Origin of the sequence: Pseudomonas frederiksbergensis (assembly GCF_003732275.1) — a bacterium.
Classification (GTDB): domain Bacteria; phylum Pseudomonadota; class Gammaproteobacteria; order Pseudomonadales; family Pseudomonadaceae; genus Aquipseudomonas; species Aquipseudomonas frederiksbergensis_H.
On sequence record NZ_MOBM01000006.1, the window covers coordinates 112,549 to 343,234 of the forward strand.

The 230,686-nt window shown below is 59.6% G+C and carries 184 protein-coding genes and 2 pseudogenes (2 of these 186 running past the window's edge); 102 read left to right on the forward strand and 84 right to left on the reverse strand.

Going from position 1 to position 230,686, the window contains the following annotated elements; all coding sequences use genetic code 11:
• The 18 genes from mnmE to BK662_RS34725 all read left to right on the forward strand — a co-directional run.
• Positions 1–627: the 3' portion of a tRNA uridine-5-carboxymethylaminomethyl(34) synthesis GTPase MnmE gene (mnmE, locus tag BK662_RS04395; protein ID WP_123357027.1), read on the forward strand. It extends 744 nt beyond the left edge of the window; the window shows 627 of its 1,371 coding nt (coding positions 745–1,371); its start codon lies off the left edge, out of view; its stop codon occupies positions 625–627.
• Between the two features lie 551 nt (positions 628–1,178).
• Positions 1,179–3,071: a tRNA uridine-5-carboxymethylaminomethyl(34) synthesis enzyme MnmG gene (gene mnmG / locus BK662_RS04400; protein WP_123357028.1), complete on the forward strand. Its 1,893-nt coding sequence runs from the start codon at positions 1,179–1,181 to the stop codon at positions 3,069–3,071.
• Positions 3,068–3,712 carry a 16S rRNA (guanine(527)-N(7))-methyltransferase RsmG gene (rsmG, locus tag BK662_RS04405; protein WP_095052274.1) on the forward strand — a complete coding sequence of 215 codons (645 nt, stop codon included), beginning with the start codon at positions 3,068–3,070 and terminating at the stop codon, positions 3,710–3,712. The genes mnmG and rsmG overlap by 4 nt, the downstream gene beginning before the upstream one ends.
• 18 nt (positions 3,713–3,730) lie before the next feature.
• Complete coding sequence (locus BK662_RS04410) at positions 3,731–4,528, forward strand: ParA family protein (protein ID WP_008007890.1); 798 nt, start codon at positions 3,731–3,733, stop codon at positions 4,526–4,528.
• Positions 4,529–4,537: 9 nt separating this feature from the next.
• Entirely contained in the window at positions 4,538–5,410 is an 873-nt protein-coding gene (locus BK662_RS04415) for a ParB/RepB/Spo0J family partition protein (RefSeq protein WP_008007888.1), read from the forward strand.
• 148 nt (positions 5,411–5,558) lie between these two features.
• Entirely contained in the window at positions 5,559–5,966 is a 408-nt protein-coding gene (locus tag BK662_RS04420) for a F0F1 ATP synthase subunit I (RefSeq protein WP_007903021.1), read from the forward strand.
• A gap of 16 nt (positions 5,967–5,982) precedes the next feature.
• A complete protein-coding gene (atpB, locus tag BK662_RS04425; RefSeq protein WP_123357030.1) occupies positions 5,983–6,852 on the forward strand; it encodes a F0F1 ATP synthase subunit A in 870 nt (289 codons plus the stop codon).
• A 133-nt stretch (positions 6,853–6,985) separates the two neighbouring features.
• Positions 6,986–7,243 carry a F0F1 ATP synthase subunit C gene (gene atpE, locus BK662_RS04430; RefSeq protein ID WP_002555987.1) on the forward strand — a complete coding sequence of 86 codons (258 nt, stop codon included), beginning with the start codon at positions 6,986–6,988 and terminating at the stop codon, positions 7,241–7,243.
• Between the two features lie 57 nt (positions 7,244–7,300).
• A complete protein-coding gene (locus tag BK662_RS04435) occupies positions 7,301–7,771 on the forward strand; it encodes a F0F1 ATP synthase subunit B (protein ID WP_123357032.1) in 471 nt (156 codons plus the stop codon).
• Positions 7,772–7,783: 12 nt separating this feature from the next.
• On the forward strand, positions 7,784–8,320 hold the full coding sequence (locus tag BK662_RS04440) for a F0F1 ATP synthase subunit delta (protein WP_007903030.1): 537 nt from the start codon (positions 7,784–7,786) through the stop codon (positions 8,318–8,320).
• Between the two features lie 21 nt (positions 8,321–8,341).
• On the forward strand, positions 8,342–9,886 hold the full coding sequence (gene atpA / locus BK662_RS04445; RefSeq protein ID WP_030132553.1) for a F0F1 ATP synthase subunit alpha: 1,545 nt from the start codon (positions 8,342–8,344) through the stop codon (positions 9,884–9,886).
• A gap of 50 nt (positions 9,887–9,936) precedes the next feature.
• Positions 9,937–10,797, forward strand: coding sequence for a F0F1 ATP synthase subunit gamma (atpG, locus tag BK662_RS04450; protein WP_007934344.1), 861 nt, complete (start codon positions 9,937–9,939; stop codon positions 10,795–10,797).
• Between the two features lie 27 nt (positions 10,798–10,824).
• Positions 10,825–12,204 (forward strand): F0F1 ATP synthase subunit beta, encoded by a 1,380-nt coding sequence (atpD, locus tag BK662_RS04455; RefSeq protein WP_038980433.1) that lies wholly within the window; start codon positions 10,825–10,827, stop codon positions 12,202–12,204.
• Between the two features lie 45 nt (positions 12,205–12,249).
• Positions 12,250–12,675 carry a F0F1 ATP synthase subunit epsilon gene (locus BK662_RS04460; RefSeq protein WP_010465460.1) on the forward strand — a complete coding sequence of 142 codons (426 nt, stop codon included), beginning with the start codon at positions 12,250–12,252 and terminating at the stop codon, positions 12,673–12,675.
• A gap of 117 nt (positions 12,676–12,792) precedes the next feature.
• Positions 12,793–14,160, forward strand: a complete 1,368-nt coding sequence (gene glmU, locus BK662_RS04465; protein WP_123357034.1) for a bifunctional UDP-N-acetylglucosamine diphosphorylase/glucosamine-1-phosphate N-acetyltransferase GlmU — start codon at positions 12,793–12,795, stop codon at positions 14,158–14,160.
• A 199-nt stretch (positions 14,161–14,359) separates the two neighbouring features.
• Entirely contained in the window at positions 14,360–15,136 is a 777-nt protein-coding gene (locus BK662_RS04470) for a DeoR/GlpR family DNA-binding transcription regulator (protein ID WP_123357036.1), read from the forward strand.
• 1 nt (position 15,137) lies between these two features.
• Positions 15,138–16,970, forward strand: coding sequence for a glutamine--fructose-6-phosphate transaminase (isomerizing) (gene glmS, locus BK662_RS04475; protein WP_123357038.1), 1,833 nt, complete (start codon positions 15,138–15,140; stop codon positions 16,968–16,970).
• Between the two features lie 25 nt (positions 16,971–16,995).
• Positions 16,996–17,136, forward strand: a complete 141-nt coding sequence (locus tag BK662_RS34725) for a hypothetical protein (RefSeq protein ID WP_185047076.1) — start codon at positions 16,996–16,998, stop codon at positions 17,134–17,136.
• A 116-nt stretch (positions 17,137–17,252) separates the two neighbouring features.
• Here the strand turns inward: BK662_RS34725 and BK662_RS04480 are convergent, their stop codons facing one another.
• From BK662_RS04480 to BK662_RS34730, 8 genes are all read right to left on the reverse strand, one after another.
• Entirely contained in the window at positions 17,253–18,413 is a 1,161-nt protein-coding gene (locus BK662_RS04480) for a spermidine synthase (RefSeq protein WP_123357040.1), read from the reverse strand.
• A 47-nt stretch (positions 18,414–18,460) separates the two neighbouring features.
• The gene (locus tag BK662_RS04485; protein WP_123357042.1) at positions 18,461–19,765 is read right to left on the reverse strand and encodes an MFS transporter; all 1,305 of its coding nucleotides are present in this window, start codon (positions 19,763–19,765) and stop codon (positions 18,461–18,463) included.
• Positions 19,766–19,800: 35 nt separating this feature from the next.
• Positions 19,801–20,937: a HesA/MoeB/ThiF family protein gene (moeB, locus tag BK662_RS04490; RefSeq protein ID WP_123357044.1), complete on the reverse strand. Its 1,137-nt coding sequence runs from the start codon at positions 20,935–20,937 to the stop codon at positions 19,801–19,803.
• A gap of 1 nt (position 20,938) precedes the next feature.
• Positions 20,939–21,211 carry a MoaD/ThiS family protein gene (locus tag BK662_RS04495; RefSeq protein WP_123357046.1) on the reverse strand — a complete coding sequence of 91 codons (273 nt, stop codon included), beginning with the start codon at positions 21,209–21,211 and terminating at the stop codon, positions 20,939–20,941.
• Positions 21,212–21,214: 3 nt separating this feature from the next.
• Positions 21,215–21,931, reverse strand: coding sequence for a hypothetical protein (locus BK662_RS04500; RefSeq protein ID WP_148057910.1), 717 nt, complete (start codon positions 21,929–21,931; stop codon positions 21,215–21,217).
• 28 nt (positions 21,932–21,959) lie between these two features.
• Positions 21,960–22,661 carry a TfuA-like protein gene (locus BK662_RS04505; RefSeq protein ID WP_123357050.1) on the reverse strand — a complete coding sequence of 234 codons (702 nt, stop codon included), beginning with the start codon at positions 22,659–22,661 and terminating at the stop codon, positions 21,960–21,962.
• Positions 22,642–23,859: a YcaO-like family protein gene (locus BK662_RS04510; RefSeq protein WP_123357052.1), complete on the reverse strand. Its 1,218-nt coding sequence runs from the start codon at positions 23,857–23,859 to the stop codon at positions 22,642–22,644. The genes BK662_RS04505 and BK662_RS04510 overlap by 20 nt, the downstream gene beginning before the upstream one ends.
• An 85-nt stretch (positions 23,860–23,944) precedes the next feature.
• Positions 23,945–24,121 (reverse strand): hypothetical protein, encoded by a 177-nt coding sequence (locus BK662_RS34730; protein WP_185047077.1) that lies wholly within the window; start codon positions 24,119–24,121, stop codon positions 23,945–23,947.
• A 435-nt stretch (positions 24,122–24,556) separates the two neighbouring features.
• On the opposite strand from BK662_RS34730, the gene BK662_RS04515 reads away from it, so the two are divergent.
• The 4 genes and pseudogenes from BK662_RS04515 to BK662_RS04530 all read left to right on the forward strand — a co-directional run bounded on the left by BK662_RS04515 (position 24,557) and on the right by BK662_RS04530 (position 27,989).
• On the forward strand, positions 24,557–25,459 hold the full coding sequence (locus BK662_RS04515) for a LysR family transcriptional regulator (RefSeq protein WP_123357054.1): 903 nt from the start codon (positions 24,557–24,559) through the stop codon (positions 25,457–25,459).
• Positions 25,460–25,588: 129 nt separating this feature from the next.
• Positions 25,589–26,215 carry a glutathione S-transferase family protein gene (locus BK662_RS04520; RefSeq protein WP_123357056.1) on the forward strand — a complete coding sequence of 209 codons (627 nt, stop codon included), beginning with the start codon at positions 25,589–25,591 and terminating at the stop codon, positions 26,213–26,215.
• Positions 26,216–26,278: 63 nt separating this feature from the next.
• Positions 26,279–27,229: pseudogene (locus BK662_RS04525) on the forward strand (flavin-nucleotide-binding protein); the annotation flags it as partial.
• Between the two features lie 382 nt (positions 27,230–27,611).
• Positions 27,612–27,989: a DUF6124 family protein gene (locus tag BK662_RS04530; protein WP_123357060.1), complete on the forward strand. Its 378-nt coding sequence runs from the start codon at positions 27,612–27,614 to the stop codon at positions 27,987–27,989.
• Positions 27,990–28,138: 149 nt separating this feature from the next.
• Here the strand turns inward: BK662_RS04530 and BK662_RS04535 are convergent, their stop codons facing one another.
• From BK662_RS04535 to BK662_RS04570, 8 genes are read right to left on the reverse strand one after another with little or no spacing between them, the layout of a single operon-like run.
• A complete protein-coding gene (locus BK662_RS04535; protein ID WP_123357062.1) occupies positions 28,139–29,269 on the reverse strand; it encodes a glycosyltransferase family 4 protein in 1,131 nt (376 codons plus the stop codon).
• Positions 29,270–30,400, reverse strand: coding sequence for a glycosyltransferase family 4 protein (locus tag BK662_RS04540; RefSeq protein ID WP_123357064.1), 1,131 nt, complete (start codon positions 30,398–30,400; stop codon positions 29,270–29,272).
• Positions 30,384–31,751: a glycosyltransferase family 4 protein gene (locus BK662_RS04545; protein WP_123357067.1), complete on the reverse strand. Its 1,368-nt coding sequence runs from the start codon at positions 31,749–31,751 to the stop codon at positions 30,384–30,386. Before BK662_RS04545 ends, BK662_RS04540 begins: the two co-directional genes overlap by 17 nt.
• A complete protein-coding gene (locus tag BK662_RS04550; RefSeq protein ID WP_123357069.1) occupies positions 31,748–33,001 on the reverse strand; it encodes an ABC transporter ATP-binding protein in 1,254 nt (417 codons plus the stop codon). Before BK662_RS04550 ends, BK662_RS04545 begins: the two co-directional genes overlap by 4 nt.
• Positions 33,001–33,798, reverse strand: a complete 798-nt coding sequence (locus BK662_RS04555; RefSeq protein WP_123357071.1) for an ABC transporter permease — start codon at positions 33,796–33,798, stop codon at positions 33,001–33,003. Before BK662_RS04555 ends, BK662_RS04550 begins: the two co-directional genes overlap by 1 nt.
• Positions 33,799–35,241, reverse strand: coding sequence for a mannose-1-phosphate guanylyltransferase/mannose-6-phosphate isomerase (locus BK662_RS04560; RefSeq protein ID WP_123357073.1), 1,443 nt, complete (start codon positions 35,239–35,241; stop codon positions 33,799–33,801).
• 3 nt (positions 35,242–35,244) lie between these two features.
• Positions 35,245–36,216, reverse strand: coding sequence for a GDP-mannose 4,6-dehydratase (gene gmd, locus BK662_RS04565; protein WP_123357075.1), 972 nt, complete (start codon positions 36,214–36,216; stop codon positions 35,245–35,247).
• Complete coding sequence (locus tag BK662_RS04570) at positions 36,213–37,127, reverse strand: GDP-mannose 4,6-dehydratase (protein WP_123357077.1); 915 nt, start codon at positions 37,125–37,127, stop codon at positions 36,213–36,215. Before BK662_RS04570 ends, gmd begins: the two co-directional genes overlap by 4 nt.
• 424 nt (positions 37,128–37,551) lie before the next feature.
• Here BK662_RS04570 and BK662_RS04575 point away from each other — a divergent pair, with 424 nt between their 5' ends.
• From BK662_RS04575 to BK662_RS04605, 7 genes are all read left to right on the forward strand, one after another.
• Positions 37,552–39,117 (forward strand): glycosyltransferase, encoded by a 1,566-nt coding sequence (locus tag BK662_RS04575; protein WP_259695876.1) that lies wholly within the window; start codon positions 37,552–37,554, stop codon positions 39,115–39,117.
• A complete protein-coding gene (locus BK662_RS04580; protein ID WP_123357081.1) occupies positions 39,111–40,415 on the forward strand; it encodes a glycosyltransferase in 1,305 nt (434 codons plus the stop codon). Before BK662_RS04575 ends, BK662_RS04580 begins: the two co-directional genes overlap by 7 nt.
• Positions 40,412–41,305, forward strand: a complete 894-nt coding sequence (locus tag BK662_RS04585) for a class I SAM-dependent methyltransferase (protein ID WP_123357082.1) — start codon at positions 40,412–40,414, stop codon at positions 41,303–41,305. The genes BK662_RS04580 and BK662_RS04585 overlap by 4 nt, the downstream gene beginning before the upstream one ends.
• The gene (locus BK662_RS04590; protein ID WP_123357084.1) at positions 41,302–42,456 is read left to right on the forward strand and encodes an acyltransferase family protein; all 1,155 of its coding nucleotides are present in this window, start codon (positions 41,302–41,304) and stop codon (positions 42,454–42,456) included. Before BK662_RS04585 ends, BK662_RS04590 begins: the two co-directional genes overlap by 4 nt.
• Positions 42,450–43,280, forward strand: a complete 831-nt coding sequence (locus BK662_RS04595; protein WP_123357086.1) for a class I SAM-dependent methyltransferase — start codon at positions 42,450–42,452, stop codon at positions 43,278–43,280. The genes BK662_RS04590 and BK662_RS04595 overlap by 7 nt, the downstream gene beginning before the upstream one ends.
• Before the next feature lie 161 nt (positions 43,281–43,441).
• Positions 43,442–44,638 carry a DUF3142 domain-containing protein gene (locus BK662_RS04600; protein ID WP_123357088.1) on the forward strand — a complete coding sequence of 399 codons (1,197 nt, stop codon included), beginning with the start codon at positions 43,442–43,444 and terminating at the stop codon, positions 44,636–44,638.
• Positions 44,625–46,757, forward strand: a complete 2,133-nt coding sequence (locus BK662_RS04605) for a hypothetical protein (protein ID WP_123357090.1) — start codon at positions 44,625–44,627, stop codon at positions 46,755–46,757. The genes BK662_RS04600 and BK662_RS04605 overlap by 14 nt, the downstream gene beginning before the upstream one ends.
• 3 nt (positions 46,758–46,760) lie before the next feature.
• Here BK662_RS04605 and BK662_RS04610 read toward each other — a convergent pair whose 3' ends face one another.
• The gene (locus BK662_RS04610) at positions 46,761–47,390 is read right to left on the reverse strand and encodes a LysE family translocator (RefSeq protein ID WP_123357092.1); all 630 of its coding nucleotides are present in this window, start codon (positions 47,388–47,390) and stop codon (positions 46,761–46,763) included.
• A 145-nt stretch (positions 47,391–47,535) separates the two neighbouring features.
• On the opposite strand from BK662_RS04610, the gene BK662_RS04615 reads away from it, so the two are divergent.
• Positions 47,536–48,009, forward strand: a complete 474-nt coding sequence (locus BK662_RS04615) for an Lrp/AsnC family transcriptional regulator (RefSeq protein WP_038980472.1) — start codon at positions 47,536–47,538, stop codon at positions 48,007–48,009.
• Positions 48,010–48,150: 141 nt separating this feature from the next.
• Here the strand turns inward: BK662_RS04615 and lpdA are convergent, their stop codons facing one another.
• Positions 48,151–49,551 carry a dihydrolipoyl dehydrogenase gene (lpdA, locus tag BK662_RS04620; protein ID WP_123357094.1) on the reverse strand — a complete coding sequence of 467 codons (1,401 nt, stop codon included), beginning with the start codon at positions 49,549–49,551 and terminating at the stop codon, positions 48,151–48,153.
• Positions 49,552–49,759: 208 nt separating this feature from the next.
• On the opposite strand from lpdA, the gene hflK (BK662_RS04625) reads away from it, so the two are divergent.
• The 5 genes from hflK (BK662_RS04625) (at position 49,760) to cfaB (ending at position 57,119) form a co-directional block, all read left to right on the forward strand.
• On the forward strand, positions 49,760–51,724 hold the full coding sequence (hflK, locus tag BK662_RS04625; protein ID WP_123357096.1) for a protease modulator HflK: 1,965 nt from the start codon (positions 49,760–49,762) through the stop codon (positions 51,722–51,724).
• Positions 51,721–52,770, forward strand: coding sequence for a protease modulator HflC (gene hflC / locus BK662_RS04630; protein ID WP_123357098.1), 1,050 nt, complete (start codon positions 51,721–51,723; stop codon positions 52,768–52,770). Before hflK (BK662_RS04625) ends, hflC begins: the two co-directional genes overlap by 4 nt.
• The gene (gene hflK / locus BK662_RS04635) at positions 52,767–53,825 is read left to right on the forward strand and encodes a protease modulator HflK (protein WP_123357100.1); all 1,059 of its coding nucleotides are present in this window, start codon (positions 52,767–52,769) and stop codon (positions 53,823–53,825) included. The genes hflC and hflK (BK662_RS04635) overlap by 4 nt, the downstream gene beginning before the upstream one ends.
• Positions 53,822–55,732: a heavy metal translocating P-type ATPase gene (locus tag BK662_RS04640; RefSeq protein WP_123357102.1), complete on the forward strand. Its 1,911-nt coding sequence runs from the start codon at positions 53,822–53,824 to the stop codon at positions 55,730–55,732. The genes hflK (BK662_RS04635) and BK662_RS04640 overlap by 4 nt, the downstream gene beginning before the upstream one ends.
• 199 nt (positions 55,733–55,931) lie before the next feature.
• Positions 55,932–57,119 carry a C17 cyclopropane fatty acid synthase CfaB gene (gene cfaB / locus BK662_RS04645; RefSeq protein WP_123357103.1) on the forward strand — a complete coding sequence of 396 codons (1,188 nt, stop codon included), beginning with the start codon at positions 55,932–55,934 and terminating at the stop codon, positions 57,117–57,119.
• Here cfaB and cls read toward each other — a convergent pair.
• Complete coding sequence (cls, locus tag BK662_RS04650; protein ID WP_123357104.1) at positions 57,116–58,555, reverse strand: cardiolipin synthase; 1,440 nt, start codon at positions 58,553–58,555, stop codon at positions 57,116–57,118. The genes cfaB and cls overlap by 4 nt on opposite strands.
• Positions 58,556–58,686: 131 nt before the next feature.
• Between cls and BK662_RS04660 the strand changes: the two genes are divergently transcribed.
• Positions 58,687–59,208, forward strand: a complete 522-nt coding sequence (locus BK662_RS04660) for a DUF3617 domain-containing protein (protein WP_123357105.1) — start codon at positions 58,687–58,689, stop codon at positions 59,206–59,208.
• A 77-nt stretch (positions 59,209–59,285) separates the two neighbouring features.
• Here the strand turns inward: BK662_RS04660 and BK662_RS04665 are convergent, their stop codons facing one another.
• The 7 genes from BK662_RS04665 to folE2 are packed head-to-tail and all read right to left on the reverse strand — an operon-like array spanning position 59,286 to position 65,434.
• Positions 59,286–60,188 carry a His/Gly/Thr/Pro-type tRNA ligase C-terminal domain-containing protein gene (locus BK662_RS04665; RefSeq protein WP_123357106.1) on the reverse strand — a complete coding sequence of 301 codons (903 nt, stop codon included), beginning with the start codon at positions 60,186–60,188 and terminating at the stop codon, positions 59,286–59,288.
• 34 nt (positions 60,189–60,222) lie between these two features.
• Complete coding sequence (locus tag BK662_RS04670; protein ID WP_123357107.1) at positions 60,223–61,560, reverse strand: dihydroorotase; 1,338 nt, start codon at positions 61,558–61,560, stop codon at positions 60,223–60,225.
• Between the two features lie 2 nt (positions 61,561–61,562).
• Positions 61,563–62,123 carry a gamma carbonic anhydrase family protein gene (locus BK662_RS04675; RefSeq protein ID WP_123357108.1) on the reverse strand — a complete coding sequence of 187 codons (561 nt, stop codon included), beginning with the start codon at positions 62,121–62,123 and terminating at the stop codon, positions 61,563–61,565.
• On the reverse strand, positions 62,120–62,995 hold the full coding sequence (locus BK662_RS04680; RefSeq protein WP_123357109.1) for a metal ABC transporter substrate-binding protein: 876 nt from the start codon (positions 62,993–62,995) through the stop codon (positions 62,120–62,122). Before BK662_RS04680 ends, BK662_RS04675 begins: the two co-directional genes overlap by 4 nt.
• A gap of 11 nt (positions 62,996–63,006) precedes the next feature.
• Positions 63,007–63,873, reverse strand: coding sequence for a metal ABC transporter permease (locus BK662_RS04685; RefSeq protein ID WP_123357110.1), 867 nt, complete (start codon positions 63,871–63,873; stop codon positions 63,007–63,009).
• Positions 63,873–64,541: a metal ABC transporter ATP-binding protein gene (locus BK662_RS04690; RefSeq protein ID WP_123357111.1), complete on the reverse strand. Its 669-nt coding sequence runs from the start codon at positions 64,539–64,541 to the stop codon at positions 63,873–63,875. The genes BK662_RS04685 and BK662_RS04690 overlap by 1 nt, the downstream gene beginning before the upstream one ends.
• On the reverse strand, positions 64,538–65,434 hold the full coding sequence (folE2, locus tag BK662_RS04695) for a GTP cyclohydrolase FolE2 (RefSeq protein WP_123357112.1): 897 nt from the start codon (positions 65,432–65,434) through the stop codon (positions 64,538–64,540). The genes BK662_RS04690 and folE2 overlap by 4 nt, the downstream gene beginning before the upstream one ends.
• Positions 65,435–65,519: 85 nt before the next feature.
• On the opposite strand from folE2, the gene BK662_RS04700 reads away from it, so the two are divergent.
• Entirely contained in the window at positions 65,520–66,728 is a 1,209-nt protein-coding gene (locus BK662_RS04700) for an N-acetylmuramoyl-L-alanine amidase (RefSeq protein WP_123357113.1), read from the forward strand.
• Here the strand turns inward: BK662_RS04700 and BK662_RS04705 are convergent.
• The gene (locus BK662_RS04705; RefSeq protein WP_123357114.1) at positions 66,725–67,102 is read right to left on the reverse strand and encodes a glutamine synthetase; all 378 of its coding nucleotides are present in this window, start codon (positions 67,100–67,102) and stop codon (positions 66,725–66,727) included. The genes BK662_RS04700 and BK662_RS04705 overlap by 4 nt on opposite strands.
• A gap of 127 nt (positions 67,103–67,229) precedes the next feature.
• Here BK662_RS04705 and dksA point away from each other — a divergent pair, with 127 nt between their 5' ends.
• Genes dksA through BK662_RS04720 form a run of 3 tightly spaced genes read left to right on the forward strand, consistent with a single transcriptional unit; the run spans position 67,230 to position 69,521 of the window.
• Positions 67,230–67,634 (forward strand): RNA polymerase-binding protein DksA, encoded by a 405-nt coding sequence (dksA, locus tag BK662_RS04710; RefSeq protein WP_123357115.1) that lies wholly within the window; start codon positions 67,230–67,232, stop codon positions 67,632–67,634.
• Between the two features lie 28 nt (positions 67,635–67,662).
• Positions 67,663–68,871, forward strand: coding sequence for a zinc metallochaperone GTPase ZigA (zigA, locus tag BK662_RS04715; RefSeq protein ID WP_123357116.1), 1,209 nt, complete (start codon positions 67,663–67,665; stop codon positions 68,869–68,871).
• Positions 68,871–69,521 carry a DUF1826 domain-containing protein gene (locus tag BK662_RS04720; protein ID WP_123357117.1) on the forward strand — a complete coding sequence of 217 codons (651 nt, stop codon included), beginning with the start codon at positions 68,871–68,873 and terminating at the stop codon, positions 69,519–69,521. Before zigA ends, BK662_RS04720 begins: the two co-directional genes overlap by 1 nt.
• A 4-nt stretch (positions 69,522–69,525) precedes the next feature.
• On the opposite strand, the gene BK662_RS04725 is transcribed toward BK662_RS04720, so the two are convergent.
• Positions 69,526–69,882, reverse strand: coding sequence for a hypothetical protein (locus BK662_RS04725; protein ID WP_008073576.1), 357 nt, complete (start codon positions 69,880–69,882; stop codon positions 69,526–69,528).
• Between the two features lie 27 nt (positions 69,883–69,909).
• Between BK662_RS04725 and BK662_RS04730 the strand changes: the two genes are divergently transcribed.
• The gene (locus tag BK662_RS04730; RefSeq protein ID WP_123357118.1) at positions 69,910–70,875 is read left to right on the forward strand and encodes a CobW family GTP-binding protein; all 966 of its coding nucleotides are present in this window, start codon (positions 69,910–69,912) and stop codon (positions 70,873–70,875) included.
• An 87-nt stretch (positions 70,876–70,962) separates the two neighbouring features.
• Here the strand turns inward: BK662_RS04730 and BK662_RS04735 are convergent, their stop codons facing one another.
• The gene (locus BK662_RS04735; RefSeq protein ID WP_123357119.1) at positions 70,963–71,376 is read right to left on the reverse strand and encodes a DUF3301 domain-containing protein; all 414 of its coding nucleotides are present in this window, start codon (positions 71,374–71,376) and stop codon (positions 70,963–70,965) included.
• A gap of 120 nt (positions 71,377–71,496) precedes the next feature.
• Between BK662_RS04735 and pdxY the strand changes: the two genes are divergently transcribed.
• Positions 71,497–72,369, forward strand: a complete 873-nt coding sequence (gene pdxY / locus BK662_RS04740) for a pyridoxal kinase PdxY (RefSeq protein ID WP_123357120.1) — start codon at positions 71,497–71,499, stop codon at positions 72,367–72,369.
• A gap of 144 nt (positions 72,370–72,513) precedes the next feature.
• Here the strand turns inward: pdxY and BK662_RS04750 are convergent, their stop codons facing one another.
• Positions 72,514–72,996: an acyl-CoA thioesterase gene (locus tag BK662_RS04750; protein ID WP_007896533.1), complete on the reverse strand. Its 483-nt coding sequence runs from the start codon at positions 72,994–72,996 to the stop codon at positions 72,514–72,516.
• Between the two features lie 197 nt (positions 72,997–73,193).
• Here BK662_RS04750 and BK662_RS04755 point away from each other — a divergent pair, with 197 nt between their 5' ends.
• Positions 73,194–74,957, forward strand: coding sequence for a cation:proton antiporter (locus tag BK662_RS04755; RefSeq protein WP_123357122.1), 1,764 nt, complete (start codon positions 73,194–73,196; stop codon positions 74,955–74,957).
• 22 nt (positions 74,958–74,979) lie between these two features.
• On the opposite strand, the gene BK662_RS04760 is transcribed toward BK662_RS04755, so the two are convergent.
• The 3 genes from BK662_RS04760 to uvrD all read right to left on the reverse strand — a co-directional run bounded on the left by BK662_RS04760 (position 74,980) and on the right by uvrD (position 78,893).
• Entirely contained in the window at positions 74,980–75,387 is a 408-nt protein-coding gene (locus BK662_RS04760; protein WP_008007803.1) for an SMI1/KNR4 family protein, read from the reverse strand.
• Positions 75,388–75,523: 136 nt separating this feature from the next.
• Positions 75,524–76,396, reverse strand: coding sequence for a Tim44 domain-containing protein (locus BK662_RS04765; RefSeq protein WP_123357123.1), 873 nt, complete (start codon positions 76,394–76,396; stop codon positions 75,524–75,526).
• 313 nt (positions 76,397–76,709) lie between these two features.
• The gene (gene uvrD / locus BK662_RS04770) at positions 76,710–78,893 is read right to left on the reverse strand and encodes a DNA helicase II (RefSeq protein WP_123357124.1); all 2,184 of its coding nucleotides are present in this window, start codon (positions 78,891–78,893) and stop codon (positions 76,710–76,712) included.
• A 257-nt stretch (positions 78,894–79,150) separates the two neighbouring features.
• On the opposite strand from uvrD, the gene BK662_RS04775 reads away from it, so the two are divergent.
• Positions 79,151–82,021, forward strand: coding sequence for an EAL domain-containing protein (locus BK662_RS04775; protein WP_123357125.1), 2,871 nt, complete (start codon positions 79,151–79,153; stop codon positions 82,019–82,021).
• Positions 82,022–82,074: 53 nt separating this feature from the next.
• Here the strand turns inward: BK662_RS04775 and BK662_RS34565 are convergent, their stop codons facing one another.
• Genes BK662_RS34565 through BK662_RS04785 form a run of 3 tightly spaced genes read right to left on the reverse strand, consistent with a single transcriptional unit; the run spans position 82,075 to position 86,610 of the window.
• Positions 82,075–82,611, reverse strand: coding sequence for a hypothetical protein (locus BK662_RS34565; protein WP_148057911.1), 537 nt, complete (start codon positions 82,609–82,611; stop codon positions 82,075–82,077).
• Positions 82,595–85,285, reverse strand: a complete 2,691-nt coding sequence (locus BK662_RS04780) for an RHS repeat-associated core domain-containing protein (protein WP_123357126.1) — start codon at positions 85,283–85,285, stop codon at positions 82,595–82,597. Before BK662_RS04780 ends, BK662_RS34565 begins: the two co-directional genes overlap by 17 nt.
• 17 nt (positions 85,286–85,302) lie before the next feature.
• The gene (locus BK662_RS04785) at positions 85,303–86,610 is read right to left on the reverse strand and encodes a DUF6531 domain-containing protein (protein ID WP_259695877.1); all 1,308 of its coding nucleotides are present in this window, start codon (positions 86,608–86,610) and stop codon (positions 85,303–85,305) included.
• Between the two features lie 570 nt (positions 86,611–87,180).
• Between BK662_RS04785 and hexR the strand changes: the two genes are divergently transcribed.
• Complete coding sequence (gene hexR / locus BK662_RS04790) at positions 87,181–88,047, forward strand: transcriptional regulator HexR (protein WP_007896526.1); 867 nt, start codon at positions 87,181–87,183, stop codon at positions 88,045–88,047.
• Between the two features lie 226 nt (positions 88,048–88,273).
• A complete protein-coding gene (locus BK662_RS04795) occupies positions 88,274–88,486 on the forward strand; it encodes a PA3496 family putative envelope integrity protein (protein WP_123357127.1) in 213 nt (70 codons plus the stop codon).
• On the opposite strand, the gene BK662_RS04800 is transcribed toward BK662_RS04795, so the two are convergent.
• Positions 88,428–89,390, reverse strand: a complete 963-nt coding sequence (locus BK662_RS04800) for a LysR family transcriptional regulator (protein WP_123357128.1) — start codon at positions 89,388–89,390, stop codon at positions 88,428–88,430. The genes BK662_RS04795 and BK662_RS04800 overlap by 59 nt on opposite strands.
• A 190-nt stretch (positions 89,391–89,580) precedes the next feature.
• On the opposite strand from BK662_RS04800, the gene BK662_RS04805 reads away from it, so the two are divergent.
• Complete coding sequence (locus BK662_RS04805; protein WP_007896523.1) at positions 89,581–90,996, forward strand: acetyl-CoA carboxylase biotin carboxylase subunit; 1,416 nt, start codon at positions 89,581–89,583, stop codon at positions 90,994–90,996.
• 11 nt (positions 90,997–91,007) lie between these two features.
• Complete coding sequence (oadA, locus tag BK662_RS04810) at positions 91,008–92,816, forward strand: sodium-extruding oxaloacetate decarboxylase subunit alpha (RefSeq protein ID WP_123357129.1); 1,809 nt, start codon at positions 91,008–91,010, stop codon at positions 92,814–92,816.
• Between the two features lie 222 nt (positions 92,817–93,038).
• On the opposite strand, the pseudogene BK662_RS04815 reads toward oadA, so the two are convergent.
• From BK662_RS04815 to BK662_RS04825, 3 genes and pseudogenes are all read right to left on the reverse strand, one after another.
• Positions 93,039–94,136 (reverse strand): annotated as a pseudogene (locus BK662_RS04815) (autotransporter outer membrane beta-barrel domain-containing protein); the annotation flags it as partial.
• A gap of 595 nt (positions 94,137–94,731) precedes the next feature.
• A complete protein-coding gene (locus BK662_RS04820; RefSeq protein WP_052966075.1) occupies positions 94,732–95,568 on the reverse strand; it encodes an amino acid ABC transporter permease in 837 nt (278 codons plus the stop codon).
• Positions 95,565–96,386, reverse strand: coding sequence for an ABC transporter substrate-binding protein (locus BK662_RS04825; RefSeq protein WP_123357131.1), 822 nt, complete (start codon positions 96,384–96,386; stop codon positions 95,565–95,567). The genes BK662_RS04820 and BK662_RS04825 overlap by 4 nt, the downstream gene beginning before the upstream one ends.
• A gap of 111 nt (positions 96,387–96,497) precedes the next feature.
• On the opposite strand from BK662_RS04825, the gene BK662_RS04830 reads away from it, so the two are divergent.
• Positions 96,498–97,397 carry a homocysteine S-methyltransferase family protein gene (locus tag BK662_RS04830; protein ID WP_123357132.1) on the forward strand — a complete coding sequence of 300 codons (900 nt, stop codon included), beginning with the start codon at positions 96,498–96,500 and terminating at the stop codon, positions 97,395–97,397.
• A 121-nt stretch (positions 97,398–97,518) separates the two neighbouring features.
• On the opposite strand, the gene BK662_RS04840 is transcribed toward BK662_RS04830, so the two are convergent.
• Genes BK662_RS04840 through BK662_RS04850 form a run of 3 tightly spaced genes read right to left on the reverse strand, consistent with a single transcriptional unit; the run spans position 97,519 to position 99,287 of the window.
• The gene (locus tag BK662_RS04840) at positions 97,519–98,190 is read right to left on the reverse strand and encodes a GNAT family N-acetyltransferase (protein WP_123357134.1); all 672 of its coding nucleotides are present in this window, start codon (positions 98,188–98,190) and stop codon (positions 97,519–97,521) included.
• 17 nt (positions 98,191–98,207) lie between these two features.
• A complete protein-coding gene (locus BK662_RS04845; protein WP_123357135.1) occupies positions 98,208–98,654 on the reverse strand; it encodes a GNAT family N-acetyltransferase in 447 nt (148 codons plus the stop codon).
• Positions 98,655–98,663: 9 nt separating this feature from the next.
• Positions 98,664–99,287: an FMN-binding negative transcriptional regulator gene (locus BK662_RS04850; protein ID WP_123357136.1), complete on the reverse strand. Its 624-nt coding sequence runs from the start codon at positions 99,285–99,287 to the stop codon at positions 98,664–98,666.
• A 90-nt stretch (positions 99,288–99,377) separates the two neighbouring features.
• Here BK662_RS04850 and pdxR point away from each other — a divergent pair, with 90 nt between their 5' ends.
• Positions 99,378–100,931: a MocR-like pyridoxine biosynthesis transcription factor PdxR gene (pdxR, locus tag BK662_RS04855; RefSeq protein ID WP_123357137.1), complete on the forward strand. Its 1,554-nt coding sequence runs from the start codon at positions 99,378–99,380 to the stop codon at positions 100,929–100,931.
• 15 nt (positions 100,932–100,946) lie between these two features.
• Here pdxR and BK662_RS04860 read toward each other — a convergent pair whose 3' ends face one another.
• The 6 genes from BK662_RS04860 to aspA form a co-directional block, all read right to left on the reverse strand.
• Positions 100,947–102,047 carry a polyamine ABC transporter substrate-binding protein gene (locus BK662_RS04860; protein ID WP_123357138.1) on the reverse strand — a complete coding sequence of 367 codons (1,101 nt, stop codon included), beginning with the start codon at positions 102,045–102,047 and terminating at the stop codon, positions 100,947–100,949.
• 13 nt (positions 102,048–102,060) lie between these two features.
• Complete coding sequence (locus BK662_RS04865; RefSeq protein ID WP_123357139.1) at positions 102,061–103,092, reverse strand: histone deacetylase family protein; 1,032 nt, start codon at positions 103,090–103,092, stop codon at positions 102,061–102,063.
• 328 nt (positions 103,093–103,420) lie between these two features.
• Positions 103,421–104,413: an AraC family transcriptional regulator gene (locus BK662_RS04870; protein WP_123357140.1), complete on the reverse strand. Its 993-nt coding sequence runs from the start codon at positions 104,411–104,413 to the stop codon at positions 103,421–103,423.
• A 163-nt stretch (positions 104,414–104,576) separates the two neighbouring features.
• Positions 104,577–105,581, reverse strand: a complete 1,005-nt coding sequence (locus BK662_RS04875) for an asparaginase (RefSeq protein ID WP_123357141.1) — start codon at positions 105,579–105,581, stop codon at positions 104,577–104,579.
• Between the two features lie 175 nt (positions 105,582–105,756).
• Positions 105,757–107,208, reverse strand: coding sequence for an alanine/glycine:cation symporter family protein (locus BK662_RS04880; RefSeq protein WP_123357142.1), 1,452 nt, complete (start codon positions 107,206–107,208; stop codon positions 105,757–105,759).
• A gap of 486 nt (positions 107,209–107,694) precedes the next feature.
• Positions 107,695–109,119 (reverse strand): aspartate ammonia-lyase, encoded by a 1,425-nt coding sequence (aspA, locus tag BK662_RS04885; protein WP_123357143.1) that lies wholly within the window; start codon positions 109,117–109,119, stop codon positions 107,695–107,697.
• Between the two features lie 181 nt (positions 109,120–109,300).
• Here aspA and BK662_RS04890 point away from each other — a divergent pair, with 181 nt between their 5' ends.
• The gene (locus tag BK662_RS04890; protein ID WP_123357144.1) at positions 109,301–110,212 is read left to right on the forward strand and encodes a LysR substrate-binding domain-containing protein; all 912 of its coding nucleotides are present in this window, start codon (positions 109,301–109,303) and stop codon (positions 110,210–110,212) included.
• Between the two features lie 53 nt (positions 110,213–110,265).
• Here BK662_RS04890 and BK662_RS04895 read toward each other — a convergent pair whose 3' ends face one another.
• Positions 110,266–110,862 (reverse strand): zinc metalloprotease, encoded by a 597-nt coding sequence (locus BK662_RS04895; RefSeq protein WP_123357145.1) that lies wholly within the window; start codon positions 110,860–110,862, stop codon positions 110,266–110,268.
• A gap of 447 nt (positions 110,863–111,309) precedes the next feature.
• Between BK662_RS04895 and purE the strand changes: the two genes are divergently transcribed.
• The 4 genes from purE to BK662_RS04915 all read left to right on the forward strand — a co-directional run bounded on the left by purE (position 111,310) and on the right by BK662_RS04915 (position 114,013).
• Positions 111,310–111,801 carry a 5-(carboxyamino)imidazole ribonucleotide mutase gene (purE, locus tag BK662_RS04900; RefSeq protein WP_003196369.1) on the forward strand — a complete coding sequence of 164 codons (492 nt, stop codon included), beginning with the start codon at positions 111,310–111,312 and terminating at the stop codon, positions 111,799–111,801.
• A gap of 11 nt (positions 111,802–111,812) precedes the next feature.
• Positions 111,813–112,895, forward strand: coding sequence for a 5-(carboxyamino)imidazole ribonucleotide synthase (locus BK662_RS04905; protein WP_123357146.1), 1,083 nt, complete (start codon positions 111,813–111,815; stop codon positions 112,893–112,895).
• 238 nt (positions 112,896–113,133) lie between these two features.
• Positions 113,134–113,379: a GlsB/YeaQ/YmgE family stress response membrane protein gene (locus BK662_RS04910; RefSeq protein ID WP_027926291.1), complete on the forward strand. Its 246-nt coding sequence runs from the start codon at positions 113,134–113,136 to the stop codon at positions 113,377–113,379.
• Positions 113,380–113,476: 97 nt separating this feature from the next.
• A complete protein-coding gene (locus BK662_RS04915; protein ID WP_030132475.1) occupies positions 113,477–114,013 on the forward strand; it encodes a DUF3299 domain-containing protein in 537 nt (178 codons plus the stop codon).
• 46 nt (positions 114,014–114,059) lie between these two features.
• Here BK662_RS04915 and BK662_RS04920 read toward each other — a convergent pair whose 3' ends face one another.
• Together BK662_RS04920 and BK662_RS04925 are read right to left on the reverse strand one after the other, a co-directional pair.
• Positions 114,060–114,959 carry a D-hexose-6-phosphate mutarotase gene (locus tag BK662_RS04920; protein ID WP_123357147.1) on the reverse strand — a complete coding sequence of 300 codons (900 nt, stop codon included), beginning with the start codon at positions 114,957–114,959 and terminating at the stop codon, positions 114,060–114,062.
• Positions 114,960–115,044: 85 nt separating this feature from the next.
• On the reverse strand, positions 115,045–115,449 hold the full coding sequence (locus tag BK662_RS04925) for an acyl-CoA thioesterase (RefSeq protein WP_123357280.1): 405 nt from the start codon (positions 115,447–115,449) through the stop codon (positions 115,045–115,047).
• A 362-nt stretch (positions 115,450–115,811) separates the two neighbouring features.
• Between BK662_RS04925 and BK662_RS04930 the strand changes: the two genes are divergently transcribed.
• The 8 genes from BK662_RS04930 to BK662_RS04965 all read left to right on the forward strand — a co-directional run bounded on the left by BK662_RS04930 (position 115,812) and on the right by BK662_RS04965 (position 126,632).
• Positions 115,812–117,110: an MFS transporter gene (locus tag BK662_RS04930; RefSeq protein ID WP_123357148.1), complete on the forward strand. Its 1,299-nt coding sequence runs from the start codon at positions 115,812–115,814 to the stop codon at positions 117,108–117,110.
• 238 nt (positions 117,111–117,348) lie between these two features.
• Positions 117,349–118,347, forward strand: coding sequence for a phosphate ABC transporter substrate-binding protein PstS family protein (locus tag BK662_RS04935; protein WP_123357149.1), 999 nt, complete (start codon positions 117,349–117,351; stop codon positions 118,345–118,347).
• Between the two features lie 501 nt (positions 118,348–118,848).
• A complete protein-coding gene (locus tag BK662_RS04940) occupies positions 118,849–120,882 on the forward strand; it encodes an ABC transporter permease subunit (protein ID WP_185047080.1) in 2,034 nt (677 codons plus the stop codon).
• A gap of 15 nt (positions 120,883–120,897) precedes the next feature.
• On the forward strand, positions 120,898–122,568 hold the full coding sequence (gene pstA, locus BK662_RS04945; RefSeq protein ID WP_123357151.1) for a phosphate ABC transporter permease PstA: 1,671 nt from the start codon (positions 120,898–120,900) through the stop codon (positions 122,566–122,568).
• Positions 122,569–122,713: 145 nt separating this feature from the next.
• Positions 122,714–123,547, forward strand: coding sequence for a phosphate ABC transporter ATP-binding protein PstB (gene pstB / locus BK662_RS04950; protein ID WP_007896484.1), 834 nt, complete (start codon positions 122,714–122,716; stop codon positions 123,545–123,547).
• 71 nt (positions 123,548–123,618) lie between these two features.
• Complete coding sequence (gene phoU / locus BK662_RS04955; protein WP_008073516.1) at positions 123,619–124,380, forward strand: phosphate signaling complex protein PhoU; 762 nt, start codon at positions 123,619–123,621, stop codon at positions 124,378–124,380.
• 195 nt (positions 124,381–124,575) lie between these two features.
• Positions 124,576–125,526 (forward strand): response regulator, encoded by a 951-nt coding sequence (locus tag BK662_RS04960; RefSeq protein ID WP_123357152.1) that lies wholly within the window; start codon positions 124,576–124,578, stop codon positions 125,524–125,526.
• Positions 125,527–125,735: 209 nt separating this feature from the next.
• Positions 125,736–126,632 (forward strand): peptidoglycan DD-metalloendopeptidase family protein, encoded by an 897-nt coding sequence (locus BK662_RS04965; RefSeq protein WP_123357153.1) that lies wholly within the window; start codon positions 125,736–125,738, stop codon positions 126,630–126,632.
• A 144-nt stretch (positions 126,633–126,776) separates the two neighbouring features.
• On the opposite strand, the gene BK662_RS04970 is transcribed toward BK662_RS04965, so the two are convergent.
• The 3 genes from BK662_RS04970 to phoB form a co-directional block, all read right to left on the reverse strand.
• Complete coding sequence (locus BK662_RS04970) at positions 126,777–128,117, reverse strand: hemolysin family protein (protein WP_123357154.1); 1,341 nt, start codon at positions 128,115–128,117, stop codon at positions 126,777–126,779.
• 124 nt (positions 128,118–128,241) lie between these two features.
• Complete coding sequence (phoR, locus tag BK662_RS04975) at positions 128,242–129,528, reverse strand: phosphate regulon sensor histidine kinase PhoR (protein ID WP_259695880.1); 1,287 nt, start codon at positions 129,526–129,528, stop codon at positions 128,242–128,244.
• A 75-nt stretch (positions 129,529–129,603) separates the two neighbouring features.
• Positions 129,604–130,293 (reverse strand): phosphate regulon transcriptional regulator PhoB, encoded by a 690-nt coding sequence (gene phoB / locus BK662_RS04980; RefSeq protein ID WP_007896474.1) that lies wholly within the window; start codon positions 130,291–130,293, stop codon positions 129,604–129,606.
• A gap of 152 nt (positions 130,294–130,445) precedes the next feature.
• On the opposite strand from phoB, the gene BK662_RS04985 reads away from it, so the two are divergent.
• Complete coding sequence (locus tag BK662_RS04985) at positions 130,446–130,823, forward strand: COG4315 family predicted lipoprotein (protein WP_123357156.1); 378 nt, start codon at positions 130,446–130,448, stop codon at positions 130,821–130,823.
• A gap of 51 nt (positions 130,824–130,874) precedes the next feature.
• On the opposite strand, the gene ubiA is transcribed toward BK662_RS04985, so the two are convergent.
• Both ubiA and BK662_RS04995 read right to left on the reverse strand, forming a co-directional pair.
• Positions 130,875–131,765: a 4-hydroxybenzoate octaprenyltransferase gene (ubiA, locus tag BK662_RS04990; RefSeq protein ID WP_123357157.1), complete on the reverse strand. Its 891-nt coding sequence runs from the start codon at positions 131,763–131,765 to the stop codon at positions 130,875–130,877.
• Positions 131,765–132,328, reverse strand: a complete 564-nt coding sequence (locus BK662_RS04995) for a chorismate--pyruvate lyase family protein (protein ID WP_123357158.1) — start codon at positions 132,326–132,328, stop codon at positions 131,765–131,767. Before BK662_RS04995 ends, ubiA begins: the two co-directional genes overlap by 1 nt.
• A 199-nt stretch (positions 132,329–132,527) precedes the next feature.
• Here BK662_RS04995 and BK662_RS05000 point away from each other — a divergent pair, with 199 nt between their 5' ends.
• The 3 genes from BK662_RS05000 (at position 132,528) to BK662_RS05010 (ending at position 134,331) form a co-directional block, all read left to right on the forward strand.
• A complete protein-coding gene (locus BK662_RS05000) occupies positions 132,528–132,695 on the forward strand; it encodes a rubredoxin (protein ID WP_007896465.1) in 168 nt (55 codons plus the stop codon).
• Between the two features lie 19 nt (positions 132,696–132,714).
• Complete coding sequence (locus BK662_RS05005; protein ID WP_123357159.1) at positions 132,715–133,863, forward strand: NAD(P)/FAD-dependent oxidoreductase; 1,149 nt, start codon at positions 132,715–132,717, stop codon at positions 133,861–133,863.
• 192 nt (positions 133,864–134,055) lie between these two features.
• Positions 134,056–134,331: an HU family DNA-binding protein gene (locus BK662_RS05010; protein ID WP_003213368.1), complete on the forward strand. Its 276-nt coding sequence runs from the start codon at positions 134,056–134,058 to the stop codon at positions 134,329–134,331.
• A 141-nt stretch (positions 134,332–134,472) separates the two neighbouring features.
• Here BK662_RS05010 and comJ read toward each other — a convergent pair whose 3' ends face one another.
• The 15 genes from comJ to tssA all read right to left on the reverse strand — a co-directional run bounded on the left by comJ (position 134,473) and on the right by tssA (position 153,092).
• Positions 134,473–134,763, reverse strand: a complete 291-nt coding sequence (comJ, locus tag BK662_RS05015) for a competence protein ComJ (RefSeq protein WP_123357160.1) — start codon at positions 134,761–134,763, stop codon at positions 134,473–134,475.
• 66 nt (positions 134,764–134,829) lie between these two features.
• Complete coding sequence (locus BK662_RS05020) at positions 134,830–135,264, reverse strand: hypothetical protein (RefSeq protein ID WP_123357161.1); 435 nt, start codon at positions 135,262–135,264, stop codon at positions 134,830–134,832.
• A 14-nt stretch (positions 135,265–135,278) separates the two neighbouring features.
• Positions 135,279–139,661 carry an RHS repeat-associated core domain-containing protein gene (locus tag BK662_RS05025; protein WP_123357162.1) on the reverse strand — a complete coding sequence of 1,461 codons (4,383 nt, stop codon included), beginning with the start codon at positions 139,659–139,661 and terminating at the stop codon, positions 135,279–135,281.
• Between the two features lie 12 nt (positions 139,662–139,673).
• Complete coding sequence (locus tag BK662_RS05030) at positions 139,674–140,108, reverse strand: DcrB-related protein (RefSeq protein WP_123357163.1); 435 nt, start codon at positions 140,106–140,108, stop codon at positions 139,674–139,676.
• An 18-nt stretch (positions 140,109–140,126) separates the two neighbouring features.
• Positions 140,127–142,064 carry a type VI secretion system Vgr family protein gene (locus BK662_RS05035; protein ID WP_123357164.1) on the reverse strand — a complete coding sequence of 646 codons (1,938 nt, stop codon included), beginning with the start codon at positions 142,062–142,064 and terminating at the stop codon, positions 140,127–140,129.
• Between the two features lie 171 nt (positions 142,065–142,235).
• Entirely contained in the window at positions 142,236–144,914 is a 2,679-nt protein-coding gene (gene tssH / locus BK662_RS05040) for a type VI secretion system ATPase TssH (protein ID WP_123357165.1), read from the reverse strand.
• Positions 144,907–145,959: a type VI secretion system baseplate subunit TssG gene (gene tssG, locus BK662_RS05045; protein ID WP_123357166.1), complete on the reverse strand. Its 1,053-nt coding sequence runs from the start codon at positions 145,957–145,959 to the stop codon at positions 144,907–144,909. The genes tssH and tssG overlap by 8 nt, the downstream gene beginning before the upstream one ends.
• The gene (tssF, locus tag BK662_RS05050) at positions 145,923–147,782 is read right to left on the reverse strand and encodes a type VI secretion system baseplate subunit TssF (protein ID WP_123357167.1); all 1,860 of its coding nucleotides are present in this window, start codon (positions 147,780–147,782) and stop codon (positions 145,923–145,925) included. The genes tssG and tssF overlap by 37 nt, the downstream gene beginning before the upstream one ends.
• Positions 147,779–148,291, reverse strand: a complete 513-nt coding sequence (tssE, locus tag BK662_RS05055; protein ID WP_123357168.1) for a type VI secretion system baseplate subunit TssE — start codon at positions 148,289–148,291, stop codon at positions 147,779–147,781. The genes tssF and tssE overlap by 4 nt, the downstream gene beginning before the upstream one ends.
• A complete protein-coding gene (locus BK662_RS05060) occupies positions 148,285–148,731 on the reverse strand; it encodes a hypothetical protein (protein WP_123357169.1) in 447 nt (148 codons plus the stop codon). The genes tssE and BK662_RS05060 overlap by 7 nt, the downstream gene beginning before the upstream one ends.
• Positions 148,731–149,180, reverse strand: coding sequence for a type VI secretion system amidase effector protein Tae4 (locus tag BK662_RS05065; protein WP_123357170.1), 450 nt, complete (start codon positions 149,178–149,180; stop codon positions 148,731–148,733). Before BK662_RS05065 ends, BK662_RS05060 begins: the two co-directional genes overlap by 1 nt.
• Positions 149,181–149,261: 81 nt before the next feature.
• The gene (locus tag BK662_RS05070; RefSeq protein WP_007894494.1) at positions 149,262–149,750 is read right to left on the reverse strand and encodes an Hcp family type VI secretion system effector; all 489 of its coding nucleotides are present in this window, start codon (positions 149,748–149,750) and stop codon (positions 149,262–149,264) included.
• A 223-nt stretch (positions 149,751–149,973) separates the two neighbouring features.
• Positions 149,974–151,467 carry a type VI secretion system contractile sheath large subunit gene (gene tssC / locus BK662_RS05075; protein WP_123357171.1) on the reverse strand — a complete coding sequence of 498 codons (1,494 nt, stop codon included), beginning with the start codon at positions 151,465–151,467 and terminating at the stop codon, positions 149,974–149,976.
• 15 nt (positions 151,468–151,482) lie between these two features.
• Positions 151,483–151,992 carry a type VI secretion system contractile sheath small subunit gene (tssB, locus tag BK662_RS05080; protein ID WP_102614536.1) on the reverse strand — a complete coding sequence of 170 codons (510 nt, stop codon included), beginning with the start codon at positions 151,990–151,992 and terminating at the stop codon, positions 151,483–151,485.
• An 80-nt stretch (positions 151,993–152,072) separates the two neighbouring features.
• Positions 152,073–153,092 (reverse strand): type VI secretion system protein TssA, encoded by a 1,020-nt coding sequence (gene tssA, locus BK662_RS05085; protein ID WP_123357172.1) that lies wholly within the window; start codon positions 153,090–153,092, stop codon positions 152,073–152,075.
• A 404-nt stretch (positions 153,093–153,496) separates the two neighbouring features.
• Here tssA and tagH point away from each other — a divergent pair, with 404 nt between their 5' ends.
• From tagH to BK662_RS05150, 13 genes are all read left to right on the forward strand, one after another.
• Positions 153,497–154,903 (forward strand): type VI secretion system-associated FHA domain protein TagH, encoded by a 1,407-nt coding sequence (tagH, locus tag BK662_RS05090; RefSeq protein WP_123357173.1) that lies wholly within the window; start codon positions 153,497–153,499, stop codon positions 154,901–154,903.
• A gap of 75 nt (positions 154,904–154,978) precedes the next feature.
• Entirely contained in the window at positions 154,979–155,491 is a 513-nt protein-coding gene (tssJ, locus tag BK662_RS05095; RefSeq protein ID WP_123357174.1) for a type VI secretion system lipoprotein TssJ, read from the forward strand.
• A gap of 16 nt (positions 155,492–155,507) precedes the next feature.
• Positions 155,508–156,842: a type VI secretion system baseplate subunit TssK gene (gene tssK, locus BK662_RS05100; protein WP_123357175.1), complete on the forward strand. Its 1,335-nt coding sequence runs from the start codon at positions 155,508–155,510 to the stop codon at positions 156,840–156,842.
• A 6-nt stretch (positions 156,843–156,848) separates the two neighbouring features.
• Complete coding sequence (locus tag BK662_RS05105) at positions 156,849–158,147, forward strand: DotU family type VI secretion system protein (RefSeq protein ID WP_123357176.1); 1,299 nt, start codon at positions 156,849–156,851, stop codon at positions 158,145–158,147.
• Positions 158,144–161,644, forward strand: coding sequence for a type VI secretion system membrane subunit TssM (gene tssM, locus BK662_RS05110; protein ID WP_123357177.1), 3,501 nt, complete (start codon positions 158,144–158,146; stop codon positions 161,642–161,644). The genes BK662_RS05105 and tssM overlap by 4 nt, the downstream gene beginning before the upstream one ends.
• Positions 161,641–162,291, forward strand: a complete 651-nt coding sequence (tagF, locus tag BK662_RS05115; protein WP_123357178.1) for a type VI secretion system-associated protein TagF — start codon at positions 161,641–161,643, stop codon at positions 162,289–162,291. Before tssM ends, tagF begins: the two co-directional genes overlap by 4 nt.
• On the forward strand, positions 162,292–163,023 hold the full coding sequence (locus tag BK662_RS05120; RefSeq protein ID WP_123357179.1) for a PP2C family protein-serine/threonine phosphatase: 732 nt from the start codon (positions 162,292–162,294) through the stop codon (positions 163,021–163,023).
• Positions 163,020–166,064: a serine/threonine-protein kinase gene (locus BK662_RS05125; RefSeq protein WP_123357180.1), complete on the forward strand. Its 3,045-nt coding sequence runs from the start codon at positions 163,020–163,022 to the stop codon at positions 166,062–166,064. Before BK662_RS05120 ends, BK662_RS05125 begins: the two co-directional genes overlap by 4 nt.
• On the forward strand, positions 166,064–166,780 hold the full coding sequence (locus BK662_RS05130; RefSeq protein ID WP_123357181.1) for an ABC transporter ATP-binding protein: 717 nt from the start codon (positions 166,064–166,066) through the stop codon (positions 166,778–166,780). Before BK662_RS05125 ends, BK662_RS05130 begins: the two co-directional genes overlap by 1 nt.
• On the forward strand, positions 166,780–167,976 hold the full coding sequence (locus BK662_RS05135; RefSeq protein WP_123357182.1) for an ABC transporter permease: 1,197 nt from the start codon (positions 166,780–166,782) through the stop codon (positions 167,974–167,976). Before BK662_RS05130 ends, BK662_RS05135 begins: the two co-directional genes overlap by 1 nt.
• Positions 167,969–169,711, forward strand: a complete 1,743-nt coding sequence (locus BK662_RS05140; RefSeq protein WP_123357183.1) for a formylglycine-generating enzyme family protein — start codon at positions 167,969–167,971, stop codon at positions 169,709–169,711. The genes BK662_RS05135 and BK662_RS05140 overlap by 8 nt, the downstream gene beginning before the upstream one ends.
• A gap of 84 nt (positions 169,712–169,795) precedes the next feature.
• The gene (tagQ, locus tag BK662_RS05145; RefSeq protein WP_123357184.1) at positions 169,796–170,725 is read left to right on the forward strand and encodes a type VI secretion system-associated lipoprotein TagQ; all 930 of its coding nucleotides are present in this window, start codon (positions 169,796–169,798) and stop codon (positions 170,723–170,725) included.
• Between the two features lie 455 nt (positions 170,726–171,180).
• A complete protein-coding gene (locus tag BK662_RS05150) occupies positions 171,181–173,061 on the forward strand; it encodes a methyl-accepting chemotaxis protein (RefSeq protein ID WP_123357185.1) in 1,881 nt (626 codons plus the stop codon).
• 155 nt (positions 173,062–173,216) lie between these two features.
• On the opposite strand, the gene BK662_RS05155 is transcribed toward BK662_RS05150, so the two are convergent.
• The 5 genes from BK662_RS05155 to BK662_RS05175 form a co-directional block, all read right to left on the reverse strand.
• A complete protein-coding gene (locus BK662_RS05155) occupies positions 173,217–173,684 on the reverse strand; it encodes an SRPBCC family protein (RefSeq protein WP_123357186.1) in 468 nt (155 codons plus the stop codon).
• 29 nt (positions 173,685–173,713) lie between these two features.
• Positions 173,714–177,130, reverse strand: coding sequence for a non-ribosomal peptide synthetase (locus tag BK662_RS05160; protein WP_123357187.1), 3,417 nt, complete (start codon positions 177,128–177,130; stop codon positions 173,714–173,716).
• A gap of 13 nt (positions 177,131–177,143) precedes the next feature.
• Positions 177,144–178,073, reverse strand: a complete 930-nt coding sequence (locus BK662_RS05165; protein WP_123357188.1) for a diiron oxygenase — start codon at positions 178,071–178,073, stop codon at positions 177,144–177,146.
• Positions 178,070–178,846, reverse strand: coding sequence for a DUF3050 domain-containing protein (locus BK662_RS05170; RefSeq protein WP_123357189.1), 777 nt, complete (start codon positions 178,844–178,846; stop codon positions 178,070–178,072). Before BK662_RS05170 ends, BK662_RS05165 begins: the two co-directional genes overlap by 4 nt.
• A gap of 747 nt (positions 178,847–179,593) precedes the next feature.
• Positions 179,594–180,304 (reverse strand): GntR family transcriptional regulator, encoded by a 711-nt coding sequence (locus BK662_RS05175; RefSeq protein ID WP_123357281.1) that lies wholly within the window; start codon positions 180,302–180,304, stop codon positions 179,594–179,596.
• Positions 180,305–180,503: 199 nt separating this feature from the next.
• On the opposite strand from BK662_RS05175, the gene lapG reads away from it, so the two are divergent.
• The 3 genes from lapG (at position 180,504) to BK662_RS05190 (ending at position 183,888) form a co-directional block, all read left to right on the forward strand.
• Positions 180,504–181,196, forward strand: a complete 693-nt coding sequence (gene lapG, locus BK662_RS05180) for a cysteine protease LapG (protein ID WP_123357190.1) — start codon at positions 180,504–180,506, stop codon at positions 181,194–181,196.
• A gap of 14 nt (positions 181,197–181,210) precedes the next feature.
• On the forward strand, positions 181,211–183,157 hold the full coding sequence (gene lapD, locus BK662_RS05185; RefSeq protein ID WP_123357191.1) for a cyclic di-GMP receptor LapD: 1,947 nt from the start codon (positions 181,211–181,213) through the stop codon (positions 183,155–183,157).
• Between the two features lie 404 nt (positions 183,158–183,561).
• Entirely contained in the window at positions 183,562–183,888 is a 327-nt protein-coding gene (locus BK662_RS05190; protein ID WP_375538982.1) for a DUF6124 family protein, read from the forward strand.
• A gap of 156 nt (positions 183,889–184,044) precedes the next feature.
• On the opposite strand, the gene BK662_RS05195 is transcribed toward BK662_RS05190, so the two are convergent.
• Positions 184,045–184,383, reverse strand: a complete 339-nt coding sequence (locus tag BK662_RS05195) for a tryptophan synthase subunit beta (protein WP_123357193.1) — start codon at positions 184,381–184,383, stop codon at positions 184,045–184,047.
• Between the two features lie 147 nt (positions 184,384–184,530).
• Entirely contained in the window at positions 184,531–197,766 is a 13,236-nt protein-coding gene (locus tag BK662_RS05200; protein WP_123357194.1) for a retention module-containing protein, read from the reverse strand.
• Positions 197,767–198,125: 359 nt separating this feature from the next.
• On the opposite strand from BK662_RS05200, the gene BK662_RS05205 reads away from it, so the two are divergent.
• The 7 genes from BK662_RS05205 (at position 198,126) to BK662_RS05235 (ending at position 207,036) form a co-directional block, all read left to right on the forward strand.
• Entirely contained in the window at positions 198,126–199,478 is a 1,353-nt protein-coding gene (locus BK662_RS05205) for a TolC family outer membrane protein (RefSeq protein WP_123357195.1), read from the forward strand.
• Between the two features lie 39 nt (positions 199,479–199,517).
• Positions 199,518–201,674, forward strand: a complete 2,157-nt coding sequence (locus tag BK662_RS05210; RefSeq protein WP_123357196.1) for a type I secretion system permease/ATPase — start codon at positions 199,518–199,520, stop codon at positions 201,672–201,674.
• On the forward strand, positions 201,664–203,031 hold the full coding sequence (locus BK662_RS05215; protein WP_123357197.1) for an HlyD family type I secretion periplasmic adaptor subunit: 1,368 nt from the start codon (positions 201,664–201,666) through the stop codon (positions 203,029–203,031). Before BK662_RS05210 ends, BK662_RS05215 begins: the two co-directional genes overlap by 11 nt.
• Positions 203,032–203,331: 300 nt before the next feature.
• Positions 203,332–204,243 carry a TauD/TfdA dioxygenase family protein gene (locus BK662_RS05220; RefSeq protein ID WP_123357198.1) on the forward strand — a complete coding sequence of 304 codons (912 nt, stop codon included), beginning with the start codon at positions 203,332–203,334 and terminating at the stop codon, positions 204,241–204,243.
• Positions 204,244–204,258: 15 nt separating this feature from the next.
• On the forward strand, positions 204,259–205,284 hold the full coding sequence (locus BK662_RS05225; protein ID WP_123357199.1) for an ABC transporter substrate-binding protein: 1,026 nt from the start codon (positions 204,259–204,261) through the stop codon (positions 205,282–205,284).
• 5 nt (positions 205,285–205,289) lie between these two features.
• Entirely contained in the window at positions 205,290–206,150 is an 861-nt protein-coding gene (locus BK662_RS05230) for an ABC transporter ATP-binding protein (protein WP_123357200.1), read from the forward strand.
• A gap of 19 nt (positions 206,151–206,169) precedes the next feature.
• A complete protein-coding gene (locus tag BK662_RS05235) occupies positions 206,170–207,036 on the forward strand; it encodes an ABC transporter permease (protein ID WP_123357201.1) in 867 nt (288 codons plus the stop codon).
• A gap of 35 nt (positions 207,037–207,071) precedes the next feature.
• Here BK662_RS05235 and BK662_RS05240 read toward each other — a convergent pair whose 3' ends face one another.
• Positions 207,072–207,887 (reverse strand): RHS repeat-associated core domain-containing protein, encoded by an 816-nt coding sequence (locus BK662_RS05240; RefSeq protein WP_259695878.1) that lies wholly within the window; start codon positions 207,885–207,887, stop codon positions 207,072–207,074.
• Between the two features lie 256 nt (positions 207,888–208,143).
• Here BK662_RS05240 and BK662_RS05245 point away from each other — a divergent pair, with 256 nt between their 5' ends.
• From BK662_RS05245 to BK662_RS05260, 4 genes are read left to right on the forward strand one after another with little or no spacing between them, the layout of a single operon-like run.
• On the forward strand, positions 208,144–208,926 hold the full coding sequence (locus BK662_RS05245; protein WP_123357203.1) for an efflux RND transporter periplasmic adaptor subunit: 783 nt from the start codon (positions 208,144–208,146) through the stop codon (positions 208,924–208,926).
• The gene (locus BK662_RS05250; protein WP_123357204.1) at positions 208,923–210,242 is read left to right on the forward strand and encodes an efflux RND transporter periplasmic adaptor subunit; all 1,320 of its coding nucleotides are present in this window, start codon (positions 208,923–208,925) and stop codon (positions 210,240–210,242) included. Before BK662_RS05245 ends, BK662_RS05250 begins: the two co-directional genes overlap by 4 nt.
• Positions 210,243–212,339: a site-2 protease family protein gene (locus BK662_RS05255; RefSeq protein WP_123357205.1), complete on the forward strand. Its 2,097-nt coding sequence runs from the start codon at positions 210,243–210,245 to the stop codon at positions 212,337–212,339.
• A 12-nt stretch (positions 212,340–212,351) separates the two neighbouring features.
• Positions 212,352–212,849 carry a GNAT family N-acetyltransferase gene (locus BK662_RS05260; protein ID WP_123357206.1) on the forward strand — a complete coding sequence of 166 codons (498 nt, stop codon included), beginning with the start codon at positions 212,352–212,354 and terminating at the stop codon, positions 212,847–212,849.
• A 118-nt stretch (positions 212,850–212,967) separates the two neighbouring features.
• Here BK662_RS05260 and BK662_RS05265 read toward each other — a convergent pair whose 3' ends face one another.
• Both BK662_RS05265 and BK662_RS05270 read right to left on the reverse strand, forming a co-directional pair.
• Entirely contained in the window at positions 212,968–213,279 is a 312-nt protein-coding gene (locus BK662_RS05265) for a DUF6916 family protein (protein WP_123357207.1), read from the reverse strand.
• 56 nt (positions 213,280–213,335) lie between these two features.
• Positions 213,336–213,923, reverse strand: a complete 588-nt coding sequence (locus BK662_RS05270) for a phage tail protein (protein ID WP_123357208.1) — start codon at positions 213,921–213,923, stop codon at positions 213,336–213,338.
• A 246-nt stretch (positions 213,924–214,169) separates the two neighbouring features.
• Here BK662_RS05270 and BK662_RS05275 point away from each other — a divergent pair, with 246 nt between their 5' ends.
• The 7 genes from BK662_RS05275 (at position 214,170) to BK662_RS05305 (ending at position 228,865) form a co-directional block, all read left to right on the forward strand.
• Entirely contained in the window at positions 214,170–215,741 is a 1,572-nt protein-coding gene (locus tag BK662_RS05275) for a glycosyltransferase family 39 protein (RefSeq protein ID WP_123357209.1), read from the forward strand.
• A 156-nt stretch (positions 215,742–215,897) separates the two neighbouring features.
• Complete coding sequence (locus BK662_RS05280) at positions 215,898–216,734, forward strand: sulfotransferase family protein (protein WP_038978410.1); 837 nt, start codon at positions 215,898–215,900, stop codon at positions 216,732–216,734.
• A gap of 50 nt (positions 216,735–216,784) precedes the next feature.
• Positions 216,785–224,986, forward strand: a complete 8,202-nt coding sequence (locus tag BK662_RS05285) for an Ig-like domain-containing protein (protein WP_123357210.1) — start codon at positions 216,785–216,787, stop codon at positions 224,984–224,986.
• Positions 224,987–225,026: 40 nt separating this feature from the next.
• Entirely contained in the window at positions 225,027–226,541 is a 1,515-nt protein-coding gene (locus BK662_RS05290; protein ID WP_123357211.1) for a TolC family protein, read from the forward strand.
• A complete protein-coding gene (gene cysC, locus BK662_RS05295) occupies positions 226,525–227,130 on the forward strand; it encodes an adenylyl-sulfate kinase (protein ID WP_123357212.1) in 606 nt (201 codons plus the stop codon). Before BK662_RS05290 ends, cysC begins: the two co-directional genes overlap by 17 nt.
• Complete coding sequence (locus BK662_RS05300; protein ID WP_123357282.1) at positions 227,127–227,912, forward strand: aspartyl/asparaginyl beta-hydroxylase domain-containing protein; 786 nt, start codon at positions 227,127–227,129, stop codon at positions 227,910–227,912. The genes cysC and BK662_RS05300 overlap by 4 nt, the downstream gene beginning before the upstream one ends.
• Complete coding sequence (locus tag BK662_RS05305) at positions 227,900–228,865, forward strand: sulfotransferase family protein (RefSeq protein ID WP_123357213.1); 966 nt, start codon at positions 227,900–227,902, stop codon at positions 228,863–228,865. The genes BK662_RS05300 and BK662_RS05305 overlap by 13 nt, the downstream gene beginning before the upstream one ends.
• Positions 228,866–228,909: 44 nt before the next feature.
• On the opposite strand, the gene BK662_RS05310 is transcribed toward BK662_RS05305, so the two are convergent.
• Together BK662_RS05310 and BK662_RS05315 are read right to left on the reverse strand one after the other, a co-directional pair.
• Complete coding sequence (locus BK662_RS05310) at positions 228,910–229,668, reverse strand: slipin family protein (RefSeq protein WP_123357214.1); 759 nt, start codon at positions 229,666–229,668, stop codon at positions 228,910–228,912.
• Positions 229,669–229,670: 2 nt separating this feature from the next.
• Complete coding sequence (locus BK662_RS05315; protein WP_123357215.1) at positions 229,671–230,219, reverse strand: NfeD family protein; 549 nt, start codon at positions 230,217–230,219, stop codon at positions 229,671–229,673.
• Positions 230,220–230,432: 213 nt separating this feature from the next.
• Between BK662_RS05315 and BK662_RS05320 the strand changes: the two genes are divergently transcribed.
• A protein-coding gene (locus BK662_RS05320; protein ID WP_123357216.1) for an aminoacyl-tRNA deacylase crosses the window boundary here: on the forward strand, positions 230,433–230,686 show its 5' portion. The gene runs 214 nt beyond the window's last position; only the first 254 of its 468 coding nucleotides appear in the window; its start codon is at positions 230,433–230,435; its stop codon lies off the right edge, out of view.

Sequence of the window (230,686 nt, forward strand, 5' to 3'; positions counted from 1 at the left end):
GGCACTACCCGGGATATTCTTCGCGAACATATCCATATCGATGGCATGCCGTTGCACGTGGTCGACACTGCCGGCCTGCGCGATACCGATGATCAGGTGGAGAAAATTGGCGTCGAACGGGCATTGAAAGCCATCGGCGAGGCTGATCGGGTACTGCTGGTGGTTGATGCCACGGCTCCCGAGGCCCTTGATCCCTTTGCCTTGTGGCCTGAATTCCTCGAAACCCGCCCGGATCCGGCAAAAGTTACGCTGATCCGTAACAAGGCTGACCTGACGGGAGAAGCGATTGCCCTGGAAGTCAGCAACGATGGCCACGTTACTATCAGCCTCAGTGCAAGGTCTGCCGGCGAAGGCCTGGAATTGCTGCGTGAGCATCTCAAGGCCTGCATGGGTTACGAGCAGACCTCCGAAAGCAGCTTCAGTGCTCGCAGGCGTCACCTGGAGGCACTGCGTCATGCGAGTGCGTCCCTCGAGCATGGCCGTGCGCAGCTGACGTTAGCGGGTGCTGGTGAACTATTGGCCGAAGATTTGAGGCAGGCGCAGCAGTCTTTGGGCGAAATCACCGGCGCATTCAGCTCCGATGATCTGCTGGGAAGGATCTTTTCCAGCTTCTGCATCGGTAAATAGTCCCTTCTGCAGTTCACAGACAGGCCATTCAGGCCTGTCTGATCTCTCCTTTTCTGAAATTTTTCCCCAGTGCCGAGCAGATTCTTCGCTTGAGCGGATTTCCCTTGCCCGGGATTTGCACATTCGGCGGCTTTTCTGTGGATTAAGCCCTGTGAATAAGTGCCGCTAAGGGCAGTTGATAACAAGGCCTGAAAACTGAAGATAACCACCTCTGTGGATAACCACCCCTTTCATCCACAGGCTTAAACCGGTTATCCAAGGGCCTCCTTGGCACATGACCACAGGGTTTTGAATCTCTGTACATATTGAAAATAAAGGGCTGTATCAATCTATCCACAGAAAGGTGGCTCAGTAGAAATAAACATAAAAACAAAGATTTAATAAATTTCTCTCTTTTTAATTTCTATAACCCCGACTTCTCCACAGCTGGTTAAATTTTGTGCAAAGGGTTCTTTAGGAAGGGCGAAGTCCCTATACTTGCCGACCAGGTCCAAAAACCTGAGCTCAAACTATTTCCGGATTACCTGACTGAAGCAGGCACGAGGTGCGTGGTGGATTTCCCTTCCCGTTTTGAAGTGATCGTCATCGGCGGCGGTCATGCCGGTACCGAGGCAGCACTGGCGTCAGCACGTATGGGGGCAAAAACCCTATTGCTGACGCATAACGTGGAAACCCTCGGTGCCATGAGTTGCAACCCAGCCATTGGCGGGATCGGCAAAAGCCATTTGGTTAAAGAAATCGATGCCCTGGGCGGCGCGATGGCCATGGCTACCGATAAAGGTGGTATTCAGTTTCGCGTATTGAACAGCCGCAAAGGCCCCGCCGTGCGTGCAACCCGCGCTCAGGCAGATAGGGTTCTGTACAAGGCTGCTGTCCGCGAAGCTTTGGAAAACCAGCCTAACCTGTGGATATTTCAACAGGCTGCTGACGACCTGATCGTCGAGCAGGAACAAGTGCGCGGTGTTGTCACCCAAATGGGCCTGCGTTTCTTCGCAGATTCCGTGGTGTTGACCACTGGCACCTTCCTCGGTGGACTTATCCACATCGGGATGCAGAATTATTCCGGTGGTCGCGCCGGTGATCCGCCGTCGATTGCGCTGGCTCATCGTCTGCGTGAACTGCCATTGCGTGTCGGTCGCCTGAAAACCGGTACACCGCCGCGTATCGACGGTCGCACTGTGGATTTCTCGGTGATGACCGAGCAAGCAGGGGATACGCCGATTCCGGTGATGTCGTTCATGGGCTCCAAAGAGCAGCATCCGAAGCAGGTGAGCTGCTGGATTACCCACACCAACGCCCGTACCCACGAAATCATTGCTTCGAACCTTGATCGTTCGCCGATGTATTCCGGTGTGATCGAAGGCATCGGCCCGCGTTATTGCCCATCGATCGAAGACAAGATCCACCGCTTTGCCGACAAGGAAAGCCACCAGGTCTTTATCGAGCCGGAAGGTTTGACCACCCACGAGCTGTACCCGAACGGGATATCCACCTCGCTGCCGTTCGACGTGCAATTGCAGATCGTGCAATCGATCCGCGGCATGGAAAACGCGCACATCGTTCGTCCAGGCTACGCCATCGAGTACGACTACTTCGACCCGCGGGATCTGAAATACAGCCTGGAAACCAAAGTGATCGGCGGTCTGTTCTTCGCCGGGCAAATCAACGGCACCACCGGTTACGAAGAAGCCGGCGCCCAGGGTTTGCTGGCCGGAGCCAACGCCGCCCTGCGTGCTCAGGGCAAAGATGCTTGGTGCCCGCGTCGCGACGAGGCGTACATCGGCGTTTTGGTCGACGATCTGATTACCCTGGGAACCCAGGAACCGTATCGGATGTTCACGTCCCGCGCCGAATATCGTTTGATCCTGCGCGAAGACAACGCCGACCTGCGCTTGACCGAAAAAGGTCGCGAATTGGGTCTGGTGGATGACGTGCGTTGGGTGGCGTTCTGCAAGAAACGCGAAAGTATCGATTTGGAAGAGCAACGCTTGAAAAGTACCTGGGTTCGCCCGGGCACCGAGCAGGGCGATGCGATTTCCGAGAAATTCGGTACGCCGCTGACCCACGAATACAATTTGCTCAACCTGCTGAGCCGTCCGGAAATCGACTACGCTGGTCTGATTGCCGTGACCGGTGGGGGCGCAGAAGATCCACAGGTCGCCGAACAGGTTGAAATCAAGACCAAATACGCCGGTTACATCGATCGTCAACAGGATGAAATCGCGCGTCTGCGGGCCAGCGAAGACACCAAACTGCCTGTGGATATCGATTACACGAACATCTCCGGTCTCTCGAAAGAGATCCAGAGCAAGCTCGGCGCGACCCGTCCAGAGACATTGGGGCAGGCGTCGCGTATTCCGGGCGTGACCCCGGCAGCGATTTCGCTGTTGATGATTCATTTGAAAAAACGCGGCGCGGGCCGTCAGTTGGAGCAAAGCGCTTGAGTTCGTTGGTCACCTCGCAACACGCCGAAGAGTTATCCACAGGTGCTCGCCAGCTCGGTGTCAACCTGACCGAAGCCCAGCATGCACAGCTGCTGGGTTATCTGGCCCTGTTGATAAAATGGAACAAGGCCTACAACCTCACGGCAGTGCGTGATCCGGACGAAATGGTTTCACGGCATTTGCTCGATAGCCTGAGCGTTATGTCCTTCATCGAAAACGGCCGCTGGCTGGATGTGGGCAGTGGCGGCGGCATGCCAGGGATTCCCTTGGCAATCCTGTTTCCCGAGTCGCAAGTGACCTGCCTGGACAGCAACGGCAAGAAAACCCGCTTCCTGACCCAGGTCAAACTCGAACTCAAACTGGATAACCTGCAAGTTATCCACAGTCGCGTCGAAGCCTTCCAGCCGGAACTGCCATTCAACGGGATCATTTCCCGGGCGTTCAGCAGCATGGAGAACTTCAGCAACTGGACTCGCCATTTGGGCGACGCCGATACACGTTGGCTGGCAATGAAGGGCGTTCATCCCGCCGATGAGCTGGTAGCATTGCCGACAGACTTCCACCTCGATAGCGAACACGCCCTGGCCGTACCCGGTTGCCAAGGCCAACGCCATCTGCTGATACTGCGCCGCACGGCATGATTGGGAACACAAGCAAGAATGGCTAAGGTATTCGCGATAGCGAACCAAAAAGGTGGTGTGGGCAAGACCACCACCTGCATCAACCTCGCAGCTTCCCTGGTCGCTACCAAGCGTCGGGTGCTGTTGATCGATCTCGATCCACAGGGCAACGCCACCATGGGTAGCGGTGTGGATAAACACGGCCTGGAAAACTCGGTCTACGACCTGCTGATCGGTGAATGCGATCTGGCCCAGGCCATGCACTATTCCGAGCACGGCGGTTATCAATTGCTGCCGGCCAACCGCGACCTGACCGCGGCCGAAGTGGTTCTGCTGGAAATGCAGATGAAGGAAAGTCGTCTGCGCAGTGCGTTGGCGCCGATCCGTGAAAACTACGATTACATTTTGATCGACTGCCCGCCATCGCTGTCGATGTTGACGCTCAACGCGCTGGTTGCCGCCGACGGGGTGATTATCCCCATGCAGTGCGAGTACTTCGCGCTCGAAGGGTTGAGCGACCTTGTGGATAACATCAAGCGCATTGCCGAACTGCTGAACCCGAACCTGAAAGTCGAAGGCCTGTTGCGGACCATGTACGACCCGCGCCTGAGCCTGATGAACGACGTATCGGCGCAGCTCAAGGAACACTTCGGCGATCAGCTCTACGACACCGTGATTCCACGCAACATCCGCCTGGCCGAAGCGCCAAGCTATGGCATGCCGGCGCTGGCGTACGACAAATCATCGCGGGGCGCGATTGCTTATCTGGCATTGGCGGGCGAGATGGTTCGCCGTCAGCGCAAAAACTCACGCATCGCCGCTGCTCAGGCAACTTAAGGAATCCCCATGGCCGTCAAGAAACGAGGTCTCGGACGTGGACTGGATGCACTGCTGAGTGGTCCGACTGTCAGCTCGCTGGAAGAGCAAGCGGTGCAAGCCGATCAGCGTGAGCTGCAGCACCTGCCCCTGGACCTGATCCAGCGTGGCAAGTACCAGCCGCGTCGGGACATGGATCCTCAAGCGCTGGAGGAGCTGGCGCAGTCGATCAAGGCCCAGGGCGTGATGCAGCCGATCGTGGTTCGCCCGATCGGCAGCGGGCGCTTCGAAATCATCGCCGGCGAACGCCGCTGGCGCGCCAGCCAACAGGCTGGCCAGGAAACCATCCCGGCGATGGTTCGCGATGTGCCGGATGAAACCGCCATCGCCATGGCGCTGATCGAGAACATCCAGCGTGAAGACCTCAATCCGATTGAAGAAGCGGTGGCCCTGCAGCGTTTGCAGCAGGAATTCCAGCTGACTCAGCAACAAGTGGCCGAGGCTGTGGGTAAGTCCCGCGTCACCGTCGCCAACCTGTTGCGTCTGATTGCGCTGCCGGAAGTCATCAAAACCATGCTGTCTCACGGCGACCTGGAAATGGGTCATGCCCGTGCCTTGCTTGGTTTGCCGGAAAATCAACAAGTTGAAGGGGCGCGACACGTTGTCGCACGGGGGCTGACTGTGCGCCAGACTGAAGCACTGGTTCGCCAGTGGTTGAGTGGCAAACCGGAGCCTGTGGAACCTGCAAAACCGGACCCGGATATCGCCCGACTCGAGCAGCGTCTGGCCGAGCGCCTAGGCTCTGCGGTGCAGATCCGCCACGGAAAGAAGGGTAAGGGGCAGCTGGTGATCGGCTACAACTCTCTTGATGAGCTTCAAGGTGTGCTTGCACACATCCGCTGAAACAATTCCTCATGTAGCGTGAAGTCGGAAATCACTACCTGACAGTTGAATAGGGGCAGAACCGCCCCTATACTCTGCGCGCATTTTGTCGGCACAAATTATGCCAAGTTATTGAATTCTGGCAGCCGACCATTGGGGAGCAAAAGAGATGGAAAACCGCACGCCAGACCGCTTGCCGTTCCATCGCCTGGCAGTTTTTCCGGTGTTAATGGCTCAATTTGTCGTTTTGCTGATCGCCGCTTTGGCGCTCTGGCAATGGCATGGAGTCGTTGCCGGGTACTCAGGACTCTGCGGAGGCCTGATAGCCTTGCTTCCCAATATTTACTTCGCTCACAGGGCATTTCGGTTTTCCGGCGCCCGAGCAGCTCAAGCCATCGTCCGGTCTTTTTATGCCGGCGAGGCGGGCAAACTGATTTTGACGGCAGTGCTGTTTGCATTGACGTTTGCAGGTGTGAAGCCATTGGCGCCGTTAGCAGTATTCGGCGTCTTCGTGCTGACCCAACTGGTTAGCTGGTTCGCTCCCCTGCTAATGAGAACAAGACTTTCGAGACCTTAGGGCGTTTGAGGCAACCATGGCAGAGACAACCGCTTCGGGCTATATCCAGCACCACTTGCAGAACCTGACCTTCGGTCAGCATCCAACTGGCGGGTGGGGTTTTGCCCACACCGCAGCAGAAGCCAAAGAAATGGGCTTCTGGGCTTTCCACGTCGATACTCTCGGCTGGTCGGTCGCGTTGGGTCTGATTTTCGTTCTTCTTTTCCGCATGGCGGCAAAAAAGGCGACTTCCGGTCAACCTGGCGCCCTGCAGAACTTCGTCGAGGTTCTGATCGAGTTCGTCGACGGCAGCGTGAAAGATACTTTCCACGGCCGTAATCCATTGATCGCGCCATTGGCCCTGACGATTTTTGTCTGGGTGTTCCTGATGAACGCCGTCGACCTGGTACCGGTTGACTGGATTCCGAAGCTGGCTGCCATCATTACCGGCGACCCGCACCTGGTCTTCCGTGCCGTTCCTACCACTGACCCGAATGCGACCCTGGGTATGTCCCTGTCGGTATTCGCGTTGATCATTTTCTACAGCATCAAGGTCAAGGGCATCAGCGGCTTCATTGGCGAACTGACCCTGCACCCGTTCGGCAGCAAGAACATCTTCGTTCAAGCCCTGCTGATTCCGGTGAACTTCCTGCTGGAGTTCGTGACGCTGGTGGCCAAGCCAATCTCTCTGGCACTGCGTCTGTTCGGCAACATGTACGCCGGCGAGCTGGTCTTCATTCTGATTGCTGTGATGTTCGGCAGCGGTCTGCTCTGGCTTAGCGGCCTGGGCGTAGTTCTGCAGTGGGCGTGGGCTGTGTTCCACATCCTGATCATCACCCTGCAGGCGTTTATCTTCATGATGCTGACCATCGTCTACTTGTCGATGGCGCACGAAGAGAACCATTAAGACCAGTCTCGACTAGTCTGATGTCCCTCTCGGTCAAACGAGAGGGTGCCCGAACAGGGCTATGAAACGATTTGTTTTACCGCTTTAAAATCTAAAAAACCTAAACCATACGACGTAAAAGTCGGGAGGAAAGATGGAAACTGTAGTTGGTCTAACCGCTATCGCTGTTGCACTGTTGATCGGCCTGGGCGCACTGGGTACCGCAATTGGTTTCGGCCTGTTGGGTGGCAAGTTCCTGGAAGGCGCAGCGCGTCAGCCAGAAATGGTTCCAATGCTGCAAGTCAAAATGTTCATCGTTGCCGGTCTGCTCGACGCCGTAACCATGATCGGTGTTGGTATCGCTCTGTTCTTCACCTTCGCGAACCCATTCGTTGGTCAACTCGCTGGCTAATCACTCGAACCTTCGAGTTGATTGGTGTGATGTGCAACGAACGAGCGAGGTGTTGGCGTGAACATTAATGCAACCCTGATTGGCCAGTCCGTTGCGTTCTTCATTTTTGTACTGTTTTGCATGAAGTTCGTGTGGCCTCCGGTCATCGCGGCTTTGCACGAACGTCAGAAGAAGATCGCGGATGGACTGGACGCTGCCAGCCGAGCAGCTCGCGACCTGGAGTTGGCCCATGAGAAAGTGGGTCAGCAACTGCGCGAAGCGAAAGCTCAGGCAGCTGAAATCATTGAGCAAGCCAAGAAACGCGGTAATCAGATCGTCGAAGAGGCCGTTGAAAAGGCCCGTGTCGACGCTGACCGTGTGAAGGTTCAGGCTCAGGCCGAGATCGAGCAGGAACTGAACAGTGTCAAAGACGCGCTGCGTGCCCAACTGGGTGCACTGGCTGTCGGCGGCGCCGAGAAGATCCTGGGTGCCACAATCGATCAAAACGCGCACGCGGAGCTGGTAAACAAACTGGCTGCTGAAATTTAAGCGAGGGCGATCATGGCAGAATTGACCACGTTGGCCCGACCTTACGCTAAGGCAGCCTTCGAGCACGCCCAGGCCCACCAGCAACTGGCCTCTTGGTCAGCCATGCTCGGCCTGGCTGCAGCAGTGTCGCAAGACGACACCATGCAGCGCGTGCTCAAGGCCCCGCGACTGACGAGCGCAAACAAGGCCGCCACGTTTATTGACGTGTGCGGCGACAAGTTTGATGCCAAGGCACAGAACTTCATTAACGTCGTTGCCGAAAACGACCGTCTCCCGCTTTTGCCGGAGATATCCGCTCTGTTCGACCTGTACAAGGCTGAACAAGAGAAGTCGGTAGACGTTGAAGTGACCAGTGCTTTTGCATTGAACCAAGAACAGCAAGACAAACTCGCCAAGGTTCTCAGTGCACGACTCAACCGGGAAGTGCGCCTGCAAGTCGAGGAAGACAAATCCCTGATTGGGGGCATTGTCATCCGCGCCGGCGACCTGGTTATCGATGGCTCGGTTCGCGGCAAACTCGCGAACCTTGCCGAAGCATTGAAATCTTGAGTTTGAAGGGGCAGCAGAGCAATGCAGCAACTCAATCCTTCCGAAATAAGTGAAATTATCAAGGGCCGCATCGACAAGCTCGATGTGACCTCCCAAGCCCGTAACGAAGGCACTGTCGTCAGCGTATCTGACGGTATCGTGCGGATTCACGGTCTGGCCGACGTCATGTACGGCGAGATGATCGAGTTTCCGGGCGGCGTCTTCGGTATGGCTCTCAACCTTGAGCAAGACTCTGTAGGTGCCGTTGTATTGGGCGCTTACCAGTCTTTGGCTGAAGGCATGAGCGCCAAGTGCACTGGCCGCATCCTCGAAGTTCCGGTTGGTAAGGAACTGCTGGGTCGCGTAGTCGACGCACTGGGTAACCCGGTTGACGGCAAAGGTCCACTGGGCAACACCGAGACCGACGCGGTCGAGAAAGTTGCTCCAGGCGTGATCTGGCGTAAGTCGGTAGACCAGCCTGTACAGACTGGCTACAAGGCTGTCGATGCCATGATCCCTGTCGGCCGTGGCCAGCGTGAGCTGATCATCGGTGACCGTCAGATCGGTAAAACCGCTCTGGCGATCGACGCGATCATCAACCAGAAAAACAGCGGCATTTTCTGCGTCTACGTAGCGATCGGTCAGAAGCAATCGACCATCGCCAACGTGGTTCGCAAGCTGGAAGAAAACGGCGCTTTGGCCAACACGATCATCGTGGCTGCCAGTGCTTCGGAATCTCCTGCGCTGCAATTCCTGGCACCGTACTCCGGTTGCACCATGGGTGAATTCTTCCGCGACCGCGGTGAAGACGCGCTGATCGTTTATGACGATCTGTCCAAGCAAGCAGTGGCTTACCGCCAGATTTCCCTGCTGCTGCGCCGTCCACCAGGCCGTGAAGCTTACCCAGGCGACGTGTTCTATCTCCACTCCCGTCTGCTGGAGCGCGCATCCCGCGTTTCGGAAGAATACGTAGAGAAGTTCACCAACGGCGCAGTGACCGGCAAAACCGGTTCCCTGACCGCACTGCCGATCATCGAAACCCAGGCTGGCGACGTTTCCGCGTTCGTTCCGACCAACGTGATTTCCATCACCGACGGTCAGATCTTCCTGGAATCGGCCATGTTCAACTCCGGGATCCGTCCTGCTGTGAACGCCGGTGTTTCGGTATCCCGTGTGGGTGGTGCCGCTCAGACCAAGATCATCAAGAAGCTCTCCGGTGGTATCCGTACCGCTCTGGCTCAGTACCGTGAACTGGCGGCATTCGCCCAGTTCGCTTCTGACCTGGACGAAGCGACCCGTAAGCAACTTGAGCATGGTCAGCGCGTTACCGAGCTGATGAAGCAGAAGCAATACGCACCAATGTCGATCGCTGACATGGCGCTGTCGCTGTATGCCGCTGAGCGTGGGTTCCTGACTGACGTCGAAATCGCCAAGATCGGCAGCTTTGAACAAGCGCTGATTGCTTTCTTCAACCGCGATCACGCCGATTTGATGGCGAAGATCAACGTGAAGGGTGACTTCAATGACGAAATCGACGCTGGCATGAAAGCCGGTATCGAGAAGTTCAAGGCCACCCAAACCTGGTAAGCCGCAGCGGGAGCCGCAAGGCTCCCGCTTGCTAACCTGATAGGTGTTACATGGCAGGCGCAAAAGAGATTCGCAGTAAGATTGCGAGCATCAAAAGCACGCAAAAGATTACCAGCGCCATGGAAAAAGTGGCGGTCAGCAAAATGCGCAAGGCACAAATGCGCATGGCTGCTAGCCGTCCTTACGCGGAGCGCATCCGCCAGGTTATTGGCCATCTGGCCAACGCCAACCCGGAATATCGTCACCCATTCATGATCGACCGTGAAGTAAAGCGCGTCGGTTACGTTGTGGTGAGCAGTGACCGTGGTCTGTGTGGTGGCTTGAACACCAACCTGTTCAAGGCCCTGGTCAAGGACATGGCGGTAAACCGCGAAAACGGCGTCGAGATTGATCTGTGTGTAGTGGGTAGCAAGGGTGCGGCTTTCTTCCGCAACTTCGGCGGTAACGTCGTTGCAGCTATCAGCCACCTGGGTGAAGAGCCGTCGATCAATGACCTGATCGGCAGCGTCAAGGTGATGCTGGATGCCTACCTGGACGGCCGTATTGACCGCCTGTCCGTGGTGTCCAACAAGTTCATCAACACCATGACGCAACAGCCTACCGTGGAGCAGTTGATTCCACTGGTGGCAACCCCGGATCAAGAACTCAAGCACCACTGGGATTATCTGTACGAACCGGACGCCAAAGAGCTGCTTGACGGCTTGATGGTCCGTTACGTGGAGTCGCAGGTCTACCAGGCGGTGGTCGAGAACAACGCGGCTGAACAAGCTGCGCGGATGATCGCGATGAAGAACGCTACCGACAACGCCGGTGATTTGATCAGCGATTTGCAGCTGGTCTACAACAAGGCGCGTCAGGCTGCGATCACCCAAGAGATCTCGGAAATCGTCGGCGGCGCTGCCGCGGTTTAACGGTTCAAATATTCAGAGGATCCAGCTATGAGTAGCGGACGTATCGTTCAAATCATCGGCGCCGTTATCGACGTGGAATTTCCACGCGACAGCGTACCGAGCATCTACAACGCGCTGACAGTTCAAAGCGCGGCCGGGACCACCCTGGAAGTTCAGCAGCAGCTGGGCGACGGCGTGGTTCGTACCATTGCGATGGGTTCCACCGAAGGCTTGAAGCGCGGTCTGGACGTCATCGACTCTGGCGCAGCCATCTCCGTACCAGTCGGTAAAGCGACCCTGGGCCGGATCATGGACGTTCTGGGGAACCCGATCGACGAAGCTGGCCCGATCGACACCGAAGAGCGCTGGGGCATTCACCGTCCTGCGCCATCCTTCGCTGAACAAGCGGGCGGCAACGACCTGCTGGAAACCGGCATCAAGGTTATCGACCTGGTTTGCCCGTTCGCCAAGGGCGGTAAAGTCGGTCTGTTCGGTGGTGCCGGTGTAGGCAAAACCGTAAACATGATGGAACTGATCCGTAACATCGCCATCGAGCACAGCGGTTATTCCGTGTTCGCCGGTGTGGGTGAGCGTACTCGTGAGGGTAACGACTTCTACCACGAGATGAAGGATTCCAACGTTCTGGACAAAGTGGCACTGGTTTACGGTCAGATGAACGAGCCGCCGGGTAACCGTCTGCGCGTAGCCCTGACCGGCCTGACCATGGCCGAGAAGTTCCGTGACGAAGGTAACGACGTTCTGCTGTTCGTCGACAACATCTATCGTTACACCCTGGCCGGTACTGAAGTATCCGCACTGCTGGGCCGTATGCCTTCTGCAGTAGGTTACCAGCCGACCCTGGCCGAAGAGATGGGCGTTCTGCAAGAACGTATCACTTCGACCAAAGAAGGTTCGATCACCTCGATCCAGGCGGTATACGTACCGGCGGATGACTTGACTGACCCGTCGCCAGCGACCACCTTCGCCCACTTGGACGCTACCGTCGTTCTGTCCCGTGACATCGCTTCCCTGGGTATCTACCCGGCGGTCGATCCACTCGACTCGACTTCGCGTCAGCTGGACCCGAACGTAATCGGCCAGGACCACTACGACACCGCTCGCGGCGTACAGTATGTTCTGCAGCGTTACAAAGAACTGAAGGACATCATTGCGATCCTGGGTATGGACGAGCTGTCGGAAGCCGACAAGCAGTTGGTAAACCGTGCTCGTAAGATCCAGCGTTTCTTGTCGCAGCCGTTCTTCGTGGCTGAAGTCTTCACCGGTGCTTCGGGTAAATACGTTTCCCTGAAAGACACCATTGCTGGCTTCAAAGGCATCCTCAACGGTGACTACGACCACCTGCCAGAACAAGCGTTCTACATGGTCGGCGGCATCGAAGAAGCGATCGAGAAAGCCAAGAAACTGTAATCCCGGCGCCCGGCAACGGGCGCTAATTTAGGTTGAGGCAATCAGATGGCTATGACAGTCCATTGCGATATCGTCAGCGCGGAAGGGGAAATCTTTTCCGGCCTGGTCGAGATGGTGGTTGCGCACGGTGCATTGGGTGATCTTGGTATCGCCTTGGGTCACGCGCCGCTGATCACTAATCTCAAGCCGGGTCCTATCCGCTTGATCAAGCAGGGCGGGGAAGAGGAGGTGTATTACATCTCCGGTGGTTTCCTCGAGGTTCAGCCGAACATGGTCAAGGTTCTTGCCGACACCGTGCAACGTGCTGCCGACCTGGACGAAGCCTCCGCTCAGGAAGCCGTGAAGGCTGCCGAGAAGGCCTTGCATGAGCGAGGCGCGGAATTCGATTACGGTTCTGCTGCCGCACGTCTGGCCGAGGCTGCAGCTCAGCTGCGCACCGTCCAGCAGATCCGCAAGAAGTTCGGCCACTAATTGGCCATCGACTTATTGTGTGATTGATTAAAAAGGGTAGCCTCGGCTACCCTTTTTTCTTTTCCGACTTTCATCTCCCGGTCGCAGCCGCTGACCCCCCAGGATTAGTAGCCTGTCATGTCTCTTGAAATCGTTATTCTCGCTGCCGGCCAAGGCACGCGCATGCGTTCGGCCTTGCCGAAAGTTCTGCACCCGGTTGCCGGCAACTCAATGCTTGGCCATGTTATCCACACGGCCCGGCAACTTGATCCACAACGCATCCATGTGGTGATCGGACATGGTGCCGAAGCGGTGCGCGAGCGTCTGGCGGCCGATGACCTGAATTTCGTCCTGCAGGACAAACAACTGGGTACTGGACATGCGGTGGCCCAGGCTGTGCCGTTCATCGAGTCCGATACCGTGCTGATTCTGTACGGCGACGTACCCTTGATCGAAGTCGAAACCCTGCAACGGTTGCTCAAGCTGGCTGCACCGCAGCAACTGGGCCTGTTGACCGTAGAGCTGGATGACCCGACTGGTTACGGCCGCATCGTCCGCGATGCCGCCGGCAAAGTTACCGCCATCGTCGAGCATAAAGACACCAACGACATCGAGCGTGCGATCACTGAGGGCAATACCGGCATTCTGGCGCTACCGTTCGAACGTCTGGGCGATTGGGTGAGTCGTCTCTCCAATAATAATTCCCAGGGCGAGTACTACCTGACCGACGTGATCGCCATGGCGGTCAGTGATGGTCTGGTGGTGGCCACCGAACACCCCCATGACACCATGGAAGTGCAGGGCGCCAACGATCGCAAGCAACTGGCCGAGCTTGAGCGTCACTATCAGCTGCGCGCTGCTCGTCGTTTGATGGCTCAGGGCGTGACCCTGCGCGACCCGGCGCGTTTCGATGTGCGTGGTGAGGTCACTGTCGGTCGCGATGTGCTGATCGACATCAACGTGATCCTCGAAGGCAAAGTGGTCATCGAGGATGACGTGGTGATCGGCCCGAACTGCGTGATCAAGGACAGCACCCTGCGCAAAGGCGTGGTGATCAAGGCCAACAGCCATATCGAAGGCGCGATACTCGGTGAAGGCAGCGATGCCGGCCCGTTCGCTCGTTTGCGTCCGGGCACGGTGCTGGAAGCTCGCGCGCATGTGGGTAACTTCGTTGAGTTGAAGAACGCCCACATGGGCGAGGACGCCAAGGCCGGGCACCTGACCTATCTGGGCGACGCCGAGATCGGTGCGCGTACCAACATCGGCGCTGGCACCATCACCTGTAACTACGATGGCGCGAACAAGTGGAAAACCGTGTTGGGCGAAGATGTATTCATCGGTTCCAACAACTCATTGGTGGCGCCTGTGGATATCTGCGCGGGTGCGACGACGGCGGCCGGTTCGACCATTACCCAGAATGTGGATAAGGCCCAGTTGGCTGTGGGTCGGGCTCGGCAGAAGAACATCGATGGCTGGAAGCGGCCGGAGAAAATCAAGAAGCGCTGAGTTATCCACAGCAAGATCAAAAGATCGCAGCCTTCGGCAGCTCCTACAGGGAATTCGTGTTCATCCTGTAGCTGCCGAAGGCTGCGATCTTTTTTATGGGTTATCCACACATCTTTTTTTTCTGACGCTGACTTGACGAAGTTTCGCTAATAGGTTTTGATTGCTTACGTTATCTTTCGAATCGAAACTTACCAAGCCCATGTCGAAGCGCAACACGCCCCAACGCCGCCATAATATCCTCGCCTTGCTCAATGAGCAGGGGGAAGTCAGTGTGGATGAGCTGGCCAAGCGCTTTGAAACATCGGAAGTTACGATTCGCAAGGACTTGGCGGCGCTTGAAAGCAACGGTTTGTTGCTGCGTCGTTATGGCGGGGCGGTCACCATGCCTCAGGAGCTGGTCGCCGACCTCGGCCAACCGGTTTCCAAATACAAGCAGGCCATTGCCCGCGCCGCCGTTACGCGAATCCGCGAGCATGCGCGAATCATCATTGACAGCGGCAGTACCACCGCCGCGATGATCCCGGAACTCGGCCAGCAACCGGGTCTGGTGGTGATGACTAACTCCCTGCATGTCGCCAACGCTTTGAGCGAACTTGAGCACGAGCCGGTGCTGTTGATGACCGGGGGGACCTGGGACCCGCATTCCGAGTCCTTCCAGGGTCAGGTGGCCGAGCAAGTACTACGCTCATATGACTTTGATCAATTGTTTATCGGTGCCGATGGCATCGATCTGGTGCGCGGAACTACCACCTTCAATGAATTGCTGGGCTTGAGCCGAGTCATGGCCGAAGTCGCCCGCGAAGTGATCGTGATGGTCGAGGCCGACAAGATCGGCCGCAAAATTCCCAATCTGGAGCTGCCATGGAGCAGCGTCCATACCCTCATTACCGATGATCGCCTGCCACTGGAGGCACGCGATCAGATTCAGGCCCGCGGCATTAATTTGATCTGCGCCGCCGTCAGTCAGGAGAAATAGCATGTGTGGAATTGTCGGTGCAGTCGCAGAACGTAACGTTACCGCCATCCTGCTCGAAGGCCTCAAGCGCCTGGAATACCGTGGCTATGACAGCGCCGGTGTGGCGGTGTACACCAACGATGGAAAACTCTTGCGCACGCGTCGTCCGGGCAAGGTCAGCGAGCTGGAACAAGCGCTGATCGAAGAGCCTCTGGTCGGCCGTCTGGGCATCGCCCATACCCGCTGGGCGACCCACGGCGCGCCGTGTGAACGCAATGCTCACCCGCATTTTTCGGGCGATCTGGCGGTGGTACACAACGGCATCATCGAGAACCATGAAGCCCTGCGCGAGCAACTCAAGGCTCTGGGCCACGTGTTCACGTCGGACACTGACACTGAAGTCATCGCGCATTTGCTGCACGAAAAACTCAAGGTGCAACCCGACCTGACGGTGGCCCTGAAAGCGACCGTGAAAGAGCTGCACGGTGCTTACGGTCTGGCGGTGATCAACGCCCGGCAACCGGATCGCCTGGTGGCGGCCCGCAGTGGCAGCCCATTGGTGATCGGTCTGGGTATGGGTGAGAACTTCCTTGCCTCCGACCAGTTGGCGCTACGTCAGGTTACCGACCGTTTCATGTACCTGGAAGAAGGCGATATCGCCGAAATTCGCCGCGACAGCGTGCAGATCTGGGATATCGATGGCGCGCTCGTCCAGCGTGAAAGCGTTCAGTACCGCGACGGTGCCGAAGCAGCTGACAAGGGCGAATTCCGGCATTACATGCTCAAGGAAATTCACGAGCAACCGGTCGTAGTACAGCGCACTCTCGAAGGTCGCCTGAGTCAGAACCAGGTGCTAGTCGAGGCGTTCGGTCCCCAAGCTGCCGAGCTGTTCGCCAAGGTGCGCAATGTACAGATCGTCGCCTGTGGCACCAGCTATCACGCCGGCATGGTTGCCCGTTACTGGCTCGAAGAACTGGCCGGCATTCCGTGCCAGGTCGAAGTTGCCAGCGAATTCCGCTACCGCAAAGTAGTGGTGCAGCCGGACACCCTGTTTGTGAGCATCTCTCAGTCCGGTGAAACCGCCGACACCCTGGCCGCGCTGCGCAATGCCAAAGAGCTGGGTTTCCTCGCCAGCCTGGCAATCTGCAACGTCGGCATCAGCTCGCTGGTGCGTGAATCGGACTTGACCCTGCTGACCCAGGCCGGTCGCGAAATCGGCGTGGCCTCGACCAAAGCCTTCACCACTCAACTGGTTGGCCTGCTGTTGCTGACCCTGTCTCTGGGTCAGGTTCGCGGTACGTTGGCCGAAGGCGTCGAAGCCACACTGGTCGAAGAACTGCGTCGCTTGCCGACCCGTTTGGGCGAAGCCCTGGCCATGGACAGCATCGTGGAGAAAATCGCCGAGCTGTTCGCCGAGAAGAACCACACGCTGTTCCTCGGTCGCGGCGCGCAATTCCCGGTGGCGATGGAAGGGGCTCTCAAGCTCAAGGAAATCTCTTACATCCACGCGGAAGCCTACCCGGCGGGCGAACTGAAGCACGGCCCGTTGGCGCTTGTGGATAACGACATGCCGGTGGTCACCGTGGCGCCGAACAACGAGTTGCTGGAGAAGCTGAAGTCCAACCTCCAGGAAGTCCGCGCACGTGGTGGTGAGTTGATCGTCTTCGCCGACGAGCAGGCCGGCATGATCAATGGCGAAGGCACTCATGTTGTGCATATGCCGCACATCCACGACATTCTGTCGCCGATCCTCTACACCATTCCATTGCAGTTGCTTTCGTACTACGTGGCTGTGTTGAAAGGTACTGACGTTGATCAGCCGCGCAATCTGGCGAAGTCGGTGACGGTGGAGTAATTCGAATGACGCAGGAGCACGATGAGTGTTCCTGCGTCGTTGTTTTACCAAAGCACTGCCAGACGATGCTCAAAACATTGTCAGAAAAATCCCCAAAAAAATCCGCAAAAAATACCCGATAAAACCAAATCAAAAACACCAAAGTCTAGGTAAACAGAGGCTTTGAAGGTAGTCTGGAATCCGCTAAAAAATCCGCGATTCTGGAAGCTTCATGAGCGCTTAGTTCGGAATAAGCGGCTCAATATGTTGAAATCTGATAGGCGAACTATCCTGATATAGGTTTCATTTTCGCCAGGGCGTGAGGGAAACACTTGGCGATAATCGCTCTAGCGCCCGTCGGAAACTTTCCACTTTGGCTGAATCTCCTCGAGTTCTGTGGGTAATGGCGCCATAGGCATAAGGGAGTAAACCTTCCAGCCAATCTCGTGGGTGGATTTCTACACTGTTCTCCAAGGTCGACACGACCCAGTCTGGCAGCCACGACACATCGCGGTCCGAGAAGTTGACTTCGCCTGCGATAAGCAACGCCAGCGTGGTACGCAACGAAGACTTGTCCTTCAATAATTGTTCTTGCAGCGCTTGGCAAGCGTCCGAGTCATCCAATAACACGCGAAGATCGTTGGGCTTGCTCAGCTTCAGCGAGGCCGGAAGCAGCGCAGACAACGCCGGTAACGAGTCCATCCAGCGTTTTTGCACCTCCAGATCAATCCCGACGAAGTCCAGCGCCGGGGGCACAAGCGGCGCGTGACGGATAACCGTGGGTGTCAGGTAGCGCAGGCGAAGGCTCATGATGTCCATAAAGAGCCGGTCACTGGCGCATAGAAACTCAACGGCAGGTGCGGTGCCCAGAATGGTTGATGGCGGTGGGCCGATAATGAACGTCGCATTGCGTCGATGGGGCAGGTGATGAATGTCGCCCCAGCTGTCGTTCAGGCAGTGGGCGAGCCAAGCCTGGGGCGTAGGGCCGTTGAACGGGTCTAGGTTCATGGGAACGCCAAAACCGTTGAACACCACGTGACCGAGGGGATTAAGGCGGCTCTTCAATAGTTGGTGGAATCCGTGATCAAACACGATCGGGGCATAAGCGCTCTGGGTGTAGAGGTCGACAATAATGACGTCGTACCGGTCGGGGGTGACGACCAGGAAGTGCGCGGCATCGGCGACCACGCTTTCAAAGTGGATATGCGCTGCAAGTCGGTTCCGGTTGTCGAGGCTGCGCACGAGTGCGGTCTCGTCCAGATCAACAGCCAATAGACTGGCCACTCTGGTGCTGGCTGCGATCGGCGCCAGCGCCACACCGTCCGAAAGCCCCAGCATCAGAACCGAGATTCGATCCTTGGACGGATCCCCCAGGAAACCGGTACAGCCCATGTCGTCATAATATTGGCCGCAGAAGATCTGTTCATGTCGAGCAGATTCAGGTCGATCGTTGAAGTCCGGCATGGTGAAAGACAACTCCGTTTGTAAGAGGCGGGGTACTGCGAGGCACGTCAGTGCGCAAATGCTTCAGGGTATTTGTCCAGGTAGGCATCATTGAGCTGCGTATCCTGGGAACGCATGAAAGTTTTGAAATCGGGTACCAGAAAGACCAGCAGAGACAACAACAGCACCATGATGCCCAGCAGCGTGATTGTCAGTGCGATCCCCAGATAGGCAATCAAGGTGTTCATGGCGAAACTGCCCAAGGGACTGGCCGCCGCAGACAGAAATGAAACCGTGGCAAATATGCGGTTGCGATGGAGCTTGGGCGTCGCCAGTAACCTCACAGCGGAGGTGGGGATGTTGATCAACATCAGGCCGACACCGCCGCAGAAAAAGGCCGCGGGCACGATGAACGACGATGGAACGGTGCCGACCACCACTAAGTTGCACCCCAGTAATGCAAAACCTGCGGACACACACATGTCACGGGGGACCCGGTCGGATAGCCAGCCGATGATCTTGTAACTGCCTGCCAGAATGCCCAGCCCGAAGCACGAATCCAGAAGACCGATGTAAGTGACCGGGTACTGGATGACGTCCTTTACGTACAGTGGGATCAGGATGGTGAAGAACGGAAACAAGGCAAAGTTGATCAGCATTGCAATGATGGCCAGGTAAAATTCGACTTTCACTCCGTAAACCACTTTGAAGCCGGAATAGATCATGCTGAAGCCGCTGGCGCCCGGGGCTTTCTCGCCTTGGTCGGTGGAACCGATGTGGCTCGGGATGGTCGCGATCAACGCCCCGGCGATGAGAATCGCAAAAAAATCGACTGCAAAGGTGAACGAGATACCGAACCCGTAAATCAACCCGCTGGCCAGTACCGGCCCTAGCAGAATGGAAAAGGACGACATTACGCTTTTGGTCCGAAAGGCCAGGGAGACTTTATCGTCGTCTGCAAACAAAGGAATGATCGACGCCTGGAGAGGGTCGCGCACGCCGACGATCGCACTGCTGATCATCATTAGCGCGCCCACCGTCCAGGGGTTGAACGACCCCGTGGCGGACAGCATCACCATCAACAGCGCTGTCAGCAGGCTGATCCATGAGGCCAGCTTGATGATCAGGATTTTGTTGTACTTGTCCCCCAGCCATCCCAGCAAGGGTTTAGCTAACACCTCCGCTGCGATGGAACAGGCAATCATGTTGGCGAAATAGAGCGCAGAGCCTGTTTCCTGCAAGGCCCACCAAGCCACCGCCAGTTGATTGCATCGTCCCCCCAGAACCATCAGCAAAAAGCTGAATTGCACTTTCAGTAGACGCCGGTCGATTCCGGGAAAGCCCCACGTAATGCCTGAAAAATTTGCACTCATTGACGTACCTTTGATCCAGATAGGTGACTGCGCAATCAGGGGCGTTCAAATAGGACGGGGTAACGTTCATCAGGGTAAATCGCCAGATATCGCTCGATACCACCCTCAAGGCTATAGAGTTCCGCTTGCTGGCTGACGCTGCGAACTGCCAGCAGGGCCGCCTTGCTCCTGATGCCTGATCTGCAATAGAAAACGATACGGTAAGAGGTATCGAGTTCTTCCTGGCGCTTGATGATGTCTTTAAGCGGAATCAGTCTGCCGCCCAGCGAACCTTGCTGATGCTCGCTGACGTCGCGCACATCGACCAATTGAAATGGCGCTTGTGTCGCTATCCAGTCATGCAGTGTGTCGGGTGACAGCCAGTCGCTGTCGCGCCACGCAGACGTGGTCGTAGCGCCAAGCATTTTCGCAGGGGGCCGGTCCCGTGTTTTTTTGTTGATGTTCAATAGGTGGAAAGTGTTGTCCAGGCAGTCGATAGACAACAACTTCCCGCTCAAGGGCTCCCCGGCACGGAGGATAAGCTTGAGTACTTCATTGGCTTGAAAGCAACCGAGCAAGCCAGGTATGACGCCAAGAACGCCCGCTTCCGAGCAGTTTTGTGTCAAGTGCGGTGGCGGCGGTGTTTCGAACAGATCCCGGAAGCATGGCCCCCGTTGTTGGGTGTGCCGGTTGTAATAGTTAAGTACTGACACCTGCCCCTCGAACTGACTGATCGAGGCATAGACCATCGGTTTTTCACACTCGATACAGGCGTCACTGATGAGGTATTTGGCGCTGAAGTTATCCGTGGCGTCGACGATGATGTCGTATTCCGCCAGCAGCGACAGGACGTTGTCCGGGTTCAGTGTCGTGGCAACGGTGTGGACGACGATGTCGGGGTTCAACTGGTTGATTCGGCGCTTGGCTGCCAATACTTTCAGGTCGCCTACATCGGCAATTGCATAGAGAATTTGTCGGTGCAGATTGCTCACGTCGACGATGTCGTTATCAACAATGCCGATCGTCCCGATGCCAGCACCTGCCAAGTACAGGAGTACCGGGCAACCCAGCCCCCCGGCGCCGACCACCAGCACCTTGCTGTCTTTGAGGCGCTGCTGCCCCTGAACGCCGACCTCGCTGAGGATGATTTGGCGGGCATAACGGGATGTGTCCGTCTTCAGATTGCATTGCATGTCAGCCACCTGCCACTGCGTTGATCAGAATCAATTGCGCGTTACTGTCCAGAGGACAACGGCGGTCTTGCTCACTGGTCACGGGCATGCCGTCGACGAACAACACCACGAACGGCTGCGGGTACAGGTCCTCAGAGAAGACCGGGCCAATTAGGTCGGGAAACCGTGCGGTCAGATTGTTCAGTACATCGCTAACACACAAGCCCTCAGTGGCATATGTTTTATGCTGATCGGTGTAGGACATGAACTGCCGGGGAAAGTGTATGACGGCCATGGGTCATCCTTGAACGGTGTCAGTTGTCAGGTCGTTGGAAAACAAATCCAGCCTGGAGGTGATCAGCTTTCCGATTTCGGACAGTTCGGCCGACGCTTGGAGAGTGGCCAGACTTTTGAGGAAGTACTGGTGCAAGTATTCGAGTCGTTCGGGTCGAGCTCGCACGGAACCGCTGGCCAACAACCGCTGGTGGTAGTTCACGGCGCTGACCGCAAACAGGCAAGCCAGCAAGACACCCCTAGGGTTCTTGCCGCCGGTTCCTGATGGCAGTATGTAGTTGTTCGAACTGTCTTTGAGCTGGAAGTCGTAAATCTCAGCGATCAAACTGGACCAGATATGGGACAGTTCATGCACCAGCAACTCTTCAAGGTCCGTCATGCTGGTAAACGCGGCTTCGCCCAGAAACATTTGTTGCGGCAGCACGGGATTGGTCAGGCTAACTTGTTGAGTCAGCAACTTATGAATTTTAACCGGCAAGTCCAATAACTTGGCCCATTCCGGCAGCAAGGCTTTGAGGTTGTTCTTCGCTTCAGCCACCATGATCTGCTCGGCATTACCGAGCGCTTGATGGGGCGAAAACGCGGGCGCACCTTCGACGTGCCGATTATATAGGGTGGTGGCAAAGTCTGGTTGCAAATAGGAAGTTAAAGGTAACTCACCTCCCTCGATATTTTTACGTACAACGGCGACGAGCGTTAAAAGTTTGATGCTATTGAACATGGGGTGCACAAAGGGCAAACCATTTATTTCACACAGTATATCTGATGGCGACATTCTGTTTTACCGTCCGCGTCCATGGTTGCAGTTTGAGAAAATCGATCAAGTCCAAGCTCTTTATTCTGTAGGCAGAAAAGTTGGCCAAGGCGCTATCTATTTGTTGCTCCGCGACAGGGAGTGCCAGCAAGGCTTCTTTTAAACAATTTAGTGTTCGATGTCCGTACCACATGTTTTTCAGGTAGTGAAGTAGGTGTTGTTCTTGTGCTGGCGTAATGATCTGTTCAGTCATCCACTGTTTTAAAAATTGCCTGATATGAATAAGTGGTTCACTGAGTGAAAGAAAAGGCTCTTGTGCTTGATGTATCAGGGTCACTTCGTCGTCGGACATGTCAGGATCGCTGGCGAATTGTCGATATACTTCACCAAAGCCTGTCATTCCCAGCGTATCCATTTCACAGGCACGAATGGATCCCATGGACGACAATCCCCAAATGCGCCAACCCGCGCCCAAGGCGTCGAGTATCTCGGCATGGCCGACGGCAGGGTGTGCATGAAATACGCCATCGACAATGGCGAGGTTCGAAGGGGGTGATTGCGCCACCAGGCGTTCGATATCGCCGCGTTTGACAGGCGGGCGTAACACCAGGTCGCCACCGCACAGTAATTGATTGTCTATTCCTTGCAGGGAGGGGCCCGCAAACAGTGTGCATACTTCAAGCGCTTTGTTTGACATACGTAAGTAACCTCGGACCGACCCTTTTCAAACCGGGTTCAAAGGCTTCAAGCCCCGGAATAATGATTCTGACCACAGTGATGTCGTCCGTCGTTTTACTTAGCAAGACCCTTAGCACAGTACTGAGCCCGATATTCTGCAACCGCTCAATGAGTAACTCCCAGGCCGATTCGATCGTGGGTATCGCGGCTTCTTGGCAGTCGATGGAGGAGTAATCGATCATCTGTTTCCGGGAGGTGGCCACGGTACGCAAGCGTGAGATGGCCTGAAGTTCGACCGAACGGCCCTTCTTCTCAAAGTATTTGACGCGCTCGATGATGTCGTCCCGGCCTCCGTGGATGTGACTTAAACGGCTTTGGGCTGCCTCGCAGATGGCCCGGATCAAGGCGATTTCCTTGAGGGGATGCAATCCTGAGCCGGTGGCCACAGAGATGGGCGCCTGGGAAGACTCTTCCATGATAAAAGCCTGAAAGTAGGCCACGCCAAAACAGTTCTCGGTGTAACGAACCGACAAGCTTAATCCGGCGTCATTGATTTTATTGATCAGGGCGTCGGTTTCTGCGCTGTAGCGGTCCAGATTGACGATGCAGGAGCGGTCATGCAGGTGATTGAAGGCTTGAACATCGCGCTCCATGAGTTCGCAAACAGCGTGTACCGAGGCTTCCACCAAGTCATTTCCTGAAGCCAGGCCACTGGAGCTTTCCCCGAAGAGCCGTTGCCCGGGGTTTTCGGGGTAGGGAATGAATACCAGTTCGGCGGGTGCAAGCACCTTTTGCTTGCGCAATACATCATCAACTTCGACGGCCATGATGAGCGAATCGGCGTCGGCAGAGAAGCCATACAACATGCAGAACTGATTGAACGCTATTCGTCCTTCGTGGCTTTCAATGAGTTGTCTCGGCGTGGTTTTTAACAGTTTCAGTTGCGCAGTGTTGTATTGCGCAAGGCTGAACTCGATGGCTTCCATATACGCGCCTATTTTGGCTTCTGCTGATCTGAGGCCTTTGCCAGCGTTTACGCACAGCGAACCCTTCAAAGCTTCCGGTCGTATACTGGCAAACACCGGAATGCCAATGCGGTCCAGCCAGGTTGTGTCGGTCACTCGGGTAATGCCCAAGCGCGGGGCTATATTGTTGACGATAATTTTTAATGTTTCTTCGGCACTGCGGCGACGAAGGCTCGAACTAAGCCTTTGCATAAGTGGTCACCTTTTAGTGAATGATCAACAAGCATCATGTTCGACACTATAGAAAACGGGAGGGAGTTACTTCCCTCCCGTTTTTTCAGGCTGCGATTTTTACGTCTTCAGCCAGAGCCAGCGTCAATACGTTGTTGTTCGAATGGTGTGCCACAAAACCAGCGTGCATGAGGCTTTCATCGTTCAGAATGACGGAAAACTTCTCCGCAGTTTCTGTGTCCAGTTGAAGCTCGAAGGTTACATCATTAATTGTAGAATCCATTAGTTATTACTCCATCCTTAGTATTGCGTTTGAGAAGGTCTGTTGCGCAACACCTAAATTTTTTGCAGATGAAGGCAGGGATGTCAAGCTAATATTTATATCCGCAACCGAGTCTTGTTTTAACTGTAATTGTTTTTCGGGCGCTGCCTACACGAATTAGAGAACATTCGTACAGAGGACGGGTAAGTTGTAGGAAGTTTTAATTATGTTTTTTTGTCAGCCGAAAAATAGGTTTGTTTTATAGATTCATGATTAATAATGGTAAATAATATCGCTTATAGTTATTGATGTGGTTTATTAATATATTTTATTTTTCTGCTTTTTTTCTCCTTAAAGGAGCTTCGGTATGAAGAAGCTAAACTACTTATTTTTCGCAATAAACTACGAGAAGCTGCCGCGGCTGCGATCTTTTGATTTTTAATGAGGACATACCCGATGGACCGCTTCCAGGAAATGCAAGTCTTCGCCGCAGTCGCTCAAGAACAAAGCTTCTCGGCGGCGGCGCGGCGTTTGGGGATGTCGGCGGCCAGTGTCACTCGGGCAGTGGCGGCGCTTGAAAGGCGCATCGGCACCCAATTGCTGACACGTACCACCCGCAGCGTGCATTTGAGCGAGGCGGGTCAGCGTTATCTGGAGGACTGTCGGAGAATTCTCACCGAGGTGCAGGAAGCCGAGGATTCTGCGGCGGGCAGCCACGCCCAACCCCGTGGGCAACTGACGATCACGGCGCCGGTGTTGTTCGGTGATTTGTTCGTTACGCCGGTCATGGTCGGTTACCTGACTCAATTCCCCGAAGTCAGCATCAACGCTCTATTGGTCGACCGGGTGGTGAGCATGGTCGAGGAGGGCATTGATGTGGCTGTGCGCATCGGTGAGTTGCCTGACAGCAATCAACATGCAATTCGCGTGGGCGAAGTGCGGCGGGTGATCTGCGCTTCCCCTGGATTTCTGACTGACCATGGTCGGCCCCGGCATCCTGCAGATTTAATCGCAGCCCCGATCATCGCCACCTCGTCCATTGGGCAACACAGAAGCTGGCCGTTCCTTGACGCGGGAGAGCCGATCAGCATTCGTCTGGAACCGCGTCTTGTAGTCACCGCCAATCAGGCGGCTATCACGGCCGCCGCCATGGGGCTGGGCCTGACCCGAGTGCTGTCGTATCAAGTGGCGAGCAAGGTCGCCGCCGGTGAGCTGGAAATTGTTCTGGCTGACTTCGAACTGCCGCCATTGCCCATTCATGTGGTCTATCAGGGTGGGCGCAAGGCCCCGGTGCGGGTCCGTAGTTTTGTCGACTTCGCGGTGAAGGTACTGCGCGAACACCCGGCCCTGCGCGACTGAGGTTATTGCACTGGCTGAAATAATGGATTGCGTTTGCTGGTTATTCTGTTGTTTTGGTTGCGGATGGAAGATAGCCCCCTATCGGCGCTGATCTTTCCTGAACGGCGCCCCCACTCAGCGGAGTCACCAATGCAAGCCATCAAACTCTACAGCTTTCCCCTCTCTGGCCACGCTCACCGTGTGGAGCTGATGCTGTCGCTGTTGCAACTGCCGACCGAGCTGATCTTCGTCGATTTGGCCAAAGGCGCGCATAAGCAACCGGACTTCCTGGCGCTCAACCCGTTTGGGCAGGTGCCGGTAATTGATGATCAAGGCGTGGTGCTGGCCGATTCCAACGCGATCCTGGTCTACCTTGCGCTGAAATATGGCAATGGCCACTGGCTGCCAACCGATCCGGTCGGCGCGGCCAAGGTTCAGCGCTGGTTATCGGTCGCCGCCGGGCCGATTGCCTTCGGCCCCGCCAGGGCAAGGCTGATCACTGTGTTTGGTGCGCCTTACAACGCGCAAGAGGTGATCGCTTATGCCCACACCTGGCTCAAAGTGATCGATCAGGAACTGGGCGCAACACCCTATCTTGTCGGTAGCGAGCCGACCATCGCCGACATCGCCGCGTACAGTTACATCGCCCATGCCCCGGAAGGCAATGTGTCGCTGGACGACTACGCCAACATCCGCGCGTGGCTGGCGCGGATTGAAGCCTTGCCAGGGTTTGTCGGCATGCCGCGCACCGTCGCCGGTTTGCAAAAAACTGCCTGATGCTCACAGCCCGATTCAGTCGGGCCGTTCTTATTGCGCGAGGAGCGCAGGGGAGAAGCCGTTATGGAACGTTCACCTTGGCACGCAGGCGAGAAACAGTTGCAGGCTCGTGTGGGTGTCGCCGAGCGAATGGACGAATTAGGTCGTAGGGTGATTCGCGGCGAGATGCCGGATCAGCACCGCATGTTCTATCAGCAACTGCCGTTCATCCTGTACGGCGCGGTGGATGCTGACGGCAACCCTTGGGCCAGTATTCTGGAAGGGGCGCCGGGTTTTGCCCATTCTCCAGAGCCTACGTTTCTGCAGTTCGGCAGCCTGCCTGGCCACGACGACCCTGCGCAATTGCAAGACGGGGCGGCGATCGGGCTGCTCGGTATCGAGCTGCACACTCGACGTCGCAACCGTCTCAATGGCCGAGTTGGCGCTGTAACGGCGAGCGGCTTCGAGGTGAAGGTGGAGCAGTCCTTCGGCAATTGCCCGAAATACATTCAATTGCGCCAGTTTCGCTCGGTACCCTTGGTGGATCCGGCGACCCGTATCGCACAGCACCTCAACGGGCTGGATGACGCGGCCAAAGCCATGATCGCCGGTGCCGATACGTTCTTTGTCGCCAGTTATGTGGACGTCGATGGCCAACGCTCGGTGGACGTTTCTCATCGGGGTGGCCAGGCCGGTTTCGTCAAGGTAGAGGGCAATCGCCTGACCATCCCGGACTTCGCCGGCAACCTGTTCTTCAATACCCTGGGCAACCTGCTGATCAATCCTCGAGCCGGTTTGCTGTTCATCGATTTCGATTCGGGCGACCTGCTGCACCTCAGCGGTCGTACGCAAGTCATTCTCGAAGGCTCGCAGGTCGAAGCCTTTCAAGGGGCCGAGCGGCTGTGGACCTTCGAGGTGGAGCGCGTGGTGCGTCGGCCCGCGGCACTGGCGTTGCGTTGGCGCTTTGACGGCGCGTCACCCACCAGTTTGCTGACCGGCACCTGGGCGCAGGCGAATGCTCGTCTGCGAGCTCAGGTTTAGAAAAAGATCGCAGCCTTCGGCAGCTCCTACAGGGTGTAAACAGATCCTGCGTAGGAGCTGTCGAAGACTGCGATCTTTTGATCTTCAAGCAGTCCTACAGACGATGATTTTGGGGGGATGTTTCCGACAAGTTTTTACGGTTGTCGGTCGGACATGGGGTGGATAGGCTTTGGGGGTCGCTGCAAATTCAGTGATCGGGTTTGGTCGCCCAGGTTTAGAATGGCGCACTTTTGTGCTTGCTTCATGGCGAGCTGTGCGTGGGAGGGCTTAGGCCCTGCCGGGTTCCATTCCCTGGTCGACCAACCCGCGTACGGTTCGCCACCCTTCTGTTTGGTCGCAGTGTTGGCGAACTCCAGTTCTCGAATGGAGTGTCACCATGTTCAAAGCAACACCAAATCCGCCCGAAGCGGACAGCACTTCCCCCTACGAATCCCTCAATTCAAACAAACTCAACGAAGCCGCCGAACGCGCGCTCGACCACTACCTCAACCCATCCGCCCTCAACTCCCCCGTGGCCCGCAAGCCGAGCACGATGTTTATGGTTGCGCCGGATATCAAAGACGAAGACCTGTTGGCCCACACCTGTGAATCGTTGGCCCAGGCCAGTGTGATGGCGAGCGATTTTGCGGGGTATCTGGAAGGGCCGCACCGGCACACGGCGATGGCGATTCAGCAGATCGTCATGCTGGCAGAACTGGCGGTGAATCGGATGCTGGATAACGTGGGCGCACCAAAACCTGCGCCACACAGCTGAACCAATGTGGGAATGGCTTTTGTGGCGAGGGAGCTTGCTCCCGCTTGAGTGCGCAGCACTCACAAATTCGGCAATAGATTGCCAGAATCTTGGGGCCACTACGCAGCCCAGCGCGAGCAAGCTCGCTCGCCACAACCGGTCCCGCAGGTTTAGGCGTAGGACAGGGATTTCTCTTCCAAGAGCTCCTGATACAACGCCGTCCACTTGCGGCCCATTTCGTCGGCGGTGAACAACTGCCGATAGCGGGCTTCTGCCTTCACGCCCATTTCGGCTGCAAGCGCCGGGTTTTCCCACAGGGTGCGCATGGCTTCACGGAATGCCTGTGGATGACTTGGCGGCACCACCAGCCCGGTTTCGTTGTGAATATTGATGTAGCTGGTGCCGGTGCCGATTTCGCTGGAGATCATCGGTTTGCCGTACATCGCGCCTTCGAGCAACGAGATGCCGAATGCTTCGGAGCGCAGGTGCGACGGAAACACGATGGCGTAACTCAGTTGCAGCAGCGCGACTTTGTCTTCGTCGCCCAGACGCCCGAGGAAGTGAATATTGCGTAAACCCAACGCTGCGGCCTGGGCGTGCAGTTCGGCTTCCAGCGGCCCGGCGCCGACGATCACCACCGGGTAATCCACGTCTTTCAAGGCGTCGAGCAGGATGTGCAGGCCTTTGTAATAACGCATCACGCCCACAAACAGGAAAAACTTATCCCCAAGCGTTTGCCGCCAACGGTCCATGCGTTCCTTATCGGCCTGTGGATAACCTGCCTTGTTCAGGCCATAGGGAATGACTCGGGTCTTGTCCTGAAACTGCTGCAACACATCACTGGTGTGCAGATAGTTGGGGGAGGCGGCGACAATCCGGTCAGCGCTGGCGAGGAAGCGGTTCATCAGTGGCCGGTAAAGTTTGAGCAGGTGCTTCTGGCGAATGATGTCCGAGTGGTAGGTCACCACACTGGGTTTGTTCATGCTGCTGAAGAAATGCACCAGGTCCATGAACGGCCACGGGAAGTGGTAATTGACCACGTCCGCTTCAGCAGCCATTTCGCGAAATTGCTTGAAGACGCTGTAAGAAAAGCCTGTGGAAGCGAACTGAATGTCGAGTTTGGCCCGATGGACTTCATGCTGCCCGAGTTGCACCACCGGCGGTGTCGGGTCGGCACTGAGGGTCAGCACCTGGCTTTCAATGCCATGTTGGGCGCCGCTTTCACATAACTGGAAGATCACTTGCTCAATCCCGCCGACCGAGTCTGGCAGGTACGTCTTGAAAAAATGAAGAACTCGCATTCAACCTCCCATAGCCTGGCGGTAGGCGCGGGCGGTAATCTTCGCGCAACGCTCCCAGGAGAATAGCCTTGCCTGCTGCAATCCGGCGTTCGAGCATGCCTGCCAATGTGTTTGATCGTCGATCAGACGGCGCATGGCATCGCGCAGGCCGTCTGGATCGTCAGGTTCAATATAGTTGCCCGCAGCGCCTGCGACTTCGGGCATGGCCGAACGTCGAGTCAGGATGACCGGCGTGCCGCTGGCCATGGCCTCCAGCACCGGCAGGCCGAAACCTTCATAGAGCGATGGGAAAATCAGCGCCCGGGCGCCCGCCAACAGCTGCGCGACCTGCTCGTCGGGCAGATAACCGAGCAAACACACATGACCGTTGGCCAATGCCTGGCGCAGCTCATCGCTGAATTGCTCGCGCTGCCAGCCGGCCATCCCGACGATCAACAGCGGAAAGCGCTGACGCAACGCTTCCGGAAGTTGGGCGTGGGCGCGCAGGGCCAGGGTCAGGTTCTTGCGGGGTTCCAGGGTGCCGACGCAGAGAAAATAATCCCGTATCTCGACCCCGTGGGCCTTGAGCACCGCATCGATGGCCTCGGGTTCGCGGGGGTGGAAGCGTGCAGCCACGCCCAGCGGTGCGACCACAAAACGCTCGGCCGGCAGTGCGAACCAGGCCTGAGCCTCGTCGGCGATGTACTGCGAGTCGGTAAGAATCAGCTGCGCCTGTTGCACGCCATCGGCCAGTCGCCGCTCGATTTCTCGCAGGCGCGCCGGTGGTTGCGTCTCGGGATAATGCAAATGCGTCAGGTCATGCAGGGTGATGACCGTCGGGCCGTCGAACGACAACGGCCACAGACTGGGTTCGTGATAAAGGTCGATCGCCTGGGCGCGGCCTTGATCAAAGCGTTTCTGCGCCAGCCAGCGTCGCGCCTGATACGCGCCGGGTATTTGCCGCAGCAACGGCGTCAGTCGCGAGTAGCCGGGCATGGCTGCATCGGGTAGCGAAGAACTCCAGCCCCAGCCATGGAACAGCGACATTTCGACGTCTGGTTCACCGGCCAGGGCATTCACCAGTTCGGCGACGTAATGGCCGATGCCGGTGCGCGGGGCCTGGAGGATTCGGGCGTTAAGGGCAATTCGCATGTTGCCTCTCCTGCGCCACGGGTGTTTCCACAAGGTTGCGCAGGGTTCGTTCGGCCAGTTGCGCACTGGCTTCACGCCAGCCGATCCAGCGCCAGTCCACCACATTGCGGGCGGCCGGGAATTGATTGCTGCTCTCGAATCGAGCAACCAGATCGGCCAGGCTTTGTGGTTCGCCCAGGTCGAAGTACGCCATGAACTCGCCGCCTATTTCACGGAAAACCGGGATGTCACTGCCCATGGCCGGCAAACCGCGCTGCATGGCTTCCACCAGTGGCAGGCCGAAGCCTTCGACGTAGGACGGAAACACCAGCGCACTGGCGTGGGAATAGGCGTGTTCGAGGCTGGTGTCGCTCAGGTTGTTGAACATGAACAGGCGTTTGTTCAGCTGCGGGTGATTGCGAACCCGGGCGAGCAGGGCATCGCACTTCCAGCCAATGCGCCCGGCGATGCACAAACGGGCTTTCGAGCCCGCGGCCCAGGCGAGTTCGAAGGCGTCCAGCAAGTAGTCGTGGTTCTTGCGCGGTTCGATGGTGCTGACCATCAGAAACACCGGTTCCGGGATATCGAACAGCCGTGTCAAACGCGTTTCGACGGCGGCGGTTTCTTCGCGCAGGTCCAGCTCGGAGCCCAGGTGGAAATAGTCGAACCACAAGGTGTCGGCTTTGGCAGGACCGACGCGACGATGCAGTTCCTCGCGCACCTGATCGCGCACCGTGGCGGAAATCGCCACGTAGCCGTCGGCGGTTTTGGCGATCCAGTCGAACCACTCGTTGAAAATCTGCACCAGTCGCGTGTCGTAGAACTGCGGGTGGGTCAGGGGAATCAGGTCGTAGATCACCGAGACAATGCCCACGCCTTCGAGTTTGAGTTGTTCGGCCAACGGGAAGAAATCGGCGTGCCACGACGAATCCAGCAGCACTAATTGATCGCCCGGTTGATGCTGCAACGGCGAGCAGCGTTTGGGCAGTTGATATTGGTTGACGCGATCGATCAGACGCAGCGGTACGCTGAAACCCGCCAGCGCCGTGAGGCGGTAAGCCGCGTACAATGCACGCCGGGCCCATCGCGATGTGCAGCGTTTGTCCAGGCGCTGGTGCAGTTGCCAGAAACGATGGGCCAAACGCTCCAGACGCCCACCAAACTCCATCAGCCCATTGAAAAGCGGTGTGTCCAAAGGGGCCAGACTCAACACCCGGTAGAGCTTACCCTTGAGCATTACCACCGGGATGCACTCGACGCTGTCGACGCGTTCAGGCAACTGATTGATGACGTTGCGCACCACCCGCTGAATGCCCGAATTGACCTTGGGGTGCTGGAACACGTACGTGCATTCCACCAGAAGACGGGTCATGGCGTGTTCTCCGAGACAATCGATTCGGCTGTTCGAGTGATGGTGGTTTTCGCCCCCAGCCACGAGCAGCCGACGAAGTCTTCGTGTCGGTTGTTGATCACGTGGAACACCAGACCGTAGTCGCGCCACTCGAAATTGCGGTCCAGGTGTGAGTCCAGCCGCGACAAGCTCAGGGCCACGGAGTAGTTGCCCTTGCCCAGGCCCATGACGAAGGCAAAGCGGTAAGTCACCCGCTCGCCGGCCTGCAGGTCGGTAAGGGCGAGGTCCTGACGATGGGTGTTGATGCCGTACATGGCCTGGCCCAGGCGATCCTTGATCATGAAGCCCAGGACCAGGCGCTCGATGTCCTGGCGCACTTCGACTTGCACCTCAAGCACCACCGGCTGGCCGACTTCAGCGGCATCGATGGCGCGTTCGCGCTCATCGAGCATACGCACGCTGAGGATCCCGGCTTCACCGGTGCCGGAAACGGTTTGCACCTGACCGTCCGCGAGCATTTCCTGACGCACCGTCTGGCCTTCGCGCTCGGCGAGCAGGGCGTTGTAGTAGTCCATGACGGCTTCGGGCTTGCCGTGCATGGCCATGCGGCCGTTTTCCAGGAGGATCGCCGAGTCGCAGATCGACTGAATCGCCGAGCGGTCGTGGGACACGATCAGTAATGTGGTGCCGGCCTTGCGGAAGCTGCGGATGCGGTCGAAGCTTTTGTGCTGGAAGTAGGCGTCGCCCACCGACAGGGCTTCGTCGACGATCAGGATGTCCGGACGTCGGGCGGTGGCCACGCTGAATGCCAGGCGCATCTGCATGCCGCTGGAGTAGGTGCGCACGGGGTGATCGATGGCTTCACCGATTTCTGCGAAGTGTTCGATTTGCGGCATCAGGTTTTCGATTTCTTCGACCTGCATGCCCAACAATTGCCCGGCCATGAGCGCATTCTGTCGGCCGGTGAAATCCGGGTGAAAGCCCATGCCCAGTTCCAGCAGGGCAGCGACGCGGCCTTCGAGCTGGATCTGTCCACAGGTGGGTTGGGTAGTGCCGGTGATCATTTTCAGCAAGGTACTCTTGCCGGCGCCGTTGACCCCGACGATGCCCACCGCTTCACCGGGAGCAATCTCGAACGCCACGTTTTGCAGCACCCAGTGCTGGTGATGACGGATTGGCGAAAACGGGATCAGCCACTCGGCCAGTCGGCTCCAGCGCGTGGGGTATTGCTTGTAGGCCTTGCCCAGGCCGGTCACGCGTATATGTCCCATCAGAGCTCATCCACCATTTCACCGACCCGCTGACGAAACAGCCGCAGCCCGATCACGCAGAACAACGCGCCGATCACGAATATTGGCAGCAGCGAACTCCAGACCGGCCATTGGCCGTAGAGGAACAGGTTCTGGTAGCTGCTGATCAGGTTGGTCATGGGGTTGAGTTGCAACAGCCGCTGCACCCACTCGGGCAAGATGCTCAACGGGTACACGATCGGTGTCAGCCAGAACCAGAATTGCAGGCAGATGCCGAAGAATTGCCCGACATCGCGAAAGAACACATTCAGCACACCGAGGATCATCCCCAGCCCGGCGCAGAACATCACCTGCAACGCCAGCAGCGGCAGCAGCGCCAGCAGGGCCATGCCCGGCAGACGTCCGGTGATCAGCAGAAAACCCAGGAACAGCCCGATGATGATCGCGAAGTTGATGCCGGCATTGAACAACACAATCACCGGCAGGCAGATTCTAGGGAAGCTGATTTTCTTCAGCAGGTTGGCGTTTTCCAGAAACATGTTCTGGCTGCGCAGGGTGATTTCCGAGAACAGGCCCCAGGTCAGCAACCCGGCGCAAAGGTAGATGCTGTAGGCCATGCCGTCATCCACACCCGGCAAGCGTGCGCGCATGATGTGGGAAAAAATCACCGTGTAGACGACGATCATCGACAGCGGGTTGAGCACGGTCCACAGGGCACCGAACAGCGAATTGCGATAACGCGCTTGAAACTCTCGCTTGACGCTACCGAGGACGAAACCTCGATAGCCCCACAGCGAGCGATACAGGGAAAGCAGCATTCAAACCGTCCTGCCGTATTGGTCTTCGAAGCGAACGATATCGTCCTCTCCCAGGTATTCGCCGCTTTGCACTTCGATGATCACCAGATCGATCACGCCGGGGTTTTCCAGGCGGTGCCTGTGCCCGGCGGCAATGAACGTCGATTCGTTCTTGGCCACCAGGTGCGAACCGGAACCATTGTTGGTGACCTTGGCCATGCCTTCGACCACCACCCAGTGTTCATTGCGGTGATGGTGCATCTGCAATGACAACTTGGCGCCGGGTTTGACCACGATGCGTTTGATCTTGAAGCGCGGACCTTCCTCGAGCACGGTGTAGGTGCCCCAGGGGCGGCTGACCGTGCGATGCAGGCGATAGGCTTCGTGTTTATCGTCCTTGAGCTGCCGGGCTACCCGGCGCACATCCTGCGCGCGGTCGGCGTGGGCCACCAGCACAGCGTCGGCGGTGTCGATGATGATCAGGTTATCCACACCCACCGCGGCTACCAACCGGTCTTCGCTCTGGATGAAGTTGTTGTGGCTGTCGATGAAGATCGCGTCGCCGCTGGCGCGATTGTTCTGCGCATCGGCCGGCACCAGTGCGGCCACGGCGCCCCAGGAACCGATATCGCTCCAGTCGAAACTGGCCGGTACCACGACTACTTTTTCGGAGCGCTCCATCAGCGCGTAGTCGATGGAGATGTCGGTGATCTCGGCGAAATGTGTCGGCGACAGTTCCTGTTGCAGGCAACCGCCGGTTTCCACCGGCGCGCTGGCCGCCATGCAGGCCCGGGCCTGTTCAAGCAGTGCGGGGGCGTGAAGGTGCAACTCGGCCAGCAGTGTGGCGATCGAGAAGCAGAACATTCCCGAATTCCACAGGAAATCACCGCTCTCCAGGTAATGCGTGGCGGTTTGCAGGTCGGGTTTCTCGACGAAGCGCTGCACCTTGGCGGCGCCTTTGTCGTCCAGCGGGGCACCGGTTTCGATGTAGCCGAAGCCGGTTTCCGGGGCTGTCGGCACGACGCCGAAGGTCACCAGATGACCGGCCTTGGCCAGCGTCATGGCGTGCTCGACCGCGCTTTTCAACGCGTCTTCGTTGAGGATCAGATGGTCGGCAGGCATCACCACCATGATTGCTTCGTCGCCGTGCAGGGCTTGTAGCGAAAGGGCGGCCGCCGCGATGGCCGGGGCCGTATTGCGGCCTGTCGGCTCGAGCAGAAAATGCCCGCGATGGCGCTCCAGGCGCGCATCCTGATAGTGATCCTTGCTCTGGAAGTAGTAGTCGCGGTTAGTCACCGTGACGATATCGCCCCAGCCATCGAGCAAACCCGCCGCACGCTGATAAGTTTTACTCAGCAGCGACTGACCGTCGGGCAGGGTCATGAACGGTTTGGGATGGCCTTCGCGGGACACCGGCCACAAACGGGTCCCGGCACCCCCGGAGAGAATCACAGGAATCAGCATGGCCTACTCCTTGGCAACGCGTTTCATGTCCGCATCCATCATCATGCGGATCAAGGTGTCCAGATCGGTTTTTGGCTTCCAGCCCAGTACGCGCTGGGCCTTGGCCGGGTTGCCAAGCAGCACCTCAACCTCGGCCGGGCGGAAAAACGCCGGGTCGATCTTCACGTAATCGCGGTAGTTGAGACCGATGTGATCGAATGCGATGCGGCACATTTCGCGCACGGTGGTGGTCACGCCGGTGGCGACCACGTAATCGTCAGGCTTGTCCTGTTGCAGCATCAGCCACATGGCTTCGACATAGTCGCCAGCGAACCCCCAGTCACGTTTCGCGTCGATATTGCCCAGGCGCAGCTCCTGCTGTTTGCCCAGTTTGATGCGAGCGGCGGCGTCGGTAACCTTACGGGTCACGAACTCGATGCCGCGCAGCGGTGATTCGTGGTTGAACAGAATCCCGCTGCTGGCGTGCAGGTTGAAGCTTTCGCGGTAGTTCACGGTGATCCAGTGGCCGTAGAGCTTGGCCACGCCGTATGGGCTGCGTGGATAAAACGGCGTGTTTTCGTCCTGCTGTTCGGCTTGGATCAAGCCGAACATTTCGCTGGTGGACGCTTGATAGAAGCGGGTGTGCGGACTGAACTGACGGATCGCTTCGAGCAGGTGAGTCACACCCAGGCCGTCGACGATGCCGGTGGTTACCGGTTGATCCCAGGAAGCGGCGACAAAGCTTTGCGCCGCCAGGTTATAAACCTCGTCCGGCGCCGACTTGATCACCGCGCGCTGCACCGAGCAGGCATCGGCCATGTCGCCATCCAGATAGACGATATCGCCCTCGATCCCCGTCTCGCGCAGTCGCCAACGTGAGTCGCTGCTGCGCCGCGCCACCAGGCCGTGAACCTTGTAACCCTTGTCGAGCAACAGTTTGGCCAGATACGCGCCGTCCTGGCCGGTAATTCCTGTGATCAATGCACTTTTTGTCATTCTTGTCGTACTCGCTTCTCCCAGTCGGACAGGATCGCCCGCAGGGATTGTTGTGTTGTGATTTCAGGCGTCCATCCTGTGGTCTGGGCAAGCTTGGCGTGGCTGCCACAAACGCGACGCTGATCCGCGCGGCGAAGACGCGCCGGATCCTGAATCAGTTGCATATCGATCCGGGCGAGGTCCCCCAGCTGTTCGATCAAACTGCGAATGCTCTGCTCGCGACCCGAGCAAATGTTGTAGACCTGCCCCGGCGTGCCTTTTTCCAGCAACGCCAGGTAGGCCGACACCACATCGCCCACATCAAGGAAGTCGCGGGTGACATCGATGTCACCGACTTCCAGTTGCGGTGCTTGCAGGCCTTGCTTGATCCGGCTGATTTGCCGCGCAGCGCTGGCGATGACGAAGCTGTCCTTCTGCCCGGTGCCGATGTGGTTGAACGGGCGCGCGACCAATACTGGCCAGCCCTCGCTCAGGCCCCATTGCAGGCTCAGAAACTCCGCCGACAGTTTGCTCACGGCATAAGGATTGCGCGGGCAGGGTGGCTGGAGTTCGGTGATGGGCAGATCGGTTTCGCTGACCTGGCCATAGACGTCACCGGAGCTCACGTACAGGAAGGTACCGTTGAAGCCGCGGGCCTTGAGGGCTTGAAGCAGGTTGAGGGTGCCCAGCAGGTTGATATTCAGCGTGCGCGCCGGGTCACGGAAGGCTTCGGGCACGAAGGTCTGGCCGGCCAGGTGAATGACCGCGTCGGGCAGCTCCGGCCACAGGCCTTCAAGGCTTTCTGGCTGTGTGAGATCGAATCGGGAGGGGGCAGGCAGCAGTTCCCATTCCGAGGCATCAGCCTTCAGACGAGATTGGATGTATTGTCCTACGAATCCACTCAGACCCGTTACGAACAGACGCTTTTTCAAGCAATGGCCCCTTGATCATAAAACCTCGTCCATTCCCCACAGGCTTGGCGGAGATGTCTGACAGACCGGGTGGATGACTGGGTCGAAAGACAGGCGAAGTCGTTGTTGTAGTTGTTTGGTAGCCAATCTGTGCCAATTGCGCAGCAATTTCAACAGGTCCCACCGTGACCGGCCAGTTCTCGTTAGCGTAGCTCTGTTTTTCTCGCTGGGCGGTTCACGAATCCTCGACGGATGTGTTTAGAATGCCCCTCGTCACGATCGCCCAGGGTTCGGCAGGGTTGTTCTGGAACTCCGCGAAACTGACCACTAAAACAAGAATTAGACGGGCACGAAGACGATGGACGAGAGCGGCACGCCGACTCGATCCGTGGCTTCGCCGTCATAGAGTGAGGTTGCCGGGATGGCGGCCTCATCGTGGGATGCCATGAATTTTATTCTTTACTCGGACGTCAACGACAGTTCCATCAGCCAGAGCCTCGGTCGTCCCGAATACAGTTACTACTTCGTGCTCAAGGCTTATCGCCCGGTGCTCGAAAGCCTTGGGCGGGTGCATGTGGTGTCCTCCACCGCCGAGGTCGACCCCCTCTACAGGCAACTGCTTGCCGCTGGCGAAGACAGCCTGTTCCTGTCTTTCACTCCACCGCAGAAAACCCCGAACGATCTTGAATGCCCGACGATCTGCGTGTTGGCCTGGGAGTTCGATTCGATTCCCGATGAGCAGTGGGACAACGATCCCCGCCAGGACTGGACCCGCATGCTGGCGCGCCAGGGCCGGGTGATCACGCTCTCCAGTCATACCGCGCGGGCGATTCGTCGGGCCATGGGCGAAGACTTTCCGGTGTTGGTATTGCCGACCCCGTTGTGGGAAAACTTCGCGGCCATCCGTAGCCGTCATACCAGCGTGCCGGTCAATGCCGGTTCGACCCTCGATATCAAGGGTTGCATCCTCGATACCCGCACGCTCGGGCTGACCGCCGATTCGCTGATTCCACCGCCGTTGACCCCCGAGCAGCAGGCCGAACTCGATGCGTTGCGACCGCCGCCGCTGACCCTGAAGCGCCGCTTCGTCATCGCCAGGCACTACTTGCGTCTGTGGGCGCTGGACCTGGGCAAGGCGCAACCGGTGCCGGTCCATCGCACTCATTTTCTGAGCCAGTGGTACTGGGAGGGGATTCGCGATCTGTTGTCCGATCCGGCTCACTCCAGGCTTGCAAAATACCTCCCGGCCATTGCCGGTCCGCAGTCGGTGCCGGTCCATGTACCGGCACCGGTGGAGCTGCCAGACACTACGGACCAGGTCCAGACCCAAGTCGGCGGCGTTGTTTACGTCACCGTGTTCAATCCCAAGGACGGGCGCAAGAACTGGCATCAACTGATCAGCGCATTCTGCTGGGCGTTCCGGGAAACCGGGGACGCCACGCTGGTGCTGAAGATTACCCAGAGCGACCTGTCGGCCTACTACACCGAGCTGATGACCTTGCTGGCGCAGCTGTCGCCGTTCGCCTGTCGGGTGGTGGTGATGCACGGTTACCTGGACGATCCGCAATATGCCCGGCTCTATGAGGCGGCGAGTTATTACGTCAACGCCTCACGTTGCGAGGGCCTGTGCCTGCCGCTGATGGAGTTCATGGCCAGCGGCAAACCGGTAATTGCCCCGGACCATACGGCCATGGAGGATTACATCGATGAGCGCATGGCGTTTGTGGTCAAGTCCAGCGAAGAGCTGACCATCTGGCCCCAGGACACCCGCATTATTTACCGTACCCTGCGATATCGACCGGACTGGGGTTCGTTGAAAGCGGCCTACGAAAACAGCTACCGGATCGCCAGGGAGCAGCCGCTGGAGTATCAGCGCATGTCTCACGCCGCGGTCGAGCGCATGCACGAATACTGTGCCTTCGTTCCGGTGCAACAGCGCCTGGCGGACTTTTTCGGGCTGGCGCCACACAGTGTGCCGGCAGCGGCCGCGACGGATAACGCCTCATGCTGATCATCATTCATTCGGAAACCAACCAGCGCACCATTGCCCAGAACCTGGGCCGTTCGGAATACAGCTACTACTTCGTGCTCAAGGAGTATCGACCGGTGCTGGAGCGACTGGGGCGGGTAGTGGAAGTGAGCGACCCGCAGACCGAAGTCGACGCCCTGTACCTCGACTGCCTGTCCCGTGGCGAAGACTGTGTATTCCTGTCGTTCTCACCGCCCCATCGCACGCCGGTGCATTTCGCCTGTCCGACCCTGGCGGTGTTTGCGTGGGAATTCAGCACCATTCCCAACGAGCCGTTCGCCGGTGAACCGCGTAATGACTGGCGCACGGTGTTGCGCGCATGCGGTGCCGCGATCACCCATTCCAGCTACACCGTCAATGCCGTGCGCGAAGCCATGGGCGCCGACTATCCGATCGTCGCGGTACCGGCGCCGGTGTGGGATCGCTTTGCCGAGCGCGGTGCGCAGCTGCAGCGCCAGCCAAAGGCTCGCCAAGTGCGATTGAAGATCAAAGGTTTGCTGGCGGACAGTCGCCAACTCGATCTGCGAGCCTTTGGTCCTGCGCATTTGCGTGCCGGCAAGGGCATCGACTTTCAGGCGCCCGCTCGTGAACAGGAGCTGGTGCTCGACGGTGTGATCTACACCTCGGTGTTCAACCCCGGGGACGGGCGCAAGAATTGGGAAGACATGCTCAGCGCCTTCTGCGTGACTTTCCGCGAGGTGGAAGACGCCACACTGGTGCTCAAATTGACACACCACGATGCCGAAGAAGCGCTGACCGATATCCTTCATCACTTGTACAAAAACCAGCCCTACCGCTGCCGTATCGTGTTGATTTACGGCTACCTCGCGGATGCGGACTACGAGCGTCTGGTGCAGGCCACGAGTTACGTGGTGAACACGTCCTACGGCGAGGGCCAGTGCCTGCCGCTGATGGAGTTCATGTCCTGTGGCAAGCCGGCGGTGGCGCCGCGCACCACGGCGATGATCGATTACCTGGACGCCGATAACGCTTTCCTCATTGACTCCACGGATGAGCTGACAGCCTGGCCCCACGACCCGCGCAAGGCATTTCGCACCCTGCGTTACATCACCAACTGGGCCTCGCTGTGCACGGCCTACCGGGCCAGTTATGACGTGGCCAAAGACGACCCGCAACGCTATGCAAGGATGTCCGCCCACGCGGTGACCAGCCTGCAGAACTTCTGCAGCCAGACGACCGCTGAACAGCGTCTGAAAGCGTTTCTTGCCCGACTGTTCGAGACCCGCGCTACATCTGCCGTGGAAATCCCCGAGGCATGATCCGCGCATTGATGAGGCGGCTGCGCCCAGTGGCGAAACCCCAACCTGTGCCTGCACCGGTTGCGCAAGGCAGCGTGTCGCCGCGCGATGTGGGCTTGCACGACGCCATGCTCGATGGCTGGTTTTCGGGCGACAGCGGCGAATTGCTCAAGGGTTTTGCGATCACAGCAGACGACACCTTGCTGGATGTCGGTTGCGGTGAGGGTGTTGCGACACTGTTTGCGGTGCGTCAGGGCGCGTCGGTGATTTTTACCGACAGTGAGTACGACAAAGTCCGTGATCTGGCCCGGCAAGTGGAAGCGCAGACGGACAAGCCCAACCTGGGGCTGGTCAGCAATAGCCTGCCGTTGCCGCTCGCCGATGGCTGCGCGAGCAAAGTCGTGTGCATGGAAGTGCTAGAGCACATCGATCAGCCCGAGCCGTTCATGGCCGAGCTGGTGCGCATGGGCCGTCCCGGTGCGCAGTATCTGCTCAGCGTGCCGGCGCCGGTGGGCGAGCATTTGCAGCAGGGCATCGCCCCGGCCAGTTATTTCCAGTCACCCAATCACGTGCAGATTTTTACCCCGGAACGTTTCGCCGCGCTGGTGGAGGACGCCGGTCTGGTGATCGAACATCGCCAGGCCACCGGATTTTTCTGGGTGATGGGCATGATTTTCTTCTGGGCCAGCGAGCGCGCGGCCGGACGCGACCTGGGCGGCGCGGTGCGTGACCGGATTCAGGCGCCGTATCCGCCGCTGATGGAGAGCTGGGCGAAAACCTGGCAAGACCTGCTGGCGCAACCCAATGGCCTGGCGATCAAGCAGATGCTCGATCAGTTCATGCCCAAGAGCCAGGTGATCATTGCGCGCAAACCGATGACAACCGGCTCAAAGACCGGGACCGCGCCATGAGTAATCGGCGGATTCTCGACATCGAGTTGTTGCGCGGGGTCGCCGTACTCGGCGTGCTGGTGCATCACCTGCAAACCATGCCGTTTCCGGGTGGGCTGCCGGGCTTTGAGTCGGGCACGGCCCATGGGCAATTCTGGTGGGGCGTGGACCTGTTTTTCGTGATCTCGGGGTTTGTGATCGCCCGTGGCCTGATTCCGCTGCTGCGCGGATGCCGGACACCGCAGGCCTTCTGGCAGGAAACCCGCGACTTCTGGATTCGCCGGGCCTTTCGTCTGTTGCCATCCGCCTGGTTGTGGCTGCTGCTGATGTTATCGGGCGCGCTGTTTTTCAATCATTCGGGTGCCTTTGGCACGGTGCAGGCCAATCTGCAGGCGACACTGGCGGGCTTTCTGCAATTTGCCAATTTCCGCTTTGCCGAAAGCTTCATGCGCTTCGAATACGGCGCCAGTTTCGTTTACTGGAGCCTGTCCCTTGAAGAGCAGTTCTACCTGCTGTTGCCGTTGCTGATCTTTGTCTGCCGCAAGCGGTTGGTGTGGGTGTTGCTGGCCCTGGTTGCAGTGCAACTGTTCACCTGGCGCTCAGCGCTGTTGATGAGCATCAGGACCGACGCCTTGGCATTGGGTGTATTGCTGGCGATGTGGAGTTCAAGGCCGAGCTATCGGGCCTGGGAGCCGCGATTGTTGAGCCGCCCCTGGTCAGGCCCGTTGATACTGATCGGCCTGGGGTCGGTACTGAGCGTGCTGGCGAGCACACCGTTCAACCTGGCGAGCTATCGGGTCGCAGTCATTGCCTTGTTGTGCGCGGTGTTGGTCTGGATCGCTTCCTGCAATCGCGATTACCTGCTGCCCAAGGGCAGGCTCAAACAAATACTGGTCTGGTTGGGCGCCCGTTCCTATGGCATTTACCTGATCCACATCCCGGCGTTTTTTGTCGTGCGCGAAGGCTGGTTTCGTTTTGCGCCCGCCGGTTCGCAGGACGTGGCGATGCAGCCGGCACTGGCGCTGTTTTGCGCCATGAGCCTGATCGTGCTGTTTAGCGAACTCAACTACCGATTCGTCGAGCTACCCATGCGCAACCGGGGTGCCCGTCTGGTGCAACGCTTGCGCGTATCCCGATCAGCCCTTCCATCCTCTGGAGCCACCTCATGCTGAGCCTTTTGAAGAAACTCACGACGGGCACGCGCGCTGCCGCGACGCCGGCACCCTCGGCCCCGGACAAGGTCGACCCGTACATGCTCGGCCTGCACGACGCGATGCTCAGCGGCTGGTTCAACCAGCAAACCGGCGAGTTGTTCACCGGTTTCCCGGTGAGCCCCGAGGACACCCTGCTGGACGTAGGCTGCGGTGACGGTGGCAACGTGCATTTCTGCGGCATGCGCGGGGCGAAGATCATCATCGCCGACATCGACGCCGCCAAGGTCGAAGCGACTCGTCAGCGCCTGAGCGACACGCCGGCGCGGGACGTTGAGTGCCACGTCACGGACTGCAACCCGCTGCCGATTGCCGACGCGACCGCGACCCGGGTGGTGTCCACTGAAGTTATCGAACACGTCGACGATCCGGCGCAGTTCCTCGCCGAACTGGTGCGGGTCGGCAAGCCCGGGGCGCTGTATTTGCTCAGCGTCCCGCACCCGAGTTCCGAAGACCTGCAAAAAGACATCGCCGCGCCGGAGTATTTCCAGAAGCCCAACCACATTCGCATCATCAGCGAAGAGCAGTTCAAGGCGATGGTCAGCGACGTCGGCCTGGAAGTCATCAGCCACAGCCAGTACGGGTTCTATTGGTCGATGTGGATGCTGTTGTTCTGGGAAGCCAAGGTCGATTTCAGCAACGCTGACCATCCGTTACTCAACCACTGGGCCGACACCTGGCAGGCCGTGCTGTCCTCGCCCCGGGGCGCACAGATCAAACAGGCGCTGGACGCGGTGGTGGCGAAAAGTCAGGTGATCATTGCCCGCAAGCCAATGGCTGAGTAGGCTGCCGGGAATTCGTAATAGATCAATTGTGGCGAGGGAGCTTGCTCCCGCTGGGCTGCGAAGCAGCCCCTCATTTCATCAGACACACCACATTGGCTGCATTTGCGACTGCTGCGCAGCCGAGCGGGAGCAAGCTCCCTCGCCACAGAGGATGAGGGTTCATTGTGTTTTTCATTCGTCTGTCGGCCTTGCTTGCCGCATTGCTGTTGCTCAATGGTTGTGAGAGACCGGACGCGCCGCCGCTCGATCAGCAGCTCTATGTCTGGCAGCGGCAATGGACGTCGGCCCATGACGCTGCGCTGCGCGACAGCCGCGCCGATTTCTCGACCTTGCGCGTACTGGCCTTGCAGGCGTTTCCGCAGGCCGGCTGGAGCCGGGCGCGGATCGATCCGGCGCTGCTCAAGCGTGATGGTCGACCGCTGATAGCGGTGATTCGTCTGGATGGCCAGCTCAAGGGGCTGGATCAGGACGAGGTCACCGCGCGCATCCAGCGGGTGCTCAGCGATTGGCAAGGGCAGGGGCTGATCCTCTCCGGCGTGGAGATCGATCACGATGCGGGCAACGCCCGGCTACCGGCCTACCGCGAATTCCTCACGCATTTGCGCACTGTTCTGCCGGCCTCCTTGCCACTGAGCATCACCGCATTGCCGGCCTGGCTCGACAGCCCTGAATTGCCGGCGCTGCTGGCGACGGTCGACAGCAGCGTCTTGCAGGTGCATGCGGTGAGCGATCCACGGCGTGGGCTGTTCGACCCGGATCAGGCTCGGCAGTGGGCCAAGGCCTGGAGCCGTATCACCTCGAATCCATTTTATCTGGCGCTGCCGGCGTATGGCGTGGCGTTGTTGCCAGGGGCCGGTGGCGCTCCGGTCGTGGAAAGTGAAGTGCCCATCGAGCGGGGCGGCAAACGCCGGGAGTTACTGGCGGATCCGCTGCAACTGAGCAAACTCGGCGCCGAGTTGCGCGCCGATCCACCGGCTCATCTGGCCGGGCTGATCTGGTTTCGGCTGCCGCTGGCCAATGATCGCAGGGCCTGGAGCCTGACGACGCTCATCGCTGTGGCGCGTGGCGATATGCTCGACAGCCGCGTGGGGCTGAAGCTCTCGGCGCAGGACGGCCTCTACGACATCAGCGTCAGCAACCAAGGCAACCTCGACAGCGCCTGGCCCGAACGCCTGACATTGGCGGTGCAGGGCTGCGATGGCGCCGATGCGTTGGCCGGTTATGCATTGCAACAGCGCCCGGATCTGCTTACCTTCACCCGCCTGCGCGAGGGTCGAATCCCGGCCGGCGGGCAGCGCGCCATCGGTTGGGCACGCTGCGCAAATATTGATCAAGGAGGTTCGAATGTTCACCCGTAACTGGCCCCGCCATGTGCTTTGCCTGAGCCTCAGCCTGCCGTTGGGTTCGGCGCTGGCCTGCGGGCCGGACTTCCCCATGCGGCTGCTGGACAACCGTGGCCAGTCGCTGGCGGAACTGCCGGAAGGCAACTTCAACGTCGAGATCAACCGCCTCGGACATGCCATCGCGGGACTGAAAAATGTCACGGCTGCCACCAACATTCCGGGGGACGGTTACGGCGATGCGCCGGATTACGCGGGTCAGCGGAACACCGCCGAACAGGCCGGTCTGACGCCTGAGCAGCAAGCGCTGGTGCAACAGCTGCGCAGTCTGACCGATGCCCATCAGGTTGAAGAGCAAGGCGCGAGCCTGCCGGCCGAGCATAGGTTCTATCTGGCGGGCGCTGTGGCGTTCAACGCCGGTGACCATGGTTTGGCCGCCGAATACTTTCAGAAAGTGCTGGCGCTGCCGGCGGATCAACGCGCGTTGCGCAGTACCTGGGCGGCTTACTCGTTGGGACGGGCACTGTTTACCATGAGTTCAGAAGCGGGCGCGGGGACCGACCTGTTGGCACAATCCCGAAAGACCTTCGAGCAGACTCGTCAATTGAGTATCGACGGCTTCAGCGATCCGTTGGAGCTGGGTGTTGCCAGCCTCGGCGAAGAAGCGCGAGTGGCCCGCACCGCGGGTGATTGGGATAGCGCCATCGGACTTTATGCGACGCAGAACCTCCACGGTTCGGCGGTGGGCTACAGCTCGTTGAAGTTGTTGATGGCCGATCTGATGACAATGCCCGACGATCAACTGGCCGTGTTGCTCAAGGGCAAAGCGGTGCAGCAACTGGTGACGGCGTCGTTGATCAGTCGACTGGGCTGGTCATTCGGTGATCAGCCGCCAAGCGAACAGAAACTGATCAAGTTGCTGCAAAACAGCACTCGCGGCAGCCTGGATAACGCGGATCGTCTGGCGGCGATGAATTATCAACAGGGCGATTACGCCAGTGCCAAAGCCTTCCTCGAACAGGCCGGAGACGGCGGCCTCGCATGGTGGCTGCGGGCGAAACTGGCGTTGCGTGATGGCGACAAAGGCGTTGCGGCGGCGGCCTACGCCAAGGCAGCCCAGGCCTTCCCGCAGAACGAGTCCTGGGGCGAACGACGGACGCCGGACTGGGATTACGAAACGGTGCAGCCCAAGTGCCGGGTCGACGGCGAAAGCGCAATTCTTGCCCTGCAACGCGGGGATTATCTGCAAGCCTTTGATCAGCTCTATCGCAGTCAAAACATTTATTGGTACGACGCGGCCACCGTTGCCGAGCGGGTGCTGACCCTCGATGAACTCAAGCAGTACGTCGACACTCAGGTACCGGCACCGCCGCCGCTCAGTCAGCAGGATCGCGACAATTATGTGCCATTGCCGGTAGCCGCCAGCCTGCGCAATCTGCTGGGACGACGGTTGTTGCGTGAAGGTCGTTATGACGAGGCACCAGGGTATATCGATAATGCTGTCTTGCAGGCCAAGGCCAAGTGGTACGGTGAGTTGCGCCACGACGCCGAATCAAAATGGTGGCCGACCAAACGGGCATTCGCTTACTACTACGCCGCGACATTAGCCCGCTACGATGGGATGGAGTTATTGGGCTACGAAATGTCCCCGGATTACGCGACCTTCGGCGGCAATTACAGTCTGGAGGCTCCCGATCTCAAGGTCGGACCGCTGATAGCCGAGGGTGAGGTGCAGCGTTGGCAAGCCACGGTGGCGCAACCGGATGAACGCTTCCATTACCGTTATATCGCCACAGCCTTGGCGAGTAAGGCCGCTGATCACCTCCCCCACACCAGTCAGGCGTTTGCTTCAGTGCTGTGCAAGGCTTCAACGTGGGGTACCAGCCTGCAAGAGCAAAGCGCGTTCTACCGTCGTTACATAGAGGAGGGACCGTACGTGATCTGGGCCGGTGATTTCGGTCATCAATGCCAGGAGCCAGACTTCCAGAGCGCCGATAAGCGTTATGTGACTCAGGTCACCGACGCTGCGCGATCCGTTCTGCGGCCCTACAAAAAGCCATTGCAGATCGGCGGTGTGGTAGCGATCACGGCGGCGGCTTTGCTGCTGATCAGTCGCCGCCGTCGTAGAGCGCGATAACCCTCAACCCTGCTGCACAAAGGTCAGCCGCACCGCGAAGCCGATCAGCAGGCTCCCAAACAACCACTGCTGCACCCGTTGGGCGGATGGACTGCGTTGCAGCCAACGGCCCAACGCGGCGCCGACCAGCGCGTAGGCGCTGTCGAACAACAACCCGACAGCGACCAGCATCACGCCCAGCGTTGCGAATTGCGTGAGCACTGGCCCGGCGTGAGGTTCGATGAACTGCGGCAACAGCACCGAGCAGAACAGCAGCGCCTTGGGGTTGAGCAGGTTGGTCAGCAAACCGCGCTGGATCGCGTCCAACCAGCGCGGTTTTTCGGTGGTTGCGTCGGTACCGTTCAAGCTCGGCAGCATCGTGGTGCGCAGGCACTGAATACCGATCCACAGCAGGTACGCGGCCCCGACCAGGCGCACCACGTCGAAGGTCCAGGGCGCCGTCTTGAACAACGCCGCCAAACCCAACGCCGCCAAGGCCACATGACAACCACGCGCCACGCCCAGCCCCAGCGCCGTAGCCAGCGCCGCACCCTTGCCCTGACGCGCGCCGGTCTGCAACAGCAGAATCATGTCCGGGCCGGGCAACAGGTACACCACCGCCAGCGCCATGAAAAACAGCCAGAGTCCTGCCATGTTGCACCCCATTCGTTGTCGATTTGGTGGGATCAGTCTATGGCTGAAGAGCAGGGCAGGTGGTTGCGTAATCAGCTTCTAAAGCTTCGATATTTGGCATAACCTGCCATTTTGTGATGATCGAACTATCGGGATCTGCCAAACCATGAAACTGGACGCTTACGACCGCAAGATTCTCGCGGCGCTGCAACGGGACGGTCGCCTGAGTAACGTGCAATTGGCTGACGAAATCGGTTTGTCCGCCTCGCCCTGTTTGCGTCGGGTACGGATGCTGGAGGAAGCGGGAGTGATTCGCGGCTATCAGGCTAATCTGGACCGAGATGAAGTGGGCCTTGGGCTGACAGTGTTTGTCGGGGTCAAAGTCGAACGACACAACGATGAACAGGCCGAAGCCTTTCGCCTGGCCGTGACGGCATTGCCTGAGGTGATTTCGGCGTTCCTGGTGTCAGGAGAGTCGGATTTTCTGCTGCAAGTGGTGGTGCCGGATTTGCGTGCTTACGACCGTTTTCTCACCGGACGACTGCTGAAATTGCCCGGTGTGAGCGACATTCGCAGCAACTTTGCGATTCACACGGTGAAGACGCCAGGGGCACTGCCGTTGGAGCATTTGCCGCTTTAGACCGAGTCGACCCTGTTCGCGAGCAAGCCCGCTCCCACAGTAGATCGTCAGTGAACGCAGATTTTGTGTTCGACAATGATCGAGTGTGGGAGCGGGCTTGCTCGCGAAAGCGTCAGTTCAGTCACCACCAAATCATCGGCCCTACATCTGCGTCGCCATCCCCTCCACATCCATTGCCGCCTGGCGCAACGCTTCGGAGCGGGTCGGGTGTGGATGACAGGTCAGGGCGATGTCTTCGGCCGAGGCGCTGAACTCCATGGCTACGCAATATTCGCCAATCATTTCACTGACGCTCGGGCCCACAAGGTGCACGCCGAGGACTTCGTCGGTGCGCTCATCGGCCAATACTTTGGCGAAGCCTTCGGTTTCATGATTGATCTTCGCCCGGCTGTTGGCGGTGAAGGGAAATTTGCCGACCTTATAGGCGCGACCTTCGGCCTTCAGTTGTTCTTCGGTCTTGCCGACGCTGGCCAGCTCCGGTTTGGTGTAGATCACGCTGGGGATCAGGTCGTAATTGACCTCGCCGGCCTTGCCGACGATCTGTTCGATGCAGGCCATGGCTTCGTCTTCGGCCTTGTGGGCGAGCATTGGCCCCGACGTCACATCACCGATAACCCAGACGCCAGCGGCCTCGGTGCGGTGGCCCTTATTGGCGAGCATGCCGCGTTTGTCCGTGGCGAGACCGACGTTTTCCAGCCCCAGGCCTTGGGTATAAGGGCGTCGACCAATGGCCACCAACACGTAATCGGCTTCAAGTAACTCGGCGGTGCCACCCGCGGCCGGTTCGACGCTGAGCTGAACACCGCTCGCCGACGTCGTGGCGCTGGTGACTTTCGAACTCAACTTGAAGCTGATGCCTTGCTTGCTCAATGAGCGCTGAAGGGTCTTGCCCGCTTCGCCATCTACACCGGGACAGATCCGATCGAGAAATTCGACCACCGTCACCTGAGCACCCAGGCGCCGCCATACCGAGCCCAGTTCCAGGCCGATCACCCCGGCACCGATCACCACCAGGTGCTTCGGTACTTCGTTCAGCGACAGGGCGCCCGTGGAGTCGAGGATGCGTTTGTTATCGATGTCCACGCCGGGCAGGGGAGTGGGTTCGGAACCGGTGGCGATAACGATGTCCTTGGCGCTCAGCTCGGTCTTGACGCCCTGGCTGTCGGTCACCGTGACTTTGCCCGGCCCGTCGATGTGGCCCCAGCCCCTGATCCAGTCGACTTTGTTTTTGCGAAACAGAAACTCTATGCCTTTGGTCAGCCCGGTAACGCTTTCATCCTTCTGTTTCATCATTTGAGCAAGGTTGAGGACGGGGTTGACCTCAATCCCCAGGCTGGCGAATTCCGCCCCCAAGGCCGCGTCGTAGAGTTCGGAGGCATGCAGCAGGGCTTTGGACGGCATGCAGCCGACATTCAGGCAGGTCCCGCCCAAGGTGGCGCGACCTTCCACGCACGCCGCTTTCAGACCCAGCTGGCCGGCGCGGATCGCTGCGTTATAACCGCCGGGGCCTGCGCCCAGAATCACGACGTCATAGGTGCTCATAGTGGTACTCCTGATGAAAGGGTGCAGGATCGATAAAAGTAGCCTTGGATAAAAATTACGAACGTAATATGTGCGTTTCGAGCCATTTCGGTCAAGGCTTCAGCTTGGCGACAGGTTCAGCGCTTTTAGATAGAGCGATTTACGACGAATATTTCACCACTTTCGTTATATCGTAACGAATTGTGATGTGAGCGATGGTTGGGGTGGTATGCAAGTCGATCTCGATGGCGATGAGGCACAGATAGCAGGGCTGCCGCGCTTTCAGCAGGCGGTCATTCAAGGGCGGCGATTGCGGCAATTGGCAATCGGTTTGGGTGCCTTGGCTGGTGCAGGATTAGTGCTGGCGTTTTTTGTCGGACTGTTTGCGCCGCAGTCGCTTTGGCCGGCGTTGCTGGTCAATCAGAGCGCCGGTTTGCTGGCGCTGGTTGCCGGCCTGCAATCGGCCTGGTGGGTAACGCAGTGGCGAGCACAGGCGATGAATCCGGCTGTGTCAGTGCCGGTGGTTGTCGCTGAGGAAGTCGTTGTCGCCGAAGGCTGGTACGAGCGGTTGCTGGACCGGATCAGTCAGCGTTGGTTGCGCTTGCTGGGGCAGATCGGTGCACCGACGCTTTGGCTTGGCGGCTGGGCGTTGTTGACGTTGTACTGCGTCGGGCAAGTCTGGAATCTGACCTTGCCGCCCGTTGCGCTGGGGTTGTCGGCCAGTGTCGGCGCCGCGCTGTCGTTGCTGCTGGCTTTCGGTTTGCTGGTGCTGGAGAGGCAACTGGCGCAGGAAAACGCCGCCCAGTGGCCCGAAGCAGGGTCGTTGGCGCAGCTGACGCGGGTCGCGATTATTTGCCTGGTGCTCAGCGCCCTGTGTTTGCTGTTCGGCGGCGAAACGTCGGTCTGGCCGGTGCGTCTGGCGGTGCTGATCGGCTTGCTGCCGGGACTGGTCGCAGTCGAGTTGCTGCTGCGTGCCGTGCTGTCGCTGTTCAGTCCCCGTCGTGAACAGCTGGAACCGGCCATGCTGGCGCGAAGCTTCGTCGCCGACATGCTGCGCTGGCCGCCGCAGCCTTTGCTCGCATTGCAGCACGAACTGCACAACCGCTTCGGTATCGACCTGCGACAAATCTGGGCCTTCACCTATATGCGCCGGGCGTTTTTGCCGGTGCTGGCGGTGGTGACAATCGTCGGTTGGTCGCTCACCGGCATTCACGAAATTGCGCTGCAAGGGCGCGGTATCTATGAACGCTTTGGCAAACCGGTGGAGGTTTTCGGCCCTGGTTTGCACGCCGGTTTACCGTGGCCGTTGGGCCGCGTGTTAAGCGTCGAAAACGGCGTGGTCCACGAGTTGGCCACCAGCGTGGGCGAAACGTCGGCACCGGTCGCGGCCGAACCTGCCGAAGGCCCGGCACCGGCGATTGCCAATCGCTTGTGGGATGCCAGCCATGTGAACGACAAATCCCAGGTCATCGCCAGTAGCCGTGCCGACAAACAGAGCTTCCAGATAGTCAACATGGATGTGCGCTTCGTCTATCGCATCGGCCTGAGCGATCAGGCGGCGCTGGCAGCAACGTACAACAGCGCCGATGTGCCAACGCTAATCCGCAGCACCGCCAGCCGGATTCTGGTTCACGATTTCGCCTCACGAACCCTCGACGGTTTGCTCGGCGAGGACAGGGTAGGGCTCGCCGAAGAAATCGGTCGCGCCGTGCAGGCTGACCTGCAAAAACTCGACAGCGGCGTGGAAATTCTTGCCACGGTGGTCGAAGCCATTCACCCGCCAGCGGGGGCGGCCAACGCTTATCACGGCGTGCAAGCGGCGCAGATTGGTGCTCAGGCATTGATTTCCCGCGAGCGCGGGGCCGCGGCGGAGGCGACTAACCAGGCGCAGTTGCAGGCCAGCATCGCTCGCGATCAAGCCACGGCCAGTGCGCATGAAATCAACTCGAGCGCCCAGACCGCCGACCTGAAATTTGCCGCCGAGCGAAAGGCTTATTCCAGCGCCGGCCAAGCCTTCGTGCTGGAGCAATACTTCAGCCAACTGACTCAAGGTTTGGCCAACGCGAAGCTGCTGGTTCTCGATCATCGTCTGGGCGGCAGCGGTAATGCGCCGACCATCGACCTACGTACCTTCACGCTGCCGGCTGACCCTGCGCCGCCGCGTAATACCGTTCAGCCAGGAGCCGCCCATTGAGCCAGCCGACGCCTACACACAATCGCGATCACGATGATCACGCCGGCCACGATCACGGCCATGGCGGGCATCACCACGGCCATCACCATCACCACCACGGTGAACCTCACGAAGCTGGCCCTTTTCCGTGGCGGCGAATGGGTTGGGCGGCGCTGCTGGTGGCGTTTGCCATTGCGGCGGCGAGCCTGGTGCAAGTGCGTTCGGGAGAGGCCACGGTCATCACTCGCTTCGGTAATCCATCGCGGGTATTGCTGGAACCGGGTCTTGGCTGGCGCTGGCCGGCACCCTTCGAAGCGGCGATCCCGGTGGATCTGCGGTTGCGTACCACCTCCAGTGGTTTGCAGGATGTGGGCACGCGCGATGGTCTACGCATCATCGTGCAAGCCTACGTAGCCTGGCAGGTGCAGGGTGATCCGGACAACGTGCAACGCTTTATGCGCGCCGTGCAGAACCAGCCGGACGAAGCCGCGCGGCAGATCCGCACCTTTGTCGGCTCGGCGCTGGAAACCACCGCCAGCAGTTTCGATCTGGCCAACCTGGTGAACACTGATGCCAACCAAGTACGCATCGCCGATTTTGAAGCGCAGCTGCGTCAGCAGATCGATCAGCAGTTGCTCACCACCTATGGTGTGCGAGTGCTGCAGGTGGGCATCGAACGTCTGACGTTGCCATCGGTGACGTTGACTGCCACTGTCGATCGTATGCGCGCCGAACGTGAAACCATCGCCACTGAACGCACGGCCATCGGCAAGCGTGAAGCTGCGCAAATTCGCTCTGCGGCCGAGCGTGATGCGCGAATCGTGCAAGCTGATGCGACAGTGAAAGCTGCGGACATCGAAGCCCAATCCCGCGTCGAAGCCGCGCAGATTTACGGCCGTGCCTACGCCGGTTCGCCGCAGCTCTACAACTTGCTGCGCTCTCTCGACACCTTGGGCACCATCGTCACGCCGGGCACCAAACTGATTTTGCGCACTGATGCCGCACCATTCCGGGTGTTGGTTGACGGCCCGCCGACGCTCGATAACAAGTCCGGATCGCAGCCATGAAATTAGTTCCACGTGGAACAAATGAGTTGAGCAGCCCCTGGATTCAGGCCGGGCGCTTGGCCTTTCTGGCGCTGTACGCCGTGACTGTGCTGGCTGCTTTGGCGTGGGCATTTTCCAATGTGCGGCAAATCGACCCGCAAAATCGTGCCGTGGTGCTGCACTTCGGCGCACTGGATCGCATTCAAAATGCCGGTTTGTTGTTGGCATGGCCGCGCCCGTTTGAGCAGGTGATCTTGTTGCCGGCGGCGGATCGAGTGATCGAGCGCCGGGTGGAAAATCTGCTTCGCACCGATGCTGCATTGCAGGCGGATCGTGTGGCGAGTTTTGCCACGCCCATCAGCGATGCGCTCGCTGGCTCTGGTTATTTATTGACCGGTGATGCGGGCGTCGTGCAACTGGATGTGCGGGTGTTCTACAAAGTCATCGAGCCGTATGCCTTCGTTCTCCAAGGTGAGCATGTGCTGCCGGCACTGGATCGGCTGGTGACCCGCAGCGCCGTGGCGCTCACCGCCGCGCGAGATCTGGACACCATTCTGGTGGCTCGACCGGAACTGATCGGCGCCGACAATCAGGCCGCTGAGCGCCGCGAACGTCTACGCGGCGATCTGGTGCGAGGCATCAATCAGCGCTTGGCCGAACTGACGGCGACCGGGCAGGGGTTGGGCATCGAAGTAGCGCGGGTCGATGTGCAATCGAGTCTGCCCGGCCCGGCGGTGAACGCGTTCAACGCGGTATTAACCGCTAGCCAGCAGGCCGACAAAGCCGTGGCCAACGCGCGCACTGAAGCCGAGAAGCTGACTCAGTCCGCCAACGAACAAGCCGACCGCACGCTGCAAGTGGCTCACGCCCAAGCCAGCGAACGCCTGGCCAAAGCTTCTGCCGACACCGCCACGGTGCTGAGTTTGGCCAAGGCGCAACAGCGGGGCACCGACCCGCAGATGCTGCTGCGTATTTACCGTGAACGGATGCCGAAGATTCTCGGGCAGGCCGGCTCGGTAACCACGGTTGATCCGAAAGACGATTCCCGCCTGATCATTCAGGGAGCTGCGCAATGACTGCCCAAACCGCCGTCGCACCGAGCATGTTGTCCTCGGCTGAACAACGTAGCGCCGCGCGCCAGTTGACCCTGGCCATGCTTGCACTGGGGTTGCTTGCGCTAGGCCTGATCTGGCGCTGGTTGTCGCCGGAGCAGACGGGTGTCAGCCAATTGCTGCTGGGTTTCGCTTCCTTGCTGGTGGCCGTGCCGGTCATGCGCTCGGCGTGGTACAGCTTGCGTTATCCGAGCCTGCACGGGATCACCGATCAATTGATCGCCCTGGCCATGCTCGGCGCCTGGGCCACAGGCGATCTGCTCACCGCGGCTCTGCTACCGATCATCATGATCTTCGGTCACGTGCTGGAAGAGCGCAGCGTAATCGGTTCCCAGGAAGCGATTCATGCCCTCGGCAAACTGACTCGCAGCCATGCACGCAAGATTCAGGCTGACGGCTCCGTCGTTCAAGTCGACAACGGCACACTCAAGGCCGGTGACCTCGTGGAGGTGCGGGCCGGTGATCGAGTGCCGGCGGATGGCCGGGTGTTGTCCGGTCAGGCAAGCCTCGACACTGCGTCAATCACCGGTGAGTCGGTGCCAATAGAAGCTGTCGTGGGCATGCCGGTTTTCGGCGGGGCGATCAATCTTGATGGCCTGCTGCGCATTGAAGTGACCCGCACCGGTCACGAATCGACCTTGGGTAAAGTCATCGCGCTGATGCAAAGCGCCGAACGTTCCAAGCCGCCGATCACCCGTTTGCTCGAACGCTACGCCGGCAGCTACATGGTGCTGGTGTTGCTGTTGGCCGCCGTGACCTGGTTTGTTACTAACGATGCGCAAGCGATGCTCGCCGTGTTGGTAGCCGCTTGCCCTTGCGCGCTGGTGTTGTCGGCACCGGCCACAGCGATTGTCGGGGTGGCGGTGGCGGCTCGGCACGGGATTCTGATTCGCAGTTCGGCGTTCCTCGAAGAGTTGGCTGACCTGACGTCGTTGGTGGTCGACAAGACCGGAACCCTGACGTTTGGCACCTTGCGTCTGCAATCCATCGACAGCCCTCTGGAAGATCGCAGTCACGTATTGAAACTCGCCGCCAGCCTCGGTTCCGCCAGCAGTCACCCGGTCAGCCGCGCCTTGGCTGGGTTGGTCACTCAGGAACACTTTCTGCTGCTCTCTGACATTCACGAGCGTCAGGGGCTGGGTGTAGTGGCGATGACCGAGCAGGGCGAGGCGGCCCTCGGTCGTCCGGAGCTGTTCTCACAATTGGGCATCGCCACATCAGCTGTGCCCGAACACGACGGCCCTATCGCCGGGCTGGCACTCAACGGTGAATTTCTCGCCTGGCTGTTGCTCGCTGACAGCGTCAAACCCGAGGCGCGGTTTGCCCTGAGTGAGTTGCGTGAATTGGGTTTGGGTCGCCAGCTGTTGCTCACCGGGGATCGGCAAAGCGTTGCGCACACGCTGGCTCGGGATGTGGGCATCAGCGATGTCGAAGCCCAGGCCTTGCCCGAGGACAAACTCAATCGTGTGCTGAAGGAAATCGGCAGCGGATTCCGGCCAATGGTGGTGGGAGACGGCATCAACGATTCCCTGGCGCTCAAGGCCGGTGTGGTCGGCGTGGCCATGGGCGCAGGCGGTGCGGACATCGCGCTGGCCTCGGCCGATATTGTACTGATTGGTAGCGACCTGCGCCGGCTCGGGACCTGTGTGCGCTTGAGTCGCCAATGCCGCCAGACCTTGCAGGTCAACGTGATCATCGGTTTGGGCTGGACGTTGGCCATCGTCGCGTTTGCCGCATTCGGCTGGCTTGGGGCGGCAGGGGCGATGATTGCCGCGCTGTTGCACAACTTGAGCACGTTATTAGTGCTCGGTAATGCCGGGCGTTTGCTACGCTTTCAGGAACCCCTACTCAAGCTTAAGGATGAGGTGTGAGCGTCTACAACTTTTCAGAACTGTGTGCCGGATTTGTAGTCATCTAGGGTAAGGCGATCATTTTCAACGGTCGCCCGTTGGATGGTTTCAGTGTTGCAGGCAACACCGGGAATAGAAAAAGGCTATTAATTCGATAGCCTGCTATTTTTCAAGGATGGTCTACCCTCAGATTTGACGTCTGAAACAAGGGGGACTTTTCATGCTCGCGCAACTTCCACCGGCCTTACAGAATCTGCAATTACCGCTTCGCTTGCGACTCTGGGACGGCCATGAGTTCAATCTGGGGCCGACGCCTAGCGTCACCATTGTGGTCAAGGACCCCCACATGGTTACCCAGTTCACCCATCCCAGCCTCGACGCGTTGGGGGCGGCGTTCGTCGAAGGCAAGCTAGAGCTGGAAGGCTCCATAAGCGAAGTGATTCGTGTCTGCGATGAATGGAGTCAGGCGCTGATCAACGAAGACGAAGATGCACAACCGGTGCGCACGGTGCATGACAAAGAGACCGATGCCAAAGCCATCTCCTACCACTACGACCTCTCCAACGCGTTTTACCAACTGTGGCTCGACAGCGACATGGCGTATTCCTGCGCCTATTTCGAGACCGGCAGTGAAACACTAGAGCAAGCCCAACAGGCCAAGTTTCGCCACCTGTGCCGCAAGCTGCGGTTGCAACCAGGCGAATATCTGCTGGATGTCGGTTGTGGCTGGGGCGGGTTGGCGCGGTATGCGGCTCGGGAGTTCGGCGCGAAGGTGTTCGGGATCACGCTCAGTAAAGAGCAATTGGACCTGGCCCGCGAACGGGTAAAAGCCGAAGGCCTGGAGGATCAGATCGAACTGCAACTGCTCGACTACCGCGATTTGCCTCAGGACGGGCGTTTCGACAAGGTGGTCAGCGTCGGCATGTTCGAACACGTCGGCCACGCCAATCTGGCCGAATACTGCAAAACCTTGTTCGGCGCGGTGAAAGAGGGCGGCCTGGTGATGAACCATGGGATCACCGCCAAGCACACCGATGGTCGTCCGGTTGGGCGCGGCGCCGGTGAATTCATTGAGAAGTACGTGTTCCCCAACGGCGAGCTGCCGCATCTGTCGATGATCTCGGCCGAGATCAGCGAAGCGGGGCTGGAGATTGTCGATGTCGAGAGCCTGCGCCTGCATTACGCGCGAACCCTGGACCACTGGAGCGAACGCCTGGAAGACAATCTGGAAGCCGCCGGCAAACTGGTGCCAGAACAGGCTTTACGGATCTGGCGGTTGTACCTGGCAGGGTGTGCCTATGCCTTCGCCAGAGGCTGGATCAACCTGCACCAAATCCTCGCGGTGAAAGCCCATCCCGATGGCAGCCATGAACTGCCATGGACCCGCGATGACATTTACAACCCTTAAAGAATCGGTGAAATAAGCCGGGCGATCCGCATGCCGATCTGTTGCAGGCGGTGGGTCTCCCGGCCTTCTTCTTTGGCGATCTCGTGAGCCTGGGCGAAGTCATCGTTGAGCATCTGTTCCACTTCGGCAGCAAACGCACTGTCGACCGTCAGCAACATCACTTCGAAATTCAGCCGGAACGAACGGTTGTCCATATTGGCGCTGCCAACGGCGCTGATTTCGCTGTCGATCAGCACCACTTTCTGATGCATGAACCCCGGCTGGTAACGGAACAAGCGCACGCCAGCACGTACCGCTTCGAAGGCGTAAAGGCTGGAAGCGGCGTAGACGATCCGGTGATCCGGCCGCGACGGCAACAATATCCGTACATCCACACCGCGCAACACGGCCAGTCGCAACGCGGCGAATACCGCTTCGTCGGGAATGAAGTAAGGGCTGGTGATCCACACCCGTTCCGTCGCCGCATGGATGGCTTCGACGAAGAATAGTGAGCAGGTTTCGTAGGAATCTGCCGGGCCGCTGGCCAGCAATTGGCAGAGCACGCCGTCGTCCGGATAAACCTCCGGCAGGATCAGCGGCGGTAGCGAACGGGCCGCCCAGAACCAGTCTTCGGCAAAGGACTCTTGCATGCAGGCCACCACCGGCCCGCGCACTTGCACGTGGGTGTCACGCCATGGCGCCAGGGGCGGCTTCTCGCCCATGTATTCGTCGCCGACGTTGAGCCCGCCGACAAAACCGACAATCCCGTCGACCACTACGATCTTGCGATGGTTGCGGAAATTGACCTGAAAGCGGTTGAGCCAGCCGCTGCGGGTGGCGAAGGCTTTGACCTCGATACCGGCATCGCGCAACGGTTGCACATAACCATGGGGCAGGGTGTGGCTGCCAATGCGGTCGTAGAGTAAGTAAATCGCCACGCCCTCCGCAGCTTTCTTGGTCAGCAAGGTGTGCAGGCGTTGGCCGAGGCGGTCATCATGGATGATGAAGAACTGGATCAACACCGCTTGCCGGGCGTTGCTGATGGCGTCGAAAATCGCATCGAAGGTGGGTTGGCCGTCGATCAGCAAGCGCACGTCGTTATTCGCCAGACACGGCATGCGTCCCAGTTTCGGCATGGCCCTCAAGGACGCGTAGGCACTGGACGCACGAGCAGCCAGTGCCTCTTCTACCCAGGGACGCCAGTTCAGCTCGGAGATTGCCTTGCGCATTTCCTCGTTGGCTTGCCGTCGGGCCTTGATATAGCCATCGAAGGTGCTGCGGCCGAACACCAGATAGGGGATAAGCGTGAGGTAGGGAATGAACAGCAGTGACAGAGCCCAGGCGATCGAGCCTTGAGCGGTCCGAACGGTCAATACGGCATGGATGGCGGCAATCGAGCCCAGCGTGTGCAGCAGAGCGATCAGATAACCGAAAACATGCGGTCCAAAATAATCCATGGGGCAGCCTTGCTCCTGAAGATTCAATGCTTAACAGACCATGTTCCGGGCAGAATGTCGCTATTTAATTGGCCCATGAACCGAAGCCCGTGGCTGACGTCTAACGGCCACTAATGATCAGGAGTTACTCGATGAACGTTCGTCTGCTGGGTTTGGCCATTGCGTTTGGTTTGGCACTTCCTGTGGCTGCTCAGGCGCAGATGTTGCAACCGGGTTTGTGGGAAATGACTTCAAGCAACATGAAGGTCGATGACCAGAACCTGCCCGATCTTCAACTGATTCTCGGCCAGATACAGAGTCAGATGACCCCTGAACAGCGCGCTCAGCTGGAGAAGCAGGGCATTACCATGGGCGGCAAAGGGATTCGGGCTTGCCTGACGCCTGAGCAGGTGAAGACAGACAACATTCCGCTGACGGACCCACAATCGGGCTGCAAGCAGCAAATCACCGAACGTACCGGCAACCAGTGGAAATTCCGTTTCAGCTGTCCGAAAGCGCAAGGTGCCGGTGTCGCCACATTCCTCAGCGATCGTGAGTTCACCACCAAGGTCAACGGCACTTTCAACGCCACCGGCATTCAGCAGAAGGGTAGCCTCGATACTCGCGCTGTGTGGCTGGGACAGGATTGCGGCACAGTGAAGCCTAGGGCCTAAAGCATCGCGAGCAGGCTCGCTCCCACAAGGTCATACGCGATCCCTGTGGGAGCGAGCCTGCTCGCGAAGGCATTCGCTCAGACGCCTCCAGTCTTGGGTGGACCCAACAATTCACACACCGCCTCAATCCCTTTCTCCCCGAAGTCCTCTCCGCTGCCGCTGCGCATACTGACAAATCCGCCTTCCTTTTCCTTCTCTCCCACTACCAACAGATACGGCACTTTCTGGCTGTGCTGGCGAATCTTGTGGCTGATTTTCTCGTTACGCAGATCCGAGTTGGCCCGCAGTTCGCGGCGGCGCAGGGCCTGGGTCACCGAGTGCGCATAAGCGGTCTGACGTTCATCGATGTTCACGACCATCACCTGTGGCGGCGCTCGCCAGGTGTCCAGCTCCTGTTGGCTGGACCAGCACGTGCCGTAGATCCGTTGCTGCGACGTGCCGCTGATATGGTCCAGAGTGAATGCTTGCAATACCTTGGTGGCGGGAACATGCGGGCCTTCAGCGAAACTTTCAAAATCCCCCAAGCGATACAGCGATAACCGTTCGGTTGACGTCGCCCGGGGGGCTGTTGCCCGTCGGATCGAATGATTGGTCGCCGCCAGTGCACGCATGCGCGCTTCGATAACTGGCAGTTCGGCCAGAGTTAAAGAGCGCTGGAAAGCAAACTCATAAAAGAAACCATCACCCAGCGACGATCCGGCTCGCAATTGCGCATTCGGATGGAGCTGTTTGACGGACATGGCCAGCATCAGCGCGCAGGAACGGCGAAGGATCTCCAGGCCATCGGGTTCCTGGGGCGTGACGATACTGACCCGGGCATCGCCTTCGATCAGGAACCCACAGTCCACCAATACGCCGTCGACCCGGCCGGCCACCGCCGCGTTAGCCAACCCGAGACTGATGCTTGCGGCAACTTCATACACAGTCAGCGGCTGATCGTACTCACGCAATGAACCATCGGGCAGGGTGATATGGATCATGATCGGTGTTCTCGAATATTTTCGACAACGAGCGCTAGCGCATAAACCGTAGGGCTAAACCCTGGCAGCTGTCATTTAGACGTTCGTCGTGCCAGGCAATTTGCCCCGACACGACCGTAGTGCTGACGCTGTGGCGAAAGCGATGGTGGGTGAAGGGCGTCCAGCCGCATTGAGAGAGGATCGGTTGCCGGGAAACGGCAAGGCCATCGGGCTCGGGTTTGATCAACACCAGGTCGGCCCAGTAGCCTTCGCGCAGGTAGCCGCGGTCGGGGATGGCAAACAGATCGGCGACCCGGTGACTGGTCTTGGCCACGAGGGTGGTGATCGGCAATATCTCATCGGACACCAGCTCCAGCAACGCGGGCAGGGCGTGTTGCACCAACGGCAAACCGGACGGCGCCTGGTTGTAGGGCCGCTGTTTTTCGGCCCAGGTATGAGGCGCGTGATCACTGCCGATCACATCCAGTCGATTGCTCAACAATGCTTTGCGCAAGGCATCGCGGTCGGCCTGAGTCTTGATCGCCGGGTTGCACTTGATGAGGTTACCAAGGCTCGGGTAGTCGCGATCATCGAACAGCAAGTGATGCAGGCAGACTTCGGCGGTGATGCGTTTCTGTGTCAGCGGCTGGTCTTCGAACAGCGCCAGTTCGCGGGCCGTGCTCAAGTGTAAAACGTGAAGTCGGGTGCCGTGTCGCCTGGCCAGATCAACGGCCATTGAGGAGGAGCGAAAGCACGCTTCGGCGTTGCGGATCAGCGGGTGAGCGGCGGACGGAAGGTGCTCGCCGAACAGCTCTCGCAGATTCGCAGCATTGGCTTCGATGCTGGGTGTGTGTTCGCAGTGAGCCAACAAAATGGTCGGCACCTCGGCGAAGAGTCGCTCGAGTATCCGTGGATCGTCCACCAGCATGTTGCCGGTGGAGGCGCCCATGAACACTTTGACCCCGGCCACCTCGCAAGGATTGAGCGCGGCAACCGTGTCGAGATTGTCGTTGCTCACGCCGAAATGAAAACCGTAATTGGCCACTGAACTCGTCGCCGCTCGACGCTTCTTGTCGGCCAGTGCGGCGAGGGTCAGGGTGGCCGGGGAGGTGTTGGGCATGTCCATGAAACTGGTGATACCGCCAGCCACTGCCGCTCTGGATTCGGTATGGAAACTGCCCTTGTCTGGAGCTCCGGGATCGCGGAAATGCACCTGATCATCGATCATGCCCGGCAGCAGCCATTGGCCGTTGGCGTCGATTTCCACGGTGGCCGTTTCACCTTCGATGCTGCTGGCGATCTTGACGATGCGACCGTGGCTTACCAGCAAATCACCGTCGAATTCACGACCTTCATTGACCAGCCGGGCATTGCGAATCAGCACGCTGCTCATGGTCAGAACTCGTTTTGCAAGGCTTTGTAGCCCCGCACCAGATCGACATTGGTGCGCGCCACGTCCTCGGAAAACTCCGAGGCGCTGACGCTCACCGGTGCGAACTGCGACAGGTCAGTGTTGGGGCCGATGCGCGTGGTGGAGGGCACGTAGAAGTCTTCAGGCAAGTCACGACCGTCGACCACCGAGTTGTGCCGCACCACGCAACCGTCGCCCACCGCGCAGTTGAACAGCACGCTGTTGAATCCGATGAATACTCGGTTACCGACAGTGCAGGGGCCATGCACGATGGAGCGGTGGGCAATGGAGCTGAACTTGCCGATGGTCACTGCCGCGCCGGACTTGGAGTGAATCACCACGCCATCCTGGATGTTCGAATTGGCACCGATGGTGATCGCTTCCATCTCGCCCGATTCATCCACCTCATCGGCGCGAATCACCGCGTACGGACCGACGAACACGTTCTCGCCGATCACCACTTTGCCGCAGATGATGGCGGTTTTATCCACGTACGCCGACTCCGCAATCAACGGCAGATCACCGGAAGGATTCTTGCGGATCATGGCTTGCTCAACGCCTCATACAGGGTGTTGAGGTTGTATTCGAACAACCCGGCGAACGTGCTGGCCGGGCCGGTCGCCGCGAGGGCATCGGAGTACAGCGTGCCGCCGATATGCGCGCCGCTTTCATCGGCGATTTGCTTGAGCAGGCGTGCGTCCTTGATGTTTTCCATGAATACCGCTTTGACCTTGGCCTGACGGATCTGCGTGATCAGCGCAGCGACTTCGGTGGCCGACGGTTCGCGTTCGGTGGACAGTCCTTGAGGTGCCATGAAGTCGATGCCGTAAGCCTGACCGAGATAGCCGAAGGCGTCATGGGAGGTCACGATTTTGCGACTACCCGGCGGCAGCGAACCGAGCTTGGCTTTGGCCTTGGCGAGCAGGGCGTAGATCTTTTTCAGGTAGGCCTGGCTGTTGTGTTCGTAGTCGGTCCTGTTGGCAGGGTCGGCGGCGATCAGCGCTTTGGTGATGTTGCTGATGTACAACTCGGTGTTCGCCAGGTTGTGCCAGGCGTGTGGGTCGGGAATGGTTTCGCCGTCTTCATCCAGCGAGCGTGGAATGACACCGTGGCTGGCACTGATGACCGCAGCTTTGGTCTCGGTGCTGGTCACCAGACGGTCCAGCCATGGCTCGAAACCTAGCCCGTTCTTGATAATCAGTTTGGCTTTGAGCAGTGCCTTTGCATCGTCTGGAGTGGGTTCGTAGGTATGGGCATCGGCGTCCGGTCCGACCATGTTGGTGATCTGGATATGGTCGCCGCCGACCTGATGAGTCATGTCGGCGAGGATGCTGAAGCTGGTGACTACCTGGAGTTTTTCCGCGGCAGACAACGACATCGACAGCATCAAACTGAACAGCACGAGTAAAGCGCGCATCGGGCAACACCTCATTGGGATGTGAGCAAAGGCGGGCGGCGCAGCAAACCATGCACCGGACCGAACACCACGGACAGCAAATACAAAGCGCCAGCCACCAGCACGATCGCCGGGCCGCTGGGCAGTGAGTAGTAAAACGACAGCAACAATCCGAGCCAGACCGAGAGGCAGCCGAGTAGTGCGGCGATGACCATCAGTACCGGCAAGCGCCGGCTCCAGAAGCGAGACGCAGCGGCTGGCAACATCATCAAACCGACCACCATCAGGGCGCCGATGGCCTGGAAGCCGATCACCAGGTTCAGCACCACCAAGGTCAGAAATACCCCATGAGCCAGAGGCCCGAGGCGGCTGACGGTTTGCAGGAAAAGCGGGTCGAGGGTGTCCAGTAACAGGGGTTTGTAGATGAGGAGCATGGCGAACAGGCTGAAGCCCGAGACCCAAATCATGCCGGTCAAAGTAGGCTCGTCGACCGCGAGCGCCGAGCCAAACAATAGGTGCAACAGGTCCAGTCGCTTGCCGGCGATACCGAGGATCAGCACGCCGCTGGCCAACGATATCGGGTAGATCGCGGCCAGGCTCGCGTCTTCCCGCAGGCCGGTGCGACGGGTGATCCAGGCCGCCAGTCCGGCCATACTCAGGCCAGCGCCGAGGCCACCGATGGTCAGCGCGGGCAGACTCAACCCGGCGAACCAGAAGCCCAATGCGGCGCCCGGCAAGATGCCGTGAGCCACCGCGTCGCCGATCAGGCTCATGCGCCGCAGGATCAGAAACACCCCAAGCGGAGCGGTGCTGCACGCCAGAACGAGACCCCCAAGCAACGCCCGGCGCATGAATACGAATTCGTGGAACGGTTGCCAAAGCTGAGCGGCAGCGATCATCAAGCCACCTGCGTCTGGGGTTGTTGGCGAATCAAATCGGTACTGGGACCGAGGACGCAGCCGCTGCTTTTGATCAGTAGGGCTTGTGGGATGTGTTGGCGCACGGCGGCCAGGTCATGACACACCACGACCAGGGTTCGACCTTCGGCATGCCAGGCGTGGATGTGTTTCCAGAGCAGCGCCTGGCCGAGTTCGTCGAGCGCGGCGTGGGGTTCGTCGAGCAACAACAAGGGGGCTTCGGCGAGACTCAACCGGGCGAGCAGGGCACGCTGCAATTCGCCTCCAGAGAGGGCCATCAATGGGCGATGTTCCAGGCCGGTCAGACACCAGTCTTCCAGCACAGACTTGAGGCGTTGGCTGCGAATCTCCGGAGCTTGTTTGCTGCCCCAGAAACCGGCGGCCACCAACTCTTGCAGACTGATGGGGAATTGCCGGTCCAGATGTTGTTGCTGAGGCAGGAACGAAAGGCCGCCTTTGCGTGGAACATCAATGATGACTTTTCCGGTCAGTGGTTTTTGCAGCCCGGCGATGACTTTCAGCAGGCTGCTTTTACCCGAGCCGTTGGCACCGATGACGGCGGTCAGACTTCCTTTGGGTAATTGGAAATCCACCGACGGAGTGAGCGGGTGACCGGGAGCGCCCCAGCGCAAGGCTTGGCATCGAATCATGCGGCCTCCCAATTCCAGCGGCTTTCGGCAACGGCATCGTGGGCATGAAGACTTTCGGCGTGAACGACTCGCACATGAAAGGCGTTGATGCCCGGGGAGCGTTTCAGGGCCAGATTCAAGCGTCGAGCGGCGTCTTCGCAGAACATCAGGTTCTGTCCATTGGCCAGAGCGAAGGCTTGTTCGTCGGCGCGTTTCACGGCGGTTTGCACTGCGGTGCCGAGGGCTGCTTCCGCATCGTTGATCGCGGTGATCAGCGGCAGGTCATCCAGATAGTCGTCCAGACGCAGCTGCAATTGCGCATTGCTGCGTTGGCTATGGGGCGTGGCGACGATGCCTTTCGTGGAGCCGAGCCAAGCCAGAACGTCGGCGTGTTGCAGCGACTTGTTGGCAAAGTCATCAACGAATTGTTGCTGAATCAACTGCCGCGAAAGTGCTGCTGAGCACGGGCAGGTTGAGGAATAAGGAACGTCGATTTTTAGTTCCACGTGGAACATCGTGTTTTTCAAACTCGCTTCGATGCTCACCGGATAAGTTTTCCAACCGGCTAGCGGACTGATGAGCGCGGGTCTTTTGAGCAATAGTTCGGTGTGAATTTTTAGGTAAGCGTTGTGGGAAAGTCCTTCATGGGTTTCGAGAAAATTCTGCAAGACTCGCCGCAACAACGCCGGTGAAAGGTTTTCCTGCTCAAGCATTTCCAACGCTAGATACAGCCGCGACATATGGATGCCGCGCGCCTCTCCATCGTCGAGGCTAACGCCAGCGTCGGCCTTTGCGCCCAGTCGCTGGCCATCGAATAAAACAGGAAGAGCAATGCCGCACATGCCCACCCAATCGAGTGGCAGGGCTTGGCGTGAGGCCTGCGCGGCGATATCCGGCAGAGTCAGCGCATTCATGAGCAGGTCCATCGTGGGAGTTGATTTGGCATGTTATATTATAACAATCAAATCGACGATGCCTTTTTCATGAACGGGCTTTCACATGCACAGACGTCACTTGCTCAACCTGATTCTGGCCAGCGCGGCCTTCGCTTTACCCTTTGGTGCGTCGGCCACACAAATTCGCAATGCACGACTGTGGCGTTCCGACGACAAACTGCGACTGGTGTTCGATTTGAGCGGGCCGGTGCAATACAAGACGTTTTCCCTGAGCGCTCCGCAGCGGCTGATCATCGACCTGAGTGGCGCCAATCTCAGTGGCGACTTCAGTCAGTTGGCACTCAGCAACACGGTGATTCGCGCAATCCGCTCCGGACATTTCGGTCAGGGCGATACGCGGATCGTCCTCGACCTCAGCGGCCCGGTGCAGCTCAACAGCTTCCTGCTGCCGCCCCAGGACGGGCAGGGGCACCGATTGGTGCTCGATCTGAAGACCACTGCACCGCTACAGATCGCGGCGGTGCCGTCGGAAGAACCTGAACCCGTCACCGACAGGGCCCTCCCCAAGCGCGACATCATCGTGGTGGTCGACCCTGGTCACGGCGGCAAAGACCCAGGCGCGGTCGGCGCCAAAGGTGAGCGGGAAAAAGACGTGGTGCTATCGATCGCCCAATTACTGGCCAAGCGACTGAAGCGGGAGAAGGGTTTCGACGTGAAACTGGTGCGCAACGACGATTTCTTCGTCCCGCTGCGCAAGCGCGTGGAGATCGCCCGCAAGCACAAGGCCGACATGTTCATCTCGGTCCATGCGGACGCGGCGCCGCGTCTTACCGCTTCAGGCGCGTCGGTGTACTGCCTGTCCGAAGGCGGCGCGACCTCGGCCACGGCGCGCTTCATGGCACAACGGGAGAACGGTGCAGACCTGTTGGGCGCCACCAGCCTGCTCAATCTCAAGGACAAGGATCCGATGCTCGCCGGGGTGATTCTCGAAATGTCGATGAACGCCACCATCGCTGCCAGTTTGCAGTTGGGCAGTACGGTGCTCGGCAGCCTCGCGGGCATTACCACGCTGCATCAGAAGCGCGTGGAACAAGCAGGATTCGCCGTGTTGAAGTCGCCGGATGTGCCTTCGATTCTGGTGGAAACCGGCTTCATCTCGAACGCCCGCGACAGCCAGCGACTGGTGACCACCCGCCATCAGCAGGCCGTGGCGGATGGTTTGTTCGAAGGATTGCAGCGCTATTTTCAGAAGAACCCACCGATGAACAGCTACATCGCCTGGCAGCAGGAACAGAAAAAGGCGCAGGCCTAGCAGCCGGTCATCCGGCTACACGTGAACTTGCCGCTGCTGCCGCCGGAGCTGGAAAACCGATTGATGGTTGTCCAGCCAACCCGGCGGTTGTAGCCGACCCAGGCTTCGCCATCGGATGCGATGCCCGTAAAGAACGTCAATTGCCCGTAGCGGCTATTGGTTTGCGCCCATTGGCGTTTGCCGGCCACTTCGAAGCCGCGCAGGTAGATCGTGTTACCGACGGTGTTAACGCTGTAGGCATTGCCGTCGGCATCCATGCAGGCCAGTAGATTGGCGCTGCGAGTGCAGTTGGTCAGGCTCGGGACTTGTCCCCAGGCATCGACCGCGATCAGCAACGAAAGGCTCAATAGCGAGAATCTCAGGGCGTTTCCCATGGCATTTCTCAAGGGGGCGGACGGGCTCAAGCATCGTGCCCTTTGTCGTGGCGAGCAAGAGGGGAGTGGCTTATTTGTATTGTTATACTATAACATAAAAATACACCCGCTCTGATGATCCGCCGCCATGACTGAACAAGAACTCCTCGCTCAACCCGCCGCCGATTATATGAACGACGCCCAGCAAGGCTTCTTTCGCGACTTGTTGCGGGCTCAGCGCAGCGAACTGCAGGAGCGCATTGCCGGCGAGTTCGACGTGTTACGCGAGCAGGAACCCCACAGCGATCCCGCCGATATCGGCAGCGCCGAAGAACAGCGCCAGTGGCAGCTGCGCCTGCTGGAGCGGGAAAAGAAGCTCCTGGACAAGATCGACGAAGCCCTCGAACACCTGGCTCGCGGCGAGTACGGCTGGTGTCGCGAAACCGGTGAGCCGATCGGCCTCAAGCGCCTGCTGCTGCGGCCCACCGCCACTCTGTGTATTGAAGCCAAAGAACGTGAAGAGCTGCGCGAACGCCATCAACGGGCGATTTGACCGGCCACATCCTGATGAGGAATACCTGATGCCCAATCGTCTCCCCGTGACCGTCCTGTCGGGCTTTCTCGGCGCCGGAAAAAGTACACTTCTTAATTACGTACTACGTAATCGCGAAAATTTGCGGGTGGCGGTGATCGTCAATGACATGAGTGAGATCAACATTGATGGCAGCGAAGTCCAACGCGATGTCAGCCTGAACCGTGCCGAAGAAAAACTCGTGGAAATGAGTAACGGCTGCATTTGCTGCACCTTGCGTGAAGATTTGCTCGAAGAAGTCAGCAAACTCGCCAAGGAGGGTCGTTTCGATTACCTGTTGATCGAGTCCACGGGGATTTCCGAGCCGCTACCCGTGGCGGAAACCTTCACGTTTCGCGATGAAGAAGGGCAGAGCCTGGCGGACATCGCGCGGCTCGACACCATGGTTACCGTGGTCGACGGCATGAACTTCCTGCTCGACTATCAGGCCGCCGAAAGCCTCGCTTCCCGTGGCGAAACCCTGGGAGAGGAGGACGAACGCTCAATCACCGACCTGTTGATCGAGCAGATCGAATTCGCCGACGTGATTCTGATCAGCAAAATCGATTTGATCAGCAGTAGCGAGCGCCAGGAGTTGATTGCGATCCTCGAACGGCTCAATTCCCAGGCGGAAATCATTCCGATGGTCATGGGCGAAGTGCCGCTCAAGAAAATCCTCAACACCGGGCGCTTCGACTTCGAAAAGGCCGCTCAGGCACCGGGGTGGTTGCAGGAGTTGCGCGGTGAACACGTGCCGGAAACCGAGGAATACGGTATCGCCTCCACCGCTTATCGGGCGCGGAGACCCTTTCATCCGCAGCGCTTCTTCAGCTTCATCGACCGTCCGTGGGTGAACGGCAAATTGCTGCGTTCCAAAGGTTTTTTCTGGTTGGCCAGCAAACACAGGGATGCTGGTAGCTGGTCCCAGGCCGGCGGCTTGATGCGTCACGGTTTTGCCGGACGCTGGTGGCGTTTCGTGCCGAAAAACCAGTGGCCACAAGACGAAGAAAGCACCGCCGGGATCATGGAAAACTGGACGGCGGCCACCGGTGATTGCCGTCAGGAGCTAGTGTTTATCGGCCAGAACATCGATTTCGCGCAACTCACCGTCGAACTCGATAACTGCCTGCTGACGGATGCTGAGATGGCCTTGGGTGTCGAGGGCTGGCAGTTACTGCCTGATCCGTTTGGTCCTTGGCACGAAGAGGCGGCTGCTTGATGTTGGCGCCCAGTCTGAAGCTGCGACCAGTCATTCGCCAGGTTCAAGGTGATACGCCAAAAGCGCTGACCGGGATTCTGGACGACGGCGTGAACCTGGCCCTCTGGCAGCGCCAACTCCCGGCGCACATTGCCGATTTCGGTGGTTTGTTGTTGTCCCTGAACGAGCCACTGGCTGAGTCGCTGTGCCTGGAAATGCCTAGTGAGGACGCCGAACCCAATCTCCACGGTTTAGCTTCAGGTTTCAGCGACCTTGAAGGCTACGAAGGCTTTATCGCCGATGTTTCCTGGCTGGTCAGCGCCTTCGCCTGCCTGTTGGGCGCCCAGCGTATCGGCCTGCGCCTGCGGGTTCTGGACACAGCCATGTGCCCGCGTTTCCACGTCGATCATGTGTCGGTGCGGTTGATCACCACCTACGCAGGTATTGGCAGCCAATGGCTGCAAGAAGGGGCGATTGATCGCCGGCAATTAGGCAAACCTGAGGCCGAACCGCAGGACAATTCGCTGATACAGCAGATCGCCAGCGGCGAAGTGGCGCTGCTTAAAGGGGAGAAGTGGCACGGCAACGAAGGCTTCGGTTTGATCCACCGCTCGCCGCAGCCGGCGCCGGACGAGCGTCGTTTGATTCTGACCCTCGACTGGCTGAGCTAAGCGCTCAAGGTTTGAGCCAGGTTCCCTGGCTCTGGGCTTCGCAAAACGGCTTCAAATACGCCGCATCGGTGGCCACGCCGTAATAGTGAATATCCTGCCGGTAAGGCATATTGGCGACTTGAGCGTTGCTGCACACCCCGAACGCGCCGGTGGGGCATTGGTCGACGTATTGCACCTCGACTTTCTGCCCGGGCAGATTCGGCTGGCAGAATCCGTCGGCGAACAGTTTTTCCGGGATATTGCGGTTTTGTTGGCAAACCTTCACGTCGAGCCGCTCAGCCGTACTGTGCACCACGCAGGCCTGGGCCAGCGCTTCGCCCGATGTGAGCGCCAGAAGCAACGACCATCCCATCAACCGCATTCTTTACCTCCTCAGAAAACCTCGACCATGTTGCAGAACATTCCCACCCACGTCATTGCCGGCCCGCTGGGTGCCGGCAAGACCAGCCTGATCAAGCACCTGCTGGCGCAACGGCCGGCCGGTGAGCGCTGGGCGGTGCTGATCAACGAGTTCGGCCAGATCGGTCTGGATGCCGCGCTGTTGACCCAGGACGCCGATGGTATCGCACTGGGGGAAGTGGCCGGGGGCTGTTTGTGTTGCGTCAATGGTGCACCGTTTCAGATCGGCCTCGGGCGGTTGCTGCGCAAGGCACGACCGGATCGACTGTTCATCGAACCCTCCGGGCTGGGACATCCGGCGCAGTTGCTCAGGCAATTGACTGAGGCACCGTGGCAAGGCGTCCTGGCGGTGCAGCCGTGCGTGCTGGTGCTGGATGCCCAGGCGCTCGCGGCCGGAAAACCGCTGCCAGAGGCGCAACAGCAAGCCTTGGATAGTGCCGGGTTGCTGTTGCTGAACAAGGCAGAAGGCCTCGACGACAGTGATCGCCAGCGAATCTCCGCACAGTTGCCGATGCGTCCTTTGTACTGGACGCAGCAAGCCGTCTTGCCGTTGAGTGAGTTACCGGGGCTCGGGTCTCAGGCTGTTGTGGGTATGGATAACTTTGTCGTGCCCAAGGGATTGGCACAGATGCCGGCCATCTGGACTGACCCTACGCTGCCGACTTGCTTGAGTCAGGCGCAAGAGGGTGGCTGGAGTGTTGGATGGCGGTGGCATCCGAGTCAGATATTCGATGCCGTGTTAATCGGGGAGTGGCTTGAGCGTCTTGAATGGCGGCGGGCGAAGTTGGTTATCCACAGTGTCGAGGGTTGGGTGTCGGCGAATGCGGTGGATAACTCGTTACTGGAATGGCAGCCCAGCGAATGGCGTCGGGATTCGCGCATGGAGTTGATTTTCAGTGAGGCGCAGGCGGTTGAGTCGCTGCAAAGAGATCTGGCCGACTGCCGGTCGGGTTGAAGATCAAAAGATCGCAGCCTTCGGCAGCTCCTACAGGGTGTACGCAAAACTAAATGTAGGAGCTGCCGAAGGCTGCGATCTTTTGATTTATGGACGCCACTTCGTGTGTTCTTGCCGCCACTGGCTCAGTTCAATCACCTCAGCTCTGGGCTTCGTGACATCGACCACCGGCGGTGTATCGTCGAACGGCATCGGGTAGGGCGCGAGCTCGATCTGTGCGCTGTGGGCTCCGAACTGGGTGATGGTGCCGGTGTGGCGGGTTTCGCCGGTCACAGTGAATTCGAAGTTATACACACGGGCCAGGCGCCGACGGCCGTTGGCGTCTTTAATGAAAGCGATCTTCTTCAAGGCTACGTTGCCGTCCAGCAGTTCGATCCGCAGCTTGGCGCAATGTTGCATGACCCGCTCCAGCGCACGTTCGCGCAAGCCGTGGTTGTGCCACAGCCACGCGCCACCGGTGGCGAGCAGCATCAGCACGAAGATATTTCCGAGGGTCAGCATCAACAGGGTGCTCCAACAAGATAGTGCCAGCTTAACTGCGTCGCCGGTCTGTCGTACAGGCTGCGTTTAGTCGCATACTGCGCGGCTCGAATTTCAATCGTTTGACGGAAAACTCACCGCATGAAACGTACGCCCCATGTGCTCGCCATCCAGTCCCACGTGGTGTTCGGCCACGCAGGCAACAGCGCCGCGGTTTTCCCGATGCAGCGGATCGGGGTGAACGTCTGGCCGCTCAATACCGTGCAGTTCTCCAACCACACGCAATATGGCCAGTGGGCCGGAGAAGTGTTGGCCCCACATCAGATTCCGGAATTGGTGGAAGGCATCGCCGCGATTGGCGAGCTGGGCAATTGCGATGCTGTGTTGTCTGGCTACCTCGGTAGCGCGGCCCAGGGCCGGGCGGTTCTCGCGGGCGTGGAACGAATCAAATCGATCAATCCCAAAGCGCTATACCTCTGCGACCCGGTGATGGGCCATCCGGAGAAGGGCTGCACCGTTCCAGCCGAGGTCAGCGATTTTCTGCTGGAGGAGGCGGCAGCGGTGGCTGACTTCATGTGCCCGAACCAGTTGGAGCTGAACAGCTTCTCGGGGCGCAAGGCGCAGTCTTTGTTCGATTGCCTGGCCATGGCGCGCGCGCTGCTGGCGCGTGGTCCAAAGGCGGTGCTGGTCAAGCATCTGGACTATCCCGGCAAACTGGCGGATGGCTTCGAGATGTTGCTGGTGACCGCCGAAGGCAGCTGGCACCTGCGTCGGCCGCTGCTGGCGTTTCCGCGTCAGCCGGTCGGCGTTGGTGACCTGACTGCCGGGCTGTTCCTGACGCGCGTGCTGCTGGGTGACAATCTGGTGAGCGCCTTCGAATTCACCGCGGCGGCGGTGCATGAAGTGCTGCTGGAAACCCAGGCTTGCGCCAGCTATGAGCTGGAACTGGTGCGGGCGCAGGACCGGATTGCCCATCCTCGGGTGCGGTTCGAGGCGACAGCGATCAGCCTCTGACCTTCGCGTCGACCCCATTCGCGAGCAAGCCCGCTCCCACACTGGTTCTCTGTCGTACACGAAATCTGTATGCACTGAAGATCCATTGTGGGAGCGGGCTTGCTTGCGAAGACGATCTAATGAACACCGTCAAACTGACTGAATTCAGGCATCGCCCTTGATGTCCTGATAACGCTTTTCCAGTTCCTGACGAATCTGCCGACGCTGCTGGGCCTGCATGTACCGACGCTTGTCTTCACTGTTCTGCGGTTGCAGCGGCGGGACGGCGGCCGGTTTGCGCTGGTCATCCACCGCGACCATGGTGAAGAAGCAGCTGTTGGTGTGGCGCACCGAGCGCTCGCGGATGTTCTCGGTCACGACCTTGATGCCCACCTCCATCGAGGTGTTGCCGGTGTAGTTGACCGAGGCCAGAAAAGTCACCAGTTCGCCGACGTGAATCGGCTCGCGGAAAATCACCTGATCCACCGACAGGGTCACCACATAGCGGCCGGCATAGCGGCTGGCGCAGGCGTAGGCCACTTCATCGAGGTATTTGAGCAGGGTGCCGCCGTGAACATTGCCAGAGAAATTGGCCATGTCGGGGGTCATCAATACCGTCATCGACAGCTGGGCGTTTCCGGGTTCCATAACGTACTCACGGGTTCAAGGCAGGATTCGGGGTTACACCTCTGCGGGTGCTTGGTTTTTCAAACCAACAGTTATCGGGACGCCGGGCGGGGGGCCGCCGTCACGCCCGGATCTATCTGTTTCCATATATTGCACCGTCTTCCCGTCGGAAGTTGCGATGTTACCCTTCAAAAGCCCACCCCAAGGAGCCACACGCCATGCATGCCATCAGCTTCATTCAGGATCTGGCAGTGATCATGTTGATCGCGGGTGTGGTGACCGTGCTCTTTCATCGTTTCAAACAGCCGGTGGTACTTGGCTACATCGTCGCCGGCTTCATCATCGGCCCGCACACGCCGCCGTTCAGCCTGATCCACGATGAAGCAACCATCAAAACCCTCGCCGAACTCGGGGTGATTTTCCTGATGTTCTGCCTGGGGCTGGAGTTCAGCCTGCGCAAGCTGTTCAAGGTTGGCGCCACGGCGTTTATAGCGGCCTTCCTGGAAATCGTCCTGATGATCTGGATCGGCTACGAAATCGGCCGCTGGTTCGACTGGAATACCATGGACTCGCTGTTCCTCGGCGCGATCCTGGCAATTTCCTCGACCACTATCATCGTCAAGGCACTCAACGACCTGAAGATGAAGAACGAGCGTTTTGCCCAACTGATCTTCGGCGTACTGATCGTCGAAGACATCCTCGGCATCGGCATCATCGCGTTGCTGTCGAGCATCGCGGTCAGCGGCACCGTCAGCTCCGGCGAAGTGTTTTCCACGGTCGGCAAGCTTTCACTGTTCATGATTGTCGCACTGGTTATAGGCATTCTGCTGGTGCCCCGACTGTTGGCCTACGTGGCGAAATTCGACAGCAACGAGATGTTGCTGATCACCGTGCTGGGCCTGTGTTTCGGCTTCTGCCTGCTGGTGGTCAAACTTGAATACAGCATGGTCCTCGGTGCGTTCCTGATTGGCGCGATCATGGCTGAATCGCGGCAATTGCTGAAGATCGAGCAGTTGATCGAGCCGGTTCGCGACTTGTTCAGTGCGATTTTCTTCGTCGCCATCGGCCTGATGCTCGACCCGATGATCCTGCTGCAATACGCCTGGCCGATCGCGGTGATCACCGTGGCTGTGGTGCTGGGAAAGATGTTGTCCTGCGGCCTCGGTGCCTTTATCGCCGGCAATGACGGACGCACCTCACTGCGCGTGGGGATGGGGCTCTCACAGATTGGCGAATTCTCTTTCATCATCGCGGCGTTGGGCATGACGCTGCAGGTCACCAGCAACTTTCTCTACCCGGTGGCGGTGGCCGTCTCGGTGATCACCACGCTGTTGACGCCGTATCTGATTCGCGCGGCCGATCCGCTGTCGATCAAGCTTGCTGCGGTGATGCCGCAGCGTCTGAGCCGTGTGCTGGGGATGTATGGCGAATGGCTGCGCAGCATTCAGCCTCAGGGTGAGGGCGCACTGTTGGCGTCGATGATTCGGCGGATTCTGTTGCAGGTAGGGGTCAATCTGGCGTTGGTGATTGCGATCTTTCTCTCGGGCGCGTTCTTCGCCGAGCGTATGTCCGTTTACCTACAGGACTGGATCAGCGATCCGAGCTGGCAGAAAGCGTTGATCTGGGGCGGGGCGTTGCTGTTGTCACTGCCGTTCCTGATCGCCGCTTATCGCAAGCTCAAGGCGCTGTCGATGTTGCTGGCAGAGATGGGCGTGAAGCCGGAAATGGCCGGCCGCCACACACAGCGAGTGCGCCGGGTGATCGCCGAAGTGATCCCGATACTCTCGCTGTTGGTGATTTTCCTGCTGCTGGCAGTCTTGTCGGCCAGTATTCTGCCGACCAACAAGTTGCTGGTGCTGATCGTCATAGTCGCGGCCGCGGTGGCGGCGCTGCTCTGGCGCTGGTTCATTCGCGTGCATACGCGGATGCAGGTGGCCTTGCTGGAAACGCTGGACAATCACAAGGAATCGTCTGGGCATTGACCACGCAATGCATCAGGGCGGATCAGCTTTCCAGCCAGACGTCCCGCGCCCAGTGCCATACCGATTCCCAGGTTTCTTCGGCGATCAGCTCTTCTTCGGCCAACCACAGCACCACGGTGCCGTCTTCTTCGACCAGGTAGTAATTGTCACCGTCCTGGCAGATCGGAATCATGCTGCGATCGACGCCAGCGTCCCAGGCGTTGGCGGCAACGTCTGGCAGGTAGGTGTGGGACTGCGGATCGGTGACGGTCACCGGCTCCAGGCTGCCGTAGACCACGTCGCTGACGGTCAGCAAAAATTCTCTGAAGACGAACGGGATGTCGATGAACAGTTGCTCTTCGATTTCCACAATCTGATCTTCGTCAGGCAATTCCAAGGGGACCGGTACCGGTTCGTTGGCTTCACGCAGTTGTTCGATGATTTCTTCCACGTCCGGGATCCTCTTGCTTGATGGCGCGGTTTAGTTGGGGCGGTTTATACAGTAGCTCGCTATAGATGCAACCGCGAAATAGAAAACCCCGGCCGAAGCCGGGGTTTTATTACAACAGGTGAAACGCGGGAAGTGATCAGCCGTTCTGGCGGATACCGGCCACCAGCCAAGGCTGGTTTTCGCCCTGTGGACGTTCCATGTTCCAGCTTTCGCTGAACACTTCGCCCTGGTCGAAGCGCGAGGACTTCGACACGCCGCTGAAGGTCAGGGTGGCAATAGTCTTGTCCGCACGGTCATCAACGCCATCCAGTTGTACCTGGAGGTTATCGATGTAGGTCGACTGGAAGCCGTCGCCCAGGTCGGCACGTTCGCGCTTGAGGAACTCCAGCAGTTGCGGCGTCACGAACTCGGCGATCTTGTCCATTTCGTTGGCATCCCAGTGTTGCTGCAGGGACTGGAAGTGGTTGCGGGCCGCTTCAATGAAGTTGTTTTCATTGAACCAGGCTGGCGCGTTGATCACCGGACGAGCGGCGGCAGGTGCAGCCGAGCCGCCGAAGATCGAACCCATGGCTGTTGGTTTCTGTTCGAACACTTCACGCTGCATCGGCGCGCCGGCTGGAGCCATGTGCTCCTGCTGCTTGCGACGACGAGCGGCGATGAAGCGGAAGACCAGGAAGGCAATGACCGCCATGATCAGGATGTCGAAGATCTGCATGCCCTGGAAGCCGCCGCCCATGAACATGGAGGCCAGCAGGCCACCGGCCGCGATACCGGCCAGAGGGCCGAGCCAGCGCGAAGCGCCGCCGGCTTTGGCGGCAGCGCCAGCGGCACCGGCTGCGCCCGCAGTGGCAGCAGCGCCGCCTGCAGCAGAAGAAGGAGCCATTTGGCTGGTCTGGTGAGTCGGCGCAGCGCCGGAGCTCTTGCCGCCACCAAAGCGCTTGGCGTTGGCGTCCAGGCTCATCGTCAGGCCGATGCACAACGCCATGGCGATGCTAAGAAAACGTTTCATAAAGGGAATTCCCATTTGTGGATGGCACGCGCGCCATGTTGCACAGCTGAAGTGTTACTGGCTAGCGGCAGAGTGTTTCGGGCTTTTGCCTGACAGGTTGTGTTCAGCTTCAGTCAGCGCAATAAGACCTGTTAACTTTGGTCTGTAGGACGAGTGGATGAGTTCTGTAGGAAAGATGACCAGCGTCACTACGCGATCAAACTGTGGGAGCGAGCCTGCTCGCGATAGTCGCACCGCGGAATAGCAGAAACACCGCGTCATCGTTCATCGCGAGCAGGCTCGCTCCCACAGAAATGCGCCCTGACGGTCGCCTTTAAACGGCTTCCAGCTTGGCGTAACCCAGCATCAGCCACTTGCTGCCTTCGCTGAAGTTCACCTGCACTCGCGCCTGAGCGCCGGCGCCTTCGAAATTCAGGATCACGCCATCGCCGAACACCGAATGCCGCACAGTCTGGCCGAGGCTGAACCCCGTGTCCGGGATCTCACTGCCGCCGAACAGGCTGCTGGAGCTCTGCTGCTGACCACCGCCGAACGGACGGCTGACGCTGTTGGACAGCCGCACTTCCTGGATCAGGCCTTTCGGCACTTCACGTACGAAACGCGACACCTTGTTGTAGGTCTCACTGCCGTACAGGCGTCGGGTTTCAGCATAGGTCAGCACCAGATTCTGCATCGCCCGGGTGATCCCGACATAGGCCAGACGGCGTTCTTCTTCAAGACGGCCGGGTTCTTCCAGGCTCATCTTGTGCGGAAACAGGCCTTCTTCCATGCCCACCAGGAACACGTAAGGGAATTCCAGCCCTTTGGCGCTGTGCAGGGTCATCAGTTGAATGCTGTCTTCGTGCTCGTCGGCCTGGGTATCTCCGGCCTCCAACGAGGCGTGACCGAGGAACGCCGCCAATGGCGACTGCTCTTCATCCTCTTCCGGATTTTCGAAGTTACGCGCGGCGCTGACCAGTTCCTCAAGGTTTTCCACCCGGGCCTGGCCTTTCTCGCCTTTTTCCGCCTGGTGGTAGGCGATCAACCCCGACTGCTCGATGACGGTTTGGGTCATCAGATGCAACGGCATTTCCAGGCATTTGGCGGCGAGGTTCTCGATCAGCTCCATAAATGCCCCAAGAGCACCGGCAGCGCGACCGGTCAGGCCTTTGTTGGCCACCAGCTGACGCATGGCTTCCCACATTGACACATGGCTGTGGCGTGCATGATCGCGGATGGCTTCCACGGTTTTTTCGCCAATGCCACGGGCCGGAACGTTGATCACCCGCTCCAGGGCCGCATCGTTGCCACGGCCTTCCAGCAAACGCATATACGCCATGGCGTTCTTGATTTCTGCCCGTTCGAAGAAGCGCTGACCGCCATAAATGCGGTACGGAATGCGTTCGCGCAGCAAGGCTTCTTCCAAAACGCGCGATTGGGCGTTGGAGCGGTACAAAATCGCGATATCGCTACGAGCCAAGCCGGTTTTCAGCGCACTTTCAATGGTTTCAACCACGTAGCGTGCTTCGTCGTGCTCGTTGAAGGCGGCGTACAGATTGATCGCTTCGCCTTCGCCGCCATCGGTCCATAACTCTTTGCCCATGCGCCCGGTATTGTTGGCGATCAGGGCGTTGGCGGCTTTGAGAATTCCGGCTGTGGAGCGGTAGTTTTGCTCCAGACGAATAATCTGGGCATCCGGGAAGTCGTCGGAATACTGATAAATGTTCTCGATTTTCGCGCCGCGCCAGCCATAGATCGACTGATCGTCGTCGCCGACCACCATCAGGCTGTCGCCACCCTTGGCCAGCAGACGCAACCAGGCGTACTGCACGGCGTTGGTGTCCTGGAATTCGTCCACCAGAATGTGCCGGAAGCGCTTCTGATAATGGGCGAGCAGACCCGGGTGATCGCGCCACAGGTCGAGGGCTCGCAGCAGCAGTTCGGAGAAGTCGATCACGCCAGCGCGCAGGCAAGCAGCCTCATAGGCTTCATAAATGCTGCGCATGGTCGCCAGGAACAGATCGCCGCTGGCTTGAATATGTTGCGGACGCAGACCTTCGTCTTTCTGCCCGTTGATGAACCACTGGGCCTGTCGGACCGGCCAGCGTTGCTCGTCCAGGCCCAGCTCGCGGATTACCCGCTTGACCAACCGTTGCTGGTCGTCACTGTCGAGAATCTGGAAGGTCTGGCTCAGGCCGGCTTCCTGCCAGTGCGCCCGCAGCAAGCGGTGCGCCAGACCGTGGAAGGTGCCGACCCACATGCCGGCCGGGTTGATACCCATCAGCTGCTCGATGCGATGACGCATCTCGGCAGCGGCCTTGTTGGTGAAGGTCACCGACAGAATGGAGTGGGGCGAGGCGTTTTCGACCTGGATCAACCAGGCGATACGATGCACCAGCACTCGGGTTTTACCGGAGCCAGCACCGGCCAGGACCAACTGACGACCCACGGAGGCAGCTACGGCCTGACGTTGGGCATCGTTGAGGGAGTTCAGCAGAAGGGAGAGATCATCGCGCATCGGGGCATTCTAGGGTGCGCCGTCACACCGGGCAAACCGAGCTTTGCATTAGCCGATGAAAGAGGCACCGATGACGACCGGTCGGTCACCGGCTGCAAGCAATGGCGGAGCTCGTCTGGCGGCTTTTTTACCGAGGTGGGCGGCTCAAACTTTCGTCTATTTTATGACCTTGGGCTGTTTGGTCCGGGCATTTGCTTGTGTATGCTCCGTCCATAATTCGGGCTCGCATGCTCACTATAAGAACAAGAACATTGCCTATGACCCTCAGCTCCGACCTGTCGGGCCCCTCTGTGGAGCCCCGGGTTATCCGCAAACAGTACGCCATGGAAATGGCGGTCGAACGCACGCGCCTGCTGTATCAGGGCTCGCTGTTGCCTACGCTGTTCATGCTGATCAACGGTCTGGTGTGCGCCGGCTTGCTCTGGAGCCCACAGCGTTACTTCGTGGTCAGTGTCTGGTTGATCTGGTTATTGTCGCTGGTGGCGTTGCGGGTGATTCAGGTCGCGGCCTTCGATTCGGCGATTCCCAATCGTCAGGCGCATCCGGTCTGGCGGCGCATGTTCATGCTCGGCTCTGCCATGACTGGCCTGACCCTGGCCGGTGCCGGCATCGCGTTGGTGCCCGCTGATAATTTCATGCAGCAAGCCTGGGTGTTCGGCCTGATCGGCGCCGCGGCACTCTCGGCCAGCGTTGCTTATGCCGTCAGCCTGCCGGCTTTTCTATCCTTTACCTTGCCCTGTCTGTTGCCGGCCATCGGCTATCTGTTCTGGGGCGGGGATGAGCAGGAACAGGGCTGGGGCTGGTTTGGGCTGATTTTGCTGGGTTCGTTGAGCGTGGTCGCCTGGCAGGTCAATCGGCTGATCAACCAAGGGCTGCTGCGGCGCTTTCAAAATCAGGCACTGATCGAGCACTTGCAGCAGGCGCAAAGTCGCAGCGATCAGCTCAACCACGAGCAGGGCAAGGAAATCGACCAGCGCCGCCGCGCCGAAGACGAATTGCGCGAAACTCAGGTCGATCTCGAAAATCGAGTCGCCCAACGTAGTCTGGAGCTGGACGCCGCCAACCAGGCCTTGAGCAAGAGCGAAGCGCGGCTGGCGCTGGCGTTGAAGGCGAGCGAGCTCGGGTTGTGGGACTGGAACCTGCAGACAGACGAAGTCCATCACACCCAGCTTCAGGAGCTGTTTGGCCTGGAGCCGGAATTCGTGACGGCGATGCTCCGCCACCTCAAGCCGAGACTGCACCCCGACGACTTGCCATCGCTGAAGCGGGCGCTGGTCGAGCATTTGAAGGGTCGCAGTGAGGATTATCAGATCGAGTATCGGGTAAGGCATGGCGATGGCCATTGGGTCTGGATCGAGGACCGTGGTCGAGCGGTGGAGCGCGCCGAGAACGGCCGGGTGATCCGCATGGTCGGCACCCGCCGCGATATCAGCGCCAGCAAGGGCCTGGAAGAACAGCGCCAACTGGCGGCGACAGTGTTCGAGGCGGCCAGCGAAGGCATTGTGATTTTCGACCCGAATTACGCGCTGATTGCCGTCAATCAGGCCTTCAGCCGAGTGACCGGCTACGACATCGACGACATGCTCGGGCGCAACGTGGTCGATTTGCCCTGCAGTCGCGATGCCCGCCGGCATTACACCGCGATTCATCAGGCGCTGGAGCAGCACGGTAGTTGGCAAGGCGAGTTGGTCGAAACGCGCAAGAATGGTGAGTTGTATCCGCAATGGCTGCAATTGAATGCCGTGCGCGATGCGCGGGGAAATGTGAGCCATATTGTGGGCTTCTTCGCCGATCTGTCCGCTCGACGTGAATCCGAAGAGCGCATGCGCTACCTCACCCATTACGATGAACTCACAGGATTGGCCAATCGTTCGTTGTTCCGCGAACGGCTGCGCGAGGCTCATCGGCGGGTGCGTCAGGGCGGTCGGCGCAGCCTGGCGTTGCTGCACATCAATCTGGACCGTTTCAAGCTGCTCAACGATAGCCTCGGTCACGAAATCGCTGATCAGCTGTTGCAGAAAATGTCCCGCCGCCTGGTCAATGCGCTGCCGGAAGCGGACACCATCGCCCGGTTGTCCGGCGATGAATTTGCGGTGCTGTTCGATGCCTACGGCAACCTGTCGAGTCTGGCGCGCGTAGCGACCCGGTTGTCGGCCAAGCTGCGTCTGCCAATCACCGTCGAGGGTCATGAATTGGTGATGAGCGCGTCCATGGGCATCAGCCTGTTGCCGGACACCGCGCGGGAGATTTCCGCGCTGGTCAGCCAGTCGAACATGGCCATGCAGCATGCCAAACACTTGGGCGGCAACAACTTCCAGTTCTATACAGACAGCCTGCAAGCCAGCACGCTCGAGCGTTTGCAGCTCGAGAACCAGTTGCGCAAAGCCATCGAAGAAAAGCAGCTGAAAGTGTTTTATCAACCGAAACTTTGCCTCGCCACCGGCCGGCTGAATGCCGCCGAGGCGTTGGTTCGCTGGAATCACCCGACCCTGGGCCAGGTACCGCCGGGGGATTTCATCGGTCTGGCCGAGGAAACCGGGCTGATCGGCGCTATCGGCGAGTTCGTTTTGCGCCAGGCCTGTTGGCAAGCTTGTGAGTGGCAGCGTCAGGGACTGGAGCCGATTCGGGTGTCGGTCAACCTGTCGGTGCATCAACTGCGTCAGGGAAAACTGGTTAGCCTGGTGCGCCAGGTGCTGGAGGAAACCGGTCTGGCGCCGCATTACCTGGAACTGGAACTCACCGAAAGCCAGTTGCTGGACAGCGTCGAGCACATCATTGCGACCTTCCAGCAACTGCGTGATCTGGGGGTGAAGCTGGCCATCGACGATTTCGGCACTGGCTATTCGTCCCTAAGCTATCTCAAACGGATTCCGGTGGATTACGTGAAGATCGATCAGGCGTTTATCCGTGGTCTGGGGGAGAGCAGTGAGGATGCGGCGATCACCCGAGCGATCATTGCCATGGCGCACGGGTTGTCGCTGAAGGTGGTGGCTGAAGGCGTCGAGCGGCCGGAGCAGCTGGAGTTTTTGCTGGCTGAAGGCTGCGACGAGGTGCAGGGTTACCTGATCAGTCGTCCCGTCGAGGCAAATGGCTTAGGCGGCTTGTTAAAAGAGCAAGATGCTAAATGAGATGCTTTTGCTGAGTCAGCAGACAGAGTGCTGACTCAGTAGGGGAGGATCTGCTAAGCAAATCGTCTGATCCACCATGTAATGTAAGATTCAAGTTGGTTGTTTGACCATGAAATGTACTTCAGTCCTTGGTAGTTGGTCGAATGCCGGACGCTTGTCTCGTTTGATTCCTTTTCAGGATATAGATTAAATACGGATTCTGGATTTTTTGGTGTGTAAGCTATTGAGGACAAACGACCATTGATGAATCGAAACTGAGCAACTCCGCTATTAGGGTCTCCTTCGATTTTATAGTTGTTTATTTCAAATACTTTATAATCAAATCTTGCTTTAAATGGGCCTCGGCTTGTATTGGATTTCTCTAAGGTAAAGAGAGTGTAGCCTTCATGCTCAAGATTGTTTACTACCTGTTCAATGAGGCTGCAACTGTGAATTTTGTTTACCAGTAATGGCGAGTCACTATCGCATATTTGATCAAGGTTGGCCGGGTAGTAGTATCTGGTTGCTATGAAAGCGAAGGAGCAGGCCAGTAGCAAGATAAGTGAAGCGATCTTTAGTGTTGAAATTTTATATTTAATAATATGCGCCATTCGAAGTTGCCTCCTTAATCAAAACATTGTTTTCAAGAAGAGTCATGCAGGTTTTTGGGCAGTCATCAGGGCTTTTGTTGTCTTTGGCCGCACATAATCCAACTTGATTGTTCCAGTCGTCCATGGCCCTCTCGTCTTTGCTTTGTCCAAAGTTCGATACTTCATGTGCCCACCCGGCAAATCTGCTTGTTGACTCCCCCCAGTTTGATGATGCAATCATGCACGATGCGACACAGTGTCTGAAAGCGTCCCGAGGTCCGTTATGTCTTCCTGATAGCCCGCTTTTTTCGGCTATGTCCTCGGCTTTGGATGACCATTCAAACACAGATTCCAACCCAAATGGATCAACGTATTTCAACGGATTGCCGTTCACATACCCATATGTATTCATTCCGCCCTTTAGCCCAATGGGGTCGCTCTCCAAATAGCGTCCTGTTTCCGGGTCATAATTTCTGAAGTAATTGTAGTGCAACCCAGTTTCAGCATCGTAGTACTGACCGGGGAAACGGAGATTTAGAGTCAAAGAACCACTGGCTTTCTCCAAACCAAAAGTGTCAGATTTCCATTCCCATACAATTTCCTGATCGGCGTTCGTTACGATGCGGGGTGTGTTGAGATGGTCGCTATGAATGTAGAACGGCGTGCTATTAGTCAGTGCACCTGCCGTATCATAGTTAATACTCACACCGCCCAACGGCAAACCATCAAGCCAGACATAGTATTGGCTCGTGAGCTTCTTGCCTTCGCTATTGAACATCGTTTCGCCCAACAGTTGACCATCAGGTCCGTAGAGAAATGTAGTAACGCCTTGTGGAGTGATTTTCTGGGTGCGCTGACCCAGAGCGTTGTAGCGAAACTGACCCCGGATCATCCCGTCAATCTTCACGCTGCTCAGGCGATTTTGCTCGTCGTATGAGAATTGGCGATTGGCGCGGTCTTTGATCAGGTTACCGGCCGCATCGGTGGTCACCAATTGGTCGCCTATTTTGATCAATCGATTGTTACTGGCGCCATACTGGTAGGTCGTGACTGTACTGTCTTGCACCTTGCCTTCGACCTGAGGAATAAGTGTTTTGTTAGTGCGGTTACCCACCGCGTCATAAGTAAAGGTTTGCTGTCGCTTGGCATTTTCTTCTTCTGTCAGGCGATCGAGCGCGTCATAGCTGTAGTTCAGATCACCGAGTGAACTGCTTTGTAATTTGGTGATGTTTCCGGTGGCATCGTAGGCATAAGTGCTGTTCCTGCCGGCGACTGTTTGTGCCGTTAGCCGATAGTCCAGATCGTAGGTACGTTGAAGCGTAGTCCCATTGTTCCAGGCCAGGCTTTTGAGTGGACCGAAAGGTAGATAGGCAATGTCGCGGACGAAGGTAGTCGGTTCATCTGCGCCACGCTGGATTTCCACTTGACTGACCTGCCCACCGGAGTTGCGTAGGTAGTGAATGCTGAGCCCGGTCGGGTAGTCGATCCGACTGAGTCGATTTGCTCCATCATATCCAAAACCCAGTTTTTCCAGCGGGGTTGCTCCATTCGTTCTCGGTGTATGCAGTTGGGCTGTGCGGTTGCCTTGCGCGTCGTAGGTGTAACTCAGGACGCCATTTATGTCTTCCACTGCTGTCAGTCGGCCGATACCTTTGTTGCCGCTGGTAATCGAGTCGTAGTGGAAACGAACATCAAGCTTTGGGTTCGCCGGATAGCGACGACTAAGCAATCGATTCAGAGCATCGTATACATAGGATGTGACGACCCCTCGAGCATCCGTTTTTTCTGTGATGTTGCCTGCTGCGTCATATTTGCATTTGCTGGTGCCGCTATCGGGACTGTCTAGCTGAGTCAGGTTACCCAAGCCATCGAAGTGATAATGGGTGCTCACCCCGCGTGCGTCGCGGACGTGGGTGAGGTTGTCCTGAGCGTCGTACTCAAACTGAGAAGTGCCGTTTAATGGGTCGGTGCTCTTTATCAAACGATTGAGCGGGTCGTAGGCGCTGCCATAGCTAGCATCGCGAGGGGTGACGGTAGTAATGGGATTGTCATTAAGGTCGTATTGCAGATGATTCGTTTGGCCACTAGCGCCTATCGAATCAAGCAACCGCCCCAGTTCGTCATACACCCATCGATGCTGTTTCGTTAGCTTTCCTGCATTGTCCTTCAAGCGTACTACTGTTTGGTTACCCATTGGGTCGAGTTCAAATTCAGCTTGCTCCATTAGGTTATTCGTAATTCGGATTAATCGTCTTGCGTCGTCCCAAGTGTAAGCAAGCCAGCTACCATCGCCTTGGGTCAGTCTGGTTATGTCCCCGGTAGCATTGTAATCGAATTGTGCTGTGCTGTTTCCTACTCTGACAGATGATAACCATCCTTGAGGCATATAACTCAGTGAAGTTACGACCCCATTGGGATCAACTATTGTCTGCGGACTCCCTATGTAATCGTAGTTTGACATCTCAGTGGTATGCCCAAGTGCGTTAGTAACGCGCATCAGGTTGCTATTTGAGTCATATTCGTAGCGGGTGATATCGCTCACATCGGTTCTTGGTCCATCCGAAGATTCGAGCAAGCCAGTGGCATTGTAAGTGAATGACCTTCCGCGCTCTGGGGCTTGCCAGAGTGGGACGGTAATGAGAGTGCCGCCGATTGCAAGCGCCAGAAGGCCTGCTCTTAATAACAGTGTATTCATGTTCAGATCCTTCTGAATCAATGCGTTTCAATTGTTTGGCTGAGTTTTCGTCCTTCAGCGTCATAGGTATATAGAATTGATCGGTTTGGTTGTTGAATACGCAAGGGAAGGGGCAGCGTAGCGTGCCACTCCGTGGTAATAGTCCTTGATTCAGGCGTTCCACTTGCGTCGATGCGCGAAGTGACCAAGCCGCGGTCGTTATGGGTGAATAGCGTAGTGATGCCCTTACCGTCAGTTTGCGATGTCAGAAGTCCGCGTTCGTCGTAGGTAAATGTCGAATTACTTTGTGGACAGTTAGCGGTTGGTTCTCCGATGATCGAGGTTATGCGTTTGGCACCTTGAAAGTAACCAAATTTATAAGTTGTATTTTTTCCCAGGGCGTTTGATACAGTGGTTGAATCGTCAGGATTATATTGGACGGTAACTTTCTCAGTACCCAGCGCGTGTTCGCTGGAGATTGCCCGACCGTATTGGTCGTAAGTCCATGCCGCATATTTAATTCCACGTTGATCTTCAATCGCTGTTAAAAGCCTGCTGTCTCGTTGGTCTTCATAAAAATATCGTCTTGTTTCCTGAAGCTCAGGGTGGTTTTTTATGACCGAAATGAGCTGTTTATATTTGTTATATTGGTAGCGTATTTGGATCTGTCCCACCTTTAAACTAAGGGGTTGCTTTCTTGAGTCTTCGGTAAATTGAAGTGAATTGCCGAAACTATCGGTTACTGTAGCGGCTGTGCCCGAGTAGCTGATAGTCGTGGACAAACTGTGCCTTCGCGTACTTACAAGTTTTCCACTATTATCGAATACTAACGTCATGCCGTTAGTCGATTGGTATATCCAGCGGTTGTCATGCTGATTGAGCGTACTTGCTTCAGTTGCTTCGCCAACGTATAAATGCCCGATTTTTTTGAATACGTATTGGTTTCCATTGCTGTGTATAACTGTGACTGAATTGTTTTCAATGTTCAGCCTGTCTGAGTAATTATGAACCCATAATCCATCAGCACTTCTGTAGTATCTTGTGAATTCGATAGCATTTTCGCGATTTTTGTTAGATGAAAATGAGTAATCTGTTTCTGACTGCAACTTGTAGCCTGTCGAAAAATCGATAGGGTTACCAGCGATACTCGATGGACAGGCGTAGCTAGCTTCTAGATACTCACACTGACCTGAAATGCTGTTAAATTTCTTTCCTTTTGTGCAATGTTCTCCATAGAGCATTATAGCTAGAACTCCATAGGAGTCGTCGACCGGGTCATCGCCAAATATCATGTGACAATCCCAAGCAAGTTTATCCTCTCTTTCTATGGGGGGGTGTAGTTCCATGTGTCTTCACTTTCCTTGTGTAGCCATCGACAACCTGATTCTGGCGATGAAAATTTTTCAGGAATCCCCGATTCGAGCTGAAATTGCCAATAATAGTCTTCTCCTAACGAATTTTGAGTTGTTAAGAGGGCGCACAATAAGATTGGTGTGCATTTCTTTCTGATTTTCATATAGACCTTCCGTGGTCAGATATTCTTTAACGGGTGTTCTTGTTTTATATCAGCAAATTACTCATCCGTAGACTATGGAAATAAAATGCAAATAATTGTGGGCGGGGTCATTTGCGCTTTATGTAGACGCAACACCAGATAAATTATGTGTCAAAAATTGTTAATGTTGATTTATCTATATTTCTTCTAAAGCCGCGGGAGCGTCAGGGTAGGATTTTCGCTGCCCTCAGCAAGGATGACGCCGCGCGGATGTTTTCCGCTACATGGGGCATTTCCTGCCAAAATTAGGAAGATTAATGCCATCCGGTTACGTTTTGAGCAGGCAAAAAGCCGATTCATGTAGTATAACTACAAGCGTGCTACATCCCCGGCACCTGCCAATAACAAAGAGTCCAGCCCTTTGAATCTGCTGCAACACATCGCCCAGTCACGTCACCTGTTACGCAAGTCGGAGCTCAAGGTCGCCGACCACGTGCTGCTTGACCCTGCGGCGGTGATGCACAGTTCCATGGCCGACCTGGCCCACAGCGTGGGCATCAGCGAGCCGACCATCGTGCGGTTTTGCCGCGCCATTGGCTGCTCCGGGTTTCAGGATTTGAAGCTGAAACTGGCGCAAAGCCTGGCGGCTGGCGCGAGTTTCGGGCAATTCGCGATCCATGAAGACGATTCGGTCGCCGATTACAGCCTGAAAATCTTCGACACTACCCTGCATACGCTGATGGAGGTTCGCGAGAAACTCGATCCGGTGGAGTTGCAGAGGGCGGTGTCGCTGATGTCTCAGGCCCAGCGCGTCGAGTTCTATGGCTTCGGTGCCTCGGGCGCAGTGGCGGCGGATGCCCAGCACAAGTTCTTCCGTTTGCTGCTGACTGCAGCGGCGTATTCCGACCCGCATATGCAGGCGATGTCGGCGGTCACCCTGAAGCCGAGCGACGTGGCGATCTGCATTTCCCAGTCGGGGCGATCCAAGGACCTGTTGATCACTGCCAATCTGGTGCGCGAAAGCGGCGCTTCGTTGATCACGTTGTGCCCGAGCCAGACACCGTTGGCCGAGCTGTCGACTGTCAACCTGGCGATCGATGTGCACGAAGACACCGAAATCTATACGCCGCTGACGTCGCGCATTGCGCACCTGGTGGTGATCGATGTGCTGGCGATGGGCGTAGCCATGGCCCGCGGTCCGAGCCTGGTCAATCACCTCAAGAGCGTCAAACGCAGCCTTCGCAGCTTGCGGCTGTCGCCAAAATCGGTGAAAGCGCTGGACGATTGATTCTTCTGTAAGGTCGTTCCGACCTTAATCGCGAGCAGGCTCGCTCCCACATTGATCATCGGTGTTGCACAAATTGTGTATGCACCATGGAACCTGTGGGAGCGAGCCTGCTCGCGATGGCGTTCTCGAATACGCCAATTTTCATCTCTCTGTAACCCTCCCGCCGCCAAACCGTCATCCCTCGCACCTATCTTGTAACTCCCGTACTCGCCTTGGGAGACTCGAAATGGCTCAGCCCTACGAAGAACGCAACAGCGCCGTCAAAACCCGTCGTCAGCAAGAAGATCAGCGCCGCATGGAATTTCGCCGCGCCATCGAAGATCGCTGCGAACGCCGCCAGCTACTGGCCGAAATTGGCGATTTTCCTGAAGACCTCGAACTCAACTATTGGCAGGCAGCACCGGTAGCTTCCCGTCGAAACGCTCAACCAACGCGCTGATCTGCGCCCGTTCGCTGCGGATAAACGCAAGGAATGCGTGGGCCACTGGCGACAGCCGTTTGGCCTTGGCCTGCACCAGGCACCAGCTACGGAACAGCGGCAGCTCTTCGACCGGCAGCTCAATCAGGGCGCCGGTTGCCAACTCAAGGTTCAGGGCGTGGCGCGTCAACAGCGCCAGGCCCAGACCCGCCAATACGCATTCACGCTGAGCTTCGGCTGAGGCGACCTCTTGGGTCTGGGTGAAATGCACGCGCTTCTCTTTGAAATACTCGTCGCACGCCAATCGCGTACCGGAACCGGGTTCGCGCAATAGCAGCGTGTAGGGTTCCAGATCCTGCAAGCGCAACGGTCCCATATGGCACAGCGGATGATCCGGCGGTGCTACAGCGACGATCGGATTGTTGAGGAACGGCAGGAATTCCAGCCCCATGTCTTGTGGGACCATCGACATGATCACCAAGTCATCACGGTTATCCGACAGGCGCCGGATGACCTGGCCTCGGTTGACTACCGTCAGGTGCAGGTTCACTTCGGGATGCTGGCGTTTGAAGGCGGCAAACAAGTGCGGTACGAAATACTTGGCGCTGGATTCCACCGCCAGTTTCAGCTGGCCCTGCAATGAGCCTTGCATGTCCGACAGCTGCATATCGAGGTTTTCCAGGCGCCCGAAAATGTCCCGGCTGGCGCGCTGCAGGGCTTCGGCCGCCTCGGTCATGTAGAGTTTTTTGCCGACATAATCGAATAACGGTTGGCCGATCAGCTCTTCGAGTTGACGAATCTGTAGGCTCACGGCAGGTTGTGTGAGAGACATTTCGTCGGCAGCGCGGCTGTAGGACCTTAAGTCGCACACCTCATTGAAGATCTGCAATTGACGCAATGTCATACGCATCAATGACTTACGCATTTTCTAGAGACCCTGAGCGGAGGCTGATGCCTCAACTATAAGTCTTTGCTTATGTGTAACCCAATTATTATTCATTTTTGTTAATCCCTTGCGAAGGCTAGTGTGGAGCTGCGACTGAATTGAAACATTTGGTCACGCGTCGACCTGGTTTGACAGGTCGTGGGTACCACCGGCTCAAGGGAACCTCCAAGTGATAAAAAAGATCCTGATCGCCAACCGTGGTGAGATTGCCGTACGAATCGTGCGTGCCTGCGCCGAAATGGGCATTCGCTCGGTCGCGATCTATTCCGACGCCGACCGCCATGCCTTGCATGTGAAGCGTGCGGACGAGGCCCATAGCATCGGCGCTGAACCACTGGCCGGCTATCTGAACCCGCGCAAGCTGGTGAACCTGGCGGTGGAAACCGGTTGCGATGCATTGCACCCCGGCTACGGCTTCCTTTCGGAAAATGCCGAGCTGGCAGACATTTGCGCCGAACGCGGTATCAAATTCATTGGTCCATCGGCTGAAGTGATTCGCCGTATGGGCGACAAGACCGAAGCGCGCCGCAGCATGATCAAGGCTGGCGTACCGGTCACCCCGGGCACCGAAGGCAACGTGTCGGGCATCGAAGAAGCCCTGACCGAAGGCGATCGCATCGGTTACCCGGTGATGCTCAAGGCCACGTCCGGTGGCGGCGGCCGCGGTATTCGTCGTTGCAACAGTCGCGAAGAACTCGAACAAGCCTTTCCACGGGTCATTTCCGAAGCCACCAAGGCTTTCGGTTCGGCGGAAGTGTTCCTGGAAAAATGCATCGTCAATCCGAAACACATCGAAGCACAGATCCTTGGCGACAGTTTCGGCAATGTGGTGCACCTGTTCGAGCGTGACTGCTCGATCCAGCGCCGTAACCAGAAACTGATCGAGATCGCTCCGAGCCCGCAACTGACCCCGGAACAGCGCGCCTACATCGGCGACCTGTCGGTGCGTGCGGCGAAGGCTGTGGGTTACGAGAACGCCGGCACCGTGGAGTTCCTGCTCGCCGAGGGCGAGGTGTACTTCATGGAGATGAACACCCGGGTGCAGGTGGAACACACCATCACCGAAGAAATTACCGGCATCGATATCGTTCGCGAGCAGATTCGCATCGCGTCCGGCCTGCCGCTTTCGGTGAAACAGGAAGACATCCAGCACCGCGGTTTCGCGCTGCAGTTCCGGATCAACGCCGAAGACCCGAAAAACAACTTCCTGCCGAGCTTCGGCAAGATCACCCGTTACTACGCGCCCGGCGGTCCTGGGGTGCGCACCGACACAGCGATCTACACCGGTTACACCATTCCGCCGTTCTACGACTCGATGTGCCTGAAACTGGTGGTCTGGGCGCTGACCTGGGAAGAGGCGATGGACCGTGGCTTGCGTGCCCTTGACGACATGCGTCTGCAAGGGGTCAAGACCACCGCCGCGTACTACCAGGAAATCCTGCGTAACCCGGAATTCCGTAGCGGCCAGTTCAATACCAGCTTCGTTGAAAGCCACCCTGAACTGACCAACTACTCGATCAAGCGCAAACCCGAAGAGCTGGCCCTGGCCATCGCCGCCGCCATCGCCGCCCACGCAGGCCTGTGAGGAATATGACAATGTCCAAGAAGATCCATGTAACTGACACGATCCTGCGCGACGCCCACCAATCGCTGCTCGCCACCCGCATGCGCACCGAAGACATGCTGCCGATTTGCGACAAGCTCGACAAAGTCGGCTACTGGTCGCTGGAAGTCTGGGGCGGCGCGACCTTCGACGCCTGCGTACGCTTCCTGAAAGAAGACCCGTGGGAGCGTCTGCGCCAACTGCGTGCGGCCTTGCCTAACACGCGTCTGCAAATGCTCCTGCGTGGCCAGAACCTGCTGGGCTACCGCCACTACAGCGACGACGTGGTCAAAGCCTTCGTTGCCAAGGCTGCAGTCAACGGCATAGACGTGTTCCGCATCTTCGACGCGATGAACGACGTGCGTAACCTGCGCGTGGCCATCGAAGCCGTGAAAGCCGCCGGCAAACACGCTCAAGGCACTATCGCTTACACCACCAGTCCAGTGCACACCATTGACGCATTTGTGGCGCAAGCCAAACAAATGGAAGCCATGGGATGTGATTCCGTGGCGATCAAAGACATGGCCGGCCTGTTGACCCCGTACGCCACTGGCGAACTGGTCAAGGCATTGAAATCCGAGCAATCGCTGCCCGTGTTCATTCACTCGCACGACACCGCTGGCATGGCCACCATGTGCCAACTCAAGGCCATCGAAAACGGTGCCGATCATATTGACACCGCGATCTCCAGCTTCGCTTCCGGTACCAGCCATCCGGGCACCGAATCAATGGTCGCCGCCCTTAAAGGCAGCGAATATGACACCGGCCTGAACCTGGAACTGTTGCAGGAAATCGGCTTGTACTTCTACGCCGTGCGCAAGAAGTACCACCAGTTCGAAAGCGAGTTCACCGCCGTCGATACCCGCGTTCAAGTCAACCAGGTACCGGGCGGGATGATTTCCAACCTGGCCAACCAGTTGAAAGAGCAGGGCGCCCTGAACCGCATGAGCGAAGTGCTGGCGGAGATCCCGCGCGTTCGCGAAGACCTCGGCTTCCCGCCGCTGGTGACCCCGACCTCGCAAATCGTCGGCACCCAGGCGTTCTTCAACGTGCTGGCCGGCGAGCGCTACAAGACCATCACCAACGAAGTGAAGCTCTACCTGCAAGGCGGCTACGGCAAAGCGCCGGGCACCGTGAACGAAAAACTGCGTCGTCAGGCGATCGGCAGCGAAGAAGTGATCGACGTCCGTCCAGCTGACCTGCTCAAGCCGGAAATGACCAAGCTGCGTGCCGAAATCGGCGCCGTGGCCAAGTCTGAAGAAGACGTGCTGACCTACGCCATGTTCCCGGACATCGGCCGCAAGTTCCTCGAAGAACGCGCCGCCGGCACCCTCACACCAGAGGTGCTGTTGCCAATTCCGGAAGCGGGCGGCGTGGCGTCGGCCGGCGGTGAAGGCGTGCCGACCGAGTTCGTCATCGACGTTCACGGCGAAACCTACCGCGTCGACATCACCGGTGTCGGCGTCAAGTCGGAAGGCAAGCGCCACTTCTATCTGTCCATCGACGGCATGCCGGAAGAAGTGGTGTTCGAACCACTCAACGAATTCGTCAGCGGCGGTAGCAGCAAGCGCAAGCAAGCCACTGCACCGGGCCACGTCAGCACCACCATGCCAGGCAACATCGTCGATGTGCTGGTCAAGGAAGGCGACACCGTGAAAGCCGGCCAAGCCGTGCTGATCACCGAAGCGATGAAGATGGAAACCGAAGTCCAATCGGCCATCGCCGGCAAAGTCACCGCCATCCACGTGGCCAAGGGCGATCGGGTGAACCCGGGCGAAATACTGATCGAGATCGAAGGCTGAGTTAACAGCCTCGATATACCGTTTTAAACCTCGGGGGGGCATGTGCCCCCCTTTTTTTTGCCCGGCCACTTTGGCGAAGGTTCCGCAGATCAAATGTGGGAGCGGGCTTGCTCGCGAAAGCGATGTGTCAGCCAACATCTTTGCTGAATGTAATGGCCCCTTCGCGAGCAAGCCCGCTCCCACAAGGTATTGCGCTGAATCAGTGAGGACGAGGCGAGTTCATCAGAATGCCATCCGCCACTGCCCCATTACGCCATGACCGCGGCTGTCACTGCCGATCTCGCCGGTAAGGCCAACACCCACTGTATGGTTTGCCGAAACCCCAAGATCCAGTCCCGCATCGAGCAGCAGGCTGTCGCGATCCAGCTCCGCACCGTAAACGGTGTAGTCGTTGCCGCCATTGACCAGCCGCTGACGGGTTTTGGTGTAGACCTCCCCGTACGTATGTTTCCAGCCGGCACTGAATCGCGGCGTCAGTTGCATGCCGTTATCCAGCGTGTTGACCTTCGCCAGACGCAGACCAAAGGTGCTGTTCATGTTGCTTTGGGCTTGCTCATGGACTTTCAGCGCCGCTGCACCGCCTTTTTCGGTATAGCTGTCGCGTTGATAGCGTTGGTAGCCGAGGCTGGCGAACGGTTCGATGCTGACGTTAGTGCGGCCCAGGTTGTAACCCGCCTCGACGAAGGCTTGCTGGGTGCTGGCGTCGTAGCTGCCCTTGGGGCGGTCGCTGAAGCCAGCGAAGGCTATCCGGCGTGTGTTGTTGCCGTTGTGGTTGCTGTAAGTCGCGCCAAGGCGCAGTGACATCGGACCGTTCTGACGCAACGCATAGACACCCAAGTGCCAGCTGTCGAGATCTCCGTCGAGTTCGCTGCTCTCCAGGCGAGTCCGCGATTTGCCGCCCATCAGCCCCAAGCGCCATTCCTCATCGATTCTCCAATCCGCTCCCAGCAACAGGCCCTCGGTTGTGTGCTGCAGGGGATCAACGTCGCGATCCAGTTTCCCGTTGTGACCTAGGGCTTGTAACCAGACTCTGCCATTGTCTTCACTGCCGGCGGCCAGGCGTGGTGCGTTGTTTCGCCTGCCGGAATTGCTGTAGGCACTGGCGCTATCCAGCTGGCGCATGGCTGAGAGCATGGTCGCGCTGATTGGGCTGTCACTGTTCAGAGTTGCCTTGGCGAGATTGGCGTTCTGGCTGCTGTCCAGTTGGTCGATGGCCGGGGAGGCTGTTTCGGTGGTGGAGGCGAGCAGAGGCGTGACGGCGGCATTTGTGGGACTGGATGGCGTCTGCGCCATCGGACTGGCTTCGGGCTCTTCAAGGGCAGGCGGTTTAGTTGTTACAGGCTGAGCTTCCTGTCCTTCACCCAACCGATTTGTGGGCCGCTCAGCGTTTTTATGTGGCTCGATGACGTCCTTTGTCGCCGGAAGATCGACGATGCGCTCATTTAGCTTGGGGGCTTTTTTACGAGACTTGGTAGCCGGCGCATCGGAAATGACTTGAGGCTCCGGTTGTTGCGCCATGGAGGTTTCTATGCAACCCACTGCAAGCGCAATGGCTAGCGCCAAATGTTGTGGTCGGAATTTGTATTGAACGGGCATCGAGTACAGCCTCTTTTGAATGGAGGCCAAACTCTAAGAGGGAGGCTATAGGTGCCGATGTCAGCTGCTTCCGACGGGCTTGCGGGGAGTGTCAGATGGTTGTGTAGAAAATGGCCAGCCGCTTGAGACCGGCTGATTTTATCTGTTCGCGCTGATGCTTTTTCTTACATCGAATCGAGATACGGGGGCTATCGCATCTTCAAAAACGTATCTGCCGCACGTTAAAGATCAAAAGATCGCAGCCTTCGGGCAGCTCCTACATTGGGCCGACGCGTACCCTGTAGGAGCTGCCGAAGGCTGCGATCTTTTGGCTTTTAACCTAACTACGGCTCAAATACGCCTTCCCATAATGCCGCTCCATCCGCGCTTGAATCAGCTCCAATCCAATCGACATCAACCAATAAATAATCGCAGCGGTCGTGAGCATCTCGATATAGCGATAGCTCGAGCGCCCATACGATTGCGCCAGGAACATCACTTCCCAAACCCCCATCACCGAGATCAGTGACGAGTCTTTGAGCATGGAGATGAACTGGTTGGTGGTGGGCGGGATGATGGTGCGCATGGCCTGGGGCAGGGTAACGCGCCAGAAGATCACGGTTTCGCGCATGCCCAGGGCCAGTGACGCTTCGCGTTGGCCATGGGGGACACCGAGGATGCCGGCGCGGAAGATTTCGCTCAGGTAGGCGCCGTAGTTCAGCGACAGCGCGATGATGCCCGCGGCGATGGCGCCGGGCACGATGCCGAGTTGTGGCAGGCCGAGGTAGATCAGCAGTATCTGGATCAGCAGCGGTGTGCCGCGGAAGAACGAGGCATAGAAGCTCGCGATACCGAACGCCACCGCACTTTTTGACAGCCGCGCCAAAGCCGTGATGAAGCCCAGCAGCGATGACGTCACGATTGAGCACAGGCACAAGAACAACGTCAGCGCTGCGCCTTGCAGAAAGCCGTTGGGCGCCAGGTGCAGGCCGATCAGGTTCGGCAGTTTGTCGAGGATGATCGAGAACTTCAGGTCGAAGCTCAGGAAGAAACTCGCGAACAAGCCGAACATCGCCGCCCAGGTCAGGTACAGCCGAGTACGGAAGCCGAAGACCCGTTGCAGTAATGACTCAGCCACTGGTTGCGGCGGCTGAGGTGGTTTGGGGAAAGAAGTCATTTGCTGATGTCGGCGCCGATCCATTTTTGCGACAGCTTGCTCAAGGTGCCGTCCTGTTTCAGCTGGGCAAACACATCACGTACTTTGGCGTCCCACTGGGCGTCGCCTTTTTCGATGGCCACCGAGTTCGGCTCCGAGTACAGCGGCTCACCAGCGAGCTTGAAGCGCTTGTCTTCGTTCAGGCGTGGTTGCGCGGTCACCAGGTTGGTGAGAATCGCGTCCAGACGTACGCCAGCACCCAGGCCCAAATCCTGGAACGCGACGTTGTCGGTGTCATATGGGGCGATCTGCACATTCTCGAACGGGTACTGCAATTGGGTGTCTTCGGCGCCTTCGATCACCAGGTTTTTGTTCAGGTAGCTTTCATAGCTAGAGGCGCTGGTGAGGCCGACTTTTTTACCGCTCAGGTCCTTGGCGCTGTGAATGCTGTCGTTCTTGGCGTTGACCACGATCACGGCAGGGGAGGCGTAGTACTCGACCGGGAAGTTGAAGACTTCGGCGCGGGCTTTGCTCGGGGTCATGGAGCAGATGCAGATGTCGTAACGCCCGCTCCAGCGACCGGCGGCGATCACATCCCAGGACGGCGTTTCGAGGCGCAGCTTGACGCCCAGTTTGTCCGCCACGGCCTTGGCCACGTCGACGTCGAAACCGTCGAGCTGGTTTTGATCGTTGAGGAACGAGAAGGGCGGATAGCTTTCCATCAACACACCCACCAGTTCTTTCTTTTGCTCGATGCGATCCAGAGTAGCGCCCGCAAAGGCTTGGGTAGAGGCAGCCAAAATCGTCAGGCCCAGGGCCAGCAGTGGTTGAAATTTCACAGTTGATCCCTGAAAAAAAGAGGTTGTTATTAACCGGGTGGTGCGTATTAAATAGTTATAAGAAGGACTCTGATAGTGAGTTATTTTCATAAGCTTATGAGTGAAAAGAATATGGGCGCAGGCAGCACGGTAATTCTGGATGGCGGCATGGGTCGTGAGCTGCAACGCCGAGGGGCGCCGTTCAGGCAGCCTGAATGGTCCGCGCTAGCTTTAAGCGAAGCGCCGCAAGCTGTGGAGGCCGTGCACGCGGCTTATATCGAAAGCGGTGCCAACGTGATCACCAGCAACAGTTATGCGGTGGTGCCGTTCCATATTGGCGAAGAGCGCTTTTCCGCTGAGGGTCAGGCACTCGCGGCATTGGCCGGTGAACTGGCCCGTCGTGCAGTCGATGCGGCGGGCAAACCGGTGCGCGTGGCCGGTTCATTGCCGCCGTTGTTCGGCTCCTATCGGCCGGACCTGTTTGACGCCGCGCGGGTGACTGAACTGTTGACGCCTCTGGTCAATGGTCTGGCGCCTCATGTCGACCTGTGGCTGGCCGAAACCCAGAGCTCGATTATCGAGGCACGGGCGATCCATGCCGGTCTGCCGAAGGACGGCAAGCCGTTCTGGCTGTCGTTTACCTTGAAGGATGAAGATACTGACGAAGTGCCGCGTCTGCGTTCGGGTGAGCCCGTGGCTGAGGCTGCCGCGGTGGCGGCTGAGTTGGGCGTCGAGACTTTGCTGTTCAACTGCAGCCAGCCAGAAGTGATCGGCGCTGCGATTGATGCGGCGCGGGAAACCTTCGAACGCTTGGGGGTGAATATTCACATCGGCGCGTACGCCAATGCCTTCCCGCCGCAGCCGAAAGAGGCCACGGCCAATGACGGTCTGGACCCGTTGCGCGACGATCTCGACCCACCGGGTTATTTGCAGTGGGCGGCCGATTGGCAAAAGCGCGGGGCCAGCCATTTGGGCGGGTGCTGCGGGATCGGGCCGGAGCATATTGCGGTGTTGGCCCAGAAATTGGCGTGATGCCAATCCCGAGCAGGCTCGCTCCCACAATAGATCTTCAGTGAGCACGTATATTGTGTTCGACAACGATCCAATGTGGGAGCGAGCCTGCTCGCGATAGCGTCCGTCCGGGCGCCGAAGATTACTGACGGCACTCAACCAGAGTTTTCACCTGCCCCGATTCCGTCTGGTTCTCATCAGACAGCCACCGCTCGAACCCCGCGCCAATCGCTGGCCACTCCGAATCCAGAATCGAATACCACGCCGTGTCTCGGTTCTGACCCTTGACCACCATGTGCTGACGGAACACCCCTTCAAAACTGAACCCCAACCGCTCCGCCGCATACTTGGAACGGGCATTGCCGTTGTTGCATTTCCATTCCAGACGCCGGTAACCCAAGGCAAAGGATTCTCTGGCCAGCAGGTAAACCGCCTCGGTGCTTCTTGGGGAGCGTTGCATCGCTGCGCCGAAGGTCACATGGCCGATTTCGATGCGGCCCTGAGAAGGGACAATCGACATCAGGCTGAGAATGCCCTGCACGTCGCCGCTGGCGCGGTCGATCACCGTGAAGAAATACGGGTCGCTGTTGGCCGCGTGGTTGTTCAGCCAATCGTTGAAAACGCTGCGCTCCGGGAAAGGTCCGTAAGGCAAATAGTCCCAGAGTTTCGGATCCGAGCCCGGGCCTTCGAGGGCTTTCCACAAGCCGTCGGCGTGACGCGCCGGGTCAAGTTTTTCCAGGCGGATGAAACGCCCTTCGATCAGTTGAACCGAGGGTGGCGGAACACCTTTCCAGTCCGCGAGTGAAGTCGACATGTTGCTCTCCTTGAACCTTATAGGGCGTGGCGAAACTGGATGAAACCGGGACGCTCGGCGATGCGCTCATAGAGCTGGATCGCGGTGGCGTTGGTTTCGTGGGTCAACCAATGAACCTTGCAGCAGCCATCCGCCTTGGCCGTGGTGTAGACGAATTCGATCAGTTGCCGACCGACACCGGTGCCGCGGGTTTCTGGCGTCACCAGCAAGTCTTGCAGGTAGCAGGAGTTTTCGATGCTCCAGTTCGAGCGGTGGTAGATGAAATGCACCATGCCCACCGCTTTGCCATCGGCCCAGGCCAGCGCCGCATGGGTCGGCTCGCTCGGGTCGAGCAGGCGCTGCCAGGTGCTCTGGGTGACTGCGTCGGGCAATTCGGTGTTGTAGAAGCGCAAGTAGGCTTGCCACAACGGCAGCCAGGCAGCGTGATCGTCGGCGGTGACCTGGCGGATGTCGATCTGACTCATTTTGGTTCCTTAACGCATCAAGTGGGCGAGGGCCTGGTCGTGCACATCAGGGCTGGCGGCCAGCCCCTCGCGCACACCGGCGATATCTGCAGCATTGCGGTTCTGGCTGAGCTTGCGTTTGCCCTCCAGGCGCTGGATCGGCAAGGCAAAACCGACGATGGCCTTGAGCATGCCATCAATGTAGTCGGTGGGGGCGTCGGCGACTTTCCATGGATGGGTACGACCGGCTTCATGACGATCAGTCAGAGCGCTGACCAGAGTGCGCAGGCGATCGGCGTCGGTGAACACTTCGGCCATGCCATAGGCGTGCACGGCGACGTAGTTCCAGGTCGGCACGACTTTGCCGTGCTCGGCTTTGCTCGGGTAAAACCCCGGGCTGACGTAAGCATCCGCACCAGCAAAAATCACTAGCGCCTCGGCGCCGTTCTGCAATTCCCGCCATTGTGGATTGGCCCGGGCGAGGTGCCCGTAGAGAGTGCCATTCGGCCCGTGGTCGACATTCAGCAGCAGCGGCAGATGACTGGCTTGCAGGCCCTGCTCACCGTGGGTGACCAAAACAGCAAGGCGAGTGCCGACTATCTGCTGATGCAGTTCATTCAAATCATCGATGGCGAAATTGCTGGGCGTGTACATGGAAATTTTCCTTGGCGAATGCCTGCATCCTAGGCAGGCTATTGGTCTGTTGTAAGAGCCATTAATGACCAATTTCATAGGTCCATTACCATGCCGAATCCGCCGCTTCCCTCGTCGTTCAATCCGGCGGGTATCGAACTCGACCGCCGTCAGGGCCTGAGTCGTCAGCTCTATCAAGCGCTGCGGGTGCGAGTGCTTGACGGACGATTGGCCAGCGGCACACGACTGCCGGCCAGTCGCGATCTGGCGGCGGCCTTATCGATTTCCCGTAACAGCGTGGTCCGTGCCTACGATCAGCTTTACGCTGAGGGCTTCATAGAGGGGCGTGTTGGCGATGGGACTTATGTCGCGCAATTGCCTCAAGCCCCGGCGTCGGGAAAAAAATTATCCACAAAAGTATCCACAGGGTTTTCAACAGGGTTACCCACAGCCTTATCCACAAATTGGCTGGATTTACCTGTGGTTTCATCCAGTAAAGTTATCCACAGCGGTGCTTTGGGCCGGGTTGAAAACAACCATCTGGCCTTGCCTCCCAGTGGTCCGCCTCGGGCATTTCGTGTCGGCGTTCCAGCCTTCGATCTATTTCCTTTCGAGGTCTGGGCCAAGCTGAACGCGGCTTTCTGGCGTAATCCGGATTTAGAGCAACTGTGTTACGGCGACCCTGCGGGTGATACACGATTGCGAGGGCTGATTGCTGCGTACTTGCGCAGTTCGAGGGGCATGCAGTGCTCGGCTGAGCAAATAGTGATCACCAGTGGCGCACAACAGGGGATTAGCCTTTGTGCACAGTTGCTGGTGGAGCCTGGCGACGGGGTGGGGATTGAAAATCCGGGGTATCGAGCGGCGGGTCATGCGTTCGCTGTAGCCGGCGCGCGATTGCACGGGGTTGCGGTGGACAGTGAGGGCATTGATTGCACCGTATTGGCGGCGCTCAGCGATTGTCGATTGGCTTATGTCACGCCGTCGCATCAGTACCCGACCGGGGTGGTCATGAGTCTGGCGCGACGTCTTGAATTGTTGGCCTGGGCCGAACGCACCCAAGGCTGGATCGTCGAGGATGACTACGATGGCGAATACCGTTACAGCGGTGCACCGCTGGCACCGTTGGCTGCGCTCGATCGGCAGGGACGGGTGCTGTATGTCGGAACCTTCGGCAAGGTTGCATTCCCGGCATTACGACTGGGTTATCTGGTGTTGCCGCCCGGATTGGTTGAGGCGTTCTCTCAGCGTCGTGCGGTGGACGTGCGGCACTCGGAGGTCAGCACTCAAGCAGTAATGGCTGAGTTCATGGCAGCCGGGCACTTCCAGCGACACATACGCCGTATGCGCCGTGCTGCGTTGAGTCGGCGTAACGTTTTGCTCAATGGCTGGCCTGTGGATATCCCGGGCGTTGGTAAGCTGCCCAGTGTGGCGGCCGGTTTGCACCTGACGGTACGTGTCGACAGCGTGGCCCGTGAGCGCGAATTGATCGAACAAGCCGCCAGCGTCGGGGTGGAGATCAATGGACTGAGCAGTTATTGGCTGCCGGACACAACGCTCCCCGAGGACCAGCGAGCGGGGCTGGTCCTGGGGTTCGCCGCAGTGCCGGAGACGGCTATCGAATCGGCACTGGCGAGGCTCAAAGAGATCTGGATTCCGATGTGAGCCGCGCCGCCCGGATCAGGTCCCGGACTTGATCTTGGTCCAGGCGCGGGTCCGTGCCCGTTCGGCATCGCGAGGCAACGGTTGCAGGGTGTAGAGCGTGCTCATCGCCGCTTCGGTCGGGTACAGGTTCGGGTTGTTGCGAATCGCCGGGTCGACCATTTCCGTGGCGTCCTTGTTCGGGTTCGGGTAACCGACGAAATCGCTGACCGGTGCGATGACCTGGGGTTGCAGCAAGTAGTTGATGAAGGTGTAGGCGTCCTCCGGGTTTTTCGCGCCTTTGGGGATCGACAGCATGTCGAACCAGATCGGCGCGCCTTCTTTGGGCAGGCGCATGTCGACGATCACGCCATTCTTGGCTTCCTTGGCACGGTTGGCGGCCTGGGAGAAGCTGCCGGAGTAACCGACCGCCACGCAGATGTCACCGTTGGCAATGTCGGCCATGTACTTGGACGAATGGAAGTAGGTGATGTACGGACGAATCTTCATCAGCAGCGCTTCAGCCTTGGCGTAGTCCGCCGGCTTCTTGCTATTGGGATCCAGGCCCAGGTGTTGCAGGGCCAGCGGCAGGATCTCTGACGGTGAGTCGAGCAGGGCCACGCCGCACTGCTTGAGCTTGCTGATGTTCTCTTCCTTGAAGATCAGGTCCCAACTGTCCACCGGTGCGTTGTCGCCCAAAGCCGTCTTGATCTTGTCCGGGTTGAAGCCGATCAGGATGGTCCCGTACATGTACGGCACGGCGAATTTGTTACCCGGGTCGTTGGCTTCGATCAACTTCATCAGCTTCGGATCGAGGTGGTTCCAGTTCGGCAGTTTGCTGCGGTCCAGCGGCTGGAACACCCCGGCTTCGATCTGCTTGGCGAGGAACACGTTGGACGGCACCACCACGTCGTAGCCGGAGTTGCCGGTCAGCAGCTTGGCCTCCAGCGCTTCGTTGGTGTCGAAGATGTCGTAGACCAGTTTGGTCTGGGTGTTCTGGGCCTTGAAATCTTCCAGCGCTTTGGGGGTGATGTAGTCGAACCAGTTGTACACCCGCAATGTGCGTTCTTCAGCATGCACGGCACCACTGACTATCATGGCGCACAGGGTTGGAACGATCAGACGCTTGAGTCGATTCATTTGTTCTAATTCCTCATTGGGCGCTTTCAAAACCTTCGAGAACGTTCACGGCATTGATGCCGATTTCTTCCACCGCGTAACCGCCTTCCATCACGAACAGCGTCGGCTTGCCGAGGCCTGCGATGCGCGCGCCCATCGCCAGGTAATCCGGGCTGTCGAGTTTGAATTGGGAGATCGGGTCGTCCTTGAACGTATCGACGCCCAAGGACACGACGACGATGTCGGCGCCGTACTTTTCGATCTCTTTGCAGGCCTGCTCCAGCGCCGCGCTCCAATTGTCCCAGCCTGAACCGGCGGGCAAAGGGTAGTTGAAGTTGAACCCTTCGCCCGGGCCTTCACCGTGTTCGTCTTCGTAGCCGAGGAAGAACGGAAACTCGGCTTCCGGATGGCCATGGATCGAGGTGAACAGCACGTCGCTGCGCTCGTAGAAAATCGATTGAGTGCCATTGCCGTGGTGGTAATCGACATCGAGGATCGCGACCTTTTTGTGGCCCTGATCGAGGAACGCCTGGGCGGCAATGGCGGCGTTGTTGAGGTAGCAATAACCGCCCATCAAATCGCTGGCGGCATGGTGTCCCGGTGGACGGCACAAGGCGAAAGCACTGCGAGCGCCGCGTTGGATTTCCGCCTGCGCGGTCAACGCCACTTGCGCCGCGCTATACGCCGCTTGCCAAGTGCCGGCGGTAATCGGTGCGCCGCCGTCGAAGCTGTAATAGCCGAGCTGGCCGTGCAGGCTGGTGGGCACGATCCGGCGCAAGGTGCGGGCCGGCCAGGTGTAGGGCAGCAAGTCGCCGTCGGTATTGAATTCGGTCCAGCGCGCCCAGGCCCCTTTGAAGAAGTCGAGGTAATCGCGGCTGTGGATGCGCTCGATCGGCCCGAGACCGAAATCCTGCGGCGCCTCGACCGGGCCCAGATGGCGGGACTGTACGCGTGCCAGCACATGGTCGGCCCGCGAGGGCATTTCGAAGCAGGGCATCAATTGCCCGTCCATCAATTCACAACGGCCGTGATGCAGGTGGTGATCGTCCGAGTAGATCGTCAGCATTCTTGTTCTCCGCAGGCTGATTCGGTTGCACACAGTCTTGCGGCGGGCGGCGTTTGGGAGAACGGCAGGAAAGGCCAAAAGGGGATCGATCTGGCCAAAAGATTTGACCGAAATTCGCCCCTTAATGGCACGCCGGCGCCCTCGAATGATGCATCCGACCCTGTAGGTGCGAGCCTTGCCCGCGAAGCTTTTGGTGTACTTGAAGACGCCATCGCGAGCAGGCTCGCTCCCACAGTAGTTTTGCGCCGCACACAAATACGGGGTTCTCTGAAGATCCAATGTGGGAGCGAGCCTGCTCGCGATGGCGGCATTCAGGACGCCGCAGAACTCAAGGCCTGAACTGGCTGGGCGCCACACCACTCCAGCGCACAAACGCATGTCGGAAGCTCGCGGTTTCGCTGAACCCCAACGCTTCGGCAATCCGATAGATCGGCAGTTGATCTTCGCAGAGCATTCGCTTGGCCTGCTCGAAGCGCAACTCATCGAGCAGTTCCTGATAGCTGCAGCCCAGGTCCTTCAGATGTCGCCGCAGGGTGCGCGCCGAGCAGTTCAACTGTTCGGCCAGCCCGTCCAGGCCCGGCGCCGCGCTCAGCTGCGCCGCGAGTAGTTGGCGGATACGCCCGAGCCAGGCCTGACGCCCGGTGAATTCGGTGTTTTGCTTGCGACAACGTTCGGCCATGGCCTGGTGCGTGATGGCGTCGGCCAGAGGCAGGGGTTGTTCAAGCCAGCGTTTGTCGAAAGCAAAGGCATTGGACACAGCATCGAACTGCAAGGGGCAGTCGAAACGCTCAGCGTAGCGCGCCTGATAATCCGGTGCCGGGTAATCGAAGCGGGCGCCGAGCAGAGGCAAAGGGTGGCCGAGCAGGTCTTCGCAGGTGACTTTCATCGAGACCAGGCAAAACTCGACATTGAACGGCGCCAGCGCCGGATTTTCCCGATAGTCGCCCGCGGTGAGCCAGATGCGCTTGCCATCTTCTTCCAGGCTCAACTCGAACAGTGTTCCCAATAGCGCCGGATAGTGCAGCGCCAGCCGCAAGGCGTCACCTAAAGTGGCGCTGGTGAGTAAGGCATACCCGAGCATGCCGTAGGACGAAACATGCATCCGCCGGCCCAACTCCAGGCCGATATCGCGGCGTAATGCGACGGCGTTGGCACAAACCAGCATCTCTTGATTGGTGGTGATGCGCGTGTCCGCCCGGCTCAGATCCGCCGCGCTGATGCCGCTGCCGGCCAGCAATGCCTCGCTGGACAGGCCTTCGGCCTTGAAGGTGTTGAGCACCAGGGAGACGGCGTTGAGGGTGGTGAGATGGGAGTGGAGCATGGGTAGTTCCAGCCGTTAAGTAGCTGGAGGCGAGCAAGTTATATGCCCAACGACGATCCTGTGGGAGCGGGCTTGCCCGCGTAGGCGGCGGTACATCCAACATCAATGTGGCTGATTAACCGCTTTCGCGAGCAAGCCCGCTCCCACAGGGTTTTGTGTTGTGTCAGCTCAGTTCGCCGCACAGGTCGAGCTCAACCAGCCGCCGAACTTCAGCGATCTCAAGCCCTGCGCCCAGTAACGCATGCAATTTGCCGAACGCTGCCTCGCGAGTCATGCCGCCACCGGACAACACCCCGGCGTCACGCAAGCGGCTACCCGCCTCGTACACGTCGAGCTGCACACCACCTTCATGACATTGCGTCACCGCGACCACCACCACACCTTTATCTCGCGCCCGTTCCAGGCTGGCGAGAAACTCGGGGTTGTCGCTTGGCCCGGTACCGCTGCCATAACATTCCAGCACCAGACCCTGAATACCGCTGTTGAGCAGGCCATCCAGTTGATCGGCACCGATGCCTGGGAACAGCGGCAACACCGCGACCTTCGCCAGCTGCTTAGGCTGGTTGTAGTTCAGCGGCTCAGGTATCGAGGACGCTTTCACGCCGCCACCCTGACGCTCCAGCCGCTTGAATGGATGACGACCGAAACTGCGAACCTTGGCGCAACGGGTCGGGTCGAGCAGTTCGCCGTGGAAGTACAGATGAACGCCCGGCGCGAGGCCTTGGCCAAGAGCAACCAACGCACCGCTGAGGTTTTCCCAGGCATCGCTGTCGGTCACGCCGGCCGGCAGCATGGAGCCGGTGAACACCACGCGGGCATGCAGGCCGAGCAATTGAAAGCTCATGGCCGCGGCGCTGTAGGCCAGGGTGTCGGTGCCATGCAGGATCAACACGTTGTCGCAGCCCTGGACATCAACGGCGTCGACCACCGCTTCACGCAATTGCTGCCAGTAGACGGGCGTCATGTTGGCGCTGTCGATCAGCGGTGACATCTCGCGAAAGCGCCACTGCGGCACCACCAGCTCAGGCTGGCTGTGCAGATATTCGCGCATCCGTGCTTCGAAACCGGAAGCCGGGGCCAGGCCGTGGGCACTGGCTTGCATGCCGATGGTGCCGCCGGTGTAGAGCACCATGACGTGCTGGGCAGCAGGGAAAGTCGAGGAATTCATGGAGGTTCTCCGAAAACGATGTGGGAACGAGCCTGCTCGCGATGGGAGCGATGTGGTCTTAAGCTCGAACCAAAACGGCAGCGTCAAAAAAGCTGCCACAACATACGACCGAGCATGACGCCGGTCGCAAGCTGTGTCACGCCGGGCGCAGGGGGTGCGCCCGGTTTTTTACCGATCAGCGTTGCGCTGCGGTCACGCCTTGCGGCTCGGCTGCGGCTGTAGGAGCAGCGGCTGGCGGATTGGCTGGCCAGGCTTTCAGGTCCAGGTCCAGATCCGGGAACTTGCTCGAATCGAACACCGGGGTCTTGATGCCGGCAGCGCGCTGGTCATCGTAGTCACGCAGAATGCGCATGCCGACCTTGAACAGCAGGAACAGCGCGATCAGGTTCACGAATGCCAGCATGGTCATGGTGATGTCGGCGAACGCGAACACGGTGCCGAGGTTTTCGATGGCACCCCAGAAGATCAGCACCAGTACCAACGCGCGATAGCCGATCAGCGCCTTGCGGTTTTCGCCGATCATGAAGCGCAGGTTGCTCTCGCCCAGGTAGTAGTTGTAGAGGATCGAGGTGAACACGAACAACGCCAGGGCCACGGAGATGAACATCCGGCCCCAGTCGCCGACTACGGCAGCCAGGGAGTTCTGGGTCAGGGCAATGCCGTCGCCTTCGAAGCCCGGGGTGTAGAAGCCCGACAGCAGGATCAGCAATGCGGTGCAGGTGCAGATCACGAAGGTGTCGAGGAACACGCTGAACGCCTGAACCACGCCTTGCGAAACCGGGTGCTCGACCGAGGCCACGGCTGCCACGTTTGGCGCACTGCCCAGGCCTGCTTCGTTGGCGAACACGCCGCGCTTCACGCCCATGACGATGGCGCTGCCGATCAGGCCGCCGAACGCCTGGTCCAGGCCGAAGGCGCTTTTGACGATGGTCATCAACATGCCCGGAACGTGGTCGAACTGCAGCACGATCACGTAGATGGTCACGCCGATGTACACCAGGGTTTTCACCGGTACCAGCAGGTCAGCGACCTTGGCAATCCGCTTGATACCGCCGATGAACACCAGACCCAGCAATACCGCCAGGCCCAGCCCGGTGTACGTGGTGTCGAGGCCGAAGGCATTGTTCAGCGAGTGGGTTACGGCGTGGGCTTGCAGGCCGTTGAAGGCAAAGCCGAAGGTGATCAGCAGCAGGAACGCCATGATCATCCCCAGCCAGCGTTTCTGCAGGCCGTGCTGAATGTAAAAGGACGGGCCGCCACGGAACTGACCTTCGGAGTCGCAGCGCTTATAGAGCTGGCCGAGGGAGCATTCGAAGAAGCTGCTGGACATGCCGACCAGCGCGGTCACCCACATCCAGAACACGGCACCGGGGCCACCCAGGGTCACGGCGATGCCGACACCCGCGATGTTGCCCGCACCGACACGGCCGGCGAGGCTGAGCATCAGGGCCTGGAACGAGCTGAGCTGGCCAGCGCTGCTTTTCAGGCTGTCGCGGAACACCGCGAACATGTGAAAGAAATGGCGGAACTGAACGAAACGCGAGCGGATCGTGAAGTAGCTACCGAGCCCGACAATGAGCACGATCAGTACTTTCCCTGAGAGGAAGTCGTTGATGACTTCGAGCATGGATTATTCCTCGCTATTTTTTGTGTGTGCAGATACTGGATGGACCGACACATCGCGTTACACCGGCTTGCGCGTGGCACAACAGGTGGATCAAGGTTCGTTCCGTTTCCATATCGCGGGTTTTATTAGTTCGGGTTTCGCATGGGTTTAGGTCTCGTTAACGACGACCGCTCACGCGAAGAGGGCCGGCACTATACATAAGGAGAGTGCCGTCCGTCTGCACGATTGTGGTGCAAGCGACGAAACGAGAGCGCTGCAAAATCAAAAAATCGCAGCCTTCGGCAGCCTCTACAGAGGGTCTCAAACCCGGTAGGAGCTGCCGAAGGCTGCGATCTTGGCGGAACTGAAAGCATTCAGCATATTCGAAAATCCGCAAAAGGGTTAAAAAAAAGGGCTTGAGGGAATAAATCCCCAAGCCCTCAAAAGGTGAGAGGTGTCTAGTCCCTCGACCTAGTGAGCGTGCTCTTCAAAAGAGCCAGCGTTCGGTTAAGCCTTCAAAGGCACCAGACGCGGAGCAATCATGTTTTCCGGGCGCAGGATGTCGGCGAGCATTTCTTCGTCGAGCAAGCCTTCTTCGCGCACCAGTTCCAGCACGCCGCGGCCGCTTTCAAGGGCGACACGGGCAATGCGGGTGGCGTTTTCATAGCCGATGTACGGGTTCAGCGCGGTGACCAGGCCGATCGAGTGTTCGACCAGTTCACGGCAGCGCTCTTCGTTGGCGGTGATGCCGACGATGCAGTGCTCGCGCAGCATGTCCATGGCGCGCTGCAGCAGACGGATCGAGTCGAAGATCTTGAAGGCGATCAGCGGCTCCATCACGTTCAGTTGCAGCTGGCCGCCTTCGGCCGCGATGGTCAGGGCCAGGTCGTTGCCGATGATCTGGAAAGCAACCTGGTTCACGGCTTCCGGGATAACCGGGTTGACCTTGCCTGGCATGATCGAGCTGCCTGGCTGACGCGCTGGCAGGTTGATTTCGTTGATGCCGGTGCGTGGGCCGCTGGACAGCAGGCGCAGGTCGTTGCAGATCTTCGACAGCTTGACCGCGGTGCGCTTGAGCATGCCGGAGAACAGCACGAAGGCGCCCATGTCGGAGGTGGCTTCGATCAGGTCGGCGGCTGGAACCAGCGGTTGACCGCTGATCAGAGCCAGACGCTGAACGGCCAGGGCCTGGTAACGCGGGTCGGCGTTGATGCCGGTACCGATCGCGGTGCCGCCCAGGTTCACTTCGGTCAGCAGTTCAGGCGCGAGGGTCTTCAGGCGCGCCAGGTCTTCGCTCAGGGTGGTGGCGAAGGCGCGGAATTCCTGGCCCAGGGTCATCGGCACGGCGTCTTGCAGCTGGGTACGACCCATCTTCAGAACGTGGCTGAATTCTTCACCTTTGGCGGCGAACGACTGGATCAGGCTGTCGAGGCTGGCCAGCAGCGCGTCGTGACCCAGCAGCAGACCCAGACGGATCGCGGTTGGGTAGGCGTCGTTGGTCGACTGTGCCATGTTCACGTCGTTGTTCGGGTGCAGGTACTGGTATTCGCCCTTGCTGTGGCCCATGGCCTCCAGCGCGATGTTGGCGATGACTTCGTTGGCATTCATGTTGGTCGAAGTGCCAGCGCCGCCTTGAATCATGTCCACCACGAATTCTTCGTGGAAATCGCCGCGGATCAATCGGGCACAGGCTTCGCTGATGGCAGCGTGCTTGGCTTCGCTCAGGTGACCCAACTCGCGGTTGGCGTCAGCGGCGGCCTGTTTGACCATTGCCAGACCGACAACCAGTTTCGGGTAATGCGAAATCGGAACGCCGGAGAGGCGGAAGTTGTTCACCGCTCGCAGGGTCTGGATGCCGTAATACGCTTGAGCAGGTACTTCGAGTACGCCAAGCAGGTCTTTTTCTGTGCGGAAAGATGCAGCGGAGGACATGATAGAAATCATCTCGATATGGACCCGGTCTGTGCCGGAACACTGCAAATGCTAGGCTTGTGAAGTATTTTGGGCCAATGCTGTTAAACACTAGCCTATGCGCATTCGGCATAATGCCCGTGTGACGCCGCGTGTGCGGCGAGCGTGTGACCTAAATTGGTGCGTGTCCGGGAGGGGCGTGATGAATCTGGAAAGCAAATGGCTCGAGGACTTTAGTGCTCTGGCCGCCACCCGCAGCTTCTCCCAGGCGGCTGAACGACGCTTCGTGACCCAGCCTGCATTCAGCCGGCGGATCCGCAGCCTCGAAGCTGCGCTGGGGCTGACCCTGGTCAATCGCTCCCGTACGCCGGTCGAGCTGACGGCGGCAGGGCAGTTGTTTCTCGTCACCGCGCGCACCGTGGTCGAACAGCTGGGTGAAGTGCTGCGCCACCTTCATCACTTGGAGGGCGGGCAGGGCGAGGTGATGCAGGTTGCCGCCGCTCACTCCCTGGCGCTGGGATTCTTCCCGCGCTGGATCGCGCAATTGCGCAATGAAGGGCTGAACATCGCCACGCGACTGGTAGCGACCAACGTTGGTGATGCCGTGCATGCGTTGCGCGAAGGCGGCTGTGATCTGATGCTGGCGTTTTACGACCCGGATGCGGCCATGCAAATGGACCCGGAGATTTTCCCGTCACTGCACTTGGGAGACACCGAAATGCTCCCGGTTTGCGCCGCCGATGCTGATGGCAAACCGTTGTTCGATCTGGAAGGCGAGGCCAGCGTGCCGCTATTGGCCTACAGCGCCGGTGCGTTTCTTGGACGTTCGGTGAACATGCTATTGCGCCAGCGGGCGCTGCGATTCACCACTATTTACGAAACCGCCATGGCCGACAGCCTGAAAAGCATGGCGCTGGAAGGTCTGGGGATTGCCTGGGTGCCGCATCTGAGCGTGCGTGCCGAACTGGCTCGCGGCGAGTTGGTCGTTTGCGGTGGCCCACAATGGCATGTGCCGCTGGAGATCCGTCTGTATCGCTGCGCATTGGTGCGCAAGGCGAATGTGCGGTTGTTGTGGCGCAAGCTCGAGGGCGGAGCAGCGAGTAGCAATCAGTAAGCTAGTGAAGGCAGAGGCATGCTTTTTGTGCCGCCCATATCAGAGTTAGAACATCATGCTCTGTGAGTCAGATAATTTTTTATGTTTTGTCGGTTGGTCGGGCTGAATTTATAGCAAATGGATCGGAATTCATTTCGCTGCGGTATCATATATGTTTCGCACCACCAGCCGTTGTATTGAACCTCCGAATCTTCATGTTTGGCGCCTAATAAATGGCCGATCTCATGACCCACTGTTATGAAGCTGGTCGTTGATGCAATTGCAAAGGTTCCAGCCCCAAATGGGGGCCAGACAAGTGCAATACCTGCAAACTTGTCATTCAAATGATCCTTAGTGACCAAAATAACCTTGGTCAAGGAATTTGTCTGGAAACCTTCTTTTCTAGCCTCGTCCAGAAATTTCATACCCAGGGTCTCCCAGCGCCTCAGGGTCTGCGTCCCGTCATCGCCCTTGTAATTGAAGTTGCTGTAGGGCGCGCCGCCACCAAAGACAATGTTGACCTTCAGGTCGGTGAAGCTTTCCAGCTCATTTACAAAAGGTCGGAAATGATCGGCATAAATAGTCGCTTTCGTTGAAGCGGGCACGTCTTCGTGAATAATAGCGAAAACCGTAAGATCTTTTTTCTGTGACGACTTGGTAGTTGGGGTCATCCTTGATTCCTTATTTAAAAGCGTTCTTATTAGGTTCGAGAGGTTATTTGTTGTGTTTGTTAGTTGTATGGTTGGTGAGTGCAATAGTTAAACTAACTAGGGTGTGGCGCCTTGGCGAGTTAATCTATATGTCCATTTATTGCAAAAAAAGCTAGACGCTATCAATAAACTTAGTTGTAGTTTCGTGGATTATAGGTTGTGCGTTGGGGTATCTTAATAAGCTTCTGGGGCTGGGCCGAATCGACTGACTTGAGAGTCAATAAACTTGCCACGTTGCCCCAAGTGACAGATGGTCGCGGCGGGGGCTGTTTATCTGCTTCATTGAGGTATACTGCGCGGCCTTCGGCCGGTTCGTCCGGCCATTTTTCGTACAATCAAGCCACGCATTCTGCGTGGCTTGTTGTTTTTTGACGCGCCTGCGGGCGCCCAGAGAGAAGAGGCACGACGATGAGTGCACTGGTTGGCGTGATCATGGGCTCCAAGTCCGATTGGTCCACCCTTAGCCACACCGCCGATATGCTGGAAAAGCTCGGCATCCCTTACGAGGTGAAAGTGGTCTCTGCCCACCGCACCCCGGATCTGCTGTTCCAGTACGCCGAAGAGGCCGAGGCCCGTGGCATCGAGGTGATCATCGCCGGTGCCGGCGGCGCGGCCCACCTGCCAGGCATGTGTGCGGCCAAGACCCACCTGCCGGTGCTGGGTGTGCCGGTGCAGTCATCGATGCTCTCGGGCGTCGATTCACTACTCTCTATCGTGCAAATGCCTGCAGGCATTCCGGTTGCCACCCTGGCCATCGGCAAAGCCGGCGCGATCAACGCAGCGCTGCTCTCGGCGAGCATCCTGGGCGCCAAGCATCCGCAATTTCATACCGTGTTGAAGAAATTCCGCGCTGAGCAGACAGACAGCGTCCTGGACAATCCAGACCCACGCATCGCCTGAGGTTGTTGACGATGAAAATCGGTGTAATCGGTGGCGGCCAGTTGGGTCGCATGTTGGCGCTGGCGGGCACTCCGCTGGGCATGAACTTCGCTTTCCTGGACCCGGCGCCGGATGCTTGCGCAGCCGCGTTGGGCGAACATCTGCGAGCCGATTACGGCGATCAGGATCACCTGCGTCAGTTGGCCGATGAAGTCGATCTGGTGACCTTCGAGTTCGAAAGCGTCCCGGCCGAAACCGTGGCATTCCTGTCGCAATTCGTCCCGGTGTACCCGAGCGCCGAAGCGCTGCGCATCGCTCGCGATCGCTGGTTCGAAAAGAGCATGTTCAAGGACCTGGGCATTCCAACCCCGGCCTTCGCTGACATTCAATCGCAAGCCGACCTGGACGCTGCCGTGGCTTCGATCGGTCTGCCGGCCGTGCTGAAAACCCGCACCCTGGGTTACGACGGCAAGGGCCAGAAAGTCCTGCGCAAGCCTGAAGACGTGGTCGGCACCTTCGCCGAGCTGGGCAGCGTTGCCTGTCTGCTGGAAGGTTTCGTGCCGTTCACTGGCGAAGTCTCGCTGATTGCCGTGCGTGCTCGCGATGGCGAAACCAAGTTCTATCCGCTGGTTCACAACACCCACGACAGCGGCATCCTCAAGCTGTCCGTGGCCAGCACCGATCACCCGCTGCAAGCGTTGGCTGAAGATTACTCCAGCCGGGTACTCAAGCAGCTGGAGTACGTCGGCGTGATGGCGTTCGAGTTCTTCGAAGTCGACGGCGGCCTCAAGGCCAACGAAATCGCCCCGCGCGTACACAACTCCGGGCACTGGACCACCGAAGGGGCCGAGTGCAGCCAGTTCGAAAACCACCTGCGGGCCGTTGCCGGTTTGCCGCTGGGTTCGACTGCCAAGGTCGGCGAGAGCGCGATGCTCAACTTCATCGGTGTCGTGCCACCAGTAGAGAAAGTGATCGCGATTGCTGATTGTCATCTGCATCACTATGGCAAGGCTTTCAAGGTCGGCCGCAAGGTCGGTCACGCCAATCTGCGCTGTGCAGACCGTGAGACGTTGGCTGCGCAGATCCTCAAGGTCGAAGCGCTGATTGCTGAATAGTTTCATGTGGCCACGGCGGAACCTTCAAGGGCCGTCGTTCTCTGATGGCAGGATGCCAAAGTCTGTCTAGGCTTTTGGCTAGGTGTCCTGTCTCACCAATACTGTTCCTTTTTGACAGCGTCTGTTGCCGTCATGCTGCGTTGCCGCTCCTCGCCATAGCGCGCTATGACTCGTCGCGGCGCCTTGCCTGACGACAATGGTGAGACGGGACACACCAATTCATTCAGAGGGAAATGCCATGGGAATTATCGGAACCATCTTTATCGGCTTGATCGTCGGCCTGCTGGCTCGGTTTTTGAAACCGGGTGATGACAGCATGGGCTGGATCATGACCATCCTGCTCGGTATCGGCGGTTCGCTGGCGGCCACCTACGGCGGCCAGGCCTTGGGCATTTACCACGCTGGCGAAGGCGCAGGTTTCATCGGTGCGCTGGTGGGCGCGGTGGTATTGCTGGTGATCTACGGCCTGATCAAAAAGAACTGATTGAAGTGACGAAGCCCTCTCTGCGCCATCGTTGGAGAGGGCTAGAATGCTCGGCGTTGCCATCGTCACATTGTCCTATCCTTTGCCGAGCACTTTCATGCGCCGTCTTCTGTTGACTCTTCTCTTCCTGGGCAGTGGTTTGGCCCATGCCGGCGAACTGCCGGAAACCGACTGGCTCGAACTGATGCCCAAGTCGGACCAGAAAGCCCTCGAGGCCATGCCCGAAATCGACCACAACTCACCCGAAGCCAACGGCACCTTTACCCAAAAGGGTGGCATGAAGCAGAGCAAGGGCTTGCCGGCGGTGATGTACTCGACCAAAACCGTGCCGTCGATGAACGACAAACACATCCGCATTGGCGGTTATCCGGTACCCCTGGAATCCGACGCCAAGGGCCGCAGCACGTTGTTCTTCCTTGTGCCGTACCCGGGCGCTTGCATCCACGTGCCGCCACCGCCACCTAACCAGTTGGTGTTGGTGCGTTATCCAAAAGGCTTGAAGCTGAATGACATCTACACACCGCTGTGGGTGACCGGCACGCTGAAGATCGAGACGGTCAACAACGACCTGGCGGATGCGGCGTATGCGCTGGATGCGGCGCAGGTGCGGGTGGTTAAAGAGTCGGATTTGTAAAAATGCCAGTCAGCCTGGCACAGATCAAAATGTGGGAGCGGTGTTGCTATAAAGGTTTGCTACCGATGCTCACGCCCAGGGTATGACTCGCCCCTGATGCCAGCGTCACCACATCACCCATCACATTCGCCGTTTCAATGCACAGCATGCGCTGCCAGCCATCGTCGGCCATGTCGCTGAACGCTGCAGCGCGGTCGATCCAGGGGTTCCAGATCACCGCCGAGCGCGAACCGCTGCTGGTCAGTTCGATGCGTCGTTCCCAGTGCGGGTCAACGATACTCAGCTTCGGTGGGGTATTGAGATAGATGCGGTCGGTCTCGCCGGTAAAACGCAGATCACCGGTCTGGGTGACGGTTTTCCAGTCGTCCAGGGTTTCGATATAGCTCAAGCCATCCAGCCCTTCGACATGCACGTTGCGCACATCGCTGACCGCGAAATAGCTGTGCAATGCCTGGCTGATCGTGACTGGTTCGGCGCCCTTGTTTTCGCTCGTCAGGCTGATATGCAACTGCTCATCCAGACGAATGCTCAGTTTCAAGTCCACCTGATGCGGCCATCCCGGCAGACCGCCTTCGGGGTAGGGCAGGACGAATTCCACCTTCAGGCTTTCGCCCTCGGTTTCGATGCCGCCCAGTTCCCAGTCCATCGCCCGCACCAGACCATGGGCGGTCGGCGGTTCCTGGCTGACGCGCATGGACTGGACACTCTGCGGGTTGCGCGACAGGTTGCCGAACCATGGCCAGCACACCGGCACACCGGCGCGGATGCTCTTGCCGGCCTTGAACACCGCCTCGTCGTTGAGCCAGATCAGCGGCGGCTCGCCAGCCAGTTGATAACTGAGGATGTGCGCGCCTTGCTGGGCCACCAGCAATTCGGCCTGACCGTGGCGGATACGCCAGCAATTCAGTTCATCCAGTTTCACGGCTTCAACGTTGGGCGTGCTCATGGGGCAACTCTCGATCAGGAACAGGACTGCAATGGACCGCAAAACGGTCGCCGGGTTTAGCGCACCCTTTCTTACGAGCTCCGGTTTAACGAGCTCTAGGCGGAACCGAGCGAGTGCGGCCGCTGCCGTCGATGGCGACGAACACGAAGACGGCTTCGGTCACTTTACGCCATTCGCTGGACAGTGGATCGTCGCTCCAGACTTCGACCATCATCTGAATCGAGCTGCGGCCGATTTCCAGGGCCTGGGTATAGAAGGAGAGTTGAGCACCCACCGCTACAGGCACCAGGAACGCCATGCGATCGATCGCCACGGTGGCCACGCGGCCACCAGCCACCTTGCTGGCCATTGCAGTGCCAGCCAAATCCATCTGCGCCACCAACCAGCCGCCGAAAATATCGCCAAAGCCATTGGTTTCGCGCGGAAGCGCGGTGAATTGCAGGGCCAGGTCGCCTTGCGGGATTGGATCTTCTTGTTCGAGCTCTATCATGCCGGGGGTGCCTCTGACCCGTGACTCTTCGTAGGTGTAGCGGGAATAGCCGTCTCGGAAAAACGATTCAGCCCCGAACATACTACGTTCGTCACGTTTTTCGTAAGGCGCCTAAAGGGAAACTCTGCGAAATCGGCTGACAGATGCCAACGACGGTTTCGCACAGCAACCCCTTACAAGCCGTTGCAATGTTGCGAGTATATCGATCGGTAGACTCCGAGACGACCGTCGGGTTCTCATTTTGACCGTCAAATACGCGCCTCTATGTGCTTTTTCGAACAATTTGCTATCGTGCCGAACCTGCCCAAGCCTCTGCCAGCGTTGTTGAGGTTGCAGATCCGACTATAAGAGAAGCCCTTGCCATGACCACAGCGCCCTCGAGCATCGCGCAGCCCAACCAATCCGCACGTCCGCTGACCCGCAACGACTATAAGACGTTATCGCTGTCTGCCTTGGGCGGCGCGCTGGAGTTTTACGACTTCATCATCTTTGTGTTCTTTGCCACGGTGGTCGGCAAACTGTTCTTCCCCGCCGACATGCCCGAGTGGCTGCGCCTGATGCAGACGTTCGGCATCTTCGCCGCCGGCTATCTGGCGCGGCCGCTGGGCGGCATCGTCATGGCGCACTTCGGTGATCTGCTAGGGCGCAAGAAGATGTTCACCTTGAGCATTTTCATGATGGCCGTGCCGACCCTGATCATGGGCCTGCTGCCGACTTATGCGCAGATAGGTATGTGGGCGCCGATCCTGTTGCTGCTGATGCGGGTGATCCAGGGCGCGGCGATTGGCGGTGAAGTGCCTGGGGCTTGGGTATTCGTTTCCGAACACGTGCCGCAGCGGCACATCGGTTATGCCTGCGGCACGCTGACCTGCGGTCTGACCGCCGGTATTCTTTTGGGCTCATTGGTCGCCACAGCGATCAACAGCATTTACACACCGGTTGAGGTTTCGGATTACGCCTGGCGGATCCCGTTCCTGCTGGGCGGCGTGTTTGGCCTGTTCTCGGTCTACCTGCGCCGCTGGCTTCACGAAACTCCGGTGTTCGCCGAGTTGCAATTGCGCAAGGCCCTGGCCGAGGAAGTGCCGCTGCGTGCCGTGTTACGTGACCATCGCGGTGCGATTCTGATTTCCATGCTGCTGACCTGGCTGCTGTCCGCCGGCATCATCGTGGTCATCCTCATGACCCCGACCGTGCTGCAGACCGTCTACCACTTCGCGCCGACTACCGCGTTGCAGGCCAACAGCCTGGCCATCGTGTTCCTGAGCCTGGGCTGTGTGGCCTCCGGTGCATTGGCTGACCGCTTCGGCGCCGGCCGGGTGTTCGTGTTCGGTAGTGCCGCGCTGCTGATCAGTTCGTGGACGTTCTATCACAGCCTGTTCAACCATCCCGACTGGCTGTTCCCGATGTATGCCCTGACCGGTCTGCTGGTCGGGACCATTGGTGCGGTGCCGTACGTGATGGTCAAAGCCTTCCCGGCGGTAGTGCGTTTTAGCGGGTTGTCGTTTTCCTACAACCTGGCTTACGCGATTTTCGGTGGCCTGACGCCGATGGTGGTGACGTTGCTGCTGAAGGAAAGCCCGATGGGGCCTGCCTATTATGTGGCGATCATTTGTGGTGTCGGGATTCTGGTGGGGGCGTATCTCTGGAAGAAGGGGCGATAGGCCGACGCTTTCATCGACTGCACTGGCCCCATCGCGAGCAGGCTCGCTCCCACATTGGTTCTGTGCTCACCGCAGATCCCCTGTGGGAGCGAGCCTGCTCGCGATGAAGGCGACGCGAATCATCTTGTAAAACCAAATGCTGGCCTTTCATCCAATTGTCATATTTCAGCCATAGAGTGTTCACACGGCCTGCTGATACTTGGCCCCGACTAACACACCTATCTGCTAGGAGTAAGGCATGAAACTGAAGCGTTTGATGGCGGCAATGACTTTTGTCGCTGCTGGCGTTGCGACTGCCAACGCGGTTGCCGCTGTTGACCCGTCGATCCCGAGCTACACCAAGACCACTGGTGTGTCGGGCAACCTGTCCAGCGTCGGCTCCGATACCCTGGCCAACCTCATGACCCTGTGGGCTGAGAACTACAAAAAAGAATACCCGAACGTAAACATCCAGATTCAGGCCGCTGGCTCCGCCACTGCGCCACCTGCGCTGACTGAAGGCACCTCTAACCTGGGCCCGATGAGCCGCAAGATGAAGGACACCGAACTGGCTGCCTTCGAGCAGAAGTACGGCTACAAGCCAACCGCTATCCCGGTTGCCGTGGACGCCCTGGCTGTCTTCGTACACAAAGACAACCCGATCCAGCACCTGACCATGGAACAAGTCGACGCGATCTTCTCCTCGACTCGTCTGTGCGGCGCCAAAGCTGACGTGAAAACCTGGGGCGACCTGGGTGTGACCGGCGACCTGGCCAACAAGCCAGTGCAGCTGTTCGGTCGTAACTCGGTATCCGGCACTTATGGCTACTTCAAAGAAGAAGCCCTGTGCAAAGGCGACTACAAGCCAAACGTGAACGAACAACCAGGCTCGGCTTCGGTCGTGCAGTCGATCAGCTCCTCGCTGAACGGTGTTGGTTACTCGGGCATCGGCTACAAGACCGCCAGCGTGAAAACCGTGGCCCTGGCCAAGAAAGGCACCACTGAGTTCATCGAAGATACTGAAGAGAACGCCCTGAACGGCAAGTATCCGCTGTCGCGTTTCCTCTACGTATACGTCAACAAGGCCCCGAACAAGCCTCTGGCCCCGCTGGAAGCCGAGTTCGTGAAACTGATTCTGTCCAAGCAGGGTCAGGAAGTGGTTGTGAAAGACGGCTACATCCCACTGCCTGCCAAGGTTGCTGCAAAAGCACTGGCTGACCTGGGTCTGCAAGAAGGCAATAACGTCGTAAAAAAGTAAAACCCTAGGTCCGGGCTGAACCCCGGACCTGTAGGAGCGTGTAGGAGCTGTCGAGTGAAACGAGGCTGCGATCTTTTGATCTGGCTTTTTAACTGCAAGGTCAAAAGATCGCAGCCTCGTTTCACTCGACAGCTCCTACGCAGCTCCTGCAACCCCCAAATTTCCGATCCACTGCCAGTTCCCACCGGCGGCGGATTTGTTGCGTCACTGCATTGTCATCTTTCTGTCATACAGGATCGCTAGGGTGTGCGCATGAATGATCTGGCCAACTCCACCATGACTACAAATCCCCCCAAGCGAATTGACTTCAATACGCCTGAGCTGCAACGCAAGCGCCGTATTCGTGCGCTGAAAGATCGCCTGACCCGCTGGTACGTCCTTGTCGGCGGCCTTGCCGTTCTTGGCGCGATCACCCTGATCTTTTTCTTCCTCGGTTATGTCGTCGCGCCCCTGTTCCAGGGTGCCGACTTGACCGCCAAAGACGCCATCACGCCCGCCTGGATGCAAGACGCCGGCAGGCCGCTGATGATCTCCCTCGAAGAGCAGAACCAGGTCGCCATGCGGGTTTCCGACAAGGGCCAGGCACTGTTCTTTGATATCGACACTGGCGTCGAACTGCGCCGCGTCGACCTGCCGATCCCGGCCGGCACCAGCGTGACCTCCATTGGTGAAGATCAGCCCGGCCACCCATTGGTGGTGGTGGGTTTGTCCAATGGCCAGGCGCTGGTGTTCCGTCACACCTATAAAGTCAGCTACCCGGAAGGCAAGAAAACCATCTCGCCGGCCATCGAGTACCCGTACGGCGAAACGCCGGTCGCGCTGAACGAGGCGGGCGGAGCTCTGGAGCACGTCAGCCTCAACGCTACCGAATCGACCCTGCTGCTGGCCGGTTCCACCGGTGCGCAACTGCATGTCATGTCGCTGACCAGCGAAGAAAACATGATGACCGGCGAAGTCACCAACGAGCAGAAGCGTATCGAACTGCCGCAAATGACCGAACCGGTGAAGAACATCTTCGTCGACCCGCGTCAGCAGTGGTTGTACGTGGTCAATGGCCGCGCTCAGGCCGACGTTTTCAGCCTGCGCGACAAGAGCCTCAACGGGCGCTACAAGTTGCTTGAAGATGGCAATGCCGAAGTGACCGCCAGCACTCAATTGCTGGGCGGCATCTCGCTGATTGTCGGCAACTCCAAAGGTGGTCTCGCCCAGTGGTTCATGGCCCGCGACCCGGATGGCGAGCTGCGTCTGAAGCAGATTCGTACCTTCCAGATGGGCACTGCGCCGATCGTTGAAATCACCGCCGAAGAACGTCGCAAAGGCTTCGTTGCCCTCGACGCGTCCGGCAAACTCGGCGTGTTCCACAGCACCGCTCACCGCACTTTGCTGGTGGACCAGGTGGTCGATGGCCAAGGTCTGTTCGGTCTGTCGCCGCGGGCCAACCGCGTGATCGTGGAGCAGGGCGGCAAGCTGCAACCGTTGCTGCTCGACAACCCGCACCCGGAAGTCTCGTGGAGCGCGTTGTGGAGCAAGGTCTGGTACGAGAACTACGACGAGCCTAAATACGTCTGGCAATCGACCGCGGCCAACACCGATTTCGAACCCAAGCTGAGCCTCTCGCCGCTGACCTTCGGTACGCTGAAAGCTGCGTTTTACGCGATGCTGTTGGCCGCGCCACTGGCCGTGGCCGCGGCGATCTACACCGCGTACTTCATGGCTCCGGGCATGCGCCGCAAGGTCAAACCAGTGATCGAGCTGATGGAAGCGATGCCGACGGTGATCCTCGGCTTCTTCGCCGGCCTGTTCCTGGCGCCGTATGTGGAAGGGCATTTGCCCGGCATCTTCAGCCTGCTGATGCTCCTGCCGATCGGCATTCTGGTGGCGGGTTTCGTCTTCAGTCGCCTGCCTGAGTCCATCCGCCTGAAAGTGCCGGACGGCTGGGAAAGCGCGATCCTGATCCCGGTGATTCTGTTTGTGGGCTGGTTGTCGCTGTACATGAGCCCGTACATGGAAACCTGGTTCTTCGGCGGGGACATGCGCATGTGGATCTCCCACGACCTGGGGATCACCTACGACCAGCGCAACGCTCTGGTGGTCGGTCTGGCCATGGGCTTCGCGGTCATTCCGAACATCTACTCCATCGCCGAAGACGCCGTGTTCAGCGTGCCTCGTGGCCTGACCCTGGGCTCCCTGGCCCTCGGTGCCACGCCGTGGCAGACCATGACGCGTGTGGTGATCCTCACCGCCAGCCCGGGCATTTTCTCGGCGCTGATGATCGGCATGGGCCGTGCGGTCGGTGAAACCATGATCGTGCTGATGGCCACCGGTAACACCCCGGTCATGGAAATGAACCTGTTCGAAGGCCTGCGCACCCTGGCGGCCAACGTTGCGGTGGAAATGCCCGAATCGGAAGTTGGCGGCAGCCACTACCGCGTGCTGTTCCTCTCGGCGCTGGTGCTGCTGTTGTTCACCTTCATCATGAACACCCTCGCGGAACTGATTCGTCAGCGTCTGCGCAAGAAATACTCGTCGCTTTAAGAAAGGTAGAAGTCTGTGAAACAGAACTCCCTGAATGGATGGTTCAAGAGCGGCGCCCCCGGCGTCTGGATCAGCGGCGGTGCGGTGTCCATTGCGGTCATCATGACCATTGGCCTGCTGGCGGTGATTGCCGTGCGCGGTCTGGGTCACTTCTGGCCGGCGGACCTGATCCACGCCAGTTACGACGTGCCGGGCCAAGCCAATCACCTCGTCATCGGCGAAGTGGTGCAGAAGGAAGAAGTGCCACGCGAGCGCCTGAAAAGCGCTGGCCTGCCGGTGCCCGATCAGGGCCCGGAGTTCATGACCCGCGAGCTGATCAAGGTCGGCAACCGTGATCTGAACGGCACCGACTTCACCTGGATTGTCGGCGAGTGGCTGACCAACCAGAAAACCCCGCCTGAACTGATGACCATCGAGCGTCGTGAGTGGGGCAATTTCTACGGCTACCTGGTCAACGTTAAACAGGACGGCAAAGTCATCGCTGAAGGCGAGGCCGCATGGCCTGAGTTGCAGGCCCGTGTCGATCGCGTCAACCAGCTCGCCGCACAGCTCAAGAGCCTGGAAAAGACCGACATCGGCGCAATCAACGCAGGTCTGGAACGTGTGCGTCTGCACGGTCGAAAACTGGAACTGGCCGGCCATCTCGACGCTGCCGCACAAGCGGACCTGGAGTCCGAGCGCGCCGAGTTGAATGCCCGCTATCAGGAAATCGAAGCGCGCCTGAATGATCTGCACGCGCAGTTCAACCGCGACAGCCTGACCGCTCGCGACGCCAACGGTAAAGAGGTCGAAATCGGCATCGGTAAAGTGGTTCACGCCTACCAGCCGAACGCCATGAGCACCTTCACCAAGATCGGCTTTTACTTCAGCAAGGTCTGGGAATTCCTCAGTGATGACCCGCGTGAAGCCAACACCGAAGGCGGGATTTTCCCGGCGATTTTCGGCACCGTGATGATGACTCTGATCATGGCGATGATCGTGACGCCGTTCGGTGTGCTGGCAGCGGTTTACCTGCGTGAATATGCACGTCAGGGGCCAATGACCCGACTGATCCGCATCGCGGTGAACAACCTGGCGGGTGTTCCGGCGATCGTTTACGGCGTGTTTGGTCTGGGTTTCTTCGTCTACGTGCTCGGTGGTTCGGTCGACCGGTTGTTCTTCCCTGAAGCACTGCCGGCGCCGACCTTTGGTACACCGGGCCTGCTCTGGGCCTCGTTGACCCTGGCGCTGCTGGCGGTGCCGGTGGTGATCGTGGCCACCGAAGAAGGCCTGGCGCGGATTCCTCGCACCGTTCGCGAAGGCTCGCTGGCCCTCGGTGCAACCAAGGCGGAAACCTTGTGGAAGATCGTGCTGCCGATGGCCAGCCCGGCGATGATGACCGGCATGATCCTCGCCGTGGCCCGTGCCGCCGGTGAAGTGGCGCCGCTGATGCTGGTGGGTGTGGTGAAACTGGCGCCGTCGCTGCCGCTGGATGGCAACTACCCGTACTTGCACCTGGACCAGAAGATCATGCACTTGGGCTTCCATATTTATGACGTCGGCTTCCAGAGCCCGAACGTCGAAGCCGCGCGGCCGCTGGTGTACGCCACGGCGCTGCTGCTGGTACTGGTGATCGCGACATTGAACCTGTCGGCCGTTTATATCCGTAACCATCTGCGCGAGAAATACAAAGCGCTGGATAGCTGATTTGAAGCAGCACTGATTTCTATGTGGGAGCGAGCCTGCTCGCGATGGCATCACCGCGGTTTCAGAGTTAAACCGCGTCGCCTGAATCGCGAGCAGGCTCGCTCCCACAAAACCGAACCGAATTTGTTAGCACAGGGAGCCTCCCATGCAGCACGAAGCACACACTCACGGCATCAACATGTCGGCCCTGGGCCGCGACAAACAGAGCCTGAGCCTCGAGCAGGAAACCGTGGCCATCGAAGTGCCGGGCCTGAGCCTGTTCTACGGCGACAAACAAGCGCTGTTCGACGTCAGCATGAACATCCCGAAACAGCGCGTGACTGCCTTCATCGGCCCGTCCGGCTGCGGCAAATCCACGCTGCTGCGCACCTTCAACCGCATGAACGACCTGGTGGACGGCTGCCGCGTCGAAGGCGCAATCAACCTCTATGGCAACAATATCTACCGCAAGGGCGAGGACGTGGCCGAGCTGCGTCGCCGGGTCGGCATGGTGTTCCAGAAGCCCAACCCGTTTCCGAAAACCATCTACGAAAACGTGGTTTACGGTTTGCGCATCCAGGGCATCAACAAGAAACGCATTCTTGACGAAGCCGTCGAGTGGGCGTTGAAAGGCGCGGCGCTGTGGGATGAGGTCAAAGACCGTCTGCACGAGTCGGCGCTCGGCCTGTCTGGTGGTCAGCAGCAACGTCTGGTGATTGCTCGCACCATCGCCGTGGAGCCGGAAGTGCTGCTGCTCGATGAACCGTGCTCGGCACTCGACCCGATCTCGACGCTGAAAGTCGAAGAGCTGATCTACGAACTGAAATCCAAGTTCACCATTGTTATCGTGACCCACAACATGCAACAGGCCGCGCGGGTTTCCGACTACACGGCGTTCATGTACATGGGCAAACTGGTGGAATTCGGCGACACCGATACCCTGTTCACCAATCCGGCGAAGAAGCAGACCGAAGACTACATTACCGGTCGTTACGGCTAGGAAGCTGTGGTTGCTCACTGAACTGACGCTGCGGTCCACCGCACTTTACCGGACGCTCCAAGGACGCCAACATGATTAGTAAAGAAGGCCTTACCCATCACATCTCCCAGCAGTTCAACGCTGAGCTCGAGGAAGTGCGCAGCCACCTCCTGGCCATGGGCGGGCTGGTCGAGAAGCAGGTCAACGACGCGGTCACCGCGCTGATCGAGGCCGACTCCGGCCTGGCCCAGCAAGTGCGCGAGATCGATGACCAGATCAACCAGATGGAACGCAACATCGACGAAGAATGCCTGCGCATTCTGGCCCGTCGTCAGCCGGCGGCATCGGACTTGCGTCTGATCATCAGCATCTCCAAGTCGGTGATCGATCTGGAGCGCATCGGCGACGAAGCCACCAAGATCGCCCGTCGTGCCATTCAGTTGTGCGAAGAAGGCGAAGCCCCACGGGGTTACGTCGAGGTTCGCCACATTGGCGACCAGGTCCGCAACATGGTGCGTGACGCGCTGGACGCCTTTGCCCGCTTCGACGCCGACCTGGCGTTGTCGGTGGCGCAGTACGACAAAATCATCGACCGCGAATACAAGACCGCACTGCGTGAACTTGCCACCTACATGATGGAAGACCCGCGCTCTATCTCGCGGGTCTTGAGCATTATCTGGGTGCTGCGCTCGCTGGAGCGGATCGGCGACCACGCGCGCAACATCTCGGAACTGGTGATTTACCTGGTGCGTGGCACCGACGTGCGTCACCTGGGCCTCAAGCGCATGAAAGAAGAAGTTGAAGGCACAAGTGCTGAAACCGCTAATGTTCCGGGCAAAGCTGACGATAAGTAAGATTGCCCAAGAAAAGCGCCCGGCCCTTTGGCCGGGCGTTTTTGTTTGCGTGAGGCTCTCGAATTGAAAAGCCGAATTGAAAAACCGAATAGAAAAGCAGCACCCGCGAACGAAAAGTCCCGGCGTGACTGAAGAGTTTTGGCAAAGTGCCATCAGCCAGCGTTATGCTTGCCGGGATTTTTAAAGGGGTGTTGGATGAGCAAGATCAGTGTGTTGGTCGTGGACGATGCGTCGTTCATTCGTGACTTGGTGAAGAAGTGCCTGCGCAACTACTTCCCGGGGATCCGGACCGAAGATGCAGTCAACGGTAAAAAGGCCCAGGCCATGCTGGCCAAAGAAGCGTTCGACCTGGTTCTGTGCGACTGGGAAATGCCGGAAATGTCTGGTCTGGAACTGCTGACCTGGTGCCGCGAGCAGGACAATCTCAAGACCATGCCGTTCGTGATGGTGACCAGCCGTGGCGACAAAGAGAACGTCGTCCAGGCGATTCAGGCCGGGGTTTCGGGCTATGTCAGCAAACCGTTTACCAACGAGCAACTGCTGACCAAGGTCAAGCAGGCGCTGAACAAGGTCGGCAAGCTCGACACCTTGATGAACAGCGCGCCGACCAAAATGAACTCGGCGTTCGGCAATGACTCCCTCAGCGCGCTGACCGGCGGCAAGGCTGCCGTGGCTACCCCATCGGCAGCCGTCGTCAACCCGTTCGCCAAACCTGCTGCCGCGGCACCCGCTGCGGCTGCCGCGCCGTCTCGTGGCCTGCTCAACAGCCCGCCAGTCAAGGCACCTGCCGCCTCCGCCGCATCGGCCGGCGGTCGTGGCCAAGGCCAGCTGCGCCTGCCCAGCGGCACTCAGCAATGCGTGATCAAGGCCTTGAGCATCAAGGAAGCGCTGCTGGTGGTGAAACGCACCGACAACCTGCCGCAAGTCCTCGACAGCGCCGTGCTCGACCTGGAACAGGGCGACAACGCTGAAATTGCCCGCCTCAACGGCTACCTGCACGCCATCGTCGCCCACGAGCCGAAGCCCGACAGCGACTGGCTGCAACTGACCTTCCGCTTTGTCGACCAGGATGCGCAGAAACTCGACTACATCTCCCGCCTGATCGCCCGTGGCACCGCGCAGAAGCATTTCGTACCGGGCGCGTAAACACGGCGTCGTCTGACCCAAAGTCATCGCGAGCAGGCTCGCTCCCACATTTGAAATGCATTCCAATGTGGGAGCGAGCCTGCTCGCGATGGGGCCATTGAATTCACCATACATCCCCCAAACCACCCATCTTGAAACATCTGTCGACTACGCTGGTCCATTTCAGCTGCTAGGCTCCTTCCCAGGCCTTACTCGACAGAATCTTGCCCATGCTCGCGCGCCTGCTGTTTTTCTGTGGTCTGTTCATGGCCTCCACCTCGGCGGTGGCCATGACGATTTACCGGTCCACCGACGCCAGTGGCGTGGTCTCTTACAGCGACCGCCCCACCAAGGGCGCGAAGGTGTTCGTTTTTCGAGACCGGATGGTCGAGCGCCTTGAGCGGCAGGTGTACCTCGATATCAAGAAGCAGAGGGGCATGGACAGTGTGTTCGTGCGCAACGACCTGTATGCGCCGGTCGAGATCGAGCTGAGTTTTGCCGGGCTGAATAACGTCAGCGGCGCGCCGAGCCGACCGATTCGTCGGGTTCTGCCGGCGCGCAGTAACATTCGTCTGGCGCTGCTCAAGGCGATGAACGCCGGAAGGCCGCTGGTGTATATACCAAGGTTCGAATACTCCCTGGGCGACCCCGCAGGGGCCGCCATGGCCTATCGATATCCGTTGCCCTGGCGCGGTGGGCCGTTTCGGCTGAGTCAGGGCGCCAACGGCCAATACAGCCACTACGGGCCGAAGAACCGTTATGCGATGGACATCGCCATGCCCGAAGGCACGCCGATCATCGCGGCGCGCGGTGGGGTGGTGGTGAAAACCGAGAATGGCCAGACCGGGCGCGGCAATGATCCGTCGGGCAATTTCGTGCGGGTATTGCACGATGACGGGACCATGGGCGTGTACCTGCACCTCAAGAAAGGCTCGGTCAGCGTACGGGAAGGTCAGCGAGTGACGGTGGGCAGTGCGCTGGCGCTGTCGGGTAACACCGGCAACAGCAGCGGCCCGCACCTGCACTTCGTGGTGCAGCGCAATACGGGGTTGGGGCTGGTGTCGATTCCGTACCAGTTCAATCAACCGGTAGGCGCGTTGCCCAACTTTGCGTTGGGCAAGCAGTGAGGTGTTGCCAGTTCTGACGCCTTCGCGAGCAAGCCCGCTCCCACATTTGATCGGCGTCGAACCCTATTTATGTGATCGACGCATAACCAGTGTGGGAGCGGGCTTGCTCGCGAAGGGATCAACACGGATCCAGTCAGAGATCGCTTAGTCCAGCATCAACACCTTCGCCAAAATAATCTTCGGCCCTTTCATCTTCTTGATGATGATGCGCAAGCCTTCGACTTCCAGCACTTCTTCCTCTTCCGGCACCCGTTTCAGGGTTTCGTAGACCAGCCCGGCGAGGGTTTCGGCTTCGATGTGGTCCAGGTCGATGCCCAACAGGCGTTCGACCTTGAACAGCGGCGTATCGCCCCGCACCAGCAGTTTGCCCGGCTGATACGCGAGGATCCCGCGTTCGGCCTTGCGGTGTTCATCCTGAATGTCGCCGACCAGCACTTCCAGCACGTCTTCCATGGTCAGGTAGCCGATGATGTTGCCGTCGGCTTCCTCGACCACAGCGAAATGCGAACCGCCCTTGCGGAACTGTTCCAGCAACTGCGACAGCGGCATGTGACGAGACACGCGCTCCAGCGGGCGGGTCAGTTCGGCGAGGTTGAACGACTCGGGAATGTGATCCAGGGCCGCTAGTTCCAGCAGCAAATCCTTGATGTGCAGCAGGCCGACGAACTCCTGGCGCTCGCTGTCGTACACCGGGTAGCGGCTGAACTTGTGGCGACGGAACATCGCCAGGATTTCCTTGAGCGGCGCGTTGAACTCCAGCGTCACCAGGTCCTCCCGGGAGTTCGCCCAGTCGACCACTTCCAGCTCGCCCATTTCCACCGCCGAGGCCAAAACGCGCATGCCTTGGTCGCTCGGGTCCTGGCCACGGCTGGAGTGCAGGATCAGTTTCAGTTCTTCACGGCTGTAATGGTGCTCGTGATGCGGGCCGGGTTCACCCTGGCCGGCGATCCGCAGGATCGTGTTGGCACTGGCGTTGAGCAGGTAAATGGCCGGGTACATGGTCCAGTAAAACAAGTACAGCGGCACGGCGGTCCAGAGCGACAGAAGCTCGGGTTTGCGGATGGCCCAGGATTTGGGGGCCAACTCACCGACCACGATGTGCAGGTACGAAATGATGAAGAACGCCGTGAAGAACGACACGCCTTTGACCACTTCGGCGGACTCTACGCCGACGGCACTCAGTACCGGCTCGAGAATATGGGCGAACGCCGGTTCACCGACCCAGCCCAGGCCGAGGGAGGCGAGGGTGATACCCAACTGGCAGGCCGAGAGGTACGCATCGAGCTGGCTGTGCACGGTGCGCAGAATGTGCCCGCGCCAGCCGTTTTTATCAGCGATGGCCTCGACCCGGGTCGAGCGCAATTTGACCATGGCAAATTCCGCCGCAACGAAAAAGCCGTTGAGCAAAACCAGGATCAAAGCAAAAAGAATCATGCCGAAATCGGCGAAGAGTGTCGCGAGGGTCAAGCCAGGGGAAGGGTCCATGATGGAGTTTTGCGGTTTCCGTGTATTCAAAAAAAGGAGGAAATGCGGTGCCTGAAGGGCAGGCACAAGTCAGCCAATGTAGCGGCTGACTGAGTGATTGCCTAGTGGCGAGTGCTGGCCGGTATCAGTCGGCGGCGCTGATGACGCGGGATTTGGTGACCTGGGCTGGCGAAAAATGGCAGGTAAACGTGCTGCCGTGCCCCGGCACACTGCTGATTTCCATACGTGCCCGGTGGCGCAGCAACACATGTTTGACGATGGCCAGCCCCAGCCCGGTGCCGCCGGTGTTGGAGTTGCGGCTGGAGTCGACGCGATAGAAGCGTTCAGTCAGGCGCGGCAAGTGTTTGCTGTCGATGCCGATCCCCGAGTCCTGCACGCTCAGGTGTGCGCCTTGATCGTCACCCCACCAGCGAATACGGATATTGCCTTCGGCCGGGGTGTATTTCACTGCGTTGAACACCAGGTTGGAGAACGCGCTACGCAATTCGGCTTCGCTGCCCTTGAGCAGAATCGTCGGATCGGCTTCCAGGGTGATGTGCTGATTGCGTTGACCGGACAGCTGCTGAGCATCGCTCTTGATCGATTGCAGCAGACTGTCGATGGACACCGGTTGATTGTCCGACGGGTAATCGGTGGCCTCCAGTTTGGCCAGCAGCAGCAAATCGTTTAGCAAGGTCTGCATGCGTCCGCCTTGCTGCTGCATCTGCTGCAGGGCACGGGTCCAGCGTGGGTTCACTTCCTCGACGTTGTCGAGCAGGGTCTCCAGGTAGCCGCAGATCACCGTCAGCGGCGTGCGCAGTTCGTGGGACACGTTGGCGATGAAGTCTTTGCGCATCTGTTCCAGCTGATGGATACGCGTCACGTCGCGCACCAGCATCAAGTGTTCGTTGTTGCCATAACGGGTGATGTACAGCTGAATGCGCAGGCGATCATTGATCGGCGAAGGAATTTCCAACGGCTCGGCGTAGCTGTCCTGCTCGAAGTATTCCTTGAAGCGCGGATGGCGCACCAGGTTGGTCACGGGCTGGCCGCTGTCCTGAGGAGTCTTGAGACCGAGCAGGGTTTCGGCGGCGCGGTTCCACCATTCCAGGTTGCCGTCGCTGTCGAGCATGATCACCGCATCTTTCAACGCTGCGGTGGATTCCTGGACCCGGTCGATCACTGCTTGCAAGCGCCCGCGCACCCGTTGGTCGCGGCGTTGCAGGTGGTAGATGCTGTCGAACACTTCACCCCACAGGCCGTAGCCGTCGGGCGGTGCTTCATCGGGTTGGTGCTGGCGCAGCCATTCATGCAAACGCAGCAACTGCTTGAGGGTCCACGCCAGATAAAGGCCCAGGCCCACGGCGAGGCTCCAGCCGTAGTAGCCGGAAATCAGGCCGATCACCAGGCAGGCGGTGACCAGCAACAGCATGTGGCGAATCAGGGTGCCATGCCAGTTTTGGTTCACGGAAAATATGCGTCCTTGTCAGCGAGTCTGGCGGTCGGCTCAGGCCTTGGTGGAAAACCGGTAGCCGGTGCCGCGCACGGTTTGTACCAGATTTTCATAGGCATCGCCGAGGGCTTTGCGCAGGCGACGGATATGCACATCGACCGTGCGCTCTTCAACGTAGACATTGCCGCCCCAGACCTGATCCAGCAACTGGCCGCGGGTGTAGGCACGTTCCTGGTGGGTCATGAAAAATTGCAGCAAGCGGTATTCGGTCGGGCCCATCTCGGCAGGTTTGCCGTCGATGGTCACGCGGTGGCTGATTGGGTCCAGCAGCAGGCCGCCGACTTCGATTGGCGCTTCGCCATCGGTCGGGCCGGCGCGGCGCAGCACGGCTTTCAGGCGCGCCACCAGCTCTCGCGGGGAAAATGGTTTGGTGATGTAGTCATCAGCGCCGACTTCCAGGCCCTGGATCTTGTTGTCCTCTTCGCCCTTGGCGGTGAGCATGATGATCGGGATATCCCCGGTCAGCTCATCGCGCTTGAGACGGCGGGCCAGCTCGATGCCGGAAGTGCCGGGCAGCATCCAGTCGAGCAGGATCAGGTCCGGTTTGCGGTCGACGATAATGGCGTGGGCCTGCTGCGAGTTCTCTGCCTCCAGGCAGTCATAGCCGGCCATTTCCAACGCAACGGCGATCATTTCGCGAATGGGCGCTTCGTCGTCGACGATCAGAATGCTCCTGCCAACCATGCGTTAATCCTCTTGTCATTTAACTGTCTTGCGCCGCATTAGATAACGGAATTATTGCAGTCGTGTGACAGTATTTTAGCCGTCCTGCGATTGTCGTGATCCTGAACTAAGCTCTAAGTCCGAATCCTGACAACCACAAAAGGAAGGTTTCCATGAATCACATTGCTCAATCCTGGAAGGCTCTGCTGGTTACGGCTGCGCTAACGTTGCCGTCCGTGGCCTTTGCCGCCGAACCGGCCACAATGAAAGACGGCATGATGGTCGACCACAAGGGTATGACCGTTTACACGTTCGACAAGGACACTGGCGGTAAGTCGATGTGTAATGCCGATTGCGCCAAGATGTGGCCGCCGATGATGGCTCCAGCGGGTGCCAAGGCCGAAGGTGAATGGACGATCATCAAGCGTGATGACGGCATGATGCAGTGGGCTTATGACGGCAAGCCGATGTACACCTACAAAATGGACATGAAGCCTGGCGATAAGAACGGCGAAGGTTACAAAGATATGTGGCACATGCCGAAGCACTGACCCGTGTAATCCGCTCCTCGGTCACGGGGAGCGGATCTGCCCTCATTGCCTTCAGCGCAGCGCGTAATCCAGAACAATCCCGACAAAAATCGCCAACCCGGCCCAGTGATTGTGCAAAAACGCCTGGAAGCAGCGCATCCGGTCCTTGCTGCGGGTGTACCAGAACTCCCACGCAAAACAGCCCGCCGCCGCCAGTAGTCCGAGGTGGAACCAGCCGCCGAGCTGGAATTTCGAACCCGCCAGCAGCAGGCACCCCAACGCCAATCCCTGCAGGGTCAGAATGATCGCCCTGTCGGCGTCGCCAAACAGAATCGCTGTGGATTTCACCCCGATCTTCAGATCGTCATCGCGGTCGGTCATGGCGTAATAGGTGTCGTAGCCCACGGTCCACAACAGGTTGGCGATCCACAGCAACCAGGCCACCGCCGGCAGTTCACCGGTTTCGGCGGTAAACGCCATCGGCATGCCCCAGGAGAATGCCGCGCCCAGCACCACTTGCGGGTAATAGGTGTAGCGCTTCATGAACGGGTAAGTGAACGCCAGGGCCAAGCCGCCCAGCGACAGCCACACCGTCGTCGCGTTAGTACACAGCACCAACAGGAAACTTACGCCCATCAGCACCGCGAAGAACACCAGGGCTTCTTTCGAGCTGATCTTGCCGCTCACCAGTGGCCGCTGTTCGGTGCGTTTCACGTGGCCATCGACCTTGCGGTCCGCCCAATCGTTGATCACACAACCGCCAGCACGGGTCAGTACCACGCCGAGCACGAAAATCACGATATTGGCCAACGAAGGCGAACCTTCACCGGCAATCCAGAGTGCCCACAATGTCGGCCACAGCAGCAAATAAATGCCGATCGGCTTGTCCATCCGCGTCAGCTGAATGAAATCCCAGGCCCGAGGATTCACGCGGTTCAGGGACTTGAGCAGGCTCTGGTACATCAGCAATTCTCCGGATGGGCGCGGGTGGCGTTCCATAAGGTCGGCAGGAAAATCTCGGCCACCAGCACGCTCAAGGCGCCGCGGTCGAAACGCGAGCGTCGGCCCCACAGTTCAGGCGCTTGAGCGTCCACCGGCAACCATGCTTGAGGATAGTGACAAACCTCGATGGCCCGGCGCTGAAACGCCTGATCGCAAAACAGCAGTTCGCCCAGAGAGCGGCTGCCCAGTTCGTCTATATGTAATCCATCACCCTGCAACGCGCTACGCGCCGCCACGCTGCGGGCAAACACCCAGGCTTCTCCGTGGCCGCGCAGATACACCTCGCGCACCCAGCCTTCACTGCCTTCGGCCAGCTCCAGCGCAGCACACTCGTCGGCGCGCAGCGATTGCCAGCCTTCGAACAGCGGCGTGACGCTGAAACCATCATTCGACAGGCGGATCAAGCGCCGGGTCAGCGACCCTTCATCGAACAGCCAATCGAGCGTAGACGTGTCGGGGAGGGGCGTCAGTTGGCTTCGGGGAAGCCAGAGCGGTGTCGCGGAGGGGGATTTTGAGTGCGGCACAGTGAGTCATTATTGGCAGCAAATGAGGCGGCGAGCTTACCATGTCAGGCACCGATTTTGATTGACCGGCCTGCCGTTACGCCGAACAGGCTTGCATCTGCCGGGCCCGATCAGTACAAAACGCCCTGAGCCGGACGGCAACGCTTCACCGATCGACCGTTCGCGCCGGCAAAAGCCTGAACCCTGAGGAAGTACCTGAATGAAAAAGTGGCAATGTGTGGTCTGCGGCCTGATCTATAACGAAGCCGAGGGTTGGCCGGACGACGGTATTGCAGCGGGCACGCCGTGGCAGGATGTGCCGGAAGATTGGCTGTGCCCGGACTGCGGCGTGGGCAAGATGGATTTCGAAATGATCGAAATCAACTAAGAATCCAAGGAGTAAGGGAATGAACGCACCTGTCGTGATCGTCGGCACTGGGCTGGCTGGCTACAACCTGGCCCGGGAGTTTCGCAAACTCGATGGCGAAACCCCGCTGCTGCTGATTACCGCAGATGACGGACGCTCCTACTCCAAGCCGATACTCTCCACCGGCTTTGGCAAGAATAAAGACGCCGATGGCCTGAGCATGGCCGAACCGGGCGCCATGGCCGAGCAGTTGAAAGCCGAAGTGCGCACCCACACGCGCATCAGCGGTATCGATCCGGGCCACAAGCGCCTTTGGATCGGTGAAGAAGCGGTGGTCTACCGTGACCTGATCCTGGCCTGGGGCGCGGAAACCGTGCGGGTGCCGATCGAAGGCGATGCGGCGGACGCTGTTTTCCCGATCAACGACCTTGAAGACTACGCACGCTTTCGCGCGGCCGCGGCCGGCAAGCATCGGGTGTTGCTGCTGGGCGCCGGTTTGATCGGCTGCGAATTCGCCAATGACCTGATGCTCGGTGGTTACGAGGTGCAACTGGTTGCACCGTGCGAACAGGTCATGCCGACCTTGCTGCACCCAGCGGCGGCCGCTGCGGTCCAGGCCGGCCTGGAAAGCCTGGGCGCGCGCTTCCATCTCGGGCCGGTGCTCAATCGCCTGCAACGAGTGGCTGATGGCCTGGAGGCGCATCTGTCCGATGGCCAGGTCATCCCGTGCGATGTAGTGGTTTCGGCCATCGGTCTGCGTCCGCGCATCGACTTGGCGGCCGCTGCCGGGCTGCAGGTCAACCGCGGCGTGGTGGTCGACCGTCAGCTGAAAACCTCTCACGCCAACATTTACGCTCTGGGCGACTGCGCTGAGGTCGATGGGCTGAATCTGTTGTACGTCATGCCCCTCATGAGCTGTGCGAGAGCGCTGGCCCAAACCCTCGCCGCAAACCCTACAGCGGTGAGTTACGGGCCGATGCCAATCACCGTGAAAACCCCGGTCTGCCCATTGGTGGTTTCGCCGCCGCCACGGGGCGCGGAGGGCGTCTGGACGGTCGAAGGGCAGGGCGCGGATATCAAGGTGTTGTGCCGCGACAGCGCCGGCAAATTGCTGGGCTATGCCCTGACAGGCGTGGCGGTGATGGAAAAACTCGCTCTGAACAAAGAGCTTCCGGCCTTGCTGGCGTAAATAGCGGTCGTTCTGTCGGAATCACCCCGCTTTTGCCCGCACAAAGGTCGCGGGGAGACTGGCGCCGCTCTAAAGCGCGTGCCATTCTCACTCCCGTCTGCCGCAGAGTAGAGCACCTGCGGCGCCTTAGGCGCTGTTCCAACGAGAACAGCACGGACATAACAACAAAAAACCGTCAAAGGGGCTTCACTAATGCGTAAACCAGAACTCGCCGCTGCAATCGCGGAAAAAGCGGACCTCACCAAAGAACAGGCCAACCGCGTTCTCAACGCCGTTCTCGAAGAAATCACCGGCGCTCTGCACCGCAAAGACAGCGTCACGCTGGTGGGCTTCGGTACCTTCCTGCAACGCCATCGCGGTGCCCGCACCGGCAAAAACCCGCAAACCGGTGAGCCAGTCAAAATCAAGGCCAGCAACACTGTTGCGTTCAAGCCAGGCAAATCGTTGAAAGACAGCGTTAATCCATAATTGCGGCGAACTCCCGGAAAAAACGGGGAGAACCGTATTGAAAAATGGGCACGCCGATTGAATCGGGTGCCCATTTTTTTGCTTTTCCGGTAACTGAATTATTGTCCTATTTATCAAGGCCAAGCTCGACCTTTGAACTTCTCAGCAGAGGATGCAGTTTTCCACATGATGGCTATCAGTGACATGAAGCGGCACGGCGATGCAGCGCTGGGTGGTGGGGTCGAAGCTGTCTTCCAGTTTCAGGTGCGCGTTTGCCCCGAAAGCTTCTTCGGATATAGGGTCAAACACAACGTAATTGCTATGAATGATCGCGCACTGCTGCTCCAGGTTAACCTTGTCCCACTGGCTTGAGGTTTCGTCGAAGGTTCGTGAGCGGAATTGAATCTGGCTGTGGGAGATTAATAGGTCCACAGTTTGAGCTATCTTTTTCATCCGTAAACCTCGATCGGCATCCCTGCTCGGTTTCTTCGACGCGTCGGCTAGAGCCCTCGGCCTTGGTCAGGCTTTTTTCTCTAAATAGAACTTCAGATATTTTTTTGGTCTCTCTTGAAAGGCGCGTGCCTTACCGAAGCTATAAGCATCGTCAAAGTATTTATAAGCCTGTGAATAATCTTTCAGTTCAAAGTAGACCATTCCCAAGTTGATCAACGGACCTGTATCGATATCTGACTCTCGGCCATCCAGGGTCTTTTGCGCCCAATCTTTAGCGGTCTCGAAGTCACCGTTGTCGAAGTGCAGGTTGAAAAAAGAACCTGTGACCCATGACGACAAAGGTGTCCATTCAAGTTTTGGCTCAGGAAGCAAGTCCCATGCTTTTTGGTACAAGGCTTGGGCTTCATCTTTTTTGTTTTGCTCATCGAGCTCATTGCCCGAGGCCATGATGGCCATTATTTCATCTGCCAACGTGGGGTTTTTATCTGCTAAATCTTTCATATAACAATCCTTTCCTAATATATGGGTTTTTCAGCTGGGCCGATAAAATCGCCGGGATCCCTGTATCGGTCCGTGAGTAGTGCACCTTTGGACCGGTTGTGGGAATAGTATTCCAGCTCATAGTTATCTGGGTCGCGCATCCATCCCCTCACTTCTTTGGTTTTGGCACCATGGAAACCGCCTTTAGAGTTCCAATATTTAACGGCATCTGTTTTATGCGCCATGTCAGCGTCTTTAATCGAATACCATTTCTTGTCGGTACTCTGGAATCTCATGTTTTTCCCTGAACCAATTATTTTATTTTCGGCTCTCATCCGCGCTATCACGGCTTTCCCTGTACGGCTGCTCTTCCCAGGCGTTCTGCCTACAGAGTTTAGGCGGCAAGACAGGCCCAGTGGATCGATCCATTCGAAAGGATTGGGGCTGTATGCGTAAAAATTTAAACTGCCGTTTAGACCTATCGGATCCGGCGTCGTAAACCGGCCCACATCCGGATCATAAAACCTGAACGTATTGAAATGCAGCCCCGTCTCCCGGTCCAGGTACTGCCCCTGAAACCTCAGGTTCTGCTCTTCAATGTAGTACGGCTCACGTACCTCTTCTAACGTGTTGCCCCACACCCGATAAGTTGCCTGCCAGACGTTGTGGCCGTCCGCCTCAGTGAGCTGTTCCGGCAGGCCGTTGAGGTCGTTGTGGTAATAGCGGATTTTTTGCAGCGGGCCGGTGCCGTCGACTCGGGCCAGGGGTTCGTAACCTTCGCCTTCGTAGAGGTAAAGGCTGGCCTGCTGATGGCGATGCTCCTGCAACAGACGCAAGCCGTCCCAGGTGAAGCGGGTTTCACCGAGGGGGTAGCCGTTGGTGTCGTGCTCGGTCTTTTCAATGCGTCGGCCCAGTGGGTCGTAGGTCATCCTGAGCACGCTGCCGTTTTCATTGCGCACTTCAATCAATCGGCTTTCGGCGTCGTAATCGAAGCGCTGCCGGCCCCGTTTAGCGCTGCGTTTTTCGATCATCCGGCCAAAGGCGTCGTAGCGGTAACGCTTGTCCTGATAGGTCAGCAGTTTGTTGTGCACTACCAGCCCGGCGCCGGGTTGTGGGCCGTCCAGCAGGTTGGCGGCGGCGTCGTAGGCGAAGGTTTCGCGCTGGCCGTGCAGGCTGTCCTGGCTGGCGATGATGCGGCCAGTGGCGTCGTAGTGCAGCAGTTGGCGGTGTTGCGCGGCGGGTTGCTGGTCAAGTTTGCCGATCAGGTTGTCGGCGGGGTCGTACTCGAAGTGCTTTTGCACGGCCGCCGGCATCAGCGAGGGCTGGCTGGTGTGACGGCGTTGGCGTGAACGCAAGCGGCCGCTGCGGTCGTATTCGCTGCCGGTGCTGATCTGGCCCTGGGTGCGCAGCACTTCGCGGTGCAGGCGGTCGCGTTCGAAGTCGCTGATGACTTGGCCGTCGAGGTTGATCTGGTGCAGATGACCACTGCCGTAGTACAGGCGATTGATCCAGCGGCCGTCGGGCAGTTGGGTCTGGATCAGGTTGCCGAGTTCGTCGTAGTGGTAGTGCAGGTTGCCGGCCGCGCTTTGTTCTTTGAGCAACTGGCCGAGGGCGTCGTAGGCGAAGCTCAGGGTTTGTGCGTTGCCCTGGTGGTCAGTGAAGGTGACGGCGGTGAGCTGGTCCAGTGGGTCGTAGGTGTAGTCGGTGCGGCCATCGTCGGTGACTTTGGCGATCAGCCGGCCAACGGCGTCGCGCTCCAGTCGATGAACGATGGGGGCCGGAAGTGCTTCGGGAACGACGGCCAGGCCGCTGCCGTAAGGCGCCGGCACAGCCGTGACCGCCGCGACGTTATCCAGCAGGTCATAGGTGTAGCGTTTGGCGCTGCCATCCAGATCCTGTTGTTCGGTCAGCCGATCCCCAGCGTCCCAGGCAAACCGATAACTCTCGCCGTTCTCATTGGTCAGCGCTTGCAGCCGCCCGTAGCGGTCATACCCGAACTGCACCTGCCGGCCATGGGCGTCGGTACGCTGACGCACCTGGCCGCGACGGTTGTGTTGATAGAGCGTGGTGTGCCCGGCCGGGTCGGTATAACCGGTCAACTGGCCGCTGACGTCGCGCTGATACTGCTCGGTGCGCCCGTCCGGTAATTGGCTGCTGAGCAACCGTCCCTGGGCGTCGTAGCTGAACTGGGTGCGTTCGCCGAGGGCATTGGTGATGGTTTGCAGATAGCCCCGGTGGTCGTAGCTGAATCGCGTCGGATAACTTGAGCAATCGATGTGTTCGACCAGTTGGCCGAACGGGTTCCAGCGCAGCCTTTTGCTTTTGCCGGTGGCGTCGATGATCTCGACGATCTGGCCTTGGGTGTCGTAGCGGTAGCGGGTGACATGGCCCAGCGGATCGGTCTCGGCGAGGCAGTTGCCGCGCTGATCGTAGCGATATTGCCAGCTGTTGCCCGCGGCATCGGTTTCCAGCAGCGGCAAGGCCCAGTGCTCGAGCCATAAGGTCGAGTCGCTACGGCCCAGCGGGTCGGTTTCGCCGATCAAGTTGCCGGCGTCGTCGTAGCTGTAGGCATAGCGCCCGCCCTGCGGGTCGGTGGCGCTGAGCAATTGGCGTTCGTCGTTCCACTCGAACTGCCAGGTCTGGCCGAGGTTGTCGGTGTATTCGGTGATCTGGTGCTGGCTGTTCCAGCGCCGTGTACTGACGCGCTGCGAGCCATCGGTGATGCGCGTGACACCGGCCTTCAGGTCATAGTCGAACTGGTAGGCGTCGCCCTCGTCGGTCCAGTGCCGGACCACGCGCCATTCAAGGTCTTCAACCAACGCCCATTCATAGAAACATCGCAGGCCTGTAGGCAACTGATGCTCGACCATCCGCCGCCCGGCGTCGTAGGCGAAGCGCCGTTGCACCTGGCCGGTGGCGTCGCGCACTTCGGCCAGATTGCCCATCGCGTCGTAGCCGTAACTGGCGAGTACTTCACGGTGTTGGTCGGGGTACAGGCGTTCCACCCGAGCCACGCGTCCGCCTTCTTGAATCAGCTCGACCTGCACCAGATCGAAGGTGTCGCGCAGTTTTACAAGGCGTCCGGCGTCGTCATAGTCGAGGTGGATGCGGTTGTCATTGCGGTCGCCCAATTGATCAAGGCGCAGCAGCGCCGTATTGCCCGGCGTCGGATTGAACAAACGGTATACGCCGTCATCGCTTTCAATCAACAACTGCCCATTGACGTGCCGTCGAACGCTCAGCCCTTCACCCGCGCTGAACACCGCGCCGCCCAAGGGAATCGAACCCATGTCGATGCGCCGGGCCTGTTCATCGGTGTACACCAGCGTTTCCCCGCCCTCCGGGTGAGGCAGGATTTCAACGCACACCTCGTAGGACACGCTCCAACCCGCCCCGAACAACCCATCACGACGTTCGTCGCGGCTGTTGTAGAAGCGCTGCCAATCCATCGGCAAGATGCCAGGCAACACGAAATCCAGCTCTTCATTGCCACCCAGCACCTTGGCCCCGGTGGCGGCATGCACCGGGTTCGACGAGCCCATGGCGGCGTTGGCCATCGCGCCCATGGCGCTGCTGACGGCCATCGACGTCGCGCCACCGATCAGCATGCACGGCAGGTTACTCAGGAATTTTCCCTTGCCGCCCTTGAGCATCAGCAAGGCGGTGACCGCCAGCCCAACGCCCGGGGTCTTGCCGCTGCGGATCTCGCGTACCACCACCGAACCGCCGCCAATGGTCACGTTGGGGGAGATCAGCCCGGAGCCCACCACCTTGGCGTCGCAGGTGCTGCGGTCGCCGCTGCGCACGGCGGGCTGGCCGTTGATGGTGACCTTGTCCGAGCCCTCGGCCATGAACTGCGGCGGCATCGGCGGATGCTTCATGCAGACGAGCAGGTCCAGCGGCTTGGGCACGGCACCGGGCGCCGGGGTGGCGACAGTGGGGCGCCACATCTGGGAGAAGAAGCTCTCGGCCATGTCGAGGTAACTGGGCTCGGCTTCGGGCTCGGGTATTTCCAGCTCGGTTCCGGCCGGCGCGACATGGGACGGGATCGCCCCGGCGGCGCGGGCGGCGGGAATGTTGTTGGTCAGGGTGTTGGTGGAACCGGTAAGAATGTTCGCCTGCACCGTGGGCGGAAACAGTGCGTTGCTGAAGCTCTCGCACAGGTTGCTTAAGCCTTTGTCGGCCCCGGTCTTGCTCATGGTGAGGCCGACGATCGTGCCCACCACCAAGCCGAGCACGACGCAACCCAATCCCCCGGTGACGACCGTGATGCCCGTGGCCGCGACCACGGCAGCCGTCGCCACCGCGGTAATCGCAATGTTCGCTGCCACCTCCAGCACGCCGCCAAGAATGTCGGCCATCATCGAGGTGTGGTTCAGTGCATCGCCCAGGCGGGCGGCCCAGAGTGCGTCAGACATGCACGGTGCTCATCAGGCCGGAACGTCGAACAACAGCGAACTCTTGATGGTCGCCCAATGCGTGGCTTCGGCCTCGCCAAGTTTCTCGGCTTTCACGTAGCTCAGGGCGAGCATTTTGCGAGTGCCGGGCAACACCAGTGCCAACTGGTATTGGAAGACTTTGTCATTGCCCTTGTTGAACTGGCTGCGCAACTCGATGCCTTCGACTTCCTGGCTGGCACCCAGACGCACGGCGACTCCCGGTTGAAAGCGCAAGTCTTGCACTTGTTTTTCCAGGCGCTTGAGCTGGTCGTCGAAGTTGCTTTGCAAGGTTTCGCCCTCGGCCAGCAAGCTGCGGCTGACAATCAGCGAAGTGCCCAGTTCAGGGAACTTGAGGATGTTGATTGACGCGTCTTGCAGTTCGCCTGCCGGCAGTTGGAACTGGAATTCATTGATTCGGTAAGTCATGGAACACAGATCTCGTGATTAGCCCTTGGGCTTGGGAAACGCGGCATTGATGTTGGCGTCGATGCTGGCCTTGACGCCCTGGCCATCAGGGGTGGCGCCAGCGCCGCCGCCGTTGTTCAGGTGCAGCACGCCGCCGGTGTTGAACTCGGCATCACCGCTGGCATAGAAGCTGATTTGCACGCCGGTCAGGTTGATCTGGCCGCTGGCATTGAGCTCCAGGATGCTTTCACCACAGACCAGCCGCAGGTTCTCGCCCACTTCAATGACGTAGCTCTGGCTGATGCTGTCGGTCTTGCGCTGGCCCACCGAAAGAATGTCTTCCTGTTTGACGATACGCAGGCGGTTGTTGCCGATGGTCACCGTCTCGTTATGCCCAATGCTCTTGTTGCGGTCGTGGCCCACCGAGTGGCTTTCATCCACCTCGACCACGATGTCCTGGTTGCGCTCGGCATGGATATACAGCTGCTCGGCGCCTTTCTTGTCTTCCATGCGGATTTCGTTGAAGTTCGCCGGTGTGCCGCCCTTGCTTGAACGGCTTTTCATGCCGCTTTGGGTGGCGTTTTCCGGCAAGTCGTAGGGCACGGTTTGTTCCGCGTTGTAGACGCGGCCGGTGATGATCGGCCGGTCCGGGTCGCCTTCGAGGAAGCTGACGATCACTTCCTGGCCGATCCGTGGGATTTGCATCGAACCCCAGTTCTTACCGGCCCAGGATTGCGACACGCGAATCCAGCACGAACTGTTTTCGTTGGACTGGTCGTGGCGGTCCCAATAGAAATGCACTTTCACTCGGCCGAACTGGTCGGTCCAGATTTCCTCGCCCTTGGGGCCAACCACCAGTGCGGTCTGCGGACCTTTGACGATAGGCCGGTGGGTGTTGGGCAGGGGGCGATAGCTTTGTTGCGCGTCGATGCAGGTCAGGCTGCTTTCGAACTGCGCCGAAGCACCAGCGCCGCCGGTTTCCCCGCTTTCCTGGGCGACGTAGTAACGGGCGCCGACGATCAGGTATTCGCGGTTCTGGTCCTGGCGGCTGAAGCCCGTGAGGCTGAACAAATGCCCCGACCCCAGGCCCCGGGCGTTGCCGGCGAACTCGACCTGTTCGTGCAGGGTCTGCAAGGCTTCGATGCGGGTGCGGGCGTAATGTTCGCCGTCTGCGCTTTGCACATAGGTGCCGGGATAGTCGTACAGCGGATAGTCGCCTGCGGTGTGCGGACGGGGCATGGCCGAGCGCACGTCAATTCGCGCACTGGGGCGCTGGAAGTCATAGTCATTGAGTTCCAGCGAGCCGGACTGGACTTCCTGGGCCAGGTGCCAATCGTGGATGTGATCGCGTTCGCGCTGCTGTTCATTCTTGGGGTAGTAGGGCACCGAGGCGTAGCCGGGCACGCTGGTGTGGGCGCCATAGGCATCGGCCAACACCAGCACATGACGACCCTGTTCATGGCGAAAGAAGTAGTAGATCCCTTCCTGCTCCATCAGGCGGCTGACGAAATCGAAGCTGGTTTCGCGATACTGCACGCAGTATTCCCACTCGCGATAGGGCCGGCTCAGGGCATCTTCGAAATCGGAAAAACCCAGGTCGCGAAAAACCTGCTTGATGATCTGCGGGATGGTCAGGTTCTGGAAAATCCGGCAATCGGAGGTGCGGGTCAGCAGCCATAGCCAGGGCCGCAGCGTGGCCTGGTAGCTGGCGAACTGGCCCTGATCGACGTTCTGGCTGCAACGGGCAACGATGCCATGGAAATAGCGCTCGCCACCGCCGTCCAGTTGCAGGCTCAGGCACATGGGTTTGCCCAGCAACTGGTTGAGGTCGATGGCGTTGTCCAGCGAGTGCAATTGCAGCTCATAGTTAAACAGCCGCCCCAGCTCTTCGCCGCCGCCCATGTCCTTGAGCAACAGCACATCCGGCCCCAGGGGACTGGTGATTTTTGCCAGGCGTGAGAGTTGCTTGAATAGCATCAGTTATCCCGTAAACGTTGTAATCGCCGCGCCGCTTTTCCCCTGCCGGAACCGGATCAAGTATGGGAGCGGGCTTGCTCGCGAAGGGGTCATGACATCCAGCATCAATGTTGAATGTCAGTCCGCCTTCGCGAGCAAGCCCGCTCCCACATTGACCGTGTTCCAGTCAGGTCAGGCCGCGTCGCTGAAGTCGTAGTGCAATTCGTTATCCCGGGCGCTGATCCGCACGCCTGCCAGCGCTTCGCCTTCGAGCATGCGGGTGAGGAACTCGCGGCTCATGTCCGGCAGCAGGCTGTTGGTCAGGATGGTGTCGATCATTCGCCCACCGCTTTCGGTTTCGGTGCAGCGGGAGACGATCAGGTCGATCACCGCATCGTCGTAATCGAAGGCCACTTTATGGGTGTTCTCCACGCGCTTTTTGATGCGGTTGAGTTGCAGGCGGGTAATGGCCTTGAGCATCTCGTCGCTGAGCGGGTAGTACGGAATGGTCACCAGGCGGCCCAGCAATGCCGGCGGGAAAATCTCCAGCAGCGGCTGGCGCAGGGCCTTGGCGATCTCTTCGGGCTCGGGCACGTTTTGCGGGTCTTTGCAGACCTGGGCAATCAACTCGGTGCCAGCGTTGGTGGTCAGCAGGATCAAGGTGTTCTTGAAGTCGATCACCCGTCCTTCGCCGTCCTCCATCACGCCTTTGTCGAAGACCTGGAAGAAGATTTCATGCACGTCCGGGTGGGCTTTTTCCACCTCGTCCAGCAGCACCACGCTGTAGGGTTTGCGCCGCACGGCTTCGGTCAGCACGCCGCCTTCGCCATAGCCGATATAGCCCGGTGGAGCACCCTTGAGGGTGGACACGGTGTGGGCTTCCTGGAATTCGCTCATGTTGATGGTGATGACGTTCTGCTCACCGCCGTACATGGCTTCGGCCAGGGCCAGGGCCGTTTCGGTCTTGCCCACGCCGGAGGTGCCCGCGAGCATGAACACGCCAATCGGCTTGCTCGGGTTGTCGAGGCCGGCGCGGGAGGTCTGGATACGCTTGGCGATCATCTGCAAGGCGTGGTCCTGGCCGATGATGCGTTTTTTCAGGTGCTGGTCGAGGTTGAGCACGGTTTCCAGTTCGTTACGGGCCATGCGGCCCACCGGAATCCCCGTCCAGTCGGCGACCACCGAGGCCACGGCCTGGTAATCGACCGTCGGCAGAATCAGCGGGGTTTCCCCTTGCAGAGCAGTGAGACGCTGTTGCAGGTCCACCAGTTTCTCGCGCAGGGCGTGGCTTTCTTCACTGCCAACGTCGCTGTCCACCACACCGACGCTTTCGCGCAGGGTGGCGCGGGTGGCGAGCAGTTCGTCCACCAGGGTTTTCTCTTCGGCCCAGCGGCTTTCGAGTTCAGCCAGGCGTTCGCGCTCGGCGGCCAGCAGGTTTTCACTGTTGCTCTGGCGGGCGCCGATGACGATGCCAATGGCGTGCTCGCGGGCGATGATTTGCAGTTCGGTTTCCAGCGCCTCGATGCGGCGACGGCTGTCATCCACTTCGGCCGGCACGGCGTGCAGGCTGATGGCAACCCGGGCGCAGGCGGTGTCCAGCAGGCTCACGGATTTGTCCGGCAACTGGCGCGCCGGGATGTAGCGATGGGACAGCTTGACCGAGGCTTCCAGGGCTTCGTCGAGGATTTGCACCTTATGGTGTTTCTCCATGGTCGAGGCCACGCCGCGCATCATCAACAGCGCTTTGTCTTCGGACGGCTCGGCGACTTGCACCACCTGGAAGCGGCGGGTCAGGGCCGGGTCTTTCTCGATATGCTTTTTGTACTCGGCCCAGGTCGTGGCGGCCACGGTTCGCAGGGTGCCTCGGGCCAGGGCCGGTTTGAGCAGGTTGGCCGCGTCCCCGGTGCCGGCGGCACCACCGGCACCTACCAGCGTGTGGGCTTCGTCGATAAACAGGATGATCGGTTTTGGTGAGGCCTGGACGTCTTCGATGACCTGACGCAGGCGCTGTTCGAATTCACCTTTCATGCTCGCGCCGGCCTGCAACAGGCCGACGTCGAGGCTGCGCAGTTCCACGTCCTTGAGCGCCGGCGGCACGTCACCGGCGACGATGCGCAGGGCAAAGCCTTCGACCACGGCGGTTTTACCGACGCCGGCTTCACCGGTCAGAATCGGATTGTTCTGCCGACGGCGCATGAGGATGTCCACCAGTTGGCGGATTTCTTCGTCACGCCCGACAATCGGATCTAGCTTGCCGCTGCGGGCCTGCTCGGTGAGGTCGACGGTAAAACGCTTGAGCGCTTCCTGCTTGCCCATGGCGCTTGGGGCCATGGCGCCGCAGGCTTCACCGGGCACGCTGCCTGCGTTGAAACCATCGCTGGCGCTGAGCGCATTTTCCGGCGAGTCACCGACGTATTCGTCAAAACGCTCGCTCAGGGCTTCGACCTTGATCTTGTCAAACTCTGCCGACAGCCCCAGTAGCCCATGGCGCAGGCTCGGCGTTTTGAGGATGCCCAGCACCAGGTAACCGGTACGCACCTGGCTTTCGCCGAACATCAGGCTGCCGTAGACCCAGCCACGCTCCACGGCTTCTTCCACATGGGAGGACAAGTCAGTGATTGAAGTCGAGCCCCGTGGCAAACGGTCCAAAGCTTCGGTCAGGTCACGGGCCAGGCGCGCCGGCTCGATATTGAACTGACGGATGATGCGGTGCAGGTCTGAGTCCTGCAGTTGCAGCAACTGATGAAACCAGTGGACCAGCTCCACATAAGGGTTACCGCGTAACTTGCAGAATACGGTGGCGGCTTCGATGGCTTTGTAGGCCACGCTGTTGAGTTTACCGAACAACGCGGCGCGACTGATTTCACCCATGCTCATGGCTCCTTGAGATCTGTGAGGTGTTGGCCTGCTCGGCGTAATGCCGGGCCAGTATTAAATCCTTGGCATCTTTTTCGGGCTGGCCCAGCCAGGTATTGAAACCCAGGCGGAACTGGCGATTGAGTTGCAATGCCGGTACTTCGGGCTGTTTCAGAACCAGGTTCAGATCCCAGTCCAGTTCATGGCCCAAGTATTCGGCCACCCAGGCCACCAGCTCATTGAAGGGTTGGCTACCGGGCAGCATGCTCATGTAGTCATCCAGCTTGAGTGGCCCCAGGCGAATGCGGAATTTGTGCTGGCGATCCCAGACGTAACGGCCCAGGCAAAAATCCACGCCCAATTGATGGGCGCTGGCGCCCACGCGGCTGCGTTCTGGCAGCTCCAGCCATTGGCCGACGTACTCTTCGATCTCCACCGGCAGACCGAAGTATTCGCTGAGAATGGCCTTCAAACCGTCCGGGTAGCGGGTTTGTGCCGACAGATGACCGCTGTAATGCAACTTCGCCGTGTCGGGAATCAGCCCTTGTTTGAGCAGGCTCGGCATACCCCGACCGCTCAGTGCCGCCAGGCGTGCCGACCAGTAGTCATCGTCCGGGCGGTCATGGCTGACCGTCGGCCGGGCTTCGGCCCAGGCCCGGTAAAACAGGCTCAGCAGGCGGTGATGGAACACATCCAGGAAGCGTTTACTGGTGCTGTCGGCGTTGTTGCGCTGACGTTCGCGCACATATTCGGTGATGTGCAGCGGCAATGGGCCGTTGGGGCCGCCGAGGCCGAAAAAGAACTGCTCCAGGCGCGCCGGCGCACCGTCGACGCCCGGCTGTACCGACGCTAGGGTCGCCGGGGCAAAGGTGCAATCGGCCTGTTGCCCAAGACGCAGCGGATCATCGGCCAGGCGCAAGGAATGGCCCAGACGCGGCAGTTCAGGCGATTCACACTCGATGCGCCGCAACGCCTGGAAGAAGTCGTATTCCCAGGGCTCCTGGTGCATCGCATCCAGGGTATTCACAGGGTCGGACGGCGTCCGGGCTTGGCTTTCCATCGCATGATCTCGCCGCGTTCGGTGGTACGGATCACCGTCTCGGTAAAACTGTTGATCGACACGTAGCGTGCCAGGAAGCGCTCGAACACTGCACCGAGCAAGAAGACTCCAGTGCCGCGAAACGCGTTTTCATCGAATTCCAGAGTGATCTCCAGGCCACGACCAAACACGATCGGGCCCGGCATTGGCAGCCGTCGGGTGCAGGCCTTGCTGCTGACTTCGCGCAGGCCTTCGATCTGCAATTGCAACGCCGCATCGTTGCTGTCGCCGTACAGGCGCAACAGTTCGCGCAGGGCGGCGGCGCCCTGGCCTTGTTCGCTGAGGGACAAGTAATTCAGCGAAAGCTGGCTGATCAACCGCCACGCCTTGGCGTCATGGGCATGGCTGGCGCGTGGGCGGCTCGGGCCTGCCACGCAGCGCACCGCCGCTACAGGTGCGCTGTCGGCCAGGGTGAAGTCGGTCTTGCTATTGCCCACGCTCATGAACAGCGGCAGATCGCGGTTGGTGCACAACGCCGTTACGCCCAGTTGACGCAGGTCGTGGCGATAGGGCGCCTGCTGGCTGTCCACCAGGCTGACGAAGGTTTCGCTGCCGATGTAAGTCGAGCGCGGGCCGTTGCGACGCTGGCCGCTGGACAGCACGCGGGGTTCGCGCCGCACCGTGTACCAGGCCTGATCGCGGCCGTAGCGAGACGGATCGCGTACCGCATAGAACGGCAAAAAAGGCTGCTCCGACCCGGTGCCGTGGCCGGTGAGAGTGGTCAGGGAATGAATCTCGAAATCCATCGGTCGGGTGCGGTCGGCGATCACATGGTGTTCATTGACCCGTTCTGACAAGTGGATGCGATCCAGGCGCTTGGGAAACAAGTTAATTGCCGGGGTGCAGAACGGCAGGAACTGCGCGGCTCCGACGCTGCCTTCCAGGCTCGAATCGTGACGATCGAACAGCACGATCAATTCCAGTTCCTGGCCGTCGCAGCGTTTGACCGCCCGGCTCAACTGGGTGAAGTCGACAAACAGAAAGCGGTGGGGCAGGGCGAAGTATTCCTGCAACAGGCGATAGCCCTGGAAGGCCCGCGAGACCACGGGCAGCGCGGCGTCGGTATCGTCGAATCCCTGGGAACGCAGGGCGTCCTGCGGCAGGCGTTCCACCCAATCACCGCCGGGCTGACGGGCGAACACGGCGCAGACGTTACCCAGCAGCTGTTCGTAGAGGCGGAAGGGCTGCTCGTCTGCACCGCTGAGGTACAGCGGCAGGTTGTCCAGGGCCAGACTGCTGAACGGTAGTTCGGCGCCGGTGCGCAGGGTCAGGCGCAGACCGGCCTTGGCCTTGGGTTCGCTGGCGACCAGGCGTCCGAGCACGGCGGACGGATTGCCGAAGTACTCGGCCCGACTGACCTGCAACGGCCACAACGTCACCGCATGGGCGGTGCGGTACTCGCAGCAGGTTTGGGTTTCGCGGCCCAGAGCGGCGCGCAGGACCGTGTCCCGGGGCAGCGGGAAACCGCTGCTCAGCGAGCCTTCATCAGGGTCGGCCTGCAATTGCACCACGGTCATCGAGGGTGTCGGCGCCAGGTAATGGGGGTAAGCGATTTCCAGCAGGTTGTGGGTGAAGGTCGGGTATTCGGCGTTGAGCTTGAGCTGCACCCGCGCCGTCAGGTAGGCGAACCCTTCCAGCAAGCGCTCGACGTACGGGTCGGCGCAGTCCATGCCGGACAACGTCAGCCGACTGGCGATTTTCGGGTATTCCTGGGCGAACTCCGCCGCGCTTTCGCGCACGTGGTGCAATTCCTGGTTGTACAGTTCCAGCAGGCGCGGGTTCATGAACGTCTCCGTTGGTCGGCGTTGATCACTCGCACATGGCCGGATTCCAGGTCCAGGTCGGTTTGCAGCATCAGGCGCAGCGGCACTGGCTGGGCCCAGAGATCGCCTTCGATCTCGAAACTCAGGGCGTTGTGGTTCATCTCGGCGGATGCCCGGGCCCGCACGCGCAAAGTGTTGCGCAGAATCCGCGGTTCGAAGGTGGCGATGGCCTGGTGGATCAGCGCTTCAAGCGCCGCGATATCGACGTTCGACGCACTGTTGCCGGCCAGGGCTGGCAGCCCGAAGTTGACCACCGACGTGCCGGCCGGGGTGTGCAGTGTCGCATCGGCGCTGAGCAACGAAGTGGTATTGAGCAGCCACGCCAGGTCACGCAGCACCGAGGCTTTCAGTTGGGTCAGGGACAGCACGCGCTTGTCGGCGCTTTCCTTGAGGTTGCTCGGGTCGTCGTCGGTCAACCGGTCCAGCAGGGACGGTTGCAGGCGATCGCGGGTGGCGATTTCGGTTACCACCGAAAGAAGGCCACGTACATTTTTTGATCCCACTGACCAGGCCCGCAAGAGGCGAACTGGTTCACACCCGAGATTTCCAGCGTGCCCTTGATCTGGCGCACTGCCTGGAGTTTGGTCAGGCAGTCACGGCTCGGTGCCGGCATTGGTTCGCTGCGTTCAACCATGAATATCGGGACTTGGCGAAAGGTCTCTACCCGCAATTGCCTGTCCTGGCCAAGGCTGAACTGACAAGGCCATTCCATGTCGAGCGTCAAGTGGGTCTTGTCGGGTTTGACGAGCGTGCAGCGGCCTTGATCGTTGATCAGGCTCAGGGGCTGTCCGACAAACACCGCTTGGGTCGGGGTTGCCGGGGCTGCTGGAGCGGGTGCTTCTTGTCCAGCGCACGCGCTTAGACTGATGAGGCTGGCTGCCAACGCCGTAAAAAGCAAAGGAGTGCGCATTACTGAAGCTCCCAGAACCAGATGGCCCTGGATCTTGAGAACAGATCACCGCTCTTGGTCAGGCCCCGGTTCCACAGGTCGATATGGTCGCCGGTGGGCCGGCCAGCCGTATCGCTACTTTGCTCGTAGCAGTCCTTGAAAAAAATGATGCCGGTCTTGCCCATAAGCACGGTGCGGTCGGCCACGCTGTTTGTGTAAATCTTTGGCGGGCCGATCTGCTGTCTTTTCCACAGCCAGTTAGCCAGCGATTCAGCACCTCGGGCATGCCCGTGGGAGCATCGGGGGTCCAGCGTATAAGTCGACGAGTTGACCGGCAACGTCCGTTCACCACACAAGGCGATACTCATGCGAATGGCGCACTGGTTGATCCAGGGGCCGTCGCAGGCAGGCGTGGCCGACGGGTAGGGTGGGTAGCTGTTCCACAAATTAATGAACGAAGGTTTGGCCATGACTCAGACACCGCAGGGGAAAGGATTGGATTCGAGCAAGCACCAAAAACCCCCGGCGTATAACGCCGGGGGCACCTTCGATTACACCTTGACGTTCTGGCGGATGTTCCAGCCGAACTTGACCGGCCCGCCTTCCTTGGTGCCATCGGCTTTTTGCGGCTGGTAGTCCACCAGCACCTTGGCGAAGTTCAGGGTGAGGTTTTCGGTCAGGCGATCATCGCTACCCGAGCCGCCGGTGCTCAGGGAAGTGACCAGCACTTCTTCCAGGTTGATGATCATGTATTCGACCTGGCTTTCGCCGCCGGCCTTGCGCACGGTCAGCTTGACCTTGTCGATGTGCTTGCCGCTGGCGCAGTGCATCATCAGGTTCGGTGAGGCCTTGTCGACGTATTTGGTCAGCGACAGGTCCTGGATGTTCACCTTGCCGGCACCACCACCGCTGCCCACGTGCATATTGCCGGACTGAGACATGCCCCAGCTCCAGTTCAAGACGTCGATTTCGTCCTTGTGGGCCTTGTCCATGGACTCGCCCTTGATGTCGCCGATCTTGATGAAAATATCAACAGCCATGTTTTCTCCCTGTGTGGTCTCTACCACATTGTTTGGTTGACGCCGACCTTGCGAAATCTGTTCTGCTGAACGGGTTCAAGGTGATCTCCAACCTAATGAAGATCCCTGTGGGAGCGAGCCTGCTCGCGATGGCGGAGTGTCAGGCAACACTGGCAGCGACTGATCCACCGCTATCGCGAGTAGGCTCGCTCCCACTTTTTACCGCGTACCGTTCAGCAGGTTTTTATGCGCCTTTGGCCGAAGGCAGCTTGGATACCAGGCGCAGCGACACGGTCAGACCTTCGAGCTGATAGTGCGGGCGCAGGTAGAACCTGGAGTTGTAGTACCCCGGGTTGCCTTCCACGTCCTCGACGATCACTTCGGCCGCAGCCAATGGGTGCTGGGCCTTGGTGGTTTCAGTGGAGTGCGCCGGGTCACCGTCGACGTAATTGAGGATCCAGTCCTGCAACCAACGCTGCATTTCGTCCTTCTCTTTGAAGGAGCCGATCTTGTCGCGCACGATGCACTTCAAGTAATGGGCGAAACGGCAGGTGGCGAACAGGTACGGCAGGCGCGCGGCCAGGTTGGCGTTGGCGGTGGCGTCCGGATCGTCGTACTCGGCCGGTTTCTGCAATGACTGGGCACCGATGAACGCGGCGAAGTCGGTGTTTTTCTTGTGCAGCAGCGGCATGAAACCGTTCTTCGCCAGTTCCGCTTCACGGCGGTCCGAAATGGCGATTTCGGTCGGGCACTTCATGTCCACGCCACCATCGTCGGTGGGGAAGGTGTGCGCCGGCAGATTTTCCACTTCACCGCCAGACTCCACGCCACGAATGCGCGAGCACCAGCCGAAGTGTTTGAACGAGCGGTTGATATTCACCGCCATTGCGTAAGCGGCGTTGGCCCACGTGTACTTGGAGCTGTCGGCACCGTCGGTGTTTTCTTCGAAAGCGAAGGCCTCCACCGGATCGGTCTTGGCGCCATACGGCAGACGCGCGAGGAAGCGCGGCATGGTCAGGCCGATGTAGCGCGAGTCTTCCGATTCGCGCAGCGAGCGCCAGCCGGCGTATTCCGGGGTGGTGAAGATTTTGGTCAGATCGCGCGGGTTCGACAGTTCCTGCCACGAGCCCATGCCCATCACAGTCGGCGATGCGGCGGCGATGAACGGCGAGTGCATGGCGGCGCAGACTTTCGACAACTCGCCCAGCAACTCGACATCCGGCGGCGACTGGTCGAAATAGTAATCGCCCACGAGGCAACCGTAAGGTTCGCCACCGAACTGGCCGTATTCTTCTTCGTACATCTTCTTGAAGATCGGGCTCTGATCCCACGCGGTGCCCTTGAATTTCTTCAGGGTCTTGTGCAGGTCAGTCTTGGAGATATTGAGCACGCGAATCTTCAGTTGCTCATCGCTCTCGGTGTTGTTGACCAGGTAGTGCAGGCCACGCCAGGCGCTTTCCAGTTGCTGGAAATCGGGGTGGTGAATGACCTGGTTGACCTGGGCGGTGAGCTTGGCGTCAATGGCGGCGATGATTGATTCGATCGACTTGATGGCGTCGTTGGACACCAGGTCGGTTTGCGCCAGGGCCTGTTCAGCCAGGGTGCGCACGGCGGTCTCGACGGCTTCGCGAGCGCGGTCGGTCTTGGGTTTGAATTCTTGCAGCAGCAGGGAGGCGAACTCGCTGGCTTCTTCGGTGGTGCCCAGTTTCTGAGCGTCTGCACGTACTGAATCGGTCATGATCATTCGTCCTGATTAAGCCTGAGGCTCGGCTGGCTTCGGCGCACTGGCAAGCGCCTGGAGCAGCGCCGGATCCTTGATGGCCTTCATGATGATTTCTTCGGCACCGGTCTTGCCGTCCATGTAGGTCAGCAGGTTGGCCAGTTGGGTGCGCGCTTCGAGCAGCTTGTTCAGCGAGTCAACCTTGCGCGCCACGGCGGCCGGGCTGAAGTCATCCATGCTTTCAAAGGTGATGTCCAGGCTCAGATTGCCTTCGCCGGTCAGCTCGTTGGGCACGTTGAACGCGACACGTGGCTGCATGGCTTTGAGGCGCGAGTCGAAGTTGTCGACATCCACCTCGAGGAACTTGCGATCGGCCACGGGCGCCAGAGGCTCGGCGGGCTTGCCGGCGAGGTCCGCCATGACGCCCATGACGAAGGGCAACTGGACCTTTTTCTCGGCGCCGTAGAGCTCGACGTCGTACTCGATCTGCACTCGAGGCGCACGGTTGCGCGCGATGAATTTCTGAGAACTTTGCTTCGCCACGTTGCTGCTCCTGGTCGCTTGAGCGACGGTGTTGGCGTCATCGGTGGTACCGGTGACGTGACTGCGTGATCCGTTCGCTTTTATTCGCTGTCTGGTCCGCGCAGGTTTTCAAATTGGCTCATGCCGTCGGGAATCAGGTTGCGCACGATGGCCGCAAAGTCGGCATGCACCAGATTCTTCGCCCGGTTCAACAGCACGGGCAGCGGGCTGGAGGGCTCATGACGGGTGTAGTACGCAAGAATCCGGTCCAGGCTGCGCAGCACATCGTCGCGGTTGTTGATTTCGCCAGTGCTGCGCGGTGTGCTCGGCGCGGTGGGTTGTTCAACCGGCGCGGCACTGTCGTCGCTGATGGAATCGGGCAGGGGGCTGTCGCCGCTCTGCGGGGCGAACTGGCCGAGAATCTGCAAGGCCATTTTGAGCGGTTGCTTCAACGGGCCAAGGTCAACGCCTTGGGCGGAACCGATTTGTTCGCTGACCTGTTGCTCGATGGCCTCGGCGACGCTGCGGGCCTCGTGCAAAGCTGCGCGGGTGATTTCCAACTGTTCGGGATCGCTGTCGAGGAACGCCCCGGCGAGCTGCTCGGCGCCGAGGTTTTCGTCAGGGAAGCTTTGCAGGCCGCTGGCATTGGCGGCGGCGCGCAGGCTGACAGCGCCAAAGGTTCGCGAACGGGCCAGGATGCTTTCGCGTAGCAGGCGAATGGTGGCATCGGACGTCAGGCCGGCGAGGGCATTGATGCGCACGGTGGGGTCGTTGTTGTCTTCGGCATCCAGGCGCGGATGCAGGTCGGCCCAGTACTGCTTGAGCAACTCGCTGATCAGCGTCAGGACGCGGGCCAGGCCGGTGACGCCTTCGAGGGCAAGGGAACTTTGCAACAGGAAGTGGGTGATACGCAGATCTTTGCTGCGTTGCAACAAATCCAGACTTTGCTGCTGGATGCTGCGCCATTCAGGGGGGGCGGCAGGCAATATCGAATCGCCCATGCTTCGCTCGGGCTGGCCTTGGGAATCGCGTTCCAGGCGCAAAAAATCCGCGTCGTATTCCAGATCTTCGCCACAGGGCGAAGTCGCGGAAACGGCGGCGAGCAACAAAGGCACTTCCACTGAATTTGATCTCCCTATCGCCCGACAAACAGAGTCGGGCAGTTCACACGTTAGCACCAGGTGGGACTACGCATGTTTCCTTGAGTGTAATGGCCCTTTGGATACGAAGTGATCTCAAAGCGCCATCATTGTTATTCAAGAAGTTGTTATTTTTGGTGTAGTACTTATGGCTTGTCAAGGTAAGCTATTTCCTCTGTGTGACAGATGTGAGGTGCTTAACAACCCGCGCGACCGATTGGTCGAGGCAGGCGCTGATGCAGGTTTTTTGTCACGCAAGCCGGTTAAGATCAGCAATCATGCTGTCAAAAAGCGGTTTTCGAGGTTGTTTGCAAGGTTGTCGGACCGAGTTTGGCGGGAGTGAATCCCGATTCGTCCGCGCGCAAAGTGTTCAGCAAGGAGGCAAGATGTCGCTGTGTTTGACTATTACTAGTTATCACAAAATTACCCCTGGCCAGTGCCCTGAGAAATCCATGGATCAGGGTGTGATGGCGATAGGTCGCAACTCTGATAATGACTGGGTATTGCCCGACCCTGAGCGCTTGGTTTCCGGCAAACATTGCAGTATTCAATATAAAGATGGCCGGTATTATTTAACCGATAACAGCACTAACGGTGTGGAATTGGTCAAGGCCGGTATTCGTCTGCGCAAAGGAAACAGCGAGCCCTTGCAAGATGGCGAAGTTATCCGCATCGGTGATTATGAAATCCAGGCGCGTATCGATTTCAGTTTGCCGGTGACCGACGGTAACCCTTTCGCTGATTCGTCCAGCAGCTTTGAGGCCCTGATGGGGCGTCAGGGTGCCGTCGTGAATACGCCGACGTCGTTGCCCGTGACACCACCCGCACATTTCCAGGGCGTATCGGCCATGGACACGATGCCGGACCTGTTCGACTTTCTGACACCGACCAGCGTCCCGCCAGCCACCCAGCCCGACCATGTCCCGGCCGAGCAGCACGATTTCCGCCCACCGACCCCGATCTCCACCCCAACGCCCGTGACCGGGCCTGAACCGCTGGCGTCGGCCCCGGTGATTCCGGAAGATTGGGACCTGTTCAGCGACAAACCTGCGCCGGTGGCTGTCGCCCCGCTACCTGTTGCAGAGGTTGCACCGCCATCTGTACCTCACATCAGCGTACCGATCGAACCGACACCGCTGCGCGAATCGCCCGTGGCCGTCGTCGAACGCCTGGTCGATCCAGTCAACCCGGCCGACAATTCTCAACCCGACCTGTTGCAAGCCTTTCTGCGCGGTGCCGGGCTGGATCAAGTGCGCCTGGACAAGGCCCAGGCCGAAGCGCAAATGGAAAGTATCGGGCGCAGTTATCGGCTGATGGTCGAAGGCCTGATCGATGTCTTGCGCGCCCGTAGCAGCCTCAAGGGCGAGTTCCGCATTCAGCAGACGATGATTCAACCGGTGGAAAACAACCCGCTGAAATTCGCTCCCAACGTCGATGAAGCGTTGCTGTTGCTGTTGCGCCACAGCAATCAGGCGTTCATGGCGCCGGACCTGGCTGTGCGCGACAGCTTCGATGACTTGCGTGCTCACCAATTGGCGGTGATGGCCGGCGTGGAAGCTGCGATCAAGCACCTGCTGGCGCGCTTCGAGCCGGCACAACTGGAAGAGCGCATGGGCAAGCCCGGTGGCCTGTCGAGTATTTTCAGTGGCTCGCGACAGGCCCAGTACTGGCAGCAGTTCACCGAGCTCTACAGCAATATTTCCCGCGAGGCCCAAGAGGATTTCCAGGACCTGTTCGGTCGGGAATTCAGCCGCGCCTACGAAGAACACAGTACAAGGCAGCGCTGCGGCTGAGCATCGCCATCGCATAGCGCCATTCATAGCAAAGAACGGAACAACGGATAGCTGAAACGTCATTGAGGACGCAGGATGATTCCCAGGTTTTTACTCGCAGTCGCCACCGCGCTTCTGCTGACCGCATGTGCCAAGGATGCGGCCAAACCCCAGCCCGAAGCGGCTGAGGCCGAGGCCGACACGGCCGCCGTCGAGTTGCACTTTCACGCCATTGCCGGGCTCAACCCCGGCACCACTGGCCAGCCAGCCCCGGTCCGGGTGCGTATTTTCGAATTGAAAAATGCCGCCACCTTCGGCCGTTCCGATTATTTCGCACTGGCCGAACGGGCCCAGGCGACGCTCGGCACAGATCTGATCGATCAGGACGAAGTGCTGATCCAGCCCGGCCAGCAGTTGAGCCTGCAGCGCAACCTCGACCCGGCCACCCGCCATATCGGCGTACTGGTGGGGTATCGCGAGCTGGATCAGTCGTTGTGGCGCGCGGTGATGAATGTCCCCCCGCGCCAATACACCGAATACCAGATCAGCCTCGACGTGCGAGCCGTGCGCAGCGCCGTCGTGGTTTCCCCATCCAGCCCTGCCCAATAAGCAATCGGAGCCCCCCATGTCCTGGAACAATCGTGTGGTCTGGTCGGAAGGCATGTTCATTGGAACGCAGCACTTCCAGCAGCATGACCGTTACCTGGAGAACCTCATCGATGCCCGGAGCCGCCCGTTGTCGGCCGGCGCCTGGGGTTTCTCCGAATTGCTGATCGACCAGGGCCTGCTGGCCCAGGGCAAACTGGCGATCATCTCGGCGCGGGGGCTGTTGCCGGACGGCACGCCATTCAACATTCCCCAGGATGACCTGGCGCCGAGCCCGCTGAATGTCGATGACAACCTGCGCGATGGTTTGGTGTACCTGGCCTTGCCGCTCAAGCGCGCCGGTGCGCGAGATACCGTTGACGAAGGCGAAACCCTGGGCGCTGCGCGCTACGTGAGCCAGGTGCGCGAAGTACGGGACGATAACGCGCCGTTCGAAAACCAGGCCCCGGTGGCCGTGGGTTCGAGGGCGCTGCGACTATTGGTTGCCCAGGATGGCATCAGCGACTACGCCGCCGTCGGCCTGGTACGAATCAAGGAGAAACGCGCCGACCGAGCCTTGGTGCTCGACGACACTTACATCCCGCCGCTGCTGGATGTGGTCGCCTCCAACCCCTTGGCCGCGTTTCGCAACGAACTGCTGGGCCTGCTGCATCAGCGCGGCGAAGCCCTCGCCGGGCGCGTGGTGGCATCCGGCGCCGGCGGTGCCTCGGAGATTGCCGATTTCATGCTGCTGCAACTGGTCAACCGTGCCCAGCCGCTGATCCAGCACTTGAGCCAGTTGAGCCCGTTGCACCCCGAGCGGTTCTATAGCGAGCTGGTGAGTCTGGCCGGCGAGTTCTCGACTTTCACCGCTTCCGGGCGGCGCCCCCAGGAATACCCGCAGTACCAGCACGATGACTTGGCGCTGAGTTTCGCGCCGGTGATGCAAGCCCTGCGTGAGGCGCTGTCGATGCTGATCGACAGCAAGGCCACGCCGATTCCTATTGTCGAAAAAGCCTACGGCGTCCATGTGGCGATGCTGGCCGACAAGACCCTGCTCGACAGCGCCAGCTTTATCCTGGTGGTGCGCGCCGACGTGCCCGCCGAAACCCTGCGCAGCCACTTCGGCCAACAGAGCAAGGTCGGCTCGGTGGAGCACATCCGCAACCTGGTCAACCTGCAATTACCGGGCATTGGCCTGCTGCCACTGCCGGTGGCGCCACGGCAAATCCCGTATCACGCCGGCTCCACTTATTACGAACTGGACCGGGGCAGCGAGCATTGGCAGCAACTGGCCAACTCCGGCGGTTTTGCGTTCTACATCGCGGGGCAATTCCCGGGGCTGAACCTGGCTTTCTGGGCGATCCGAGGATAAACCGCAATGAGCAACGACGATCGTACCCAATTCATGCCGACACCCGGTGGCCGTGGCGCCGACCCGGTCCGCCCGGAGGCTGGTCGCGCCCAGGCCGCGCCGCTTTCGATGCCGGCCGCGCCGCTTTTGATCGGCACGGCCGAAGGTCTCAACCCCCTGGAGAGCGCCGCTGGCCCGTTGCTGGCTTTGCTGACCCGCTTGCGTAACACCATTGCCCACCCGGCGCCGGCGAGCCTGCGGGCGCAATTACTGGCCTACCTGCGCCAGTTCGAGGAGCGCGCCGAGGCTGCCGGCGTGGTGCGCAACGATGTGTTGCTGGCCCGTTATGCCTTATGCACCGCCCTGGATGAAGCGGTGTTGAGTACGCCGTGGGGGGGTGCCAGCGACTGGGGCAAACAGAGCCTGCTGATCACCGTGCATAACGAAGCCTGGGGCGGCGAAAAGGTGTTCCAGCTGTTGGAACATTGCCTGCAAAGCCCCCGCGAACGTTTGTATCTGCTGGAGCTGTTGTACCTGTGCATGTGCCTGGGTTTCGAAGGGCGTTATCGGGTCGTGAACGACGGTCGCAGCCAACTGGAAGCCTTGCGTGAACGCACCAGTGCGGTCATCCGCAGTGCCCGTGGCGATTATGAGCGTGAGCTGTCGCCCCATTGGCGCGGCGTCACCGTGGCCCGCGACCGGCTGGCGCAATTCATGCCGCCATGGATCGCCGTGGCCATCGGCGTGGCGTTGCTGCTGGCATTGCTGTTCGGCCTGCGCTTGAAACTGGCCGCCGATGCCGAGCCGGTGTTTAAAAATATTCATGCGCTGGGCGAGATCCCGGTGCAGGCCATTGACCGTCCGGTGGCGCAACCGAAACTGATCGAGCGTCCTCGCCTGGCGGGCTTCCTCGCCGATGAAATCAAGGCCGGTCGGGTGGCCGTGGAAGATGCCGTTGACCGTTCAGTGGTGACCATCCGTGGCGATGAGCTGTTCGCCTCGGGCAGCGCCAGCATCGTCGACAATTTCCAGCCACTGATGCTGCGCATCGCCGATGCCATTCGTAAGGTCAAGGGCCAGGTCCGGGTGACCGGCCACAGTGACAATCGCCCGATTGCCACCTTGCGGTTTCCATCGAATTGGGCCTTGTCCGAGGCGCGTGCCAATTCAGTACTGCAAATCCTTTCGGCCAAAACCGGCCAGCCCGAACGCTTCAGCGCCGAAGGCCGCAGCGACACCGAACCGTTGGCCTCGAACGCTACAACAGAGGGCCGCGCACGCAATCGTCGGGTCGAAATCACAGTGTTGGCGGAGGGGGTCGAGTGAAGGCGTTTTTCAGTTTTATCATCCGCTGGGTCATTCCGTTGCTGGGGCTGATCGCCCTGAGCCTGATCATCTGGTTTGTCGGGCCGCTGCTCGAATTCCTGGTGCCCGAAGGCCGGCGCTGGGCGCTGATCATTCTGGTGTTTGTGGTGTGGATCGCCTATCGGGTGTTTCGCATCATCCAGGCGCGCCGTCAGGCCGCCGAAGTGATGCGCAGCCTGGCAGCGCAAACCCCGCCGGACCCGACCAGCATCGCCACCTCTGAGGAGCTCGAAACCCTGCGCCAGCGCATGGACGAAGCCTTGGCGCTGTTGAAGAAAGCCAAGCTGGGCGGTGACGAGCGACGTAACCTGTACGAACTCCCGTGGTACGTGATCATCGGCCCGCCGGGTTCGGGCAAGACCACGGCGCTGGTCAATTCCGGTCTGCATTTTCCGTTGGCGGCTCAGTTGGGCGCCGGGGCGATCCGTGGCGTCGGTGGCACGCGCAATTGCGATTGGTGGTTTACCGATCAGGCCGTGCTGCTCGACACCGCCGGGCGCTATACCACCCAGGACAGCGACGCGACAGTCGATAAAGCCGCGTGGCTGGGTTTTCTCGGCCTGTTGAAAAAACAACGGGCCCGGCGTCCGATCGATGGCGCGTTTATCGCCATCAGCCTCTCCGACCTGCTGCTGGGCAGCGACGCCGAGCGCGCTGCCCATGCCGCCGCGATCCGCCTGCGTATCCAGGAACTGTACACGCAACTCGGCGTGCGCTTTCCGATCTACCTGATGCTGACCAAGCTCGATCTGGTGCCAGGGTTCATGGAGTATTTCGATACCCTGAGCAAGGAAGAACGGGCCCAGGTCTGGGGTATGACTTTTGCCCTGGACGACGGTAAAAACAATGACAGCCCGCTGGCCCATCTGCAAAGCGAATTCACCGGCCTGGAACAGCGCCTCAACGACCGTTTGGTGGAACGTTTGCAGCAGGAACGCGACCCGGCGCGACGCGATCTGATCTACGGCTTTCCGCAACAGTTCGGCGCGTTGAAGGATTGCCTGCAAAGCTTCCTTGAGGGCGTATTCAAACCCAACGCCTTTGAAGAGCGGGTGCTGTTGCGCGGGGTGTATTTCACCAGCGGCACTCAGGAAGGCAGTCCGATTGACCGGCTGATCGGCTCCATGGCCCAGAGCATGAACCTGGACCGCCAGCACCTGGCGCGCCAGAACGGCACCGGGCGCAGTTACTTCATCGAAAAACTCTTCAGCGCCGTGGCCTTTGCCGAGCGTGGGCTGGTGGGGGTCAACCCGAAAGTCGAACGTCGACGCAAGTGGATCGCCCGGGGCGTGCTGGCCTCGACCATGGTTCTGGTGCTGGTGGTCGGGACCTTGTGGTGGGTCAGCTACCGCGCCAACCAGGCGTATATCGCGCAAGTCGATCAGAAAGTCGCGCCCCTTGGCCAGGCCGTGCAGAACCTCAGCCCGGCACAACGGGACGTGCTCGCGGTGATGCCCTTGCTCAACGCGGTAAAGCACTTGGCCGACGACGCGCCGAGCTGGGCCGAAGGCCTGGGCCTGTATCAGGGCAACATGCTTGAAGCCGAGTCTGGCAGCGTCTATCGCAAGCTGTTGATCGCGGTCTTCGCGCCACGCTTGCTCACGCGCATCGAAGAGCAACTGCACGGCGGCGGCAATTCGGACTTCCTTTATGAAGGCTTGAAGGCCTACCTGATGCTCGCTGACAGCGAGCATTACGATGCCGACTTCATCAAGGCATGGATCGCCCTGGATTGGGATCGCAGCCTGCCGCGCGACTTGCCGGCCGAGCAGCGCCTGGCCCTGGAGGAGCACTTGCAGGCGCTGTTCGAGCGCCATCCGCCCACTGCACGTCTGGACCCGCGCCTGATCGACGACCTGCGCCGGCAGTTGCAGCAGCTGCCAGTGGCCCAGCGCGTCTATGACCGGGTCAAGCGGCAGAAACTGCCGGACGGCATCCCGGACTTTCGTATCAACGAAGCGGCCGGGCGTGATGCCGCGCTGGTGTTCAGCCGCAAGAGCGGCAAGCCGCTGGGCGAACCCTTGAGCGGCTTCTTCACGGCCAAGGGTTACCGCCAAGGGTTTTTGCTGACCAGTCTGAACCAGACCGGCACCCTGGCCGAGGAGCAGTGGGTGCTCGGTCGCGACCAGGCAGAACAACAGAACGTCGTCAGCCTGGCCGCCGACGTGCGCCGCCTGTATTTCCAGGATTATCAGCGCCAGTGGGATGCCTTGCTGGCTGATATCGACTTCGTGCCGATCACCAGCGTGGCCCAGGCCGCCGATGTGTTGCGGGTGATTTCCGGCCCAACCTCGCCGTTGAAAAAACTGCTGGTAGCAGTGGCGAAGGAAACCGACCTGCAGCAGGAAGAACGCCTGCTGGCCGCCAAGGGCGCGCCGGTGGAGGGCGGGGTCGACAAGCTCAAGGAGCGCTTGGGCACCTTGCTCGGCCAGGAGCAGGCGACGCAAAACACACCGGATGCCAGTGAAGATCCAATCACCGCGCATTTTGCCGAACTCAACAGCATCGTCAGCAAAAACGAAGGCGAGCCGGCGGCTATCGACGGCCTGCTGGCCGACATGAACGCCCTGTATGTGCAGGTCAGCGCCATGGTCGGCGCCAGCGGCGACGCCTTGCTCGGCGAAGCCAAGAACCAGGCCGCAGCGGCCGCGACACGGGTCAGCCTCAACGCCGAACGTCAGCCGCCGCTGGTGCAGGGCCTGGTCAAGTCGGTGGTCAACTCCACCACCAACAGCATGATGGGCGGGGTGCGCAATCAACTGAACGCGGCCTGGACCAGCGAAGTGGTGAACATCTATCGCCAGTCCCTGGCCGGGCGTTACCCGATGTCGCCGGGCAGTGCGCGAGACGCGACCCTGGACGACTTCGGCCAGTTCTTCGGCGTGGGCGGGGTGATGGACAACTACTTCCGCAAATACCTGCAGCCGTACGTGGATACCTCGACCCAGGCCTGGCGCTGGCAACCGGGCGCCGCACAAAAGCTCGGCATCGCCCCGGGCGTGCTGCAAACCTTCCAGCGGGCAGCGACCATCCGGGATGCGTTTTTCCGTTCCGGAGGCACCCAGCCGATGGTACGTTTTGAGCTCAAGCCAGTGGCGATGGACGCCACCATCACCCAGTTTTTGCTCGACCTCGATGGCCAGCAATTGAGCTATGACCACGGCCCGAGCCGTCCCACCTCCATGCAATGGCCCAACCCCGGCAGCATCGGCGTGGTGCGGATCTCGATCATGCCGCCTTCAGCCAGTGGTCGTTCGGGCATCACCCTGGACGGCCCCTGGGCCTGGTTCCGCCTGCTGGAGCAATCGGACCTGACCGCCGGCAACTCGCCGGATCGCTTCAACCTGCGGCTGCGGGTCGACGGCGCCAGCGTCTCTTATGAGCTGCGGGCCAACAGCGCCTTCAATCCATTCAAGAGCCGTGTGCTCAGTGGTTTCAGCCTTCCGGAGCGTTTATGAGCACGCCGGGCTTCTATGGAAAGCTGGCCAGTCGCGGGGACTTTGTCAGCCGTGGCTTGCCGCAGAGTTTTATCGGCCCCTGGGATTCGTGGCTGGCGGCGGGCTTGCTCGCCAGCCAGAGCCTCGGGGACCGTTGGCTGGATGCCTATCTGGTCAGTCCGCTGTGGCGCTTTATGCTCGGGCCCGGTGTCTGTGGGCCGCAGGCCGCCGTTGGGGTGGTGATGCCGAGCATCGATCGGGTTGGCCGGTATTTTCCGCTGACCGTCGCGGTGCTGCTGGATCACGACGCTGATCCGGCGTCGGTGGTGGGCGGCTCGGATGTCTGGTTTGAGCAGGTTGAGCAATTGCTGTTAAGCACATTGAGCGTGGAGGCGAGTTTCGAAGCCTTCGGTGCAGGACTGGAAACGCTGGGCGGCCCGGCGTATCTGCCACGTGCTCCAAGCAGCCGTTTTGCCGGCCTGCATCGCTTTGATGCCACCGACCCGAAGGCGCGAATGACCGTGCTTGCCGAACTGGCCTGCGAAGGCGCAAGCCTGTGGTGGGGGCAGGGTTCGGAGCGTATTGCTCCTGCTTTATTGCGGTGCCAGGGCTTGCCGGCCGCCGCTGATTTTGCGCAATTTTTGCTCGGCCAAGAAGGTGTTGTGTAGATGTGTCCAAGCCTTGGAAAGACGTTCAAGTCTGCAAGCAAGAGCCATGTCGGTATGGTCCGCCAGGTTAACGAAGACGCTTGCCTGGATCAGCCGGAAAACGGCCTGTGGGTGGTCGCCGATGGCATGGGCGGGCATGCGGCGGGCGACTACGTCAGCAGTCTGATCGTCGACAGTCTGCGTAGCATTGCCGTGGGCCGCTCGCTGGATGAATACGTCGCGGCGCTGAAAACCGATCTGCTGCGAGTCAACGCGGCCGTGCGTGAAGAAACCGCCAACCGCGGCGTGACCATGATGGGTAGCACTGTGGTAGTGCTGGCGGCGCGCGGCTTGCGCGGGGTGTGTCTGTGGGCGGGTGACAGCCGCTTGTATCGCCTGCGTGACGGTCTGCTCGAAAGCATCTCGCGGGACCACAGTTACGTTCAGGATCTGCAGGACAGCGGCTTGCTCAGCGAAGCTGAAGCCCGGGTGCATCCACGGGCCAATATCGTCACCCGTGCCATCGGGGTCGAGGCGCAACTGGAGCTGGCGACAGTCGAGCTGCTGTTGATGCCTGGCGACAGTTACCTGTTGTGCAGCGACGGGCTGAACAAAACCATCGCTGACCATGAGATCAGTGAGGTGCTGAGTCACGACGAGCCCGGGGAAATCGCCAGCAGCCTGGTGTCCCTGGGCCTGATGCGCGGCGCTCCGGACAACATCACCGTGATTGTCGTGAAGGTGCCGTCATGAATTCCGCCCTGCACATTCTGATCCCCGGCTATGACATAGACGGCGAGATCGGCGAAGGCGCCATGGCCAACGTTTACCTGGCGACCCAGCGCTCGCTGGAGCGCAAGGTAGCGCTGAAGGTCATGGCCGCCGCGCTGGCGGCCGACCCGAGTTTCTGCGAGCGTTTCCTGCGCGAAGGTAAAACCCTGGCGCGCCTGTCTCACCCGCATACGGTCACCATCCATGACATCGGCCATGTCGGTGAGCTGTATTACATGGCCATGGAATTCCTGCCCAACGGCACGCTCAAGGAGCGCATCGCCGCCGGTCTGACGCCGGAGCAGGGTCTGATCTATATCCGTCAGATCGCCTCAGCCCTGGGCTATGCCCATGGGCTGGGGCTGGTTCATCGCGACGTCAAACCGGCGAACATTCTGTTCCGTGCCGATGGCACCGCGGTGCTCTCAGACTTCGGCATCGCCAAGTCCATGGATGACCGTACCCAGTTCACCCAGGCCGGTTTCGCCGTCGGTACTCCCAGCTACATGAGCCCGGAACAGGCGCGCGGCCAGGATATTGACGGTCGGGCCGATCTTTATGCCCTGGGCGTGGTGCTCTACGAAATCCTCGTCGGCAAACTGCCGTATACCGGCAACGACGCACTCTCCACGGCATTGGCGCATTTGACCGAACCGTTGCCGGAGCTGCCGGTGCATCACGGTCGTTATCAAGAGGTGCTGCGCAAGCTGTTGGCCAAGGATCCGGCCGAGCGTTTCCCGGATGCGGCGGCGTTGTTGCAGGCGCTGGATCATCTGCCTCGGGAATCGGTTGAAGCGACCACCATCCGGCCATTGCCAATTCCGGTATCGCCGATTGCGGTGAGCAATGACCTGGCGGGACTGACGCCGGTGTCCATCGATATACCGACCGGCCCCGCGCAGTCACAACCTCGGCCCAATCCTGTTCCGCCGGCTGTGAAGCCGACGCCGTCGTCCACGGTCTCGGAGCAGCGAAAGGGGCCGGTGTTCGCACTCGCCGCCGTCGCGGTGGCCGTGGCGCTGGCCTTGGGCGGCGCGGGTTATTGGTGGCTGTCCGGTGACGTCGAAGCCGACGCCAAGGTGCCGGTGGTTTCAGCACCGCCGGCCAGTGCGCCGCCGACCGTGGCGCCACCCGTAAAGCCCCCCGTGGCAACGGAGGTCGATGGCGGTCAACGTCCGCTGCTGATGGCCGGCAAAAAAACCTTGTTCCAGCGAGTACTCAGCAAGCCGGGGGCGAAACTCGCCAGCGACCCGGGGGCCACACCCGACAAGGCCTTGCCGGCGTTCTCGGTGCTTTATGTCTATCAGCGCAAAGAGGTTGCTGGCAGCCCGTGGCTGCGCGTCGGCGCCGCCACCGACGGGCGCAGTGACGGCTGGTTGCCGGCCGCGCAAGTCAGCGACTGGAAGCAAAGCCTGGTACTTAAGTTCACCGAACGCTCCGGCCGTGCGCCGGTGATGTTCCTGCGTCAGCCCGGTGACGTGGAGAAGCTGCTGGCGGATCCGTCGACGGCAAAAAACCTGCTGCTCAAGGCCCAGCAGAATCGCGAAGACAACCAGCAGGTACTGGCCCTGGAACCGGCCGCCAGTGCGGTGCCGCAGAATCAGTTTTATCTGTTGCCGATTTTCGATTCGCGCGAGAGCTTCGATGAGAACGGCCAGTCGGTGCAGTTGCTGAACGTGGCGTCCATCGACCCCGGTGATGCTCCGAAGGCCGCTGCCAACAACACGCCAATCACTACCGCTAACGCCGACGCGTTCCGCACCGCCGTGGTGTTGGTCGTTGACACCACCGTGTCCATGCAGCCCTACATCGATCAGGTCCGCGACGTAGTACATCAACTGCAAACCCGCATCGCCGAGCGGGGCGAGCAGGACAGTGTCAGCTTCGGCCTGGTGGGGTTTCGAAGCAGCACCCAGAAAACCCCGGGCCTGGAATACGTCGCCAAAACCTTGATCACCCTGGAGCAGGGTCGCGACCCACAGCGCTTCATGGACCTGGCGCGGCAGGTCAGGGCGTCCACGGTCTCCAGCCATTCGTTCAACGAAGATGCGTTTGCCGGTGTGATGGAAGCGGTCGAGGGCATGGACTGGTCCGGCTATGGCGGGCGCTTGATCCTGTTGGTCACCGATGCCGGTGCCTTGCGCAAGAACGACCCGTACGCCGCCACGCAAATGAACGAAGCCGAAGTGCGCCAAGCCGCGCTGGGCAAGCAGATCAAGATCTACGCCTTGCACCTGCTCAGCGATGCCGGCAAGAAAACCCATGGCGGTGCGCAAAGCCAATATCGCACCCTGACCGCCGACGCCAACCCGCAGATTGGCGACCTGTACATTCCGGTGCCGGGCGCCGATGTTCGCAAGTTCGGTGAGCGGGTGGACGAGATCGGTTCGGTGTTTGCCGACCTGGTGCATCAGGTGCGTGGCAACAAGCCGCAAACCGTGCCGCTGCTGAGCGCCGCGCCGAGCCTGACTGACAAATCGGCGGCCGTCGGTTACGCGATGCACATGGACTTCCTGGGGCGTAAAGCCGCCAGCCAGGCGCCGCAACTGGTCAGTGCCTGGACCGCCGACCGCGACCTGACCAACCCGGCACTGCCGGCGTTCCAGGTGTGCGTGATGCTAACCAAGTTGCAGCTCAACGACTTGCAGCAATCGCTGAAACTGATCGTCGATGCTGCCCGCAAGACCCAGACCTCGCCGAAGAATTTCTTCCAGGAAATCGCCAGCGCCAGTGCCTACATGAGCCGCGATCCCTCGGCCTTGCGCAAGGGTGGCAACCTGGCCGATGGCGGGGTTCTGGGTGAGTACCTGGAAGGGCTGCCATACCGCAGCAAGTCGCTGAACATGACCCAGGATTTGTGGCTTTCGCTGAGCGTGGCCGAGCAGGAGGACTTTATCGACGAGCTGGATTCGAAGATCCGCCTCTACGAAACCTTCCACAACGACTTGGCTAACTGGGTGCGTTTCGGCGATGCCGAACCGGGTGATGCCTTGTACCGCGTTCCGTTGTCGACGCTGCCGTGATGCTGAACATGAACGCAGTGCACAAACACCGGGGCGTCGGCAGCCAGCGTTACAGCCTGGTGATTCCACGGCTGCAACTGCATGCCGGTGAACAATTGGCGGTGGTCGGTCCCAGTGGCTGCGGCAAAAGCACGTTGCTCGATTTGCTGGCGCTGGTGCTGGCTCCGGATCAGGCCGGGCAGTTTGATTTTGCGCCCGGCCAGACCAGGACGGACATTACCGGGCTGTGGCGCGCAGATGCGCAAAGTGCCTTGGCGGACCTGCGCCGCCGGCACTTGGGCTACGTGCTGCAAACCGGTGGCCTGCTGGATTTTCTGGACGTGCGCGGCAACATCGACCTGTCGCGCAAACTGCTCGGCTTGAAAGACGACGGCAGTGTGGATCGACTGGCCGGGGCGTTGGATATCGCCGATCAATTGGGCAAAAAGCCGGGTGATTTGTCCGTCGGCCAACGGCAACGGGTGAGTTGTGCCCGTGCCCTGGCCCATGGGCCGCATCTGTTGCTGGCCGATGAACCGACCGCCGCCCTCGATCCGCTGAACGCGGAGCGAGTGATGCAGTTGCTGGTGACCCAGGCCCGCGAACATGGCGTGTGCTGCGTCGTCGCTACCCACGATGAATCACTGGCCCGCGCCAGCGGTTTGCAGGTGCGGCGCATCAGTTGTCATCGCGACGTCGATGGCGGTGTCACCGCCATCCTCGGAGAGGCCTGCTGATGCGCAGCGCGCTGGTGGCTTCCCTGGCCTGGCAGGATTACCGCAACGATGCGTGGCTGTCGGCTTGTTCGGTACTGGCGCTGGTGGCGGTGGTCGCACCGCTGCTGGTGCTGTTCGGCTTGAAATTCGGCCTGGTCAGCAGTTTGACCGAGCGCTTGGAAAACGACCCGGCCACCCGGGAAATCATTCCCTTGGGTGGCGGTCGGTTCAGTGCCGCGTTTATCGAACAATTGAGTCGGCGCAGCGACGTGGCTTTCGCCTTGCCGCGCACCCGGCAGATTGCTGCGACGGCGGATCTGACCGCTGGTGCTTCGACGGTGACCGTCGAAATGATCCCCACCGCCGCCAACGACCCCTTGCTCGGCAGTCTACCGGTGCCCCAAGGGCTGGATCGGGTGCTGCTCAGCCAGACCGTCGCCGAAAAACTCGGGGCCAAGGCCGGTGATTGGCTGGAGGCCAGTTTCGGTCGACAGGTGGCCGGTCGTGGCGAGGCGCAGCGTGCTCGCGTCCAGGTGCTGGACGTTCTGCCGCTGGAAGCTTTCGCCCGGGACGGATTGTTCGCGTCATTGGCGCTACTGGAGGCGGCTGAAGATTACCGGGACGGCCGCGCCGTGCCAGCGTTCGGTTGGCCAGGTGATGCGGTGGGCTTGACGGAGCAGCGGGTGTATCCGGCGTTTCGCCTGTACGCCCGCAGCCTCAAGGATGTCGAGCCACTGCGTCAGTACTTCGCTGCACAGAATCTGCTGGTCTCGACCCAGGCCCAGACCATCGCCCAGGTGCAATCGCTGAGCCGCAACCTGTCGATCGTGTTCTGGATTATCGCCGGATTGGCCTTGGCGGGAGCGTTCGCGGCGATTTTTGCCGGCGCGCTGGCGGCGGTCGAGCGCAAGCGTCGAGAGTTGTCGGTGTTGCGCCTGCTGGGGTTTTCCACGGCGGCGTTGCTGTTGTTTGTAGTGGTGCAGGCGCTGTACAGCGCCGGCCTTGCCGCCCTGTTGAGTGCCGGGCTGTATGGCCTGGCGCAATCGGGTTTAAACCATTTATTTGCGCAGATGCCGGGTGAGTACGCCAGTCATCTGCTGGCGCGTCACTACGCGTTGGCCCTGGCGGCCGTGCTCGGCGTCAGCGCCGTGGCGGCAGTCTGTGGTGGCTGGCGAGTGGCGCGTATCCAGGCGTGTGAAGGAATCCGAGATGTATAAGTTATTGGGCGCCGCCATGGTGCTGAGTCTGGCTGGTATGGGCATGGCTAGTCTGGTGAGTGCCGATGAAAGCACCGACAAACTGGACAACCCCAAGCCATTGCCCGACGACGTCAGCCTGCCGCTGCCGTGCGAAGGGCAGATGGTGTTCCGTTACGTCTACATCCTGGCGCAGGGCACTCTGGACGACCGCGAGATCAGCCTCGGCTATCCATTCAGCGAGGGCGAGTCCGGTTATCAACAGTCGTTCATCTCCGGTTACCGCCGGGACTTTATCAACGGCCAGTTCACCCTCAAGGATCTGCCCAAGGATTGGGGCAAGACCATCACGCCGTTGATGCCCAAGACGGACGCCAAGACCCCGCTCAAACCGATGCTCTATTTCATCGGCAAATACGAAGTCACCGCCCGCCAATACGCCCAGGTCATGGCCCAGGCACAATCGTTGGCCAGCGGCGAGCCGGCCCCGGCCTGCGAGGCATTGCAAGCCGAGGCCCCGCAAGGCATGGCCGGGCGTTTGCCCAAGGTGAAGCTGTCGCGCTTCGAGGCCGAACGCTTCTCGGCGGTGTATAGCGCCTGGCTGATGAAATACCACAAGGACCTGCTACCGGTGAGCGGTCGTGGTACCTCGGCGGAAGAGGGCGGGCTGGGTTTTGTGCGCTTGCCGACCGAGGTCGAATGGGAATTTGCTGCCCGTGGCGGGCAGGCCATTAGCCGTCAGGACCTGGAAGGGCGCCTGTTTCCCCGGCGTCTGGAAGGCAGCGAAAGTGACGGCCCACTGGCGGACTGGGCAGTCTTCAATCAGGTCGCCGGTGGCACCGGCCAGGCAGCGCGTCTGATGCCGATCGGTACCAAACTGCCAAACCCCATCGGCTTGTTCGACGTGATCGGCAACGCTGCCGAGATGGTCCAGGAGTCCTTCCAGCTCGTGCATGCCGGACGCCGCCAAGGCACCTACGGCGGCTTCGTGGTCAAGGGCGGCAACTACCTGGAAGGCGAGGGCACCTTGTTCACCGGGATGCGTCGCGAATACCCGCTGTTCGCCGCCGACGGCACCGAGCAAAGCAACGAAACCACCGGGTTCCGGGTCGCAATTGGCGCGTTGTCGGCGCCACGTTCGCGCTACAAGGAACTGTTTGCCCAATGGCAGAAAGAAGGTCGGCTGGCTTCGCTGACCGATGCCATCGACGACGCCCAGGACCCGACCAAGCGCCTGGACAGCATCATTGCTGCCAGCGTCGATCCGCGCCTGCAAGCCGAGTTGGGGCTGGTCAACGAGGAGCTCAAGCGCAACGTCTCGCTCATCGCCCAGCAGCGTGAGGAAGCGGCCGGCAACCTGATCCAGTCGGCGGCCCTGGTGGCCGAGACCATCAACAATTACAACATTCGCCTGACCAATTTGCAGAAGAGTCGCCAGCAGGCCGTGGACGCCAGGGACGAGGCCAGCGCCAAGCTGTTCGCTACCGCCATCGACAATGGTCGCAGCGCGCTGGACGGCGCGGTGGCGATCTACATCGACAACCTGGCAACCGGCACACGCTACACCGATGCCGTGATCCAGGCGCAGTTTCAACGCATCAAGGAAGAGTTGGAGCGCAAGCCGGTACTGGGCAAGAGCCTGGTAACGCGCGCAACGTTATTCGTTCGCCATGTCGGTGATTATCGTCAGCAACGACGAGCCGACCCGGCGGCGATATTGAAGGAATTGCTCGCATCGAACGCTCAGCGGTCTTGATCGTTCGTTGTATAGCGAGCTTGGAAGGGACTCAGGCGGCGATGGGCCGTGCTGAGCTGGTCAAACTTAAAAGAGAACACAACTATGCTTTCCTCCCGTAAACCTTTTGCTTCGCTTTCCAAGCGTCACTTGCTGCTGATGGCCGTCGGCTTCAGCACCGTACTGACCGGTTGCGCCACGTCGCCGACCTCCAAGGTCGCCTCGAGCACCAAGGTCGAGTACTACCCAAACTGCTACGAGCCGGTGCAGCACTTGCGTGCCACTGATTCGAACATGACCAAGTCGGTCGTCACCGGCGCGGCCGTCGGCGCTGTCGGCGGTGCACTGCTGGGCGCCCTGACCGATTCCGAGAACCGTGGCCGCAACGCTGCCATCGGTGCAGCGGGCGGTGCCGTGGCGGGCGGCGCGGCCGGTTACTACACCGAGCGTCAGAAGCAGATCGCCGATGACAATCAGCGCATCGCGTCCTACGCCTCCGACGTCAACAAAAGCGCCGCCGACATCGACCGCAGCACCGCGTACGCCAAGACTTCGCAGCAGTGCTACCAGAGCGCGTTCACCAAACTGGTCGCCGACCGCAAGGCCAAGACCGTCAACGATACCGAAGGCCGCAAGCGCCTGGCAGAAATCGTCGCGGGCCTCAAAGAGTCCAACGACCTGATCGTCGCGGTTAACGGTAAAGCCAGTGAAGACCTGAACAACTACACCCAGGCCTATGAAAAAGACCTGCAGCAAGTAGGTGTGCAGCGCACTGACGTGGTCACTGTGGCAACCGCCGACACCACGACGGTCGTGGCGCCGACCAAGAGCAAAAAAGCGGTGAAACCGGCGAAAAAACCGGTGCTGCCAACCGTGCCGAAAGAAGCGGTCACCACCGAGAAAACCCTGCAGACCGCACAAGCCAAACAGGCGGAAAGCAAGCAAGTCGCCAGCGCCGGCAACACTCAGGTCAACAGCATGTGCAAGAACCCGGATCTGGGTGACTGGGCACCGGTGCCTTGCCCGAATGCTTGATTGAGTTTCTGTAGGTCTTTGATCACTCCCATGCTCTGCGTGGGAGTGATCTGTACTGGCTACACCTTGGCGCTATGCGCCGCCATCTCCTGCGCTTGCAGATGATCAAGCGCTCGCTACACCGGCAACTGCAGGTCATCCGCCATTCTGCTGCACGCTAATGTGCATGATCCCCCGGGCAGATTCGGGAATGACAATGCAGGCCTCGCAGGTTTGCGGTTCTACCAAGGATTGCCGGCGGTTGATCACGCTGGAAATCGGGCGCCCTGACACGCCGTTCGGCGGGTATCTGACGGGTTTCGCACAAATCCCTAAGATTTCTCCCCCTCGTGCCGAAAGACTGGTGAGACATGTATGCACCAAAGTAGAGCGGCTCCAGAATGCCGTCTGCGCTGTTACATGGAATGTTGCAATTCGGAACGCATCCCCACTTTTTGCATAAGAAGTCCCATGAAATGAATCTCAAGTTCAGCCATAAAATTCTGCTGGCCGCTTCAGGCGTCGTGGTGCTGGCTTTTGCGTTGTTCACTTTGTACAACGACTATCTGCAGCGAAACACCATTCGGCAAAATATTGAATCTTCCGTTGAGCAAGCGGGCGATCTGACCGCCAGCAGCGTGCAGAACTGGATGAGTGGCCGCGTGCTGGTCCTGGAAAACCTCGCGCAGAACGTCGCTCATCAAGGCGCCAATGCCGATTTACCGGGGCTGGTCGATCAACCCGCCCTCACCTCGAACTTCCAGTTCACCTACGTCGGGCAGGCCAATGGTGTGTTCACCCAGCGCCCTGACGCGAAGATGCCGGACGGCTACGATCCGCGTCAGCGCCCTTGGTACAAACAAGCTGTGGTCGCCGACAAGACCATGCTGACCCCGCCTTACATGGCCGCGGTCGGCGGGTTGGTGGTGACCATCGCCATGCCGGTGAAAAAGCAAGGCGAACTGCTGGGCGTCGTCGGCGGCGACCTGAGTCTGGAAACTCTGGTGAAGATCATCAACTCGGTGGACTTCGGTGGCATCGGTCACGCGTTCCTCGTCAGCGCCGACGGTCAGGTGATCGTCAGCCCGGACAAGGATCAGGTAATGAAGAACCTGAAAGACATCTATCCGGGCTCCAGTGTCCGCATCGAGAGAGGCAATCAGGAAGTAGAGCTGAACAAGCAGGACCGCATCCTCTCGTTCACGCCAGTGAGTGGTTTGCCGAATGCCGAGTGGTATGTCGGTCTGTCGATCGATAAGGCCAAGGCCTACGCACCACTGAGCCAGTTCCGCACCTCGGCGCTCATCGCGATGTTCATCGCCGTGACCGCCATCGCTGTGCTGCTGAGCCTGCTGATCAGCGTGCTGATGCGTCCGCTGACCACAATGGGCCGTGCAATGCAGGACATCGCTCAGGGCGAGGGTGACCTGACCCGTCGTCTGCTCGTGGAAAGCAAAGACGAGTTCGGCGAATTGGGCGGCTCCTTTAACCAGTTCGTGGAGCGGATTCACGCGTCGATTTGCGAAGTGTCCTCGGCGACTCGTCAGGTGCATGACCTGTCGCAACGGGTGATGGCGTCGTCCAACGCTTCGATCATCGGCTCCGACGAACAAAGTGCCCGCACCAACAGCGTGGCTGCGGCGATCAACCAATTGGGCGCCGCCACCCAGGAAATCGCCCGCAACGCCGCCGATGCTTCGCAACACGCCAGCGGCGCGAGCGAGCAGGCCGATGACGGTCGTCAGGTGGTGGAAAAAACCATTCTGGCCATGACTGAGCTGTCGCAAAAAATCAGCCTGTCCTGCACGCAGATCGAAACCCTGAACGCGAGCACCGACAACATCGGCCATATTCTCGATGTGATCAAAGGCATCTCCCAGCAGACCAATTTGCTGGCGCTGAACGCGGCCATCGAAGCGGCCCGTGCCGGTGAGGCCGGTCGTGGTTTTGCGGTGGTAGCAGACGAGGTGCGTAACCTGGCTCATCGCACTCAGGAGTCGGCGGAAGAGATCCACAAGATGATCAGCTCGCTGCAGATCGGTTCTCGCGAAGCGGTGACCACGATGAACGCCAGTCAGGTTTCCAGCGAACAGAGCGTCGAAGTGGCGAACCAGGCTGGGCTGCGACTGGTCAGCGTGACTCAGCGCATCGGCGAAATCGACGGGATGAACCAGTCGGTGGCCGCGGCGACCGAGGAGCAGACCGCCGTGGTGGAAACCCTCAACGTCGACGTCAACCAGATCAACCTGCTGAACCAGCAGAGCGTGGCTAACCTCAATGAAACATTGAAGGATTGCGATGCGCTGTCCCAGCAGGCCAGTCGGTTGAAGCAGTTGGTTGACAGTTTCAAGATCTGATTGAGGTCAGTTCTACCGCGTTATCGTTCAATCGCGAGCAGGCTCGCTCCCACATGGGATTTTCAGTGATCACAACATTTGTGAACGACTGAGAACCCCTGTGGGAGCGAGCCTGCTCGCGAAAGCGGTGCATCAGTCACCGCCGAACCGAAGCCTTACACAAACAGCTTCAACACATTCCCCATTGCATCATCGGCAAACCCCTGAACGAAATCCTTGAACCCCGACAGCGCCTCGGCACCACCCTGGGCTGGTTCGGCGATGATGGTCCAGGTCGCCCGCGACTTGTCTGCGCCCAGGGATTCAACACTCATCGCCGCCCACAAATTGGCCACGCCCAGCGTGTTGTAAATCGTCGTCCAGGTCATGTTCAGCGCCTGGTCGTCCCGGGAGTTGAGTTGCTCGACCACCAGGTTGCCGTCCTTGAAGAATTTCTTGCGCAGCGACGACACGCCTTCGCCGGTCATCTCGATGTGCGACAGCGCCGGAATAAACTGATCGAAGCCGGCAAAGTTGCCGACCACGGCCCAGACTTGCGTCGCATCGACCGGTACTTCTACCGAAGAAATGACGTGGCAGCCGTGAGGGTTTTTGATCAGGGTATCGGGTTGCAGAGTATTCATGGTTTTGCTCCGTGCAGGGTCAGGGTGAATCAGATGAAGTTAATTTCTTTGAGGTAGTCGCAGCCACGCCGCAGCAGCGCCGGGGATTTTTCCGGGTAGTGCGCGCCCATCTGCCGTACGCCGGCCTGGGCGTTGTCGTGGCCGATCATCGAGATGTCGCCGATGTCTTCTTCGAAGCCGTTGAGGTAGAAACCCAGCACGCCAAACAGCGCGTTGTCGCTGTCGACGCGGCCCAGTTGCTGCTGCCAGTCGGCGACGCTGACCATGGCGAACTCCCGACCGGCCTCGCGAAATGACGCCACGTAGCAATCCCAGCTCAGGGGCTCGGGGTTGTGCAGGTTGAACACCGCTTTTTCGGCCTGGTAACGGCTGGCGTGGAAGGCGATGAAACGGGCGAGGAAATCCACCGGCATCAGGTCGAAATTCAGCGCGAATTCTGGCACCTGGCCGAGCTGGATCGAGCCCTTGAGCATCAGCATCAAGCGATTCTTGTGGGGCTGGCAGACGCCAGTGAGGCTGTTGAAACTGATGTTGCCGGGACGATAAAGATTGACCCGCACCCCACGCTCGCGAGCCCGTTCGAGGATCCGCTCGCCGACCCATTTGGACAGGTTGTAGCCGTTCTTGATGTAGATCGGCGGTGTCTGCGCAGCGGGCAGTTCCAGGACCCGGCCATCGTCGGAAATCGTGCTGGACGCCGAGAGCGTCGAGACGAAATTGAAGATTTTCTTGCTGCGCCCTTCACACAAACGCAGGCACTCGAAAATCGGCTCGACGTTGTCCCGCGCCAACGACTCGTAATCGAGGACGTGATTGACGTTGGCGGCGTTATGCACCAGCGCACCGAACTCGCGGTCCAGTCGTTGATAAACATCTTCGCTGAGTCCCAGTTGCGGGCGAGTGATGTCTGCCGCGTAAACTCGCACCCGGCTCATGTCCAAGTGTCCCAGACGGTTTTCCCGCAACGCCTGAGCGAAGCGTTGCGCCGCCGATTGCCCGCCGCCATCACGCACCAGGCACGCTACTTCGCTGGCGCCCCAGGCCAGCAGCGCTTCGACGATATGCACACCGACAAAGCTGTTGGCGCCGGTGACGATCACCTTATGCACATCGCCCATTCGGCTGACCGGCAACGGCTCGATATCCAGTTCACGGAAGGCATCGGCCAGGGCTTTTTCGCTCAGCACTTCTTCGGTCCCGGACCCACGAACCAGGGTCGCCAGCTTCGCAATCGTCGGTAGTTCGATGAAGCGGTTGATCGAGATGCTGCGGCCGAACTCCTCACGCAAACGCAGCAACATGCGTGACAGCAAGATTGAGTGCCCGCCGAGATTGAAGAAGCTTTCATCGGTGGAAATGTCGCTGGCGGGCAGCTCCAGCAGTTCGGCCCAGATCTCCAGCAACAGCGCTTCATGAGCGCTGACGGGCAAACGCCGCTGGCTGTTTTCGGTCACGTTGACGGGCAGTTCCAGCAGCGCTTTACGGTCGACCTTGCCGTTGCTGGCGAACGGCATGCTCGTCAGTTCGGTCCATGCGGTGGGCTGCATATAGTCCGGTAGAAACTGCATCGCGTGGGCTTTCAAGGCTTCGCGAGCAGCGCCGGGTTGCTCTTCCTGAGGCTGCGCGAGAAAGGCCAGAATCCGTCGATGAGGGTCGATCACCACCGCCACCTGACGGTACAGCTGACTGTCGCGCAGGCAGCGTTCGATCTCTTCCGGCTCGACCCGAAAGCCGCGGATCTTCACCTGATGATCTCGCCGTCCGCACAGCTCGATACCGTCGGGGGTCCACTTGGCCATGTCGCCGGTGCGATACGCGCGCAGGCTCTGGTCATTCGGCAGGTTCAGGTCCAGATAACGTTCGGCAGTCTGCTGCGGGTTGTTCAGGTAACCCAGGCATACCCCCGGGCCGACGATGTACAACTCACCGACGGTTTGCTCGGTCACCGGTTGATAGTCCTCATCGAGGATCAGCACCTGACTGTTGGCAATCGGTGCGCCGAGGGTTCGGTTGCTGTCGCCGGTGCGCAGTTGCCGCGCGGTGATCAGCACCGTGGCTTCGGTCGGGCCGTAGAGGTTGTAGAGATTGCCTTGGCGGGTCAGTTGCTCGATCACGTAGGGTTCGCAAACATCGCCACCGGTCATCACATGATCGAGGATTTGCAACTGATCCAGCGGCAAGATGCTCAACAGCGCCGGCGGCAAAAAGGCATGGCTGAGTCGTTGGTGGCGGATCAGCTCGACCAGTTGCAGCGGGTCGCGACGTTGGTCCTCGTTGGGCACGATCAGCTCGGCGCCCTGAAGCAGGGTCGGGAAAATATCGATCAGCGATGAGTCGAAACTCAACGATGAAAACTGCAATGCGCGACTCTGTTCGGTCAGCTGCACGTAATCGGCGTACCACGCGGTGAAGTGCGCGAGGTTGGCCTGGCTGAGCAACACGCCTTTGGGGTGCCCCGTGGTGCCCGAGGTATAGAGCGCCATGCACGGTGCGTCGAGATCGGGTCGTTGGCGCATCAAGGGTTGATCGGGATTCACATCGCCGATGTCGATACGGCTGATGTCCAGCCCAGGCATTGTCTCGCTGAGCGGGTGTTCTCCGTCATGCAGCAACAATACCGCGCCGGCGTTTTCCAGAATGTACTGCTGACGTTGCAACGGATGGCTTGGCTCCAGCGGCAGGTACACCGCGCCGCTGCCCAGGATCGCCAGAATTCCCGCATACAACGCGCTGGATTTTGGCAGGCAGATCCCGACCACCAACGGTCCCTGATGCTGATCGAGCAATGGTTGCAAACGCTGTTGGATCGCGCGGCTGTGGCCGTGCAATTGCCGATAGTTCTGCGACGTGCCGGCGATGTTCAGCGCCGGCCGCTCGGCAGACTGGATGAAGCGCTGTTCAAGCCGCTCGATCATCGGGATCTGGCCGAGTTGCAGCAGCCATGGTTCAGCCGTGGTGTTGAGCTGATGGACGTAGGCCAGGTGCTCTAAAAACAGCAGGTTTTCCACCTGCTCGAAGTGAGCGGGAATTGAAGGTTCGACGAGAAGAAAATACTCGGCATCCCGGGAGAAGCGGCTGACCAGCAGTGCCACGTGATCGACCAGATCAGCCACCGCTCGCAGGCGCAATGCCTGGCCGTTGCCGGACAGTTCTTCGGCGACTGGCACGCGACTTGGTTGCATCGAGTTGTATGCGCACAGCAGGTCCAATGCTGGCAGGCCTGAGGCGCCCGGCGCGCCGATACCCAGCTGCAGCGTCAGGCGCGGTACATCGCCGAAGTCCTGAAACGGCAGGCTCGCATCGTCGATCAGCAAATCAAACGTGCTTGGCGCCAGCGCCTCCAGATTCGCCAGCTGCGTCAGTGAATGACCGTGTTGGTCGAGTTCCAGCGCCAGGTTGGTCAGGGCCTGGCTGTGCCCAATGAGCAAAATATCGAGACGTCTCATGATGTTCTCCTCGTTAAACCAGGTAGTCGCTCAGGGCGCTTTGCACGCACGGTGAATCGAGCAGCGAACTGCTGCGGAAAAACCGCACGATGTTGGCGACCAGCGGGTGATGGCGATTGATCGGGAAGGCCAGCCCCGACACTTCGCTCTTGAGTGCCCGATGCGCCGCATCGCTGATCTGCAAGGCGTCGATCAAGCGGAAGTCGAAGGACTTCTGGATGTCGTTGGTCAGGTAATGGCCGATGAACACCGGCAGGATTTGCGCGATGCACTGGCGATCGTCTTCGCTCGCGGTGTGCCAATAAATGCGCACCAACCGCGCCCAGAACCCGGAGTGACGGCCCTCGTCGAGCAAGTGGTCGGCCATCAGGCCCTTGATCGACTGCTTGACCGTGTCGTCCTTGGCGAACGCCGCGACATCGCCGGTCACGGTGTTCTCGGCGATGGCCACGCAGATCAGCTCCACGGCGCTGCGCAGGTGTTCCGGGGCGATAGCCACGGCTGCCGGGATGGCACGGCTCAGTTCGATTTCATCCGGCAGCCCTATCGGCGCGATGCCGGTCATGGCGACGGTCTGCTGCATGAAATCCATGGCCACCAGGGCGTGGTAATCCTCGTCCACCACCACAGTCATGGCGTCGTAGCGACAGGCAAACGGGAACGCCACGCTGAAGCGGTTTTTGGCGATGCTGCGGGCGGTCTTGTCGACGATCTCGGTTTCGAAAATCACCACGTCGTTGATGAATTTGTAGAGCGTCTGCACCAGGGCAAAGTCTCGTTGTTCCGGGCATTCACGCAGGAAGGTTTCGCTCAGCACCAGCGGCTGACGGCTCAGCGGATAAATCAGCTTGTCGTCGTTTTCCAGTACGCGCCGGGGGCGGGTGCGAATGGTCGCGCGGCTTTCCCAGGTATCAGCGAAGGATTGGTAGTCGGCGGCATTCATGCGTTCACCTCCGCCATCGGTTCGCCCATGCTCAGGCGCAAGCCATCCCACAGGGCGATGCGGCTTTCCACGGCGGCAATGGCGCTGGCGTAGACGTCGTCTTCGCGCTGTGGATCGCCATCGACCAGGCGGGCGAGGAGTCTTTCCGCCGCCGGGCCGTGGTCTTCGGAATCGACTTCGATGTGCCGTTCCAGGTAGTAACGGAAGGTAGGCGCCTGTTCGATGCCGATGCCCCAGTCGTCGAGAATCCGCTGAAACATCTGCGGGATAACACTCTCGCGTCCATGCAGAAACGCCGCCGCCACACTGTGCCCCGGTGCATGCATCGCGGTGTGCAAGGTATGGCGCACGAACTGCGCGGCTGCCGGATCGACCTCGACGCTTTGTAATGCCACCTCGTAGCTCACGCCTTCTTTTTGCAGCGTCACAAAGCGTTCGACGGCGACCGTGCTCGCACCGACTTCGCGCATCGCATCCAGGTACAACTCGAAATGGCTGTAGTGACCTTGGGCGGGACGATCATCAGACTCTTCACCGAGCACGATTTCGTTGATCAACCGCGCAGCCTGAGGATCTCGCGGAGGTAGCCAGGGCAGTTGAACGCAGGTCAGTTCCTGTTGCAGGCGCTTGGTCAGCGACATGAAATCCCACACCGCAAACACATGGGTTTCCATAAAGCGTTGAAGGACCGATAACGAATGTATTTCAGAGAAGATCGGGTGCGCACTAAGTTCTGCTTTCTTCTGATTGAGACGATCTTTAGTCGGTTTCATGAGCGAGCCTATATGTGATCTGGAATACCGTTGAGGCTGGTGTTGATCAATAAGTGACGGTTGCTTGAAGTTTCTTATTGGCGAACAGGGGCCTCAATTGAATTGATGTTTTTCAGGTGTGTAATCACTAAGTCGTACGTGGTGCCCAGTGTTCATGGGCGGCGGAGAAAAACTAATACACGAATAAAGTTCCGGGCAAGTCATTTTTTAATTAATTTAAAGTTTAACTTTCTCGGGCGCGACAAGTTCCAATAAGACTTTTGTATTAAGTTTTATTTAGGCGTAGTTGCTCCTTTCGGCTTATATAGGCCAAAATTTAAATAAAGAGTGAATGCCTCACTCAAAGCAACTTTCTACTGGGTTCGTTAACGTGATTTAAGGGGGTGGAAGTTGGCTGGGAGCGACGCCGGTTCTTCCTTTCCCGTGGCAAGACTCCTTCCGTAGGTTCTGGGTGCGTCGACTGCTCCGCGGGTGCGATGCGTCGTCCGTCATTATTCGTTGGCAGCTCAAGAGTGAGCGTAATTCACGGCAGTCGCTATCGCCGACGCATGATCCGTTCGGTGCAATTTTCGGGCTTGAGGGTGACAGGGGCAGTGAGGGGGGGCATGCAGTCGTTGCGCACCGGTCTGGCGTGAACGAAAGGGGATTTGTAAGCAGATTGTTCGTCGAGCCATCCGAGTGCAGATCAGCTCAATGTCGCGACAAAGCGAGCTGCTCAATGGGCTCGCTCCGGCCTGCCGCTGCGGTTTACCTGGAGGTTTTCCGGCGCTGAGCCTCGGCGCTTTCGAGGTAGCGCGTGATGACTTCAACGCCCCGGTTGAGGTGGTTTTCGAGCAGCGTCACCGCATGCTCGACGTCCCGCTCTTCTACGGCTCGCAACAACGCTCGGTGATCTTCCTGGGACAGTTTGCCCAGGCCCATGGCTTCCAGGTTGAAGCGCAGAAAGCGTTCCTCTTCGTTCAACCCGTCTTCAACCAGCCTCAGCAGCCGCTGGTTTGGAGCCTTGCTGTAAAGCGCCATGTGGAACAGACGATTGAGCCGGCCGATCTCGGTGTAGTCGTGTTGCATCTCCAACTCTTCGATACAGCGGGCAGCTCGTTCGAAATCGGCGGCTTCGAGCAGAGGAATCGACCGGCGCAAGGCTTCGGACTCCAGCAGGATCCGCAGCTCATAGGTTTCTGCCGCATCGCCCTGAACCAGCGGTGCGACCACCGCGCCTTTGTGGGCGATCACGTTGAGTAGCGCTTGCGCTTCGAGCTGGCGCAAGGCTTCGCGCACCGGCATGCGGCTGACGCCGAACAGGTCGGCGAGGTCTTGCTGGCGCAGGGCGGTGCCGCAAGGAATGCGGCCATCGAGAATCGCCGCGCGCAGGGTTTCTTCGATTACCGAGCGTGCCAGATGAGCGGGAATTGGCCCGTTAACCTTGATACTGCTGAGAGGGTTGGGCTTCTGTGTCACAACAAACGCACCCTGATCAAATGAAAGTACTTGGATCCAAATGGACACTAGTGACTGCCTGACAGGTTGTCAAACGGGCAAAAGATCTTGTTCCTGTAAAGTCTAGCGTGCCGGAAGTGATCTCACCGTGCCATTGTCTTTTATCGGGCTAACCTGCACCATCAACCGACTTCCACCTGCCTACCCTGGATGCCTCGCATTGGCGGTACGTTTCGCGATCCCTCGGACTTTGCGCTGGCTAGGCTGCGCGCTTTTGCTGGCCGGCGTCATGCTGGGCGGGCTGCATGCCGACTGGGATTTTTCGCTGATCAGCCGCCGCGCGCAGGCATTGTACGGGCCTTTGGGTGAAGGGCAGCAGCGCATCGATGCCTGGCAGCAGTTGCTGGCCACGCAAAAGCAGATTGGCGAGCTGGAACAGCTCAACGTGGTCAACCGCTTCTTCAACAAGCAGATGCGCTACGAAGAAGACATCGATCTGTGGCACGAGGTCGATTATTGGGAAACGCCGATCGAAGCCTTGTGGAAAGGCGCCGGCGACTGCGAAGACTACGCTATCGCCAAGTATTTCAGCCTGCGCCATCTCGGTGTCTCCAGTGACAAGCTGCGCATCACCTACGTCAAGGCTTTGCGCCTGAACCGTGCGCACATGGTGCTGACTTACTACTCGAGCCCCGAGGCCATGCCTTTGGTGCTCGACAGCCTGATCGACGCGATCAAGCCTGCCAGCCAGCGAACCGATTTGCTGCCGGTCTACTCTTTCAATGCCGAAGGGTTATGGTTGCCGGGTGCCAAAGGCAACAAAAAGGTTGGAGACACCAAACGCCTGTCCCGCTGGCAGGATGTGTTGAAGAAAATGCAGACCGAAGGATTCCCGGTCGAGACGACTAACTAGGAGCACGCGCTCAGATGTCTTTGTTCAAACAGCTGTTGATCGCTATCTGTCTGTTCCTGGTGGTCGCCTTCACCGGCAGCTTCATGGTCAGTCTGGAAAGCTCGCGTACCCAGTACGTCAACCAGTTGCGCTCCCATGCCCAGGACGCAGCCACAGCGTTGGCGCTATCCCTGACGCCAAACATCGACGACCCGGCGATGGTCGAGTTGCTGGTCAGTTCGATCTTCGACAGCGGTTACTACGCGAGCATCCGCGTGGTCGATCTGGCCAACGACAAGACGATTGTCGAGCGCAGCGGCATCCCGGCGGTCACCAACGTGCCGGACTGGTTCGTCAAACTGATCGGCCTGGAACCGGCCGGTGGCGACGCGCTTGTCAGCCGTGGCTGGGAACAGGCCGCGCGGGTCGAGGTGGTCAGCCACCCGATGTTCGCATTGGCCAAGCTGTGGCAGAGCGCGTTGGGCAGCCTCGGTTGGTTGTTGATCTGCGGCGCGGTGAGTGCGGTGCTGGGCGCGCTGTTGCTGCGCCGGCAACTGAAGCCGCTGGATTACATGGTCAAGCAATCCCACGCCATTGCTCGCCGCGAATTCCTCAGCCTGCCGGAACTGCCGCGCACCCCGGAATTGCGTCGGGTGGTGCAGGCGATGAATCAAATGGTCGAGAAGCTTAAGGCGCTGTTCCAGGAACAGGCCGAACGCAGTGAAAAACTGCGGGCCGAATCCTATCAGGACAATCTGACCGGCCTGGCCAACCGGCGTTATTTCGAAATGCAATTGAACGCGCGAGTGAGCAACCCTGAGCAGGCCAGTTCCGGCTATTTGCTGCTGCTGCGGGTCAAGGACCTGGCTGGTTTGAACCAGCGGCTGGGCGGTCAGCGCACCGATGAATTGTTGAAAGCGGTGGGCGAGCAGTTGTCCCGTGAGTGCGCCAAGTACCCGGAAACCCAGAACCTCGTAACACGCATTCGTGGTGGTGAATTCGCCGTGCTGGCGCCAGGGCTGGTGCGCGAAGAAGCGCTGCAACTGGCGAGTAACCTCGACAGCGCCTTGGCGAGCCTGCACGCGACGGGCGCCACGGACGTGGCGTCGGTGGCCTCGATCGGGCTGGCACCCTTTGCCCATGGCGACTCGCCGCAAGCGGTGATCGGGTTGGCGGATCAGGCACTGGCCCAGGCGGAAAGTCAGGGCGAACCGAGCTGGGCGTGTCTCGATCACAGTGCATCGGCCCGGGTTGGCGATGACCACCATGCCTGGCACACCTTGCTGGATCAGGCGTTGGATCAGCAGCGTTTCGAGCTGTACTTCCAGCCGGTGGTGGCCAGCCACGACACGCAGGTGGTGCTGCATTACAAAGTGCTGTCGCGCCTGCTCGATGAGCAGGACCAGACCATTCCCGCCGGGCGTTTCTTGCCCTGGCTCGAGCGTTTCGGCTGGACCGCGCGGCTGGACCGTTTGATGCTGGAACTGGTGCTTGAGCAGATGGCCGACCATGAAGAGTCGCTGGCGCTGAACCTGTCTTCGGCGACACTGGCGGATCCGCAGGCATTGAACAAAGTGTTCGAGATTCTGCGTCAGCATTCGAATCTGGGGGAACGACTGACCCTGGAAATCGGCGAGGAACAATTGCCTGAGCAAGCGGTGCTGGAACAGCTGACGCGGCGTCTGCGTGAACTTGGGTTCTCGCTGAGTCTGCAACGATTTGGTGGGCGTTTCAGCATGATCGGCAACCTCGCGCGGCTGGGGTTGGCGTATCTGAAGATCGACGGCAGTTACATCCGGGCGATTGATCAGGAGAGTGACAAGCGTCTGTTCATCGAGGCGATTCAGCGGGCAGCGCACAGCATTGATTTGCCGTTGATTGCCGAGCGGGTCGAGACCGAAGGGGAGTTGGCGGTGATTCGTGAGATGGGGTTGTATGGGGTTCAGGGGCAGTTGTTTGGAGAGCCTAAGCCTTGGCAGTGAGGCTAATGCCGTCATCGCGAGCAGGCTCGCTCCCACAGTGAGTTTGTGTCGTACCACAATCCTGTATTCACCTCCGATCCCTGTGGGAGCGAGCCTGCTCGCGATGGCGCCAGTGCAGACACCGATTATTCCGGTAGCAAAGTCCTAGGAGATTTCCTTCAAGTTGTAGCGGTTTTGGTGAACTTGTTCCGGCCGAAGTCCAAGGCTAGTCTGGCCTTGTCACTGAATAATCGGTGACACGGACGTGCAAGTCCGACCAAACTGTTTAGGTAGCGTGCTGCCATTCCTCTCAATGAGCATTTCGATGTTCACTGCTTTATGGCGGCTGCGCGCAGGAGATCCTCGGATCTGCTGGGTGTCCTAAACAGGCCCGGTCTTGCACACCTGCGCACGGCCGCCACCCTATTCGCGTGCAAGCGAACGGTGACGGCTCCAACTTACTGTTTAGGGTATTTCTTATGTTCAAAGTAACGCCGAATCCGCCTGCTCCCCGTAAAGGCCGCCTCTTCACCGTCTCCCCCGACATCGACACTGAAGCCCTTCTGGCCAACGCCTCCGAAGACCTACTCTCCATCAGCGCCATCGCCGCCGACCTCGCGGATGATGTGGAAGGCTCACGGCGCTCAGTCGCCCTGGCGCTCAGCCGAATGGCCGATGGCGTGCAGTTATTGGTGGAACGGGCGCTGGATCACCTTGAGTCGCCGCAGATGCAGGCTCGGGCCGAGGTTTAGCAGTTAAATCTGCGGTGTACTGAAGGGCGCCATCGCGAGCAGGCTCGCTCCCACATTGGATCTCAGTCGTTCACATAGGCTGTGTTCACTGAAGATCAACTGTGGGAGCGAGCCTGCTCGCGATGGCGTCAGTAAAGGCAACAATGAAGGCAGGGACTAGATCAACCCCGTCTCATCATCATCGATCAACTGGCTCAACCCGCCCAATGCCTCACGGGCCTGGGTCCGGTCCATCAGCTTGGCTTGTGCGGCGGCCGGCAGGTCGGTGACGCGGATCACGCCTTTTTGGGTCAGCACCTGAATCAAGTCGTCGAGTACCCGGATCATTTCCAGGTCGCTCTGCTTGAGCTGCTTGAGGCTGGTCTCAACCACTTCGTGGGCAAACCAGGCCTGGATTTCATGGTGATCGGCCGGCAGCGTTTCCGTGGCCTCGGTGTAGGCCGTGGCTTCCACGCGCACTAACTGACCTTGCGCATCGCGTTGCACGTAAAACATTGAGCATCCCTCGGAAATGGACCAGCGTCGTGCTGTCAGCAGCATAGGCCAACGCAGGCGAGTATGCGGTGCGACGACGAAATCGTCACCCGTGAGGTGGGCGCAAACGTGACGGCCGCCTGGTTTGGGCGGCCGTCAGCCTGCTGATCAGCTGTTGTTGTGATCGATCTTGATGGTCGGGTCACTGCCGGCGATCAACGAGTTGATATTGGCGCTGGACCAATTGTTACCTTCCAGTTTGATCGTCACGTCCGGGGTGGCCGCTGCAGCGTCGGCGCCGTTGAACTTGCCGCCAGAACTGACTTGCAGGGACGACACACCATCCACCGTGGTGATCTTCAGGAAGTTGTCGATGGTGCTGCCGCTTTCGCCCTGCAACAGATCACGCAGGTCGATGCGATCGCCTTCGCTGGCCTTGAAGTCCTTGATCACGTCGCTGCCGGTGTCGCCAGCCTTCCAGATGAAGGTGTCGGCACCCGAACCGCCAATCAGAATGTCGTTGCCTTGACCGCCGATCAACGAGTCATTGCCGCTGCCGCCGAGCAGGATGTCATTGCCCTTGCCGCCGTCGAGGAGGTCGTTGCCACCCTGGCCGAAGAGAATGTCGTTGCCCGCGCCACCCAGCAGCGTGTCGTTACCGTCATGGGCGCCAGACACGTCGAACGCGGTGTAGTGCTCGGTGATGAACTGATGCACGTTGCTGGTGGTGACTTTGCTGACATCGACGCCGGTCTGCTGGGCCACGAACGCCTGCATGGCCTGATAACCCTCGCCGGCAATGCCGTTGAAGCTCACCAAATCGCCGAACAGGAGGTCGTTGCCGTCACCGCCGCTGACCGTGTCGGCACCCGGCATCGTCGCTTCGGTATGGCCGATGATCGAGTTGGCCAGGTCTTTCGGGTCGATGTTGGTTTGTGGCGTCTGATCCGAGTCGTACGGCTTGAGGTCGCCGAGGGTGACGTCCTTGTTCAGGCCGATGGCTTCGACAGTCGACACGTTGCTCAGCAACGTGAAGCTGCTGGTTGAGTTGTCGATGGCAGTGGAATCGGTGCTGTTGCCGGTGCCATCGCGATAGGACAGTTCGTATGTGCCGTTACCCTCGGCATGGAGGGTGCCCAGTTCAGAACTGTTCCAGCGCCCCGAGTTTTTCAGAGTCTGCAGCGTGACGTTGCCGGCACTGTCGATGGTCAGGTAGTGAGTGCTGTCCAGGTAGCTGGAATAGGTCTGCCCCAATTTGTAATTGGTGGTGGTGATGACGTCGTCGAGCTTCACGTTGCCGAACAAGGTCGGGTTGGTTTGCTCGCCGCCCTGATAGTAGGTCGGCTTGCCGTCGGTGATGAAGTACGTGAGGTTCTTCGCACCGGTGTTGGCAATCGCGTCGGCACTCTGGAACCAGTTGGCCGTGGTTTTGAACACGTCCTCGTAGTTGGTGCCGCCGCCGGACGACATCGAATCCAGAACGGATTTGAGCAAGGTCAGAGCGTTCGGGTCATTCAGGTTCACCGATACCGACTTGTTGACCTGGTTATCGAAGTCCACCAGGAAGATGTTCACGGTCCCGGAGTTGCCGCCCATGCTTTGCTTGAGGGTGTTGAACACCGCGGTCAGCGAATCCTTGGCGGCGCTGATCGACGAAGCGCTCATGCTGCCCGAGCTGTCGACCATGAACGCAATGTTGTAGTTGGTGCCCGGCACCACGGTCAGCCCGCCGATGTCGGCGATCATGATGTCGTTGCCGTCGGTGCCTGTGATGGTGTCGTCGGCGGCAGTAGCGGTGACGGCGTTGTATACCGCCGGGTAGACCGTGACCGGGATCTGCGCGGTGCTTGGCGCCGAACCGCCGAGCGCTTCGGTGGATGTCGAGGTGACGGTCAGGGTGAACTGGCCGTTGTAGTACGGCGGCGGCGTGACGGTCAGGGTGCCGAGGTTCCAGCCGGTGACGTTGGCTTCGCCGGAGGTGGCGCTGGCGGTGAAGGTGTGACCCGCGCCATCGGTGAGCACCGAGCCCGCCGGGATGCCGCTGATTTTCACGCTCAGGCTTTCGGAGCCGTCCGTGTCGGTCAGTGCCGTTTTGATCGCGGACAAGTGAACGCTGGTGCCCTCGGCGCCTTCGTTGAGTTTGTAGCCGTCGTAGTAGCCTTCGCCATTGGTGCCATGCAGGTCGGACACTGTCACGCCAGACGCCGCCAGATCCGCCACGCCGGTGTACAGCGGCACGCCGGCGCTGCTGAGGTCGACCGCCGCACCGCCGTTGACCGACAGGTTGACGTCATAGCTGCCCGGGCCCTTCTGGTTATGGTGGTAAATGTCCAGGGTGTAATAACCGCTGGTGGTCGGGGTGAACGAACCGTTCAGGCTGCCGCCCGCACCCCAAGTGATTGCGGCCACGTTTTTACCACCGATGGTCACCAACAGGCTGTCGTCACCGGTACCGCTGAAGGTGTAAGTCTTGCCCGCTTCGAGGTAGATCAGGCCGGATGTTTTCGAGGCCGTGCCGGCCGTGACACTGCCGTCGGACTGAACGTTGGTCACGGTGCCGCTGGAGTTCGGGGTGCCCGCGCCGTCGATGACCGATTTCAGCGTGCCGGAAGACGCGCCGTTGCCATCGGTGCCGAGGCCCGACAGACCGGTCCAGACTTCCTTGGTCAGGCCGGTGGACTTGACGCTGTTGTCCGCGACGCTCAGGGAGGGCGCGTCGGCAACCGGCGTGATGTCGATTTTCACCGTGCCAGTGTTGCCCAGCAGTTGACCGTCGGTTGGCTGAAACTTGATTTGCGCGTAGTCCGCCTGGTTGTTGCCCACGTTGGTGCCGCCGTAGCCATCGACGCCCGATTCGTTGGCATCTGGCGTGAAGCGCAGTTTGCCGGCGTCGATGTCGGCCTTGCTGAACGTCTGGTTGGTCGCCACGTCTTTCCAGGTCGCACCGTCCAGGTACTGCAATTTACCGTCGCCCGGCAACTGAGTGATTTTCACCCCCAGGTTGGCGGACGGGCTGTCGATATCGCTGATGCCGAAGGTCGACCAGCCGAGGATCAGCGGGGTGTCTTCGGTGCCGGTGACGTTAACCGGTGCGGCGGTCGGCGCATCGTTCACAGCCACTACGTTGACGGTGGTGGTCGCGGTGTTGGAGTAGTTGCTGCCATCGGTCACCGTCACGGTGATGATCCGCGGCACGGTGCTCGGATCTTCACTGCTGTTGGTGAAGCTGATGTTTTTGATCTGCTGCAGGTAGTCGGCCAGCGTCGCGTTGCCCGACAGGGTCAGGGTGACGGTGCCGTCCTGGCTGTTGGCATTGATGGTGATGCCGTTGACGCTGTTGCCCAGGTTCAGCGCGTCGCCCGGCTGACGGTTGGTCAGCACGATGGTGGCGCCGGTCAGCATCGTGCTGTCCGGGTCGGTGATGCTCAGGTCGGTGTCGCCGATCGAGACGCCCTGGCCGGTGGTGCCTTCGGTGAAGGTCACGTTGTAGTTGGCCCCTGTGGCGCCGCTGGAGTTGTTGGCGTCCAGGTCGAGCACCGGCGCAGCATCGTTGTCGATGATCGAGGTGCTGACGCTGCCGTTGGAAGCGCTGACCGCGAGGTTTTCGAAGTTGCCGCCAGTGGCCGAGTCGATCTTGACCACGAAGTTCTCGGTGCCTTCGGTGAGCTTGTCGTCCAGTGTCGCGACGTTGAAGCTCGCGCTGCTGGCGCCCGCCGGGATTTTCACGGTGTACACGCCGGTGAAGTCCGAACCGTCGGCGGCGGTGCCGCTGTAGACGATTTTCAGGGTCACTTCGGTCTGTGCGGGGTGGGTCAGGCTGACGGTGTAGCTGGCGGTCTGGCCTTCAGTCACCGAGGTGCTGCCGCTGATGCTGACTTCGGTTTTGTCGATCGTGTCGGTGACGGTCGTGACCGCAGCGGTATTACTGGTGACCAGGTTTTCGAAGTTGCCGCCGGTGGCGGTGGAGATGGTTGCCTGGACAGTGCCGGCGTCTTTGTAGACGTCGTCCTTCGGCGCATCGACAGTCACGGTGCCGGTGGTTTTGCCGGCGTCGATGGTGATCACGGCACCGTTGCTCAACGTCATGGTCACCGGAGTGCCGGCGGCGTTGGTCAGGGTCGCGGTGTAAGTGATCTGGCTACCTTCGGCTACCGAATTGGTCGCGCTCAGGCTGAGGTTGGTGGTGTCGACAGTGTCGGTCACGGTGGTGCTGACCGGCGTTTTATCCGCTACCAGGTTCTCGTAGTTGCCGCCGCTGACGCTGGTGATCGAGTTGGTGAGCGGAGCATGACCGGCCAATGCGTCGTTCGGTGCAGCGGTGGTCACGGTACCGGTGGTTTTACCGACTTCGATAGTGATCGTCTGGCCGTTAGCCAAGGACACGGTGACCGGGCTGTCAGTCACCGGTGCACCGACAGTCGCGGTGTAAGTGACGGTGCCGCCTTCAGTTGCCGAAGCGGTGGCGTTCAGGGTGACGGTCGAGGTGTCGAGGGTGTCGGTGATGCTGGTAACCGCTGGAACCGTGCTTGGCACCAGGTTTTCGAAGTTGCCACCGGTGGCGGTGGAGATGGTTGCCTGGACAGTGCCGGCATCTTTGTAGACGTCGTCTTTTGGTGCGTCGACGGTCACGGAACCGGTGGTTTTGCCTGCTTCAATGGTGATAACAGCGCCGTTGCTCAGCGTGACGGTTACTGGCGTGCCGGCGGCATTGGTCAGGGTTGCCGTGTAGGTGATCTGGCCGCCTTCATCCACGGTGCCGGTCGCGGTCAGCGACAGGTTGGTGGTGTCCTGGGTATCGGTCACCGAGGTGTCCGCCGACTTGCCGTCGACTTCCAGCTTCTCGTAGTTACCGCCCTTGGCGTCATCGATTTTCACACTCAGCGAGCCGCCACCAGTCAGGGCATCGTTCGGCGCAGTGAAATTCACGCTGGCGCTGCTCGAGCCTACCGGGATGGTGATGGTCTGGCCGTTGGACAGGGTCACAACGACTGGCGAACCGGTGACCGGAGCAGAGACCGACGCGGTGTAAACCACGGTGCCGCCTTCGGCCACAGTGCTGGTCGCGGTGAGGTTGACCGTCGAAGTGTCGATGGTATCGGTCACGTCGGTGACCGCAGCCGCCGGATTGGTGGCCAGGTTTTCGAAGTTGCCGCCCGCGGCATCTTTGATGGTCACTTCGACCTTGCCGGCGTCTTTGTAGACGTCGTCTTTCGGCGCATCGACGGTCACGGAACCGCTGGTGGTGCCGGCGGCAATGGTGATGATCGCGCCGTTCGACAGCGTCACGGTCACTGGTGTGCCGGCAGCGTTGGTCAGGGTGGCGGTGTAAACGATGGATCCGCCTTCAGCCACGGAGTCGGTCGCGCTCAAACTGAGGGTCGTGGTTTCCGTAGTATCGGTCACCGAGGTGTCCGCCGACTTACCGTCGATTTCCAGTTTTTCGTAGTTACCACCCTTAGCATCGTCGATCTTGACGCTCAGGGAGCCGCCGCCAGCCAGTGCATCGTTTGGCGCAACGAAGTCGACAGAGCCGCTGCTCGAGCCGACCGGGATGGTGATGGTCTGGCCGTTGGACAGGGTGACAACGACTGGCGAACCGGTGACTGGAGCAGATACGGATGCCGTATAAACCACGGTGCCGCCTTCGGCGATACTCGAAGTGGCACTCAGCGAAACGGTGCTGGTGTCTATGGTGTCATTGACGGTGGTCACCGCCGGGGTGTCGCTAGCCACCAGGTTCTCGAAACCGCCACCAGTCGCGCCTTTGATGGTCGCTTCAACGGTGCCGGCATCTTTGTAGACGTCGTCCTTCGGCGCATCGACGGTCACGGAGCCGGCGGTTTTGCCCGCTTCGATGGTGATCACGGCGCCGTTCGACAGCGTCACGGTCACTGGTGTGCCGGCCGCATTGGTCAGGGTTGCCGTGTAGGTGATCTGGCCGCCTTCATCCACGGTACCGGTCGCGGTCAGCGACAGGTTGGTGGTGTCCTGAGTATCGGTAACTGAGGTGTCTGCCGACTTGCCATCGACGTCCAGCTTCTCGTAGTTGCCGCCCTTGGCATCGTCGATCTTGACGCTCAGGGAGGTGCCACCGGTCAGGGCATCGTTCGGCGCAGAGAAATTCACGCTGGCACTGCTCGAGCCTACCGGGATGGTGATGATCTGGCCGTTGGACAGGGTGACAACCACTGGCGAGCCGGTGACCGGAGCAGAGACCGACGCGGTGTAAACCACAGTGCCGCCTTCGGCCACAGTGCTGGTCGCGGTGAGGTTGACCGTCGAAGTGTCGAGAGTGTCAGTCACCTCGGTAACCGCAGCCGCTGGACTGGTGGTCAGGTTTTCAAAGTTGCCGCCTGCGGCGCCTTTGATGGTCGCTTCAACGGTGCCGGCGTCTTTGTAGACGTCGTCCTTCTGTGCGTCGACGGTCACGGAACCGCTGGTGGCGCCGGCGGCGATGGTGATCACGGCACCGTTGCTCAGGGTGACGGTTACTGGCGTGCCAGCGGCGTTGGTCAAGGTCGCGGTGTAAACAATCGACCCGCCTTCAGCGACCGAGTCAGTAGCGCTCAGGCTGAGGGTGGTTGTATCAGGAGTATCGGTCACCGAGGTATCCGCTGACTTGCCGTCGACTTCCAGCTTCTCGTAGTTGCCACCCTTGGCATCGTCGATCTTGACGCTCAGCGAACCACCGCCGGCTAGAGCATCATTCGGCGCAGAGAAATTCACGCTGGCACTGCTCGAGCCGACCGGGATGGTGATGGTCTGGCCGTTGGACAGGGTGACAATGACTGGCGAACCGGTGACCGGCGCGCTGACGGACGCGGTGTAAACCACGGTGCCGCCTTCGGCCACAGTGCTGGTCGCGGTGAGGTTGACCGTCGAGGTGTCGATGGTATCGGTCACGTCGGTGACCGCAGCCGCCGGATTGGTCGCCAGGTTTTCAAAGTTGCCGCCCGCGGCGTCCTTGATCGTGACTTCAACCTTGCCGGCGTCTTTGTAAACGTCGTCCTTCGGCGCGTCGACAGTCACGGAACCAGAGGTTGCGCCGGCGGCGATGGTGATCACGGCGCCGTTGCTAAGCGTCACGGTCACTGGTGTGCCAGCCGCATTGGTCAGGGTTGCCGTGTAGGTGATCTGTCCGCCTTCATCCACGGCGCCGGTCGCAGTCAGCGACAGGTTGGTGGTGTCCTGGGTATCGGTCACCGAGGTGTCGGCTGATTTGCCGTCGACTTCCAGTTTCTCGTAGTTTCCACCTTTGGCATCGTCAATCTTGACGCTCAACGAGCCGCCACCTGCCAGCGCATCATTTGGCGCAGTGAAATTCACGCTGGCGCTGCTCGAGCCTACCGGAATGGTGATGGTCTGGCCGTTCGACAGGGTCACAACCACCGGCGAACCGGTCACCGGCGCCGATACGGACGCGGTGTAGACCACGGTGCCGCCTTCAGCGACGGTAGACGTCGCGGTCAGGTTCACGGTCGAAGTGTCGAGAGTATCGGTCACCTCGGTGACCGCCGCCGCTGGGCTGGTCGCCAGGTTTTCGAAGTTGCCGCCTGCGGCATCTTTGATGGTCACTTCGACCTGGCCGGCGTCTTTGTAGACGTCGTCTTTTGGCGCATCGACAGTCACGGAACCGCTGGTCGCGCCGGCGGCGATGGTGATGACCGCACCGTTGCTCAGCGTCACGGTGACCGGAGTCCCGGCGGCATTGGTCAGGGTCGCGGTGTAAACGATGGAGCCGCCTTCAGCGACCGAGTCAGTAGCGCTCAGGCTGAGGGTGGTTGTATCAGGAGTGTCGGTAACCGAGGTGTCGGCCGACTTGCTGTCGACTTCCAGTTTTTCGTAGTTACCACCCTTGGCGTCGTCGATCTTGACGCTTAGCGAACCGCCACCGGCCAACGCATCGTTCGACGCGGTGAAGTTGACGCTGGCGCTGCTCGACCCAACCGGAATGGTGATGGTCTGGCCGTTGGACAGGGTGACAACCACCGGTGAACCGGTGACCGGTGCCGACACGGAAGCGGTGTAAACCACGGTGCCGCCTTCAGCGACGGTAGACGTCGCGGTCAGGTTCACGGTCGAGGTATCGAGAGTATCGGTCACATCGGTGACCGCAGCCGCTGGGCTGGTGGCCAGGTTTTCGAAGTTGCCGCCCGCGGCATCCTTGATGGTCACTTCGACTTGGCCAGCGTCTTTATAGACGTCGTCCTTCGGTGCGTCGACAGTCACGCTGCCGGTGGTCGCGCCAGCGGCGATGGTGATCACGGCGCCGTTGCTCAACGTGACAGTGACCGGAGTCCCGGCGGCATTGGTCAGGGTCGCGGTGTAAACGATGGAGCCGCCTTCAGCGACCGAGTCAGTAGCGCTCAGGCTGAGGGTCGTGGTTTCCGTAGTATCGGTCACCGAGGTGTCGGCCGACTTGTTGTCGACTTCCAGTTTCTCGTAGTTACCACCTTTGGCATCGTCGATCTTGACGCTCAGAGAGCCGCCGCCAGCGAGGGTATCGTTTGGCGCAACGAAGTCGACAGAACCGCTGCTCGATCCGACTGGAATGGTGATGGTCTGGCCATTGGACAGAGTCACAACCACTGGCGAACCGGTGACCGGTGCCGACACGGACGCGGTGTAAACCACGGTGCCGCCTTCGGCGACGCTCGAAGTGGCACTCAGCGAAACGGTGCTGGTGTCGATGGTGTCATTGACGGTGGTGACCGCAGGTGTATCACTGGCGACCAGGTTCTCGAAATTGCCGCCGGTCGCATCTTGGATGGTTGCTTCGACGGTGCCGGCGTCTTTGTAGACGTCGTCTTTCGGCGCATCGACGGTCACGGAACCGGTGGTTTTGCCCGCTTCGATGGTGATCACGGCGCCGTTCGACAAGGTCACGGTGACCGGCGTGCCGGCGGCGTTGGTCAGGGTCGCGGTGTAGGTGATCTGGCCACCCTCATCCACGGCACCGGTCGCGGTCAGCGACAGGTTGGTGGTATCCGCAGTATCAGTCACCGAGGTATCCGCCGACTTGCCGTCGACGTCCAGCTTCTCGTAATTACCGCCCGTTGCACCGTCAATCTTGACGCTCAGGGAGCTGCCGCCCGCCAGGGGGCTGTTTGGTGCGACAAAGTTCACGCTGCCGGTGGTTTCGCCGACCGGGATGGTGATGATCTGACCGTTGGACAGGGTGACAACCACTGGCGAACCGGTGACCGGTGCGCTGACGGACGCGGTGTAAACCACGGTTCCGCCTTCGGCGACACTCGAAGTAGCAGTCAGCGAAACGGTGCTGGTGTCGATGGTGTCGTTAACGGTGGTGACCGCCGGGGTGTCGCTAGCCACCAGGTTTTCGAAGTTGCCGCCGGTCGCGCCTTTGATGGTCGCTTCAACGGTGCCGGCATCTTTGTAGACGTCGTCCTTCGGTGCGTCGACGGTCACGGAACCGGTGGTTTTGCCTGCTTCAATGGTGATAACAGCGCCATTGCTCAGCGTCACGGTTACCGGAGTACCGGCCGCATTGGTCAGGGTTGCCGTGTAGGTGATCTGGCCGCCTTCATCCACTGAACCGCTGGCGGTCAGCGCCAGGTTGGTAGTGTCCGCGGTATCGGTCACCGAGGTATCCGCCGACTTGCCGTCGACGTCCAGCTTCTCGTAGTTGCCGCCCTTGGCGTCGTCGATCTTGACGCTCAGCGAGCCGCCACCGGCCAGTGCATCATTTGGCGCAACGAAGTTGACGCTGGCGCTGCTCGAGCCGACCGGAATGGTGATGGTCTGGCCATTGGACAAAGTGACAATCACCGGCGAACCGGTGACAGGCGATGTAACGGACGCGGTGTAAACCACGGTCCCGCCTTCAGCCACAGTGCTGGTCGCAGTGAGGTTGACGGTCGAAGTATCGAGGGTGTCGGTCACCTCGGTGACCGCGGCTGCGGGGTTGGTCGCCAGGTTTTCGAAGTTGCCGCCCGCGGCATCCTTGATGGTAACTTCAACTTGGCCGGAGTCTTTGTAAACGTCGTCCTTCGGCGCATCCACGGTTACAGAACCGGTGGTCGCACCGGCGGCGATGGTGATCACGGCGCCGTTGCTCAACGTGACGGTGACCGGAGTCCCGGCTGTGTTGGTCAGGGTCGCGGTGTAAACGATCGAACCGCCTTCGGCGACCGAGTCAGTCGCCGAAAGGCTGAGGGTAGTGGTCTCTTGGGTATCAGTCACCGAGGTATCCGCCGACTTACCATCGACTTCCAGCTTCTCGTAGTTACCGCCCTTGGCGTCGTCGATCTTGACGCTCAGCGAGCCGCCACCGGCCAGTGCATCGTTTGGCGCAACGAAGTCGACAGAACCGCTGCTCGACCCAACCAGAATGGTAATGGTCTGGCCGTTGGACAGGGTGACAACCACTGGCGAACCGGTGACCGGCGCCGACACGGAAGCGGTGTAAACCACAGTCCCGCCTTCGGCAACGCTCGAAGTGGCACTCAGTGAAACGGTGCTGGTGTCGATGGTGTCGTTAACCGTGGTCACCGCCGGTGTATTGCTGGCAACCAAATTCTCAAAGTTACCGCCGGTCGTACCTGTGATCGTCGCTTCGACGGTGCCGGTGTCTTTATAGACATCATCCTTCGGTGCATCGACGGTCACGGAGCCAGTGGTTTTGCCCGCTTCAATAGTGATCACGGCGCCGTTCGACAAGGTCACGGTCACTGGTGTACCGGCCACATTGGTCAGGGTTGCCGTGTAGGTGATCTGGCCGCCTTCATCCACCGAACCGCTGGCGGTCAGCGCCAGGTTGGTGGTGTCCGGGGTGTCAGTGATCGAGGTGTCCGCCGACTTGCCGTCAACTTCCAGCTTCTCGTAGTTGCCGCCCTTCGCATCGTCGATCTTGACGCTCAGCGAGCCGCCACCGGCCAGCGCATCGTTTGGCGCAACGAAGTTTACGGAACCGCTGCTGGCGCCAACCGGAATGGTAATGGTCTGGCCGTTGGACAGGGTGACAACCACCGGCGAACCGGTGACCGGCGACGTTACGGACGCGGTATAAACCACGGTCCCGCCTTCAGCGACGGTAGACGTCGCGGTCAGGTTCACGGTCGAAGTGTCGAGGGTGTCGGTCACATCGGTGACCGCAGCCGCCGGGTCAGTCACCAGGTTCTCAAAGTTGCCACCAGCGGCGTCCGCGATGGTGACTTCAACTTTGCCGGCATCTTTATAAACATCATCGGCAGGCGCATCGACGCTCACGCTGCCGGTGGTCGCGCCGGCGGCGATGGTGATCACTGCACCGTTCGACAAGGTCACGGTGACCGGCGTACCGGCCGGATTGGTCAACGTCGCGGTGTACAGAATCTGCCCACCTTCGGCCACTTCGGTAGACGCCGACAGGCTCAGGCCGGTGTCGTCTTTCGAATCGGTAATGGTGGTGAGCGCTGGCTCGGTGCTCGGGGTCAGTTGCTCGAAATTGCCGCCGGTGGTGCCGGTGATCGTAGTGCTGACGGTGTTGCCATTGTTGTAGACGTCGTTGGCCGCGGTATCGACAGTCACGCTGCCGGTGGTCTTGCCCGCTTCGATGGTAATGACCGAGCCGTTGCTCAAGGTCACGGTCATCGGCGTGCCGGCCGGGTTGGTCAGGGTGGCGGTGTAGGTGATCTGGCCGCCTTCGACGACGGTGCCGGTGGCGCTAAGGCTCAGGCCGGTATTGTCGATCGAGTCGGTGATGGTGGTGACTGCCAACGTGGTGCTCGGTACGAGATTCTCGAAGTTGCCGCCGGTAGCGCCCGTAATCGTGGTGCTGACGGTGCTGCCATTGTTGTAGACGTCATTGGCCGGGGTATCGACGTTCACGGAACCGGTGGTTTTACCGGCTTCGATGGTGATGGTCGAACCGTTGGACAGGGTCACGGTGACCGGTGTCTGCGCCGGGTTGGTCAATGTTGCGGTGTAGGTGATCTGGCCACCTTCAGTAACGCTGTCGGTGGCAGTCAGGGTCAGGCCGGTATTGTCGACCGAATCGGTAATGGTGGTGACCGCCGGGGTCGGGTTCGGCACCAGGTTCTCGAAGTTGCCGCCGGTAGTCCCGGAGATGGTGGTGCTGACGGTGCTGCCATTGTTGTAGACGTCGTTGGCCGGCGTCGGAACGTTCACGCTGCCGGTGGTCTGGCCGGCATCGATGGTGATGGTCGATCCGTTGGACAGAGTTACGGTGACTGGCGTCTGCGCCGGGTTGGTCAGGGTCGCGGTGTAAGTGATCTGACCGCCTTCGGTGACGGTCGAGCCGGCCGTCAGCGTGACGGTGGTGGTGTCGGCGGAATCGGTAATGGTGGTGACGGCCGGGGTCGGGTTCGGCGCCAGATTCTCGAAGTTGCCGCCGGTGGCGCCGGTAATTGTGGTGCTGACGGTACTGCCGTTGTTGTAGACGTCATTGGCAGGCGTCGGAACGTTGACGCTGCCGGTGGTGTTGCCAGCGGCGATGGTGATGGAGGAACCGTTGGATAAGGTGACGGTGACCGGCGTCTGCGCCGGGTTGGTCAATGTCGCGGTGTAGGTGATCTGGCCACCTTCAGTGACGGTCGAGCCCGCTGACAGTGTGACGGTGGTGGTGTCGACGGTATCGGTGACCTGAGTCACGGCTGGAACGGTCGGTGGAGTGACCACGATACCGCTGCCGCCCGTGGTGCCGGTGACGGTCACGTTGATCTGGGTCGGATCGTTATAAACCGTGTCGTTCGGCGCCAGCGGAACGTTGACGGTACCGGTGGTTTGGCCGGCTGCAATCACGATCACCGAGCCATTGGACAGGGTGATGGTCAGGTCGGTCAGCGGCGCCTGGGTCAGGGTCGCGGTGTAAACCAGCACGCCACCGGCTTCGGTGATGGTCGGCGTAGCGCTCAGGCTCAGGGTCGATTCGCGCAGGGCGTTGGTGCTGGTGTCGGCAGTCTGGCCGCCGGTGGTGTCTTGTGTTGCCAATGCCGCAGTGGCGAGACCCTCAGTCGGGAAGCCGATAGTTGGGTCGACCCGGGCAGCGGTTGCCTCCAGGGCCACGAAGGTATGGCCACCACCGGCAGCACCACCCGTGCCCGCAGCCGTAGGGCCGGCGGCGGTGGCTTCAAGAGCGGTGGTCGGGTCGACGCCGGCGGCGATGGCTTGCTGCAATTCGTCAACCGATGGCGCGGCTTGTGCAGTGGCTTGCGCAAGGTCGGTGCTGGAATCCGGATCGCTGCCGCTCCACTGAGTGTCGCGGCCCAGGTCCAGGGTCCGGCCATCAGCCAGTTCGAGCGTAATGGCGCCGGCGGCACCAGTGTCTACCTGATCGCCGACCAACAACCGGTCGCCTTCAACGAGTACGCGGCGGACGCCTTCTGGCGACACCGCGAAAACCTGACCAACAATGCTTTTGACGATGGCAACAACACTGCTCATTGAAGACTCTCCGGGTGTCACGTTCAGTTGACCTCCATGAACCGCTCGGCGTGTTCGCCGATCGGGGCTGGACGTACTTTCAAAGATGTTTGATGCGTAATTTTGACGCGGCAATCGTCAATAATTTGGCTATATTTTTTCGAAATTAACTTTATGCCAAACTATTGACCTTATGGGAGCCATCCTAAACAATCGCCCCAGTAATGTCACATTGATATTTAAGCGGCGACCTGTCCTACAGCGTGTGATCCAGTTCCGATTTTGAACTTTCCGACATACGGTCATTCCGGTTGCCATCATCCGATGCAGCGCCACGTTCTGCAGTGATTCAAGACAAGAAGTCTCGGGAAATTCCAACTATGCGTTTGCACCTGTTCAAGGTTCTACCCTTCGCCTTTGCCGCCAGCTTTGTTCAGGCGCAAAGCCTTCCGCAGGCCATGCAGCAGGCGCTGGATGTCCATCCGGAAATTCAGGCAGGGGTCAACAGCCGATTGGCCGCGGATTATCAGTTAAAGGCCGCTAAAGGGGGATACCTGCCAAGGGTCGATCTGCTCGGCGGTTATGGTCGCGAAGGCACCGACAGCGTCACCACCCGTGCCGCTGGCAACAACAATCACTGGGAAACGCTGAACCGCAGCGAGTCAAGTTTACGTCTGTCGCAGATGGTTTTTGACGGTTTTGCGACGTCCAGCGAAGTGGGGCGTCAACAAGCCACCGTTAATTCCCGCGCTTATTCCTTGCTGGGCACGTCGGAACGTACCGGGCTGACCGTCGCTCAGGTCTATCTCGACGTGTTGACCCGCCGCGAATTCGTGCGCCTGGCCGAAGACAATCTGAAGAACCACGAACGGATTCTTGACCAGATCAAGTTGCGCACCCAGCGCGGCGTGGGCAGCGGTGCCGACCTTGATCAGGCTGACGCGCGTATGGCCCAGGCCCGCAACAACCTGATCACTGAACAGACCAACCTGGCTGATGCCGAAACCAACTTCCTCAGTGCCGTCGGCCAGATGCCCGATCAACTGGAGCGGCCTGCCGATTTCATGGCGCTGTTGCCGGCCAACCTGAATGAAGCCCGGGCGCAGATGCTGGAAAACAGCCCGATCCTGCGCTCCGCCGAATCCGATATCGCCGCCGCCGAGAAGCAGTACGAAGCCGCCAAGTCGAGCTTCTACCCGCGCTTCGATGCCGAGCTGGGTCGCACCGCCGACAACGATCTCGACGGTCAGAACGGCCACAACAATGAATGGCAGGCCATGTTGCGCATGCGCTTCAATTTGTTCGCCGGTGGCAGCAACAAGGCTGATCTGGAATCCAAGTCCTACCTGTCGAACCAGGCGCTGGATATTCGCAACAACGCCCTGCGCGTATTGAATGAAGAACTGGGCCTGGCCTGGAATGCCCTGAACAACGCCAACGCCCAAGTGCCGATCGCCCAGCAATATGTCGATCGCAGCGCCAGTGTGCGCAGTGCTTATCAGAAGCAGTTCAGCCTCGGCGAACGCACCTTGCTTGACCTGCTCGACAGTGAAAACGAGCTGTTCAGCGCTTCCCGTCGGCTGGCCGAGATCAAAAACATTCAGTTATTTACTCAGTACCGAATCAAGGCGACCATGGGCGAATTGCTCAAAAGTCAGGGCGTGGTCGCTCCTTTGGCATCCGTTGTGCAAAACGACGTGAAGCCTAAGGTTCAGCTGCCCGGGATGAATTGAGTCCTGCCCCATTTCAATCGTTAGCCAAGAGTGTCGAGCGTGGAATCAGAAGTCAGTCGAGTTCAACTCATTCATGATCCGCGCGCGCTGCATGACGATCCGTTACTGGACGGCCTGTTAGCCCTTTGCACTTTGCACCAGAAACCGGCCAGCGCCGCGATGCTGACCACCGGTCTGCCATTGCCCAAACAACGCCTGAGCGTCGAACTGCTGCCCCGCGCGGCCGCTCGCGCCGGGCTGCAAGGGCGGGTGTTGCAACGCAAGCTGGAGCAGATTCCGGCGATTGCCATGCCGGCGCTGTTGCTGCTCAAGGAAGGTCGCAGCGCGGTGCTGCTCGGCTGGCGCGGTGAAGACCAGGCCCGCCTGCTGCTCAGCGAAAGCGATGGTGGCGAGGTCTGTGTCAGCCGTGAATTGCTCGCCGACGATTACAGCGGCAAAGTCTTCTTCGCCCAACCTCAACACAAATTCGACGTCAATCACGGCACGCTGATCCCGCGCGCACGTTCGTGGTTTCGCGACACCCTCAAGCGTTCGCGCTGGCTGTACGTCGACGCCATCGCTGCCAGTTTTCTGATCAACATTATTGCCATGGCCGCGCCGCTGTTCGTGATGAATGTCTACGACCGCGTGGTGCCGAACCAGGCCGAGTCGACTCTTTGGGTTCTGGCCATCGGCATCACGGGCGCTTACCTGTTCGACCTGATCCTTAAGAGCCTGCGCAGCTTGTGCCTGGACCTGGCTGGCAAGAAAACCGACCTGATCATTTCGGCGACGCTGTTCGAGCGCATCGTCGGCATGGCCATGAAGTACCGCCCGGCGCGGGTCGGCAGCTTCGCCCAGAACATCCATGAGTTTCAGAGCCTGCGGGACTTTCTCGCGTCGCTGACCCTCACCAGCCTGATCGACCTGCCGTTTACGCTGCTGATCTTCATGGTCATCGCGATTCTGGGTGGGCATCTGGTGTGGATTCCGGTGTTGGCGTTCCCGATTGCCTTGCTGATCGGTTATGCCTTGCAGAAGCCGCTGGTGGCGACCATGGAACGAACCATGGCCCTGGGCGCCGAGCGCCAGTCGAGCCTGATCGAAACCCTCGCCGGCCTCGATGCGGTGAAGGTCAACAACGCCGAAAGCGAACGCCAGTATCAGTGGGAACAGACCATAGGCACCCTCAGCCGCCTCGAGCTGCGGGTGAAAATGCTGTCCGGTCTGGCGATGAACATCACCTTGCTGATTCAGCAGCTGGCCGGGGTGATCATGATCGTCTTCGGCGTGTACCAGATCATCGACGGCCATCTGAGCATGGGCGGCTTGATCGCGTGCTACATGCTCAGCGGTCGTGCCCTCAGCCCATTGGCTTCGTTGTCCGGTCTGCTGACCCGCTACCAGCAGGCCCGCGTGACCATGACCTCGGTCGATCAGATGATGGAGCTGCCCCAGGAACGCAATTTCGACGAGCGCCCGCTGAGCCGTAAAGTACTGCAAGGCGCCATTGAATGCCGTCAGCTGAGTTTCACTTACCCGAATCAGCAGAACCCCGCGCTGAAGGGCATCAACCTGATCATCAAGCCCGGCGAGAAGATCGGCATCATCGGCCGCAGCGGCTCGGGCAAAAGCTCCCTGGCCAAACTGCTGGTGGGCCTCTATCAACCGGACGACGGCGCGCTGCTGGTGGATGGTGTGGATATCCGTCAGATCGACGTCAGCGAATTGCGCCACAACATCGGCTACGTGCCCCAGGACATCCAATTGCTCGCCGGCACGTTGCGCGACAATTTGGTCTCGGGCGCGCGCTATGTCGAAGACGAACTGGTGCTGCAAGCTGCGGAACTGGCGGGCGTTCACGAGTTCGCCCGTCTGCACCCGCAAGGTTATGAGCTGCAAGTCGGTGAGCGTGGGCAGAATCTGTCCGGCGGTCAGCGTCAGAACGTCGCCCTGGCCCGAGCGCTGCTGCTCAACCCGCCGATCCTGTTGCTGGACGAACCGACCAGCGCCATGGACAACACCGGTGAAGAACGCCTCAAGCAACGCCTCGCTGCAGTGGTTGAAAACAAGACCGTGGTGCTGGTGACGCACCGGGCTTCGCTGTTGTCGCTGGTGGATCGTCTGTTGGTGATCGACCGTGGGCAGATACTCGCCGATGGCCCGAAAGCCGCCGTGATGGAAGCGTTGAAGAAGGGGCAGATCAGTGTTGCTTAAGTCCGGGGTCAAAGATTCCATCCGCCGCTACTTCAAAGGCTCCGCATCGCTGCAAGGCCAGCCCCTTCCCGAGGTCAACAAAGCGCTGATCGAAGACGCCCCGCGCGTGGTGCGATTGACGATCTGGGCGATCATCGGCTTCTTCGTGTTCCTGATGCTCTGGGCCAACTTCGCGGTGATCGATGAAGTCACCAAGGGCGACGGCAAGGCGATTCCGTCGTCGAAGATCCAGAAAATCCAGAACCTTGAGGGTGGCATCGTCTCCGAGTTGTTCGTCACCGAGGGGCAGATCGTCGAGGCCGGCGCGCCGCTGATTCGTCTGGACGACACGCGGTTTGCCTCCAACGTCGGTGAAACCGAGGCCGATCGGCTGTCGATGCTGCTGCGTGTGGAACGCTTGAGCGCCGAGGTCGATGACCGTCCGCTGAACTTCCCCGCCGACGTGCTCAAGGCTGTTCCCGTCCAGGCAGCCAGTGAAGAGTCGCTGTACACCAGTCGTCGTCAGCAATTGCACGATGAAATCGGTGGCTTGAAGGAGCAGTTGATCCAGCGTCAACAAGAGCTGCGCGAGTTCACCTCCAAACAGGCTCAGTACCGCAGTGGTCTGGCCTTGCAGCGTCAGGAAATCAACATGTCCGAGCCGCTGGTGGCTCAGGGCGCGGTATCACCGGTGGAGGTTTTGCGACTCAAGCGTGCCGAGGTCGAAACCCGCGGCCAACTGGACGCCACCACCCTGGCGATCCCGCGCGCCGAATCGGCGATCAAGGAAGTACAACGCAAGATCGACGAGACTCGCGGCAAATTCCGCAGCGAGGCCCTGACCCAACTCAACGAAGCGCGTACCGATCTGAACAAGGCCCAGGCCACTGGCAAGGCCCTGGAAGACCGGGTTAGCCGGACGCTGGTGACATCGCCGGTGCGGGGTATCGTCAACAAGTTGCTGGTGAACACCATCGGCGGCGTGATCCAGCCGGGCAGCGATCTGGTGGAGATCGTGCCACTGGATGACACCTTGCTGGTGGAAGCCAAAATTCGTCCGCAAGACATCGCCTTCCTGCATCCGGGGCAGGAAGCGACGGTGAAATTCACTGCGTACGACTACACCATTTACGGTGGGCTGAAGGCCAAGCTGGAGCAGATCGGCGCCGACACCATCACCGACGAAGACAAGAAGACCACGTACTACATCATCAAGCTGCGCACCGAGCGCAGCCACCTGGGAACGGATGAGAAACCGTTGCTGATCATTCCGGGGATGGTGGCGTCGGTAGATATCATTACCGGCAAGAAGACCGTGCTCAGTTATTTGCTCAAGCCGATTATTCGGGCTCGGGCCGAGGCGTTGCACGAGCGGTAGTTTTTCGGTGCGGCTGATGGCCCTATCGCGAGCAGGCTCGCTCCCACATGATTTGTGTCGATCATAAGACCCCTGTGGGAGCGAGCCTGCTCGCGATGGCGCTTTAAAAGACACCGCACTTCAAATGCCATATCGTTATTCACTAACGGTATTTAAATTTCAATTCTTATACCTATAAAGTCACTCTCCTGCGTACCTGCTGACCAATCGGCGCGCCGCACGACACGAACCAACACGGGACCTCCGTGAGTTTCTGATCGACGCGCGCCCTTGAGCGTGCCGTGCGTGGGAGTGATTTTTATGTCAGCCGTCTCTTTTTCTCCAAAGCCTGCATCAACCAGGGCCACCAGCATCGCGTCGCAAGTCTTCGAAATCCGCCCATTCAGCGGCGCGGTCGGGGCCGAAATCATTGGCCTGGACCTGTCCCGCCCGATCAATGACCAGGACTTCGCCCGCATCCATCGTGCGCACCTGGATCATCATGTGGTGGTGTTCCGCGACCAGCGTATTACCCCCGAACAGCAGATCGCCTTCAGCCGCCGTTTCGGAGTGTTGCAGATTCACGTGCTCAAGCAGTTCCTGCTGGCCGGGCATCCGGAAATCCTCATCGTTTCCAACATCATCGAAAACGGCCAATCCATCGGCCTCGGTGACGCCGGCAAGTTCTGGCACTCGGATCTGTCCTATAAAGAACTGCCGAGCCTGGGCTCGATGCTGCATGCCCAGGAGTTGCCGTCCGAAGGCGGCGACACGCTGTTCGCCGACATGCACAAAGCCTGGGACAGCCTGCCCGAGGCGCTGCGTAAAGCCGTCGAAGGGCGCTCGGCCGCGCATTCCTACACGGCGCGCTACAGCGAGAGCAAATTCGAGGGCAACTGGCGCCCGACCCTGACGCCGGAGCAACTCGCTCAGGTCGCTGAAGTGGTTCACCCCATCGTCCGCACCCACCCGGAAAACGGTCGCAAGGCGTTGTTCGTCAGCGAGGGCTTCACCACCCGCATCGTCGGTTTGCCGCAAGACGAAAGCAAACAATTGCTCGACGAGCTCTACGCCCACAGCGTGCTGCCGCAAAACATTTACCGCCATCAATGGCAGGCCCACGACCTGGTGTTCTGGGACAACCGTTCGCTGATTCACCTCGCCGCCGGATGCCCCAGCCATCTGCGCCGCAAGTTGTATCGCACCACCATCCAGGGCGACGCGCCTTTCTGATTTCGGAGAATTCCCATGTCCAAACGTCTTCCATTTGCACCATTGGCTGCGGCCATTGGCCTGGGTTTCAGCCTGCTCGCCGGTAGCCTGGTAGCGCCGACCGTGGCTCACGCCGAAGGTGAAATCCGTATCGCCGAACAGTTCGGCATCGTGTATCTGCTGCTCAACGTGGTGCGCGATCAGAACCTGATCGAGAAGCACGGCAAGCAGGAAGGCATCGACATCAAGGTCGACTGGACCCAGCTCTCCGGCGGCTCGGCGGTCAATGACGCGTTGCTCTCCGGTTCCATCGACATTGCCGGTGCTGGCGTCGGCCCGCTGCTGACCATTTGGGACCGCACTCACGGCAAACAGAACGTCAAAGCCGTGGCCTCCCTGGGCAACTTCCCTTACTACCTGGTGAGCAATAATCCCAAGGTCAAAACCATCGCCGACTTCACCGAAAAGGACCGCATTGCGGTGCCGGCGGTCGGGGTTTCGGTGCAGTCGCGTTTCCTGCAATACGCGGCGGCCAAGCAATGGGGCGACAAGGAATTCAATCGCCTCGACAAGTACACCATCGCCGTTCCGCACCCGGATGCCACGGCGGCACTGATCGCTGGCGGCACCGAGTTGAGCGGGCACTTCTCCAACCCGCCGTTCCAGGATCAGGCGCTGGAAAACCCCAACGTACATGTGGTGCTGAACACCTATGACCTGCTCGGTCCGAACTCGCCGACCGTGCTGTTCGCCACCGAGAAATTCCGCAACGAGAACCCGAAAACCTACAAAGCCTTCATCGCCGCGCTGACTGAAGCAGCTGAGTTTGCGCAGAACGATAAAGGTGCGGCGGCCGACACTTATATCCGTGTCACCAAGGCCAAAATAGACCGCGCGGCGTTGCTGAAAATCATCGACAACCCGCAGTTCGAATTCAGCATCACACCGAAAAATACCTACCCGCTGGCCGAGTTCCTCTACCGCGTTGGTGCGATCAAAAACAAACCGGATTCGTGGAAGGACTACTTCTTCCAGGACACCCAGCCGCTGCAAGGGAGCTGACCGACATGAACGCCCCTTTGCAAGGCCACACGGTCAGCAAACCGATCGCGGCAGCTCAAGCGCTGCTGTCGGTCGACCAGGTCAGCCTGGAATACCGTACGCCTGCGCGAGTGGTTCGAGCGACCCATCAGGTCAGTTTCGAGATCGATCCGGCGGACCGCTTTGTGCTGCTTGGTCCTTCCGGCTGCGGCAAGTCGACGTTGCTCAAAGCCGTTGCCGGGTTCATTCAGCCCTGTGAGGGCGAGATACGCCTGCAAGGCCAGCGGGTCGATGCGCCGGGACCGGACCGGATCGTGGTGTTCCAGGAGTTCGATCAGCTGCCGCCGTGGAAAACCGTCAAACAGAACGTGATGTTTCCGCTGCTCGCTTCCAGAACCCTCAAACGCAAAGAAGCTGAAGAACGGGCGCTGCACTATCTGGACAAGGTCGGTCTGGCGGCGTTTGCCGATGCCTATCCGCATACCTTGTCTGGCGGCATGAAAGCTCGCGTGGCCATTGCCCGCGCCTTGGCCATGCAACCGAAGATCCTGTTGATGGACGAACCCTTCGCCGCCCTCGACGCGCTGACTCGACGCAAGATGCAGGAGGAGTTGCTGCTGCTCTGGGAAGAGGTGCGCTTCACGCTGCTGTTCGTCACTCACTCCATTGAAGAGGCGTTGGTGGTGGGCAACCGGATTTTGCTGCTGTCGCCCCATCCGGGTCGGGTGCGGGCGGAAGTCCACAGCCATCAATACGACTTACACAGCTTGGGTGGCGTGGCGTTCCAGGAGTCGGCGCGGCGGATTCATCGGCTGTTGTTCGATGAAGGTCAGTCGCCGGAAACCGAGCGTGAGCTGGATTTCGCCGACATTCGCATCGCTTATTGAGCCATTGGAGGATTGCCCGATGAGCCATTCATCATCTGCGCGTAAAGAGTACGAAACTGTTTTGCAGCCGCTGACCAGCGTACCGCTGGAGCGCGAATTGCCGCTCGGCCAGCGCCTCTGGCAGCAGGGCTGGCTGCGCAAAAGCCTGATCCTGATTTTGCTCGCGGTGCTTTGGGAGGCCGTCGCCCGATATCAGAACAACGACCTGCTGCTGCCGAGCTTTTTGCAAACCGCCAGTGCGCTGCAGGATGGCCTGCTCAGTGGCGAGTTGCTGAGCAAGGTGTGGATTTCGCTGGTTGTTTTGCTCAAGGGTTACCTGATTGGCATCGTTCTGGCGTTTGTCCTGACGACCCTGGCGGTGTCGACCCGGTTCGGTCGTGATCTGCTGAGTACGTTGACCTCAATGTTCAACCCATTGCCGGCCATTGCCCTGTTACCACTGGCGCTGCTGTGGTTTGGCCTGGGGCAGAACAGCCTGATTTTTGTATTGGTGCATTCGGTGCTCTGGGCATTGGCCTTGAACACCTATGCCGGGTTTCTTGGCGTTTCGGAAACCTTGCGCATGGCCGGGCGCAATTACGGCCTCAAGGGCATGCGCTTCGTATTGTTCATCCTGATCCCGGCCGCGTTGCCGTCGATTCTTGCCGGGCTGAAAATCGGCTGGGCCTTCGCCTGGCGTACGCTGATCGCTGCTGAGTTGGTGTTTGGCGCTACCAGCGGCAAGGGTGGTTTGGGTTGGTACATTTTTCAGAATCGTAATGAGCTGTACACCGATAAGGTGTTTGCCGGGTTGGCGGTGGTGATTCTGATTGGGTTGCTGGTGGAGAATCTGGTGTTTGATACGTTGGAGCGGGTGACGGTGAAGCGGTGGGGGATGCAGCGGTGAGGGAGATCTCACCGCGCTGATTTTTGAAAGGTGAATTAACTTTCCCTGCGAATGATTGTGACGAGATTATCCTCCTTGGTTCGTATCTTGGTATGGGTGTCAGATATAGAACGCCGAGGCTCGTAGGGCTGATTGAAGACTGGAGGCCGAGAAGAATTATTACCCCGAACAGGCGGAGACTCACTTGTACTTGCTCCGAGCTTGAGTTGTTCTCCGGGGTTGTTTTTTTTTGAGGGAAAAGGGGGATATCGATTTGGATGGAAGACGTGATTAGGCGGTAGTTTATGTATCACTTTGGGAGGCGGAGGACCGAGCTTTTTTATAACATCAGGATCGAATAATAAATTGTCAGCAAAAGCCTTTTTCGCACTCTGTACGGCACCTAAAACCTGCGACACACCACTGCTGATGCTGGTCGCAGTCTTGTTGACCACCCGAGTAGCGACTGCTCCTACTCTTTCCGTCAGTTGCACTATGCCGCGCGAGAGCGCCCATATCGAATGTCCTGTTGGATCTGAATTCATGACCGGCTCGCCACCGCAATACATATATGCATTCAACCCGCCCTCTCCAAACGGACTTAAACTGTCAGGGCTATGAAACCGCATCAGTCGCGGGTTGTAAGCTCGGTAACCATTCCCAAGCAAGTACCAGCCGATTTTGGCTTCGCGAAGCTGGCCATTGAAACCCAATTGCGTCACGACTTCCTGCTGCGCAGATTGTTCGCCGTAGGCGGTATAACCAATGGCGTTAGTCTTGCCATCGACGATCTCGGCAATGATTGATTGACTGCTGGTGGTCGCCAGCAGAACCACGCGTTGCTGGTTTGGGTTCTCTTGAACTTGCGTCACCTTTGCGCTCCGCAGGAATTGGACCAAAGAGAAAATGGCCTTCAGTTTTACGCGCTAGGCACGAAGTTGGGAACTATCAGAACTGCTAGGTTTGCAGTGCGACCTGTCTGGTCTGGCCTCTTCGCTGGCAAGCCAGCTCCTGCAATGATTTGCAGTCAACCCAGAACTCTGATTTGCACCCCAAAAGTTGGGCCATCCGGCTTGACGCTCACCCCCGCTGTCATAGACTCCGCTCATCCGTCAGGGAGTTACGGTTATGCGGCGTGTTCGTATTTTGGTTATTGGATTGACCTTTGTGACGTGCGTAGTACAGGCGCAGACGCCTGCGCCAGACGATCCGTTGCTGGAAAACAGCGCGGTCGGCGGTAATGCGTCGGCCAGTAGTGAGGCCCGTGGTGTGCTGCGAGCCCGGGATCAGGCGGTGCTGGCCAGCGAGTTGTCGGGGCGGATTGTCGAGTTGCCATTCAGTGAGGGCGAGTCGTTCAAAAAGGGCGACACCCTGGCGCGGTTTGACTGTTCGGCTTATCAGGCTCAGCTCAACGCGGCTCAGGCCGCCAGCCGTGGTGCCGGTGAAGAGCTGGCGCACAACAAACAACTGGCGGCGTTGAATTCGGTCGGGCGCTTTGAAGTAGCGCGGGCCGAGGCCAAGGTCAGCGAGACTCAGGCGCAGTCTCAGGTTTATCAGGTTCAGGTCAAACGCTGCAATGTGGTGGCGCCGTTCGATGGTCAGGTCGTCGAGCGCAAGGTCAAACGTTACGAAAGCGTTGCCGCCGGTGCGCCGTTACTGGACGTGGTCGATAACCGCACTCTGGAAATACACCTGTTGGTACCGTCGCGCTGGATGGGCAAGCTCAAGCCCGGCCAGACGTTCAGTTTTGTCCCTGATGAAACCGGTCAGCCGCTGGATGCGACGGTCAAACGCCTGGGTGCGCGAATCGACGAAGGCAGCCAGACCTTGCTGTTGGTGGCGGCGCTGCCCAACGCCAACGGTCTGTTGGCCGGCATGAGCGGAACGGCGCATTTCGCGGAGCTCAAATGAACGCGCCGGTGACAGGTGGCGCCGAGCAGGTGTTTGCAAGGTTTCTCGACCTCGAACGCCAGACCCGCGCCGCGCGCACGCCTTCGCAACTGGCTTACAGCCTGGTCAATGACGGTCAGGCGCTGTTCGGTTTCCGCCATGCCGCGCTGTTGATCGCCGGCAAGGTGCAGGCGGTGACCGGTGTCAGTGCCGTGGAACCGAATGCGCCGTTCGTGGCGTTTGTCGAGCAAGCAGTCGCGCAGCTGTTCAAGCTTGAGGTGCTGAAACAGGCGCGGGTGATCACACCCGATCTTCTCAGTGAATCGATTCTGGCCGACTGGCAAAGTCTGTCAGCCGCTCAGGTGTTCTGGCTGCCGCTGATCGATCATCAAGGCGAGGTGTTCGGCGGCCTATGGCTGGCGCGGGATGTGCCGTGGAACCCTTCCGAACAAGTGCTGCTGTCGCAACTGGGCGACACCTACAGCCATGCCTGGCTCGCGCAGCAACCACGCAAACCCTGGCGACTGCGCTGGACGCGCAAGCGTCAGGTGGCGCTGGTTGCCGTGTTGTTGCTCGGGTTGCTGATCCCGGTGCGCCAATCGGTGCTGGCACCGGCCGAAGTCGTCCCATTGGGCGGTCGGGTGGTCGCTGCGCCGCTGGACGGGGTGATCGCCGAGTTTCTGGTCAAACCCAACCAGACGGTGAAAACCGGCGACCTGCTGCTGCGCTTCGAAAGCACCACGCTCAAGGCTCAGGCCGATGTGGCCGAGCGCGCCCTGGGCGTTGCCGAAGCGGAACTCAAGGCCAACTCCCAACGCTCCTTCGCCGATGCCGAATCCAGTTCGAAAATCGATCTGCTGGCGGCGCGAGTAGAGCAGAAACGCGCCGAACGGGATTACGCCCGTGAACTGCTCAAACGCAGCGAAGTACGCGCCGAGCGGGACGGCATCGCGGTGTTCGCCGACGCCGAACGCTGGACCGGCAAACCCGTGCAAACCGGCGAACGGCTGATGGAAATCGCCGACCCGAACCAGGCTGAGTTGCGCATTGAATTGGCCGTGGGCGATGCGATTGCCCTGGAACCGGGGGCGCAGGTCGCGCTGTTTCTCGACAGCGATCCGCTGCAGCGGCATTTGGCCAAACTCGAACGTTCGGCTTACGAAGCGCAGCCCACCGCTGCCGGACAATTGGCTTATCGACTGGATGCAACGTTCGACGCTGCGCCGCCACGTATCGGCCTGCGCGGCACCGCGAAAGTCTTCGGCGACCGTGCGCCACTGGCGTTGTATCTGTTGCGTCGACCGCTGGCCGGGTTGCGTCAGAGTGTGGGCCTCTAGATGAGCCTGCCAAGCTTGCGGGCAGACCTGCAATTGTCGGCGGCGGCCCCGGCCCTCGACGGGTCGCCGCGCTGGACCCTGGCCGACCCGGTGCGTGGGCGTTATTTCAAACTCGGTGCGGCGGCGATGCGCCTGCTGCGCCATTGGTCCCTGGGCGATCCGGAGCAAGTGCTGCGTGCCGCCAACCGCGAACCGGGGTTGCCGCTGGATGGCGCGGCGCTTGAGCAATTGCTGGAGTTTTTGCGTGGCCACGACCTGATCAGCGCCCTCGACCCGTCGCAGCGCGCCAGTTACAGCCTGAAGGCCGCAGCTCAGCGCCAGAGCCTGTGGCAAATCCTGCTGCATCAATACCTGTTTTTCCGGATTCCGTTGTGGCGCCCGGACGCCTTTCTCAATCGCGCCTGGCCGTGGCTGGAGCGTTTCGGCCCGCGCGCATTGCGCTACGGATTGCCCGCGACGCTGGGGCTTGGGGTGTTTCTGGTGTCGCGGGACTGGCAGCGGTTTATCGCGACCTTTCCGCACCTGTTCAGCCTCGGCGGTGCGCTGGCGTTCGGCGTGGCGCTGTTTTTCGCCAAGCTTTGCCACGAGTTCGGCCACGCCTTCATGGCCAAGCGCGCCGGTTGTCGGGTGCAGAGCATGGGCGTGGCGTTCATGGTGCTGCTGCCGATGTTTTACACGGACGTCAGCGACGCCTGGCGCGTCAATGATCGACGTGCGCGGTTGCTGATCGGTGCCGGCGGGGTGTTGGCGGAACTGGTGTTGGCGTGTGTCGCGCTGCTCGCCTGGTCACTGCTGCCTGACGGCCCCGGACGCACGGCGGCGTTCATGCTCGCCAGCGCGACCTGGATCACCACGCTGGTGATCAACCTCAATCCTTTCATGCGTTTCGATGGTTACTTCTTGCTCAGTGATTTCTGGGAAGTGGACAACCTTCAAGGGCGGGCCTTTGCCTTGTGCCGCTGGCGGCTGCGCGAGTTTTTGTTCGGTTACGCAGCCCCGGCGCCGGAGCCGTGGTCGCCGAAGATGCAGCGGCGTTTGTTGATCTGGGGGTATGGCGCTTGGTTGTGGCGCGCGGCGCTGTTTTTCGGGATTGCACTGGCGGTTTATCACCTGTTCTTCAAGGTGTTGGGAATCTTCCTGATGCTGGTGGAACTGGTGTGGTTCATCTTCCTGCCGATCCTGAGCGAGTGGCGGCAATGGTGGAGCCGTCGCGAACAGGCGCATGCGCCTCGGGTACTGCTCAGCGGTCTGGCGTTGCTTGGGCTGTTGTTGCTGCTGGCGTTGCCATGGCGCAGCGCGGTGGAGTTGCCGACGATGCTTGAGGCCGGACGCGCCAGCGCCCTGCACGCGCCGGTGGCGGCGCGGGTCAAAACGGTGAATGTGCATGACGGCCAGATCGTTGCTCAAGGTGAGGTGCTGATCGAGCTGGAATCACCGGATCTGGACTCACGCCAGGCTATTGTCCGTCGCGAAATCCAGATTCAGCAGTTGCAAATGCGCCGTCAGGCCGGTCGCAGCGAAACCGCCGCCGATGCCGGTATCGTCGAACAGCGCCTGGCGGAAGCGGTGGCTGAATATCGGGGCCTGGCCGCCCAGCGTGAACGTCTGCTGCTGCGCGCGCCCCACGGCGGCAAGGTGCGCGATCTGTTGCCGCAGTTGACGGTTGGCCGCTGGCTTTCGACCAAAGATCCTTTGGCCCGGGTGGTCGAAGACGGCGCGCGGTTGCGCGGTTATCTGGCCGAAGCCGAACTCTGGCGTGTCGCCCCGGGTGCCAGCGGACGATTCATCGCCGATGACCCGATGCACCCGGCGATCAAGGTGCAATTGAGTGAAATCGATACCAATGGCGTGGCTTATGTCGATCAGGAAGCGCTGACCTCCGATCACCACGGCCCGATTGCCGTGCGGCGTGATCAACATCAGCGCGCCGAGCCGGTGCAGGCGCAGTACGGCGCGCGGTTGAGCATCCTCGAAAATACGCCGACACCGATGCAACCCTTGCGCGGCATTGTGGTGTTGCAGGGCAGCGGCGAGTCGTTGCTGGGCGTTGCCTGGCGGCGCTTGGCGGCTTTAGGGGTCAGGGAAAGCGGTTTCTAAGGGAGAGCAGCGATGGCGAAAACCGATTCAGTGGCAGCGGACGGCTTGGTGGTCAGGCCTTCGCGGACCAGCGATGGACCTTTTCTGCACAGCCTTTACCAAGCGGCGCGGCCGGATCTGCAATGGATCGACGGTGAGCAGGAGGTGGTCGAGCAGGTGGTTGCCCAGCAATTCAACGTGCAGGAACAAGGGCTGGGGGAGAACTTCCCCAACGCCATGCATTACGTGATCGAGAAACTCGACACGGCCATCGGCGCGTTGACCACCGACTTCGGCCCCAATGAAATTCGCGTGCTGTACCTGGCATTCATTCCACAGGCCCGAGGCAAGGGGTACGGTCGAACGGTGCTGCAAGGCGTGCAAAAAGCCGCGCAGCAAATCCGTTGCCCGGTGGCGACGGTGGTCTGGGCCAACAATCCCCATGCACGCCAACATTACCTGGCGCTGGGGTTTCAGGTTGAAGAGCGCAACCCGGCGGCGGAGCGGTTGGTGTGGTATCCGAAGGGTTGAATACATACCGCCCCTTGTGGGAGCGAGCCTGCTCGCGAAAGGGCCATCACTTTCAAAATCATTATTGAATGACCCACCGCTATCGCGAGCAGGCTCGCTCCCACATTGAGATCCATGTTCAGTTGAAGGCGATGTAAAAGTACCCCAGTTGCGGATCACGCCCCATGGCGGGCACTCGGGAGACAAAAATATCTTCTACCTGGCCCAGCTCCGGCAATTCCAGCGCGCACAAGCCATCGACAAAGTCGGTGGGTTGCAGGCTGTTGAGCTCGACGCTGAACGGCATACGCTCGCTGTTTGGCATTTGTGAGCGGGGCGTTTCTTCAAGGGTATCGATATGGATCGGCAATTCACTGCCATCGGGCAGCAACAGCGTCCCCGTCTTGCCCAGCAGTGCCTGAAAGTGTTGGCTTTGAACCTGTTGCAGCATGGCATCACTCCATAAAGCAAAAGTGGCCGGGGGATTTGCATCCCCCGGCCAGACCCTCAGTTACGCGAAGGGAAAAGACCGTTCAGGGCGATGCTGAAGTTAAGCACCAGAAACGGATTCATCACCTCCATGGGCAAGCCGTTGCCGGCGGACGAGATTTCCCCCGTTACCGCAGTGGCCACGCCCTTGAGTGGTACAGCCGCGGCACCTTGCTGATCGGAATAAATACTCGCCGAGCCCGGCCCGCCGCCAGAGGCACCGATGTAGGAGTTGGTGGCGGTCGGGTTGGTGACCGGGTTGCTCGCCGGGCTGGCCAGTTGCAGGGTGGTGGTGGCCGTGAGCCCGGACAAGGCGTGGGTGTGGTTGGGCAGGTTAGTGATGGTCGCGGTGACGTTCTCGGTCCCGGAGACTTCGCCGATGACGCGTGGGGTCAGGCCCAAGCCGTTGCCCATGGCGACCGGCATGCGACCTTGCAGGTTGGGCAGCATGAAATTGGTGGTGCCATTACCTCCGAAGTTGACTCCCAGTAGTGCGAAAACCGTGTTGTATTGCGCGATGCTCAGCGTCTGGCCGTTGCATAGGGCCCAGCCGTTGGGCGCGAAGTTAAAGGCGAAAGGCTGGATAGTGCCGATGAATACTTCCATGGTTCCTCATCCCTCAGGTTAGTGTCTGATACGTCACGTTGCAGGCCCGGTTATCCGGGCAGTTCGCGCTGATCAGCCGACTCCTTTCATCTCCGTGGCTGGGTCACGCCACGCCAAAGCGTAGACGCTGATCGGAATGATTGCCGGACGTCGACCATCGCAAGGCCAGCATCGACGTCGGGCTCACGCCTGTCCTACAGTGCTTGGGAAGCTTCGGTTTTCACATGGCCGTTGCAAGGGGAGGTAATGGAGGCGCGCAGAGAAACACCGCTGGGCGATACCCAGGACCCGCATGCGATGCCGGGGTTGTGGGCGGCTGTCCGTCGCTTGCTGCAATGGGCGCGGGAGCACTGGCTGTTGCCGATCCTGGTATTGGCCGCGCTGGTGCGTTTTTACGACCTGACGGCGGCAGCGATCTGGGGCGACGAAGGGTCCAGCCTGTTGCTGAGCCAGTATTCCCTGGCCGGGATCTGGGAACACGCGGCTCATGATGTGCATCCACCCCTGTATTTCATGCTGCTGCACGGCTGGATCGAGCTGTTCGGCGACGGCATTTTTTCGATTCGCAGCCTGAGTGCGCTGCCGGGGATTGTCACGGTGGGTCTCGGCGTCTGGCTGGTGGACCTGCTCGCTACCCGCCGCGCCGCATTGCTGGCCGGGGTTCTGCTGGCGCTGCTACCCACGGCGGTGCGTTACAGCCAGGAAGTGCGGATGTATTCGCTGCTGGGGCTGTGGCTGATCGGTGCCACGATCGCCTTGATGTATTGGATCAGGCGGCCGCAACGCACGCGCTATCTGGTGATTTACACCCTGCTGATGAGTGCGGCGTTCTACACCCATTACTTCACGGCGCTGTGCGTGCTTTGCCACTGGCTGTATCTGGGACTGATCCGCGTGCAATCAGGGTATCGATTGCGGCACATTCAGCGCTCTGGCTGGTGGCTGGCCAATGTGGCGATTGTGGCGTTGTACCTGCCGTGGGTGCCCAACCTGATCGATCTGATCCAGCACATGGATCAGCTCAAAGCCAATGGCGATGTGGGATGGGAGCTCCCTGTCACGCTCGGCTCATTACCTTCGATGATCTGGTCGTTCCTGATCCAGGACGACGGCGAGAGCCTGCCCACGCTGATTTTTATTGCGTTGCCACTGGCGTTGCTGGCCTTGACGGGTGTGGCGCTGGCCAGGGACCGCAGTGTTTTTCGTGGCAGTGCGCTGGCGGTGATCTACACCGTTCTTCCGTTGTTGCTGGTGTTTGCGGTGTCGTTCATATCGCCGGTGTTCGTCGAGCGTTACCTGACCGCGTATGCCCTGGGCTTGCCAATGCTTGTCGCGCTGGCCATCGATCGTTTGTACGCAGACTTCAAGGTATTGGCGCTGGCAGTGCTGATGCTGTTTATCGGCATCGAGCTGGTGGGCCTGAAGAACAATGCCACGGTGGATACCGACGATCAGATCAGCGTCATGGTCAACTACGTGAACCAGCACTTCACGCCCGGTGACCGAATCGTCACCAGCGACATGCTCTGGTATCTGAGTTATGTCTATTACAACCGGACTGACGCCAAACCATTGCTGTACACGCCGCCATTGGCTGATGGCAGGTCGAGCCGGCCGAACGCTTACGGTTTTGGCACGCTGGTGACCAATGATATCTACCTGGATAGCCTCGGCGGTTTGCCCAAAGGCACTGGTCGAGTATGGCTGGTCGGCACCATTGAGGGGGCGGACGAGTTCGCGCCGTTGCCTGCGGGCTGGCAACGCGTCAGCGAAACCCGGGCGGGAGGCGCCGAGGCGCGCTTATATGTGCTGAAGTAACCCGTGATATGAGGCTTATCGATTCATCCTTCAGGTCGTTATATAAATCGTGTTTTCCAGTCGATTTAGCTCCGATTTGATATCAAAACACCACTAGTCGCAACACCATTCATGGTCTACGCTCGTCCTATAAAAGGACTTTTGGTGGGTGAATGGATGCAGCACTTTCACTTTATTTCCGGCTTGCCGCGCTCAGGCTCGACCCTGCTTTCTGCCATTCTTTTGCAGAACCCGCGCTTTCATGCCGGCATGACCAGCCCCGTGGGTGCGCTCTTTTCCGGTGTTCTGGAGCAATGCAGCGCCGGCAGCGAATTTGGTGCGGTGATCGACACCGACCTGCGTCGCCGTCTGTTGCGCGGCCTGTTCGATTCTTTCTACGCCGACAAGGCCGACAAACCGGTGGTGTTCGACACGAACCGCCTGTGGAGTTCGCGCCTGCCGGCGATCAGCGATCTGTTCCCTCAAGCCAAGATCATTGCCTGCGTGCGCAATGTCGCCTGGGTCATGGACAGTATCGAGCGCCTGTACCGCGCCAACCCTTTCGAAAACACCAAGTTGTTCGGCGATGCGGTCGAACGCAACACGGTCTATAGCCGCTGCGAAACCCTGGCTCAGCGTAATCGGCTGGTGGGGTTTTCCTGGGCCGCCCTCAAGGAAGCCTATTACGGCGAACACGCCGACTCGTTGCTGATCATCGATTACGACCTGCTGAGCCAGGCGCCGGAGCGGGTGATGCGGCTGGTCTACGACTTCATCGGCGAACCCTGGTTCGAACATGACTTCGATCATTTGGCTTACGACGCCCCGGAATTCGACCAGGCTCTCGGCCTCTCGGGGTTGCACAAGGTGAAGGCCAAGGTCCAATTGCAATCCAGGCGGACGATCCTGCCGCCGGACTTGTTCAAGCAATACGCCGAGTTGTCCTTTTGGCTCGATGGCTCCGCCAGCGCCGCCAATGTCATTCGTATGAAAGCCGACGCCGCGATCAGTTGATCGCGGCGTTTTCATTGATGCGTCTAAAAGTTCGAGTCCGGGTGAGCAGCATGTGGTGGAGCAAAGGCAAGTCGCGGGTTACCGAAGGCGCACGAGCGTTGGCCTCGCCAATGATCATGTCCCTGGAGCCACGCATGCTGTTCGACGGCGCGGTGGCCGCCACGGTTGCCGACACTGCCCAGGCTGACAGCCATGCCACCGCCGAGGCGGTCAAGGCACCGACGGCCGATCAACCGGTCGCCAGCAAGGACACCCACGGCCAGGCCGATGCCACACCGGCGCCAGCACACGCTGCGGTGCCGGGGCAGAGCGTGGTGTTCGTCGATTCTCGGGTCAAGGACGCCGACAGCCTGCTTCAGGGGGTCGCGCCCGGCACTCAGGTGGTTCAGCTGGATGCCAGCAAAGATGGCCTGCAACAAATCGCTGATTATCTGGACGGCCATCAGGGCGTCAGCTCGGTGCAGATTATCGCCCACGGTAATGCGGGCGATCTGTGGCTGGGCGATAGTTATCTGTCCGCCGATAACGTTGCAGCACGCAGCGCGGTACTGGCGGAAATCGGCAAGGATATGAACGTCGGCGGCGACATTTTGATCTACGGCTGCTACACCGCCGAAGGTGAGCGTGGCTTGAGTTTTGTCGACTCGCTGGCGCAGCTGACCGGCCGCGATGTGGCTGCTTCCAGCAATCGCACCGGGATTGGTGGCGACTGGAATCTGGAAATTGCCACCGGCAACATCGAAAGTGCCAACGTCCTCTCGACCACGGCCATGAGCGACTATCAATGGGGCCTGGCCACCTGGACCGCCACCAACAACGCCAACACGGGCGTCGGCTCACTGCGTGCCGCCATCGCCTCGGCGCAGAACGGCGATATCGTCACCTTTAACAGCAGCATGACGGTGCAACTGACGTCCGAACTGCTGATCAACAAGAACATCACCGTTGATGGCGACTTGAACAACGACGGCGCGGCTGACGTGATTCTCGATGGTCAGTACAGGACCCGAGTGATTGAGGTGGCGTCCGGCAGCATCGTGACGCTCGATGGTCTGGTGATCACCCGGGGCCTGGTGTCGGGCACAGGAGGCAACGGTGGCTACGGCGCCACGGGCTCGATGGCCGGGGGCATTTTCAACGCAGGGATTCTGACCCTGAAAAACGTTACCGTGTCCTCCAACGCCGCTTCCGGTGGCGGTGGCGGCGGCGGTGTCACGGGCGCTTTTTACGGCGGTGGCGGTGGCGGTGGCGGCGGCTTGGGCGGCCAGGGCGGCGGGCATGGCGGTTCGGCAGGGCCGGGCACCGGCACGTTGGGCGGCGGTGCGGGCGGCGGTGGCGTCGGTGGTTACGGTGGCGGTTATGACGCGACCCATATGGGCGGTCGCGGCGGTACCACCACTGGCGGGGCTGGCGGCATAGGCGTTTCCTATTACAGCAACGGCGGTAACGGTGCGACGGCCACCAATGGCACGATTTCCATTGGCGGCGGTGGCGGCGGGGCCGGTTGGGACAAGGTAGGTGGCGCCGGTGGCAACGCTGTGGGCGGGATCTACAACGCCAGCAGCGGCACTATCACCATCGTCGGCACGTCGACCATCAGCAACAACATCGGCGCCGGCGGTGGCGGTGGTGGCGGTGGTGGCCAGGGCAGCAATGCCACCAATGGCGGCGTGGGCGGCCGGGGCGTCGGTGCGATCTGGAACAAAGGCACGCTGTTGATCACGGCAGCCAACTTCGCGGCCATGGCCGGTAATGCCGCGGGCAGTGGTGCAGGCGGTACCGCGCAGGGCGGAGGTACAACCGGCACCTCGCCAACCTCCGTCGCGACCATCTACAACGATGGCGGTGTACTCAACACCGCGTATTCACCACCGCCGACCGCGACCATTGTGGTCGCTGACACCACACTGAGCATCGGCGAAACGTCCTTGGTGACGATCACGTTCTCCGAGGCCGTGACCGGTCTCACCAATGCGGATCTGACCATCGCCAACGGTACGTTGACTGCGGTAACCAGCGGCGATGGCGGCATCACCTGGACGGCAACGTTCACCCCGACCGCCAGTCTTTCCGACACGACCAACGTCATCACCCTGGACAAAACCGGGGTGATCAACGGTCTGGGCACCGCCGGCGTCGGTGTTACCAACTCCAATAACTACGTCGTCGATACGGCGCGGCCAACCGCCAGCATCGTGTTCACCGACACGGCCCTCAGGGTCGGCGAAACGTCGCTGGTGACCATCACCTTCAACGAAGCAGTCACCGGACTCACCAACGCGGATCTGACGATTGCCAACGGTACCTTGAGCACAGTGAGCAGCAGCGACGGCGGCATCACCTGGACGGGGACCTTCACCCCGACCGCCAGTATCACCGATGCGAGCAACCTGATCACCCTGGACAACACCGGGGTCAGCGACCTGGTGGGCAACGCCGGCAGCGGCACTACTGATTCGAACAATTACGCCATCGATACCGTACGGCCAACGGCGACCCTCGTGGTGACGGACACTGCGCTGAAAATTGGCGAAACCTCGCTGGTGACCATCACCTTCTCCGAGGCGGTAAGCGGTTTCACCAACGCCGACCTAACCATCGCCAACGGCACGTTGACCTCGGTGAGCAGCAGCGACGGCGGCATCACCTGGACCGCGACGTTCACCCCGAATGCGAGCATCAATGACACGACCAACCTGATCACCCTGAACAATACCGGGGTCAGCGACCTGGCGGGCAACGCCGGCAGCGGCACCACCGATTCCAACAACTATGCGATCGATACACTCCGTCCGACCGCAACCATCGTGGTAGCGGACACGGCGCTGAGAATCGGCGAGACCTCTCTGGTGACGATCACCTTCAGTGAAGCGGTCAGCGGCTTCACCAACGCCGACCTGACCATCACCAACGGCACGTTGACCTCGGTAAGCAGCAGCGACGGCGGTATCACCTGGACGGCGACCTTCACCCCGACCGCCAGCATTTCCGACACGACCAACCTGATCACCCTGGACAACACCGGCGTGGTTGATCTCGCGGGCAACGCCGGCAGTGGTACTACCGATTCCAACAACTACGCCATCGACACCGTGCGCCCAACGGCCACCATCGTGGTCGCGGACACGGCGCTGAGAATCGGCGAAACCTCGCTGGTGACGATCACCTTCAGTGAAGCGGTAAGCGGTTTTACCAACGCGGACCTGACCATTACCAACGGCACATTGACCTCGGTGAGCAGCGGCGACGGCGGCATCACCTGGACCGCCACCTTCACGCCTTCCGCGAGCATCAACGACACGACCAACCTGATCACTCTGGACAACACCGGCGTGGCCGATCTGGCGGGCAACGCCGGGAGCGGCACCACCGATTCCAACAACTACGCCATCGACACGCTGCGCCCGACCGCCACCATCGTACTGGCCGATACGGCGCTGACAGCGGGTGAAACCTCGCTGGTGACCATTACCTTCTCCGAGGCGGTGACCGGTTTCACCAACGCTGACCTGTCGATTGCCAACGGCACGTTGACCGCGGTGAGTAGCGGTGACGGCGGGATCACCTGGACCGCAACGTTTACCCCGACCGCAGGCATCATCAGCGCGACCAACGTCATCAGTCTGGCCAACACCGGCGTGGCGGATCTGGCGGGCAACACCGGCAGCGGGATCAGTTCTTCGGGCAACTACGCCATCGACACCGCCCCGCCGACCGCGACGATTGTGGTGGCGGACACTGCGTTGAGAATCGGTGAAACGTCACTGGTGACGATCACCTTCAACCAGGCGGTGACCGGTTTCACCAACGCTGACCTGACGATTGCCAACGGCACGTTGACCTCGGTGAGCAGCAGTGACGGCGGCATCACCTGGACCGCCACGTTCACCCCGACCGCGAGCATCACCGACACGACCAACCTGATCACATTGGACAACACCGGCGTGCAGGCTGCTGCCACCGGCAATGTGGGCAGCGGCACGACCAGTTCCAACAACTACGCTATCGACACCTTGCGGCCGACGGCCACCATCGTGGTCGCGGACACGGCGCTGAGAATCGGCGAAACCTCTCTGGTGACCATCACCTTCTCCGAAGCGGTCAGCGGTTTCACCAATGCGGACCTGACCATCACCAACGGCACGTTGACCTCGGTGAGCAGCAGCGACGGCGGCATTACCTGGACCGCGACGTTCACCCCGACCGCGAGCATCAACGACACGACCAACCTGATCACTCTGGACAACACCGGCGTGGTTGATCTGGCGGGTAACGCCGGCAGCGGCACCACCGATTCCAACAACTACGCCATCGACACGCTGCGTCCCACTGCGACCATCGTTCTGGCCGACCCTACCCTGAGTGCCGGCGAAACCTCGCTGGTGACCATCACCTTCTCCGAGGCGGTGACCGGTTTCACCAACGCTGACCTGAGCATCGCCAACGGCACGTTGACCGCGGTGAGCAGCAGTGACGGCGGGATCACTTGGACCGCGACCTTCACGCCAACCGTCGGTGTGAATGACCCGAGCAATGTCATTACCCTGGCCAATACCGGTATGACCGATGTGGCCGGCAACACCGGCAGTGGCACCACCAACTCTGGCAACTACACCATCGATACGGTGCTGCCGACGGCCACTATTGTCGTTGCCGACAATGCGTTGAGCGTCGGTGAAACGTCGCTGGTGACCATCACCTTCAGCGAAGCCGTCAGCGGTTTCTCCAATGCCGATCTGACTATCGCCAATGGCACCTTGACCTCGGTGAGCAGCAGTGATGGCGGCATCACCTGGACCGCAACCTTTACGCCGACCAATGCCATCACCGACACCAGCAACGTCATTACCCTGGACAACAGCGGTGTGCAAAACGGCTCGGGCAACGCCGGTAGCGGCACCACCGATTCCAACAACTACGCCATCGACACCGTGCGCCCGACGGCCACCATCGTGGTTGCAGACACGGCGCTGAGAATCGGCGAAACCTCTCTGGTGACCATCACCTTCTCCGAAGCGGTGAGCGGTTTCACCAATGCGGACCTGACCATCACCAACGGCACGTTGACCTCGGTGAGCAGCAGCGACGGCGGCATTACCTGGACCGCGACGTTCACCCCGACCGCGAGCATCAACGACACGACGAACCTGATCACCCTGGACAACACCGGCGTGGCCGATCTGGCGGGCAACGCCGGCAGCGGCACCACCGACTCCAACAACTACGCTATCGACACGCTGCGCCCGACCGCCACCATTGTGCTGGCCGATACGGCGCTGACCGCGGGCGAAACCTCGCTGGTGACCATTACCTTCTCTGAGGCGGTGACCGGTTTCAACAACGCTGACCTGTCGATTGCCAACGGCACGTTGACCGCGGTGAGCAGCAGTGACGGCGGGATCACCTGGACCGCGACCTTCACGCCAACCGTCGGTGTGAATGACCCGAGCAATGTCATTACCCTGGCCAATACCGGTGTGACCGATGTGGCCGGCAACACCGGCAGTGGCACCACCAACTCTGGCAACTACACCATCGATACGGTGCTGCCGACGGCCACTATTGTCGTTGCCGACAATGCGTTGAGCGTCGGTGAAACGTCGCTGGTGACCATCACCTTCAGTGAAGCGGTCAGCGGTTTCTCCAATGCCGATCTGACCATCGCCAATGGTACGTTGACCTCGGTGAGCAGCAGTGATGGCGGCATCACCTGGACCGCAACCTTTACGCCGACCAATGCCATCTCCGATACCAGTAACGTCATCACCCTGGACAACAGCGGTGTGCAAAACGGCTCGGGCAACGCCGGTAGCGGCACCACCGATTCCAACAATTACGCCATCGACACCGTGCGCCCGACGGCCACCATCGTGGTCGCGGACGCGGCGCTGGCGGTGGGTCAAACATCAGTGGTAACCATCACGTTCTCAGAGGCGGTCACCGGTTTTACCACGGCCGACCTGACGGTGAGCAACGGTACCCTGAGCAATCTGAGCACCAGCGATAACATCACCTATACCGCCACCCTGACGCCGACGGCGAGCGTCACCGATTCGACCAACCTGATTACCCTGGACAACACCGGGGTGATCGATGGGGCCGGCAACACGGGCGCCGGTACCACCGATTCGAATAACTACGCCATCGACAGCCAACGCCCGACCGCCACCATCGTGTTGAGCGATACGACCCTGAAACCGGGGGAAACCGCGCTGGTGACCATTACCTTCAGCGAGGCGGTAACGGGTTTCGACAACAGTGACCTGAGCATCGCCAATGGCACCTTGAGCGCGGTGAGCAGCAGCGACGGCGGCCTCACCTGGACCGGGACCTTCACCCCGACGGCCGGGATTACCGATGCCAGCAACATTATCACCCTGAGCAACAGCGGCGTCTCTGATGTGGCCGGCAATACCGGGGCGGGCACCACCAACTCGGCCAACTATGTGGTGGAAACCGAGGTGCCGACCGCCACCATCGTGGTGGCCGACAATGCGCTGAAGGTCGGTGAAACCTCGTTGGTCACCATCACGTTCAGCTCGGCGGTCAGCGGTTTTGACAATGCCGACCTGACGGTAGCCAACGGCACCCTCAGCAACGTTTCGTCCGTCGATGGTGGCGTGACCTGGACCGCAACCTTCACACCTACGGTCAGCGTGACGGACACCACTAACCTGATCAGCCTGGACAACAGCGGTGTGACCAACGCGTCGGGCAACAGCGGTGTTGGCGTAACCGATTCCAACAACTACGCAATCGACACCGTTCGCCCGACCGCGACCATTGTGGTGGCGGACAACAAGCTGGGCATTGGTGAAACCACCACGGTGACCATTACCTTCAGCGAAGCGGTGTCCGGTTTCGATTTGTCGGACCTCAGCGTGGCCAATGGCGTGCTGTCCAGCCTGGCCAGCAGCGACGGCGGTGTGACCTGGACTGCCACGCTTACGCCGACCGCGAGCCTTAACGATGCGACCAACCTGATCCTGCTCGACAGCGGCAATGTGCTCGACGCGGCGGGCAATGCCGGCGCCAGTATCGCCATTTCCAACAACTATGCGCTCGATGCGACTCGCCCGACCGTCACTATCGTGGTTGCCAACCCGAACCTGGGCATTGGCCAGACGACGCTGGTGACCTTCACGTTCAACGAGGCGGTAAGCGACTTCGATTTGTCGGACCTGAGCGTGACCAACGGCGAGTTGACCAATCTGGCCAGCAGCGACGGCGGCAAGACCTGGACCGGAACGTTCACACCTACCGCGAACATCACCGACCCGAGCAACTTCATTGCGCTGGACACCAGCAATGTGACGGACCTGGCGGGCAACATTGGCGCCAGCGTTGCGGTATCCAACAACTACGCCATCGATGGCGAACGGCCGACGGCGACGGTGGTGGTTGCCAACCCGAACCTGGGCGTGGGTCAGACCTCATTGGTGACCTTCATCTTCAACGAAGCGGTGAGTGGCTTCGACCTGTCCGACATCAGCGTGGCGAACGGCACACTATCCAGTCTGAGCAGCAGCGATGGCGGTAGAACCTGGACCGCGACCCTGACGCCGAACGCCAACGTCAGCAGTGGCAACAATGCGATCAGCCTGAGTGTCGCGGGGGTCAGCGATTCAGCAGGCAACACGGGCAGCGGTGTCAGCCTATCGAACAGCTATGCGATCAATACGGTCGTTGCACCGTCATCGCCGATTGTGGTGGTACCGCCGGATCCGGAATTCCGGATCACGGATCCTGTCACCGTGCCCGATCTGCCCAACGTGCCATTGCAACCGATTATCTTCACCCCACCCACTGGCGATCTCGGTTCGCCGCTGACCTTTACCCCGCTGTTTGAACAACGGGTGATCGGCAACGGCATTCGGCCTCTGGGCGATATTTTCATGAGCCACGGGGCGCTGACGCCTAGCTTTATCGCGCAGGTATTCAGCAGCAGTGACAACGGTGGCGACGGCTCAGGCCACGGCTTCCTCGGTTTCGGCGGGGGCGACGGCGGGGTCTTTGGCAGCAGCACGCTGTCGAATCTGTTCAATCAGGACATTGGTAGCGAGGGGGATTCGCTGAGCACCTTCGGTAATAACTCAATCAGGATGGGAGATGCTTCCCAAGGGCTGCGCGGCGTGTTTGGCGCACCGAGTCTGGGTCAGCAGTTGCAACAACTCAAAGACACCGAGCAGCGGCAGGTCGAAAGCCTGGCCGCGGCTTTGCAACAGGTCGGCATCAGTGAAATGCAGGCCTGAAAAAACCATTAAAGCAGGGCGGCATCTGGGGGCTCCAAGGATGAAGAGAAGTCAGAAGTTATTCGGCGCCAGCCTGCTGGCGCTGGCGATCAGCGGGTGTGCAGTCACCAGTGAACCGATCGAACGCAGCGTCAGCCAACAGCGCGCCAAAAGCGATCTGCAAAACATGTACAAGGGGCAGGAGCCCCTAAGCGGCCCACTGACCCTGCACCAGGCCATGGCCCGCGCGGTGAAATACAACCTCGAAGGCCGGCTCAAGATCATGGAAGAGGCCTTGGCCAAGCGCCAACTCGACCTCGCCAGTTTCGACATGCTGCCACGCATGGCACTGGACGCCGGGTACGTGGGGCGTAATAACGTCAGCGCTTCCAGCAGTCGGAGCGTGGAAACCGGCGCCCAATCCCTGGAACCGTCAACCTCCCAGGACCGCGACCGTGAAGTGGCGGACCTGACCATGGTCTGGAACGTGCTCGACTTCGGCGTCAGCTATATCAGCGCTAAACAGCAGGGCGATCAGCGGCTGATCGTGCAGGAGCGTCGGCGCAAGGTGATCAACACCATCGTTCAGGACGTGCGCTCGGCCTATTGGCGAGCCATGGCCGCCGAACGTTTGCTCAAGCAGATCGACAACCTGATGGCCCGGGTCGAAACCGCTCGCAACAATAGCCAGAGCATGAGCGAGCAGCGCATCGGCGATCCGATTCAGTCGTTGGGTTATCAGCGCTCACTGATCGAAGCGACCCGCCAACTGGAAGAACAGCGCCGGGCGTTGTCGCTGGCCAAAACCGAACTGGCCACCCTGATCAATCTGCCGCTGGGCACCGACCTGAAGCTGGCGACCCAGGACGATTACATCATCCCTGAGCTCAAAATCGACCTCGCCAGCCTGGAACAGGAAGCCCTGACCAGCCGGCCAGAATTGCGTGAGCAGGACTACCAGACCCGCATCAGCGCCGCCGAAACCCGCAAAGCCATGCTGCGTCTGCTGCCGGGGCTGGAGTTTTCCGCCGGTGGGCATTACGACAGCAACTCGTTTTTGGTGGAGCAGGGCTGGGCGGATTACGGGGTGAAAGTCACTTGGAACCTGTTCAATGTGATTTCCGCACCGGCCGCGATCGACGTTGCCAAGGCCGGTGAAGAAGTCGCCACGGCGCGTCGACAGGCGATGTCGATTGCCGTACTGGCGCAGCTTTACGTGGCCAACGCCAACTATCGCGAGGCGATGCGGCAGTTCAAGACCAACCAGCAATTGTCGAACATTGACGGACAGATCGTCGGCCAACTGCGCAACCGCTATCAGGCGGCCGGGCTGGGCGAACTGGATCTGATCCAGGGCGAGCTCAACACCTTGCAGGCCGATCTGCGTCGCGACTTGTCTTACGCCGACCTGCGCAACGCTTACGGGCAAATCTTCGCCAGCGCCGGTCTCGATCCGCTGCCGGACGAAGTGCAATCGACCGAAGTCCAGTCCATCGCCACCGCCCTGGCCAATCGCGAAGAGGCGTGGGCGGCGGGCAACATCTTAGTGCCGGTGGCCCATGCCCCGGTCCAATAACCTGCTGGCGCCGACGGCGAGCATCAGCCGCGCCCAAAGGGAGACCCGCAACGGCCATCGTGGTGCGGCGATTCTGCTGACCGGTTTACCGGCCGCGGGCAAGTCGACATTGGCCCAGGCACTGCACACCGAGTTGTTCGAGCACGGCGTACAGAGTGTGGTGCTCGATGGCGACGGACTGCGGGTCGGGCTCAATCGCGATCTGGGGTTTACCGACAGCGATCGCCTGGAAAACATCCGCCGCGCCAGCGAACTGGCGGTGCTGTTGGTCGAGAACGGGCAGATCGTCATCCTGGCGATGATCGCGCCCTTGGTGGAGTTGCGTGAAGTGTTCGCCCGACGGCTGGGTGAGGATTACCGCGAAGTCTGGTGCAGCGCCTCTTTGGCCGTGTGTGAACAGCGTGATCCCAAAGGTCATTACGCCCGGGCTCGACGGGGTGAGTTGGCGGGGTTTACCGGTGTCTCCGCGCCTTACGAACCACCACCGTGTGCGTCGCTGGTGCTCGACACGGGCGCGCAGTCGGTCGTGGCCTGTCTCGACCGTTTGCTGACCTGGCTCGGCGAGTGCGCGGTGCTGCCGAAACGATGAGCCGGCCAGCCTTCTCCCGCTTGCCGGTAACGGTGGATTTGCCGATGCTGTTGCAGGCGCTGGCGGCAATAGGCGAGGACGACTGGCACAGCCACTTCAATAGTGATTATTACGCTGGCGACTGGAGCGGTGTGGCGCTGATTTCCGCGGCCGATGCCTTGACTGAACTGTCGCCCGGTCGCGGCGAAACTCTTTTGCGGGCGCCCTGGCTGCAAGATGTTCGATGGCAGCAAGGGCTGCGGGATCTGCCGCTGCAGGTCGTCTGCGCGCGCCTGTTGCGGCTCGGCCCGGGCGGGCGCATTCACGAGCATCGCGACTATGACCTGGGCGAGCCGGACGCTGATTTGCGTCTGCACATTCCGCTGCTCAGCCCACCCCAAGTGGACTTTCTGCTGGACGGCCAACGCATGCCGATGGCCGCTGGCGAATGCTGGTTTCTCGATCTGTCGCGGCCTCATCGTGTGGACAATCGCGACACTCAGGCACGGATTCATCTGGTGCTCGATTGCCGGCCCGGTGCCTGGCTGGAGCAGGCGATTATCGACGGGCTGGCAACCACGCCGTCGCCGGAAATCGGTCATGACGCTTTTACGCAGTTCCAGGCGTTGGTGGCCAGTGATCCGCAGCTGTGCAAGTCCTTGCAGGGCTTGCAGGACAACCAAGCCTTTATCGCCCGCACCCTGGAACTGGCCGCCGAGCGTGGACTTGCGTTCACCCGTGAAGAACTGTGCGCGGCGATGCGCGACGGTCGCCGTCAATGGAATGAACAATGGAGTGCCTGAACCTCGAAGGCTGGTTGCCGATCCGCGTCTGGCAAGAGGCCGGGCAATGGCAAGTCGACTGGTGCTGGTTTGGTGACGCGCGCCTGCATCAGCCGTTTTTTCGTGATGCGGTGGAGGATGCGCTGCGGCTGCCGTTCAATCAGGCGTTTCGCCGAAAAACTGCATTGTCGACCCTCGCGGACTGGCAGGTTTGCAGCCCCGGTCTGACGCCGAGCGCTTTTATCTTTCACGCCTCTCGCTGCGGCTCGACCCTGATCAGCCAGATGCTCGCGCAACTCGACAATCACATCGTCATCAGCGAACCACCGCCGCTGGATGCGTTGCTGCGCAGTGATTTGCCCGCCGTCGAGCGCCGTGCCGCCATCAAAGGGTTGCTATCTGCCTATGGGCAACGTCGGCTCGCCAGGGAACAACGACTGGTGATCAAACTCGACGCCTGGAACATCGGTGAATTGCCGTTGCTGCGCGAGTGCTTCCCCGAAACGCCGTGGCTGTTTCTTTATCGCGATCCACTGGAAATTGCTGTCTCGCATCTGCGTCGCCCGGGCATGCACATGGTGCCGGGGATGATCGGGGTGGACGAATTTCCGTTCAGCAGCCGTGAGGATTACATCGCCCGACGATTGGGGCGGTTGCTGGTATCGGGATTGGCGCAATGCCGGGCGTTTGGCGGATGGGCGGTGAATTACAGCGAACTGCCGCAGGCCATGGCGGGGCGGTTGGCAGCGTTTTTTGCGTTGGATCTCGAGCAGCGCAGGCAAGTGTTTGCGGCGGTGGGGCAACATGCCAAGCAGCCGTCACAGGTGTTTGTTGGAGACAGCGATGACAAGCGTCGTGAAGCCTCGGTGTTGCTTCGTGAGCGGGTGGACCACTGGGCGTGGGAGCCTTATGAGGCATTGGAAAAAGATCGCAGCCTTCGGCAGCTCCTACAATGGCCCGGCGTACACCTGTAGGAGCTGCCGAAGGCTGCGATCTTTTGGAGGCTAGAGATTATTCCTCAAGGTTTCGACGACAAATCCGCCATCCCCTTGAGCAACTCGATCGGCAGCGGGAAGACGATGGTTGAACTCTTGTCCCCGGCAATCGAACTCAGCGTCTGCATGTAACGCAACTGCATGGCCCCCGGCTGACGCCCGAGCATTTCAGCAGCCTGCATGAGTTTTTCCGAAGCCTGCAATTCGCCTTCGGCGTGGATCACCTTGGCCCGACGTTCCCGTTCAGCCTCGGCCTGTTTGGCGATGGCACGAATCATCGATTCGTTGAGGTCCACGTGCTTGATCTCGACATTGGCCACCTTGATGCCCCAGGTATCGGTCTGCGCATCGAGCACTTGCTGGATATCGACGTTCAGGCGTTCCCGTTCGGCCAGCAATTCATCGAGTTCATGTTTACCGAGTACTGCCCGCAATGTGGTCTGCGCCAGTTGGCTGGTGGCCATGAGAAAGTCTTCGACCTGAATGATCGCCCTTTGCGGATCGAGCACGCGGAAATACAGCACCGCATTGACCTTGACCGAGACGTTATCGCGGGTGATCACGTCTTGCGGCGGCACGTCGAGCACCACGGTACGCAGGTCGACGCGAACCATTTGCTGAACCACCGGAATCAGCAGGATCAGGCCGGGGCCTTTGACCTGCCAGAAGCGTCCGAGCTGGAACACCACGCCACGCTCATATTCGCGCAGGATGCGGAAGGTCGACCCCGCCAGTGCAATCAGCAATAAAAGCAGCGCGGCAAAACCCAGTTGCAGGCCCATAACTATTCTCCGCCATCATTGTTCATTGCGGGCGCCGCGTCAGCCGCGGCCACTTCCAGCAGTAGACCCTTGCGTGCCACCACCCGGACCTGTTGACCCGGTTGAAGCGGTGTTTCGCTCAATACCTGCCATTGTTCGCCTTGCAGATGGACCCAGCCGATATACGCATCGCCAGCCTGCAACGACGTTACCGGCGTCACGCTGCCGAGTAATGCGTCATCGCCGCTGACGTTGTGGCGCGGTCGGGTTTTCAAGGCGTGGATCAGCAGGAAAATCAGCAGCAAGGCACTGATCAACCCCAAGCCGATCATCAACGGAACAGGGACCTCGGTATTGGTCAGAATCACCGCCCCGATCACGAACATCACAATGCCGCCCAGGCCGACCACGCCGTAATTGGGCAAGGCCGCCTCGGCAATCAGAAACGCTATGCCGAACGTGATCAGCCAGATCCCGATAGGGTTGGGAACCAGCAGGACGACGGTGTCCGCTGCGAAGACCGATCCGCTCAAGGCCAACAGCAGCGCAATTGCACAGCAACGAGTGTTCACTTGACCCTCCGGGAGAGTCATCCGTCCGCGAGCCGTTCATGACTCTGTATACAAGTCTAGTTGAGCCTGCACTTGTATGAATTTTGACCAGTTGTCGACAGCATCCGACGGGCGGATTTCCCGCCGGATCCCACCAGTGGGCCTAGACTTTTAAAGGAGACAAAAAAGCTAACCACCGTCCGCGATTCGTTGCTGCGGACACCGAGGTGCATCATGCGTATGGCAAAAACCGTGCAGAACAGCCTGGAAAAGGCTCACTGCGAATATGACATCGTTTCCCACCCGCACTCGGCCAGCAGCCTTGAAACGGCTCGGCTCGCGGGAATTCCTGCCGAACGGGTCGCCAAATCGGTGATTCTCGACGATCACCACGGGCATTACTTGATGGCCGTGCTACCCGCCAGCCGTCACCTGGACCTGAGCAAAGTACGTGGCAGCAGCGAATGGCAAGTCACCCGTGAAAGCAA

Coding starts and splice junctions, on each gene's coding strand:
- BK662_RS04410 (WP_008007890.1), top strand. CDS start 3,731: ATGGCTAAGGTATTCGCGATAGCGAACCAAAAAGGTGGTGTGGGCAAG.
- BK662_RS04415 (WP_008007888.1), top strand. CDS start 4,538: ATGGCCGTCAAGAAACGAGGTCTCGGACGTGGACTGGATGCACTGCTG.
- BK662_RS04420 (WP_007903021.1), top strand. CDS start 5,559: ATGGAAAACCGCACGCCAGACCGCTTGCCGTTCCATCGCCTGGCAGTT.
- atpB (WP_123357030.1), top strand. CDS start 5,983: ATGGCAGAGACAACCGCTTCGGGCTATATCCAGCACCACTTGCAGAAC.
- atpE (WP_002555987.1), top strand. CDS start 6,986: ATGGAAACTGTAGTTGGTCTAACCGCTATCGCTGTTGCACTGTTGATC.
- BK662_RS04440 (WP_007903030.1), top strand. CDS start 7,784: ATGGCAGAATTGACCACGTTGGCCCGACCTTACGCTAAGGCAGCCTTC.
- atpA (WP_030132553.1), top strand. CDS start 8,342: ATGCAGCAACTCAATCCTTCCGAAATAAGTGAAATTATCAAGGGCCGC.
- atpG (WP_007934344.1), top strand. CDS start 9,937: ATGGCAGGCGCAAAAGAGATTCGCAGTAAGATTGCGAGCATCAAAAGC.
- atpD (WP_038980433.1), top strand. CDS start 10,825: ATGAGTAGCGGACGTATCGTTCAAATCATCGGCGCCGTTATCGACGTG.
- BK662_RS04460 (WP_010465460.1), top strand. CDS start 12,250: ATGGCTATGACAGTCCATTGCGATATCGTCAGCGCGGAAGGGGAAATC.
- glmU (WP_123357034.1), top strand. CDS start 12,793: ATGTCTCTTGAAATCGTTATTCTCGCTGCCGGCCAAGGCACGCGCATG.
- BK662_RS04470 (WP_123357036.1), top strand. CDS start 14,360: ATGTCGAAGCGCAACACGCCCCAACGCCGCCATAATATCCTCGCCTTG.
- glmS (WP_123357038.1), top strand. CDS start 15,138: ATGTGTGGAATTGTCGGTGCAGTCGCAGAACGTAACGTTACCGCCATC.
- BK662_RS04480 (WP_123357040.1), bottom strand. CDS start 18,413: ATGCCGGACTTCAACGATCGACCTGAATCTGCTCGACATGAACAGATC.
- BK662_RS04485 (WP_123357042.1), bottom strand. CDS start 19,765: ATGAGTGCAAATTTTTCAGGCATTACGTGGGGCTTTCCCGGAATCGAC.
- moeB (WP_123357044.1), bottom strand. CDS start 20,937: ATGCAATGCAATCTGAAGACGGACACATCCCGTTATGCCCGCCAAATC.
- BK662_RS04495 (WP_123357046.1), bottom strand. CDS start 21,211: ATGGCCGTCATACACTTTCCCCGGCAGTTCATGTCCTACACCGATCAG.
- BK662_RS04500 (WP_148057910.1), bottom strand. CDS start 21,931: ATGTTCAATAGCATCAAACTTTTAACGCTCGTCGCCGTTGTACGTAAA.
- BK662_RS04505 (WP_123357050.1), bottom strand. CDS start 22,661: ATGTCAAACAAAGCGCTTGAAGTATGCACACTGTTTGCGGGCCCCTCC.
- BK662_RS04510 (WP_123357052.1), bottom strand. CDS start 23,859: ATGCAAAGGCTTAGTTCGAGCCTTCGTCGCCGCAGTGCCGAAGAAACA.
- BK662_RS34730 (WP_185047077.1), bottom strand. CDS start 24,121: ATGGATTCTACAATTAATGATGTAACCTTCGAGCTTCAACTGGACACA.
- BK662_RS04515 (WP_123357054.1), top strand. CDS start 24,557: ATGGACCGCTTCCAGGAAATGCAAGTCTTCGCCGCAGTCGCTCAAGAA.
- BK662_RS04520 (WP_123357056.1), top strand. CDS start 25,589: ATGCAAGCCATCAAACTCTACAGCTTTCCCCTCTCTGGCCACGCTCAC.
- BK662_RS04530 (WP_123357060.1), top strand. CDS start 27,612: ATGTTCAAAGCAACACCAAATCCGCCCGAAGCGGACAGCACTTCCCCC.
- BK662_RS04535 (WP_123357062.1), bottom strand. CDS start 29,269: ATGCGAGTTCTTCATTTTTTCAAGACGTACCTGCCAGACTCGGTCGGC.
- BK662_RS04540 (WP_123357064.1), bottom strand. CDS start 30,400: ATGCGAATTGCCCTTAACGCCCGAATCCTCCAGGCCCCGCGCACCGGC.
- BK662_RS04545 (WP_123357067.1), bottom strand. CDS start 31,751: ATGACCCGTCTTCTGGTGGAATGCACGTACGTGTTCCAGCACCCCAAG.
- BK662_RS04550 (WP_123357069.1), bottom strand. CDS start 33,001: ATGGGACATATACGCGTGACCGGCCTGGGCAAGGCCTACAAGCAATAC.
- BK662_RS04555 (WP_123357071.1), bottom strand. CDS start 33,798: ATGCTGCTTTCCCTGTATCGCTCGCTGTGGGGCTATCGAGGTTTCGTC.
- BK662_RS04560 (WP_123357073.1), bottom strand. CDS start 35,241: ATGCTGATTCCTGTGATTCTCTCCGGGGGTGCCGGGACCCGTTTGTGG.
- gmd (WP_123357075.1), bottom strand. CDS start 36,216: ATGACAAAAAGTGCATTGATCACAGGAATTACCGGCCAGGACGGCGCG.
- BK662_RS04575 (WP_259695876.1), top strand. CDS start 37,552: ATGAATTTTATTCTTTACTCGGACGTCAACGACAGTTCCATCAGCCAG.
- BK662_RS04580 (WP_123357081.1), top strand. CDS start 39,111: ATGCTGATCATCATTCATTCGGAAACCAACCAGCGCACCATTGCCCAG.
- BK662_RS04585 (WP_123357082.1), top strand. CDS start 40,412: ATGATCCGCGCATTGATGAGGCGGCTGCGCCCAGTGGCGAAACCCCAA.
- BK662_RS04590 (WP_123357084.1), top strand. CDS start 41,302: ATGAGTAATCGGCGGATTCTCGACATCGAGTTGTTGCGCGGGGTCGCC.
- BK662_RS04595 (WP_123357086.1), top strand. CDS start 42,450: ATGCTGAGCCTTTTGAAGAAACTCACGACGGGCACGCGCGCTGCCGCG.
- BK662_RS04605 (WP_123357090.1), top strand. CDS start 44,625: ATGTTCACCCGTAACTGGCCCCGCCATGTGCTTTGCCTGAGCCTCAGC.
- BK662_RS04610 (WP_123357092.1), bottom strand. CDS start 47,390: ATGGCAGGACTCTGGCTGTTTTTCATGGCGCTGGCGGTGGTGTACCTG.
- BK662_RS04615 (WP_038980472.1), top strand. CDS start 47,536: ATGAAACTGGACGCTTACGACCGCAAGATTCTCGCGGCGCTGCAACGG.
- lpdA (WP_123357094.1), bottom strand. CDS start 49,551: ATGAGCACCTATGACGTCGTGATTCTGGGCGCAGGCCCCGGCGGTTAT.
- hflK (WP_123357096.1), top strand. CDS start 49,760: ATGCAAGTCGATCTCGATGGCGATGAGGCACAGATAGCAGGGCTGCCG.
- hflK (WP_123357100.1), top strand. CDS start 52,767: ATGAAATTAGTTCCACGTGGAACAAATGAGTTGAGCAGCCCCTGGATT.
- BK662_RS04640 (WP_123357102.1), top strand. CDS start 53,822: ATGACTGCCCAAACCGCCGTCGCACCGAGCATGTTGTCCTCGGCTGAA.
- cfaB (WP_123357103.1), top strand. CDS start 55,932: ATGCTCGCGCAACTTCCACCGGCCTTACAGAATCTGCAATTACCGCTT.
- cls (WP_123357104.1), bottom strand. CDS start 58,555: ATGGATTATTTTGGACCGCATGTTTTCGGTTATCTGATCGCTCTGCTG.
- BK662_RS04660 (WP_123357105.1), top strand. CDS start 58,687: ATGAACGTTCGTCTGCTGGGTTTGGCCATTGCGTTTGGTTTGGCACTT.
- BK662_RS04665 (WP_123357106.1), bottom strand. CDS start 60,188: ATGATCCATATCACCCTGCCCGATGGTTCATTGCGTGAGTACGATCAG.
- BK662_RS04670 (WP_123357107.1), bottom strand. CDS start 61,560: ATGAGCAGCGTGCTGATTCGCAATGCCCGGCTGGTCAATGAAGGTCGT.
- BK662_RS04675 (WP_123357108.1), bottom strand. CDS start 62,123: ATGATCCGCAAGAATCCTTCCGGTGATCTGCCGTTGATTGCGGAGTCG.
- BK662_RS04680 (WP_123357109.1), bottom strand. CDS start 62,995: ATGCGCGCTTTACTCGTGCTGTTCAGTTTGATGCTGTCGATGTCGTTG.
- BK662_RS04685 (WP_123357110.1), bottom strand. CDS start 63,873: ATGATCGCTGCCGCTCAGCTTTGGCAACCGTTCCACGAATTCGTATTC.
- BK662_RS04690 (WP_123357111.1), bottom strand. CDS start 64,541: ATGATTCGATGCCAAGCCTTGCGCTGGGGCGCTCCCGGTCACCCGCTC.
- folE2 (WP_123357112.1), bottom strand. CDS start 65,434: ATGAATGCGCTGACTCTGCCGGATATCGCCGCGCAGGCCTCACGCCAA.
- BK662_RS04700 (WP_123357113.1), top strand. CDS start 65,520: ATGCACAGACGTCACTTGCTCAACCTGATTCTGGCCAGCGCGGCCTTC.
- BK662_RS04705 (WP_123357114.1), bottom strand. CDS start 67,102: ATGGGAAACGCCCTGAGATTCTCGCTATTGAGCCTTTCGTTGCTGATC.
- dksA (WP_123357115.1), top strand. CDS start 67,230: ATGACTGAACAAGAACTCCTCGCTCAACCCGCCGCCGATTATATGAAC.
- zigA (WP_123357116.1), top strand. CDS start 67,663: ATGCCCAATCGTCTCCCCGTGACCGTCCTGTCGGGCTTTCTCGGCGCC.
- BK662_RS04720 (WP_123357117.1), top strand. CDS start 68,871: ATGTTGGCGCCCAGTCTGAAGCTGCGACCAGTCATTCGCCAGGTTCAA.
- BK662_RS04725 (WP_008073576.1), bottom strand. CDS start 69,882: ATGCGGTTGATGGGATGGTCGTTGCTTCTGGCGCTCACATCGGGCGAA.
- BK662_RS04730 (WP_123357118.1), top strand. CDS start 69,910: ATGTTGCAGAACATTCCCACCCACGTCATTGCCGGCCCGCTGGGTGCC.
- BK662_RS04735 (WP_123357119.1), bottom strand. CDS start 71,376: ATGCTGACCCTCGGAAATATCTTCGTGCTGATGCTGCTCGCCACCGGT.
- pdxY (WP_123357120.1), top strand. CDS start 71,497: ATGAAACGTACGCCCCATGTGCTCGCCATCCAGTCCCACGTGGTGTTC.
- BK662_RS04750 (WP_007896533.1), bottom strand. CDS start 72,996: ATGGAACCCGGAAACGCCCAGCTGTCGATGACGGTATTGATGACCCCC.
- BK662_RS04755 (WP_123357122.1), top strand. CDS start 73,194: ATGCATGCCATCAGCTTCATTCAGGATCTGGCAGTGATCATGTTGATC.
- BK662_RS04765 (WP_123357123.1), bottom strand. CDS start 76,396: ATGAAACGTTTTCTTAGCATCGCCATGGCGTTGTGCATCGGCCTGACG.
- uvrD (WP_123357124.1), bottom strand. CDS start 78,893: ATGCGCGATGATCTCTCCCTTCTGCTGAACTCCCTCAACGATGCCCAA.
- BK662_RS04775 (WP_123357125.1), top strand. CDS start 79,151: ATGACCCTCAGCTCCGACCTGTCGGGCCCCTCTGTGGAGCCCCGGGTT.
- BK662_RS34565 (WP_148057911.1), bottom strand. CDS start 82,611: ATGGCGCATATTATTAAATATAAAATTTCAACACTAAAGATCGCTTCA.
- BK662_RS04780 (WP_123357126.1), bottom strand. CDS start 85,285: ATGAATACACTGTTATTAAGAGCAGGCCTTCTGGCGCTTGCAATCGGC.
- BK662_RS04785 (WP_259695877.1), bottom strand. CDS start 86,610: ATGGAACTACACCCCCCCATAGAAAGAGAGGATAAACTTGCTTGGGAT.
- BK662_RS04795 (WP_123357127.1), top strand. CDS start 88,274: ATGGCTCAGCCCTACGAAGAACGCAACAGCGCCGTCAAAACCCGTCGT.
- BK662_RS04800 (WP_123357128.1), bottom strand. CDS start 89,390: ATGCGTAAGTCATTGATGCGTATGACATTGCGTCAATTGCAGATCTTC.
- oadA (WP_123357129.1), top strand. CDS start 91,008: ATGTCCAAGAAGATCCATGTAACTGACACGATCCTGCGCGACGCCCAC.
- BK662_RS04820 (WP_052966075.1), bottom strand. CDS start 95,568: ATGACTTCTTTCCCCAAACCACCTCAGCCGCCGCAACCAGTGGCTGAG.
- BK662_RS04830 (WP_123357132.1), top strand. CDS start 96,498: ATGGGCGCAGGCAGCACGGTAATTCTGGATGGCGGCATGGGTCGTGAG.
- BK662_RS04840 (WP_123357134.1), bottom strand. CDS start 98,190: ATGTCGACTTCACTCGCGGACTGGAAAGGTGTTCCGCCACCCTCGGTT.
- BK662_RS04845 (WP_123357135.1), bottom strand. CDS start 98,654: ATGAGTCAGATCGACATCCGCCAGGTCACCGCCGACGATCACGCTGCC.
- BK662_RS04850 (WP_123357136.1), bottom strand. CDS start 99,287: ATGTACACGCCCAGCAATTTCGCCATCGATGATTTGAATGAACTGCAT.
- pdxR (WP_123357137.1), top strand. CDS start 99,378: ATGCCGAATCCGCCGCTTCCCTCGTCGTTCAATCCGGCGGGTATCGAA.
- BK662_RS04860 (WP_123357138.1), bottom strand. CDS start 102,047: ATGAATCGACTCAAGCGTCTGATCGTTCCAACCCTGTGCGCCATGATA.
- BK662_RS04865 (WP_123357139.1), bottom strand. CDS start 103,092: ATGCTGACGATCTACTCGGACGATCACCACCTGCATCACGGCCGTTGT.
- BK662_RS04870 (WP_123357140.1), bottom strand. CDS start 104,413: ATGCTCCACTCCCATCTCACCACCCTCAACGCCGTCTCCCTGGTGCTC.
- BK662_RS04875 (WP_123357141.1), bottom strand. CDS start 105,581: ATGAATTCCTCGACTTTCCCTGCTGCCCAGCACGTCATGGTGCTCTAC.
- BK662_RS04880 (WP_123357142.1), bottom strand. CDS start 107,208: ATGCTCGAAGTCATCAACGACTTCCTCTCAGGGAAAGTACTGATCGTG.
- aspA (WP_123357143.1), bottom strand. CDS start 109,119: ATGTCCTCCGCTGCATCTTTCCGCACAGAAAAAGACCTGCTTGGCGTA.
- BK662_RS04890 (WP_123357144.1), top strand. CDS start 109,301: ATGAATCTGGAAAGCAAATGGCTCGAGGACTTTAGTGCTCTGGCCGCC.
- BK662_RS04895 (WP_123357145.1), bottom strand. CDS start 110,862: ATGACCCCAACTACCAAGTCGTCACAGAAAAAAGATCTTACGGTTTTC.
- purE (WP_003196369.1), top strand. CDS start 111,310: ATGAGTGCACTGGTTGGCGTGATCATGGGCTCCAAGTCCGATTGGTCC.
- BK662_RS04905 (WP_123357146.1), top strand. CDS start 111,813: ATGAAAATCGGTGTAATCGGTGGCGGCCAGTTGGGTCGCATGTTGGCG.
- BK662_RS04910 (WP_027926291.1), top strand. CDS start 113,134: ATGGGAATTATCGGAACCATCTTTATCGGCTTGATCGTCGGCCTGCTG.
- BK662_RS04915 (WP_030132475.1), top strand. CDS start 113,477: ATGCGCCGTCTTCTGTTGACTCTTCTCTTCCTGGGCAGTGGTTTGGCC.
- BK662_RS04920 (WP_123357147.1), bottom strand. CDS start 114,959: ATGAGCACGCCCAACGTTGAAGCCGTGAAACTGGATGAACTGAATTGC.
- BK662_RS04925 (WP_123357280.1), bottom strand. CDS start 115,449: ATGATAGAGCTCGAACAAGAAGATCCAATCCCGCAAGGCGACCTGGCC.
- BK662_RS04930 (WP_123357148.1), top strand. CDS start 115,812: ATGACCACAGCGCCCTCGAGCATCGCGCAGCCCAACCAATCCGCACGT.
- BK662_RS04935 (WP_123357149.1), top strand. CDS start 117,349: ATGAAACTGAAGCGTTTGATGGCGGCAATGACTTTTGTCGCTGCTGGC.
- BK662_RS04940 (WP_185047080.1), top strand. CDS start 118,849: ATGCAAGACGCCGGCAGGCCGCTGATGATCTCCCTCGAAGAGCAGAAC.
- pstB (WP_007896484.1), top strand. CDS start 122,714: ATGCAGCACGAAGCACACACTCACGGCATCAACATGTCGGCCCTGGGC.
- phoU (WP_008073516.1), top strand. CDS start 123,619: ATGATTAGTAAAGAAGGCCTTACCCATCACATCTCCCAGCAGTTCAAC.
- BK662_RS04960 (WP_123357152.1), top strand. CDS start 124,576: ATGAGCAAGATCAGTGTGTTGGTCGTGGACGATGCGTCGTTCATTCGT.
- BK662_RS04965 (WP_123357153.1), top strand. CDS start 125,736: ATGCTCGCGCGCCTGCTGTTTTTCTGTGGTCTGTTCATGGCCTCCACC.
- BK662_RS04970 (WP_123357154.1), bottom strand. CDS start 128,117: ATGGACCCTTCCCCTGGCTTGACCCTCGCGACACTCTTCGCCGATTTC.
- phoR (WP_259695880.1), bottom strand. CDS start 129,528: ATGCTGTTGCTGGTCACCGCCTGCCTGGTGATCGGCCTGATTTCCGGC.
- phoB (WP_007896474.1), bottom strand. CDS start 130,293: ATGGTTGGCAGGAGCATTCTGATCGTCGACGACGAAGCGCCCATTCGC.
- BK662_RS04985 (WP_123357156.1), top strand. CDS start 130,446: ATGAATCACATTGCTCAATCCTGGAAGGCTCTGCTGGTTACGGCTGCG.
- ubiA (WP_123357157.1), bottom strand. CDS start 131,765: ATGTACCAGAGCCTGCTCAAGTCCCTGAACCGCGTGAATCCTCGGGCC.
- BK662_RS05000 (WP_007896465.1), top strand. CDS start 132,528: ATGAAAAAGTGGCAATGTGTGGTCTGCGGCCTGATCTATAACGAAGCC.
- BK662_RS05005 (WP_123357159.1), top strand. CDS start 132,715: ATGAACGCACCTGTCGTGATCGTCGGCACTGGGCTGGCTGGCTACAAC.
- BK662_RS05010 (WP_003213368.1), top strand. CDS start 134,056: ATGCGTAAACCAGAACTCGCCGCTGCAATCGCGGAAAAAGCGGACCTC.
- comJ (WP_123357160.1), bottom strand. CDS start 134,763: ATGAAAAAGATAGCTCAAACTGTGGACCTATTAATCTCCCACAGCCAG.
- BK662_RS05020 (WP_123357161.1), bottom strand. CDS start 135,264: ATGAAAGATTTAGCAGATAAAAACCCCACGTTGGCAGATGAAATAATG.
- BK662_RS05025 (WP_123357162.1), bottom strand. CDS start 139,661: ATGTCTGACGCACTCTGGGCCGCCCGCCTGGGCGATGCACTGAACCAC.
- BK662_RS05030 (WP_123357163.1), bottom strand. CDS start 140,108: ATGACTTACCGAATCAATGAATTCCAGTTCCAACTGCCGGCAGGCGAA.
- BK662_RS05035 (WP_123357164.1), bottom strand. CDS start 142,064: ATGCTATTCAAGCAACTCTCACGCCTGGCAAAAATCACCAGTCCCCTG.
- tssH (WP_123357165.1), bottom strand. CDS start 144,914: ATGGGTGAAATCAGTCGCGCCGCGTTGTTCGGTAAACTCAACAGCGTG.
- tssG (WP_123357166.1), bottom strand. CDS start 145,959: ATGGAAAGCCAAGCCCGGACGCCGTCCGACCCTGTGAATACCCTGGAT.
- tssF (WP_123357167.1), bottom strand. CDS start 147,782: ATGAACCCGCGCCTGCTGGAACTGTACAACCAGGAATTGCACCACGTG.
- BK662_RS05060 (WP_123357169.1), bottom strand. CDS start 148,731: ATGCGCACTCCTTTGCTTTTTACGGCGTTGGCAGCCAGCCTCATCAGT.
- BK662_RS05065 (WP_123357170.1), bottom strand. CDS start 149,180: ATGGCCAAACCTTCGTTCATTAATTTGTGGAACAGCTACCCACCCTAC.
- BK662_RS05070 (WP_007894494.1), bottom strand. CDS start 149,750: ATGGCTGTTGATATTTTCATCAAGATCGGCGACATCAAGGGCGAGTCC.
- tssC (WP_123357171.1), bottom strand. CDS start 151,467: ATGACCGATTCAGTACGTGCAGACGCTCAGAAACTGGGCACCACCGAA.
- tagH (WP_123357173.1), top strand. CDS start 153,497: ATGTCGCTGTGTTTGACTATTACTAGTTATCACAAAATTACCCCTGGC.
- tssJ (WP_123357174.1), top strand. CDS start 154,979: ATGATTCCCAGGTTTTTACTCGCAGTCGCCACCGCGCTTCTGCTGACC.
- tssK (WP_123357175.1), top strand. CDS start 155,508: ATGTCCTGGAACAATCGTGTGGTCTGGTCGGAAGGCATGTTCATTGGA.
- BK662_RS05105 (WP_123357176.1), top strand. CDS start 156,849: ATGAGCAACGACGATCGTACCCAATTCATGCCGACACCCGGTGGCCGT.
- tagF (WP_123357178.1), top strand. CDS start 161,641: ATGAGCACGCCGGGCTTCTATGGAAAGCTGGCCAGTCGCGGGGACTTT.
- BK662_RS05120 (WP_123357179.1), top strand. CDS start 162,292: ATGTGTCCAAGCCTTGGAAAGACGTTCAAGTCTGCAAGCAAGAGCCAT.
- BK662_RS05125 (WP_123357180.1), top strand. CDS start 163,020: ATGAATTCCGCCCTGCACATTCTGATCCCCGGCTATGACATAGACGGC.
- BK662_RS05130 (WP_123357181.1), top strand. CDS start 166,064: ATGCTGAACATGAACGCAGTGCACAAACACCGGGGCGTCGGCAGCCAG.
- BK662_RS05135 (WP_123357182.1), top strand. CDS start 166,780: ATGCGCAGCGCGCTGGTGGCTTCCCTGGCCTGGCAGGATTACCGCAAC.
- BK662_RS05140 (WP_123357183.1), top strand. CDS start 167,969: ATGTATAAGTTATTGGGCGCCGCCATGGTGCTGAGTCTGGCTGGTATG.
- tagQ (WP_123357184.1), top strand. CDS start 169,796: ATGCTTTCCTCCCGTAAACCTTTTGCTTCGCTTTCCAAGCGTCACTTG.
- BK662_RS05150 (WP_123357185.1), top strand. CDS start 171,181: ATGAATCTCAAGTTCAGCCATAAAATTCTGCTGGCCGCTTCAGGCGTC.
- BK662_RS05155 (WP_123357186.1), bottom strand. CDS start 173,684: ATGAATACTCTGCAACCCGATACCCTGATCAAAAACCCTCACGGCTGC.
- BK662_RS05160 (WP_123357187.1), bottom strand. CDS start 177,130: ATGAGACGTCTCGATATTTTGCTCATTGGGCACAGCCAGGCCCTGACC.
- BK662_RS05165 (WP_123357188.1), bottom strand. CDS start 178,073: ATGAATGCCGCCGACTACCAATCCTTCGCTGATACCTGGGAAAGCCGC.
- BK662_RS05170 (WP_123357189.1), bottom strand. CDS start 178,846: ATGAAACCGACTAAAGATCGTCTCAATCAGAAGAAAGCAGAACTTAGT.
- lapD (WP_123357191.1), top strand. CDS start 181,211: ATGTCTTTGTTCAAACAGCTGTTGATCGCTATCTGTCTGTTCCTGGTG.
- BK662_RS05195 (WP_123357193.1), bottom strand. CDS start 184,383: ATGTTTTACGTGCAACGCGATGCGCAAGGTCAGTTAGTGCGCGTGGAA.
- BK662_RS05200 (WP_123357194.1), bottom strand. CDS start 197,766: ATGAGCAGTGTTGTTGCCATCGTCAAAAGCATTGTTGGTCAGGTTTTC.
- BK662_RS05205 (WP_123357195.1), top strand. CDS start 198,126: ATGCGTTTGCACCTGTTCAAGGTTCTACCCTTCGCCTTTGCCGCCAGC.
- BK662_RS05220 (WP_123357198.1), top strand. CDS start 203,332: ATGTCAGCCGTCTCTTTTTCTCCAAAGCCTGCATCAACCAGGGCCACC.
- BK662_RS05225 (WP_123357199.1), top strand. CDS start 204,259: ATGTCCAAACGTCTTCCATTTGCACCATTGGCTGCGGCCATTGGCCTG.
- BK662_RS05230 (WP_123357200.1), top strand. CDS start 205,290: ATGAACGCCCCTTTGCAAGGCCACACGGTCAGCAAACCGATCGCGGCA.
- BK662_RS05235 (WP_123357201.1), top strand. CDS start 206,170: ATGAGCCATTCATCATCTGCGCGTAAAGAGTACGAAACTGTTTTGCAG.
- BK662_RS05245 (WP_123357203.1), top strand. CDS start 208,144: ATGCGGCGTGTTCGTATTTTGGTTATTGGATTGACCTTTGTGACGTGC.
- BK662_RS05250 (WP_123357204.1), top strand. CDS start 208,923: ATGAACGCGCCGGTGACAGGTGGCGCCGAGCAGGTGTTTGCAAGGTTT.
- BK662_RS05255 (WP_123357205.1), top strand. CDS start 210,243: ATGAGCCTGCCAAGCTTGCGGGCAGACCTGCAATTGTCGGCGGCGGCC.
- BK662_RS05260 (WP_123357206.1), top strand. CDS start 212,352: ATGGCGAAAACCGATTCAGTGGCAGCGGACGGCTTGGTGGTCAGGCCT.
- BK662_RS05265 (WP_123357207.1), bottom strand. CDS start 213,279: ATGCTGCAACAGGTTCAAAGCCAACACTTTCAGGCACTGCTGGGCAAG.
- BK662_RS05270 (WP_123357208.1), bottom strand. CDS start 213,923: ATGGAAGTATTCATCGGCACTATCCAGCCTTTCGCCTTTAACTTCGCG.
- BK662_RS05275 (WP_123357209.1), top strand. CDS start 214,170: ATGGAGGCGCGCAGAGAAACACCGCTGGGCGATACCCAGGACCCGCAT.
- BK662_RS05280 (WP_038978410.1), top strand. CDS start 215,898: ATGCAGCACTTTCACTTTATTTCCGGCTTGCCGCGCTCAGGCTCGACC.
- BK662_RS05285 (WP_123357210.1), top strand. CDS start 216,785: ATGTGGTGGAGCAAAGGCAAGTCGCGGGTTACCGAAGGCGCACGAGCG.
- BK662_RS05290 (WP_123357211.1), top strand. CDS start 225,027: ATGAAGAGAAGTCAGAAGTTATTCGGCGCCAGCCTGCTGGCGCTGGCG.
- cysC (WP_123357212.1), top strand. CDS start 226,525: ATGCCCCGGTCCAATAACCTGCTGGCGCCGACGGCGAGCATCAGCCGC.
- BK662_RS05300 (WP_123357282.1), top strand. CDS start 227,127: ATGAGCCGGCCAGCCTTCTCCCGCTTGCCGGTAACGGTGGATTTGCCG.
- BK662_RS05305 (WP_123357213.1), top strand. CDS start 227,900: ATGGAGTGCCTGAACCTCGAAGGCTGGTTGCCGATCCGCGTCTGGCAA.
- BK662_RS05310 (WP_123357214.1), bottom strand. CDS start 229,668: ATGGGCCTGCAACTGGGTTTTGCCGCGCTGCTTTTATTGCTGATTGCA.